This is a genomic window from Serratia sp. LACPHL-BACT-2024-00286 (genome assembly GCF_043109535.1).
Taxonomy (GTDB): domain Bacteria; phylum Pseudomonadota; class Gammaproteobacteria; order Enterobacterales; family Enterobacteriaceae; genus Serratia; species Serratia sarumanii.
This window is the reverse complement of sequence record NZ_JBICNA010000002.1, coordinates 1-221,990: the sequence shown is the minus strand read 5'-3', so window position 1 is coordinate 221,990 and position 221,990 is coordinate 1. Positions and strand designations below refer to the sequence as shown.

The window sequence follows — 221,990 nt, the reverse complement described above, 5'->3', positions numbered from 1 at the left end:
TGACAAGCTGTACGCTGTCACCGACAAGGGCCCGATCCGGGCCCTTTCCCTGGTGCTGGCGTTGGTTTTGGCGGGGTGCGTGTTCTGGGATCCGACGCGTTTCGCCGCCAAAACCAGCTCGCTGGAGATTTGGGAAGGGCTGCTGCTGATTTGGGCGGTGTGCGCCGGGGTGATCCACGGTTTCGGATTCCGCCCGCAGCGCAGCATTTGGCGGGCCTTTTTCGCGCCGCTTCCCGCAATTGTGATCTTGTGCGCAGGATTACTTTACGTTTCTTTATAATCTCCCCGATGTCCCCATGTTATGGGCCCTCACGGCCCATAATTATTTTCATTCCCATCTTGTAACCCATTCCCAACCCGATCCGTCTTGCGTATAGTAGCAGCGTTAAATTGCATTGCTGGGAAGTAGAGTGAGTAATACGTTGTTTCGATGGCCGGTTCGCGTTTACTACGAGGATACCGATGCCAGTGGTGTGGTCTATCACGCCCGCTACGTCGCCTTTTTTGAAAGAGCGCGCACAGAGATGCTGCGTCAGCACAACTTTCATCAACAGCAGCTGCTCAGTGAACAAGTCGCTTTTGTCGTCCGGCGCATGACGGTGGATTATCTGGCTCCGGCTCGTCTCGACGAGCAACTGGAGGTACAGAGCGAAATCACCTGTCTGCGCGGGGCTTCTCTCACGTTTGCTCAACGCATTGTCAATTCTGACGGGGCCCTACTGAGCCAGGCCGATGTCCTGATTGCCTGTATTGATCCACACCAAATGAAGCCGAGAGCGCTTCCTAAGTCTATTGTCGCGGAGTTTAAGCAGTGACTGACATGAACATCCTAGATTTATTCTTGAAGGCGAGCCTGCTGGTTAAGCTTATCATGTTGATTTTGATATGCTTCTCGGTAGCCTCCTGGGCGATCATCATTCAGCGCACCCGCATCCTCAATGCGGCGACGCGTGACGCCGAAGCCTTTGAAGACAAATTCTGGTCCGGTATCGAGCTTTCCCGTCTGTACCAGGAAAGTCAGGCGCGTCGCGATAGCCTGACCGGCTCCGAGCAGATCTTCCATTCCGGCTTCAAAGAGTTCGCCCGCCTGCACCGCGCCAACAACCATGCGCCGGAGTCGGTGATCGAAGGGGCGTCGCGCGCGATGCGCATTTCGATGAACCGCGAGCTGGAAACGCTGGAAACCCATATTCCGTTCCTCGGCACCGTCGGTTCGATCAGCCCGTACATCGGCCTGTTCGGCACCGTGTGGGGGATCATGCACGCCTTTATCGCGCTGGGCGCGGTGAAGCAAGCCACGCTGCAGATGGTGGCGCCGGGTATCGCCGAAGCGCTGATCGCCACCGCGATCGGTCTGTTCGCCGCCATCCCGGCGGTCATGGCCTACAACCGTCTCAACCAGCGCGTCAACAAGCTTGAGCAGAATTACGACAACTTTATGGAAGAGTTCACCGCTATTCTGCATCGTCAGGCCTTCTCCAGCGACAGCAAATAAGTAGGAGGTAGCATGGCGAGAGTACGTGGACGTAGTCGGCGCGAGCTGAAGTCCGAAATTAACATCGTTCCGCTGCTCGACGTGTTGCTGGTGCTGCTGCTGATCTTTATGGCAACCGCGCCAATCATCACGCAGAGCGTGGAGGTTGACCTGCCGGACGCCACCGATTCCAAAACGGTGTCCAGCGATGACAATCCGCCGGTGATCCTTGAGGTTTCCGGCGTAGGTCAATACACCCTGGTGGTGGATCACAACCGTATGGAGCTGTTGCCGCCTGAGCAAGTCGCGGCCGAAGCCAAGTCGCGTTTGGCGGCTAACCCGAAAACGGTCTTTTTGATCGGCGGTGCGAAGGAAGTCCCTTACGATGAGATTATCAAGGCATTGAATATTCTCCATCAGGCGGGCGTGGCTTCCGTGGGGCTGATGACCCAGCCAATCTGACCGTAAGGCGAACGGCAACCCGGTTCCTGCGCTGCGGCCCAGGAACCCCGTATAAGCAACACCAGTTTTTGGGAATCTATTTTGGTAAAGGCAACTGAGCAAAACGATAAGCTGAACCGCGCCGTTATTGTTTCGGTCGTTCTGCACTTCATACTGATTGCCCTGCTGATTTGGGGATCGCTGCAGGAAAATGTCGACATGGGCGCCGGCGGTGGCGGTGATGGCACCGTGGTGGGCGCGGTGATGGTCGATCCCGGCGCGGTGGTGGAGCAGTACAATCGCCAGCAGCAGCAGAGCAACGATGCGCAGCGTGCCGAAAAGCAGCGCCAGAAAAAGGCGGAGCAACAGGCCGAAGAGCTTCAGCAGAAGCAGGCGGAGCAACAGCAGCGCCTGAAAGAGCTGGAGAAAGAGCGTTTGGCGGCGCAGGAGAAAGCCGCGCAGGACGCCAAAGCGCAGGCTGAGCAACAGCAGAAGGCGGCGGAGCAGCAGAAACAGGCCGCCGAGCAGCAAAAAGCGGCGGAAGCCGCCGCAGCCAAGGCCAAAGAGCAACAGAAGGTCGCCGAGGCCGCCGCCGCGAAGGCGAAGGCTGAAGCGGACAAGATAGCCAAAGCGCAGGCGGACGCGCAGAAGAAAGCCGAAGCGGAAGCCAAGAAAGAAGCGGCCGCCGCTGCCGCCGCCAAGAAACAGGCGGAAGAGGCGAAGAAAGCCGCGGCCGCCGCCGCAGAGCAAAAAGCCGCAGAAGCTGCGGAGAAGAAAGCGGCCGCTGAAGCCGAGAAAAAAGCCGCAGCGGAAGCCGAGAAGAAAGCTGCGGCCGAGAAAGCCGCTGCCGCCAAGAAAGCCGCCGCGGACGCCAAGAAGAAGGCTGCCGCTGAGGCTGCGAAGCAATCGGAGGAGGTCAACGATCTGTTTGGTGGCCTGGCGGACGGCAAGAACGCGCCGAAAGGCGGCGGTGCCAAATCGAAGGGCGACGGTAAACCGGCCGGGCAGGGCAATGCCAAAACGGCTGGGGCCAGCGGGGCGGATATCAGCGGTTATATGGGGCAAATTCAGGGGGCGATTCAGAGCAAGTTCTATGACGCCAGCTCGTTCGCCGGCAAAACCTGCGATCTGCGTATCAAGCTGGCGCCGGACGGCCTGCTGATAAGCGTACAAGCGGCGGGCGGCGATCCGGCTCTGTGTCAGGCCGCGGTGTCTGCCGCCAAGTTGGCGCATATACCGAAGCCGCCGAGCGATGCCGTTTATCAGCACTTTAAGAATTCTATCCTTGAATTCAAACCGAAATAACGGTTGATTGACTGAGTGATATCACAGGGATGTACTAAGGTAACCAACAGGGATTATGTAGTTTTACGTAAGTTGGTTTGTTAAAATTCTGCTAATTTATCGCAGGCATCCCGCCTGGATAAGGGAGATGAGATGAAGCAGGCATTTCGAGTAGCGCTAGGTTTTTTAATTCTGTGGGCGTCCGTGCTGCACGCGGAAGTTCGCATTGAAATCACCCAAGGGGTCGACTCCGCTCGTCCGATTGGCGTGGTGCCGTTTAAATGGGCGGGCCCAGGCACGCCGCCGGAAGATATCGGCAAGATTGTCGGCGCGGATCTGCGTAACAGCGGCAAATTCAACCCGATCGACGTGGCGCGCATGCCGCAGCAACCGACCTCCGCGTCTGAAGTGACTCCGGCGGCCTGGACTGCGCTGGGCATCGACGCCGTGGTTGTCGGCCAGGTTCAACCTGGCGCCGACGGCAGCTACCTGATCTCCTACCAGCTGGTGGACACCTCGGGTTCGCCGGGCACCGTATTGGCGCAGAATCAGTATAAAGTGACCAAACAGTGGTTGCGTTATTCTGCCCATACCGCCAGCGACGAAGTGTTCGAGAAGCTGACCGGCATCAAGGGCGCGTTCCGTACCCGTATCGCCTACGTCGTGCAGACCAACGGCGGGAAATTCCCGTATGAGCTGCGCGTAGCGGATTACGACGGTTACAACCAGTTTACGGTGCACCGTTCGCCTGAGCCGCTGATGTCCCCGGCCTGGTCGCCGGACGGCAGCAAACTGGCTTACGTGACCTTCGAGAGCGGCCGTTCCGCGCTGGTGGTGCAAACCCTGGCTAACGGCGCCATCCGCCAGATCGCCTCGTTCCCGCGCCACAACGGTGCGCCGGCGTTCTCGCCGGACGGCAGCAAGCTGGCCTTCGCGCTGTCCAAGAGCGGCAGCCTGAACCTGTACGTGATGAACCTCGGCTCCGGCCAGATCACGCAGCTGACCGATGGCCGCAACAACAACACCGAACCGACCTGGTTCCCGGATGGCCAGTCTCTGGCGTTTACCTCCGACCAGGGCGGGCGTCCGCAGATTTATAAAATCAGCGCCAGCGGCGGTGCCGCACAGCGCCTGACGTGGGAAGGCTCTCAGAACCAGGATTCTGAAGTCAGCTCCGACGGTAAATTCCTGGTGATGGTCAGCACCAACAGTGGTGCGCAACACATCGCCAAACAAGATCTTGGATCGGGCGCCGTTCAGGTTTTGACCGGTACCTTCCTGGATGAAACGCCTAGTATTGCGCCAAACGGCACCATGGTGATCTATAGCTCGACGCAAGGTATGGGCTCCGTGCTGCAGTTGGTGTCAACTGATGGGCGTTTCAAAGCGCGTCTTCCGGCAACTGATGGACAGGTCAAATTCCCTGCCTGGTCGCCGTATCTGTGATGCATGTGTAAATATGTATGGCAAACTATAAAAGGATCAAAGAAATGCAACTGAACAAAGTGCTGAAAGGGCTTCTGCTGGCACTGCCAGTTCTGGCTGTAGCAGCTTGTAGTTCTAACAAAAGCGCAAACAACGACCAATCTGGTATGGGCGCTGGCACTGGTATGGAAAACGGCAGCAGCAACCTGTCTTCCGAAGAACAAGCTCGTCTGCAGATGCAAGAATTGCAGAAGAACAACATCGTTTACTTCGGCCTGGACAAGTATGACGTAAGCTCCGAATTCGCTCAGATGCTGGACGCGCACGCTGCATTCCTGCGTAACAACCCGTCTTACAAAGTGACCGTTGAAGGCCACGCTGACGAACGCGGCACGCCGGAATACAACATCGCTCTGGGTGAGCGCCGTGCTAACGCCGTTAAAATGTACCTGCAGGGTAAAGGCGTTTCCGCTGACCAGATCTCTATCGTTTCTTACGGTAAAGAAAAACCAGCAGTACTGGGCCACGACGAAGCGGCTTATGCTAAAAACCGTCGTGCCGTTCTGGTTTACTAAGAGAATCGCATGAACAGTAACTTCAGACGTCACCTGTTGAGTCTGTCGTTACTGGTTGGCGTAGCGGCCCCCTGGGCCGCTACTGCCCAAGCGCCAATCAGTAATGTCGGCTCCGGCTCGGTCGAAGACCGCGTCACCTCGCTTGAGCGCATCAGCAATGCTCAAGGCCAGCTTTTAAATCAACTCCAGCAACAACTCTCTGATAACCAACGCGACATTGATTCTCTCCGTGGGCAAATCCAGGAAAGCCAGTATCAGTTGAATCAGGTGGTTGAACGCCAGAAGCAAATCTATCAGCAGATGGATAGCCTCAGCCAGGGCGGCGCTCAGAGCGCCTCTGCGGCCGCGGGCGCTGCCGGCGGGGCAGCCGCAGGCGCATCTTCCGATGCGGGCGGCAGCGCGCCTGCAGCCGCCTCCGCCACGCCGAGCGGCGGTGATGAGAACAGCGACTACAACGCCGCTGTTTCTCTGGCGCTGGAAAAAAAACAGTATGACCAGGCGATTTCCGCCTTTCAGTCCTTCGTAAAACAGTACCCGAAGTCTACTTACCAGCCCAACGCCAACTATTGGCTGGGCCAGTTGTTCTACAACAAGGGTAAAAAAGACGACGCGGCCTACTATTTTGCGGTGGTGGTGAAGAATTACGCTAAATCACCGAAGGCGCCGGACGCCATGTACAAGGTGGGTATCATCATGCAGGAGAAAGGGCAGGCCGATAAAGCCAAAGCCGTGTTCCAGCAGGTGATTAAACAGTACCCAACCAGTGCGGCGGCCAAACAGGCGAAAAGTCGCGTAGGCGGTTAACAGTCAGAAAAATGAGCCCAGAAGTTAGTCGATTTGACCGATTTCTGGGCTCATTCGCGTGAAGAACAAGCAGTTGAACGCATCGGTAAAAAATTTAGGTTGCGCTGCCAAGATAAATTAGTAATATATGCCGCCGTTGCCAAGACATCTTGCAAGATGTTAAAGCGGCAGGGAAATTGGGTCGTTAGCTCAGTTGGTAGAGCAGTTGACTTTTAATCAATTGGTCGCAGGTTCGAATCCTGCACGACCCACCAATTTCTGAAGTAGCAGTAACCACAACAGTGGGTGATTAGCTCAGTTGGTAGAGCATCTCCTTTACACGGAGGGGGTCGGCGGTTCGAGCCCGTCATCACCCACCACTGTTATGGGTCGTTAGCTCAGTTGGTAGAGCAGTTGACTTTTAATCAATTGGTCGCAGGTTCGAATCCTGCACGACCCACCATTCTTTAAGAATGGCTGCGATAGAGAATCGTAAAGGATGAGAACCGTAAAGGTTCGAGTCTCGCGAAGCGAGACAACATCACTCCGGTGATGGCCCGCAAGGGCGAGGCCAAAGGCCGAGTTATCCTGCACGACCCACCATTCTTTAAGAAAGAATGGCAGCTTCAGAATCGGTTTGATGTGGCAAAGTAAAGGTCCGAGTCGAGTACCCGTCGAGTTGTCCTGAACATCCCCATCCTTGTTTTCCGCGAGTTGGTTTCAGTAACCCATTCGCCATCAGCAGTAAACCACATCAGTGGGTCGTTAGCTCAGTTGGTAGAGCAGTTGACTTTTAATCAATTGGTCGCAGGTTCGAATCCTGCACGACCCACCACTCTTTGATAGAGCAAGGTGTGAAAAATAGCAGTACCACAGCAGTGGGTGATTAGCTCAGTTGGTAGAGCATCTCCTTTACACGGAGGGGGTCGGCGGTTCGAGCCCGTCATCACCCACCACACTGCGGGTCGTTAGCTCAGTTGGTAGAGCAGTTGACTTTTAATCAATTGGTCGCAGGTTCGAATCCTGCACGACCCACCAATTCAGAAAAAAGCGCCTTTTGGCGCTTTTTTCGTTTCTGTAACACCCAAACCTGACTTTATCTTCTTGCCAACAGAGTTCACCGAGTCGTGCGGGTGAGAGCCTGCGCTCAGGTTCGAGCATCGCGCAGCGATACGACAACGCGCAGCGTTGCCCGCAGGGTGAGGCCACAGGCCGAATCAATCCTGCACGACCCCCCATTCAGAGAAAAGCGCCTTTTGGCGCTTTTTTCGCATCTGCAGCACCGTAATCTACATTCGTGCTTTCTCGTTTCAACAGCGCACCGATCATCACGCTGTTCTCTGAACGGCTATACGGTCTCGTCAGGCCATTTTCCGCTGTGAGCTGTGTAACCAATATCTGTGTTTTTTAATCCATTAAACACTAGGTGCGCAAATATGAAAATATCAGCGGACTTTTCGCGCAGTTTTAGGTATTTTGTTTAGTATATAAAACGAAGGGCGTTGCGGCAGGCGATATTCACGCGGCAGGCGCCCAGCCTAGCATGAGATTGCAGCGATGAGTGAAATGTTTGATGTCAATGCGGCGGTGTATCCCTTCCCGCCTAAACCGGTACCGCTGGACGTAGCCGAAAAAGCCTTTTATCGCGAGAAGATCAAAACCCTGCTCAAGCAGCGTAATGCGGTGATGGTCGCCCACTATTATACCGATCCGGAAATCCAGGCGCTGGCGGAAGAAACCGGCGGCTGCGTGGCGGATTCGCTGGAAATGGCGCGCTTCGGCAGCGCCCATCCGGCTTCCACGCTGCTGGTGGCCGGCGTGCGTTTCATGGGGGAAACCGCCAAGATCCTCAGCCCGGAAAAGCAGGTGCTGATGCCGACGCTGTTTGCCGAATGTTCGCTGGATCTGGGCTGCCCGGAAGAGGAGTTTCATGCGTTTTGCGACAGCCATCCCGATCGTACCGTGGTGGTCTATGCGAACACCTCGGCGGCGGTCAAAGCGCGCGCTGACTGGGTGGTCACTTCCAGCATCGCCGTCGAGCTGATCGAACACCTGGACAGCCTGGGCGAGAAGATCATCTGGGCGCCGGATCGCCATCTCGGCAGCTACGTGCAGAAGCAGACCGGCGCCGACGTGCTGTGTTGGCAAGGCGCCTGCATTGTCCATGACGAGTTCAAGACTCAGGCGCTGCGGCGCATGAAGGCGCTCTATCCGCAGGCGGCCATTCTGGTGCATCCCGAATCGCCACAGGCGGTGGTTGAATTGGCGGATGCGGTGGGATCGACCAGCCAACTGATCCAGGCGGCGAAAACATTGCCGCATCAACAGCTGATCGTCGCCACCGATCGCGGTATCTTTTACAAGATGCAGCAGGCCTGTCCGGACAAGGAGCTGTTCGAAGCGCCGACCGCCGGAGAAGGGGCGACCTGCCGCAGCTGCGCGCACTGCCCGTGGATGGCGATGAATGGTCTGAAGGCGATTGCCGAAGGGCTGGAGCAGGGGGGCGCGCAGCATGAGATCCACGTGGACGCCGCGCTGCGTGAAAAGGCGCTGGTGCCGCTGAACCGCATGCTGGATTTCGCCGCTCAGCTTAAAATGCAGGTTAAAGGCAACGCTTAACCGTTTAAAAGGATGACTTCATGAGCTTCTTCAGTACCAGCAATATTCTGGTGCACATTCCGCTTGGCGCGGGCGGTTACGATCTGTCGTGGATCGAAGCCATCGGCACGCTGTTCGGGTTGCTGTGCATCTGGTACGCCAGCAAGGAAAAAATCATCAACTACCTGTTCGGCCTGATCAACGTCACGCTGTTCGCGGTGATTTTCTTCCAGATCCAGCTGTACGCCAGCCTGCTGCTGCAGCTGTTCTTTTTCGGCGCCAATATTTACGGTTGGTATGCCTGGAGCCGCCAGACCCAGGATAATCAGGCTGAGCTGCAGATCCGCTGGCTGCCGCTGCCGAAAGCGTTGGCCTGGGCGGCGGTCTGCGTCATCGGCATCGGCCTGATGACCTTCAATATCGACCGCGTGTTCGCCTGGCTGACGCAGATCGCGGTGGCAGTGATGCAAGGGCTGGGGCTGAACGTGCAGATGCCTGAGCTGCAGCCGGACGCGTTCCCGTTCTGGGATTCGGCGATGATGGTGCTCTCCATCGTGGCGATGATTCTGATGACGCGCAAGTACGTGGAAAACTGGCTGCTGTGGGTGGTTATCGATGTCATCAGCGTGGCGATCTTCGCCTACCAGGGGGTGTACGCGATGGCGCTGGAGTATGTCATTCTGACGCTGATTGCCCTGAACGGCTCCTGGCTATGGATCAAGAGCGCCGGGCGCAATGGTTCCAACCCGCTCTCTTCCGCACCTTAACAACGCAGAGGGCGCCGTGATGGCGCCCTCTTGGCTTAGTGACGATGTCCCAGATGGGAGTGCGCTTCGGCATGTGAGTGTTCACTCGGCTCCGGCGCCCGGTTGATACCGCAGTCCGGTGTCTCGCAGTGCCGGTACTCCATCTGAATGGTCACGTGGCCAATCTTGTAGTGTTCCAACAGATAAGCCTGAATGCGTTGCAACAGCCCATCGTGGTCATGCGGCGGGATCACCTGCGCATGCAGCGTCATCAGCTTCTGTTCGCCGATCTGCCAGACGTGCACGTGATGGATGTTGCGCACTTCCGGGATATTCAGGCACAGGTCTTTTTGCAGCTTGGCGATATCGACCTCCTGCGGCGTGCCTTCCAGCAGCTCGTGGAAACTCTCCTTCAGCAGCCGCCAGGCGCTGCGCAGCACCAGACAGGAGACGAGCACCGACAGGATCGGGTCAATCGGCGTCCAGCCGGTGGCAAGAATGACGATGGCGGCGACGATGGCGCCCACCGAGCCGAGCAGGTCGCCCAGCACATGCAGCGCGGCGGCGCGCACGTTGATATTTTTCTCTTCGCTGCCGCGATGCAGCAGCCAGAAGGCGAACAGGTTCGCCAGCAGCCCCGCTACGGCGATGATCAGCATCGGGGTACCCATCACCGGCTGCGGCTCGAAGAAACGCCGTATCGCCTCCCACAGGATGAATACCACGATCACCAGCAGCGCCGCGGCGTTGAGGAAGGCCGCCAGGGTGGTCAGGCGCAGGTAGCCGAAGGTGTGGCGCGCGTTGGGCTTGCGCTGGGAGAAGTGCACCGCCATCAGCGCCACCAGCAGCGCGGCGGCATCGGTCAGCATGTGGCCGGCGTCGGCCAACAGCGCCAACGAGCCGGACAACAGGCCGCCGACCACCTCGGCCACCATAAAGACGGCGGTGACTAAAAAAGCGGTCAGTAGGCGTTTACTATTACTGTCTTTCGGCAGGTGTACGTGTGGAGTGTCCGACATTATTCATCCTTATGCATAGCCAAAGTGGGGGCGGCGGCGAGCAGAGCGTCCAGCTCCGGCACTATCTGCGCCACTAACGCCTTTAATTTAGTATAAGCGGCGGCGGCAAGCGCGCCCCGACGTGCGGTTTCCACCAGCTGCTGGCACAGCTGCGCGGCTTCCGGCAGTTGCAGCATCAGCAGGCTGCCCTTGATGCGGTGCGCCGCCTGCTCCAGGCGCGGCCAGTCGTTCGCGGCGACGGCGTCCGCGAGCCGCTGCCGGTCTTGCCGCAGCGTATCGCCGAGCGTCTGCGCCAGCCGCTGCAGCATGGCGCGATCGCCACCCGCCATTTCGGCCAGCGTTTGTCGCAGGTCAGTAAGGACTGACTTTGCTTCCTGAGCCTGCGGTTGCTGAGCCAATACCTGGCCGATCGCCGCCAGTGAAATCGGTTTGGTCAGGAAGTGGTCGATCGCCACCAGCCCCGGAGGAATGCGGGTAAACTCCTGCACGTCTGCCGAACAGAGCACGATGCGGCAAGGCGGGCGTTGCAGCCGCTGTTCGTCGCGGCGGATCAGCCTGGCCAGCGTCAGGCCGTCCGGGCGCGGCATGTTATAGTCGATAAACAGCAGATCGAACGGTTGCCGGCGTTGGGCCTTCAACAGCGCATAGCCTTGTTCGAAGCGGGCGGGTTGCAGCCCGAAGTGGCGCAGCTGGCGTTCCATCAGCAACAGATTGGTGGGGTGATCGTCGATCAGCGCGGTACGCAAGGCGGAAGACGGCAGAGCAAAGGGGCTTTCCTCCGGGGCGGCAATCGGCGCCGCGCCGCTCAGCTCGACCGGTATCGCGACCTCGACGCGGGTGCCGACGCCCGGCTGCGAGCGCAGCTCGATGCGGCCGCCCATCTGTTCGACGATCTCTTTGCAGATCGACAGCCCCAAACCGGTACCCTGCACCGAGATGCGTTGCGCGCCGCGCGCGCGGTAAAACGGTTGGAACAGTTTGTCTATTTCATCGGCGGCGATACCGCAGCCGCTGTCGTTCACAGTCAGATGCAATTCCCCCTGCCGCTCATCCTGCGCGCGCCAGCCGATCTCGACCTGAATGGCGCCGCGCGACGTAAATTTTATCGCGTTGTTTATCAGGTTGTTAGCCACCTGAAGTAAACGCTCACCATCAATCACTACCGCCTCCGGCAATGCAGGATCCGCCACCACGCTCAGCGTCAACGGCCGCTCGCCGATCAGCGGCCGGTAGAGGGCGTCGATGCGCGCTACCCAAGGGCGCAGCACCACTGGTTTCGGTGCCAGCGTCAGCGAGCCGGTTTCCAACCGCGCGTGATCCTGCAGGTCGTTGAGCAGGTTGAGCAGCGATGAGGCCGAGCTGTATATCACCGGCAGGCCTTCCGGCGCGGGTTGGCGTTTGAGCTCCAGCTCCAGCAGGCCGAGGATGGCGTGCATCGGCGTGCGCAGCTCATGGCTGACGGTGGCGAGGAATTTGCTCTTCATGCGGTTTTCCGCTTCGGCGCGGCGGCGCGCGTGCTCGAGTTCTTCGCGTTCGCGTTTTTCACGGCGCTGCAGCATGAAACGGCGCAGCGTCAGCGCCAGCAGCAGCACGGTGGCGGCGGCCAGCAGCGCCAGCAGCCAGGTGGTCTGCGGCGGCACGCGGTTGTCGTTCACCGCGTCGATCAGGTTGCTGCGATCGACGATCCACTCGTCGCGCAGCGATTGCAGGGTGTCCGCCGGGATCTGCATCAGGTTCTTATCAAGGATCGCCAACAGAAGAGGTTGATCGCGGCGCACGCCGAAGGCCACCGGATAGGGAATGTTGTTGGCGGCGAAGGCCAGCTTGATGGCACCGGAATAGCGCGACAGCGCCAAAAAGTTGGCGGAGATGACGTTATCCACCAGCGCATCCAGTTGGCCGTTGGCCAGCGCGTCGTACATCGACTTGCTGTCGGCGAAGCTGATGGTTTGCTCCTGTTCCGGCACCAGCCCCTGCGCCAAATCGCCCTGCAGCACGCCGATGCGCTTGCCGGCCAAATCGCTCCAGGTGGAAATGCCGTCGGCGTGCTGGCCGACGTAAACCCCCCACAGCGAACGGTGGATCGGCATGCTGGCGCCGTAGCGCGCCTTGACGCCGCGCGCCAGCGGCAGGGCGGCGCGGAAGCTGGCCTGGCCGGACTGCACCAGCAGATCGGCCTGCTCGGCGTTGCGCGCCCACAGCGGCGCGAAACGCAGCCCGGTGTTTTGCGCGATGATGTTGAGAATGTCGATGGCGTAGCCGCGCGGCTGGCCGTCGGAGCCGCGGTAGGCGAACGGGAAGTTGTTCTCGATGGCGGCGTAGTAAACCACGCGGTGGCTCGCCACCCAATTCTTCTCCATCGTCGTCAGATCGGCATTGCCGGTGTCGAGGTAGCTGGGGATCTTCTTGCTCCAGCGGCCCTGCAGGGCGTTCATCAGCTCCATCGGCGCGTCGGCGATGGCGGTGTCCAGCGTGTCTATCAGCCGCGAGTCGTCGGCGGCGAACACGAAGGACAGGTTGCCCAGGTTCTCGTTGCTTTCAATCTGATAGAGCTGGCCGAGCTGCAGCTGATCGATGATAAAGCTGGCGCTGGCCTCGTCGGCGATAAAGTAGTCGCTGCTGCCGTTGAGCAGCGAGTAGACCGCCTGCAGATTGTTGTCGTAGCGCTGGATCTGCGACGCGACCGCCTGCAGAGCGCCGCCGGACTGCATGTCGGTCAGCGCGCCGATCGCGACGCGGGCGTTGGCGGAGTTGAGCATCACCGGCCGATCGTTGCTGCGATCGCGCAATACGCGCAGGTTGCTGACGTAATAGGGCTGAGAGATCGCCAGGCCGTGCAGCGCCTCACTCTGCGGGATGCCGTACAGAAGATCGATCTTGCCGTCGTGCAGCGCCTGCTCCAACTGCGTCAGATCGGCAAAGCCGTAAATGGCGAAGCGAATGCCGGTCACCTGCTGGATATAGCCGAGGTAGTCGGCATTCAGCCCATACAGATCGTCATCCACGATGATGTTGTACGGGCTGGTGTTCTCACTGACGATGCCGACGCGCAGCGTACGGTCGCGCCAGGGGTTTTTCTCGCCGACGATCAGCATATTCTCGGGGGTATTCAGATTGCTGACCAGCTGATAGCGCACCGGCTCCGCCGCCTGCGCCAGACCGCACCACAGGAACAGCAACAGCAGGGCGCGGCGCATCATGGCGCCAGCTCTTTAAACACCGCCACCAGCTCCAGCAGGTTGCCGGCGCCGGTTTTGCGCTGGATGTTCTTCTTGTGGGTGCTGACGGTCTTGTTGCTGATGTGCAGCCGATCGGCGATCTGCAGGTTGGACAGCCCCTGGCTCAACAAGCCCAGCACCTCGAGCTCTTTGGGGGTGAGCAGCCCGCCGTCCGCCGTCGGCGCCTCTTCAGCCAGCGCGGCGGCGGGGAAATGGGTTTCACCGTCCAGCACCTGCTCGATCGCCTGCAACAACTCTGCCAACGAGCTGCCTTTGTTGACGAAACCGTTGGCGCCGGCGGCATGCGCCATGCGCGCATAGACCTCGGCCTCCTGCGCGGTATAGATCAGGATCGGCTGCTGCGGGTAGCGGCGGCGGATTTTTTTCAACAGCTGCAGCCCGTCGACCTGCGGCAGGCCGATATCCAGGATCACCAGGCCGAAAGCGGCCTCGGCCAGCAGGGCCAGCGCCTGGACGTCGTCCTGCGCCGCCTGCAGGCGGTAGGGGCGGGATGATTTCATTAGCGCCGCTTCCAGTGCGACATGAACCACCGGGTGGTCATCAACTAATAACAGAGAGGGCATGTTCAACTCGGGTCGCTTTATATTCCGATCGCTAGCATAGCGAAAAAGGAGGCTCTGCGCTCCCCTGATGAAACAGCACAATCTGCTGTTAATTTGGCGGTTCCAGCGGCGGGGGGCAAAGGTGATTTACAGCGCCATTCCCACAGGCTAGATTGTTGGGATCTACACCGTTACGCACTGCGAAATACCCCTCGATACCGAATGGAAAAGCTATGAATTACCAAAACGACGATTTACGCATTAATGATATTAAGGAACTCCTGCCGCCGGTGGCTTTGCTGGAGAAATTCCCGGCCACTGAACGCGCAGCAAAGACGGTGTCCCAGGCCCGCAGCGCAATTCACAATATCCTCCGCGGCAGCGACGATCGCCTGCTGGTGGTGATTGGCCCTTGCTCTATCCACGATACGAAAGCCGCCAAAGAGTACGCGGGGCGCCTGCTGGCGCTGCGTGAAGAACTGAAGGGCGAGCTGGAAGTGGTCATGCGCGTATACTTCGAAAAACCGCGCACCACCGTGGGCTGGAAAGGCCTGATCAACGATCCGCAGATGGACAACAGCTTCAACATCAACGACGGTCTGCGCCTGGCGCGCAAGCTGCTGGTGGAGATCAACGACAGCGGCCTGCCGGCCGCCGGCGAATTCCTCGACATGATCACGCCGCAGTACCTGGCGGATTTGATGAGCTGGGGCGCCATCGGCGCGCGCACCACGGAATCGCAGGTGCACCGCGAGCTGGCCTCCGGCCTTTCCTGCCCGGTGGGCTTCAAGAACGGCACCGACGGCACCATCAAGGTGGCGATCGACGCCATCAACGCCGCCGGCGCGCCGCACTGCTTCCTGTCGGTGACCAAATGGGGCCACTCGGCGATCGTTAACACCAGCGGCAACGGCGACTGCCACATTATCCTGCGCGGCGGCAAAGAGCCGAACTACAGCGCGGCGCACGTGAAGGACGTCAAAGCCGGCCTGAGCAAAGCCGGGCTGCCGGCGCAGGTGATGATCGACTTCAGCCATGCCAACAGCAGCAAACAGTTCAAAAAGCAGATGGACGTGAGCGCTGACGTTTGCGGGCAAATTGGCGGCGGTGAAAAAGCGATCATCGGCGTGATGATCGAAAGCCACCTGGTGGAAGGCAACCAGAACCTCGAAAGCGGCGAACCGCTGGTTTACGGCAAGAGCGTGACCGACGGCTGCATCGGCTGGCAGGATACCGAAACCGTGCTGCGCGATCTGGCGGCGGCGGTGAAAGCGCGCCGCGGATAATAGCTAAAATGACAAGGGCCTGGCAGCCAGGCCCTTGTTTTATCCTTGTCATTGCACCTCTATATATCCCACTCATTTAAGGCTTACACTTAATAGGCCAATGAAATCATTAAGCGGCCACCTTCGCATTATTCCTATTTAATAAAAGAATAATTGTCACTGCTCATGGCATTGTGCTTATATAAGACGCTTTTTTTATTCCACAAACCCCGCATGACAAATAAGCGGGGAGTGGTATGACCTATTCCTTTCAGGACGAAAGAATTATGACAAGCAATACCTCGCAGCCGCTGGGGCTGCACCGGATTAAATTCCATGGGAAAGGTGGCGAGTACTTCGCGATTTGGTTGGTCAACGCATTATTGACCATCGTGACGCTGGGCATCTATTCCGCCTGGGCGACGGTGCGCCGCCGCCGCTATTTTTACGGCAACACGGAATTGGACGGCGATCGTTTCGATTACCATGCGCAACCGCTGCAAATTCTGAAAGGGCGGCTGTTGGTGATCGGCGGCCTCATCGTATTTTATATCCTGTTGGCGGTAACGCCACTGCTGGGGCTGCTGGCTTTGCTGGTGTTGCTTGCTCTGCTGCCGTGGATCGTTATCCGCAGCTGGCGCTACAATGCGATTATGTCGAGCTATCGCGGCGTGCGTTTTAATTATGTATGCCGCACCGGGCGCGCTTATTGGGCGTTACTGTTCTGCCCGCTATTGCTGATTATCGGGCTTTATGTCGCCTTAATCATTTTGCTCAGCATTGGCAGCGGTTTTGAAAGCATCAACGCCATCGGACTGATGTTGGTGTTGACGCTGCTGTTGGCCGTACCGGCATTCGCCGCCGTCAACGGTATTATTAGCGCGCTGCAGCACGATCTGTACGTTAATAACCTGTTTTTCGGGAATACGCCGTTTATTGCCGAGCTGAAAAAGTCGGCCTTTATCAAATTTGCCTTGATCGGCCTGCTCATTTTCCTGCCGTTTATGTTGGCGGCGCTGGTGTGTATGGGGTCGTTCATTCTGTCGCTGTACCAAATGGTATTGATGGGCATGCTGACGGATGAAACCGCCGATTTGCTGGTGTTGGAAAATATTGGCAGTCTGCTGCTGATGATGGTGGTGCTGCTGATTGGCGCCTTGATCGCCGGCAGCTATCAGGTCGTCGCCCAACGCAACTATCTGTTTAACCAGGCGACGCTGAACGGCAACGTTAAACTGCGCTCTTCCATGCAAACGCTGCCGTATATGGGGCTGTTGATCACCAATACCCTGATCACCCTGTTCTCGCTCGGTTTCGCCGTGCCGGTGGCGGAAGTGCGCCACGCCCGTTATCTGGCGGAGTGCACGGCGGTTGAAGGCGATCTGGCGTTGCTGGACATCGCGGCGCATCAGGAAACCGCCAACAGCGCGGTGGCCGAAGAAGCGGTGCAGGCGCTGGATCTGGGCGGCAGCTTCTGAGGCGCCGATGATCCTCGAGGGCGCCTATCAGTTGCCGGGGCGGGCCGCGCGTGAGGCGGCTCGCCTGCTGGTGAACGAAAGCGGCGAGGGCGTGACGCTGCAGCGGCAGGATGAGCAACGTTACATCCCCTTGGCGGACATCACCGTCTCTGCGGCGCTGGGCAATATTCCGCTGACGCTGACCTTTAAGGACGGCGCGCGCTTTGTGCCGGATGACGATGCGGCCTTCCGCCGCTGGTTCTATCAGCGCCGTTCGCCGGGCTGGGTGCATCGCCTGGAACGCCACAAACGCGGCGTCGCCGTGGCGCTGCTGATGACGCTGCTGGCGGTCGTGGCCTACGTTAACGTCGTGCTGCCGTGGGCGAGCAGCGAGATCGCCATGCGTATCCCCACCTCGGTGGAACAGACGCTGGGCGAACACACGCAGACGTTTTTGAGCCAAAGCGGCTTTGAACCCTCCGCATTGCCGGCCGAGCGGCAGCAGGCGTTGCAGCAGCTGTTCCGGCAGGTGATGCCGGCCGAGATGCGCCAGGAGCGCACGCCGCTGTCGTTGAAGCTGATGGCGGCGCCCGGTGCGCCGAACGCCTTTATGTTGCCGGACGGCACGCTGGTGCTCAGCGATGGGCTGGTCGCCTTGTCGAAAAACGACGATGGGCTGGCGGCGGTGATGCTGCATGAGATGGGGCATCACGCTTATCGCCATCCGATGCGCATGCTGGTGCGTTCGTCGCTGGTGGCCTTGACGCTGATGTGGATGACGGGTGACGTCAGCGGCATCGGCGACACGCTGCTGCAGTCCGCGTCCTTCGTGAATGAGATGCAGTTTTCTCGCGGCATGGAGCGCGAGGCGGATGCGTTTGCGATAGCGGAAATGCAGCGCCAGGGGCGTTCGCTGGCGCAAATGGCGGCGATCTACCGCGCGTTGGCGCAGGCGCCTGAACGCGAAAAGGCCGATGACTGGGCGTTGCCGGCCTGGCTCAGTACCCATCCGGCGATGCAGGAACGGCTGGACGCGGTGAACGAGGCGATGGCGCAGCAGTAATAAAAAAGCCCCCGGTTTTCACCGGGGGCTTTTTCGTTAACGGGCGAAATTACTTCGCTTTACCCTGGTTTGCCACGGCGGCCGCTTTTGCAGCGATCTCGTCGGCGTTACCCAGGTAGTAACGTTTGATTGGCTTGAAGTTCTCGTCGAACTCATACACCAACGGCACGCCGGTTGGGATGTTCAGCTCGAGGATTTCGTCTTCGCTCAGGTTATCCAGGTATTTCACCAGCGCGCGCAGCGAGTTGCCGTGCGCCGCAACGATCACGCGCTCGCCGCTCTTGATGCGTGGCAGGATCTCTTCGTCCCAGTAAGGAATAACGCGATCGATGGTCAGCGCCAGGCTTTCGGTCAGCGGCAGCTCTTGCTCGGTCAGCGAAGCGTAGCGCGGATCGTGGCCTGGGTAACGTTCGTCTTCTTTGGTCAGCTCAGGTGGGGTCACCGCGAAGCCGCGACGCCATTGTTTCACCTGCTCGTCGCCGTATTTTTCGGCGGTTTCCGCTTTGTTCAGACCCTGCAGCGCGCCGTAGTGACGTTCGTTCAGCTTCCAGGATTTTTCGGTCGGCAACCAGGCCTGATCCAGCTCGTCGAGGATGTTCCACAGGGTGTGGATCGCGCGCTTCAGTACGGAGGTGTAAGCGAAGTCGAAAGTGAAACCTTCCTCTTTCAACAGCTTGCCTGCTGCTTTCGCTTCGGTGCGGCCCTTGTCGGACAGATCAACATCGTACCAACCGGTGAAGCGGTTTTCTTGGTTCCACTGGCTTTCGCCGTGACGCACCAGAACCAGCTTAGTTACAGCCATAGCTTAACTCCTTAATAATCTGACATTTCAATGATAACGAAAATCATTATATTGCCGCGGGCCGGGGCTCGGCAATCGATAGTGTCTAACCATAGCCAATTTCTTGCCGCAAAGTAAGGGCTGGCGAAAGGAAAAAGCTGAATCGTTCAGGCTGGCGCTGCGAGGGGGGAAACGGCGCGCCAAAATCGCTTCGGGCGCGCCGTGGCGTGGGGGAAATCAGGCCGATTTTTTCAGGCAGTTGCTCATGAAGGTTTTACGCGCGTCGCCCTTCAGATCCTTGGTCTTGGCGTCGGCGTTGCAGTTCTTCATTTTCTGCTGCTGCGGCGTCAGGGTTTTGCCCGTCGCGGCGGAGCCTTCGGATTTCAGACAGGTGCTCATGAAGGTGGAACGATCGGCGCCTTTCAGCGATTTGGTGGATGCCTGCTGGTTGCAATCGGTCATGCGTTTCTGTTGAGCCGCCTGCGCCGGCGAAGGCGTTTTCGTCGCCGTCGTCGCGTCGGCCGCCATCAGATTGGTGCTCAGCATTAAGCCCGCCAGCAATGGAAGTGCAGTAATCAGACGCATAGGTGTTCCTTCAGCTATTGATTGGCCGCCATCGGCCGAAAAAGGTGACGTTGCACAAGGCGTTGTGCTTATCACGGTAGCCTGAGTGTAGTGCGCGCTTTGGAATAAGGGAAGGCGGGCGCCGGTGGGGGGATAGCGTTAAAAGGTAAGCATTTATAACAAATTGCCCCCGGCCGCACGGCGAGGGGCGTGGCGGGTCAGATAGGATAAAACTGATAATGCGTGGCGCTGCGATAGCGGCTCCCCGGCTGCAGCCAGCAGTCCGGCTGCGGCCACTCGGGATGGTGCGGGCTGTCCGGCAAGAACTCGCTCTCCAGCGCCACGCCGGCATGGTCGGCGTAGCTGCCGCCATCGCGCGCCGGCGTGCCGGCCAGGTAATTGCCGCTGTAGAGTTGCAGCGCCGGCGCGTCGGTGAACACGCTCATTTGCACTTGCCCGTCTGCGGACCACAAATGAGCCGCCGGGCTCTCCAGCGCCCCGCAGGTACGATGCAGCAGGAATGCGTGATCGTAGCCTTTTACCCGCTGCTGGTCGCTGTCGCGCAGGAAATCCTGCAGCAGCGTTTTCGGCTGGCGAAAATCCATGCCACTGCCGTCCACCGGCGTCAGATCGGCGCAGGGAATGCCCTCGGCGTCGACGGGCAGATAGCGATCGGCGAACAGCTGCAGCCGCTGGGCGCGGGCGTCGGTGCCGGCGCCGTCCAGATTGAAATAGGCGTGGTTGGTCAGGTTGACCGGGCAGGGTCGATCGACCTGCGCCAGATAGCTGATTTCCAGGCGATTGTCATGAGTCAGGCGGTAACAAACCTGCACGTCGAGATTGCCGGGAAAGCCCTGATCGCCCTCCGCCGAGTGCAGCACATAGCAGACCTGCTGCGCATCATGCTGTACCCGGCGCCAGCGGCGGGCATGAAAACCGTCGGGGCCGCCGTGCAGCTGGTGGGCGCCCTGATTGGCGGCCAGCGCATGGGGTTTCCCGTCGATGAGCAGACTGGCGTTGGCGATGCGGTTGGCGTAACGGCCGACGGTGGCGCCCAGATAGGCGCCCTGACGCGGGTAGTCCGCCGGGCTGCGGCAGCCGAGCAGCAACTCGCGTCTTTCGCCGGATTTGAGCGGCAAGACGGCGGACAGCCAGGTGGCGCCCCAGTCCATCAGCGTCACCGTCATGCCGCCGGCGTTTTGCAGCTGCGTCAGCTGATAAGGTTGCCCATCGGGGGCAACTGCCGTGGTTGCGGTCAGCATAGGCCGGCGCCTTGCGAAGCCTGGCAGACATAGAAGGTTTCCTGTAATCCGCCGGTTTGCCGCGGATACTCGTGCGCTACGGCGGCACGCACCGTCTCCACGAGATCCTGCGGCATCAGCGCGACGACACAGCCGCCAAAGCCGCCGCCGGTCATGCGCACGCCGCCGCGCGGGCCGATCGCCGCTTTGACGATCTCGACCAGCTTATCGATCGGCGGCACGGTGATTTCAAAGTCGTCGCGCATCGAGGCATGCGACTCCGCCATTAGCTGACCCATGCGCTGCAGATCGCCGGCCGCCAGCGCGTCGGCCGCCGCCAGCGTGCGGGCATTCTCGCTGATGACATGGCGCGCGCGTTTGGCCACCAGCGGATCCAACTGATGTTGACGCGCTTCGAACTGTTCCAGGCTGACGTCGCGCAGCGCCTTGACGCCGAAGAACCGCGCGGCTTCCTCGCACTGTTTGCGGCGGGTATTGTACTCGCTGTCCACCAGCCCGCGTTGCACATTGGAGTTGATTATCACTACCGCGACGTTGTCCGGCATCGGCACCGCCCGGGCCTCCAGCGATCGGCAGTCGATCAGCAGCGCGCTGTCGCGCCGGCCGAGCGCGGAGATCAGCTGGTCCATGATGCCGCAGTTGCAGCCGACGAACTGGTTCTCCGCTTCTTGGCCGTTCAGCGCCAGCGCTACGCCGTCCAGCGGCAGCTGATAGAGCGCCTGCAGCGCCTGGCCCACCGCCACTTCCAGCGCGGCGGAGGAGCTGAGCCCCGCGCCCTGCGGCACATTGCCGGCGATCACCAGATCCGCGCCGCCGAAGTCGGCGTTGCGGCGCTGAAGGTGCTTCACCACGCCGCGCACATAGTCCGACCAGCGCTGATCGGGGTGGCTGACGATCGGATCGTCGAGCGAGAATTGATCCTGCTGATGCTGATAATCGGCGGCCAGCACGCGGATCTGGCGGTCGTCGCGCTTGGCGCAGGCGATGACGGTTTGGTAATCGATAGCGCAGGGCAGCACGAAGCCGTCGTTGTAATCGGTATGTTCGCCGATCAGGTTCACCCGCCCCGGCGCCTGGATGGTCAACGCCGGCGCGTAGCCAAAGTGTTCGGTAAACAGAGAATGGGTAAGCGGTTTCAGGCTCATGCTTGGGCTCCGGCTTCACGGTAATGAATATCGCTGACGGCGCGCAGACGCTCTGCGGCCTGTTCGGCGGTCAGATCGCGCTGGGCTTCCGCCAGCATCTCGTAACCGACCATAAATTTGCGCACGCTGGCTGAACGCAGCAGCGGCGGATAGAAATGGGCGTGCAGCTGCCAGTGTCGGTTGTCGGCGCCGTTGAACGGTGCGCCGTGCCATCCCATCGAATAGGGGAAGGAGCACTGGAACAGGTTGTCGTAGCGGCTGGTCAGCTTCTTCAGCGCCAGCGCCAGATCCTGGCTTTGCGCCGCGCTGAGATCGGTAATGCGCTGCACCGCCGCTTTCGGCAGCAGCAGCGTTTCAAACGGCCAGGCGGCCCAGTAGGGCACCACCGCCAGCCAGTGTTCGGTGTTCACCACGATGCGTTCGCCGGCGGCCAGCTCGCGCTGCGCATAGTCCAGCAGCAGCGGGGAGGCGTGTTCCCGAAAATACGCGTGCTGCAGGCGATCTTCGCGTTCGGCCTCGTTCGGCAGAAAACTGTTGGCCCAGACCTGCCCGTGCGGGTGCGGGTTGGAGCAGCCCATCGCCGCGCCTTTGTTTTCGAACAGCTGTACCCAGGGGTAGTGCTTGCCCAGCTCATCGGTTTGCGCCTGCCAGGCGGCGATCACCTGCTCCAGCGCCGGCAGCGTCAATTCGGGCAGGGTCTTGCTGTGATCGGGAGAGAAGCAGATCACCCGGCTGACGCCGCGCGCGCTCTGGCTGCGCATCAGCGGATCCTGGCTGTCGGGCGCCGGCGGTGTATCGCTCAGCAGCGCGGCGAAATCATTGGTGAAGACGTAGGTGCCGCGATAATCCGGATTGCGATCGCCGGTGATGCGCGCGTTGCCCGGGCACAGGAAACAGTCGGGATCGTGCGCCGGCAATGTTTCCGTCGGGACGGCCTCCTGCTGGCCCTGCCAGGGGCGCTTGGCGCGGTGCGGTGAGACCAGCACCCACTGGCCGCTCAACGGGTTATAGCGGCGGTGCGGATGATCGATAGGGTTAAATTCTGTCATACGGTTCCTTTCTTGGCGTCGACGAGGGTGTAATCGCTTCCAATTACCGTCTTAATACGCCCGTTGCTGAACAGGGAGAGGTCATTGCGCAAAAAGATAGCACGCCCGCGGCGTTAAAAAGGTGATCTAACGCGAAAAATGGAATCGTTTACACTGTGATAAAAAGCGCCTGATGGGCGGAGAAAAGCCGGTGGCAACGTGATTGAGGGCATTGCGATGCGCTACCGATGATAGCGTTTTCACCCGACCTGCCGGCAGAGAAGGGCTCTCTGCCGGCGTCAGCCGTTAAGGATGCTGATACAGCGGGTAGGTAAAGAACAGCAGATGGGTCAGATTAAGCCCGAAATGGAACAGAATCGGCACCCACAGGCGGCCGCTCCACATCCACGCCAGGCCGTAGATCGCCCCGGCCAGCGTCGCGAAGATCACCATCAGCATGCCGCCGGCCAAATGCGCGGCGCCGAACACCAGAGAAGCGACGATCAGCGCCGGCCAGGCGCCCAGCCACTGGCTGAGGCGCTGCTGCAGGTAGCCGCGAAACAGCGCTTCTTCGGCCATACAGACGAAGAACAGGTTCGCCATCACGAAAGGCAGGATCCAGGCGGGCGCATGCAGCTCGATTTTTAAGCCGCCCAGCGCCACGGCCAGCAGCAACAGCGCCGGCACGGCTAGCAGCAGCGCAATCCAGCCCGCTTTGCCGACGTTGCCGCCGCGTTCAGCGGAAAACAGCGTGGGCAAGCAGGCGAACAGCAGGAAGGGCACCATCGCCTTGTCGAAGTTGTAATACATGGTGAACGGCGCGCTGAGCGGGCCGGCTTTTTCACCGTCGATCATCAGCTGATTGTGGATGCCCGGCACCAGGTGCAAGAACAGCGCCACGCAGCCGGCGACCACCAACCCTTCGAACGCGATCGCCAGACTACGCCGCTCGCGAAAATGGTGACGTAGCCCCGCCAGCGCCACGATGGCCAACAGGCAACCCAGGCTGAGCGGCGTCAATACCCCATGATAAAGCCCCATGCCCGCCGAGGCGGCCAGGATAACCCAGGCTATCAGCCGGTTAAACGGTAAGAAAAATAACGAAGCAGCCAGTACGCCCCACATGATATGTCCCTTTAAAATATGTACACGGCGCTCAGCGCCTTTGCGGCGTGCGATGATGGCGAAATTGAGCGCTAGAGCGGATAGTAGCACACCAAGATGACGCTAAAGGTCGGGGCAGTGACGCATCCGTGCAGGGTGCCGGCCCACACGACCGGCGGTATTGAGGTCAGCCTTGCATCCAGGCCTGCGAACGGGCGATTTCCGCCAGGTTTTGCAGGGTGTCCAGGCTCTGCTGGTGGAGCTCCTGCGTGGGGGCTGCGCACAGATCGTGCAGCACGGTCACCTGGAAGCCGGCGTCGTGCGCCTGACGCGCGGTGCTCTCGATGGCGAGCGGCGTGCTGACGCCCGCCAGCAGCAGATGATGGCACCGATGTTGCCGCAGCCAGGCTAACAAATTGTTACCGGAGAAGGCGCTCACCGCCGTTTTATCAAACTGCAGATCGGTCTCCTCCTGATGCAGATCGGGCGCCCAGCGGCAGCCCGGGCCGTTTAGCCGCAGCGCGCCTATCTGTTTCAAATGGTTGAACAGCGGCGAGTGGAGCGGGATGTCATGATAATCGTCGGCAAATCCCGTCCGCACCCAAATCACCGGGATTTTTCGCACCCGGGCGTAGGCCGCGGCGGCATTGACGTTGGCGAGCAGGTGGCTTGCCGTCACCTGTTCGCGGCAGTGGTTGGCGCGCCCTTTGGGCCCGATCAGATCCTCGATAAGGTCGATGATAATCAACGCAGCGGACATGGCGTCTCCAGAAAATGGCCTTCTTTCTTTCTATGATAAAAGGCCAAATGTGATGTGCTGCGGTGAAGTGTTGCCGGATATGTTTACGCCGCGCTTCAGGCGGAAGCCGCCTCCAGCCGTTGCTGTTGGTAGCCGTAGCCGCCCTCGCCGTCGGGCACGAAGCTGAGGCGGTGTGTGATGCACTGCGGCGCGTCTTCGGCATGGTGCGAGACGAACAGCAGCTGGGTGGCGCCCTGGCCGATCAGCACGTCGATGAAGCGGCGCACCAGCTGGCGATTGAGCGGATCCAACCCTTGCAGCGGCTCGTCGAGGATCAGCAGCGCCGGGTGTTTCACCAGCGCGCGGGCGATCAGCGCCAGCCGCTGTTGGCCCCAGGAAAGGCTGTGGAACGGGGCGTCGCCGCGCGCGCCGTCGAGCCCGAGCAGCGCCAGCCATTGCTCGGTCAGCTGCCGCTGACGATCCGAAACCGCCTGATAAATGCCGATCGAATCGAAGAACCCCGACAGCACCACGTTGCGCACGCTGGTGTTGACGCGATAATCCAGATGCAGGCTGCTGCTGACGTAGCCGATATGGCGCTTGATCTCCCAAATGGTTTCCCCGCTGCCGCGGCGGCGGCCGAACAGCGTCAGATCGTTGCTGTAGCCCTGCGGGTGATCGCCGGTGATCAAGCTGAGCAGCGTGGATTTGCCGGCGCCGTTCGGGCCGACGATCTGCCAATGTTCACCGGGGTTAACCTGCCAGTCGAGATGATTGAGGATCGGCCGGTCGTTATAGCTGACTACGCCGTCGCGCAGGACGATCAGCGGCCGATCCGCCGGCAGCGCCACCTTTTGCGTTGGATCCTCCTCCTCCGGCAGCGCCAGCCCGCTGAGGTTTTCGCTGTGCGCCAGCTGCGCCACCAGCGCGTCCGCCATCACCTGGCGGCGCGGCCCGCGGTTGGTCAGGGTACAGTCCGCCAGCACGCCCACCTGCCGGACAAAATCCGGGATGTCGTCGAACCGGTTGAGCACCAGCACCACGGTCTGGCCCTGGGCGGAAAGCTCGCTCAGCAGCGTGGCGAGCTGCGCGCGCGAGTGCACGTCCAGTCCGTCGAAGGGTTCGTCGAGGATCAGCAGGTCAGGCTCGGGCATCAGCGCCCGGCACAGCAGGGTTTTGCGCGTTTCGCCGGTGGAGAGGTATTTGAAGCGGCGCGTCAGCAGGGCGGTGATGCCGAACTGCGCGGCCAGCCGCTCACAGCGCGCGGCGTCTTGCACCTCTTCCTGAATGATTTCCGCCGCGGTGCGGCCGGTGTCGTCCTCGTCCGCGCTGAGCAGATCGGTGTTGTTGCGTTGCCACTCGTCGCTGACCATTTTTTGCAGCTGTTCGAAGGAGATGCGCACCGCGTGCTGAAAGTCGCTGCGGCGCTCACCGCTCAGCAGAACCAGTTCGTCGGCCAGCGCGCGCGCCAGGGCGGATTTTCCGCTGCCGTTGGCGCCGACGAAGGCCCAGCTGTCGCCGGCCTGGATTTCCAGCGCGTCCAGCGTCAGAGTGCGGGTATCGCTTAAGCGGAATGAACCTTGCGAAATGTGCAACGACGACATCACCTGTTCCTTTTTTTGCAATTATTTGCCTTAGGAATAGGCGCATTGCAGGGTGATGTCAATCAACAAAAACGCAACGTCATGTTGCGCTTAACACAACGTGGCGACAATCACGCGATCGGCGTTGAACAGGGCGTGTACGGCGGTGCCGACGCTCAGCTGCAGGCGCTGCAGCTCCGCCGTCGTCAGGGTGGCGCACAGGGTTTCGCCGCCCGCCAGCGTCACCAGCACCTCGCTGTGTTCGGCGCCCGGCTGAATGCCGGCCACCACGCCCGCCAGCGCGTTATCCGCGCCGGCATGCTCCGCGGTATCGACGCTTAACCGCACCCAGGGCGCCTTGATCAGCGCCAGCACCTCTTTGCCCGGCGTCAGCTGCAGCCGGTCGGCGCTTTGCTGGGTGACGGCCGCCGTCAGGCGAGTGGTGCCGTCATTCAACAAAATCGCCAGGTGCTGCTGCACTTGCTGATGATCGCGTTCGATGACGGTACCGAAGAACTGATTGCGCGCGCTGGTTTGCAGCGAGAAGCGCGAGATGGCCGCCAGCAGGCTGTCGAGCGGCAGATCGTCCTGCTGCAACACGTCGAAAGCTTTTTGCTGCACCTGGCCCAGCAGGTCATACAGCTGGATCAACCGCTGGCCATAGTGCGTCAGCTGTGCGCCGCCGCCGCCTTTACCGCCGGTGGCGCGTTCCACCACCGTTTGTTCCGCCAACTGGTTCATCTCATTGATGGCGTCCCAGGCGCTTTTGTAGCTGATGCCCGCCAGTTTGGCGCCCTGGCTGATGGAGCCGGTGTGCTGCACCTGTTTCAGCAGCGCGATGCGGCGCGGATCGGCGAACAGCTTTTGCTGGAGTTTGAGAGTCAGAAGAATTTCGGCCTGCATAGCGCATCCTGTCGGCGGCAAAAATCTTATTGTCGCCGATTTGGCGGCAAAGCGCCAAGCGCAGTGCGCTGGAGGGCGGGGCAATAAAGACTGGCATTGCTTTGTTGTTATAATATAACATAACAGAAAAACGATAAGGCTTTACGCTGGCTGCGGCCGGTTTTTATTTCACCACAGGGATGCTCCACATGAGTACGACACGCCGGCGTCTTGGCACGCCCAGAAAATCGTTATGCCTTGCCGCCGCCTGGGTCGGCGGCGCACTGACGGCGCCGTTGGCTTTCGCCGCCGACTGCGATAAAGCCCGCAATGCCACGGGATGCGAAGAACAGCTCACCGTGGAGGCGGCGGCCCCCGCCGGGCGCTACGATGCGTTGAACGCCGTGAGCCGCAGCGCTTCGCAGCTTGGGCTGACCGCTCGGGAGACGCCGCGCAGCGTCGATATCATCAGCGCAAGAGCGATCCAACAGCGGGGCGATCGCTCGCTGGCCGCCGCCGTCGAGCACGCCACTGGCCTGTCCGGCGTTGCTTCGCCGACGCTGTCCAACAACTTTTCCGCGCGTGGTTTCCGGCCGATCGCTTGGCTGTATAACGGCGTGGAGATGCCCGGCAGCACGCTGCAGCTGGGCGATCCGGCGCATTACGACAGCATCGAGATACTGCGCGGGCCGGGATCGGCCTTGAACGGCCTGAGCGCCGCGGGCGGCAGCGTCAACCTGATCTCGCGGCGGCCGACCTTCAGCCGCCAGCCGCTTGAGCTCGATTATGGCTTCGGCAGCTACCGCAGCCAGCGTCTGCATCTGGGGGCCGGCGGCGCGCTGGTGGACGATGCGGTGGCGTACCGGTTGGATGTCAGCGGCAACGACAGCGGCAGCAACGTGCAGTACGAACGCGATCGGCAGAAGCGGGTTTCCGGCTCGCTGCTGTTTAAGCTGACGGACGATGCGCTGTTGACGCTGAGCCTGGACCGCATGCTCAACCGCACCAACAACCCTTACTACGGCACGCCGCTGCTGGACGGGCGCATTGCCGGCGAGCTGCGCGACATCAATTACAACAACCTGACCGACAGCCGCATCCAGAGCAACGCCACCGCATTTCAGGCTAGTCTGGACTGGTTTATGACGCCCGAAGTGGAGTGGCATAACCAATTCTATTACTACAGCGGCTTTCGCGAGTGGCGCAACGTCGAACGCTTTCGCGTCGCGGCGGCGGCCAGGCCCGGCGACGTCAACCGCGACTCCTTCGGCGCCCTGGCGCACGACGACGATCTGATCGGCAACCGCAGTTCGCTGGTGTTCGATCGCGCCATCGCCGGTTTCGATAACCGGTTGCTGGTCGGCCTCGATCTGAGCAAGCGGCATTTTCAGTACTACTCCAACGGCTTCCCCGGATCCGAAGACGTGCCGCTTGGCGCGCCGCCCCGAGAGCCGTTCGCCCAGGGAACCGACCGCCAACGCGCGCCGGTGCGCCACGTTACCCAGAACCAGTATGCCGCCTTTCTTGAAGATCGCTTCAGCCTGACCGAGCGTTTGGCGCTGCTGGGCCAGCTGCGCTACAACCATATGAACATGGACTGGCGCTTCCAGGGGCCGCAGGAAGAGAGCCGCGCGCATACCTACGTTTTCAGCACCTGGAGCCTGGGCCCCAGCTATGCATTGACCGATAACCTCACGCTCTACGCCAACTACACCACCGGCCAGGAGCCGGGCAACGATCTGTTCTTCCTCAGCCCAACGCAGACCGATCTGCCGCTGACGCGAGCGCGCCAGTGGGAGGCCGGCGCCAAAGGGCAGTTCTGGGGTAACAAGGGCGAGGCGACGCTGGCGCTGTACGAACTGCGCAAGGACAACCTGTTTGTGCCCGACGCGCAGCGGCCGGATGCGTTGAACGCGGTAGGCAGGCAGACGTCGCGCGGCATCGAGCTTGGCGTGGTGCTGCGTCCCGACGAGCGCTGGGAGCTGGCCGGCAACGCCGCCTACACGCATGCCCGCTACGACGACTATCGCGGCGGTAGCCCGCTGCGCAGCTACAACGGCAATCGCCCGGCCTATATTCCGGACTGGACTGCCAACCTCAGCGTGCATTATCAGGCGACGGAGCGCCTGGGGCTGGCTTCTTCGCTGCGCTACGTCGGCAGCAGTTACAACGACGACGCCAACCGGCGCAAGATGCGCGCGTATACCACGCTCGATCTGGCGGCGGACTATCAGCTGACGCCGATCGTCGATGTCGGTTTTCGCATTCGCAACGCCACCAACCAGCTGTACGCCTACCAGCGCACTTACCCGGATCAGGCGCTGATCGCGCCGCCGCGCAGTTATGAAACCTTTGTGTCGGTCAGGTTCTGACGGCGTGAAACGCCGGCTTGCTCTGCTGTTGTGCGCCCTGGGATTGGGCGGCGGCGCGCCGCTGCGCGCCGATGCCGTCAGCCTGCAAAATTGCGGGGTAACGCACGATTACCCGCAGCCGCCGCAGCGGGTGCTGGTTTACGCCAACCCGGCGCTGGAAAACCTGCTGGCGCTGGGGCTGGCCGCCCGCGCGATCGGCGTGGTCGGGTATGACCGCGCGCGCGATCCCGCGCCGACGGCCGATGCGCTGCAGGCGCCCACCAGCCCGGCGCCGCCCACGGCGGAAGCGTTGTTGCTGATGCGGCCGGATTTTGTCTATTCGGCCAGCTATTACTGGCTGCACAGCCCGGAAACGCCCGATCGGGCGCGGCTGGCGGAATGGGGCATCGGCACTTATCTCTCACCCGACGCCTGCAGCGGCCAGCAAAGCGCGATCGCCGCCGCGCTGACGTTTGAAGACATTTTCACCGAGCTGCGGGAGCTGGCGCGCATTTTCAACGTCAGCCGCGCCGGTGAAGCGCTGGTCGAACGGCTGCGCGGGCAGCTGAGGGCGCTCGAACCACAGCGTGCTCAGCTGCCGCATTTACGTCTGCTGTGGTGGTATGCCGGCGCGCAGACGCCCTACGTGGCCGGCTGCTGCGGCGCGCCAGGTTTGCTGAGCCGCAGCGTCGGCAGCGAGAACCTGTTCGGCGACCGGCCCGAGCTGTGGCCGACGGTGTCCTGGGAAATCATCGCCGCCCGCGATCCGGATGCGATCGTGCTTGGCGATCTGCCGCGTGGCGGCCTCGGCGACAGCGCGGCCGACAAGATCGCCTTTCTGGAGCATCACCCGCTGACCGCGACGCTGCGCGCCGTGCGTCAGCGGCGCTACGTGATCCTCCCCGGTTACGACATGGACCCTTCCGCCCGCACCGTGGCGGCGTTGGGCCGTTTGATTCGGGGCCTGGCGGCCTTGCCGCCGCAGGCGCCGACTTTTTCCAACAAGGAACCTTGATATGACTGCCGTTTCATTCTCTTCGCTGCTGGACTCCTGGGATCGCCAGCAGGCGGCCTACATCGCCGAGCGGGAAGCGCGTTTTAACGCCCAGCTGGACGTGCTGGCGCTGGCCGCCGGTCAGGATTTTCACGTGGTGGATCTGGCTTGCGGCCCGGGCTCGCTGAGCCTGCGCATTTTGCAGCGCTTTCCGCAGGCCAGGGTGACCGCCATCGATCTCGATCCGCTGCTGCTGGCGGTGGCGCGCGGCGCGCTGGCGGCCTACGGCGATCGGATCCGCATTCTGCAGGCCGATCTGGCGGATCCGGCCTGTTTTTCCGCGCTGTCCGGCCCCGCGCCGCAGGCGGCGGTGTCCAGCACGGCGCTGCACTGGCTGATGCCCGAGCAGCAGCTGGCGCTGTACCGCAACGTCGCCGGGCTGCTGGCCGACGGCGGCGTGTTCCTGAACGCCGATCATCAGCGCTATGACCAGCGCCAGCCGCGGCTGAAAGCGCTGGCGGAGCGGCACGACGAGCAGACCCAACAGCGCGCCTGGGACAGCGGCGTTGAGGATTGGGATCGCTGGTTCGCCGGCGCGCTGCAATCGCCGGCGCTGGCCGCTTATCAAGCCGAGCGTGAAGCGCTGTTCGCCGGCCGCCCGGTGCCGCCGCCGACGCCGGTGGATTTCCAGCTCGCGGCGCTTAGACAAGCCGGTTTCAGCGAGGCGGGGACGGTGTGGCAGCTGTTGGACGACTATGTGATCGCAGGCTGGAAATAGCATGATCCGGCGGTTACTGCCCGGCCGTGAGGCCGGCTGGCTGCTGTTGCTGGCGGCGGCGCTGCCGCTGGCCCTGCTGGGCGCCACCCTGTCGGGGCCCGCGCCGATCGCGTGGCACGACGCCTGGCGCATCGTGCTTGGCGTCAGCGGCAGCGCGGCGACCGATGCCGAGGTGTATCAGCGCATCATCTGGTCGCTGCGGATGCCGCGCGCGCTGTTGGCGGCGCTGGCCGGCGCCGGGCTGGCGTTGGCGGGCACCGTGCTGCAGTCGCTGACCCGCAACCCGCTGGCCGATCCCTGGGTGCTGGGCATCTCCTCCGGCGCCGGCGTGGGAGCGGTAACGGTGCTGGTATTGGGACTGGGGGGCGGCCTGTTGTCGGTGTCCGGCGGTGCGTTTATCGGCGCGTTGGGAGCGTTTGCGTTGGTGATGCTGCTGGCCGGGCGTTCGCTGCAGGGGGAGTCCACGCTGTTTATCCTGGCCGGGGTGGCGGTGACGCAGCTGCTCTCCGCGCTGACTTCGCTGATCACCCTCTGGCAGGCGGACGCCAACGCCACGCGCGGCGTGATGTTCTGGCTGCTGGGCTCGTTCAGCGACGCGCGCTGGCCGCAGGTCGGGCTGTGCGGGCTGGCGCTGGCGGCGGCGCTGCTGCTGTGTTGGCTGCGGGCGGGTGAGTTGGACGCGCTGGCGTTTGGCGGCGTGACCGCCGCTTCGCTGGGGGTGGCGGTGGCTCCGCTGAAGCTGCTGCTGTATGTGGTGACCACCGCGCTGACGGCGGCGATCGTCGCGTTCAGCGGCGCGGTGGGATTTATCGGGCTGACGGTGCCGCACGTCGCCCGGCGGCTGGTCGGCTCGCGGCATCGGCTGCTGTTGCCGGCCAGCGCGCTGTGCGGTGCGCTGTTCGCCGTGGCGGCGGACACCCTGGCCAGAACGCTGTTTGCCCCGCGCGAGCTGCCGGTCGGCGTGCTGACGGCGCTGCTGGGGGTGCCGGTATTCCTGCTGTTGCTGTATCGGAAGGTCAATGCATGACGATTGAAAAAGCGCGATCCGGCCTGTGCGCCGAGGCGGTGAGCTGGCGAGCGGGCGAACGCACGGTGCTGGAAAATCTGGATTTCTGCGCCTTGCCCGGTGAGATTACCGGCGTGCTCGGCGTCAACGGCAGCGGTAAATCCACGTTGCTCAAGCTGCTGGCCGGGTTGCAGCCCGCCGCCGGGGGCCGCGTTTGGCTGGCAGGGCGCCAAATTACCGCGTTTTCCGGGCGGGAGCGCGCCAGGCGCATCGCTTTTCTTGAGCAATCCGCCCCCGGCGCCTTCGCGCTGCCGGTGAAGGAGGCGGTGCTGCTGGGGCGCCTGGCCCATATCGGCCGCTGGCGCGGTTTCGGCCCCGAGGATCGCCGCCTCGCCGGGCAGGCGATGGAGCAAGTGGGCATCAGCCACCTGGCCGATCGCGATTGGCAGCGGCTGTCCGGCGGCGAGCGGCAGCGGGTGCACCTGGCGCGCGCGCTGGCGCAGCAAACGCCGTGGATGCTGCTGGATGAGCCCGCCAACCATCTGGATATCGCCCATCAGCAGCAGTTTATGGCCTTGCTGCGGCGGCTGAAACTCAGCGTGGTGGTGACGCTGCACGATCTGAATCTGGCGGCCTGTTATTGCGATCGGGTGGCGCTGCTGCAGCAGGGCGGGATCTGTGCGGCGGGCACGCCGCGGCAGGCGCTGACGCCGGAGCACATTCGCGCGGTGTACGGGGTGGAAGCCCGGCTGGCGGCGCCCGCCGGCTATGCGCCGCCGCTGATCTATTACCCCGCCCCGGTATGAGCCCGGTGGAAAGGGCACGTTTGGCCGATCACAATTTCGCCCCGCTGGCTAAAATAACTCCGGTTTTAGCGATTTTTTTGGGTTAGAATAACCCGATATGCGGTGAAAGGCATTTGCCGCTCAATGGGCAGTTAAGCGAGGCTATCATGTTGGAATTATTGAAAAGTCTGTTGTTCGCCGTGGTGATGGTGCCGGTGGTCATGGCGCTGATCCTCGGCCTGATTTACGGTTTTGGCGAAGTGTTCAACGTCTTCTCCAAAGTGGGCCGTTCGAAAGAAAACCGCACCCAGCACTGACCGTTCCCCATCTCGATACCCGCCGGCATCGCCCGGCGGGCATTCCTCAAGTTATCTCACGCTTTGCCGATAAACCGCATGACAAGCTTTCGCGCAACGTTATATTATTTTTTATATAACGAAGAGTGATAATGCACGTTAACTTGCGGAGAAAAACAATGAAACAGCAATGGACCAAATGGGTTGGCGGGATCGTGTTGGCATCGGGCCTGGTGGCACAGGCTTCGGCGGCGGAAAAGATCACCGTGTTCGCCGCCGCGTCGCTGACCAACGCGCTGCAGGACATCGCTACCCAGTATCAAAAAGGCAAGGACGTGCAGGTGGTTTCCTCCTTCGCGTCGTCCTCGACGCTGGCGCGCCAAATTGAGCAGGGCGCCCCGGCCGATCTGTTCATCTCCGCCGATCAACAGTGGATGGATTACGCCATCGACAAACAGCAGATGGTGAAAGACACCCGCTACACGCTGCTGGGCAACGAACTGGTGCTGATCGCCGCCAAGAGCGATAAGCAAGACAAGATCGCCATCGACAAGCAGACCGACTGGGCCAAGCTGCTCAACGGCGGCCGTCTGGCGGTGGGCGATCCGGATCACGTGCCGGCCGGCATCTACGCCAAAGAGGCGCTGGAACACCTGGGCGCCTGGAGCGCGCTGGAGCCGAAACTGGCGCGCGCCAACAACGTGCGCAGCGCGATGGCGCTGGTGGAGCGCGGTGAAGCACCGCTCGGCATCGTCTACGGCTCCGACGCGGTCGCCAGCGACAAGGTGAAAGTGGTGGGTGTATTCCCGGAAGACAGCCACAAACCGGTTGAATATCCGATGGCGATGGTGAAAGATCGTCAAAATCCGACGGTCAGCGCTTTCTATACCTATCTGAAGGGCCCGGAAGCGGCCGCTATTTTCGAACATTATGGATTCACCCCGCGTAAATGATTCTGAGTGAGTACGAGTGGCAGGCGGTTGAGCTGAGCCTGAAAGTCTCCGGTTTGGCGGTGGTCTGCAGCCTGCCGTTCGGCATTCTGATGGCCTGGGTGCTGGTGCGTTGCCGCTTTCCCGGCAAGGCGCTGCTGGACGGCGTCATTCACCTGCCGCTGGTGCTGCCGCCGGTGGTGGTCGGCTATTTGCTGCTGATCGCCATGGGGCGGCGCGGCGTCATCGGCGAGTGGCTGTACGACTGGTTCGGCTTCAGCTTCAGCTTTAGCTGGCGCGGCGCCGCGCTGGCATCGGCGGTGGTGGCGTTTCCATTGATGGTGCGCGCCATCCGGCTGGCGCTGGAGGCGGTGGATACCCGGCTGGAGCAGGCGGCGCGCACGCTGGGCGCCAACCCGTGGCGGGTGTTTTTCACCGTCACGCTGCCGCTGTCGCTGCCCGGCGTCATTGTCGGCGTGGTGCTGGCCTTCGCCCGCTCGCTGGGGGAGTTCGGCGCCACCATCACCTTCGTCTCCAACATTCCCGGTGAAACCCGCACCATTCCGCTGGCGATGTATACGCTGATCGAAACGCCGGGGGCGGAAGCCGCCGCCGCGCGGCTGTGTGCGATCGCCATCGTGCTGTCGCTGGCTTCGCTGATGGTGTCCGAATGGCTGGCCCGCTGGGGCCGCAAACGGATGGGGGTGTAAATGCTGGAGCTGGATTTCTCGCAGCAGCTGGGCGACCTTAATCTCAACGTCCGCGCCGATTTGCCGGCGCAGGGCATCACCGCGATTTTCGGCCTGTCCGGCGCGGGCAAAACCTCCCTGATCAACGCCATCGGCGGCCTGACCCGTTTGCAGCAGGGGCGCATCGCGCTCAATGGCCGCACGCTGGTGGATACCGCCGCGGGCCTTTGCCTGCCGCCGGAAAAGCGCCGTATCGGCTACGTGTTTCAGGATGCGCGGCTGTTCCCGCACTATCGGGTGCGCGGCAACCTGCAATACGGCATGGCGGCCGGCATGCGCGCGCAGTTCAACACCATCGTCGAGCTGCTGGGCATCGGGCCGCTGCTCAATCGGCTGCCGCTGACGCTCTCCGGCGGTGAAAAACAGCGGGTGGCGATCGGCCGCGCGCTGCTGACCGCGCCGGAACTGCTGCTGATGGACGAGCCGCTGGCCTCGCTCGATCTGCCGCGCAAACGCGAGCTACTGCCGTATCTGGAGCGGCTGGCGCAGGACGTCAACATCCCCATCCTCTACGTCAGCCATAGCCTGGACGAGATCCTGCGCCTGGCCGAGCAGGTGATGGTGTTGGATCGCGGCGAGGTGCGCGCGTTCGGCGGGCTGGAAGCCGTTTGGGCCAGCAGCGCGCTGCGGCCGTGGCTGCAGCGTGAAGATCAGAGCAGCGTGCTGCGCGTCAGCGTGATTGAGCATCATCAACGTTATGCCATGACAGCGCTGGCGCTCGGCGATCAAAGGCTGTGGGTCAGCGGCATCGACGCCGAACTGGGCACCCAGCTGCGCATTCGCATCAACGCCGCCGATGTCTCGCTGGTGCTGCAACCGCCGGTCAACAGCAGCATTCGCAACGTGTTGCCGGCCAAGGTAAGCGAGTGTCTGGAGGTGGACGGGCAGGTGGAAGTGAAGCTGGCGGTCGGGGAACACGTGCTGTGGGCGCGGATCACGCCCTGGGCGCGCGATGAACTGGCGATCCGCCCTGGGCAGTGGCTGTACGCGCAGGTGAAGAGCGTGTCTATCAGCCGCGAGAGCCGCTAAGACAGACCCTCCCGGCGGGAGGGCGAAAAAACTAGAGTACGCGGGTGCGGATCACCTCGGCGATGCCCGGCTGCAGGTTATCGGCGATCACCAGATCGGCGCGTTCCTTGATCGCATCATCGGCGTTGCCCATCGCCACGCCCAATCCGACCGCTTCCAGCATGCTGATGTCGTTGTAGTTGTCGCCGAACGCCACCACCTGATCCATGCTCAGCCCCTGCGACTCCACCCATTGGCGCAGGCGCTTGCCTTTGCTGTTGCCGCCTTTGGCGATATCCACCTGATCGTGCCAGGACCATTCGCACGCCAGCCCCAGCTCTTTCTCCACCGTGTCGGCAAACTCGCGCAGCGCCAGGGTATCGGCGTGCGAGGTGGCGAATTTCCAGATCGCCTGCGCGTCGTCGGCCGCCTGCGCCAGGCTGCCGACCTGCAGCAGCGTCGGGCGCTGCGCCGCCGGCAGGGTTTCGGCCCAGGCCAGCGAGCGGATCACGTGGCCGCTCGGCTCCTGATACAGCATGGCGTCGTCGACGTACATCAGCCCGTGAATGTCGGTCTGTTTGAGCATCTGCAGCACCTGCCTGGCCTGATCTTTCGCCAGCGGATCGGCCGCCAACACCTTCTTCTGCTGAAAATCATACAGATAGGTGCCGTTGCAGCAGATGGCCGGGGTATCTATCTGCAGCGCCTGGTAGAACGGATGGATAGCGACGTGGTGGCGGCCGGTGACCACCACCACCTGGATGCCGGCGGCGCGCGCCTGCGCCAGCGCTTCCAGCGATTGCGGTAAGATGCGTTTTTGGTTGTCCAGCAGGGTGCCGTCAAGATCGAGGGCGATGACGCGGTAGCTCATAGGGTTCTCGTTATCGTTAGCCATAAAATTAATCCGATGGTACACCGGATAGCCAACGGAGAAAACCGCGTGAGCTTCCGGTGCTAAGCGGGGTTGCCATGCGACGGATGTGCGGTAAGCTAGGGGCAATCGAACGGCCTGAAACCGGTTCCTCTTTTACCCTTTGCAAGGAGAACACATGAAGCAAATCGTTTATGTCGCCAGCCCGGAGAGCCAGCAGATCCACGTTTGGCAGTTGGATGACGCCGGCGCGCTGGCGCTGCTGCAAACCGTTGACGTGCCGGGCCAGGTGCAGCCGATGACCCTTCATCCGGACAAGACCCACCTGTACGTCGGCGTGCGTCCGGCGTTCGGCATCGTCAGCTACCGCATCGAGGCGGACGGCACGCTGCAGCAGGCCGGCATGGCGCCGCTGCCGGGCAGCCCGACCCATATCTCCACCGATTTGCAGGGGCGTTACCTGTTCTCCGCCTCCTACAGCGGCAACTGCGCCAGCATCAGCCCGATCGGCCACGACGGCGTGGTGACGGCGCCTATTCAGCAGATCGACGGGCTGACCGCGCCGCACTCGGCGAACATCGATCCGACCAACCAGCTGGTGCTGGTGCCTTGCCTGAAAGAAGACCGCATCCGCCTGTTCAACCTGAGCCTGGCGGGCCAGCTGACGCCGCACGCGCAGGAAGCGGTGGCGACCGCCGCCGGCGCCGGCCCGCGTCATATGGCGTTCCACCACAACGACAAGTTCGCCTACTGCGTCAATGAGCTGGACGGCACGGTGGACGTGCTGGCCATCTCGGAAAACGGCGGCAAATACACCGTCACGCAGACGCTGGACATCATGCCGGCCGACTTCGACGGCACCCGCTGGGCGGCGGACATCCATATCACGCCGAACGGCCGCTTCCTGTACACCAGCGACCGCACCGCCAGCATTCTGACCATCTTCAGCGTTTCCGCAGACGGCGGCACGCTGAGCGTGGTCGGCTATCATCCGACCGAAGCGCAGCCGCGCGGTTTCAACATCGATCACAGCGGCCGTTTCGTGATTTCGTCCGGCCAGAAATCCGATCACATCGCGGTGCATGAAATTGACCAGGCCAGCGGTAAGCTGACCACGCTGGCGCGTTATCCGGTGGGCAAAGGCCCGATGTGGGTGAGCGTGCTGGCGAAGTAATTCGGCGGTCAGACGAGTATGGAAAAAGCGCGATTCGGTGGAATCGCGCTTTTTTATTGGCGGGGGATCAGTTGAACGTCACCGTCAGCGTGGCGCTGCCGAGGCTGTGGAAATGGACGTTAAAGCCCACCAGCGCGCCGCTGGAACCCTCATCCACCTCGATGCGCTCCACGTCCAGCGCATGCACGGTGAACTGGTAGCGGTGGCTTTCGCCACTCGGCGGCGCCGCGCCGCCGTAGCCGGCTGAGCCGAAGTCGGTGCGGGTCTGCAGCGCGCCGGCGGGCAGCGGGGCTTTGCCGGAGCCCGCGCCCTGCGGCAGCTCGCGCACGTCGGCGGGAATGTTGGCCACGATCCAGTGCCACCAGCCTGAGCCGGTCGGGGCATCGGGATCGTAAACGGCGATCACGAAGCTTTTGGTGCCGGCCGGCACGCCGTCCCAGGCCAGGTGGGGCGACAGGTTATCGCCGTGATAGCCCATGCCGTTGAAAACCTGCTGCTGCGGCAGTTTGCCGCCGTCCTGCAGATCGTTGCTGTACAAACGAAAAGCCATAGTGACTCCCAGTTGTCGGTAAACGCGAACCCTTAAGCTAGATCGTTTCGTCGTGACAATACAAGCGGGATTGCCATTCGCCAACGGCGGCGCGGATCGGTTACCATGGCCGCATCTTCCTTCCTACAGACCGCCGGATAGCCAAACAACGCCACCATGATCTCACTGAAAAAACGCACGCCGTGGTTCGGCTGGCTGCGCCGTTGGGCCAAAGGCATCAAGCGCGATATTTACGCGCTGTGGCTGGCCGCCCGTGATAAGCGCACTCCGTGGTACGCCAAACTGATCGCGCTGCTGGTGGCCGGCTATGCGATCTCGCCGATCGATCTGATCCCGGACTTCATTCCGGTGCTGGGCTATCTGGACGACGTGATTATCGTACCGTTGGGCATCATGCTGGCGGTGCGCCTGATCCCCAAGCCGCTGATGGCCGAGCTGCGCGAGAAGGCGCAAAAGCGCGTCGATAACCCCACCGGCCGCATGGCGGCGGTGATGATCATTTTACTCTGGCTGCTGTGTCTGGGATTGCTGGCCCGCTATCTGGACCAGCATTGGTAAGCCATTAACGCGCGGCGGCGGCCACGGCGGCGGTCAGGCGGCTGAGCTGTTCCGCTTCGATGATGTAAGGCGGCATCAGGTAAATCAGCTTGCCGAACGGCCGGATCCACACCCCGCGTTCGACGAACCCGCGCTGCAGTTCGGCGACGTTCACCGGTTCGCGCATCTCCACCACCCCAATCGCGCCCAGCACCCGCACGTCCGCCACCTTCGGCAGCGCCGCGAGCGGCAGCAGCTCCTGCTTCAGCTGGGCTTCGATGGCGCTCACCTGCGCCTGCCAGCGATTTTCCGCCAGCAGAGCCAGGCTGGCATCCGCCACCGCGCAGGCCAGCGGGTTGCCCATAAAGGTCGGCCCGTGCATAAAGCAGCCGGCCGCGCCGTTGCTGATGGTCTCCGCCACGTGGCGGGTGGTCAGGGTGGCGGACAGCGTCATGTAGCCGCCGGTCAGCGCCTTGCCCAGGCAGAGAATGTCCGGCACCACCTGAGCGTGCTCGCAGGCGAACAGCTTGCCGGTGCGGCCGAAGCCGGTGGCGATCTCGTCGGCGATCAGCAGCACCTGATGGCGATCGCACAGCTCGCGCACCCGCTTGAGGTAGCTTGGGTGGTAGATACGCATGCCGCCGGCGCCTTGCACCACCGGTTCCAGGATCACCGCCGCCACTTCACCGGCGTGCTGCTCCAGCAGCGCGGCGAACGGCGCGATGTCCTCTTCGCGCCATTCCTCGTCGAAGCGGCACTGCGGCGCGGTGGCGAACAGGTGCGGCGCCAGATAGCCCTGATAGAGGCTGTGCATCGAGTTGTCCGGATCGCAGACCGACATCGCGCCGAAGGTATCGCCGTGATAGCCGTGGCGCAGCGTCAGGATGCGCTGCCGCCGCTCGCCGCGCGCCTGCCAATACTGCAGCGCCATCTTCAGCGACACTTCCACCGCCACCGAACCGGAATCTGCCAGGAACACGCACTGCAGCGCTTCCGGCGTCATCTCCACCAGCCGACGGCACAGCGAGATGGCGGACGGATGAGTAATACCGCCGAACATCACGTGCGACATCTTCTCCAACTGCTGGCTGGCGGCCTGATTCAGGCGAGGATGGTTGTAACCGTGGATCGCCGCCCACCAGGAGGACATGCCGTCTACCAGACGCCGGCCGTCCGCCAGCTGCAGCTCGACGCCGCTGGCCGACTCGATCGGGTAACAGGGTAACGGGCGGCTCATGGAGGTGTAGGGGTGCCAGATATGACGTTGGTCAAACGCCAGGTCGGAAGCGGTGACAGACATGCTTGTAAACCAAATTGAGTTAAGATTGGTTGACAGTATATCCACAATATTTAAACTGGCGACACTTTTTCGTTTTGGAGACGCCATGATGGCCGATCGCATTCACTGGACAGTAGGGCAAGCCCAGGCCCTGTTTGATAAACCGCTGCTTGAACTGCTGTTCGAAGCGCAAACCGTACACCGCCAACACTTCGATCCGCGTCAGGTGCAGGTCAGCACGCTGCTGTCGATCAAAACCGGCGCTTGCCCGGAAGACTGCAAATACTGCCCGCAGAGTTCGCGCTACAAGACCGGCCTGGAGGCGGAGCGGCTGATGCAGGTCGAGCAGGTGCTGGAATCGGCGCGCAAGGCCAAGGCGAACGGCTCGACCCGTTTTTGCATGGGCGCGGCGTGGAAGAACCCGCACGAACGCGATATGCCTTATCTGCAGCAGATGGTGCAGGGCGTGAAAGCGATGGGCATGGAAACCTGCATGACCCTGGGCACGCTGGATGGCACTCAGGCCGAGCGGCTGGCGGAGGCCGGGCTGGATTACTACAACCATAACCTCGACACCTCGCCGGAGTTCTACGGCAGCATCATCACCACCCGCAGCTACCAGGAACGCCTGGATACGCTCGACAAAGTGCGCGACGCCGGCATTAAAGTGTGCTCCGGCGGCATCGTCGGGCTGGGTGAAACGGTGCGTGACCGCGCCGGGCTGCTGGTGCAGCTGGCCAATCTGCCGAAGCCGCCGGAGAGCGTGCCGATCAACATGTTGGTGAAGGTGAAAGGCACGCCGCTGGCGGATAACGACGACGTCGATCCGTTCGATTTCATCCGCACCATCGCGGTGGCGCGCATCATGATGCCGTCTTCTTATGTCCGCCTTTCCGCCGGCCGTGAACAGATGAACGAACAGACGCAGGCGATGTGCTTTATGGCCGGCGCCAACTCGATCTTCTACGGCTGCAAGCTGCTGACCACGCCGAACCCGGAAGAAGACAAAGACCTGCAGCTGTTCCGCAAGCTGGGGCTGAACCCGCAGCAGACCGCCACCGAACACGGCGACAACCAGCAACAGCAGGCGCTGGCTAAGCAACTGCTGACCGCCGATACCGCCGAGTTTTACAACGCGGCGCTGTGATGAGCTGGCAACAACGCATTGAGCAGGCGCTGGCAGAGCGGCGCCTCAACGCCGCCTACCGTCGGCGACAGACCACCGAGGGCGGCAATGGCCGCCAGATTCGGCTCGGCGATCGTCTCTACCTGAATTTCTCCGGCAACGACTACCTGGGGCTGAGCCAGGACGCGCGGGTGATCGCCGCCTGGCAGCAGGGCGCGCAGCGCTACGGCGTCGGCAGCGGCGGTTCCGGCCACGTCACCGGCTTTAGCGCGGCGCATCAGGCGCTGGAGGAGCAACTGGCGGCGTGGCTCGGCTATCCGCGCGCGCTGCTGTTCATCTCCGGTTACGCCGCCAACCAGGCGGTGCTGGCGGCGTTGATGCAAAAGGGCGATCGCATTTTGGCCGATCGCCTCAGCCACGCCTCGCTGCTGGAGGCGGCGGCGCAATCGCCGGCCGAGCTGCGCCGCTTCCAGCACAATCAGCCGCAGGCGCTGGCGGATCTGTTGGCCAAACCCTGCGACGGGCAGCGGCTGGCGGTGACCGAAGGGGTGTTCAGCATGGACGGCGACGGTGCGCCGTTGGCGGAACTGCATCGCCTAACCCGCGCGGCGGGCGCCTGGCTGATGGTGGACGATGCCCACGGCGTCGGCGTGCGCGGCGAGCAAGGCCGCGGCAGCTGCTGGCAGCAGGGCGTGCGCCCTGAACTGCTGGTGGCGACCTTCGGCAAGGCGTTCGGCGTCAGCGGCGCGGCGGTGCTGTGCGATGAGGCGACCGCCGAGTATCTGCTGCAGTTCGCCCGCCATCTGATTTACAGCACCGCGATGCCGCCGGCGCAGGCCTGCGCGCTGCAGGCGGCGCTGGCCTGCATTCGAGAGGGCGATGAACTGCGCGCCCGGCTGCAGGACAACATCCGCCGTTTCCGCCAGGGCGCTGCGCCGCTGGCGCTGACCCTGACGGACTCCGACACCGCCATCCAGCCGCTGCTGGTGGGTGACAATCAACGCGCGCTCGATCTGGCGACCCGCCTGCGCGAGCGCGGGCTGTGGGTGAGCGCCATCCGCCCGCCGACGGTGCCGCCGGGCGGCGCGCGGCTGCGCATCACCCTGACGGCGGCGCATCAGCCGCAGGATATCGATCGCCTGCTGGAGGTATTGCATGACGTCAGCCAATGACTGGGTGAACAAACAGGCGGTCGCTTCGGCCTTCAGCCGCGCCGCCGGCAGCTACGACGCCGCCGCCGCGCTGCAGCGTGACGTTGGCGAGCGCTTACTGGGGATGGGGAGTGCCCATCCGGGTGAACGGCTGCTGGACGCCGGCTGCGGCACCGGCTATTTCAGCCGCCTGTGGCGCGAGCGCGGCAAGCAGGTGACCGCGCTCGATCTGGCGCCGGGCATGCTGGATGTCGCCCGTCAACGGCAGGCGGCGCACCATTATCTGCTGGGCGATATCGAACAGGTGCCGTTGCCCGACGCGGCGATGGACATCTGTTTCAGCAGCCTGGTGGTGCAGTGGTGCAGCGATCTGCCCGCCGCGTTGGCGGAGCTGTACCGCGTGACCCGCCCCGGCGGCGCGATCCTGTTTTCCACGCTGGCGGCGGGCTCGCTGCAGGAACTGGGGGATGCCTGGCAACAGGTGGACGGCGAGCGCCACGTGAACGCCTTTCTGCCGCTGGCGCAGATCCGCGCCGCCTGTGCTGGCTATCGACACGAGCTGGTCACGGAGTTGCGCACCCTGAACTACCCGGACGTGATGACGCTGATGCGTTCGCTCAAGGGCATCGGGGCCACGCACCTGCATCAGGGGCGCGAGGGCGGCCTGATGTCGCGCGGCCGTCTCGCCGCGCTGCAGGCGGCTTACCCGTGCCGGCGGGGGCAGTTCCCGCTCAGCTATCATCTGGCTTATGGAGTGATTTATCGTGATTAAACGTTGGTTCGTAACCGGCACCGACACCGAAGTGGGGAAAACCGTCGCCAGCAGCGCCTTGCTGCAGGCCGCCAACCGGGCGGGCTACCGCAGCGCCGGGTATAAGCCGGTGGCTTCCGGCAGCGAGATGACCGCCGAGGGGCTGCGCAACGGCGACGCGCTGGCGCTGCAGGCCAACAGCGGCGTGGCGCTCAGCTACGATGAAGTGAACCCTTACGCTTTTGCCGAACCCACCTCGCCGCATATCGTCAGCGCCGATGAAGGCCGGCCGATCGACGCGGCGCGGCTGTCCGACGGCCTGCGCCGGCTGGAACAGCGCGCCGACTGGGTGCTGGTCGAGGGCGCGGGCGGGTGGTTTACCCCGCTGTCGGCGGAGTACACCTTCGCCGACTGGGTGCAGCAGGAGCAACTGCCGGTGATCCTGGTGGTGGGCATCAAACTGGGCTGCATCAACCACGCGGTGCTGACGGCGCAGGCGGTGCAGCAGGCCGGGCTGACGCTGGCCGGTTGGATCGCCAACGACGTGGCGCCGCCGGGGCGGCGGCATCAGGAATACCTGGCCACGCTGCGCCGCATGCTGCCGGCGCCGCTGCTGGGCGAAATCCCGCACCTGCCGCAGGCCGAACGGGCGCCGCTGGGGCAGTATCTGGATATCAGCCTGCTATAAACGCTCAATGAGGGGGGCTTCTCTCCCTCATCCTTCTTCTTGCCCTGCCAACCCGGCGCCGATCAGCGCCTCATCCAGCTGCGCCAGCGCGCCGTGCGCCACCGTGCGCCCGCTGTCCAACAGGCAGAAGCGATCCGCCACCCGGCGCACGAACGGCAGCTGATGCTCCACCAGTAAAATGGTCATGCCCAGTTCGCGGTTGAGCCGGCGGATCACGTTGCCGATGTCGGCGGCGATCGAGGGGGGGACGCCCGCCGTCGGTTCGTCGAGGATCAGCAGCGCCGGCTCCTGGGCCAGCGCCCGACCGATAGCCAGCTGGCGCTGAGCGCCCACGCACAGATCGCCGGCGCGGCGCGCGCGCATCTGGCGCAAATGGGGAAACAGGCTGTAGATCAGCGGCGGAATGCGGCGAGGGGCGCCGCGCCCGGCCATTTGCGCCACCTGCAAATTTTCCTCCACGCTCAGCTGTGAAAAAAGCTGCCGCCCCTGGGGCACGTGGCTGATGCCCAGCGCGGCGCGGCGCTCCATCGGCTGCAGCAGCAGGTTTTGCGGCGGCTGATCCGCCGGCTGCCAGGTCATGCTGCCGCTCACCACCGGCACATGCCCCATGATGCAGTTGACCAGCGTGGTCTTGCCCACGCCGTTGCGCCCGAGCAGCACGGTGCACTGGCCGCGCGGCAGCTCCAGGTTGATGTCCCACAGGGTGTGGTTCTGCCCGTAAAATTGATTGACCGATCTCAGGCTCAGCATTTGGCATTCTCCTCATAGACGCTCGTTTCACTCGTTGGCGGGGGCTGCAAAGGCCGCATGAGCGGCGAATTTCCCGAGTGTGGCAATGTCTGGAACAAAATGCCGTCCGTCCGAGGAGCCAGAGCTGCGGTGGACGGAATGACAGTCAATATGTCGTTAAAAACGACGCTTGTGACGACTTGGTGTCGTTCTTGCGTTTTTACGGGCGATAACGCCGCGGCGGTGAAACTCCGCGGCCGGCAGCGCATCATGCTGCCGCACCGCATTTATACGCAGGAAGATAAAGCAACTCCCAGGCCAATTTTTGCCGCCGGGTGAAAACGGGGGATTGTTATCGCCTTGTTAACCGCACGTCAGGCCTGACGCGCGCTGCCGTGACGGCCTGGAAATACGCGGGCAAGTTAACCCGGACGTTTTTTGCACTCTTGTGGTGCTGTTCGGTGTGGGCATGGTGCAAGGCATTGCGCCGCCGTCAAGAGCGATCCACGTGAAAGGAGCCAATGCGATTTTGGCAATGGGGATTTTTAGTATTAATCGGCATAAACAAAGCGATATTTTTATGAAAAAATAACTAAAAAAGGCATTTTGGCCAGTGTAAAGGGCGAAAAGCTTTCTTTCTGTAACTCCCGCCCCGGGCGGGGCGGTGAGAGTTATCCACTATTCCTGTGGATAACCTTGTGTATTAGATTTAGAAAAACGCTGTAAAGCGAGAGCGGACGCGGGTTCTGTTCGCTTTGCCCGCATTCTCGTCTTTTTATTAAAGTAATTAATTATCAATAATTTAATTAAAATCAAGACGCGAGGGTATTGATCAGGTCTCTATGTATGATTTTTCGACGCGGTGCTATCAATAAGTTAATTCGCGGCAAGTTCTGGGGATAAATCTGTTATTGACAATAAAAATGTCACCGGACTGTAACGCCACGGTGCAACGGCGTTGCCGCTGCATCGGGCGCAGCGACGAATCCGCTTGAAGCTGGTTTTATATCCAGTATCATGGGCACTGGCGCAAATCGCCGACACTTTCCATAATTAGGGGCCATGCCCGGCGCAGAGTCGGCTGGCCGCCTGAGCGCGCGCATCTCCACAGGGTAGCCGAGCAATGAGTAAACTTTTCAAACTGCATTCTGATTTCAAACCGGCCGGCGATCAGCCGGAAGCCATCCGCAAGCTGGAAGAGGGGCTGGAAGACGGCCTGGCGCACCAGACGCTGCTGGGGGTCACCGGTTCGGGCAAGACATTCACCATCGCCAACGTGATAGCCGATCTGAATCGGCCGACCATGGTGCTGGCGCCGAACAAGACGCTGGCGGCGCAGCTGTACGGCGAGATGAAAGAGTTTTTCCCGGAGAATGCGGTGGAATACTTCGTCTCCTACTACGACTACTACCAGCCGGAAGCCTACGTGCCCAGCTCCGATACCTTCATTGAAAAAGACGCTTCGGTGAACGAGCACATCGAGCAGATGCGCCTTTCCGCCACCAAGGCGCTGCTGGAGCGGCGCGACGTGGTGGTGGTGGCGTCGGTGTCGGCGATCTACGGCTTGGGCGATCCGGATCTTTACCTGAAGATGATGCTGCACCTGACCCAGGGGATGATCATTGATCAGCGATCCATTTTGCGCCGCCTGGCGGAGCTGCAATATTCCCGCAACGATCAGGCCTTCCAGCGCGCTACCTTCCGCGTGCGCGGCGAGGTGATCGACATTTACCCGGCGGAGTCGGACGAGCTGGCGCTGCGCGTCGAGCTGTTCGACGAAGAAGTGGAGCGGCTGTCGCTGTTCGATCCGCTGACCGGGCAGATCGAGCAGGTGGTGCCGCGCTTTACCATCTACCCGAAATCGCACTACGTGACGCCGCGCGAGCGGATCATGCAGGCGATGGAAGAGATCAAGGTCGATCTGGCGGACCGCCGCAAGGTGCTGCTGGCCAACAACAAGCTGCTGGAAGAGCAGCGCCTGACGCAGCGCACCCAGTTCGATCTGGAGATGATGAACGAGCTGGGCTACTGCTCGGGCATCGAAAACTACTCGCGCTACCTGTCCGGGCGCGCCGAGGGCGAGCCGCCGCCGACGCTGTTCGACTACCTGCCGGCGGACGGGCTGCTGGTGGTCGACGAATCCCACGTCACCATTCCGCAGATCGGCGCGATGTTCAAGGGCGACCGCGCGCGCAAGGAAACGCTGGTGGAGTACGGCTTCCGCCTGCCGTCGGCGCTGGACAACCGCCCGCTGCGCTTCGAGGAGTTCGAGGCGCTGGCGCCGCAGACCATCTATGTCTCCGCGACGCCGGGCAAATACGAGCTGGAGAAATCCGGCGGCGATCTGATCGATCAGGTGGTGCGGCCGACCGGGCTGCTGGATCCGATCGTGGAGGTGCGGCCGGTCGCCACCCAGGTGGACGATCTGCTCTCCGAGATCCGCAAGCGCGCGGCGATCAACGAGCGCGTGCTGGTGACTACCCTGACCAAACGCATGGCGGAAGACCTGACCGAATACCTGGAAGAGCATGGCGAGCGCGTGCGCTACCTGCACTCGGACATCGATACCGTGGAACGGGTCGAAATCATCCGTGACCTGCGTCTGGGCGAGTTCGACGTGCTGGTGGGCATCAACCTGCTGCGTGAGGGGCTCGACATGCCTGAGGTGTCGCTGGTGGCGATTCTGGACGCCGACAAGGAAGGTTTCCTGCGTTCCGAGCGTTCGCTGATCCAGACCATCGGCCGCGCGGCGCGTAACCTGAACGGCAAGGCGATCCTGTATGGCGATCGCATCACCGATTCGATGGCCAAGGCGATCGGTGAAACCGAGCGGCGCCGCGCCAAGCAGCAGGCCTACAACGAAGCCAACGGCATCGTGCCGCAGGGGCTGAACAAGAAGATCGGCGACATTCTGCAGATCGGCCAGCCGGTCAACCGCGCCAAGAGCAAAGGCAAGGGCAAGGCGGCGGACGGCGGCGCTTCGCTGCAGAACCTTACGCCGAAAGCGCTGGATCAGAAAATCCGCGATCTGGAAGCGCAGATGTACACCCACGCGCAAAACCTGGAGTTCGAGCAGGCGGCTGCGCTGCGCGACGAGATCCACCAGCTGCGCGAGCAGTTTATTGCGATTTCCTGACCGTTGGATGGCGCCCGCGTAGCGGGCGTCGAAATTCCTTGTCGGCCGCGTCAAAGCTGTTAAGGTGTGCGGCCCGATTTGACCACGAAGAGTACCGAACATGAGCCAACACCAGTCCAAAGATCCGCTGCACGGCGTGACGCTGGAGCAACTGCTGAATAAGCTGGTGGATCACTACGGTTGGTCCGAGCTGGGCGCACGCATTCGCATCAACTGCTTCCGCAGCGATCCGAGCATCAAGTCCAGCCTGAAGTTTTTGCGTCGCACGCCCTGGGCGCGCAAAGAGGTGGAAGATCTGTATATCGATATGGTCAGCCATCCCGCCCCAGCCAGCGATAATCCCTGGCTGCGCGGGCGAGACGGTTAAATTCGGTCAGCGGCGGGCGGCCAGCGCCACCAGCGCCCGATCCAGCGCCTGGCGCAGCAGTTGGCGATCGTGTCTGTAGGGGATGTCGCTCGCTTCCAGCGGCTGTTGAATCACCACCCGATCCTGCACTTCACTGGCGTCTACCGCCGGGCCGACGATCAGCGCATCGATCATCCGGCGGCCAATCTTCTCTTCCATCAGCGTCAGCTTATCCTGTAGCGACAGCGCCGCGGCGGCCACGCTCAGCTCGCGGCCGAGGTTGCCGATATAGATCATGCTGGCGCTGCTGCGGCGCAGCGCCTGGGTGAGATCGTCCAGCAGCAGCAGCGGCATCAGGCTGGTGAGGAAACTGCCCGGCCCGATCAGGATCATGTCGGCCTGCGCGATGGCGTCCAGCGCTTCGCGCGTGGCGCTGACCGGCGGCGACAGCATCAGCTCCTGCGGCATATGGGCCAGCTGATCGACATTCACTTCACCGTAAACGTGATTGCCTTCGTGATCGTGCGCCATCAAATCCACCGGCTGTTCCGACATCGGGATCAGCGCCGCGTCCACCTTCAGCAGGCTGCGCACCAGGTTGATCGCTTCCAGCGGGCGCACGCTCAGGTGATCCAGCGCTTTCAGCATCAGGTTGCCGAGGTTGTGGCCGGCCAGTTCGCCGTTGCCGCTGAAGCGGTATTCGAACATCGCCGAGGCGACGCTCGGTTCGGTGATCAGCTGGTTGAGACAGTTACGGGTATCGCCCCAGGCAATGCCGCCTTCCGAACGGCGGATGCGGCCGGTGGAACCGCCGTTGTCGGTGGTGGTGACGATGCCGGTCAGGCGGGAGCCTAAGGACGACAGGGCCGACATCACACGGCCCAGGCCGTGTCCGCCGCCTAACGCCACCACGCGGTCGAGATCGGCCAGGGTACGATTACGCATAAATTTCCTTACAAAGGGGCTGAACTGCCCGCATAAGGTAACGGATCCGGCATAAAAACGCGATAAGAGTGTCATTTGCGTGATTCCGGTCAATTCGTCCGCGCAAGTGATGTTTATCATGGTTTACCAGAATACGCGGCGTCTAAAAACGCTGTATAGACAATTATATAGCGAATTTACGCGTTGGCTATCGTTGCCGATTAGCGCTAGAATTCTGCTGAAAACCACGGTTTCGTTCCGGCTACTCAAGGTAGCGGGAAGAGAAATCAAACTCCTAGCCCCTGCGCCTACGTTGTTCATCCGGAACGATATGGCGCCTGGGCCGTGGCGAAGTCAGCCACCAGGGTGCAGAGGGGAAACGCTCGCATCTCCCGACTTTGGAAAGGTGTTATGGTGCCGCAACTCATTGATGCTTATGAGCGCAAGTTCTATTACCTGCGCTTGTCGATCACCGACGTGTGCAACTTTCGTTGCACCTATTGTCTGCCCGACGGCTACAAGCCGAGCGGCAGCCCGAAAAGCTTCCTGTCGCTGGATGAAATCCGCCGCGTCAGCCGCGCGTTCGCCGAACTGGGCACCGAAAAGGTGCGCCTCACCGGCGGCGAGCCTTCGCTGCGCCGCGATTTTACCGAGATCATCGCCGCCGTGCGGGAAAACCCGGCCATCCGTACCCTGGCGGTCACCACCAACGGCTACCGTCTGGCGCGCGACGTTGCCGCCTGGCGTGACGCCGGTCTGACGGCGATCAACGTCAGCATCGACAGCCTGGATCCCCGCCAGTTTCACGCCATCACCGGCCAGGACAAGTTCCGCCAGGTGATGGACGGCATCGACGCCGCCTTCAGCGCCGGTTTCAGCAAGGTCAAGGTCAACGCGGTGCTGATGCGCGACGTTAACCACCAGCAGCTCGGCGCCTTTCTCGCCTGGATCAAGGACCGGCCGATCCAGCTGCGCTTTATCGAACTGATGGAAACCGGCGAGGGCGGCGAGCTGTTTCGCAAACACCACGTTTCCGGCGAAGTGATTCGCCTGCAGTTGGAGCAGCAGGGCTGGCAGCGCCAGGCACGCGGCCGCAGCGACGGCCCGGCGCAGGTGTTCAGCCACCCGGACTACCAGGGCGAGGTGGGGCTTATCATGCCGTATGAAAAAGACTTCTGCGCCAGCTGTAACCGGCTGCGCGTTTCTTCCATCGGCAATCTGCACCTGTGCCTGTTCGGCGAGCAGGGAGTGCCCCTGCGCGATCTGCTGGCCGAGGACGGCCAGCTCGACGCGCTGAAGGCGCGCATCCAGAGCGGGCTGCTGAGCAAGAAGCAGACCCATTTCCTGCATCAGGGCAACAGCGGGATCACCCAGAATCTGTCGTTTATCGGCGGCTGATACCCACATATTTCAAGCCGCAGCGTTGTTGGCTGCGTGCGCTCACCCCAGTCACTTACCTGAGTAAGCTCCTGGGGGATTTACGCACTGGCCGCCTGGTTGCAGCTTGAAATCTGTTGGGTATCTCAGAATAGGAGCCTATTGAACCATGAGCCATGCGAGCAGCGAGTTTATTGCGGCGCATATCGCCATCCTGACCGTCTCCGACAGCCGCGGCGCGGCGGAAGACACCTCCGGCCACTATCTGCAGGACGCGGCGCAGGAAGCCGGCCACCAGGTGGTGGATCGCGCCATCGTCAAAGATGACATTTACCAGATCCGCGCGCGGGTTTCCGCCTGGATCGCCGATGACAACGTGCAGGCGGTGCTGATCACCGGCGGCACCGGTTTTACCGCCCGCGACAACACGCCGGAAGCGCTGCTGCCGCTGTTCGACAGAGAGGTGGAAGGGTTCGGCGAACTGTTCCGCATGGTGTCGTACGAAGAGATCGGCACCGCGACGATCCAGTCGCGCGCGCTGGCCGGCCTGGCCAACCGCACGGTGATCTTCGCCATGCCGGGCTCCACCCGCGCCTGCCGCACCGCCTGGGAGCGGATTATTGAAGAGCAGTTGGACGCGCGCCATCGCCCGTGCAACTTCCAGCCCCACTTGAAGAAGCCCTGAGTCATGACACAGCTAACCCACATTAACGCCGCCGGCGAAGCCCATATGGTTGACGTTTCCGCCAAGGCCGAAACGGTGCGCGAGGCGCGCGCCGAAGCCTTCGTCGAGATGCTGCCCGCCACGCTGGCGATGATCGTCGACGGCAGCCATCACAAGGGCGACGTGTTCGCCACGGCGCGCATCGCCGGCATTCAGGCGGCCAAACGCACCTGGGAGCTGATCCCGCTGTGCCACCCGCTGATGCTGAGCAAGGTCGAAGTGCAGCTGGAGGCGCAAACGCAGCACAGCCGGGTGCGCATCGAAACCTGCTGCCGGCTGACCGGCAAAACCGGCGTCGAGATGGAGGCGCTGACCGCCGCCTCGGTGGCGGCATTGACCATCTATGACATGTGCAAAGCGGTACAGAAAGACATGGTGATCGGCCCGGTGCGCCTGCTGGCGAAAAGCGGCGGCAAATCCGGCGATTTTAAGGTGAACGTATGATCGATATTCTTTTCTTCGCGCAGGTGCGCGAACTGGTGGGCACCGGCGGCCTGTCGATGCCGGCGGATTACCCGACCGTCGAGGCGCTGCGCCAGGCGCTGTGTGCGCGCGGCGATCGCTGGGCGCTGGCGCTGGAGTCCGGCAAGCTGTTGGCGGCGGTCAATCAGTCGCTGGTGGCGGCGGACCATCCGCTGCGCGCCGGCGATGAAGTGGCCTTCTTCCCGCCGGTCACCGGGGGGTAAGCATGGAAAATACCCGCATTCGCGTGGGCGAAGCGCCGTTCAACGTCGGCGACGAGTACCAGTGGTTGGCGCAGTGCGACGCCGATGGCGCGGTGGTGACCTTCACCGGCAAGGTGCGCAACCATAATCTGGGTGACGACGTCAGCGCGCTGACGCTGGAACACTATCCCGGCATGACCGAGAAGGCGCTGGCGGAGATCGTGGCCGAGGCGCGCAGCCGTTGGCCGCTGCAGCGGGTGACGGTGATCCACCGCGTCGGCGCGCTGTATCCCGGCGACGAGATCGTGTTCGTCGGCGTGACCGGCGCGCACCGCAGCATGGCGTTCGCCGCCAGCGAGTTCATCATGGACTACCTGAAGACCCGCGCGCCGTTCTGGAAGCGCGAAGCCACCGGCCAGGGCGATCGTTGGGTGGACGCCCGCGACAGCGATCGCGAGGCCGCGCAGCGCTGGCACGACGCGGCTAAATAACGCGTCAACAGCGGAAACAAATCAAGACCTTTGCCGCTTTCGCCCGGCATATTCTGTGGTACGCTTATAGCAGGCGAAGCCCCGTTCGCGGGGCTTCGGAATCTTGTTTACAACGCAAAAGGTAACCGTCATGGACCGATATCCACGCTCTAATGGTTCAATCGTCGAACGTGCCAACAGCGGCATTCAGGCCTACATGGCGCAGGTTTACGGCTGGATGACCTGCGGTCTGCTGCTGACGGCGTTCGTTTCCTGGTATGCGGCCAACACGCCCGCGATCCTCAACTTCATCTTCTCCAGCCAGATCACCTTCTTCGGCCTGATCATCGCCCAACTGGCGCTGGTGTTCGTGATCTCCGGCATGGTCAACCGCCTGAGCGGCGCGGTGGCCACTTCGCTGTTCATGCTGTACTCGGCGCTGACCGGGCTGACGCTGTCGAGCATCTTCATCGCCTACACCTACAGCTCGATCGCCAGCACCTTCGTGGTCACCGCCGGCATGTTCGGCGCCATGAGCCTGTATGGCTACACCACCAAGCGCGATCTGAGCGGCTTCGGCAGCATGCTGTTCATGGCGCTGATCGGCATCGTGCTGGCCTCGCTGGTGAACATCTGGCTGAAAAGCACCGCGTTGATGTGGGCGATTACCTACATCGGGGTGGTGGTGTTCGTCGGCCTGACCGCGTACGACACGCAAAAACTCAAGGCGATGGGCGAGCAGCTGAATGCCGATGATAAAGACAGCTTCCGCAAGTACGCCATCGTCGGCGCGCTGACGCTGTATCTCGACTTCATCAACCTGTTCCTGATGTTGCTGCGTATCTTCGGCAACCGTCGCTAAATCCGTGGCCTTTCAAGCAGTAGCTTGAAATCCACAGGACTTACCGGGCTCTGCATGTGACATGCAGAGCTTTTTTTATGCGATTTTGCGGCGGAACAGCGCGTAGGCGGCGCTACCGGTGGTGGCGGTGATCACCAGCAGCGGCCACAGGCTGTGCCAGATGATGTCGAAGCTGGCGTCCTTCAGGTAGATCTGCTTGGTGATGTCGGTGAAGTGGCGTATCGGGTTAACCCAGGTCAGATCCTGCAGCCACACCGGCATATTCTCCACCGGCGAGACGTAACCCGAGAGCAGGATCGCCGGCATCATGAACACGAACACGCCGATGAACGCCTGCTGCTGAGTGGCGCACAGCGACGAGATCAGCAGGCCGAAACCGACCAGCGACAGCCCGTAGATCAGCATGGTGGCATAGAACAGCAGCAGCGATCCGGCGAACGGGATCTGATACAGGAAGATGCCGATCAGCAGCACGATGCTGGCCTGGAAGCTGGCGACGATCAGCGCCGGCACCGCCTTGCCGATAAAGATCTGCCAGGTGGTGAGCGGCGAGACCAGCAGCTGTTCCAGCGTGCCCTGTTCGCGTTCGCGCGCCACCGACAGCGAGGTGACGATCAGCACGCCAATGGTGGTGATCATGGCGATCAGCGACGGCACCACGAACCATTTGTAGTCCAGATTCGGGTTATACCAGTTGCGCACCACCAGCTCGCTGTTGTTGGGTTTAGCGCGGTTGCCGAGCAGCTCGTTCTGATATTCCTGCACGATCTGCTGCACGTAGTTGGCGGCGATCTGCGCGCTGTTGGAGTTGCGCCCGTCGAGCAGCAGCTGCAGCGGCGCGGTGTTGCCGGTGGCGATATCGCGCGAGAACTGCGCCGGGAAGCGGATCAGCAGCAGCGCCCGCTGGTTGTCGATGGTGGTCTTTATCTCCTGCGGGCTGCGCAGCAGCAGCACGTGTTGAAAGGCCTTGGCCTTGGCGAAGCGCTGGGTCAGCTCTACCGAGGCCTGGCCGCTGTCTTCGCTGTAGACCGCGATGGTGGCGTTGGTGACTTCCAGCGTCGCGGCGAACGGGAACAGCAGCACCTGCAGGATCACCGGCATGATTAAAATGGCGCGGGTTTGCGGATCGCGCAGCAGCGCCTGCATTTCCTTGATGATGAGCGTCAACAGACGATGAAACATCGCTTTTCTCCTCAATCCAGCCGGCGCTGGGTTTTCCAGGCCGTCAGGCCGATGAACACCACGGCGGAAGCGATCAGGAACAGCAGATTGATCAGCAGCACGGTGCCGACGTTGCCCGCCAGGAACAGCGTTTGCAGCGTGCTGACGAAGTAGCGCGCCGGAATGATGTAGGTCACCGCGCGCACGATGGCCGGCATGCTGTCGATCTGGAAGATGAAGCCGGACAGCATGATCGACGGCAGGAAGGCGGCGTTCAGCGCCACCATCGCCGCATTGAACTGATTGCGGGTGAGGGTGGAGATCAGCAGGCCCATGCCGAGGGTGCTGGCGAGGAACAGGCTGCTGATCAGCAGCAGGATCGGCAGCGAGCCGCGATAGGGCACGCCGAGCACCCACACCGCCACCGCCATGCACAGCGCCATGGCGGCCATGCCGAGGAAGTAATAAGGGATCAGCTTGGAGAGCAGCAGCTCGCTGCGCGTCACCTGGGTGGACAGCAGGGCCTCCATGGTGCCGCGCTCCCATTCGCGGGCGATCACCAGCGAGGTGAGGATGGCGCCGATCACCGTCATGATGATGGTGATGGCGCCGGGAATGATGTAGTGCCGGCTGATGGCCGCCGGGTTGAACCAGTAGCGCATCTGCACGTCAATCAGCGGTTTGTCGCTGTTGCCCCGATCGGCGGCGCGCTGCTGCTGCCAAACTTGCCATACGCCCTGGGCGTAACCCTGCACGAAGTTGGCGGTGTTCGGCTCGCTGCCGTCGGTGATCACCTGGATCGGGGCGCTGTCGTGCGGGCGCGCCATGCGCTGGTCGAAATCCACCGGGATCACCACCAGGCCGCGGATCGTGCCGGCCTGCATCTGCTGGATCAGCCGTTGGCGGTTGTCGCTGATGGTCGGTTCGATATAGGGCGAGCCGGCGAAGGCGTGGGCCAGATCGCGCGCGTCTTCGCTCTGTTGCTCCATCAGAATGCCCAGATGCAGCTTGCTGGAGTCCAGGTTGATGCCGTAGCCGAAGATAAACAGCAGCATCAGCGGGATGACGAAGGCGATCAGGCCGCTGCTGGGATCGCGCAGTATCTGCCGCGTTTCCTTCAGGCACAGCGCGCGCAGCCGGCGCCAGGAGAAGCCGCCGTCGTCGATTGGGGGGTGGTTATCGCTCACCGTGATTCCTCCTCATCGTAGCCCTGCACCAGCTCGATAAACGCCTGCTCCATCGAGGGGTTGGGATTGTCGTCGCGCGCCACCTGCTGTTTGAGATCGTCCGGCGTGCCGGCGGCGATGATCTTGCCGCGGTACACCAGGCCGATGCGGTCGCAGTACTCCGCCTCGTCCATAAAGTGGGTGGTCACCATCACCGTGACGCCCTTGTCGACCATGCCGTTGATGTGCAACCAGAACTCGCGCCGCGTCAGCGGATCGACGCCGGAAGTCGGTTCGTCGAGAAACAGGATATCCGGTTCGTGCATCAGCGCGCAGGCCAGCGCCAGGCGCTGTTTGAAGCCGAGCGGCAGCGCGTCCGGCGTCTGATCGAGGATCGGCGCGAAGTTGAAGGCGCGGGACATCTCGTCGATTTTGTCGCGCTGCGCCTTGCCGCCCAGGCCGTAGACGCCGGAGAAGAACTTCAGGTTTTGCGCCACCGTCAGGTTGCCGTACAGCGAGAATTTTTGCGCCATGTAGCCGAGCCGCTGGCGCGCCTTGCCGGAGCTGGTCTTCAGATCCATCCCCAGCACCAACGCCTTGCCGCTGGAGGGGATCAGCAGGCCGCACATCATTTTGAAGGTGGTGGACTTGCCGGCGCCGTTCGGCCCGAGCAGGCCGAAAATTTCGCCGCGCCGCACCTGGAAATCAACGTGATCGGTAGCGGCGAAGTCGCCGAATTTTTTGGTCAGCTGCACCGCTTCGATCACCGTTTCACCGCTTGCGCCGTTGACGGTCGGCATGATCTCCGCCAGCGCCGAGCGGTGGTGGGGGCCGCCGCCGAGCAGATCGATAAACGCATCCTCGAAGCGCGGATCCGCTTCGTCCAGTTCGGCGTCCGGCAGATCCAGTGCCTGCAACAGCCGGCGGTGATCTTCGCCTTCCTTCAGGATCAGGCGCAGATACTTGCCCTGGATCACCCCGTCGGTGACCGCCGGCAGGCAGATCGCCCGCTGCAGCAGCGATCGATGGCTGCCGGGGGGCGCGGCGATCAACACCGTGCGCCCGGCCATACGGCGGGTCAGCGCCTGCGGCGCACCGCTGAACAGCAGCTCGCCCTCGTTGAGCAGCAGCACTTCGCGGCACTGCTCGGCTTCGTCGAGATAAGACGTGCTCCACAGGATCAACATGCCGTCGTTGGCCAGCTCGTGCACCATGCGCCACAGCTCGCGGCGCGAGATCGGATCGACGCCGACGCCCGGCTCATCCAGCAACAGCACCTGAGGTTCGCCCAGCAGCGTGCAGGCCAGACCCAGCTTTTGCTTCATGCCGCCGGACAGCTTGCCCGCCAGGCGCTCGGTGAAGCGGGTCAGATCGGTGAATTTCAACAGCCGCTCGAAGGTCTGGCGGCGAAGATCGCCGGTGACGCCGCGCAGATCGGCGTACAGCGTCAGGTTCTCCATCACCGTCAGATCCTCATACAGCCCGAACTTCTGCGGCATGTAACCGAGGATCGCGTGTAGTTGACGATCCTGCGCGATCGGATCCAGCCCGGCGACCCGCAGTTTGCCGCTGCTGGGCTGCAGCAGCCCGGCCAGCATGCGCAGCAGGGTGGTTTTGCCGGCGCCGTCCGGGCCGACCAGCCCAATCACCGCGCCGCTGCGCAGGGTGGTAGTCAGGCTGGCGACCGCCGGTTTCTCAAGCGACGGGAAGCGCTTCTCCAGCCCTTCCAGCTCAATGGTGTGCGCCTGTTCCATGGCCGGCCTCAGGGTTTGGCGAAGCGCAGGGTGACCGGCATGCCCTGGCGCAGCGCGTCGTCGGCGTCGGTGACGATCACCCGCAGGCGGTACACCAGATCGGTACGCAGATCCGGCGTTTCAACGCTTTTCGGCGTGAATTCGGCGGTCGGCGAGACGAAGCCGATCTTGCCGTGATAAGGCTTGCCGGGGCGGCCGTCGGTGTAGATCTCCAGTTCGGTGCCGGGCACCGCTTGGCTCAGGCTGGTTTCGTTGACGTAGGCACGCACCCACACCGGCCGGGTCAGCGACAGGGTGAAGACCGTGCCGCCGGCGCCGAGCATGGTGCCCGGCTCCACCGCGCGGGTCAGCACCGTGCCGGCGGAAGGGGAAACCAGCGTGGCGTCTTGCAGGTTCAACTGTGCCTGCGCCAGCGCCGCCTCGCTCTGCGCCACGTCGGCCTTGGCCTGTTCGATTTCTTGCGGGCGGTTGCCGCTGCGGTATTGCGACAGCTTGTCCTTCGCCGCCTGCAGGTTGGCCTGCGCCTGATTGCGGGCGGTGCGCGCATCCTCCAGCGCGTCGGCGGAGGTAGCGTTTTTCGCCCACAGCCCCTGTTGGCGTTTCAGGAAGCTGTCGGCGTAGGCGAAGGCGGACTGGCGCTGCGCCATTTCCGACCGTACCTGGGCGATCTCTTCGGCGCGGTAACCGGCCTGCAGCAACGACAGCTTGGCGCGCGCGCTGCCGACGTTGGCTTCGGCCTGCTGCAGCGCGTTGCGGTAGGGGGCGTCGTCCAGCTTACCGAGCAGCTGGCCCGGCTGAACGGCATCGCCCTCATCCACCGTCAGCGACGCCAGGCGGCCGTCGACGCGAAAGCCGAGGTTCACCGTGCGGATGTCGACGTTGCCATACAGCGTCAGCGGCTTATCCTGCTGCTGTTGGTAATGCCATACCCCGTAAGCGGCGGCCGCGATCAGCAGAATTAACAACACGATCAAGGCACTGCGTTTTTTGTTCATAACACTCCCTGCCTGAATTTACGCGCCGTGACGTTGGCGCAGCCCAACAACCAGAATCTCGATATGCTCGCTCAGCACCGCCGCGATTTGCGCCGCTTCGCCCTCGCCAATCTCTTGCCAGCCGGCCTGACGGCGGATGGTTTCGCGCGCCACGCGGAACGACAGCACCTCGCCGATCAGCGCATGGGTATGCAGCACGAGGCGGGGGGCGCGTTCGTCGATGCCGGTGGCGGCCGCCAGCAGGCGGCACAGCCGCTCGTGCATCGGCGCGATCACCTGGCTGTGGATCAGCGGGTAGGCGTCGGTCGGGGCGAGCTGTTCGCGCGACATGATTTTGCTCAGGTTCAGCGTGTGCGGCTGGGTCATCAGTTCGCTGAAGGCCAGCAGGCCACGCTGCAGCAAACGCAGCGCCGCGTCGGGTGAGCGCAGCGCGACGGGCTGTTGCCAGAAGCGATCGACCTCTTCGGCCAGCGGAGCGAACGCCTGCTGGATGAAATCGGCGAGCGACTGCGCTACGGCCAGGTACAGCCCCTCTTTAGAGCTGAAGTAATAGGTGATGGCGGCGATGTTCTGGCCGGCGCGCTGGGCGATATCGCGGGTGGTGGCGCCCTGCAGGCCATATTCGCCGAACAGGTCGGTCGCCGCGGCGAGCAGCTGCCGGCGCGCTTGCTCGCCGCGCGCCCGGCCGGCGGCCTGATGAGGTACGGAAGCTGGCATGGGTCACGCTCGAAGTTAATCAATCATATGATTAACTTTATGCCAGATTGTTTAAAACGCAACCGCTAATCACAATGAGTTATGTGATCGGCTTCAGACAATGCTGAATTTACGGCAGATTGTGCTCTCCACGCGTAAAAGTGCTTTTTATTGCGCGACTTCTGTTACAATCGCCGCCTGGTGCACTGCAGTTTGTGCCAATCCCTCGTGGTCATGCTTAATGCCCCGTCTGATCATCCTCCCAGGAAACTGCACCGAACACCGTTAGGTTAGGGGGGATCTGGAGTTTTTCTCTTTATGTCATTTGAAACCCTCGGCTTAAGTGCTGAAATTGTGCGCGCTGTTGAAGAACAGGGCTATCGCGAACCGACGCCAATTCAGCGTCAGGCTATTCCTGTCGTGCTGGAAGGTCGTGACCTGATGGCCAGCGCCCAGACCGGCACCGGTAAAACCGCCGGTTTTACCCTGCCGCTGTTGCAGCTGCTGAGCAAGCATGACCATCCGGTCAAGGGCCGTCGCCCGGTGCGCGCGCTGATCCTGACGCCAACCCGTGAGCTGGCGGCGCAGATCGGCGAAAACGTCGATGCCTACAGCAAACACCTGCGCCTGCGTTCGCTGGTGGTGTTTGGCGGCGTGAGCATCAACCCGCAGATGATGAAGCTGCGCGGCGGCGTCGATATCCTGGTGGCGACGCCGGGTCGTCTGCTGGATCTGGAACATCAGAACGCGGTTGACCTGTCCAAAATCGAAATTCTGGTGCTGGACGAAGCGGACCGCATGCTGGACATGGGCTTTATCCACGACATCCGCCGCGTGCTGGCCAAGCTGCCGGCCAAGCGTCAGAACCTGCTGTTCTCCGCCACCTTCTCCGACGACATCAAGGCGCTGGCCAACAAGCTGCTGCACAACCCGGCTTCGGTAGAAGTGGCGCGCCGCAACACCGCGTCCGAGCAGATCGAACAGAGCGTGCACTTCGTCGACAAGAAGCGTAAGCGGGAACTGCTGTCGCAGATGATCGGCGAAGGCGACTGGAAACAGGTGCTGGTGTTTACCCGCACCAAGCACGGCGCCAACCACCTGGCGGAGCAGCTGAACAAAGACGGCATCACCGCCGCGGCTATCCACGGCAACAAGAGCCAGGGCGCCCGTACCCGTGCGCTGGCGGACTTCAAAGACGGCCGCATCCGCGTGCTGGTGGCCACCGACATCGCGGCGCGCGGTCTGGATATCGACCAGCTGCCGCACGTGGTGAACTACGAGCTGCCTAACGTGCCGGAAGACTACGTGCACCGTATCGGCCGTACCGGCCGCGCGGAGCGCACCGGCGAAGCTATCTCGCTGGTGTGCGTGGACGAGCACAAGCTGCTGCGCGACATCGAGCGTCTGCTGAAGCGTGAAATTCCACGCATCGCGCTGCCGGGCTACGAGCCGGATCCGACCATCAAGGCCGAGCCGATCATCAACGGCCGCCAGGGTGGCGGGCGCGGTGCGCCGCGCGGCAACGGCGGTGGCCAGCGTTCCGGTAATGGCGGCGGTCAGCGCAGCGGTAACGCGAACGGCGGCCAACGTGAAAACCGCGGCAACGGTAACGCCCGCCCGCAGGGGGACGGCCAGCGCCGTTCCGGCGCGCCTTCGCGCCGCCCGCGCAATCGCAAACCGGCCGAATAAGCCTGATTGCTCTAAGAGTAAGCCGCCGATACGGGCGGCTTTTTTTTTTGCCTGGCGGAAAGGCATTTTCGTACTAGGCTGGACGGTGGCTACCCCTAGATTCCAGGAGACGGAGATGAAATTGAAGTGCGCAATTCTCGATGATTACCAGCAGGTGGCGCTCAAGATGGCGGACTGGTCGGCGCTGGCCGAGCGGGTGGAGGTGTCCGCCATCAGCGCGCACTTTACCGATGAGGCGGAGCTGGCGGTGCATCTGCAGGAGTGCGACATTCTGGTCATCATGCGCGAGCGCACGCCGATGACCGCCTCGCTGCTGGCGCGGCTGCCGAAGCTGAAGCTGCTGATCACCTCCGGCATGCGCAACGCCGCTATCGATTTGGCCGCCGCCGCCGAGCGCGGCGTGGTGGTGTGCGGCACCAGCAGCGGGTCGGCGGCGCCGATGGAGCTGACCTGGGCGCTGCTGCTCGGGTTGGCGAAGCATATCGTGCCGGAAAGCGTCGGGCTGCAAAACAACGGCCCGTGGCAGCGGGATCTCGGCGTCACCCTGCAGGGGAAAACGCTGGGGCTGCTGGGGCTGGGCAAGATCGGCGGCCAGATGGCCCGGGTGGCGCAGGCGTTCGGCATGCGGGTGCTGGCCTGGAGCCAGAACCTGACGGCGGAAAGGGCGGCGCAGGAGGGGGCTGAACTGGCGCCGTCCAAACGGGCGTTGTTCGAGCAGAGCGATTTTGTCTCTATCCACCTGGTGCTGAGCGATCGCAGCCGCGGGCTGGTGGGGCGTGACGAATTGACGGCGATGAAGCCCACCGCTTACCTGATCAACACCTCGCGTGCGGCGATCGTCGATCGGGCGGCGTTGGTGGACGTGCTGCAACAGCGGAAGATCGCCGGCGCCGGGCTGGACGTGTTCGAGACGGAGCCGCTGCCGGCCGACGATGCGTTTCGTCAGTTGCCCAACGTGCTGGCGACGCCGCACGTGGGCTACGTGGCGGACGACAACTACCGCGCCTACTTCACCGAGGCGGTCGAGGACATTGCGGCGTTCCTCGCCGGCCAACCGATCCGCCGGCTGGGCTGACGGCGCTTTTAATGCCCGCAGAGGCTTGTCTGGCGCGGGCATTCACCCGTATCATTGCGGGTCTTTTTTTAGCTGGGATTGGTCATGCGCGTATTATTGGCTCCGATGGAGGGCGTTCTCGATTCTTTGGTGCGTGAGTTGCTCACCGAGGTGAACGACTACGATCTGTGCATCACCGAATTTTTGCGCGTGGTCGATCAGCTGCTGCCGGCCAAATCGTTCTACCGGCTGTGCCCGGAGCTGCGCCACGCCAGCCGCACGCCGTCGGGCACGCTGGTGCGCGTACAGCTGCTGGGGCAGCACCCACAGTGGCTGGCGGAGAACGCCGCGCGCGCGGTGGAGCTGGGCTCTTACGGCGTCGATCTCAACTGCGGCTGCCCGTCCAAGCTGGTGAACGGCAGCGGCGGCGGGGCGACGCTGCTCAAAGATCCGGAATTGATCTACCAGGGCGCCAAAGCGATGCGCGCGGCGGTGCCGGCCCATCTGCCGGTCACGGTGAAGGTGCGTTTGGGTTGGGACTCCTCCAACCGCAGTTTTGAAATCGCCGATGCGGTGCAGCAGGCGGGCGCCAGCGAGCTGACGGTGCACGGCCGCACCAAAGAGGACGGTTACAAGGCGGATCGCATCAACTGGGCGGCGATCGGCGAGATCCGCCAACGACTGAGCATTCCGGTGATCGCCAACGGCGAGATCTGGGATTACCGGAGCGCGCAGGATTGCCTGCAGACGACCGGCTGCGACGCCATCATGCTGGGTCGCGGCGCGCTCAACGTGCCGAACCTGAGCCGGGTGGTGAAGTACAACGAACCGCGCATGCCCTGGCCGCAGGTGGTTGAGCTGCTGCAAAAATACGTCCATCTGGAAAAGCAGGGCGACACCGGCCTGTATCACGTGGCGCGTATCAAACAGTGGCTGGGCTATTTGCGCAAGGAATATGACGAAGCCACCGAACTGTTCACCGAAATACGTGCGCTGACGACGTCAGGGGATATTGCGCGCGTCATCTGCCGCAGCTAAAAATAAACCCGCACGCGGCGGGTTTATTTAAATCGGTATTATCAGGCGGCGTTGTCGAGACGGTTCAATTCTATCTCGATATCCTGAATGGTTTTTTCCAGCCCTTCCAGACAGGCGCCCTGTTTATTCAACAGGTCGTTAATTGCTTCGGCGAATGCCTTATTTTTGCATTCCCCCTGATCGAAGGCCAGCCAGTGTGCGGAGAGCGTCTCGGTATTCGACTGCGCATAGTGGCGCATTTCCTTCAGCTGGGAAGCGACGTTGCGTAAATTATCCAGCTGCGCCTGTGCGTTTGCATTGTTGCTCATGAATTTCTCCTTGAGTTGGCCGTTAAATAATTTCGACTGCGGGATTAAGCTTACCCCATCTAAATAAAAATATCACCCTTATCGGCCCTGGCGGTTATTTTTTAATGAATGCGACTATATTTATTTTTCGATTGAACAAGGACTTGGATGGAATTGTAAAAATAGATAAATACGGTTTTTGAGACGGTTATTTCCGGCCATTCCATGCGGAATGGCCGTTATTCTAACGCTTAAGAGTGATGCTTATTATGCCGCGTCCGCCAGCATAAACATGCCGTAGGGGTGAATTTCCAGATAATAATGTTCGCCGACGTTCGGCTGCAGGCGAGTGGCGTTAACCTGCAGCAAAATCTGCTGCCCATGCCACGCCACCGTGACCTCATACTGCGGCCCCATGTAGGCGACATGCTGGATCACGCAGCGCTGGCTTTCCTCGCCGTGCTCGCTCAGCGTGATAGCTTCCGGCCGCACGCCCACCGTGCCGGCGCCTTCGGCGGCAAAGTGCGCCGGGCGCGGCAGGCGATAGCCGCTGATATCGACATAGTCCGCGCTGAAGCCGGCCGGGAACAGGTTGGCGTCCCCCATGAAGCTCGCCATAAAGCGCGACGCCGGCTGCCGATAGAGATCCTGCGGCGAGCCTATCTGCATGATATGCCCCTTGTTCATCACCAGCACGGTGTCTGAGACCGCGAAAGCCTCGCTCTGATCGTGAGTGACGTACAGCGAAGTGATATCAAACTGCTTTTGCAGCTCGCGGATTTTTTCGCGCATGCTGCGGCGCAGGTTGGCGTCGAGGTTGCTCAACGGCTCGTCGAACAGCAGCACTTTCGGCTTGAGGATCAGCGCGCGCGCCAGCGCCACGCGCTGCTGTTGGCCGCCGGAGATCTGATCGACATAGCGATCGTCGAACCCCGCCAGATCCACCATCGCCAGCGCTTCCTGCACGCGCGCTTTCACTTCGGCGCGCGGAATGCCGAGCATCTTCAGGCCATAGCCGACGTTTTCCCCCAGCGACATGTGCGGGAACAGGGCATAAGACTGGAACACCATGCAGATGTCACGCTGCTGGATGGAACGATGGGTGACGTCTTCGCCATCAATGAATATCTGCCCGTCGCTCGGTTTCTCCAGCCCGGCGACCAGGCGCAAAATGGTGGTCTTGCCGCAGCCGGAAGGGCCGAGCAGCGTCACCATTTGCCCCCGAGGGATGGTGAGCGCGATGTTATCGATCACCGTGTTGCTGCCGAACCGTTTGGAGACGTTGCGCAGTTCAACGAAATTTTTCTGGCTCATCATGGGCTCCATTACGCCTGGTTTTTGGCTTTTGAACGGGAGATGCGTGCCTCGCCGATCAGCCAGTCAAAGAGGAAAATAATCGCCAGCATCACCACGATCAGAATTGAACCGTAGGCGATCGCCACCCCGTATTCGCCGTCTTCCACGCGGTTGAGGATGTAGGCGGTGGCCACCCGGGTATCGGGCGTCACCAGGAAAACGATGGCGCTGACGGTGGTGATGGCGCGCACGAAGCTGTAGATCAGCGCCGACAGGATCGCCGGGCGCAGCAGCGGCAGCAGGATGTGCGTGATGGTGCGCAGCGAGCCGGCGCGCAGGCTGAGCGAGGCTTCGTCCAGCGATTTGTCTATCTGGCCCAGCCCGGCGATCCCGGCGCGAATGCCCACCGGCACGTTGCGCATCACCATCGAGATAATCACGATGGCGGCCGTCCCGGTGAGGTACACCGGCGCGCTGTTGAAGGCGAGAATGTAAGAGACGCCGGCCACGGTGCCCGGCACCGCAAAGCACAGCATGGTGGTGAACTCGATGGTCTTTTTGCCCTTGAACTGCTGGCGCACCACGATCCAGGCGATCAGCAGGCCGAAGGCGGCGGTGATAGGCGCGGCGATCCCGGCGTACAGCAGCGTGTCGAGCAGCGAAGGCCACGCGCCGTCGCTCATGCCCTGGCCGAACAGCTTGATGAAGTTATCCAGCGTCAGCGTGTAATCCACCCCCCAGTTGACGGTGAAGCTGCCGTAGAAAATGCTGCCGTAGAGCAGGGCGTTAAAGGCTATCCACACCGCCAGCAACGCGATCACGCCCCACACCAGCGTGACCGGCAGCGGCTGTACGTCGCCGCGGTAGGATTTGCCGGACACGGTGACGTAAGAGCGTTTGCCGATCCACAGGTACTGGATGCAGAACACCAGCAGCGAGAACAGCAGCAGGAAGGCGCCGAGGGTGCTGGCGGCCTGATAGTCGAGCTGCGAGCCGGTGATGTAGAAATAGATTTGCGTCGCCAGCACGTCGAAGTTGCCGCCGAGCACCAGCGGGTTGCTGAAGTCGGCCAGCGATTGCACCACCACGATCAGAAACGCGTTGGCCAGCGCCGGTTTCAGCAGCGGCACGAACACGCCGTTAAAGGTTTGCCAGCGGCTGGCGCGCAGGGTGTAGGAGGCTTCTTCCAGCGAAGGATGAATGGTCTTGATCGCGCCGTCGAGGATCATGAACGCCATCGGCGTGAACGCCAGCACCTGCGCCAGCCAGATGCCGGTAAAGCCGTACAGCCAGTTGGTGTTGGTCAGGCCGAACCAGGCCACCATCCACTCGGTGACGTAGCCGGAGCGCCCCATCATCAGCGTGACGCCTAGGCCGACGACGAACGGCGGCGTGACGATGGGCAGGATGGAGAAGATGCGGCCGATAATGGCGCTGCGCCTGGCGATGCGGGTGGTGTAAATCGCCAGCACCAGGCCGAAGAAGGTGCAGCCGGCGCCCACCGCGATCGACAGGGCGATGGAGTTGAGGATCACCTGAACGATATGCGCCTGCGACAGCACGTTCATAAACGCCAGCGGCGCGAATGCACCCGTCTGGTCGGTGAACATCGGAATGAAAATCGCGATGCTCGGCCAGACGATGAAGACGCCGATCAGCGCCACGATGGTGACCAGCGCGCCGATAACGAAACGGTCGCCGCCCAGCCATTCGAGGCGGGTCAGCGCCAGCGTCATGATGGCGCCCAGCGCGGTCAATTGCACCAGGGTGGCGTAGCCTAAACCGCGCCCCGCCACCGTGGCGCTGACGACGATAAAGGCCATGCATAGCAGCGCCCAGCCGGCATCGAACGCGTGGCGCCGCCGCCGTTCACCGCCCGCTGGGGTGTAGGCGCGAAGCAGCAGCAGGCTCGGCAACAGGCACCATAGCCAGCTGACATTGCGGTGTGACCAGCCGTAGGCCGCGAGGATTTCATCGCCGGTGGACTCCAGCAGGCCGTAATCCAGGCTCCAGCTCGGCAGCAGGGCGAACGCCAGCCAGCCAAGCAAGACCCAAAGGAATATCGCATCTCGTTTTTTCACGAAATGGAGAGCATGTGTATGTGACATAAGTTTCCCGGATGTTCAGGCCGGGTAAGGCGTGAGGCTTACCCGGCAACAGGCGCAGAATGTGGGCTTATTTACCCATCTTGACTTCGCTGACCCATTTATTGATCAGCGCCTTGCGGACCTCGGTCGAGCCGTATTTGTCCATGTCGTAGTTGATCAGCTTCAGATCGTCGAGCTTCAGCGAGTTCGGCGAGGTAGCGGCGGTGGTATTGGTCAGGATCTGATAGGACTTGCCTTTCTGCCATGCCAGTTCCTGCGCCTCTTTCGACAGCACCCAATCCACGAACAGCTTGGCGTTGTCGAGGTTGCGCGCGCCTTTGAGGATACTGACGCCGCCGATTTCGTAGCCGGTGCCTTCACAAGGCGAGATCAGCTCAAGCGGCGCGCCCTGTTCCTTTTCGAGCGAGTAGTCATGCAGGAAACCGATGCCGATTGCCGTTTCGCCGCGGGCGGCGTTGCGCGCCGGGGCAATGCCGGATTTGGTGTACTGCGAGACGTTGGCGTTCAGCTGCTTGAGGTAATCGAACGCCTGATCGTCTCCCCACAGCTGGGCAAAGGTCGCCAGCGCGGTGTAGGCGGTGCCGGAGCTCTGCGGATCGGCGATTTGAATCTCGCCTTTGTATTCCGGCTTGGTCAGGTCTTTCCAGCACTTGGGCACCGGCAGGTTTTTCTCTTTCAGGCGCTGGGTATTGACGCCAAAGCCGAGAATGCCGACGTAGACCGCCGAGGAGTAGTTGCCTTTCAGCTTCGCCGGATCGCGGAATTGTGGCATCACCTGTTCGAGGTTTGGCGATTTATATGGCTGCAGCAGCCCCATTTCACCGGCCTGGGATTGCGGATCGAGCGTGCCGCCGTACCAGACGTCCGCCTGCGGGTTTTTCTTCTCGGCGTCCACTTTAGCCAGCGTGCTGCCGGAGCCGTTGCGGATGAACGAGGTTTTCACGTCATATTTCTCGCCGAAGGCTTTGGTTTCCGCTTCGCACATTTCATTGGTGGCGCTGCAGTAGACCACCAGGCGGCCCTTGGCGTGCGCGGCGCCGCTCAGCGTGGCCAGCGCGATGCCGGAAGCTATCAGGGTAGTGACTAAGGTTTTTTTCATTGTTTTATCCTTCTCTCGGTAGAGGTGGTAACGCTCGCCATCAGCAGCGGCATCAGCAATAAACCCATAAGAACGGCGGCGATCGACAGCAAACTGAACATGCCTGACCAGCCGTAGCCTTCGATGATCTGCGACAGCGGCCAGCCCGCCAGCGCGGCCCCCAGGTAAGCGAACAGGCCGAGAAAACCGGTGATGGAGCCCGCTGCGCCTTTGTGCCCGCATTCCACGGCGGCGAGGCCAATCAGCATCTGTGGGCCGAAGACAAAAAAGCCCACCGTAAAGAAACAGCCCGCCAGCAGCGCGTAGTGATGCACCGGCGCCAGCCACAGCGCGGCGACGGAAACCATCAGCCCGAGCGTGAACAGCAAAATCATCGGCGCGCGCTGCCCGCCGAACAGCAAATCCGAGCCCCAGCCGGCGAACAGCGCGCCGAGCAGGCCGCCTACCTCGAACAGCATCACCGTGGCGTTGGCGCTGAGCAGGTTGACGCCGTGGCTTTCCGTCAGCCAGAGATTGCCCCAGTCGTTCAACGCGATGCGGATCAGGTAGACCAGCACGTAAGAGACGCCGAGCAGCCAGATCATCGGGTTCTTCAGCATCGTGGTGCGCAACATCTGCCACAGCCCCATCGGCGGGCTTTGCTGTTCCTGGCGCAGCTCCAGCGGATCGTGGCGCCACCGGCCGACCGACGGCAGGCCTTCTTCCTGCGGCGTGCCCGTCAGCCGCCGCGTGAGCCAGATGCCCAACACCATGCTGACGGCGCCCGGGATCAGCATCGCCGCCTGCCAGCCCCAGCGCTGGGCGGCGAAGGCGCTGATCAGCGGCACGATCGCGCCGCCGAGGTTGATCGACATATTCCAGCAGCCCCACCAGAAGCCGCGCTCGTTGCGCGAATACCAGTGGGTCAGCAGCCGCGCGCAGGGCGGCCAGCCCCAGCCCTGAAAGAAGCCGTTCAGCGCCCAGACCGCCAGCAGCAGCGTCAGCGATTCGCCGAAGGCGAACGCCACGTTCAGCAAGCCGGTGGCGAACAGGCCGATCCCCATAAACCTGCGCTGCCCGTGGCCGTCGTGCCACAGTCCGGCGGCGAATTTCGACAGGCCGTAGCTCAGGTAAAACAGCGAGCCGAGCAGGCCGATGTCCCCTTTATCCAGCCCCAAATCCGTTTGCAGCGCCGGCAGCACGTAGTTCACGCTTTTGCGCGTCAGGTAAAAGGCGGCGTACCCGATGACCATGTACAGCAGCAGTCGCGGGCGCAGCGCGCGGTAACGATGATCGATTTCAGATGCCGAGCGTGCCTGCATAGCCGCCTCCCTGGTGCTGACTATAAGAAGGTGAAAGGGAAAGGGGATGAGAGAAAGTCCGGAGTGGCTAAGACTTTTTCCTAGTTAGTCGATGGTTTGTTGCAAATTTGTGGGCAGGTTAACAATTACCCGCGTGCCGCAATGCGTTTCCAGCGTCAGCTCGCCGCCCAGCGCGCTGACCCGCTCGCGCATCCCCTGAATGCCGAGGCCGGGCGCCTTGTCCGCGCGGATGCCGACGCCGTTGTCCCGCACCTCGAGGTGCAAAAGCGCGCCCTGTTGATACAAGACGATGGCGACTTCGCTGGCTTCGGCATGTTTGCACACGTTGTTGAGCAGCTCTTGCAGCAGCCGGTAGAGGGTGAAGCGCACCGTTTCGCCGGCGGGCGTGTCTATGAGTCGGTAGTCGAAACGGCAGCGGATGCCCCGTTCGGCAAAGGCGAATTCGCTCAGCAGGTGGTGAAGCGCCTCTTTGAACGCCAGTTCGTCCAGCGCGGGCGGGCGAAGCTGGCGCAGCAGCTGGCGCGTGGAGTGATGAATGCGCCGGGCGAGCTCGCTTATCTGGTGCGCGGCGGCCTGGGTTTGCGCCGGATCGCGCGCCCGTTTGACCAGCTGCGACTGGATTTGAATCGCGGTGATGTTCTGGCCGATTTCATCGTGCAGCTCGCGCGCCAGATTTTTCCGCGTGTCTTCTTCGGTGTGGATCAGTTTTTCTGTCAGCGCCCGCCGCGCCGCCAGCTCTTCTTCCAGGCGACGCTGATAGTGGTGCAGGTTTTGCGCCAGGTGCTGCTGACGGCTGATGGCGATGCCCAAGCCGATGCCGAGCAGCGCCTGCGTCGCCAGAAAGATTTCCAGCTCGACCAGATTGCCGAACCCCACGCCGACCTGCCGGGCGAGGGTGATCATCATGCTGCCGAGCAGGCCGGACAGCACGCCGCCCTGCCAGCCGAACTTCCACGCCATCACCACGTTCGGCAGAAACACCACGATCAGCAGCAGGCGTTCGATTTCCGGCGACAGCACCATCTGCGTGCCGATGCCGATAACGAAAAACAGGCTGCACCAGATGATTAAGGACGCGCGCAGCGGCGGGTTGGGGGTGTCCAGCCCCAGCAGGTGGTAACGGTGCTGCTGGCGCAGAAATTCAAAGATCAGGTAGACGAACGGGGTCAGCAAGACGCCGCCGGTAAACGACGCCAGGCCAAGCAGCATCGCCGGGCTTGGCACAAACGGCGAAAGCAGGGCGGTGTTGAGCAGCGAGGCGGCGGTCACCGCAGCCAGCAGCAGCGTCAGCCGCTGCCAGTAGAGCGGAAAACGGTGCCAGAGTCGTTGCGCGACCGCGGCCGGAAGCAGGGTGATAAACGGCGCGGCCAGCAGGCCGTAGCCGCTCAGCAGGCGTTCGCCGTGCAGCCAGAACAGCAACAGCACCGGCGGAATTATCAGGGCGGGCCAATAGCGGCGCGCCAGCAGGATCAGCAGCGCGAGATAGACGCCGTGCGGCAGAAACAGCGCCGCCTGGTTGCCGTTGTGGGTCAGATAGAAGCCGAGCGTCCACAGCATCAGCCAGCCGCTGCCCCAGGCCAACAGGATAAACAGCGAGATAACCCAGGGCCGGAGTTTGGGCGACATCAATGCCCCGCCAGCAGCTGATGGTCGAGGGCGAAATGCACCAGCTCGATGGTGCTGTTGCACTGCAACTTGCCCAGGACGTTGGCGCGATGCACGTGCACCGTTTTATGGCTGAGCGCGAGCTTGAAAGCGATCTCCTTTACGCTGTCGCCTTTGACCAGCAGATCGAAGATTTCACGCTCGCGCGGGGTCAGCGCTTCCAGCGCCGTGGCCGGCTGCTCGCCGCCGCGCAGCGCTCGCAGCGCGTCGGCGCACAGGTAATGGCCGCCCATATCGACGGAACGCACCGCCTGCACCAGCTCTTCCGGCCCGCAGCGTTTGGTCAGATAGCCGCTGGCGCCGGCGTCCAGCGCGCTTTGCACGAAGGTGGGGGAGTCATAGATGCTGAGGATGATCGCACGGAACTGCGGCTTCTGCGCCCGCAGGCGCTTCAACAGGCTGAGGCCGTTTTCATCCGGCATGGCGATGTCCATCAACGCGACGCTGACGTCGTCGCGCAGCAATGCCGGCCAGGCCGCCGCCGCGCTGCTGTATTGCCCCACCACGTCGAGATCGTCCTCGAGGCTGAGCAATTGCGCAAAGCCGGAGCGCACCACCACATGGTCATCCACCAGTATCACACGGATCATTTTTCGCACTCTGTTGCCGAATCATGGCCCTATGATGCCTGCCGCCGCGGTGCTGGCAATCAGCCAAACGCGGTTATGCAATCGGTGTAACAGAATCGTAATAAAAGGGCGCCGCCTGCACCGTCAACGATCCAAATCGATGGCGAAATGCTGCCACAGCGCGGCGCGCCGTTCTTCTTCCGAATGCAGCGTCGTTTCGTGGCGCTGATGATCTTCGGTCACGATCAGCTTCATGTCGCTGAGGGTCACCCGGCCGTGGTCCGTCGGCCGTGAACACACCAGCCGCTGGGTGAAGTGCGACTGCGGCGAGGTGCTGTGGAAGCGGCACATCTCGTCGAACTCATGCAGCTCGCGCGGCTGAACGGTAAAGCGATACAGGGTTTTGGCATGCGAACGTTGGTCGCCGTTGCGGCGCTCCAGCAGGTAATAGTCGCCTTCCCGCTCCAGGTGGAAGGTACCGCTGGCCTGCGGTTGCGGCTCGGCGGCGACGATCTTCAGCGGCGTCAGGAAGGAATCGCCGAAACCGACGTCCACCAGCCAGGCCTGGCCCGCCAGATCCACCCGCAGCGCCAGATGGTCGTAGGGCGGGCCGAAATGGCCGTCGCGCGCGCGGATCTCGCCGGAGATGAAACTCACCTTGAAACCGATCTCCCGCAGCAGCAGGGCGAACAGCGCGTTCAGCTCATAACAGAAACCGCCGCGGTTGCGCTCGACCACCTTGCTGAACAGCGCCTCCGGCGCCAGCTGAATACCCTGATGATAAATAATGCTCAGGTTCTCGAACGGGATGCTCAGCATGTGGCGATGGTGCAGCTGTTGCAACGTGGGGAGGTCAGGGCGGGCGGCGCCGGTAAAGCCGATATGCTGCAGGTAGCGTTGGGTATCCACAGGGAGTCTCGCATGAGAAAAAGTAGGCATAAAATAGCGGGCTTTGCGGCTTTTGTGAGCGCATTACGTGCTGCGCTGTCGCTGCTGCCGCAAACTGTCACTGGCCGGCGCTAGCCTGTTCCCCTGAGTTCAATCTGGCAGGAGAACGGCTATGCAAGATTTCAAACATCGGGTGGCGCTGGTGACCGGCGCTTCCACCGGCATCGGCGAAGCGATCGCCGCCGAACTGTTTCGGCGCGGTGCCACGGTGGTGATGACCGGCCGCCACGCCGCGCCTCTCGCCGCCGCCGCCGCGCGGCTCGATCCCGAGGGCCGACGGGTGATGACGTTGCGGATGGACGTGCGTGAGGCGCCGTCGGTGCAGCAGGGCATTGAAGAGACGGTGCGGCGCTGCGGCGCGCTGCATCTGTTGGTCAACAACGCCGGGATCACCGGCCCGCACGAGGTGGACATCGATCGGTACGCGGTCGAAGATTGGCATGAGGTGATCGCCACCTGCCTGAGCGGCACGTTTTTCGGCATGAAGTACGGCCTGCCGGCGATCGTCGCCGGCGGCGGCGGGGCGGTGGTGAACCTCTCTTCCGCCAACGGCGTGGTGGGCATTGCCGGGATCGCGCCTTATACCTCCGCCAAGCATGGCGTGTTGGGTCTGACGCGCTCGGCGGCGCTGGAGTTCGCCACGCGCGGCGTGCGCATCAACGCCGTCGGGCCGGGCTATGTGGATACGCCGGCGATGAGGAAACTGCCGGCGCCGGTGCGGGCGCAGATGGCCGCTTCGCACCCGATGGGGAGAATGGCGACGCGGGAAGAGGTGGCGAAAACGGTGGCTTTCCTGCTCTCGGACGACAGCAGTTTCACCACCGGCGCGTTTTACAGCATCGACGGCGGTTATACCGCGCGCTGAGCCAGCGCCTGCAACCAACTGAGAAACGCCGCTGCGCCGGGTTTTTCCAGCGTGCGCGGCGGGTAAACCACGTAGTAGGGTTTGCTGAGCGGCAGCGCCGGTTCGGCCAGGGTGACCAACTGGCCTGCCGCCAGTTCACGGCCGATCAGCCGCCGCTGGCCGAGCAGCACCCCGCGCCCTTGCACGGCGGCGTCGATGGCCAGCGAGGTCAGGTTATAGGTCAGCCCGCGCCGCGCCGGCGGCATTTGATCGGCGGCGGTGAACCACTCGTGCCAGCCCGGCAGAAACTGGCTCTCCTTGCCCCAGTCGACGTGGATCAGCGGCAATTGCGTCCAGTCGCCGCGATCGCGCAGCGCCGGGCTGCACACCGGCTGCACCCGATCCTGAAACAGCCGCACCTTTTCCAGCAGCGGGTAGTCCTGATCGCCGAAGCACAGGGCGAAGTCCGCCGCCGAATGGGCGAAATCGACCGCCGCATGGGTGGCGTGCAGCCGCAGATCGCCGTCGGGGCACTGCGCCAACCAGTCGCCTAGCGCCGGGTTCAGCCACTTGGAGGCCAACGCCGGCAGGGCGAACACCGTCAGCGTCTGTTTGCCGCGCTGGCGCTCGACGTGCTGCTGCGCCACGCGCAGCGTTTCGAACGCCTCCTGCACGTAGGCCAGGTAGTCCGCGCCCTGTTCGGTCAGCGTGACGCCGCTTTTGGCGCGGATGAACAGCGTGATGCCCAGATGCTGTTCGAGCTGGCGGATCTGCTGGCTGACGGCGGCGGCGGTCAGCGCCAGCGTATCCGCCGCGCGGGCCAGGCTGCCGGTGCGGGCGGCGGTTTCGAACGCCAGAATGGCGCTCAGCTTGGGCAAGCGCGCGCGGGACGGTGAGTGCATGGGCAGGGCTATCGCTAAGAATTGGTTAGCTTATCCATAACGTATTTTTGTTATGGCGGCAATGCGCCATTCGCTACAGTGAGAGGCATCCGGCTATCGCACACGAGGGGAACGCCATGCCGCAACTTGCCGATATTATCGATCTGTCCGCTCATCCCATCGACGACGCCGCATTCCGCGCCCGTTGCCGGCAAACGCTGGAGCGCGCCGGCGCGCTGGTGCTGCCGGGATTTCTGCGCGCCGCCGCGCTGGCGACGGTGCGGTTGGAAGGTGCCGAACAGCACCATGCGGCGTTTTACGCCACCAGCAAACACAACGTGTATCTGCGGCCGCAGGACGATACGCTGCCGGTCGATCACGCGCGCAACCGGCTGGTGGTGTCGTCCAAGGGCTGCATTACCGACGAAGATATTCCGCCGCAGTCGCCGCTGCGCGCACTGTACGACGCCCCGGCGTTTCGCGCGTTCCTCTGTGCGGTGCTGGATGAGGCGCAGCTGTATCCCTACGCCGATCGGCTGTCGTCGATCAACCTGCATTACGCCCACACCGGCCAGGAGCTGGGCTGGCACTTCGACAACTCGTCGTTCGCCATCACGCTGCTGATCCAGAAACCGGCGGCGGGCGGGCGTTTCGAGTACGTGGAGAACCTGCGCGACGCCGATCGCGGCGAGATGAACTATGCCGGGGTCACGCAGGTGCTGGACGGCGAGCGGGCGGCCAAACGGCTGGCGATGGAGGAGGGGGATTTGGTGCTGTTTCGCGGGCGCAACGCCATGCACCGGGTGACGCCGACCGAAGGCGACACCACGCGCATGCTGGTGGTGCTGGCCTACAATGCGCAGCCGGACGTGATGCTGTCGGAAAGCGCCAGAATGACGTTCTACGGCCGCTTATAGCGGATAAAAAAACCGCCCCGGAGGGCGGTTTGTCGATTCAGTGCGGGTTCTGCTCTTCGTGAGCCTGCTGCTCCCGCTTCACTTCCTGCGCGCGCTTGCGCAGGCCGAACCAGCCCAGCGTCAGCAGCACCGCCAGCACCGGAATGGTGGCGATGGTCCAGGTGCCGTTCGGGTAGTCGAACGCCATCATCACCACCACGATCAGCAGGAACGCCAGCGTCAGCCAGGAGGTGAACGGCGCGCCCGGCATTTTGAACGATACCGGCTGCGCGCGGCCTTCACGCACGGCTTTGCGCAGGCGCATCTGGCAGACGATGATAAACGCCCAGGAGGCGATGATGCCCAGCGAGGCGATGTTCAACACGATCTCGAATACCTGCGAAGGCACCAGGTAGTTGAGCACCACGCCGATCACGTAGATGCCGCAGGTGACCAGGATGCCGGCATAAGGCACCTGCTGGCTGCTCATTTTGGCCATCAGCTTCGGCGCCGAGCCGCCCATCGCCAGCGAACGCAGGATGCGGCCGGTGGAGTAGAGGCCGGAGTTGAGGCTGGACAGCGCGGCGGTCAACACCACGATGTTCATGATGGTGCCGATGTAAGGCACGCCCAGCTTGCTGAAGAAGGTGACGAACGGGCTTTGGCCGGCCTGGTAGGCGTTCCACGGCAGCAGCAGCACCAACAGCACCACGGAGCCGACGTAGAACAGGCCGATACGCCAGATCACGCTGTTGATCGCTTTGGGCATCATTTTGGCCGGATCTTTACACTCGCCGGCGGCGGTGCCGATCAGCTCGATGCCGGCGAAGGCGAAGATCACCCCTTGCACCAGTACCAGCGCCGGCAGCAGGCCGTGCGGGAACATGCCGCCGTTTTCGGTGATCAGGTGCATGCCGGTGGTGTGGCCGGCGACCGGGGTGCCGGTGCCGAGGAAGACGACGCCGACAATCAGGAACAGCGCGATGGCGACCACCTTGATCAGCGCGAACCAGAACTCCATCTCGGCGAACCACTTCACGCCGATCATGTTCATGGTGGCGACGATGCCGAGCGCGCCGAGGGCGAACAGCCACTGCGGCACGTCGGCGAAGGTGCCCCAGTAGTGCATGTACAGCGCCACCGCGGTGATGTCGACGATGCCGGTCATCGCCCAGTTGAGGAAATACATCCAGCCGGCGACGTAAGAGGCTTTCTCACCGAGAAATTCGCGGGCGTAAGAAACGAAGCTGCCGCTGGAAGGGCGATGCAGCACCAGCTCGCCCAGCGCGCGCAGGATGAAGAAAGAGAAGATCCCGCACACCAGATAGACCAGCGCCAGCGCCGGCCCGGCCAGTTCGAGACGGCCGCCGGTACCGAGGAACAAGCCGGTGCCGATCGAACCGCCGATGGCGATCATTTGGATCTGCCGGTTGCCCATGCTTTTGTGATAACCGGATTCATGAGAGTCTAGCCAGCGTCTTCTGGCGGCGTGTTTATCGTCCGCCGACTTTTTTTGTGAGTGCATTATCCGTCCTGTTTACCTGTCTATGATGAACGCCGCCCTGAGCTGCAGGGCAAACGATTGCCATCAGCAATCGTAATGAGAATGAGGTCGTGGCATCATTCCGCTGTTTATTGTGTATACAGCCGCCGTTAAATAACGGCGTGGCATGCTACCGTTTCCCGATAAAGCTGGCAAAAAAACCTGCGTACAAAGCGTGAACAATTGTGTGTATTTTTTAAACTGAAAACAAAAGCGCATATTATTCAGTAAGATGAGTCTTATTATCAACACGGAAATATCGAACGATAAAAGTGATTGAAATCACAGAATAATAATTACCGCGCAAATTAAAGGGATTTTGAAGTTATTTTGCGTGAGGGGGAAGGCGGGCGGAAAATAAAGCGATGGCGCCTGCGCAGTAATTAGCGTGCGCAGGCGAATCGGACGCGGGGGCTTTTTAGGCGGATTCACCGGCCGGCAGAGCCGAAGCCGGCAGGCCGAACAGCTTGTCGAACGCCCAGTTAAACAGGAAGGTGTAGCAAGGAATGATGACGATCAGCGCCATATCCAGCAGCAGCGCCTGCCACAGCGTGATGCCCATCCACCAGGCGATCAGCGGGATCAGATACACCACCAGCGTCAGCTGAAAGCCGACGGCGTGCAAAATGCGGCGCTTGAGGGTACGGGTGCGCGACGCCTGGCGGCTTTCCCACCACTCGAATAAATAGTTGTAAATGAAGTTCCAGCTGACCGCGATGGTGGTGATCACCACCGCCAGCGGCCCGGTGCTGCTCGGCGCATGGCCCGACAGCAGCGCCAGCCCCAGCGCCGAGATCGCCATGCCGATGATTTCATAAGCGGTGACATACACCAGTTTGCGTTTGACGCCTTGCATTGTTTTCTCCCGATCTGTTTTTAGTTGCCTCTGCGGCGACGGCGGCTAAGATAGCGTCAATCACATTGATAGAAAAAGTCAGGAGCTGTCAGTTTAACTGACAGGTTAAACGATGAACTTTTCCAGCGACAATATCGAACTGTTTCTGGCGGTGCTCGATCGCGGTTCGTTTTCCGCCGCCGCCCGCGCGCTGCGGCGCGTACCGTCCGCCGTCAGCATGGGCATCGCCAACATGGAGGCGGAACTCGGTTTCGCCTTGTTCGATCGCTCGCACCGTGAACCGACGCCGACCGCGCTGGCGTTGGCCCTGGCGCCGCACGCCCGCCTGATCGCCGGGCAGCTCAAGCAGCTGCAGGTGCACGCTATCGAACTGTCTCAGGGGCTGGAGAGCCGGCTTTCGATCGGCGTGGCGTCGGACATTAACGGCGCCAGCCTGCTGGCGGCGGTGAAGACGCTGTCGCAGCGTTATCCGCTACTGAACATCGAAGTGCTCAGCGCGCCGCAGGACGACGTGCTGCACATGCTGCACCAGGAGCGCATTGGCGTTTGCCTGGCGTTCGGCGGGCTAAACATCAACAGCGCGGAGCAGTTCCACTCCGTCGGCGCGGAATCGCTGGTGGCGATGGTCTCGCCGCAGCACCCGGCGCTGGACGGCGCGGCGGGCGAGCTGTTTCTCGAGGATCTGGTCAACGTGCGGCAGATCATGGTGGCCAGCCGCGATCTGCCGATCGGCGATCTGCGCCCGCAGGTGGCGGAGGCCTACTGGCGCACCGACAGCCTGCCGATGGCGCTGAACATGGTGGAAGCGGGCCTGGGGTGGGGCAATTTCCCGCTGTCGCTGGCCGAGCCGCTGCTGGCGCAGGGGCGGCTGGTACGGCTGAAATTCAAAAACACCAAGAACGAGCTGCGCTTGCCGATGCATTTGATCTGGCTGAAGAGCCGCCCGCTGGACAAGGCGGCGCGCGAGCTGGTCGAGCTGATGCGCGCGGCACTGCAGGAAGGCTGACGCCAGGTGCGCTGGCTTATTCCGCGTGGCGTTTGCGCCACCAGAAGCGCACCAGCAGGATGGCGGCGATCGCCAGGGCGACAAACAGCAGGCTGGAGAGTTTTTTGTCGAAGCCGGTAACGAAGCGTTCGATCGCCTGGCCGCCAAAATAGCCGAGCATGACGAAGATCGTCGCCCACAGAATGGCGCCGAGGATATTGAGCGGCACGAAGCGCGACGGCGGCAGGCGGCTGGCGCCGATCAGCACCGGGCCGATGATGCGGAAACCGTACATAAAGCGCACCCCGATAACGAACAGCATCGGGTGGCGGGCGATCAGCTTTCTGGCGCGCGCGATGCGCTTTTCCTGCCCCTTGAGCCGCGAGATGACCCGGCCTTCGAACCGGCGGCCGGCGAAGTACAGCAGCTGATCCCCCAGCGTACCTCCCAGCGCCACCACCGCGATCACCCACGGCCAGTGCAGCAAGCCTTCATGGGCGGCGATGCCGCCCAGCAGCGTGATGGTTTCTCCCTCAGCCAGGCAGCCGATAAACAACGCCCAGTAGCCGTAGTCCGTAATGTAGTGGGCCAAATCGGTCATTCCTTACTCCTTATGTGACTGACGCATAAGGGCAAGTATACGCCCGATCGCTAGCCTTGGGCGATCTGGGCCACCAACGCTCTGCGCCGCGCCAGGCTTTCCGCCATCTGCGCCTGTACCCTGGCGTAAATGTGCGGCGGGGCCAGTTCCGGCGTGCCGCCCGTGAACGGCGGGGCCGGGGCGTATTCCAGATAGAGTTGGATCGTTTGGGCAGTGTCTTCGCCGTGCAGTTCGGCGATCAGCGCCAGCGCGAAATCGATGCCGGCGGTGACGCCGCCGCCGCTGATCACGTTGCCGTCGCGCTCTACGCGTGCAGCGCTGGGGATGGCGCCGAACAGCTTCAGGCTGTCGCGCATCGACCAGTGGCAGGCGGCGCGTTTGCCCGCCAGCAGGCCGGCCGCGGCCAGGATCAGCGAACCGGTGCACACCGAGGTCAGGTAGCGGGCATCGGCGCCCAGCCGCCGGATTTGCTGCATGAACGCTTTATCCTGCAGCGCCTGGGTACAGCCGCTGCCGCCCGGCACGCACAGCACGTCGCAGCGCGCGATCTCCGGCAGCGGGCGCAGCTGGGTGAAGTGCAAGCCTTCCGATTCGACATCCGCGCCGTCTACCGAAGCGACGATGATTTCCGCGCCCGGCATGTGGCGCAGAAACTGCAGCGGGCCGGTGAAGTCGAGCTGGGTGACGCCTTGATAGATGGGAAATACAATCACGAGTGGTTCAGACATGACATTCGCCTCATTTTTATCGTTGGACCTGGGCCATAATAGCCGCCCTGTTTTTGGCTGGTATGACAGATAACCCTCAAAAAGCGCCATCATGAAAACGATCGGTTTTGTGGTTTTTCCCGGTTTCAACCTGCTGGACTTTGCCGGCCCGCTGGCGGCGTTCGATAACGTCAGCCAGTTTACCGATCCGCCGGCCTACCGCTGCGTGGCGATCTCGCCGCAGGGCGGGATGGTCGCCAGCTCGGCCGGGGTGGAGATCGCCACGCAGCCGTGCGGCGACGAGCGTTTCGATACGCTGGTGGTGGCCGGCGGCAGCGGCAACGTGATGGCGGCGCAGTCGCCGGCGCTGGTGGCGTTTCTGACCACCCACAGCCGGCGGGCGCGGCGCATCGCCAGCGTGTGCACCGGCGCGTTTATTCTGGCGGCCTGCGGTTTGCTGGACGGCAAGCGCGCCACCACCCACTGGTATCACGCGGCGCGGCTGCAGCAGAGTTATCCGCGCATCCGCGTCGACAGCAACCGCATTTTCATTCGCGACGGCGATATCTGGACTTCGGCCGGCATCAGCGCCGGTATCGATCTGGCGCTGGCGTTGATAGAAGACGACCTTGGCGCCACCCTGGCGGCGGCCGTGGCGCGGCAGCTGGTGGTCTATCATCGGCGCCCCGGCGGGCAGTCGCAGTATTCGCTGCTGCTGGCGTTGAACCCGTCGTCGGATCGCATGCGCGCCGCGCTGTCGTTCGCGCGCGAGCACTTGCACCTGCCGCTGTCGGTGGCGGATCTGGCCGACGCCGCCTGCCTGAGCGAGCGCCAGTTCGGCCGGCTGTTCCGCGCCGAAACCGGGCAGACACCGGCCAAGGTGATCGAACAGCTGCGGGTGGAGGCGGCCAGGGTGCGCATCGAAGAGAGCGCCGAGCCGCTGGAGGCGATCGCCCGTTCGGTGGGGTTCAGCGATCCGGAGCGCATGAGACGGGCGTTTATCCGCGTATTTGGCCTGTCGCCGCAGGCGATCCGCCGGCTCGGCCGCGCGGGATAATTTTTTTGCCACGCCTGGCGGCGGGGCACACCAGAGGAGCAACGGATGTATCAGGATTTCGAGAGCGAATTGAACTGGGCGATGCGCCATATGCCGCGCACCCGGGCGGCGGTGGCGGCGTTGCCGGACCTGCACGGGGTGCGGCTGGCGTGCAATATGCACCTGGATCTGAAAATGGCGCCGCTGGTGGCCGGCCTGCTGGATAAGGGCGCGGCGATCTTCCTGACCACCTGCAATCCCACCACGGTGCAGAACGACGTGGTGGCCTGGCTGGAACGGCGGGGCGCGCAGGCCTATGCCTGGCGCGACATGAACGCCGGCGAATGGTCGGAGTCCTTCGACCGCGCGCTGGCCTGGCAGCCGACCCACCTGTGCGAAATGGGGGCAGATCTGACCACCCGTTTACACCAATCGCCGAGCGGCCCGCGGATCGTCGCCGGGCTGGAAGCCACCGGCTCGGGCATCAGCCGGTTAAACGGCGTGGCGCCGCGCTACCCGATCTTCAACTGGGACGATCTGCCGGTGAAAGAGGGGCTGCACAATCGGCATATGGTTGGGCTGACCGCCTGGCACACCTTCTTCCAGACCACCCACTTGACGCTGCACGAAAAGCGCGTGCTGGTGATCGGCTACGGCCTGGTCGGGCAGGGGACAGCGGCGGCGGCCAGGGCTTACGGCGGCCAGGTGATGGTGGCGGAAATCGATCCGGCGCGCGCGCTGCAGGCGCGTTATGACGGCTGGCAGGTGGTGGATCTGGCGAGCGCCGTCGCGCAGGCGGACGTGATCGCTACCGCAACCGGCGCGAAAAACGTGCTCTCGGCGCAGCATTTGCAACAGGCGCAGGACGGCGTGTTTATCCTCAACGTCGGCCACGTGGCGGAAGAGATCGACGTCGGCTTCCTGCAAGGCCTGCCGCACCACGAGCCGATGCCTTATGTGAACGCTTACCAACTTAATGAGAAGACGGTGTATTTGCTGGCCAACGGCTCGATGTTTAACCTGACCGCCGGCTATGGCGACAGCCTTAACGCCTTCGATGTGACGCTGGCGGTGATGGCGGCCGGCATCGGCCATATCGTCGGCGCCGGGGCGCGGCAAACGCCGGGGCTGTACCTGTTGCCGCAGTCGGCCTGGCAGCCGGCGCTGTAACTTTTTCCACGCGGGCGTTCATCCCAGAGCGTCCGCGGGCTGCGTCGTTTTTCAGCGGACAGAATTTGTCACAAATCCGCCATACAATCCCAGTGCCAAGCGCTGAACCCTCACATATAATTCGCTGAGTTCAAGCCCCCATTTCAGAGTAATGCCTGTGAAAATACGTGTTTTGGTTCTGACCCTGCTCGCTTTGCAGGCGGGCGCAGGCTTTGCGCCGCGCGCGTTGGCCAGCGACAACGCCGCCGCCCTGTACGCCACCCAACCGGAGCTGGCCTCCGGCAGCGCGATGGTCGTCGATATGCAAACTCATAAGGTGATGTATGCGCGCAACCCGGATGAAGTGGTGCCGATCGCCTCGATCACCAAGCTGATGACCGCCATGGTCACGCTCGACGCGCACCTGCCGCTCGACGAGATGCTGGCGGTGGACATCCGCCAGACGCCGGAGATGAAAGGGGTGTATTCACGGGTGCGGCTGAACAGCGAAATCAGCCGTAAGGATATGCTGCTGCTGGCGCTGATGTCGTCGGAAAACCGCGCCGCCGCCAGCCTGGCGCACCACTATCCGGGGGGCTACAACGCCTTCATCAAAGCGATGAACGCCAAGGCCAGGGCGCTGGGCATGACCAATACCCATTATGTGGAACCGACCGGGCTGTCTATTCATAACGTGTCGACGGCGCGCGATCTGACCAAGCTGCTGATCGCCACCAAGCAATATCCGTTGATCGGCCAGCTCAGCACCACCACCGAACGCATGGCCAGCTTCAAGGATCCGAACTACACGCTGCCGTTCCGCAACACCAACCACCTGGTGTACAACCCGAAATGGAACATCCAGCTGACCAAAACCGGCTTCACCAACCAGGCGGGCCACTGCCTGGCGATGCGCACGGTGATCGGTAACCGCTCGGTGTCGCTGGTGGTGCTGGACGCCTTCGGCAAATACACCCACTTCGCCGACGCCAACCGTCTGCGCAGCTGGATTGAAACCGGCAAGGTGACGCCGATCCCGGCCGCCGCCCGTGACTATCGCCGCCAAAAAGACGCCCGTCTGGCGAAGAACGACAGCGAATAACCCGCCTGGCGGCCTGCCCGTTTGCGGCAGGCCGCTATCGGCCCTCGGGCCGTCTGATGACAAATCCCCGCTCGCGATCGCCGTCGAAACCCGCCTTGAGATAAAGCTGGTGCGCGCCGGTGCGTTGCTGCCCCGACAGCAGCATCACCTTATAACAGCCCTTGCGCCAGGCCAGCTGTAGCGCGTATTCGATCATCGCGAGCGCCACGCCGTGGCCGCGATAGGGCTCCGCCGTCACCACGTGTTCGATGACGCCGAACGGCTGCGCCTGATGCGCCAGCCCCGGGATCAGCGCCAGCATGCAGGTGGCGATCGGCTGTTCCTCTTGCGCCGCTACCACCAGACGGATCGCCGGATCGTCCAGCAGGTGCTGCAGGGCACGGCGCGCGTCGTCGCTGCGCAGCGGCGCATCCTGTGGGCGCAGCTCGCGATACAGAGCCAACAGGCCGTTGAGATCGTCCGGCTGCGCCAGGCGATGAATGATGCTCATGGTTGCTCCTTTCGCCGCTTCAAGGGTAATCCGCTATCCTCCATTAATACCACAACGATTACCGAAGGGGATGTTATGAGTCAGGTTTCGACCTTTGTCATGTTCCAGGGGGAGGCGCAGCAGGCGATCGACCTCTACAGCCAGGTGTTTGAGCGTTTTCGGCTCATGCAGGTGCAGCATTACGACCCGACGCCGGACGGCCAGCGGTTAATCAAGCATGCCACCATCGATTTCGATCGGCAGAACCTGGTGTTTATCGACAGCCCGATCAGCCATGATTTCAGCTTTACCCCGGCGGTGTCGCTGTTCATCAACCTGCCTAACGAAGAGGCGCTGGAGCAGGTTTTCCACCGCCTGGCGGAGGGCGGCAAGGTGCTGATGCCGCTCGACGACTACGGCTTCAGCGCTCGCTTCGGCTGGCTCAACGATCGCTTTGGGCTCTCCTGGCAGCTCAATGTGCCGGCGGGGGATCTGCCCTGAGGCTAAGGGGGAGTGTGCAAAAGACATGGTAGTTCCTGCTGTTGTTTCATATGCTTATCGCCGGGGCAGGAACTCTGCCGTGGGGAATACCGACAACATCATGGAAAGGTGCGAATTGATTGATTTTGACCGCTATGTTGAGCAAGCGAAGTCTTACGGTGAGTGGCCGGGGGCACAGGTGGCCACGTCGTCCGGCAGCGTTGAGGGATTGAGCTACCGCCTGTATCGGCAAACTGCCGAGAGCGAAGACGTGATCGTGGTTTATCACGGCGGCGGGGTTAACAGCGCCGCCGGGTATGACATTCTTGCGCGCCAGCTGGCTGCCGAGCCAACGCTCGCGGTGTGCCTGGTCGATATTCGCGGGCATGGCGATTCCACGGGAGAGCGGGGGACGGTTGAGCGGCCTGAGCGTATTTGGCGCGATGTCGATGTCATCCTGGCGGAAATGCGCCTGCGTTTTCCGTTAGCGCGCAGGCACCTGCTTGGCCATTCCAGCGGCGCCGGGATGTTGCTCAACTACCTGACCCGCTATCCTTGTGAACAGCAGGCGGACAGCCTGATCCTGCTGGCACCCGAGCTGGGGCCATTTTCCGGGATGGCCCGTGATCTGCCGGCTGCGGCCCGCTTTGCCCAGGTGCGCCAATGGCCTTTTGTGGCCAATGCGCTCAGCGGTGGGCGATGGTTTGGGCAATCTCGGGCGGTCAGCCTGAATTTTCCCCCGGCCGTACTGGCCGCCTCCCCCGATTTTGTCTGCCAATACAGCGTTAATATGGCTAACGCCTTGACGCCACGCACCCCGGCAAAGCAACTGGCGGCGCTGCGATTGCCGACTTTGCTGCTGGCGGCGGCGCAGGATGAGTTGTTCAGCGCACAATCCTTGCAGCGTTTCGTTGAACAGCATGGCAGCGTGCATGTTGCCTTTGGTTTGCTTGCGAGCAGCACGCATTTATCGTGCGTCTTTGAGGCCCACGGCCCGGTCCTTCAACATATCTCACGCGCGTTCGCTCTCGGAGCTGATGAGGGACTGTCAGGCGAGAGGTTTTAACTTCCACCCGGCGTTTTCCGCGATCCTCCCATATCCTTTCATGACGCTTTACCGCTATGCTAAATATAGAATGGCCCGTGAATATGAAAAGGATGAATCATTTTGGCAGGAAGTAGCTTACTTACCCTCATCGACGACATCGCCTCGTTGTTGGACGACGTCTCGTTAATGAGCAAAATGGCGGCAAAAAAAACCGCCGGGGTGCTGGGGGACGATCTGGCGCTCAATGCGCAGCAGGTCACCGGCGTTAAAGCCGATCGCGAACTGCCGGTGGTGTGGAGCGTCGCCAAAGGTTCGTTGATCAACAAGGCGATCCTGGTGCCGCTGGCGCTGCTGATCAGCGCTTTTGCACCCTGGGCGATTACGCCGCTGCTGATGGTGGGCGGCGCCTACCTGTGCTACGAAGGGTTCGAAAAGGTGTTTCACAGCCTGAGCCACGGCAAGGCGGCGCAGGAGGAAAAATCGGACGGGCCCGGCGCCAATGAGGACGCTGCGGCCTATGAGAAGCGCAAGGTGAAAGGCGCAATACGCACCGATTTCGTGCTCTCCGCCGAGATTATCGCCATCACGCTGGGCACCGTTGCCGGCGCCACCTTCAGCCAGCAGGTGATCGTTTTGTGCGGCATCGCCGTCGTGATGACGCTCGGCGTGTATGGCATCGTCGCCGGCATCGTCAGGCTGGACGATCTGGGGCTGTATCTGAGCCGCAAAAGCAGCGCGTTAGCGCGCTCCCTCGGCGGCGGCATCGTGCGTGCCGCGCCTTATTTGATGAAAACGCTGTCGATCGTCGGCACGGTCGCCATGTTTATGGTCGGCGGTGGCATCCTGACCCACGGTCTGCCGCCGGTGCATCACCTTTTCGAAGACTGGGCCTCGTACACCACGGTGGTGCCGACGTTTGGCCATATCTTGCAGGGGGTGGTTCCGGCTCTGCTGAACGTGGTGTTCGGCGCGATTGCCGGCGGCGTGGTGCTGGCGGTGGTGTCGGCGCTGGGCGCGGTGCGCGCGCGTTTCAAGGCATGATGAAAAGTCTCGCCCCGCAAGGGGCGGGACGGAGCTGACGCTTTAAAAAATCAGTTTGAGAACGCCGGTAATCGTCAACAAACCCACGATGAAGATGATGGCGACAATCCACAGAATAATTTTCATTTACTTCTCCCTTACCGGTTAAATGTGGCGCACGATTGGCGCTAACTTAATGAAATCACTCTTCACTATAGACGCTAACTTCCTATCGTGCGTCGCCATGTATTCAAGGATGCTGACTGTCGCCCGCGCCCAGCGCGCGCTGCATGAGGTGGGTGTCGCGCCATTCCCCCAGTTTGAACCCCACGGCCTTTAACGTCCCGACGCTGGTAAAGCCGAGCGACTGGTGCAGCGCCAGCGAACCGCGGTTGGCGGCGGAATCGCCGACGATCGCCAGCATCTGGCGCCAGGGGCCTTGCTCGCAGCGGGCGATAAGCTTGCTCAGCAGCGCCTTGCCGACGCCTTTACCCTGTTGCCCCTCGGCGATATACACCGAGTCTTCCACGGTAAAACGATAGGCCGGCCGGGGCCGATACGGCGTGGCGTAGCAGTAGCCCACAATATGGCCTTCGCTTTTCGCCACCAGCCAAGGCAGCCCGGCTTCTTGCACCTTGCTCAGCCGCAGCTGCATTTCCGCCAGGGGCGGCGGCTGTTCTTCAAACGAGGCGGCACCGTACAGCACGTGGTGAGTGTAAATTTGCAGCACGGCGGCCATATCGTCCGGCGTGGCATCGAGGAGGCTGAGTACGGGAGCGGAGAGCGTCATGGTAATGCCTGTTTACCTTGGAAATCAGCGGATAAACGCCATTATGCGCGCCGCTCGCCGCCGGGGTAAATCGGGTTTTCTTATGGTGAGATAAGAAAACCCGATGATTAGCTGACAAGGGGTTCTTTGGGGAGAGCCCCTGCGGCGCTGTGCCAGGTATTACCAGCCTTTCACCGCGCCGCCGTTGAAGATTTTCTCGGCGGCCTTGGCCACTTCGTCAGACTCATAGGCCTTGATGAAGTTCTGCACGTTCGGCGCGTCCTTGTTGTCTTCGCGGGTGACGATGATGTTGGTGTACGGCGAGTCTTTATCCTCGATGAAGATGCCGTCTTTGGTCGGCGACAGGCCGGTCTGGTTGATGTAGGTGGTGCTGATGACGGCGACGGTGACCTTTGGATCGTCCAGCACGTGCGGCAGCTGCGCGCCTTCCAGCTCCATGATTTGGTAACGGTGCGGGTTGGCGCTGATGTCCAGGGCGGTGGGCAACAACCCCTTGCCTTGTTTCAGCGTAATCAATCCGGTTTTTTCCAGCAGCAGCAGGGCGCGCCCCAGGTTGGTCGGATCGAGCGGGATGGCGATCACCGCGCCGTCCGGCAGCTCTTTGAGCGATTTTATCTTTTTGGAGTAGCCGGCCATCGGGAAGACAAAGGTATTCCCGACCGCCACCAGCTTATAGCCGTGATCTTTATTTTGCTGTTCGAGGAACGGGCGGTGCTGGAACACGTTGGCGTCCAGTTCGCCCTTGTCGGTGGCGTCGTTCGGCAGCAGCGAACCGCTGAAGCCGACCAGCTCGACGTCCAGCCCGTATTTCTCTTTCGCCACTTGCCTGGCGACTTCCGCCACGTCCTGTTCCGCGCCGTTGATGACGCCGACCTTGATATGGTTCCGATCGGTTTTTTGATCGCAGCCCTGAAGTGCCAAAACGGCGGCAAAGGCCGCCGCCAGAGGGGTGATACGCCAGCGTAAGGTCATCGAAGTCTCCCTGAAAAGAACAATAAAATCAGTTGGTTTTTGTTCTTACAGCTAAGCTTGAACCGCCGATGAAGTCAAACGCTCGCTCAGCATAAACGGCTATAGCTTATAGCCGTTATGCGGCGGGGGATTATCGGCTGAGCGAACGCAGCACCACGATGCCCGGCGTGGCCATCACGTAATCCATAAAGGGCGAATCGACCACCCGCATGTTGGCCTTGCGCGATGAGGCGTTGCGCAGCACCGGGCCGTTGTCGGTCATCACGAAGATGCCGGTGTGGGTCACGTCCAGCCCGTCCAGGTTGGTGTAAATGCCGATGTAATCGCCGGTGCGCAGCTGGGCCAGCACCTTGTCGTCGATGCGGTCGCTGGGGATATAGGTCACGCTGCGTTGTACGTCGGGCAAGCCGGGCAGGTAGCTGCCGCCATCCGCTTTGCGGTTGAGGGTTTTCACGAGGGTGACGGCGTGCGGGCTGAGCCGCGCGGTGATGTCTTCAGCCACTTTTTTCGGCCGCTGCGCCCAATCGGTGAAGAAGTGTTTGCGCTGCGGAAAGGCGATTTTGCCGTCGACGTAGCGAATGTCTACCAGGCGCTGTACGAACTCGCCCTCGCTGCGGGCGGTGCTGAGCGCTTCCACATAATCGATGTAGGTGAAGCAATCCAGCCCGCGGAAGTCGATCACCAGCTGCTCGGGCGTGCTCTGCGAACCGATCAGGCGGTTGGCGAGATAGGGCGTGCCGAGAAACTCGCGTGAAATCAAATCGACGGTGCGGCCATGCGGCTGCGCGGCGGGCCAACCGGCGCGCAGCGCGAGGATCTCATGCAGCTTGCTGCGGGTGCTGGCGTCCATCTGCGGTTGCACAGCCGGCGGCGAAACGGTGACGTCGGTCGGCGGCGTTGCGGGGGAGACGGCGGTGGGGCGCTCGGCACATCCGCTCATGGCGATAGCTAACATCAGTAAAACAACCTTGTTCTGGTTCATACGGCCCTCCCTGGGTGTCGCTGGCTTATCAGAGTCAGTGATAACAGTTCTCATCCGATGGTAGGGGTTAAAAAGTAAACATAGCCTCAATGGCGGCCGATAAATCAGTAACCGATTTCGCTATTGAACGGCAAATACCAGAACAGCGCGATTTCGTGATCGGCGATCTCCGGCTCGGCGCGGTACAGCAAACGGTCGATGCCGCCGAGAATAAACCCGTAATGCTGGTAGCAGCGACAGGCGGCCAGATTGTTGTTCTGCGTTTCGAGCATCATACCTGAGGTTTCCTGCTGCCGCGCCCACTGTTTGGCGCAGTCCAGCAGCGCCCCGGCGATGCCCTGACGGCGCGCGTGAGCGCTGACCGCGATCTCGTCGATCAGGGTGTAACCGTTCCAGTTTTTGCTCAGCGTGATGTGGCCAACGGCTTGGTCCTGGCGATATGCCAGGAAAGTCGCGCTGTCTTCGTTGGCGAACGGCGCCAAGGGATACTGTTTGCGAAACGGCGCCACCGGGCGGGTTGGCCAGCTGTCGACCGGGGTGTCGAACTGCGGCAGGGCGTAACAGCGGATGGTAAAGCCGAAATCGCCGCGCGTCAGGTAATCATCGGGCAGCGCCTCAATGGCCGCGATGCGGATGACCGGGGTCATTACGGCAGCTCCCGCAGCAGGCGCGCCGGGTTGCCGGCATAAATCCCCTTGCGGGTGATGTTGCGGGTCACGACCGCCCCGGCGCCGATCACCGCGTCGCTGCAGATCTCCACCGCCAGGATGGTGGCGCCGGAGCCGATGGACACCCGATCGCCGACGCGCGTGCGCCCCCAGCTGGCTGGATCTGCATTGGGCGCGCCGTCTTTGAACAGATCGTTGGCGAAGGTGACGCCGTGGCCGACAAAGCACGCTTCGCCGAGGGTAACGTATTCGCAGATAAAGCTGTGCGACTGAATTTTACTGCGTGCGCCGATGCTGACGTGGCGCTGGATCTCCACGAACGGGCCGACGAAGACATCGTCGCCGAGCCGGCAGCCGTACAGATTGCAGGGCTCGACAACGGTGACGTTGCGCCCGGCGTCGACGTCGACGATCCCCGCCTGGCGGGTGGTGATAACGGATGACATGACCTTCCTCGCAGCCTGGTTTTTATGGTGGGAGTATAAGACAAAGCGCCGCAGCGTTGCGCTTTCCGCACGTTTTTTCGCCGAAAGACTATAATGAGTACAGGGGAGAGAGCCCCGTGGCCGCAATCCTCGCACGGGTAGCAGTCCGTCGGAGGTGTGAAATTCGTTCGCCGATCGCGGCCTACGGCGAGATAGGAGGTGTCTCATGGTCAGTCATGTTTGGGGACTTCTGGCGCATCCCAGCGCCGAGTTCGAACAGATCAAAAACGAGAATGAAAGCGTCTCGCACCTATACACCCATCACGTGTTGCTCTTGGCAGCAATCCCGGTGGTCTGCGCTTTTATCGGCACCACCCAGCTGGGCTGGCTCTCCGGCGAGGGACATGCCATCAGGCTCGACATGTTTACCGCGCTTTATACCGCCGTGGCGTTTTACCTGCTGATGCTGGCGGGCGTAGCGGCCATGGGGAAAGTCATTCACTGGATGGCGCGGCGCTATGAATCGCGCCCCAGCCTGCACCGCTGCATGGTGTTCGCCGGCTACGTGGCGACCCCGATGTTCCTCAGCGGGATTGTGGCGCTCTATCCGGTCGTCTGGCTGTGTCTGTTTGTCGGCATTATCGGCCTGTGCTATTCGGGCTATCTGCTGAATCTGGGGATCCCGCACTTCCTGAATATCGACAGTAAGGAAGGGTTCATCTTCTCCAGCTCGACCTTCGCCATCGGCATTCTGTTGCTCGAGCTGCTGCTTGGGGTGACGGTCCTGCTGTGGGGGTACGGTTCCTGGTTATTCTGAGTTAACGGTTGTTGTTGTCGCCCCCGCGCCGGTGGAACGGCGCGGGGGCTTTTGCTTTTATGCGCGGCGGAAAACCAGCATCACGCCGAGCACGATGCCCGCCATGCCCAGCAGGCTCAGCGCCGCCAGCGCGTGGCCGAGCAGCAGGTAGTCCAGCAGGGCAGTGACCGCCGGGATCAGATAGAACAGGCTGGTGACCTGCACCAGGTTGCCGCGCTGGATCAGGCGATACAGCAAGAAGGTCGCCAGCACCGAGATCACCACCGCCATCCACAGCAGCGGCAGCACGAACTCTGGCCGCCACTCGACCCGCAGCGGCTCAAACGGCAGCGCCAGCGTACACATCAGCAACCCGACGGCATACTGCAGCGGCAAGACCGCCAGCGGCGGCTGCGTCATGCCTTTTTGCAGCAGGGTGCCGGCGGTCATGCAGCCCAGCGCGATAAAGGCGAACAGCATGCCGCTCAGCGAGAAGTGGGCCACCATCAGGCTTTGGTACACCACCAGCGTCAGCCCGGCCATCGCCAGCGCCAGGCCGAGCGCCCGCAGCCCGGTGCAGCGCCGTTCGGTGATGAACTGGGTGAGGATCGGCTGTACGCCAAGCAACGTGGCCAGCACGCCGGGCGTAATACCCTGTTCCAACGCCAGCAGATAGCAGATTTGATAGCTGCCGATCATCAGCACGCCAATCAGCGCGACGCGCCGGCGGGTGCCGGGGGCGGGCAGGCACTGGCGCTGCCACAGGCCGATGGCCAACAGCACCGCCAGCGCGATGGCGCAGCGGAAGAACAGAAAAGCGAAGGCGGAGGCGTGCTCCAGCCCCCAACGGGAGAAAATCGCGCCGCTGCTCCAAAGCAGGACGAACAGCGTAGCCAGGCCGGCATTGGCCCAGAGAGAAGGTAATCGCATGTCAATTTCACCTGTCGTGAAAATTACAGGCTCCGGCGCGCGCGGCGGTCTACGCCTGAACGCAACAGATCAATAAGCCGGAGGTAAAAAGTCGGTTTGGCTTAGCGCACGACCACAATGCGTGGCGGGTAAGCGGCAACCGCTGAAACGACAGAGGAAACGGCGGGTGGGGCGGAAGAAGCACACAGCAAAACGGCGGCCGGAACGGTCGCGTTTGTCGGATCTGTGCTGTGCGCCAGGTAGGTCATGTGAGTTCCTGAAAACCGGGAATGAAACTAATCGTTCAAACATAACTAAGTTCAGCGGGGCGTGCAATCGGAAATCGTAGTGGCTTAAATGATAATGAAAATCATTATCATTTATTGAGAGGTATGCTATGTTGCTTTGGCCGCGCAGTGTTGACGCAGAGGGCGCGGCTTGCCCTTGCCTCGGTTCACGCAATGCGTGCGACAAAAGACGTTGCGATTCGCTTTTGCAGAAGGCGCGTAATCGTGGTAAAAATATTGATATGTTATAATGTAACAATTTACGCATAATGAATTCAGTTCACGACATCCTCCATGTTGATGGAGTTAGCCTGACCGGCCACGGCGGGGCATTGATACTCGACAACATCCATTTCGCGCTGCGCGCCGGTGAGAAGCTGGCGGTGATCGGCCCTAACGGCAGCGGCAAGTCCAGCCTGTTGCGTGCCCTGATCGGCGAAACGCGGCCGGACAGCGGCGGCATTTACTGGCGAGGGCGCGCCTTGTCCGCGTGGCCGGCGGCGGAGCGCGCCAGAAGCATCGCCTTTCTGGCGCAAAACGACTCGCCGGATTTGCGGCTGTCGGTTGAGGACTACGTTGCGTTGGGTCGTTTGCCGCATGGTGCATGTTCTGCGACGGGAAAGCGCATCGTTGACGAAGCCATCGGGGAAACCGGGCTGGCGCCGCTCAGGCGCCATCCGTTGGGGCGGCTCTCGGGCGGCCAGCGCCAGCGTGCCGCGCTGGCTCGGGCGTTGGCGCAGTCTCCCGATCTGTTGTTGCTGGATGAACCGACCAATCACCTCGATCCGCCCGGGCGCTCGGCGCTGCTGTCGTTAGTGAAAAATAAAGACATCGCCGTGATTGCGGTCTTGCACGATCTGCCCGTGGCAGAGGCGTTTGCCGATCGGATCCTGGTGCTCAACGAAAGCCGTCAGGTGGCCTGTGGTACGCCCGAGGCGGTGTTGCAGACCCCGGTGATTCTGCCGGTGTTCGGCATGAACAGTTTCAAGGTGGCGCATCCCGTCAGCGGGAAAACGCTGCGCATTTTTGACGTTCCCCATTGCGCTTGATAAACCAGAGATAAACATGAACACACGCGTATTCATCCTGCTTCTGCTGCTGGCCGCCAGGTCGGCGGCGGCTGAACATTTTCCCGTCACCGTAGAAAGCTGCGGTGTGCCGGTCACCTTCAACCAGGCGCCGCAGCGCGCCGTCATCAACGACATCAACATGGCCGAGATGGCCTTTGCACTGCATCTGCAGGATCGCATTGTCGGGCTGACCGGTATCACCGGCTGGTACAAACTGACGCCCGACTTCAAGGCGGCGATGGGCGCCATTCCCGAACTGGCGCCGAAATATCCCGCTTTGGAAACGTTGCTGGCGGCGCAGCCGGATTTCTTCTTCGCCGGCTGGAATTACGGCATGAAGATCGGCGGCGACGTCACGCCGGAGAAGCTCGCCCCGTTCGGCATCAAAACGCTGGTGCTGAGCGAGAGCTGCGTACAGGCCGGCGGGCGGCCGCAGAAGGCCGATATGAACCTGCTGTATGACGATGAGCTAAAACTCGGCAAGATTTTCGGCAAGCAGCAAGAGGCCGCCGCGCTGGTTGAGGGTTGGCAGCGCCGGTTGGCTACGCTTCCCGCCAGGCCAGCGGGCCAGGCGCCGCTCAAGGTGTTCGTCTATGACTCGGGGGAGGAGAAGCCTTTCACCAGCGGCAAATACGCTATGCCGACGGCGATCATCGAAGCGGCGGGCGGCCGCAACGTGATGGACGGTTTGCCGGCGAGCTGGACGACGGCGTCCTGGGAGGCGGTAGCGGCGGCAGAGCCCGATTTCATTATTCTGCTGGATTACCAGACCGGTTCGGGCGCCGATGCGCTGCGGCGCTTCCTCGAGTCTCACCCGTTGATGAAATTGACGCCTGCCGTACGGCACCACCGCTATCTGAAACTGCAGTATGCGGAGCTGACGCCGGGGCCGGCCAACATCGGCGCAGTGGAAAAGCTGGCGCGGGCGCTGTACGCGCCGGAGGCTGAATGAACTCGCCGACCCGGCGGTTTATGCTGCTCGCGCCGTTGGCGCTGTCGGTATTGTGCGGGTTAATGATCTGGAGCCTGCAGCTGGGCAGCGTCGCGCTGTCATGGCGGCAGGCGTTTGCGGCGTTAGGGCTCGGTTCGGCGCCGCTTTCCGGCATGCTGGACACCATCGTCGTGCAGCTGCGGGTGCCCAGGGCTTTGTTGGCGGCGTTAACCGGCGCCGGACTGGCGATGACCGGCGCGCTGCTGCAGACCACCACCCGCAATGAGCTGGCCGATCCTTTTTTGTTTGGGCTCTCCTCCGGCGCCTCCGCCGGCGCGGTGCTGGTCATCACGCGCTTCGGCGATGCGCTGGGCGTACTGACGTTGCCGCTGTCCGCTTTCGTCGGCGGCGTTTTGTCCGCATTGGCGGTGATGATCCTGTTTCGCGTCAGCCGGGTCAGGCGCGCCGAGCAGCTGATCGTCTGCGGCCTGGCGGTCTCATTTTTGTTTAGCGCGCTCACCAGCTACCTGGTTTTTTCCGGCGATCAGCGGGCGGCCGGTTCGGTGTTGTTCTGGTCGCTCGGTGGGCTGGGGCTGGCGCGTTGGGATAATCTGTTCATTCCGCTGGTGAGTTTCGTGCTGCTGGCCGGGTTTACGGCGCTGCGTTGGCGGGCGCTGGACGCGCTGCTGGCGGGCGAGCAAACCGCCCATTCGATGGGGGTCAACGTGGCGCGGCTGCGCACCGAGACCTTTCTGTGCTGCGCACTGTCCACGGCGTTTCTCGTTTCGCTGACGGGCGTGATCGGCTTTGTCGGGCTGATGGTGCCTTATCTGGCCCGGCGCCTGGTGGGCGTGCGCCACCGATTGTCCGTGCCGATGTGCGGCATGCTGGGGGCGATGTTGCTGACCGGCGGTGACATGCTCAGCCGCAGCCTGATCCCCAATCAGGAACTGCCCATCGGCATCATTACGGCGGGGCTGGGGGGCGCGTTCATTGTGTCCTTGCTGCTGCGCGCGGAGCGGTGAACGCCCCCCGCGAAGATAAAGTCGTCTATCAAAAGCCCGCGCCGGGTGCGGCGGCGGGCCAATCGGGCGGTCTTAGCGGGGGCCTTCGGCCCAGCCTTTGCGTTTGCTGGTTTTGCCGATGCCGGGGTTGAAGCTGTTGGTCGGATCGGCGGCGCGGTAGAACGCCTGCAGATCCGGTTTGGCGTGATACAGGTGGCCGACGTTATGCTCCGCCGGGTACTCGGCGCCGCGCCGGTTGAGGATCTCGAGCATCTTTTCTTTCAGCGCGTGGCTGTCGACGCCTTTTTTCACCACGTAGTCCTGATGGAAGACGTGGCACATAAAGTGGCCGTAATACAGCTTATGCACCAGCTGGCTGTCGATTTCCGGCGGCAGCGTTTCAAACCAGTCGGTGTCGTTGCGGCGCAGGGCGATATCCAGCGCCAGAATATCTTCCACCTTGTCGGCGTGCACCGCATGGTAGCGCACGGCGGCGCCGGCGGCGGCGAAGCGGTGCAGGAAGGCCTTTTTGCCTTCGTCAGGCGTGCAGGCGAAGAAAGCGCCTTCGGCCTGGGCGAAGTACTCGGTCAGGTAGCGCTGCGCTTCGTCTACGCCGGGGCCGGCCATCTTCAGCAGCAGGTGATGTTCGAAACGTTCGCGGTATTCCTTCATGCGCTTCGGCAGGTGGCTCGGCGCCAGATGGCTCAGGCCCTGCATCAGCCGGTCGGTCAGGTTGTGCGGCAGCAGCGGCAGCTTGTTGAGGCTGGCGTCCATACGGCCTTTCAGGGTGAAGAAGCGCGGCATCTGATCGGTGCCGAGCTTGTCGATCATCATGAAGGTGTCTTTGCCGTACACCTCGGCGATGTCGAAGATATCGCGGTGCATGTACTCACCGGCCACCGGCAGGTTGTCGAACTGGCTCAGCATGTGGCGGCGCAGCTCGGTCAGCACCGCGGTGTCGTTGGTGCCGATATAGAACACCTGCTCTTTGCCTTCTTTTTCGAAGGTGTCGAGCCGCACCGCGAACACCGCCAGCTTGCCGGCGCAGCCGGAGGCCTCGAACAGGCGGCGTTTGTCGGCGTTAAAGCGGGAAGGGGTGTCGGCATCGACGTCGCGCACCCGGCTGGCGTACTCGTTATCCGAGGCGCGCAGCTCGCCGTATTCGACGTCGGTCGGGCGATAGTCGCCTTTTTCCAGCCGGGTGAGGATCTCTTCCGGCGTGTCGCCGAGGCGGATGCCCAAATGATTCACCAGGCGCAGTTGGCCGTCTTCCCCTAGCTGGGCGTACAGCGCCATTTCGGTATAGGCCGGGCCGCGTTTCACCAGCGAGCCGCCGGAGTTGTTGCACACGCCGCCGATCACCGAGGCGCCGATACAGGAGGAACCGATCACCGAATGCGGTTCGCGGCCGTAGGGTTTGAGCAATTTCTCGAGGTGGTGCAGGGTGCTGCCGGGGAAGCCGACCACCTGCTTGCCGTTGTCCAGCACCTGAATATGGTCGAGGCGCAGGGTGCTGACGATGACGATGTCGCGATCATAGTCGTTGCCGCTGGGGGTCGATCCTTCGGTCAGGCCGGTATTGGCGGCCTGCATGATGACGATTTTGTCGGCGGCCACGCAGGCCTGCAAAATGCGCCACAGCTGCAGCAGGCTGGTGGGAAACACCACCGCCAGCGCCTGGCCTTCGCCGGAGCGGAACCCCTTGCGATACCGCTCGGTGTTGCGATCGCCGGTCAACAACTGCGGGCCGCCGACGATGTCCTTGAGCTGATTGATAAACGCCTGATTGCCTGACTGCATGCTGTCTGTCTCCCTGTCATCCCCGTCGCTTTAACCGCGGCGCCGGAGTGCCGCATATAAGCTAAGAGGTTATCAATTAAATAACTTATTAAGCTATCAGCTTGCCAGGCTAATGGCCTGTGGGTTTAGTAACGCTCGGCGTAGCCGGCCCGGCGCTCTTCGTCGCGCAGCGTCAGGATCTCCACACCGTCGGCGGTGACCGCCACGGTGTGCTCCCACTGCGCCGACAGTTTTTTGTCGCGCGTCACCACCGTCCAGCCGTCTTTCTTCTGCTTGATGCGGCGGTCGCCCTGGTTGATCATCGGCTCGATGGTGAACACCATGCCTTCCTGCAGCACCATACCGCTGCCGGGTTGACCGTAGTGCAATACCGCCGGCTCTTCATGCATATCGCGGCCGATGCCGTGGCCGCAATACTCCCGCACGATGCTGTAGCCGGCCTGCTCGGCGTGCCGCTGGACGGCATGGCCGATATCCCCCAGGGTGGCGCCCGGTTTCACCGCGCGAATGCCCTGCCACATCGATTCATAGACGTTGTTCACCAGCCGTTTGGCCAGCGGCGTCACCTGGCCGATGCAGTACATCTTGCTGGAGTCGGCGATGTAGCCGCCGTTTTCCAGCGTGATGTCCACGTTGACGATCATGCCGGAACGCAGGATTTTGCTGGCCGACGGCACCCCGTGGCACACCACGTCGTCGATTGAGGTGTTGAGCACATAGGGGAAATCATACTGCCCCTTGCTGGCCGGGCGCGACTTCAGCTCCTCGACGATAAACGCCTCGGCGCGGTCGTTGATCTCCATGGTGGAGATGCCTTCGACGATGACCTCATCGAGCATAGCAAACACTTTCGCCAGCAGGGCGCCGGAATGGCGCATTTTGGCAATCTCTTCCGGCGTTTTAATCACAATCTGTTTCACCCGACAATCTCCTTCAGCGTCAGCGCGTTATCTTTCATCATTTTTTTTACCAGCTGCGGGTAGGTCAGTTCCGGATGGAACTCCGCCAGCATGCCGATCTTGATCCAGTACTCGGCCTGCGCGTTGATCGAACGCGTCATGGTCAGGCTGGCGAGGCGCAGATCGTCATGCAGCGCGTCTGAAATTTTTACGATGCCCATCGGCGTCTCCCTAAGTGAACGATATACGAAGTGTATACGTTTAGGATGGTCGCGATGTGGCATTCTGTGGCGTAAGAAGATTCTGGCAACAACGATTGCCGCCGCCAGGCAATGCGTTTATTGTGATAAACGACTTTTTTGCCATGATTTTTCAGAAGGATTTAAGGCGTGACTAAACTACGTGTTGGGGTGATTTTTGGCGGTAAATCGGCGGAGCATGAGGTGTCGCTGCAGTCGGCCAAAAACATTGTGGATGCAATCGACAAAGAGAAGTTTGACGTCACGCTGCTGGGGATCGACAAACAGGGGCAGTGGCACATCAACGACGCCTCCAACTACCTGCTCAACGCCGAGAACCCGGCGCTGATCGCGCTGAACCGCTCGAACAAGAACGTGGCGCTGATCCCGGGCCAGGAAAAACAGCAGCTGATCGAAGCGGGCAGCGCCGGCGCGTTGGGCCAGCTCGACGTCATCTTCCCGATCGTGCACGGCACGCTGGGGGAGGACGGCTCGCTGCAGGGGCTGCTGCGCATGGCCAATATGCCGTTCGTCGGCGCCGGCGTGCTCGGCTCGGCGGTCAGCATGGATAAAGACGTGACCAAGCGCCTGCTGCGCGACGCCGGGCTGGCGGTGGCGCCGTTCGTCACCCTGACCCGCGCCAACCGCGCCGGATTCACGTTTGAGCAACTGAGCGAGCGCCTCGGCCTGCCGCTGTTCGTCAAGCCGGCCAACCAGGGCTCGTCGGTCGGGGTCAGCAAGGTGGAAAACCGCGCCGAGTTCGACGCGGCGGTATCGCTGGCCTTCAGCTTCGATCACAAGGTGCTGGTGGAGTCGGCGATCGTCGGCCGCGAGATCGAGTGCGCGGTGCTGGGCAACGACGATCCGCAGGCCAGCGTGTGCGGCGAGATCGTGCTGAGCGACGCCTTCTATTCTTACGACACCAAATACATCAATGAGCAGGGCGCTCAGGTGGTGGTGCCGGCGGCAATCGCGCCGGAAGTGAGCGACCACATCCGCGAGGTGGCGCTGAAGGCGTTCCGCGCGCTGGAGTGCTTCGGGCTGGCGCGGGTGGATGTGTTCCTGACGCCGGACAACCAGGTGGTGATCAACGAAATCAACACGCTGCCGGGCTTCACCAACATCAGCATGTATCCCAAGCTGTGGGCCGCCAGCGGCGTCAGCTATCAGGCGCTGATCACGCGCCTGATCGAATTGGCGCTGGAGCGCCACCAGCAGGATCGCGCGCTGAACAGCTCGGTGTTCGATCGCTAATCGCGGCAGGGGGCGGCGGTGCCGCCCCCGTCTCTCACTTCACCGTCACATCGATATCGCCGAAATACTTCTTCGACAGCGCCGTCACCGTGCCTTGCTGTTTCACTTTGGCGATGGCGGCATCCAGTTTTTTCTTCAGCGCCTCATCCCCTTTACGCAGGCCGAAGGCGATACCTTCACCGAGGATTTTGTCGTCGCGCACCGCCTCGCCGACGAAGGCGAAGCCTTTGCCGTCCGGCTGCGACAGGAAGCCGCTTTGCCCCGACGGCGCCATCACCAGCGTGGCGTCGAGCCGACCGGCCGCCAGATCGAGGTAAACCTGATTTTGATCCTGATAAGACACCACGTCCACGCCCGCCGGCGCCCAATGGGTTTTGGCGTAAATCTCCTGAATCGATCCTTGCAGCACGCCCACGTGTTTGCCCGCCAGCGATTTGGCGTCCGGCAGCAGGCCGCTGCTGGCCTTGGCGATCAGGCGGTTCGGCACCTGATAGATGGCGTCGGTGAAGGCGATCGCCTGGCGCCGCTGTTCGGTCACGTTCATCGCCGAGTTGATGGCGTCGAACTTGCGCGCCTGCAGCGCCGGGATCAGGCTGTCGAACGAGGTTTCCACCCAGCTGCATTGCAACTGCGCGGCGGCGCACACCGCGTCGCCCAGTTCGATGTCGAACCCTTCCAGTTTGCCGCTGGCGGATTTGGATTCGAACGGCGGATACAGCGCTTCCAGGCCGAAGCGCAGGCTGTTTTCCGCCGCCAGCGAAGCGCCGGCGGCCAGCAGGCATCCGGCGGCGAACAGCGTTTTCAATGCTTTCATAGGCAGTGCCCCTTTCCCATGGTTGGACAAAAAATCACACCTGGCTCAGGCGGCGCGCGCCTTCCAGCAGGGTCTCGTTATCTTTGGAAAAACTCAGCCGGATAATGCCGGTATCGGTGCCGTCACTGTAGAACGCCGACAGCGGGATCGTCGCCACCTTCGCTTCGCGGATCAAGCGCACGGCGAAATCATTGTCGCTTTCGTGACTGAAGCCGCTAAAGCGGGCCAGCATGAAGAAGCTGCCGCGGCTGGGCAGCAGCTCAAAGCGCGAATCCTGCAGGGCGCTGGCCAGCAGATCGCGCTTTTGTTGATAAAACGCCGCCAGCCCCAGGTAGCTCTGCGGGTTGGCGAGCGCGGCGGCGAAGGCGTGCTGCATCGGCGTATCGGCGGAGAACACCATAAACTGGTGCACCTTGCGGATCTCGTCCATCAGCGCCGCCGGCGCCAGGCAGTAGCCGACGCGCCAGCCGGTGACGTGGTAGGTTTTACCGAACGACGACACGATCACGCTGCGTTCCGCCAGCTGCGGGTAGCGCGCCATGCTGTGGTGAATATCGCCGTCGAACACCACGTGCTCGTAGACCTCGTCGGACAGGATCACGATGTCGGTGTCGCGGGTCAGGGCGGTCAGACGTTCGATGTCGTGCGCGTCAAACACCGCGCCGGTCGGGTTGTGCGGCGTGTTGACGATGATCATGCGCGTTTTGCCGTTGATGGCGGCGGCCACTTCGTCCCAGTCGACGCGAAAATCCTGCAACGACAGCTTGATCGCCACCGGCGTGGCGCCCTGCAGGCGCACGATCGGCGCATAGCTGTCGAACGCCGGTTCGAAATAGATCACCTCGTCGCCGGGATGCACCAGCGCGCTAATCGCCGAGTACAACCCTTCGCTGGCGCTGGCGATCACCGTGATTTCTTCGTCGGCGTCATAGCGTGTGCCATACAATCGTTCAGCTTTTTCCGCCAGAGCAGCACGTAACGCCGCCACGCCGCTCATCGGCGCGTATTGGTTATGACCTGCGCGCATGGCTTGCGTCGTCGCCTCGATCAGCTGCGGGTCACCGGCGAAGTTGGGCGCGCCCTGTGACAGATTGAGGGCCTGATGTTCGGCGCTGAGTTGGCCAATGACGGTGAAAATGGTGGTGCCGACGTCCGGCAGCTTCGAGCGGGATGAGCAGGCGCTCTGCATGATGGGCTCCAGGCAAACAGGGAAGTGTTGAGCGATTAAGCATCAGCCGGCGTAGGCGGACAAGGGAAAGTTTGTCATACTTGCCATGCACTACGATCATACCTAATCGAGGCCAGCTATGCCGATATCCCTGCCGTCGCTCGACGTGTTGAAAACCTTCGTGGTGGTGGCGCAACGCCTCAACTTTACCCATGCCGCCCGGCAGCTGCACCTGACGCAGGGGGCGGTCAGCCGGCAAATCCTCGGGCTGGAACAGCGCCTGGGCTATCCGCTGTTCAGCCGCCAGGCGCGCGGTTTGGCGCTGACGCCGCAGGGCGCGCAGCTGTTGGCGCCGGTGCAGCAGGCGCTGGGGCAGTTGGACGAGGCGCTGACGCGGGCCGCCGCCCCGCCGGGGGCGCTGCGCATCAAATGCCCGACCTGCGCCATGCGCTGGGTGCTGCCGCGCATCATTCGCCTGCAGAATGAACGGCCGGACATGCATATTGAGCTGACCGCTTCGGTGTCGCACGGTCTGGATTTCAGCACCGAGCAATTTGACGCCGCGGTGGTATTCGGCCGGCCGCCGGGCAAAAAGCTGAGCGCGCACCTGCTGTTCGACGAAATCCTCACGCCGGTCTGCACGCCGACGTTCCTGCCGCCAACGCCCCGGCTGGCGGACTTGACGGACAAAACCCTGCTGCACCCGACGCGCGATCGGCGCGACTGGCTGCGCTGGCTGAAGGCGGCGGGGGCCGATGCGCTGCCGTCCGGCAAGGCTCAGCATTTCGATACCCTCGATCTGGCGATGAGCGCCGCACTGCAAGGGTTTGGCATCGCCATCGGCGATCTGTGCCTGCTGGAGGAGGATATTCAGGCGCGGCGTATCGTCACGCCGTTCCCGCTCTGCGTCAGCAGCGGCGCGGCCTATTATTTGGTCTATCCTGAACGCGGGGCGCCATCGCCGGCGCTGGCGCAGTTTATCGATTTCCTGACGGCGGAGGCCGCCGACAGCCGCGCCCGGCTGCAGAATTACCTGCCGATAACCTGTAATGCTTTGTAAACATTAACGATGCGAATTCCCTTGGCGATGAAACAGAGTGTGGCAAACTGTTTCTTCACTCCGATTAAACTCCGCGGCGTTGGCGGCGGAAACACGCCTGAGATAAAACAAGATGAAATGGCTTTGTGTGGTGAGTATGTTGTCCGGTCTGGCCCTCAGCCCGGCTTTTGCGCAGGAAACGCCGATAACGCAGGGCATGCACGCCCAGCAGCGCGACGCCTTCGTGTCCAATTTGATGAAGCAGATGACGCTGGAAGAGAAGATCGGCCAGCTGCGGCTGATCAGCGTCGGGCCGGATAACCCGAAAGAAGCGATCCGCGAGGGCATCCGCAAAGGGCAGATCGGCGCCATCTTCAATACCGTTACCCGGCCGGATATCCGGGTGATGCAGGATCAGGCGATGCAGCTCAGCCGCCTGAAAATTCCGTTGTTCTTCGCCTATGACGTGGTGCACGGTCAGCGCACCGTGTTCCCGATCAGCCTGGGGCTGGCGGCCAGCTTCGATCTGGAAGCCATCGCGCTCAGCGCCCGGGTGGCGGCGCAGGAGGCCAGCGACGACGGCCTGAACATGACCTTTGCGCCGATGGTCGATATCACCCGCGATCCGCGCTGGGGCCGGGTCTCCGAAGGCTTCGGCGAAGACACCTGGCTGGTGTCGAAAATCGCCAGGGTGATGGTCGACGGTTTCCAGAACGGCGACCCGGCCAAACCCGGTTCGGTGATGGCCAGCGTCAAGCACTTTGCGCTGTACGGCGCCGTCGAAGGCGGCCGCGATTACAACACCGTCGACATGAGCCCGCTGCGCATGCATCAGGACTATTTGCCGCCTTATAAAGCGGCGGTGGATGCCGGCAGCGGCGGGGTGATGGTGTCGCTCAACGCGATCAACGGCGTGCCGGCCACCGCCAACCCGTGGCTGCTGAAAGATCTGCTGCGCGACCAGTGGGGCTTTAAAGGCATCACCATCAGCGACCACGGCGCAATCAAAGAACTGATTAAACACGGCGTGGCCGCCGACGCGCGCGACGCGGTGCGGCTGGCAATCACCTCCGGTGTCGACATGAGCATGAGCGACGAGTTCTACGACAAATACCTGCCGGGCCTGGTGAAAGACGGGCTGGTGGCTGAAAGCGATATCGACCGCGCCTGCCGCGACGTGCTGAACACCAAGTACGACATGGGGCTGTTCACCGATCCGTATGTGCATCTGGGCCCGGCGGGTGCCGATCCGCAGGACACCAACGCCGAAAGCCGCCTGCACCGCGCCGAGGCGCGGGTGGTGGCACGCAAAACGATGGTGCTGCTGAAGAACGATAAGCAGACGCTGCCGCTGAGCAAGCAGGCGACCATCGCGTTGGTCGGGCCGATGGCCGACAGCCAGCGCGACGTGATGGGCAGCTGGTCCGCCGCCGGGGTGGTCAAGCAGTCGGTGACCCTGCGCGAAGGGCTGGAGCGGGCGGTGGGCGACAAGGCGCGCATTCTTTACGCCAAGGGCGCCAACGTCACGCAGGATAAAGGCATCATCGACTACCTGAACGAGTATGAGCCGGCGGTGGCGTTCGACACCCGTTCGCCGCAGCAGATGATCGACGAAGCGGTGCAGGCGGCGAACAAGGCCGACGTGGTGGTGGCGGTGGTGGGGGAATCGCAGGGCATGGCGCATGAGGCCTCCAGCCGCGCCGACATCACGATCCCGCAGAGCCAGCGCGATCTGATCGCCGCGCTGAAAGCCACCGGCAAGCCGCTGGTGCTGGTGCTGATGAACGGCCGGCCGCTGGCGCTGAGCTGGGAGAGCGAGCAGGCGGACGCGATGCTGGAAACCTGGTACAGCGGCACCGAGGGCGGCAACGCGGTGGCGGACGTGCTGTTCGGCGACTACAACCCGTCGGGCAAGCTGCCGATGACCTTCCCGCGCTCGGTCGGCCAGATCCCGATGTACTACAACCACCTGAACACCGGCCGCCCGTTCGGCAAGGAGAATCCGGGTAAGTACACCTCGCGCTACTTCGATTCGCCGAACGGCCCGCTGTATCCGTTCGGTTACGGCCTGAGCTACACCACTTTCAGCCTGTCGGACCTGACATTGTCCAGCCCGACGATGGCGCGCAACGGCAAGCTAACCGCCAGCGTCACGCTGAAAAATACCGGCAAGTACGACGGCGCCACGGTGGTGCAGCTGTATCTGCAGGACGTGACCGCCTCGGTCAGCCGGCCGGTGAAAGAGCTGCGCAACTTCAAGAAAGTGACGCTGAAGGCCGGCCAGTCGCAGCAGGTTGAGCTGCCGATTAGCGAAGACGATCTGAAGTTCTACAACGCCAGCCTGAAATGGGGGGCGGAGCCGGGCAAATTCAACGTGTTCGTCGGCCTGGACTCCGACAACGTGCAGGCGCAAAGCTTTACGCTGAAGTAACCCTGTCCCCCTCGTTCGCCGCGCTGAGCGAGGGGGCATCTATTCATTCCCGCTAACGTCATCGGAGCTTGCCTCATGAAACGCTATCTGGACTGCAGCGCCAGCGATCTGGCCGATATCGGCAAAGCCGATCTGCTCTATGCCATCCGCGCCAGCGAAGGGCGCATCTTGGTCAGCGAAACCATCGCGGTCACTCAGCCGCTGCTCAATAACGTCACCAACGCCGAGCTGGCTGCCAGCCAGGGCGCCGACCTGCTGCTGCTGAACCTGTTCGACGTCGACCATCCGCACATCGCAGGCCTGCCCGCCGACGTGCCGCCACAGGAAGCGCTGCGCACGCTGCAGCGCCTGACCGGACGGGTGATCGGGGTGAACCTGGAGGCCGTCGATCCGGCCTTCGCCACCGAACATAACGATTTCTGGCAGATGACGGCGGGGCGTGCCGCCACCGCCGAGAATGCGCGCAAGCTGTATCAACTCGGCGCGCGCATGCTGGTGCTGACCGGCAACCCGAACAACGGCGTCAGCAATCAGGCGATCGCCGCCGCGCTGAAAGCGATCCGTGATGAGGTGGGCGACGAGATGGTGCTGGTGACCGGCAAGATGCACGGGGCCGGTATCGTGCGCGAAAGCGGCAGCCAGCTGATCGGCGAGCAGGACATCGCGCTGTTCGTGGAGAACGGCGCGGACATCGTGCTGTTGCCGGCGCCCGGCACCATTCCCGGCATGTCGCAGGAGAAAGTGGCGGCGCTGATTGCTTATGCGCAGCGGCAGGGCGCGCTGGCAATGACGGCGATCGGCACCTCGCAAGAGGGGGCCGACGTGCAGACCGTGCGGCAGATTGCGCTGATGAGCAAAATGGCCGGCGCGGATCTGCACCATATCGGCGATACCGGCTATCTGGGGCTGGCGCTGCCGGAAAACATCTTCGCTTACAGCGTGGCGATTCGCGGTGTGCGCCACACCTACAGCCGCATGGCGCGCTCGGTGAACCGCTAAGCCTGGGGCTTTTGCGCCGTCACGATGCTGAAATAGCCGAGCGACGGCAGCACCTGAGCAGGCCCGAAGCCGACGTCGTGCAGCAGGTCGCCGATTTCCCTGCCGGAGTATTGGCGGCCCTGCGTCCATCCCATCATCATCAGGCCGCATCCCGCGGCGGCCAAAGGCTGCTGATCAAGTTCCAGAAATAACCGAAATAATGCGGTTTTTTTAACAAAAAGGGTTCCGCTTCCGGCGTAAGATGAAATGTTTCGCCGTCTCTAGCGATCAATTTCAATGCCAATAGCGCCATGATCAACGTTTCCGCCGGGCGTCTTTCCACATTGGCCTGAGCGCATATATCGGTCAGGTTGCGGGGGGGCAGAGCAATAAACTCAAAGATGCCCAGGCGATGCGCGATAAGCACCGCCGGATAGAGATATAAATTCATCGTGATATCGAGAAGGGGTTTTCGTCGCATTGCGGCGGCCGGACGGCATGATTCATGTGAATCCCCTTCCACTAAGGCATGACACATCTTAACAGGCTATGCCACGCCGGTGGTTTTGGCAAAGAGGGGCACGCAATTGACCGCAGGCCAACGCTTCCGTTGTAAATAATTCCTGGGTGAGATTATTTTTACTATGAATTGAGCGCGGCCAATGCCGAACGTGCAAAAATGACAGCGGGCGGAGATTATTACCCCGGCATGCGTTTTTATTTTATTGAGGCTTAACTTAATCACCGCTATTAATGCATTAGGGTTGTGTTAATCTAGGCCGCCATTATACCGTACCGATATTCACACTGTATTTGTGAATAATTAAAAATTAAATAATTCATTATTAAAACGAGTTAACAATGAAAAAAAACATTCTGACCGGCATGATTGCCGCGACTCTGGGCCTGTTCAACACCGCTAACGCTGAAGGGATGGATCCTGCCGCATTGAAAAACGTCTATGACATCACGCGCAATACCGCCGGGTTGATGTCCTACTGTGTCGATAAAGGTTTCCTGAAAGCCGACAGCATCGACAACGCCAAGAAAATGGTGGCCTACGTGGCGGCTATTCCCGGCGGCGTCGACACCCGCGACGGCGACAAGCGCGAAGCGATGGGCCGAGAAGGCAATGTGCTGAACGACGACGGCAAAGTGGTCGCGTTGGAAAAAGAAGCGCCGCAGGGGCTGCAGGCATGGTGCCAGCAGGCTGACGAAGGGATCCGCCAGGGGCTGACGTCTATCGGTCAGTAAGTCTTCTTCACGCGCCCTTACAGGGCCGATGGGATCCGTCGCCACACCGGCGGATCCGCTTCCAGGATCGCATTCACGCCTCGTTTTACCTCCCGAGTACCCGCATCCGGTTTGATCCCGCTGATTGTTTCGCCATGCACATCGCTATATTATTTGCTATACAACGATAATCAACCGGTCACTGCCATGTTTAACTTTCTCCCGCGCCTGCTGTTGGCGCTTGTTTTGTTTTCCACCGCCGCCCAGGCGGATCGCCAGGTCACCGATCAGCTCAATCGCCAGGTCACGCTGCCCGATCGCATCACCCGCGCGGTGGTGCTGCAACACCAGACGTTGAACCTGTTGGTGCAGCTTGATGCGATGCCTCAGGTGGTCGGTGTGCTCAGCAGTTGGAAAAAGCAGCTGGGGCCAAACTACCTGCGGCTGGCGCCGACGTTGGCAACCCTGCCGATGCCGGGCGATCTGACTTCGGTGAATATCGAGAGCCTGCTCGGCCTGCATCCGCAGGTGGTGTTCGTGGCCAACTATGCGCCGCCGGAGATGATTGCGCAGATCGAACGGGCGGGCATTCCGGTGGTGGCTATCTCGCTGCGCCGCGAGGCGGCCGATCAGGCGGGTAAAATGAATCCGCAGCTGAGCGATGAGGATCGGGCCTATACGCTGGGGCTGCAGGACGGCATTCGCCTGATCGGCGAGGTGATGTCGCGTCAGCCTCAGGCAGAAGCCCTGATTAAGGACGTCATTCAGCAGCGCGCGTTGGTCGCCGAACGGCTGCGCGATCTGCCGGAAAATCAGCGGGTGCGGGTGTATATGGCCAACCCCGATCTCACCACCTACGGCGCCGGCAAATATACCGGGTTGATGATGCGGCACGCCGGTGCGCTCAACGTAGCGGCGAAGGACATTCAGGGGTTTAAACAGGTTTCTATCGAGGATGTCCTGAAGTGGGATCCGGCGGTGATTTTCGTGCAGGAGCGCTACCCGGAGGTGGTGAAACAGATCCTGACGTCACCGCAGTGGCAGCCGATCGACGCGGTGAAGAATAAGCGGGTCTACCTGATGCCGGAGTACGCCAAGGCCTGGGGGTATCCAATGCCGGAAGCGATGGCGTTGGGTGAGTTGTGGATGGCGAAAAAACTTTACCCGCAGCGTTTTGCCGATATCAATCTGCAGCAGCGGGTCGACGCTTACTATCAACGTTATTACCGCGCCACCTGCTGCCAGAGCGGGCAATGAGGCTGGGCTGGCTGGCATTGTTGACGCTGTGCTGCGCGCTGTTTTCGCTCGGCGTTGGCCGCTTTCAGGTGCCAATAACGCACAGCCTGATGATTTTGCTGGAGCCGTTCACCGGGCAGCATTATGCCGGCATCGATGCTATCCAACGCCAGGTGATCCTGGTTGTGCGCGTGCCGCGAGTGCTGTTGGCGATGGGCGCCGGCGCAGCGCTGGCCCTGTGCGGCGCGGCTTTGCAAGGCGTCTTTCGCAACCCGCTGGTCGACCCGCATATCATCGGCGTGTCGTCCGGCGCGGCCTTTGGCGGCACGCTGGCTATCCTGCTCAGCCTGCCATTGGCGGCGCTGCTGCTGTCGGCTTTTGTTTTCGGCATGGCGGCGCTGCTGTTGATTTTCACTCTCACCAGCGCCATTGCGCGGCGCAATATTCTCTCTTTGGTACTGGCGGGGGTGATCCTCAGCGGCTTCTTCTCAGCCTGCGTCAGCCTGATGCAATATCTGGCGGATACCGAAGAGAAACTGCCGAGCATCGTGTTTTGGCTGCTCGGCAGCTTTGCCACCGCCGATCGGCAAAAGCTGCTGATGCTGTTTGTGCCTTTGCTGTTGGCCGGCGGCTTGCTGTTGGCGCTGCGCTGGCGCATCAATCTGCTGTCGTTGGGCGATGAGGATGCCGGTGCATTGGGCATCAACGTTGAGCGCACTCGCTGGCTGATTTTGACGCTGTGCGCCGCCATCGTGGCCGCCCAGGTGGCGGTCAGCGGCAGCATCGGTTGGGTCGGCTTGGTGATCCCGCACGTGGCGAGGCGGCTGGTGGGGCCGGATCACCGGCGCCTGTTGCCGGCTTCACTTTGCCTGGGGGCCCTGTACATGCTGGTGATCGACGATTTGGCGCGCACGCTGAGCAGCAGCGAAATCCCGCTGGGCATTCTGACCGCGCTGATTGGCGCGCCGCTGTTCGCGCTGCTGCTGCGCCGCGCGCAAGTGAGAGGCTGGCATGACTGACACCTTATTGGCCGCCAGGGGCGTAAGGTTCGCCTGGCCGGGCGGGGCACCGCTGTTCCAGCATCTGGACATTCAGCTACGGCGCGGCGAAGTGCTGGCGGTATTGGGCCCGAATGGGCGTGGCAAGAGCACGCTGCTGCAGCTGTTGTTAGGCAGCCTGACGCCGCAATCCGGCGAGATTGAGCGCCACGGTGAGATGGGCTTTGTCCCGCAACACTTTGCGCCGCCGTTCGCCTACCGGGTGCTGGATATCGTATTGATGGGGCGGGCGCGCCATGTCGGCCTGTTTCGTTCACCGTCAGCCGAGGATCATCGGCTGGCGAGAGAAGCGTTGCAGTCGTTGGATTTGCAGCACCTGGCAGAGCGCGAGTTTGGCAGCCTATCCGGCGGTCAACGTCAATTAGTGATGATCGCCCGCGCGTTGGCGATGCGCTGCGAGGTGTTGATCCTGGATGAACCGACTTCGGCGCTGGATCTGCATTATCAGGATCGGGTGTTGAGCCTGATGGCGAGCCTGGCGCGGGAGCAGCAGTTGGCGGTGGTGTTCTCTACGCATCAACCCAATCATGCTCACGCGGTGGCCAATCGGGCTTTGCTGTTGGGCAAGGAAGGGCGCAGCCGGCTCGGTGCCTGCCGCGAGGTGTTAACGGCGCAATCCCTGTCACCCCTGTTCGAGCTGGCGATCGAACGGGTGCCGCTGACGGTGGCGGGCCGCCGTTACGCGACGCTGGTGCCGCTGTATCGCAGCCAACTGGAGCGACATGATGAGTGATATCCTGCTGTTTTCCGCCGGCAGCCTGCGGCTGGCGTTTGCGCCGCTGCTGTCGGCGTTTCAGCGGCGCGCCGGGCAAAAAGTCACGGCGGAATTCGGCCCGGCGGGGTTGTTGCGCCAGCGGATAGAGAATGGCGAGCGGCCACAGCTGTTCGCCTCGGCCAACGTGGCGCACCCGCAAAGGTTGGCGGATCTTGGGATAGCGGGGGCGGTGCAGATTTTTGCGCGCAATCGGCTCTGTGTGACGGTACGCAACGTGCCGGCATTAACCGAACGTCCGCTGCCGCAGGTGCTGTTCGATCCCCACTGGCGCCTTGCTACCTCGACACCGGAGGCAGATCCTTCCGGCGATTATGCGCTGCAGCTTTTCGAACGCTGTGAGCAATACTGGCCGGGACAAGGGGAAGCGTTGCGCCGCCGGGCGCTGCCGTTGGTTGGCGGCAGGGATTCTGCCCCGGTGCCGGCGGGCCGATTGGCAGCGGAATATCTGATCGCCGGCGGGCAGGCGGATATTTTTCTCGGCTACGCCAGCTATGCTCCGGCCTTAGCCGCCTACCCGACGTTGGCGGTGCGGCCGTTGGCGCCGCCGCTGGACATCGAGGCGGATTACGGTTTATGCCTGTTGGATGACGGCGCGCAGCGGTTAGCCGCATTTATCTTGAGCGAACAGGGGCAGGAAATCCTGAGCCGACACGGGTTTATGCGGCGCGCGGAATGACTCGCCGGGCCTGGCGGCCCGGAGAATGTTACCAGAACAGCGGGGTGGTGTTTTCAGCCAGAAACGCCAGCAGGGTTTCGTTGACCGCCGTCGGGTTTTCCTTGTTGCTGATATGCCCGGCGTTGGGGATCAGCACATGTTGACAGCCGAGAAGATCCGCCATGCGCTGGCCTTCCGCCGGCGGGCGCGGCTTATCCTGGGCGCCGGTGATGACGATGCTGGCGGCGGTGATGTTTTCCAGCAGCGCCAGCTTGTCGGGGCGACCGAAGATCATCCGGCCCAGCGGTACGATGCTCTCGCGCAGGCGATCGGCGGGCAGGCTCTGGAGCTGACACAACAGCGATTGCAATAAGGCGTCGGGGACGTCATCGGAATAAAACAGCGACGCGACATGTTCCAGCAGCGGCGAAGTGATGGCGCCGGCTTGCTCCACGGCGGCCAGCATGCCCATATAACGCTGCCGCGCCTCCGGCGTTTCGTCGCCCAGGTAGCTGTCCATCAGCGCCAGCACCTTGACCCGTTCCGGCGCCAGCGCCGCCAGTTCGGCGCCCCACATGCCGCCGACGGACAGGCCGACGATGCCGAACTCTTCAATATCCAAGCGATCCATCAGCGCCAAATGATCGGCGGCGATATCCGACAGGCTGTTTCGCCCGGTCGGCAGCGCCGGTGAGTCGCCGTGGCCCCAGAGATCCGGCACGATCAGGCGGTAGCGTTTCGCCAGCGCTTCAAACTGCGGCGCCCACATGTTCAGATCGAACAGATAGCTGTGGCCCAGCAGCAACGGAAAGCCTGAGCCCACGTCGAGATAATGCAGGGATTTGCCCATCGTTGGCATCTTATCGGTTCCTTATATAAAGAGAGTCCGGCTGCTTATATCACACTCATATTCAACCTGCGGTATTAATTTACCTTAAATTACTTAGGTAAATCCTTATTTTTAATTTCTCTTGATAACAAGACGTCAATGAAAGGTAACGCTAAGGATAATATTCTGGTGACGATAAGCGCCTTGGTTTATGCTGGCGCTCCTTTCAAGATGGAATAGCTAAACAGGGAGTCACGATGAAAAGACTTTTCAGACTATTAATTATTTTGCTTGTCATTTTGCTGCTGGCGGCGGTGCTGTGGTGGTTCTTCGGGCGCGGCAATCCGAATGCGCTGTGGCAAATCGTCAGCCAACAGTGCGTGCCCAATCAGCAGCAGAACAACGATCCGGCGCCCTGCTTAAAGGTTGATTTAACACAGGGTTATGTGCTGTTTAAGGACAGCAAAGGCCCCTATCACGATCTGGTGATGCCAACCGAAAAGGTCAGCGGCATCGAGAGCCCGGCATTGCAGACGGAGCACGTGCCGCCTTATTTCGCCCAGGCCTGGAATAACCGCGAACATATATCCGGCGAGTTGGGTAAGCCGTTAAAAGATGCGTGGCTTTCGCTGGCGGTCAATTCGAAATATGGCCGTTCTCAGGATCAGCTGCATATTCACGTTGCCTGCCTGCGTCAGGATGTCTATAACGCGCTGGGGCAACAGGCGGAGCAATTAGATCAGCAGTGGCGCCCGCTGGCGGTGAAATTAGTCGGCCACCAATATCTGGCCAGAAAATTGGCGGGCACCGATTTAACCCAGGAAGATCCTTTCCGTTTGCTGCACAACTATGTGGTCGAGCAGGGCGACAGCATCGGCAATTATGGCCTGGCGCTGGCGGTCAGCCCGCAGGGCGAGATGCTGCTGTTGGCCAACCGTTTGAAGTTGACCGATCTGAACTTGGGCTCGGCCGGCGAAATTCAGGACTACCACTGCGCGGTGGCGGGGAACTGAGTTTTTCTTATCGCTCCCCGCGTTGTCGGGGAGCAAATCTGTAAAAATGCGATATATCGCTCTGTATTAACTGGATTTTATTTTATTCCGCGACATCTGCTTGATCCTGTCATAACGTCCGATCTATTATTTGTTTGCACAAGCAAATAAATAAGCGAGAGCATTCCGGTATGTCACAACCACGCAAACTTCCTGCTGCGCTGGGCATCCATCTGGATGTGACCAATCGCCTGTGGCGCACGGCGATGGACCAGTCGGTAAAAATGACCAATCTGACGCGCCCGCACTGGCTGGCGCTGAGCGCGATTGCCGATTTGGGTGATGGCTGCACCCTGAAAGACGTTTCCCAGCATTTGAACGCCGAAGTCTCGACGATGTCGCGTGCGTTACTGTTTTTGGAAAAAAATCGGCTGATCGCTCGCGATGCCCTGTCTGAAGATAAGCGCGCTAAAGGCGTGAGAATGACCGTGGCCGGGCAGGAGATGCTGGCGCAGTTGGATCACTCCAGCCAACAGGCACGGCAAAAGCTGCTCAACGGCATTTCGGCCGGCGATCTGGAGGCTTTTTACCGCGTATTGTTTGGCATCAAACATAACGCGATAGCGATGCTCGAACAGGAAAATCTATTGCCGGACGAGTTTGCGCTGTTGGCGGAGGAGCGCGCGGGAGCGATGAAGCCGGAAGGTGAAGCGTGAACGGCCGCTGGCGGAGAGCACAACAGCTGTGCGTTATCGCGTTGGGGATCTTCTCCTGCCCGGTCTTCGCCAGCCAAAATGACCAACAGGTCATCGCACGCGGAAAATACCTGGCGATCGCCGCAGATTGCGCGGCTTGTCACCGCGGCAGCGCCCAACAGGACGCCCCCTACGTCGGCGGTTATGCCATCGCTTCGCCGATGGGCGATATCATCGCCAGCAATATCACGCCCGCCAAAGGAACCGGCATCGGCGACTACAGTGAGCCAGAGTTTCGCCGCGCGTTAACGCAGGGCATCCGGCGAGACGGCCAACCCTTGTATCCCGCCATGCCCTATACCGCTTATCGGGGGCTGAGCGATGACGATCTGCACGCGCTGTATCGTTATTTCATGGCCGGCGTCGCCCCGGTCGATCGCGCGGTGCCTGAGACCCAACTGGCGTTCCCTTTTTCCTGGCGTTATGCGATCCACGGCTGGAACTGGCTGTTTCTGAAAAAAACGCCCGTCGATGAAGACGTGAAAAAAGCGCGTGGTCGCTATCTGGTGGATGTTTTGGGGCATTGCTCGGCGTGCCACAGCCCGCGCAACGCGATGATGGCCGAACGCGACGATCGCTATCTGGCGGGCGGGGAGGCCGGCGGTTGGATCGCGCCGAATATCACCTCGGATCCCGTCAGCGGCATCGGCGGCTGGAGCAGGGAAGAGTTGGTGCAGTATTTGCGTACCGGGCGCAATGACAAAGCCCAGGCCGCCGGCGGCATGGCGGAGGCGGTGGAGCACAGCCTGCGTTTCCTGAGCGACGACGATCTCGACGCCATCGCCGACTGGCTTAAACAGACGCCGCCGATCGCCACCGCGCAAGGAACGAAAGCGGCCTATGCCTATCAGGGAGGCGGTGAAGGCCGTGCCGCCGGGCAGGCGCTGTATGCCGCTGCCTGCGCCAGTTGCCATCGCCTGGGCGGCGAAGGCGCCTACGACGGCCATTTCCCTTCTTTGACAAACAATTCCACCGTAGGCAGCGAGCAGGCCAATAACCTGATCATGGTGATGCTGCATGGCGTGCAGCGCCAGGGAGAGACGCTGCAAACCTGGATGCCGGGATTCGCCGACAGCCTGGATGACCGGCAACTGGCCGAGCTGGGCAATTACGTATTGCAGCAATTCGGCAATCCGGCGGTCAGGATAACGCCGCAGCAAGTGGCTCAGCTGCGGGCTGGCGGTGAGAAACCGTGGTTGATCGCGTCACTGCCTTATGTGTTTTGGGGCGGGGTATTGCTGGCATTGATCGTCATCGGGGCGTGGGTGAAACGTCGGGTGAAGCGTTGAGCGAGGAGAGAGTGGCATGAAGTTCAATCTGAACGGCCAGGCGGTCGAATTTAACGGCGAGCCGGATACGCCGCTGCTGTGGGTGATCCGGGAACATTTTAAGTTAACCGGCACCAAGTTCGGCTGCGGTATCGGCGCCTGCGGCGCCTGTACGGTACATGTCGACGGTAAGGCAGTGCGTTCATGTTGCTATCCGCTGCAATTGGTACGCGATCGGCAGGTGACCACCATCGAAGGATTGTCCACCGATCGCAGTCATCCGGTGCAGCAGGCCTGGATTGCAGAGGATGTGCCGCAGTGCGGCTACTGCCAATCGGGCATGATCATGGCGGTCAGCGCGCTGTTGGCGGAGCACCCGAAGCCGGACGACCGGCAGATAGATACCGGCCTGACCAATCTGTGCCGCTGCGCCACTTATCACCGTATCCGCGCGGCGGTGCACCGCGCCGCCGACAAGGGAGAACCCTAAGCATGGCGATCACCCGCAGAACCTTGCTAAAAGGCAGCGCGTTGGCGGTGGCCGCCATGCTGTTGCCGATATCGACGCGCAGCCTGGCAGCCGTGGTTTCGCAGGATGCGGCGCCGCCCGACGGTCAGTACGAATTGAACGATTGGATCTGGATCGATAGCGGCGGCCGCATCGTCATCGGCGTGTCGCAATGTGAGGTCGGGCAGGGGATTTACACCGGCCTGGCCGAAGTGGTGGCGGCGGAAATGGATGCCGATTGGGCGCAGGTGACGGTGAAGTTCGTCACCGGCCGCGATGCCTACCGCCAGGTTGCCGGGGGCGAGGCTTTCGCGCAGTTTGTCGCCGCTTCAACCTCCATGACCAAATTTTATCAGCGCACCCGGCTGGCCGGCGCGCAGGCGAGAGACTTTTTTCTGCGGGCCGGTGCGCGACATCTCGCACTTTCACCGCGGCAGTGCCGTACGGAGAAAGGTTGGGTGATTGAGGAGGGCGGGCAGCGCAAGGTCGCCTATGGCGATCTGGTGCGCTATGCCGCCGAGCTGCCGTTGGATCCGCAGCCTGCTTTAAAGAGCGAAGCGCAAGAGCAAGAGAGTTTCATCGGCAAGCCGCTGTTGCGGGTCGATACGTCGGAGAAAGTGGACGGCAGCGCGATTTACGGTATCGATATTGACCTGCCGGAGATGCTGATCGGCGTCCCCTGGATGGTGCCCGATCTCAGCGGAAAGCTGGTCGCCGTGCGTAATGAACGGCAGATCCGGGCCATGCCGGGCGTAGTGGAGCTGGTGCTGACCCGGCAGTGGTCGATGAACAACATGGTCGGATTGGATCACGATATGTCGCTCAATACGGTGATCGTGGTGGCGGCGAGCTACTGGCAGGCCAAAAAGGCGGCGGATTTGCTGGAGGTCGACTGGCTGCCGGGCGCAGGGCAAGCGCTGACCGATAGCGCGATTGCGGCGGAGAATCTGGCGATGCTGGATGGCGATACCTTGGTGTCGGCGGTCGATCGCGGCGAGGCGCCGGCGTTGATTCGTGGCGCTGAACAAGATTCGCGCTTGCATGAGGCGCGTTACGGCGCGCCTTATGTGGCGCATGCCACCCTGGAGCCATGCAACGCCACCAGCCATTATGAAGAGGGCCGTATCGAAACCTGGGGCCCTTTCCAGGGGCAGGACATGGTGCGCAACGTTCTGGCGAAAATGTTCGGGCTGAAGCCGACGGATGTGGTGGTGAATACGACCTACCTGGGGGGCAGCTTTGGGCGCAAATATCTGCCGGATGCCGTAATGCATGCTACCGCCGCCTCCCGGGCGGTGGGGAAACCGGTCAAGGTGATCTATCCGCGCGAGATCGACATGCGGCATGAATATTATCGTCCGGCCTGCATCAGCCATTATCGGGCGCTGCTGGATGAAAACGGCTACCCGCAGGCGCTGTGGGCGCGCTATGCCGGGCAGTCGCTATTCTGGCAAATGCGGCGCGAAACGGTACACGAGGCCGGGGGATGGGATGAAAGTATGGTGGAGTGCGTTTACAGCACGCCGTATCGCATCCCTCATCTGAAGGTGGAGGCCGGCATCGTCGAACAGCCGATTTCCCTGAGCTATCTGCGTGGCGTCGGCAGCGTCGCCAGCCTGTTCTTTTTGGAAAGCTTTATCAGCGAACTCAGCCATAAGGCCAAGCGGGACGAGTATCAGTATCGGCGGTATCTGCTGCAGGGCAACCCAGAGGCGTTGCGCGTACTGGAGGCTACCGCGGCGGCGGCGGGTTGGCAGCGCGAACCGCCGCCGGGCGTTTATCGCGGGATGTCGTGCAATATTTGGCTCGGCCGCAATAACGCTTTCACCACTTACGTCGGTTTGGTGGTTGAAATCGCCATTCAGGAAGGGCGGCTGCGGGTGCTCCGCGCGGTATGTGCGATTGACTGCGGCAAGGTGATAAACCCGAACCTGGTGCGCGCCAACGTAGAGGGCGGCATCGGCTTTGCGCTGACCACCTGTCTGCACAGCGAACTGCACTTTGAACGGGGCGGCGTGGTGGAAGGGAATTTCGATCGTTATCCGCTGCTGGCGATCGCCGAAATGCCCAAAGTGGAAGTGGTGGTGCTCGACAGCGCGCGTGCGCCGCAGGGATGCGGAGAAGTGTCGACTGCGGTGGTCGCTCCGGCGATAGCCAGCGCGCTGCATAAGGCCACCGGCAAAACCTATCGTACGATGCCGTTCCCACGCGAGTTCTCCTCGGTGTAACGGCCCGCCGGCGATGGCCAGCCGGCGGCTGCCGCGCGGTCAGAGCTTCTTCAGCAGCGCCAGCAGCTGCGCTTCGCTTTTCTCCGCCAGCCCGTCGATGGCCAGCTTGATGATGTCGGAGCGGGTAATGCGCACGATGCCGCTGCGCGCCGCCTGCACGATCACTTCATCGATGGCTTCAATGTGGCTGTCCGTCAGGCTGACGGAAATCGCCTTATAGGTGCGCTTGCGGCCGGCCGGTTTGGCTTCCGGCGCGGGCGCCGCGACCGGCAGCGTGTGCGAGGTGGCGCTGTTGATGAATTCGTCTTCCGACATGCGGTGGGTGGGGGTGCGCTTCTTCACAGGATCACCTCTTTCACCAGGCATTCAATTTCGCTCTGCGCCTTTTCGTTGTTCGCCTCATGCACGGTGATGGCTTCGCCCCAGGCGTCGCGGTAAATCTTGCGGTCGCACAGGCGGTGGCTCACCAGGGTGAACTCCGGGTATTCGCTCAGCACCTGCGCCGCTTCGTTGGCTTCATTGATGAAGATGTTGGTCGGGCACATGTTCAGCACGATGTAGCCTTTGACCTTCTCGTTGTATTCCTGCGCGGTGGAGAACATCTCCGACAGATAGCCGATGGTGTCGAGATCCATCTGCGAAGGGCGCAGCGGCGAGAGGAACAGATCGGCGGCCAGCAGCCCGGAGCGCAGTTCGGCGCTGTCGCGGCCGGCGGTGTCGACGATCACGTAGTCGTAATGGCGATCCAGTTCCAGCAGCGTTTCCTTGATTTTGCCCGACGCGGCCACCACCGGAATGTGCGGCAGCCCCTCGACGTTCTGACGGTCGTTGTACCAGGTCATGATCGATTTCTGGTCGTCGGCATCGACGATGATCGCCGTCTTGCCTTGCTTAAGAATCAGATACCCGGCGATATTCACCGCTTTCGTCGATTTGCCGACGCCGCCTTTTTGCGAGCCAATCAGAACAATCATGCTGCCATCTCTCAAGTTATTAAGCTGATAACTTATTAAGTTAATGTGCTTATTAGGTTGATAATCAAACAGGTTAACAAGAACAACTCGCGAACAATATGCACCAACTGCGGCGGCTTGCCAAGCCAGTATGTCGTTAACTGCGCAGCTTATTTTGCGCTGGAAGGCCCGGATGGGTAAGTAGGAATTCTCTGGGAAGTGGCGATGCGGAGGCGGGGTTTGTTAATTTAACAGCTTAATAAGTTAGTGGCTCATTAAGCTGTCGGTGGCGTTACTTCTTCATCATCGCCTTCAGGTTGGCGAACGGGTTATGGGTGGCGACGCCGACATCTTTCTGCGCGTCTTCACCGGCCACCACCGTCGAACCGTATTGATCGGCCTCGGTGTATTTCGAGTGTTCATGGTCGTGGCAGTACAGGCACAGCATTTCCCAATTGCTGCCGTCTTCGGGGTTGTTGCTGTGATCGTGATCGATGTGGTGCACCGTCAGTTCGCGCAGGTTGGAATAAACGAACTCGCGCGAGCAGCGCCCGCACACCCAGGGGAACAGTTTCAGCGCTTTTTCGCGATAGCCGGTTTCCAGCTTCGCATAGTTTTTGGGGATATAGGCCATGGTGGTCGTCCGTCGTGAATCACTATGCGGCAAATAATACCACACTGCGTGCGGCGACAACGTGCGGCTCATCCTGTCGCTAGCGAAATGTCTCCACCGCCCAGTCGATAAACGCCCGCAGCTTGCCGCTGAGGTGGCGATTGGACGGGTACACCACGTACATCTGCTCCGGCGGCGGCTGCCAGTCGTGCAGCAGGCTGACCAGCTCGCCGCGCTCGAGGTGCGGCTGCGCCATAAACCGATAGATCTGGATGATGCCCAATCCGGCCAGGCTCGCCGCCAGCAGCGCGTTGCCTTCGTTAATGCTGACCGGGTAGCGCTGTTGAATGGCGATCTCTTTGCCGCGTTCGACATAGCGTTGCGGATGGATGCGGTCGTTGACCGGATGGCGGTAGTGCACCATCGGAAAACCCTGTTCCAGATCGCACGGGTGGCGTGGGGCGCCGTGGCGCGCCAGATAAGCCGGGGTGGCGCAGCTGACCCAGTCCAGATCGAACAGACGCCGGGCGATCAGGCTGGAGTCGGCCAACGGGCCGCTGCGAATCACGCAGTCCGCGCTGTCGCTGATCAGATCGATAACGCGATCGCCGATGCTGAGATCGATCTGGATTTGCGGGTAGCGTTCCAAAAAGCCTGGCAGCGCCGGCAACAGCAGCTGGCGGGCGGTGCCGCTGCCGGTATCGATGCGCAGCACGCCCTGCGGAGAATTCTGTGACTCGGTCAGACAGCCCTCCATCTGCTCCAAATCCGCCAGCCATTTCACCGTATTCTGGTAATAGCATTCGCCTTCGCGGGTGACCGACACGCTGCGGGTGGTGCGCTGGAACAGCTTGGTCTGCAGGTGATCCTCCAGATTCTGGATCAGCTTGGTGACCGTCGCTTTCGGCATGCCCAGCGAATCGGCGGCGCGGGTAAAACCGCCGGTTTCCACCACGCGGTTAAATACCCGGATAGCGAGCAAATGATGATCCATAGGTTCCCAACGTCATGCCCCGGCAGTGGCCGGGGCATGTTTCTGCAGATAGATAATGATTAACACTGTTTAGCGCCAATCGCGCCGGAGCGCAAGCTGAGGCCGAACACCAGCGTGGCGGAGAGGATCAGCGCGCCGCCGAACAGCATGGCGCTGCTGACGCCCTGCCAATCCACCACCTCGCCGCCCAGCAGTGCGCCGGAGGCCAGTGCGATCTGGATGACGCACACCAGCAGCGCCTGGCCGGCTTCCGGCGCCTGCGGCACCGCGGCGAACATCCAGTTGGTGGCGCATACCGGCACGGCGCCGAACGCCAACCCCCAGACCAACACCATCAGCGTGGCGCCGGCGAGGCCGCTGAGCAGCGGCGAAACGATCAGAATACCCGCCAGCATGGCGGCGATCAGGATAAAGGTGGCGCGCAGGCTGTGTTCCGCCAGGCGCTCGCCGAGGAAGGTGCCCAGCAGGCCGATGGCGCCATAGGCCAGCAGCTGCAGCGAGATCGCCGATGGGCTGAGCACGAACACCTGTTGCAGCAGAGGGCGCAGATAGGTATAGGCGGCGAAGTGGCCGATGAACAGCAGCACGATGGCGATCAGGCCGATGCGCGCCATCGGCAGGCGCAGCGGCAGCACCAGATCGCGCGGCGTAACCGGCCGGGAAGGCGGTACCGACGTGAGTAAACGCAGCTGCGCCAACAGTACGCCGACCGCCAGAGCCGCACCGCCGAAGAAGGCGGCGCGCCAGCCGAACAGATCGCCGATCAGCGCCCCCGCCGGCACGCCGCACACCGCGCCGACCGAGATGCCGCTGAGGATCAGCGCGGTGGCGCGGCCCTGGCTGGCTTCCGGCACCAGATGGCGGCCGTAGTTGGCGGCGAACGACCAGAAACCGCCGACGCAGACTCCCAGCAGCACGCGGCCCAACAGCATCATCGGGAAGTTGACCGCCAGCGCCGCCACCAGGTTGGACACCATCAGCAGCAACGACAGTCCCAGCATCAGCAGGCGTCTGTCCAGCCGGCCGGAAGCCAGGCTCAACACCGGTGCGGCCACCGCCGCCACGATGCCGGGCATGGTGACCATCAGCCCGGCGGTGCCGGTGCTGACGCCGAGCGAAGGGGCGATGTTGGTCAGCAGGCCGATCGGCAGAAACTCGGTGGTGACCATGACAAAACAGGCGACCGTCAGCGAGAAGATCGCCGGCCACGGGGATGATGCAGGTTTATCTTTATTATTCAGCATAATGCCGCTCGTCTTGGGTGAATGCGCAGGCCGCGCTCGGGGCGCGGTGTGACCGAAGTCACAATCTACGGCAGGCCGAAGCCGCGGATAAATCCGTTTGCGGTGGTTACACTGTTTCTGAGGGGAAACAATCGCCGGCGGCGAGTGAAAACGCGGCTTGCGCCGCGCTGCGGGGTAAGGAATAAAACGGCATAAGGTTATGACCGAATGCCGCTTGCGTTTAAAGCCCCGGCGCTTTCCACAGCGAGGTGGTCAGGCCGTTATCCACCAGCGTCAGCTGATCGGCGTAAACCTGCCGCCAGGTTTCTTTCTGTTCCTGATACAGCGCATGGTGGGTCATGTCGGGTTGATGCTCGCGCTCCCAGCGCACCAGGCGTTCGCCGGTTTCGGCCAGCGACTCGAACAGCCCGGCGCCGACGCCGGCGGCGATCGCGCAGCCCAGCGCGGTGGCTTCTTTCACCACCGGCACCCGCACCGTCAACCCGGTGACGTCGCTGAGGATCTGGCTCCACAGCTTGCCCTTGGCGCCGCCGCCGGCGAACACCAGCGAGCGCGCCTGCACGCCGGAGAAGGCGGCGATCTGCTCCAGGTTGCAGGCGGAGACGATGGCGGCGTTCTCCTCCAGCGCGCGGAACAGCGTCTGTTTATTGCAGCGCTCCGGGTCGATCGACATATTGATGAACGACGGCGCCGCGTGATACCAGGTTTTGAAATGCATGGCGTCGGAGAAAATCGGCATCACGCCGTAGGCGCCCGGCGGTACCCTGGCCGCCATCTCTTCCAGCAGGCTGTAGGCATCGACCCCCAGCCGCTCCGCCAGCAATTTTTCCTCCGCGCAGAAGGCGTCGCGGAACCAGCGCATGGTCAGGCCGGTAAAGAAGCTGATGGATTCCGCCTGCGCCATGCCGGGAATGACGTGGGGGTTGATGCGGATGTTCATCTCCGGATCGATGGCCGGCTCCGGCAGGTTGACGATCTGCTGCCAGAAGGTGCCGCCGAGCACCGCCGTCTGCCCGGCGCGCACGATGCCAAGCCCCAGGCTGCCGAGCTGCACGTCGCCGCCGCCCATCACCACCGGGGTGCCGCGCAGCAGCCCGCTCTCCTGCGCCGCCTGTTCGGTGACGCGCCCCAGCACGCTGCCGGTCTCTTTCACCGGCGACAGAATATCGGCGCGCAGCCCGGCCATGTCGAGCAGCGCCGGCCGCCAGTCGCGGCTGGTCAGATCCAGCATGCCGGTGGTGCCGGCGTTGGAAGGATCGACCGCCAGCTCGCCGCTGAGCATGTTGGCCAGCCAGTCGCTGATCATGGTCAGCGTCGCCGCCTGGCGGTAGATGTCCGGCCGATGGTGCGCCAGCCACAGCAGACGCGGCATGGCACTCAGCGCCAGCGTCTGGCCGGAGTATTGATACACCTCGCGTTCGAAGCCGTGGTTATGCAACTCTTTCAGCTCGCTGACTTCGTGGCTGGCGCGCGCGTCGACGTTGGCGCAGGCCCAGATCGGCACGCCGTTGCGGTCGTACAGAACGATGCCTTCACGCATCGAGCAGCAGGCCACCGCGCGTATCGCCTGCGCCGTCAGCCCGGCGCGCTGCAAGGCCTGGCGAATGCACTGGCAGGCCAGCTGCCAGTTGCGGCTGAGGTCAAACTCCATCGAGCCGGGCACGCCCGGCACCGCCAGGTGTTGCCACTCCGCCTGGCCGTGCGCGATCTGATTGCCCGCCAGATCGAAGATCACCGCGCGAATACTGCCCGTTCCTGCGTCCAGCGCCATCAAGTAGTTATCCATAGCCTATGCTCTCAGGGGGAGGAGTGTTAACTATAGATGCCGCCGCCATACCCCGCCGGGGGAGGAGTGGGCGTCGCCGGTGCGATTTGTGAGCCAGGCGGCAAAATTGCCGTTGCGGCAGGGCAATCGACGGGAATAAACCTATGGTTGGAAAGCGCCATGCTACGGCGCGCCGTTCAAACAAGGAGCTGTCATGCACGTCACATTGGTTGAGATCAACGTTAAACAAGACAAAATCGACGAATTTATCAATGTTTTCCGCGCCAATCATCGGGGGGCAATCGAAGAGCCGGGCAACCTGCGCTTCGACGTGCTGCAGGACGAACAGATTCCGACGCGGTTTTACATCTACGAAGCCTATCGCGACGAGCAGGCGGTGGCGGCGCACAAGCAGACCCCGCACTACCTGCAGTGCGTGGAGAAGCTGGAAGCGCTGATGACCGGCCCGCGCAAGAAGACCACCTTTATCGGCCTGATGCCGGAATAATCGCCGGCGTTTGCCGGTGTCCATACGCCCGGTTTGGTTGTAACCTGCAAGCTAAAGCGATTTTCAATGGGATAAGCGGGGCGAGGATGACATTGCGCGATCGGCTGTTGGCGCTGTTGGTGGTGGTGATCTGGGGCGTGAATTTCGTCGTGATCAAGTTCGGTTTACAGGGCATGCCGCCGTTTCTGCTGGCCGGGATGCGTTTTTTGCTGGTGGCGTTGCCGGCGATCTTCTTTATCCCGCGCCCGACGATCCCGTGGAAATGGCTGCTGCTGTACGGCATGACCATGAGCTTCGCGCAGTTTGCCTTCCTGTTTGTCGCCATCAAGGTGGGCATGCCGGCGGGGCTGGCTTCGCTGGTGCTGCAGGCGCAGGTGTTCTTCACCCTGCTGTTGGGTGTCGTGCTGATGGGCGAAAAGCTGCGCGTCAACCATTTCGTCGGCATCGCTATCGCCAGCGGCGGCATGCTGGTGCTGGCGCAGGCCAGCCTGCATAAGCCGGGCAGCGGCGCGGTCCCCCTGGCGGGCCTGCTGCTGACGCTGGCGGCGGCGTTTTCCTGGGCGCTGGGCAACCTGACCAACAAGAAGATCCTGGCCGGTTTCCCGCAGCGCAACATTTTGTCGCTGGTGGTGTGGAGCGCGCCGATCCCGGTCGTGCCGTTCCTGGCCTGCAGCTGGCTGTTCGACGGCCCGCAGGCGGTGCTGAGCAGCCTGGGCCATGTGCAGGTCGGCACCTGGCTGGCGGTTGCCTACTTGGCGTTTGCCGCCACGTTGTTCGGTTATTCGGTGTGGGGCAGCCTGCTGGGGCGCTATGAAACCTGGCGCGTTGCGCCGCTGACGCTGCTGGTGCCGCTGGTCGGGCTGTTCGCCGCCTGGCTGCTGCTGGACGAAGCGCTGTCGCCGGCGCAGTTCGGCGGCGCATTGCTGGTGCTGGGCGGCATGGCGGTCAACACCTTCGGGCTGCCGCGCCGCCGGGCGGCGATCGCGCGTTAAACCGAACAGGGCAATTCTGTTCAATACCTTGTCGACGGCGGTCGGCATTCTGGCGCCTGTGAATACTTTCTCAGGTGACCATCATGAATATCTACCTTTCCATGGCCGCGTTTGCGCTGGCGGCCTCCATCACCCCCGGCCCGGTCAACATCGTCGCATTGAGCGCCGGGGCGCAATTCGGCTTTGGCGCGGCCCAGCGCCACGTGTTCGGCGCCACGCTGGGGTTTACCCTGTTGCTGGTGCTGCTGGGATTGGGCATGCACCAGCTGCTGATCCTGTGGCCGGCGCTGACCCGCTTGATTCAGTGGGCCGGCGTGGCTTTCCTGCTGTTTATGGCCTATCGGTTGGCGTTTGACGACGGCAGGTTGGGCAGCGGCGCGGCGCGGGCGCCTTCCTGCCGCTACGGCGCGCTGATGCAATGGCTGAACCCCAAGGCGTGGCTGGCGTCGGTGGCCAGCCTCGGCGCCTTTGTCGGCGACGGCGACATCCGGCTGCTGTGGCAGTTCGCCGGGCTCTACTTCGTGATTTGCTATGCCTCGGTGGCCTGCTGGGCCTATGTCGGCGCGATGCTGCGCGGCCTGCTCAGGCAGGCGCGCAACGTGCGGCGTTTCAACCGCGTAATGGCGCTGCTGTTGGCGGCCAGCGCCTGCTATCTGCTGGCGGAGGGTTTTTGATACTGCCCCGGCGTGGCGGCCAGCAGCTGCTTGAAGGTGCGCTGGAAGTGCGCCTGATCGGCAAAGCCGCTTTCGCTGGCGGCCGCGGCGATCGGCAGGCCGCTTTTCAACAGCCGATGGCCGTGCTGCACGCGGCGGTTAACCAGATAGGCGTGCGGCGTCATGCCGTAACGCTGGCGGAAGGCGCGGATCAGGTAAGAAGGGGACAGCGCGGCGGCGCGGCAAATGTCGTCCAGCGTCAGCGGCCGGGTACAGTGCGCGTCAATAAACGCCGCCGCCGCTTCCAGTCGGGCATGCGACGGTGTCTCCGGTTGGCGGGCATCGCCCAGCCCGAGCTGCAGGGCGCTGAAATACTCCACCATGGCGATCTGTTTTTCCAGCGCGCTGCACAGCGGATCCGTCAGCAGCGCATAAAGCCGGTTCAGGCCGTGGAACAGCACCGGATCGCGGCTCAGCGGCTGGCTGAACGGAACAAAACGGTCGCCGTCGCCGCCGAGCAGCTCCTGCTGCAGCGCGCCGAGCCAGGCGAGATCGAGATAGAACATGATGTACGACCAACGCCGATCGGCGATGGGGTTGCAGGCATGCGCCTGCTGCGGGTTGATGACAACCAAATCGCCGGCGCTGACCTGCATGCGCCGCTCGCCGTTGACATAGGTGCTGACGCCGCCGGTGATGGCGCCGATGGAAAAGAATTCGTGGCTGTGCAGGCTGTAGCACACCTGGCGGCCATCCGCGATGGCGCGGGCTTCGACGAACGGCAACTGCGGATCGCGCCAGAACTGCGGCGTTTTTTCACTCATACGCTTTCCTTTTCACTGCGGCGGCATCACAGTGTTATAGCCTGAAAGCGACGAGCGGGGGAATGGCGGATGATGATTTTTAACGTATTCGGCCGTCTGCTGGGCGTGAAGCGCATCGGGGACGAATGGCGGCTGTTCCGCGTGACGCTGCCGGAGCGCAAGTATGCCCCCAGCTGCGATATCGTGCTGCCGGCCGACCTGCGCGAAGAGGAGATCGCCGGCTATCTGGGGGATATTTATCACGAGGCGGCGACGCTGCAGCGGCCGGAGGTGTTTCGCGTCGAATAGCGCGGCGCGTTACTCTTCCGCGTTGCGCGCCATCATGCGGCGTTGATGCTCCTCGCCGGCGGCCTGGATCTCTTCCAGCACCGAGCCGACGTCGGCGCGTTTCAGGGTTTCGCTGAACCGGCCGCTGAGGACGCTGTCCGGCGTCAGGTTGCCTTCCTGATACAGCGCCCAAATCTCTTTGGCGTATTGGCTATCGCGCAGCTCCGGCGCGAACTGGCCGTAATACTCCGCCAGATTGCCGATATCGCGCTCGAACATGCTTTTGGCGTGGTTGTTGGCGGCGGCGTCCACCACCTGCGGCAGATCGATGATCACCGGCCCGTCTTTATCCATCAGCACGTTGAATTCCGACAGGTCGCCGTGGACCAGGCCGGCGCACAGCATGCGCACCGCGTAGTTCATCATCAGGGCGTGATCGGCGCGCGCCTGTTCCGGCGTCAGGATGACATCGCTCAGGCGCGGCGCCACCAGGCCTTCTTCGTCGGTGATCAGCTCCATCAGCAGCACGCCGTCCAGGCAGATATCCGGCTGCGGCACCCGCACCCCGGCCTTGGCCAGCAGATACAGCGCGTCCACTTCGGTGTTTTGCCAGGCTTCTTCCTGCTGCTGGCGGCCGAATTTGGAGCCTTTGCTCATGGCGCGCGCGTCGCGGCTATTGCGCACCTTGCGCCCTTCCTGATAGTGAACGGCCTGCTTGAAGTTGCGCTTCTCGGCCTCTTTGTACACTTTGGCGCAGCGGATCTCATCGCCGCAGCGCACGATAAACACGTCGGCTTCTTTGCCGCTTTTCAACCGGCGGATGACGTCGTCGATTAATCCGTCATCAACCAGCGGCTGGAGTCGTTTTGGAATTTTCATGCAGCCTTGTACCCTATTTAGGCTCCGGTGTGAATGGCTTGCGCAGTTGATAGCGTAAGTTAGACCCGAAAGGCAAACATTAGTTTTGCCGCCGCTGCATCATTGCGCGGCGGCGGGCGCTTACAGGCTGGCGGCCGGCACCCAGACGCTGACGCTGCCGGCGTTGACCGGGAAATGGGCGCTGCCCTGGTCGTCGGTGGTGATTTCCTCCTGACGGTTGCCGAGGAAATCGCGCCAGGCGGTGTGCGCCAGATCGGCTCCCAGCGCGACGGTTTTGCCGCTTTCGCCGCCGTTGGTCAGCACCACCACGCACCCTGGGGTCTCGGCGGTGCCGGCGCGGCTGAAGGCCACGCAGTGGCTGTCGTCGAAGTAGTCGGTTTGCGGGCCGTTGGCGAAACGCTGGCGGGCGGCGATCAGCTTCTCCAGCTCCGGGATCGCCGGCATATCAATCTGGTACTCGCCGCCGTCGCGCCCCTTGTCGCGGTAGCTGGCGCCATACAGGTCGGGATAAAACACGCAGGGCACGCCCTGTTCGCGCAGCAGGATCAGCGCGTAGGCCAGCGGTTTGAACCAGGGTTCCACCGGCGCTTCCAGCGACTGCAGCGGCTGGGTGTCGTGGTTGGCGACCAGCGTCACCGCGTGGGCCGGATCGGCGGCGGTCAGGGTATCGGTGAAGATTTGCGCCATGTCGAAGCCGTCGCCCTGTTTCGACGCCTGATGAAACTTCAGGTGCAGCGCCACGTCGAACAGCATCACCTTGCCGTCCACCAACTCGATGTATTGTTGCAGCGCGCTCAGATCGTGCGACCAGTATTCGGCAACGATCAGCAGGTCGCGCTGCGCACTGTCGCGCACGTGATCCGCCCACTCTTTGAAGAACCAGGCGGGAATGTGTTTGGCGGCGTCCAGACGGAAGCCGTCGCACGGCAGGCTTTCCAACAGCCAGCGCGCCCAGTATTTGAGCTCCTCCGTCACGGCGGTATTGCGGAACTCCACGTCGGCGCCCATCAGATAGTCGTAGTTGCCCTTTTCGTCGTCGACCTGATCGTTCCAGCCGTCGTCGCCATAGTCGTTGGCGATTTTGAACACCCCTTTGTCGTCCGGCTGCTCAACGTAGTCGACGCCGCTGAAACATTTGTAATCCCAGATAAACTCAGAATGCATGCCCTGGCGGCCGGGAAAGGTGAAGCGGGTGTAGGCCAGCGCGTCGAAGCCCTGGTCGTCGATGTCGTTGCGGTTGTTGGCGTCCACCTTGAACACGTGTACCCGTTCTTTTTCGTCCGCGCCGAGCTTGTGGTTGAACACCACGTCGTAGAGCACCCCCACGCCGTGTTCGCGCAGCGTATTGGCGGCGTGTTCGAGCGCCGCCTTGTCGCCGTATTTGGTGGCCACGCTGCCTTTCTGGTCAAACTCGCCGAGATCGAACAGATCGTAAGTATCGTAGCCGACGGAGTAGCCGCCGGAAGCGCCCTTGCAGGCGGGCGGCAGCCACAGGTCGGTGATGCCCAGTTCGGCCAGGTGCGGCGCGCGCTCGGCGGCCTCCTGCCACAGTTTGCCGCCGTCGGGGTAGTACCAGTGGAAGAATTGCAGCAGGGTGGTTTTTTTCGTCATGAGCCAGCGTCCCGGTTAGCCAGAAGGAGAGGAGCAGTTAAAGCATGGGCTAATTTTGGCAAAAGGGACAAGTTTGGCATAGGCGGCCCGAGAAGGCCGCCCGAGAGACGGCTTAACGCTGGCTGGCGTAATGAGGTGAGCGTGGGCCATAAAGAATGGCGCCGTTCTGACCTGTCGCCGATAGCAGGCGGGTATTGGCGATGGCGCCAACATCAAATCCTTTGTCGCTGATGGTATCGGCGATTTGCGAAATCGCGGCGCTGATCACCATGCCCAGCAGGCCACCGGAATTGTTGTTGCCTTCGTTGCTGGATGCGGTGGCGGTGCCGGCCCACAGCTGTTTGCCGTTGCGCAGGTCAACCAGGCGAGCGGCTACGGTAACGCGAGTTTCGCTGCTGATCACCATGTAGCTGGTACCGTACTGCGTGACATCCAGGTACAGCACGGTGTCGGCGCCGAAAATCTGGTGCAGTTTTTTCGGGCTGACGGCGCGGATGTCGTTGGCGTTGGTTAGGCCGTTTTGCAGGAAGGTTTCCTCCACTACAGCGACCGGCATCACATAGTAACCGGCCTCGGCCAGCGGCAAGGTGGCGCTGGCGAGCACGCTGTGGCTGGCTTTGACATCCGGCGACTGATTCATCGGCGGCAAGACCAGGATCGACTTCGGCTTGCTCTCATGGAATGCCGCATAGTCATAAGGCGTTTGCTTGGCACAGCCGCTCAGCAACAGGATGGCGGCAACGGCGAGGAAAGTGAGTACACGTTTCATTTAAAGCTCCCTTTATCCCTGGCCATCAGGAAATTCATAAACGGCGCCGACTCCGGGAACAGCGTTTTTTCCGTGTTGAATTCATTCATGGCTTGTCCGTCGTTGCCGATTTTGCTGTACAGCAGCCCCAGCTGCGCATGCAGACCTGGCGGTACGGCTTTATCCTTGGCGCGGGATTTCTCGACGATCTCTTTCAGCGTGGCGATCTGCTGCTCAGGGCTTTGCCCCTCCTGCTGGTAGTATTGATAGAGAGAAGTCTGGTAGCCATCCCAATTGTAAAGCGTTTTCGGCGCGGCGCAGCCGGCCAGCAGGGTCGCTGCAAACAGCGCCCCGCCCATTTTTTTAGTTATCATCTTTCTGCTTCTATTCCGTTAGTTAGCAGGGCGCCATGCGCCGTTTTCGATACCGGTGACCAAGTTATTGACGGCTTCACGCACGGCCAGATCCAGCACCTTGCCGTTGAGGGTGGAGTCGTAGCTGGCGGTGCCCCCGAAACCGATGATTTCGCGATTGGACAGTTCGTATTCACCGGCACCCTGAGCGGAATAGACGACTTCTGAGGTCTGTACGTTTACGACGTTCAGATTGACTTTGGCGTAAGCGACCTGTGATTTACCACGGCCCAAAATCCCCCACAGCTGATGATCGCCGACTTCTTTACGGCCGAATTCGGTGACATCGCCGGTAATCACATAGTTGGCGCCTTTCAGCGTTTGCGCCTTCCCTTTAATGCCGGCTTCAGTTTTCAACTCTTCCATGTTGGCGCGATCCAGCACGTTGAAACGGCCAGTCTGCTGCAAATGCGTGATCAGGATAGTCTTGGACTGATTGCCCAGCCGATCGACGCCATCGGAGAAGATGCCGTTCATGTAGCTGGATCGGTTGTCGAATTTGCCGACGGCGATAGGGCTGCGTGGGCCCTGATAAGTGGTGTTGTAGGAAGCCACTTTCGGCACTTCCAAAGAGCGGGAGGATTCGGTCGCGCAGCCCGCCAGCAAAGTGACGGAAAGGGCAACGGAACAGACGGCGAGTGATTTTTTCATTGGCATGCGATCTCTCCATGAGCATAAAACAGCGCGGGAGCAACCCGCGCCCGACGTTGACATAACGAACGTTGTCGCCGTTATGGAAACGCCGCGATCCTGCCATGAATATGTAACAAATTACAACAAGATATCGGCATTAATGCCGTTATTAACATTATTGTAACCTATTGGAATACAATGAATTAGTATCGATTTTCTCTTGTCATTACAGCGTTTTCCACGATTGTGCATTTTTTGTCTGGGTTATTGTCTTTTTAATCGCAAACATATGGCCATTAATCCTGAAATATTTTAACTAATCAGTTTGTTGTATTGAGTAATGTTACGTTTTGCATCAACTCCTGTATTATGCCGGGGTTCATGGCGGCTTGATGATCCGTTAAGGTAGTGAAAATTAGGTAACACTATCAACCAAATGTCATTTTTCATCGGCAGCTAATCGGGGATATCAATTGTGAACATCAGGGATTTCAGAGCATTGGCGCGCAGTTTGGTCAGAGAATTCGGCATGTTGAACAAGCAGAGCAACGGCTCGCGCTTTTCGCCGCTGCAGATCCATCTGATGATCGAAGTCAGCGAGCAGCCGCTGGGCGTCACCGAGCTGGCGGCCCGGCTTTGCATCGACAAGGCCAGCGCCAGCCGGGCGCTGCGCAGCCTGGTGGCCGCCGGCGTGATAGAAACGGTGGATCATCCGGATGACAGGCGGCACAACCTGCATCGGCTGAGTAAAAAGGGCGGCAAGGCGCTGGCCGGCATCGAGAGCGACGCCGACGGTTTTATGCAGGCGGCGCTGGCGCAGTTGGACGACGATGAGCTGGCGAGCACCACGGCGGCGATGAAAAAGATGACCGCGGCGCTGCGCAGCGCGCGCAAACAGCGCGACGCCAACCTGCGGGTGCGGCCGATTGCCGCGCGCGACGATGCGGCGATGGCGGCGATCATTCGCGACGTGTTTCGCGAGTACGGCATGGACAAGATGGAAGGCGTCAGCCTGCACGATCCGGATCTCGATCGGCTGACCGGCCTGTATCGCGACAACGGCGGCCACTACTGGGTGCTGGAGCGGGACGGGCAGGTGGTGGGGGGCGTCGGCATGGCGCCGCTGGCGGGCGAAGAGCCCGGCTATTGCGAGCTGCAGAAACTGTTCTTCAAGCCCGGCGCGCGCGGGCTGGGCATGGCGCGCTATATGGTGGTGCAGGCGCTTAAGGCGGCGCGGGGGGCGGGGTATCGCTACTGCTACCTGGAAACCACCGAACAGTTGAAAGAGGCGATCGGGCTGTACTACGCGCTGGGGTTCATGCTGTTGACGGAACGGCGCGGCAACACCGGCCATCACGGCTGCAACGTGTGCATGCTGAAAAATCTGAAGAACGACGATATGTGAGCGGTTTCAAGGTTAGCGCCCGCGCCTTGTGCCACCCTGTTAACCGTTTGATAACAATCACAACGTTTTATCAGGGAGGAAACTATGTTGGGGGATCCGATGGCGCTGTCCGCGCTGGTCACGCTGGTGGTCATCGCGCTATGGGCCAGCGCCCGCTTACCGGAGTATCTGGTCGCGCTGCTGTTCTTCGCGGCGGTGATGGTGTTGCAGCTGGCGCCCGCCGCAGTGACCTTTTCCGGTTTCGCGTCTTCCGCATTCTGGCTGGTGCTCAGCGGTTTCGTGCTGGGCACCGCCATCCGCAGCACCGGCCTGGCGGATCGCCTGGCCAACCGACTCTTGCCGCACCTGGCCGGCTCCTGGCCGCGCCTGGTGGGCGGCGTGGTGGCGATAAGCTACGCGCTGGCGTTTGTCATGCCTTCCAACATGGGGCGCATTACGCTGCTGATGCCGATCGTCATGGCGTTGGCCGATCGCGCCGGTCTGGCGGAGGGCACGCGCGGCCGCATCGGTTTGGCGCTGGCGGTGGGGTTCGGCACCTTCCAGCTCTCCGCCAGCATCCTGCCGGCCAACGTGCCCAACCTGGTGATGAGCGGCGCGGCGGAAAGCGCCTACGGCAGCCACTTCGCTTATCTCTCTTACCTGCTGTTGCACGCCCCGGTGCTCGGGGTTGCCAAAGGCGCGCTGCTGACGCTGTGCATCTGCGGCCTGTTCCGTGCGCGGCCGCAGCCGGTGGCGGCCGAGGCGGCGCAAACCCCGCTCAGCGCCGCCGAATGGCGGCTGATCGCGCTGTTGGGCGCCACGGTGTTGCTGTGGATGACCGACAGCTGGCACGGCATCGCTCCCGCCTGGATCGGGTTGGCGGCGGCCTGCTTGTGCCTGTTGCCGCGTATCGGGTTTCTCAACGGCGAGCAGTTCGCCGCCGGGGTTAACGTGCGCACCTGCATTTACGTGGCGGGGATCCTGGGGCTGACCGCGCTGGTCAGCCACTCGGGGCTTGGCGATCGGCTGGGCGGTGCGCTGCTGGCGATGATGCCGGTTCTGCACGGCAAACCGTTCACCGCGTTCGGTTCGTTGGTGGGGATCACCGCGTTGCTGAATTTCGTGGTGACAGCCAACGGCGTGCCGGCGCTGTTTAGCCCGCTGGCGCAGGCGCTGTCCGCGGGCAGCGGCTTGCCGCTGCTGACGGTGCTGATGACCCAGGTGATCGGTTATGCCACGCCGCTGCTGCCGTATCAGGCTTCGCCGATCGTGGTGGCGATGGGGATGGGCAAAGTGCCGGCGCGCGAAGGGCTGAAGCTGTGCCTGCTGTTGGCCGCGCTCAGCTTTGCGCTGCTGGTGCCGTTGGACTATCTGTGGTTCAGGCTGCTGGGGTGGATCCCGTAAACAGCCCCGCGCCGCCGGCAAAACAATCTTCGTCCAGCGTCAGGGTGGCGATTTTATGCACCGGTCCGCGCATGCTGACCTGAAAATCGCCGCTGAAGGCGATCTGCAGTTCGCCGCCCGGCATCCGCACGCTAACCCGATCGCCGACTCGTCCCAACTTGCGCATCACGCTGGCGGCGGCGCAGCTGCTGCTGCCGGAGGCGAGGGTAAAACCGGCGCCGCGCTCCCAGATGCCGATGCGCAGCGTCTGGCGATCGACCACTTCCACCAGTTGTACATTGGTGCGTTTCGGGAACAGCGGATGGCGTTCAATCTGCGGTCCGAGCCGATGCACCTGCGCCAGATCCAGTTTCTCCACCGGCACCACGCAGTGCGGGTTGCCCATCGACACCAGCGAAACGCTTAACGTCTCCTCCCTCAGGGGCAGGGGATAGTTCAGCGCCTCCGGCAGATCGATCAAGGCCGGCAGCGCCGCCGGGCTGAAATTGGCGCGCCCCATCTCCACGGTTATCTGATGCGCGTCTTCCGCCACTTGGCAACGCACGTCGCCTCCGGCGGTGTGCACCAGAAACGGCTGATGCCCTACGCGCTCGCTGTCGAACAGATACCGCGCGTAGATACGCAGGCCGTTGCCGCTTTTCTCCGCTTCGGAGCCGTCCGGGTTGATGATGCGCAGGGTGGGATTGACGGCGTCGCCGCTGTCGATCAGCAGGCCGTCGGAACCGATGCCGTAATGCGGGTGGCACAGCAGGCGGATCTGTTCCTGGCTCAGACGATCGGCGACCGAACGGTGGCATACCAGATAGTCGTTGCCCAGGCCGTGATATTTGTGAAACAGCAGGGGAGTCATGTCGTTGCTCGGCTCAGCAAAAAAAGGTTGCTACAGCTTACAACAGAACGTTGGCGTCAAAACAAACAAAAGGCGGCCTGAGCCGCCCTTTTGCACGATTACCTATCTGGCAATTAATTGTAGATGATCGCGGTACCGTGCAGTTTGTTGTCGCCGGTGGTGGCGATGATCTGGAAGGATTTGGCGCCGGCCGCGTCGGCTTTGGCCGCCAGTTTGTTTTCCAGGCTGCTCAGGTCGGAAGCACCGCTGACGGTAACGACGCCGGCTTTTTGCAGATCGGCCGGTTGAGCGTTGACCAGTTCGGCGGCGAAGCTGCCGAAGGAGACGGAGGCCAGTGCGATGGCGGCGATGGTCATTTTCAGGTTTTTCATGGTCTTATTTCCTATCTATGTTCTTTACGATGTTTGTTTTGTAAGGTCGTTAAATTAATTAACGATCGATAATTTAATGTTAGATGCCGGTTTGACGGATTGCAAGTATTTTTTTAATGCTCGTTAATTAATTTTTTTTGATGCCCTGGCGTCGGGAGCAGAATTTCTCGCGATCCGCTGGTTTAATGTCTTGTTATTGATAGATTTCTGCGGTTCCATGCAGCTGGTTGTTACCACCGGCGCCGATGATGCGGAAGGATTTGGCACCCGCCTGATCGGCTTTGGCGGCCAGGCTGCTTTCCAGCGAGGTCAGATCGGACGCGCCGCTGACGGTGATGACGCCCACTTTCTGCTGGTCTGCCGGTTGGTTCTGGACTAAATCGGCGGCGAAGCTGCCGAAGGAAACGCTGGCCAGAGTGAGAGCTGCTAAGGTTAATTTTAAGTTTTTCATAATGTTAATTCCTTTCCGATAACGGTGAATAGAGGGTTTTAATCCGCTTCGCTAAATTATCTTAACGATCGATAACTAAATGCTAATCGGTTCTCGACGAAGGCGCAATATTTTTTTATAATGATCGTTAATTTATTTGTGCTAACCCTGCCGTGGAGCGGGATAGGAGAGGAACGATGAGCATCAATGAAGAGGTTTGCGGCAAGAAAAGCCGCGGCAGACCGAAACAATTTGATCGCGACCGGGCGCTGGAAAGCGCGCTCGATCTGTTCTGGCGGCACGGTTATGAAGCCACCTCGCTGGCCGATCTGGTGGAAGTGACCGGCGCCAAGGCGCCGACGCTGTATGCGGAATTCGGCAACAAGGAAGGAATGTTCCGCGCGGCGGTGGAACGCTATCTGCAAAAATACACCACCTGCACCAACCAACTGTTGGAGCAGGATCTGCCGGTGGCCGAGATCGTCGAGGCCTACGTGCGCTCTTCCGTCGAAGTGTTTACCGACCCCGATACGCCGTCAGGCTGCTTTATGGTGTGCGCCTCGACCGCGCTGTCGTCCGCGTCCGACGACGTCGCCCAGATGCTGCGCAGGAAACATCATGCGCAGGAAGCGGCGCTGAAGGCCTGCTTCGATCGCAAGGTGCAGCAGGGCGAACTGCTGGCGAAAACCGACACCACGCTGCTGGCGAAATACGTGATTTGCACCATTGAAGGCATGTCGGTGCAGGCGCGCGAAGGGGCAAGCCGGAGCGATCTGCTGCGGTTGCTGGAGGCGTTGATGCTGGTGTGGCCGCGGCTCAGCCAGATTGGCAATAAGGTATAACAACCGGCCCGGCTTTTACCGGGCCGTGTAACCGATTATTGATTGACCGGGATCACCGCGCCCTGATATTTCTCGCGGATAAAGTCCTGAATCGGTTTGGAGTGCAGCACCTTCACCAGCGCCACGATCTCCGGCTTGTTCACGTCGGCCTGGTGCACGGTGATGATGTTGGCGTACGGGTTGTTTTCGCCGCTTTCGACCGCGATCGGATCTTTGGTCGGGTTCAGCCCGGCGTCGATGGCGTAGTTGGCGTTGATCACCACCGCGTCGCCTTCGTCGTTGTTGTACATCTGCGGCAGCAGCGCGCCCTCAACGTTGGCCTGGAACTTCAGGTGTTTCGGGTTTTCCACCACGTCGCTGATGCGTGCGTCCACCTTGCTCACCCCCGGCTTCAGCTTGATCACGCCTTCCCGTTCAAAAATAGACAGGATGCGGCCTTCTTCCGCCACCGCGTCGCGCATGATGATTTTGCCGTTTTCCGGCAGATCTTTCAGGCTCTTGTACTTCTTCGAGTAGATGCCGATAGGCTCAATATGGATCGCGCCGGCGCTGACGAAGTCGTAGCTCTTGTCGTCGGCGTGGTCTTTCAGCACCGAGTTCAGGTAAGGCACGTGCTGGAAGTAGTTGGCGTCGATGTCGCGGCTGGCCAAGGCGGTGTTCGGCAGGATGTAGTCCTGGAAGCGCTTGATCTGCAGATCGATGCCTTCCTTCGCCAGTATCGGCTTGGCCTGTTCGAGGATCTCGGCGTGCGGCACGTTGGAGGCGCCGACCACCAGCTTGGTCGCCGCGGCGGCGCCAAAAGAGGCGAGGGTGGCGACGGAGGCGAAAGCCAACATCAGTAGGTGCTTTTTCATCATCGTTTTCCTTGGTTAATTAACGTTTATCGAGCGTTCTTGTCAGGGTGTCGCCGATGAACTGAATGACGAAAACGATCAGCAGAATCGTCAGCGTCGCCACCAGCGTCACGTCACTGTGGTTGCGTTGAAACCCTTCCAGATAGGCCAGGTTGCCCAGGCCGCCGGCGCCGATCACCCCGGCCATCGCGGTGTAGCTCACCAGCGCGATCAGGGTGACGGTGATGCCGGAAACCAGCGCCGGCGAGCTCTCCGGCAGCAATACGCGGAAAATCAGGGTGCGGTTTTTGGCGCCCATCGAGCGCGCCGCTTCGATCACCCCTTTGTCGACCTCGCGCAGCGCGATCTCTACCAGCCGGGCGTAGAACGGCGCCGCGCCGACGATCAGCGCCGGCAGGGCCGCGTCCGCGCCGAGAATGGTGCCGATCAGCGATTTGGTGAACGGGATCAGCAGCACGATCAGAATGATGAACGGAATGGAGCGGAAGACGTTGACCAGTACGGAGATCAGCGAGTAGACCGCCCGGTTCTGCCACAGCTGGCCTTTCGAGGTTAAAAACAGCAGCACGCCGAGCACGATGCCCAGCACCAGCGTGGCCAAACCGGCGATGCCGGTCATGTACAGCGTTTCCCAGGTGGCGTCCCACAGTTGGTCCAGACGCAGGTGGGGGAACAGGGATTCAATCATGTTGGATAACCTCGACGGCGATGTCTCTTTCGTGCAGCAGGCTGAGCATGTCGGCGACTTGTTGTTCGTTGCCTTCGGCGTGAATGTACAGTTCGCCGAACGAACCGTTGAGGGTGTGGCTGATCTTGCCGTGCAGAATGTTGATGGTCAGGGCGTAGCGCCGGATCACTTCGGCGATCACCGCCTGATGGGTTTGCACGCCCACGAAGGTCAGCTTGAAAATCGCCCCCGGCAGATGGGCGGTGAGCAGCGGGTTGAAGCTCTCTTCGGTATCCGCATACTGCGACACCTGTTTGACGAACTGCCGGGTGATCGGCTGCTGTGGCCGGGTGAACACGTCGAGCACCGGGCCTTCTTCGACGATGCGGCCGTTTTCCATCACCGCTACGCGGTGGCAGATTTTGCGTACCACGTGCATCTCGTGGGTGATCAGCACGATGGTCAATTTCAGCTGGCGGTTGATGTCCAGCAGCAGGTCGAGAATGGCGTCGGTGGTCTGCGGATCGAGCGCCGAGGTGGCCTCGTCGCACAGCAGCACGCTCGGGTTATTGGCCAGCGCACGGGCGATACCGACGCGCTGTTTCTGGCCGCCGCTGAGCTGCGAAGGGTAGGCGTCTTCACGCCCCTGCAGGCCGACCAGCGCGATCAGTTCCGCCACGCGCGGCGCAATCTGCGCCTTGGGCACGCCGGCGATCTGCATGGAAAATGCGATGTTTTGGCTGACGGTGCGCGACCACAGCAGGTTGAAGTGCTGAAACACCATGCTGACTTTCAGGCGCGCCTGGCGCAGGTGGCTGCCTTTGGCGCGGGCGATATCGAAGCCGCCTACGTCAATGCGGCCGCTGGTGGGCGTCTCCAGGCCGTTAAGCAGGCGGATCAGCGTGCTTTTGCCGGCGCCGCTGTAGCCGATGATGCCGTAAATTTGCCCGGCCTCTACCGCCAGACTGACGTTGTCTACCGCCACGACGCGGCCCTGTGTGCTGTCAAAAGTTTTGCAAACGTTCGAAAGAACGATCATAACGAAGCGGATCCTTATCGATACATCACAGCATTCCGTCCAGAGCGCGGTGCGCCGGACAGGGATCGTTCGGCTTTTCGGCGGGCACAACCCGGCGGGGAGTGGCGGACGGAACCTCTGTTGCGGGTGAATACCGGGCAATCCTACCGAGGGTTTATAGTGACAGGAAGAATGTAAATTCTATTACTTATTCTGATTTGATATATAAAACGGCGGGTGAAACAGGGGGGGAGAAAACCGGCCGCAGGGCGGCCGGCGGGAGGGCTAGCGTTTGTCCAGCTTCATGTGCAGCAGCGGGAACGGGTTGCCCTGGCCGTCGAGCGGCGAACGGCCGGTGATGACAAACCCGTAGTGGCGGTAGAAGCCGCTGGCCTGCGGATTTTGCTCGTTTACGTCCAGCTGCAGCTCATCGTGCAGCGTTTCCGCGTGGGTGAGCAGCGCTTTGCCCACCCCTTTGCCGCGCTGATCGGCGTCGATAAACAGCATCTCCACCTTGTTGCCGTTCAGGCCGATAAAGCCGCAGGGGTGCCCCGGCCGCTCTTCGGCCACCCAGACGTTAACCGCCGGCAGGTAGTCGTTCAGCACCAGCGGGAACAGCTGCGCGATGTTGTCTTCGGTTAAAAAATGGTGAGTGGCGCGCACCGAACGCAGCCAGATATCTGCCAATTGCGCGTTGTCTTCCGCCGCGCGTGCTCTGATGGTAATCATCGAACTCTCTGCTATCTAAGTTGGAGGAAAAAAACTAGATAGAGGTTTTGTGGGGTTAGTGCCGAATTAACGTGGGTTAACGCCCTGCAAAGCGCCTCTGCAGTGGATCGAATAGGCCCGCCTTTCTGCCGGCGGTATAATAAATGTAATTCAGTAAGTTAATGCTTTCAACCGCCGCAGGGCGCAATGAGTTGCCCGCCGCGTGATACACTGGCCGCTGAATGAGCGAGAGGGCAGCAGGATGGAAGCGGTACGCGCAGCGATAGAAAAACAGGTGCTCAGCCTGACCGGGCTGGCGCTCGGCGGCGTCGATTTTGAGAACCCGCCGGGCGATCCGGGCTTGTTCGGCCCGCAGTCGGTCATCTGGCAGGTTCACCGCGATTTCACCCCGATGCTGTGCGGCGGCGTCAGCGCCTTGCTGCTACAGATGTTGCACCCGCTGGCGCTGGCCGGGGTGTGGGATCACTCCAACTTCCGCGAAGATATGATTGGCCGCCTGCGCCGCACCAGCCAGTTCGTGTCGGTCACCACCTTCGGCCCGACCGCCGAGGCGAAGCGGCTGATCGCCAAAGTCAAAGCCATCCATCTGCGGGTGACCGGCGTCGGCAGCGACGGCACGCCTTATGCCGCCAGCGATCCGGCGCTGCTGACCTGGGTACACGTCGCGGAGAGCAGCCGTTTTCTGGCCAGCCACCTGCGCTACCGCAACCCCCATCTTTCCCGCGATTTGCAGGATCAATACTACCGCGAAGCGGCGCGCGTGGCCGCCGCGCTGGGGGCGACCGCCATCCCTCAGTCCTGCGCGGAGGTCGAAGAGTACCTGCAGGCGATGCGGCCGCAGCTGATCTGCGATGAACGCACGCAAGAGGTGGCGCGCATTCTGCTGAAGGCGCCGGCGCCGAGCGCATTGGCGCGCCCGCTCGGCGGGGTGGTGATGCAGGCGGGCATCGATCTGTTGCCCGATTGGGCGCAGCGGCAGTTCGGTTTTCATCCGGGCGCGCTGCGGCGGCGGCTGGTGCGAACGGGCGCCGCAGGCCTCGGCAAGGCGCTGGGCGCGTCGATGCGCAACGGCTCCTATCAGCGCGCGGTGCGGCGCATCACTCAGCCGTCATGAGCCACAGCCGCTATAATTAACCTTTGTTTATCTTCGTTTACGGCCGCTTTTGAGACTTTTACGGGTGATCCGGCCAGTAATGCGTTTTACACTTGGGGGCAAAACCACATTCCATTTTTAGCGCGCAGCCGATTCTGCCGCGCCCTGACCCTATTGAGGTGATATGAACGAGTCATACGTACTTGCTGAAGTCAGCAATGAGAACCAGACGCTGGTTGCGGTGGTTCAGCAAGGGAGCAGGGCAGCCTATTTTTATATCTATCCCGCCGAAGCCTACAGCGATCGCTATCAGGTGCGCGCCTGCTGGCTGCGCAACCTGGCCGCCGCGCCGCTGCAGGAAGATCGCGCCGCGCTGGAACAAGGGCAGCCGCCGATGCTGGCGGCGGAGTATTGCCGCAACCTGGAAGGCGAAGCGCCGCTGAACCCGGAAGGGCTGATGGTGGTGTGGAGCGAAAGCGACGACGGCGCGGCCCTGTGGTATTACGGCCAACTGCTGGCGGTGATCCCCGGTTGGAGCCTGTATATCGACCATTCGGTGTGCTATTCCGCCAGCTGCATCAAGGAGAGCCCGCTGGCCTATCCGCTCGGTTCGGCCTCGACCAACACCCAGTATGCGCAGGCGGAGAGCACCCGCCAGTTCTGGCGCAGCTGGCAGCGTGAAGAGGGCAACCCGTGGCCGAAGATGCAGCGCGATTTTCAGGCGCGCTATGAGTCGCATTTCGGCCCTTCGGTGAAGTACTACGCCATCGATCAGGGCAAGTGGCCGCCGATGGCCATTACCCAGCATGAGCGCGACGGCATCTATTACTTCCTCACCATGGGGGTCAGCATCCGGCCGATGCCGTGGGTGGAGATCCTGTTCAACGACGAGGCTTCGCGCTATCGCCGTATGGAGATGGCGATCGCCATCGACAGCCAATACATGACCGAAGACAACGCGGTGCAGATGGCCAGCGCGCTGGCCGGTTTCGCGCATGCGCCGTGGGCGCGGCTGACCTGGATCGGCGAAGGGCATACGCTGGAGTCGGACGTGGCGCCGCTGGGCTACGAGGGCTATATTTTATCGTCGTCCTTCTACCCGCATAATGCGCACCTGACTCTGCCGCAGCAGTACGGCGATCCGGTGAACCTGTTCTGGGCCAGCCCGGTGTTTACCGCCGAGCGGCAGCTGGCGCACGCCACGCCGAACGGCGGGCACGATCTGGTTAACCGGCTGCGCGAGCAGGGCGTCGACCATATTTTCCGCCCGCGCCAGCCGGTGTGCTGACACCACTTATCTTCTCTTCGGGAGCCGCCATGACCAGCGCGCTGTTGATTATCGATGTGCAGGAAGGATTGTTTACGCCGCCGCCGGCGGATGCCGCGGGCACCGTTGCGCGTATCAACCAACTGAGCGAGCGCGCCCGCCGGGCGGGCGTGCCGGTTGTCGTGATTCAGCACCATACGCCGGACGACGAACTGCCGCACGGCAGCGCCGCCTGGCAAGTGCTTGCGGCGCTGAAGGTGGCGCCGGGCGATCATCGGGTGGATAAAACCACGCCGGACTCGTTCCTGCGCACCTCACTGGGTGCGTTACTGATCGCTAACGGCGTATCGCAGCTGGTGGTTTGCGGCTACTCCACGCCGTTTTGCATCGATACCACGGTGCGCAGCGCGGCGGCGCACGGTTATCCGGTGACGCTGGCGGCGGATGCGCACACCTGCCACGACAAACCCTATGCCGACGGTCTGCTGATCCGCACCCACCATAACGAGACGCTGTCGAATATCGACAGCTTCGGCGTGCCGATCCGTGCCGTGCCCGCGGCGGACATCGTGTTCTGAGAACGGAAAAACGGGGGCTAACGCCCCCGTTCGTTATTTCAGGCCCGCCCGCCGCGCCGCCACCTTGGCCAGCGCCGCCCAGTCCAGATCCGCATCCCCCTGCGCCATCGCGTCGAGGAAGTTGTCTTTCAGCACCCCGGCGAACGGCATCGGCGTATGGCTGTCGGCGCCGGCGGCCAGCGCCAGCCCGACGTCCTTCAGCCCCAGCGCCAGCCGGAACCCGGCGGGGGAATACTTCTCGGCGGCGATCAGCGCGCCATAGCCCTGATAGGCCGGGGCGGCGAAGACGGTGCTACTCAGCATCTGCAGGTAGTCGGCGCCGGACACGCCGTAGTTGCGCACCAGCGCGCTGCCTTCCGCCATCGCTTCAATGGCGCTGGCCAGCGTAAAGTTGGTGGCGATTTTGACCACGTTGGCCTGCGCCGGATCGGCGCCGAAGTGCCAGGTTTTCTGGCCGAGGGCATCGAACAGCGGCTGCGCTTGCTTCAGCCGCTCGCTATCGCCGGCCGCCAGAATATTCAGCTTGCCGGCGGCGGCCACGTCGACCCGCCCCAGCACCGGCGCGGCGAGATAGCCGATGCCGTGTTCCGCATGCAGCGCCGTCAAACGCTTGGCGAGTTCGACCGAGATGGTCGCCATATTGATATGCAGCGCGCCCGGTTTCATCCGTTGCAGCAACCCGCTGTCGACCACCACCTGTTGCGTGGCGGCATCGTCGGCCAGCATGGTGATCAGCACGTCGGCATCGGCCAGCTGTTCCGGCCGTTCTGCCTGCCGCGCGCCGGCGCTCACCAGCGGCTGCGCCGCCTGCGGCGAGCGGTTCCATACCGTTAAGGCGAAGCCCGCTTGCAACAGGTTGGCCGCCATGGCGCTGCCCATCCCACCCAGTCCGGCAAATCCGATCTTCATCATGCGCTCCTTTTTCAGGTTGAAGGTTTTACCCTAGCGCGCCAGGGCAGGAACGCAAATGCCGGAGTGTAACGCCGTCTTACGCGCTATTGACGCGTTGCCGCTGCGGGTATACCTTGATGCCATGAATATATCGATGCACTCCACCCACAATCAGTCATGGTGGCGCCTCTTCTGAGGCGGCACGAGTATTCACATCTCTTATTAATGCCGCCGGTTTGGCGGCATTATTTTTTGTGGCGTTGATCCGGCGGTCTACAGACCTTCAGGAGCACTGTCATGAGTTACACCATTCTTACCGGCGATCGCGCCACCGGCCCACTGCATTTAGGCCACTTCGTCGGCTCGCTGCGCCAGCGCGTGGAACTGCAGCACCAGCATAACCAAACGGTGATGGTGGCGGATCTGCAGGGTCTGACCGACAACGGTAACAACCCGCAAAAAATCAGCGCCAACGTGCTCAACGTGGTGGCCGACTATCTGGCGGTGGGCATCGATCCGCATAAGACCACGATCTGCCTGCAGTCGGCGCTGCCGGCGTTGGCCGAGCTGACGATGTACTACCTTAATCTGGTCAGCGTGGCGCGGCTGGAGCGCAACCCGACGGTGAAAAACGAAATTGCCGAGAAGGATTTCGCCCGCAGCCTGCCGGCCGGTTTTCTGATCTATCCGGTCAGCCAGGCGGCGGACATCACCGCCTTTGGCGCCACCCACGTGCCGGTCGGCGAGGATCAGCTGCCGATGCTGGAGCAAACCAATGAGATCGTGCGGCGTTTCAACCACATCGTCGGCCAAGCGATATTAACGGAGTGCCGGCCGCTGTTGAGCAACGTCGGGCGTCTGCCGGGGCTGGACGGGCAGGGCAAGATGTCGAAATCGCGCGGCAACGCCATTCAGCTTGGCGCCGGCGCCGACGAGGTGCACAAGGCGGTGATGAGCATGTTCACCGACCCCGGCCATCTCAACGTCAGCGATCCCGGCCGGGTGGAGGGCAACATGGTGTTCACCTACCTGGACGCCTTCTGCGAAGACGCCGCGCTGGTGGCGGATCTGAAGGCGCACTATCGGCGCGGCGGGTTGGGGGACGTGAAAATCAAACGGCTGCTGGAGGATTGCCTGCAGAGCCTGCTCGAGCCGATCCGCACCCGCCGCGCCGAATTCATCGCCGATAAAGGCGAGCTGACGCGCATCCTGCAGCACGGCACCCGCCGCGCGCATCAGGTCAGCCAGCAGACGCTGCAACAGGTCAAGACGGCGCTGGGGCTGGACTTCTTCACCCTGGCGTGAGGCGAACGCCGGGGCGGCACGCGTCACGCCCCGGCCATAAAACCATCATCCCACTGTCATAAATTTATCCGTTAATAGGTGCCCATAATGATTAGCCACTGAAACCAGAGAAATCATATGGCTCAGGCACTGTTAAAATTGGCACAGCACGACTTTCCAGGGCAGCACGCCGCCGCATCCCGCAAAGTATTATCGGTAAAGGGACTCGGCAAGGCCTACAAAGCGCAGCAGCGCGTGCTGGATGACATCAATTTCGATCTGCACGCCGGCGAATTCGTGGCGGTGATCGGCCGCTCCGGCGCGGGCAAGTCCACGCTGCTGCACACCCTGAACGGCACCATTCCTTCCAGCTGCGGCGAGATGCTGCACTTCGAAGACGATGGTGTGGCGCAGGATATCGCCCAACTGGCCGGCCGCCAGATGCGCCAGTGGCGCGCGCGCTGCGGCATGATCTTCCAGGACTTCTGCCTGGTGCCGCGGCTGGACGTGATGACCAACGTGTTGCTGGGCCGCCTGAGCCACACTTCCACTCTGAAATCCTTCTTCAAACTGTTCGATGACGCCGACCGCGCTCGCGCCATCGAGCTGTTGCAGTGGCTGAACATGCTGCCGCACGCGCTGCAGCGCGCCGAGCACCTCTCCGGCGGCCAGATGCAGCGCGTCGCCATCTGCCGTGCGCTGATGCAAAACCCACAAATCCTGCTGGCCGATGAGCCGGTCGCGTCGCTCGATCCGAAAAACACCCGCCGCATCATGGACGCGCTGCAGAAAATCAGCGAAGACGGCATCGCGGTGATGGTGAACCTGCACTCGGTCGAACTGGTGAAAGAGTATTGCTCGCGGGTGATCGGCATCGCCCACGGGAAGATCGTGTTTGACGGGCATCCTTCGCAACTGAACGAACGGATCCTGCACCAGCTGTATGGCGAAGAAGCCAATCAGATCCATTGAAGCACTTTTGACCTTTACCCTTTACACACAAGGCACACCTAATGAAAAAAGTATTGAGTCTGACCACCCTGATGGCCGGCGCGATGATGGTATTTAATGCTGCCGCAGCGGATGCGCCGAAAGAGCTGAACCTGGGCATTCTCGGCGGCCAGAACGCCACCCAGCAGATCGGCGATAACCAGTGCGTGAAGCAGTTCCTGGACAAAGAGCTGAACGTCGATACCAAGCTGCGCAACTCGTCCGACTATTCCGGCGTGATCCAGGGCCTGCTGGGCGGCAAGATTGACCTGGTGCTGAGCATGTCGCCGTCGTCGTTCGCCTCGGTCTACATCAAGGATCCGAAAGCGGTGGACATCGTCGGCATCGCGGTCGACGACGTCGACCAGTCGCGCGGCTACCACTCGGTGGTGGTGGTGAAGGCCGGCAGCCCCTACCAGAAACTGGAAGATCTGAAGGGCAAGGCCATCGGCTTCGCCGATCCGGATTCCACCTCCGGCTTCCTGATCCCGAACCAGGCGTTTAAAAAGCTGTTCGGCGGCACGGTCGACAACAAATACAACAACACCTTCTCCAGCGTCACCTTCTCCGGCGGCCACGAGCAGGACATCCTCGGCGTGTTGAACGGCCAGTTCGAAGGTGCGGTGACCTGGGCGTCGATGATCGGCGACTACAACACCGGCTACACCAGCGGCGCGTTCACCCGCATGATCCGCATGGATCACCCGGACCTGATGAAACAGATCCGCATCATCTGGCAGTCGCCGCTGATCCCGAACGGCCCGATCCTGGTGAGCAACTCGCTGCCGGCCGACTTCAAGGCCAAAGTGGTCACCGCCATCAAGAAGCTGGATAAAGACGATCACCAGTGCTTTATCAAGGCGATGGGCGGCAAGCAGCACATCGGCGACACCACCCTGGCGGAATACCAGACCATCATCGATATGAAGCGCGAGCTGACCAAAGGCGACCGTTAATTCCCGGCTGCCCTGGCCGTCCGAATGAAGGGGTTCAGCGTGCTGAGCCCCTTGTTCCATAAAGATGGAAGACCTCTTTTGAATACCGATTTCGCACACTATTACCAACGGATCCGCAGCAAGCAAAAGCGCGAAGCGCTGCTGTGGTCGCTCGGGCTGGTGGCGCTGTACCTGGGCGCCGGCAACCTCGCCGAGTTCAACCTGCACACCGTTTGGGTGTCTATTCCGCACTTCTTCGACTACCTGGCCGAAACCATTCCGACGCTGCACTGGCCTCTGCTGTTCGCCGACGGGCGCACCGAGGGCTCGCTGGCCTACTGGGGTTACCGCCTGAATATCCAGCTGCCGCTGATCTGGGAGACCCTGCAGCTGGCGCTGGCGGCGACCATTTTCTCGGTGCTGGTGGCGACCGTGCTGGCGTTCCTGGCGGCCGGCAACACCTATACCCCGGCCTCGGTGCGGCTGGCGATCCGCACGCTGGTGGCGTTTTTGCGCACCATGCCGGAGCTGGCGTGGGCGGTGATGTTCGTGATGGCGTTCGGCATCGGCGCTATTCCCGGCTTCCTGGCGCTGGCGCTGCACACCATCGGCAGCCTGACCAAGCTGTTCTACGAATCGATCGAAACCGCCTCCAACAAACCGGTGCGCGGGCTGGCGGCCTGCGGCGCCACGCCGCTGCAGCGCATGCGCTTCGGCCTGTGGCCGCAGGTGAAGCCGGTGTTTCTCTCCTACAGCTTCATGCGGCTGGAGATCAACTTCCGTCAGTCGACCATTTTGGGGCTGGTGGGGGCGGGAGGCATCGGCCAGGAGCTGATGACCAACATTAAACTCGACCGCTACGATCAGGTCAGCATGACGCTGCTGTTGATTATCGTGGTGGTTTCCGTGCTCGACTACGTGTCGGGCGAGCTGCGCAAGCGCGTGGTGGAGGGGGCAAAATGATAGCGGGCACTCCGGCGTCGGCGGAAACGCTGCGCCAGTTGAAACAGCAGCATCCGGCGATCTTCGCGCAGCAGGGGCGCTACCTGCGCACCGTTGGCCTGATCGCGCTGGCGATCGTGCTGTACTACGTGTTCTTCTTCCTGGTGTTCGGCATTACCTGGCCGCAGTTTATCAACGGCTGTCAGCAGCTGGGGCGCTATTTCCTGCGCATGTTCGTCTGGCACGACTTCGTCAACTGGCCGTTCATGTACTACTTCCAGCAGATCGGCATCACCATCGCCATCGTGTTCGCCGGCACCATTACCGCGTCGCTGATCGCGCTGCCGCTGTCGTTCTTCGCCGCACGCAACGTGATGTCGACGCCGCTGCTGCGGCCGATCTCCGTGCTGGTGCGCCGCTTGCTGGACGTGCTGCGCGGTATCGACATGGCGATCTGGGGGCTTATCTTCGTGCGCGCCGTCGGCATGGGGCCGCTGGCCGGGGTGTTGGCGATCGTGATGCAGGACGTCGGGCTGCTGGGCAAACTGTACGCCGAAGGGCACGAGGCGGTGGACAAGTCCCCCAGCCGTGGCCTGACGGCGGTAGGCGCCAACGGGTTGCAGAAGCACCGCTACGGCATCTTCACCCAATCGTTCCCCACCTTCCTGGCGCTCAGCCTGTACCAGATCGAGTCCAACACCCGCTCTGCGGCGGTGCTGGGCTTCGTCGGCGCCGGCGGCATCGGCCTGGTGTACGCGGAGAACATGCGGCTGTGGAACTGGGACGTGGTGATGTTCATCACCCTGATCCTGGTGGTGGTGGTGATGATCATGGACAAGGTCTCGTCGATGCTGCGCAACAAGTACATCATCGGCGAAGACATCCCGCTGTATCAGCAAAAAAGCCAAATCGATTGAGAAACCCCTTGCCGATCCCTATACTGCCGCACATTCAAGGTGTGTGGCAGTCATTTCGTTTCGCAATGTGCGCACGTCCCCGTTAGACAAATAAGGCAATGCAATCCCATGATGAACAACGACGTGCTGCGCAGCGTGCGCTATATGCTGAGCATTAACAACGCCAAAATGGTCGAGATTATCAAACTGGACGATTTCGAGGTGGCGGTGTCGGCGATGGACGCTTACGTGATCAAAGAAGGCGAGCCGGGCTACGAGAAGTGCCCGGACGAAGTGATGGCGCACTTCCTCAACGGCCTGGTGTTCTTCAAGCGCGGCAAGGACGATAAGTTCCCGGCGCCGGCGGTTGAACTGCCAATCACCAATAACCTGGTGCTGAAAAAGCTGCGCGTGGCGTTTGAGCTGAAAGACACCGACATGCACCAGATCTTCACCGCGGTGGACTTCCGTATCTCCAAGCCGGAGCTAAGCGCGCTGTTCCGCAAAGAAGGCACCAAGAACTACCGCCCATGCGGCGATCAGATGCTGCGCTACTTCCTCAAAGGGCTGGCGCAGCGCGTTCGCGGCGAGTAACGCGCAGCGTTCACCGAACATCGGGCGCAATCGCAAGGTTGCGCTTTTTTTTGCCGCTCTCCCGCCCGCCGTTGTTGTACTGGCTCTCAGCCATCCGCCATCGATGGTGGACGGGCCGCCCCTCCGGTTACTTTCTCATGGTCAATTCAATCCCCCAAACCATGAGGAAAGCAGGATGCCAACCATCACGAAAACCCAATCACTTTACACGTTGACCCGGCCGGTCTGGCTGGATGCGGCAGGCATGAGCAAGGGCATCGACCACGATCGTCAGCACCTGGGCATCATTCTCGCCGCCGGGGAGGTGCTGCGAGTGCGGCAGACCAACGCGGCGTTTACCGGCAAGCTCACGCTGCGCTTGCTGAATGACGACAGCAAAACGGAGGCTGAATTCAGCGTCGGCGCGAGCTGGGTCGAGGCCCAGGTCAATGCCGTCTCGGTGCCGTTCATCGATACGCCGTACGGGCAGGGCGAACCGGCGCTGGAGTTCGAGTATCCGGACACGGCGAAAGCGCTGCCGGTTTATCGCCGTGGCGAAAACGAAGCCGCATTTTTCGCCCGCTGGGACGATCGGGACGCCAAGTTTGCGCTGGTCGATGCGGAATACGCGGTATTGCTGGTGCCGAAAATCAGTAAACCGGCGCTGAAGTCGCTGGGCGAAGCGAAAAACATCGACGGGCTGATCGCCTACTATGACCGCATTTTCACCTTCTACAATGCGCTGACCGGCGTCTCGTTCGAGGCCGAACACGAATCCGATCGCAATATTCGCAACCGCTACTTTATGAAGGCCGATAAACACGGCGCCGGCGCCGCGTATTACGGCGGGCGCTGGACGGCGGAAACCAGCAACTCGGTCAGCAGCTTCTGGCTGACGCCGAAAGACAGCAACTGGGGCAGCCTGCATGAGATTGCGCACGGCTATCAGGGGCACTTTATGGGCGACAAATATTTCTCCACCGGTGAGATGTGGAACAATATTTACGCCGCTTGCTATCAGGACGTGATGCTGGGAGAGCGCAAATACCAGGAAGGGTGGCTGTATAACTACGGCAACGCGGCCGGCGTCGAGAAGAAAATCGTCGATCTGATCGCTCAGGGCACGCCGCTCAACCAGTGGGATCTGCGCTCCAAGCTGTTCTTCGCGATGCTGATGGTCGACAAGGCAGGCAAGAACGCCTTCACGCACTTTAACCAGCAGTATCGCCAAAGCTGCAATACGCCGGGCTTCGTGCCGTCCGAACATGCCTTGCTGGATCTGCTGTCGGCAAGCTTCGCCGCGGCCGGCGAGCAAATCGACGTGACGCCGTTCGTCGAGCTGACCGGCGGCGTGATCACCCAAACGCAGCGCGATCTCAACGCGTTCAGCCACGCCAAGGCGGTGTATCCGCTGTATCAACTGGTGGATGCGCAGAGTTTGCCGGCGGTGCAGGCACAGCTGAAGCTGGATTCCTCCCTGCGCCTGGTCGATTCCTCTCAGCTCAAGGCGAGCGGCCTGAAAGGCGATGTCGCCCTGAGTCTGGATATCGATGACTTTGCGCAGATCTACGGTGAGGATCTGGTGCTGATGGAAGGGGCGCGCTATGCCCACAAGGTCCGTATCGACGCGCCGACCCTGGCCCTGAATGCGTTGCCGATCGGCGTGTACACCCTGCGGTTACCGACCGGCAAGGATCGCAAATATCGGCCAACGGCGGGTTACCTGACGGTGAAGCAGGGGAAAAACGCGGTAACGCTTCGCTTCGAACGCAAAGCCGCTTCGCCGATCGTTTCACAGGAGATCGCTCTGTTGGGCCTGAGCGATGCGGTCTTCGCCACCGTGGTCGTCGATCGCGCCAAGGGCGCAGTGGTGGTTGACGTGACCAGTACCACGCCGCATTCCTACTTCCCCGGTGAAACCTATGCCCGAGTGACGCTGCGCGATCGGCAGGGCGCGGTGCGCTTCACTAAGGAGATTCAGGGCACTCAGGCTACGTTAAGTCATGACGAGCTGCCGTTTGCCGAGGGCGATGACATCGAGATTTACCATGTGGAGCCGAGCCGGGTGCGCTTGAATCCGGCGGCGGCCGGCGTCATCGACAACAAAATCAAAACCAACGTGCTGCGTATCGAAAAAAGCGGGCTGAAAAATCCGGCGTTGCCCGGCGATCCCGAGCAAGCGCTGCTGGCGCGCCTGGAACAGGCGGCGCAGCGTTTGCGCCGCCTGCTGCCGGCTTACTACGCGCCGTCGTCGTCGTTCAAGGACGATATTTATCTGGCGATCGGCGCCTTCGCCGAGCCGCAGCGCGAGTCGCTGTTGGCGACCTATCGGGATTGCCTGCCGGCCGACAATGCGCCGCCGGGCGCTAACGTCGGCAATGCGTTTACCGTGGTTTGCAAAGGGATCGGCGATCGCCAGTTTCTGACCGGCGCCGTCGATCTGGTGAAGAAAACCGTGACCGTGACGCTGGCGGCGGGGATTGCCCACCACTACTTTGCCGACAGCTACGCCTTCCTCAGCGTGACGGATGCGGACGGTAACACCTTGCTCAGCTACGACGTCATCGGCAGCCAAAATCAGCCGGCTAAAACCTGGGTGCTGCCGCTGTCGGGCTACGGCGGTGAGGTGATCCATCTGCGGCATGAAGAGCCGGACAACCGTCTGACGATCGTCAACGAGATGCAGCACGTGCGGTTGGCGGAGAAGGGCAAGCAACAGACCTACTGCATTACCTCGATCGGTTTGAAACGTATCAACGACTGATCCACATCCCCCTCCCGGGGCGGCGAGCGTCGTCGCCCCGGTTTTCCTCTGCATCATCCCCTTATTGCACTCTTTTTGTTCTCCCGCTGCGCGCCGCTGGTGCAGCCCATTCGCCGTCGCCGTCATAAGTTTTAATTATAATTTATTGAAATCATGAAATTAAAAATTGGCACGCCGGTTGCTCTGTTGAATCCCATCTTGTGTACCAGATGGAATTCAGCCGATGAGCGACCCTGTTGAAACGTGCGGTTTTACCCTCAGTGAATGGCAGCACCATTATCAAACCCGTCCGGCGGGCGAGCGCCTCGCCTGCGTCAGCGCCACGATCGAAGCGCTGGTCGCCGATTTGGATTCAGACGACAACGCCTGGCTGTATCTCGCCACCCCGGCGCAGCGCGAGCGGCAGTATCGGCAACTGGCACAGAGGCTCGAAGCAGTCGCCGGCGATCTCAGCCGCCTGCCGCTGTTCGGCGTGCCCTTCGCCATCAAAGACAATATCGACGTCGGCGGCTGGCCGACCAGCGCCGCCTGCCCGGCGTTCACCTATCAGGCCGCGGCGGACGCCACCGTGGTCGCCAACCTGCGCGCCGCCGGGGCGATCGCCCTCGGTAAAACCAACCTCGACCAGTTCGCTACCGGGTTGGTGGGCACCCGCTCACCCTATGGCGCAGTGGTCAACAGCTTCGACAGCCGCTACGTCAGCGGCGGCTCCAGCTCCGGCTCCGCTTCGGTGGTGGCGCGCGGCCTGGTGCCGTTCGCGCTGGGCACCGACACCGCCGGTTCGGGGCGCGTGCCCGCCGGGTTCAACAACATCGTCGGGCTGAAGCCGACCAAAGGGCGGTTGTCCAACCGCGGCGTGGTGCCGGCCTGCCGGTTGAACGATACGGTATCGGTCTTCGCGCTGACGGTGGCCGATGCCGCGCAGGTGGCGGAACTGGCGAGCGGCTTTGACCCGGCAGACCCGTATTCCCGCCCCGATCCGCATACCGCGCCGGCGGATATCCCCGCCGCGCCGCGTTTTGCCGTTCCCGCCCAGCTGGAGTTTTTCGGTGACGTGCAGGCCGAGCGGGCGTTTCACCGCGCGCTGGCGCAGCTGCAGGCGGGCGGCGCCACGTTGGAACCCCTCGATTTCGCGCCGTTTCGCACCCTGGCGGAGCAGCTGTATTACGGCCCCTGGGTGGCGGAGCGCACCGTGGCGATTGAGCAGGTGCTGGAAGCGAACCCGCAGGCTATCGATCCGGTGGTGCGCGGCATCGTCGGCAACGGCCTGGGCTACAGCGCCTGCGACGCCTACAAAGCGGAATACCTGCGTGCCGAGCTGGCGCGGCAGATCGCCCAGCGGCTGGCGCCGTTCGACGCGCTGGTGGTGCCGACCGCGCCCACTATTCGCACCCTGGCGGAGATGGCGCAGGAGCCGGTGCTGTTCAATTCTCAGTTCGGCACTTACACCAATTTCACCAACCTGGCCGATCTGAGCGCGCTGGCGCTGCCGGGGCCGCTGCGCGAAGACGGGCTGCCGGCGGGCATCACCCTGATTGCGCCCGCCTGGCATGACCGGGCGCTGGCGGCGTTTGGCCTGCGCTGGCAACGGCAAAGCGCCTTGCCGCTCGGGGCAACCGGCCGGGCATTGCCGCCGCAGCCGGCGCCGGCGCCGTCTTCGGGACACGTGCGTCTGGCGGTAGTGGGCGCTCACCTCAGCGGTATGCCGCTCAACGTCCAGCTGACGCAGCGCGACGCGGTGCGGGTGGAACAAACCGTCACCGCCCCCTGTTACCGCCTGTACGCGCTGGCCGATACCGAGCCGCTGAAGCCGGGGCTGGCGCGTGTGGCGCAGGGAGCGGCGATCCGTCTTGAGCTGTGGGACATTCCGCTGGCCCGTTTCGGCGAGTTTGTGGCGGAAATTCCGGCGCCCTTGGGTATCGGCACGCTGCTGCTGGCGGACGGCCGGCGGGTGAAGGGGTTTATCTGCGAAGCCTGGGCGCTGGAAGGCGCCACGGATATTACCGAGTTTGGCGGCTGGCGCGACTATCTCGCCGGCGTTAAGGGGGCATGAACATGTTTACTACCGTACTGATCGCTAACCGCGGCGAAATAGCCTGCCGCGCCATTCGCACCCTGAAACGCCTGGGCGTCACCAGCGTGGCGGTTTATTCCGACGCCGACCGCAATGCGCCGCACGTCACCGAAGCCGACAGGGCGGTGGCGCTCGGCGGCGACAAGGCCGCCGACAGCTACCTGAGCATCGACAAGATCCTTGCGGCGGCGGCAGCCACCGGCGCGCAGGCGATCTACCCCGGCTACGGCTTTTTGTCCGAGAGCGCCGAGTTTGCCGACGCCTGCGAGGCGGCGGGCATCGCCTTTATCGGCCCGACGGCGGCGCAGATGCGCGAGTTCGGTCTCAAGCACCGGGCGCGCGAGCTGGCGGCGTTGGCCGGGGTGCCGATGACGCCGGGCACCGGCTTGCTGGAGAGCGTGGAGCAGGCGGTTGCCGCCGCCGCGCGCATCGGCTACCCGGTGATGCTGAAAAGCACCGCCGGCGGCGGCGGCATCGGCCTGACGCGCTGTGACGACGAGGCGGCGCTGCGCGAGGCGTACGACAGCGTCAAACGGCTGGGAGAGCAGTTCTTCCGCGACGCCGGCGCGTTTATCGAACGCTTCGTCGATCGGGCGCGTCACGTCGAGGTGCAGATTTTCGGCGACGGCCAGGGGCGGGTGGCGGCGCTCGGCGAGCGCGACTGCTCGCTGCAGCGCCGCAACCAAAAAGTGGTGGAGGAAACCCCGGCGCCACACCTGCCGGCGGCGACCCGCCAGGCGCTGCATCGGGCGGCGGTGGCGCTGGGCGAATCGGTGAATTACCGCAGCGCCGGCACCGTGGAATTTATTTACGACGCCGCGCGCGACGAGTTTTACTTCCTCGAAGTGAACACCCGCTTACAGGTCGAGCACCCGGTCACCGAGATGGTCACCGGCCTGGATCTGATCGAATGCATGCTGCAGGTGGCGGCGGGCGATGCGCTGGATTGGGCGGCGTTGCAACGCGCGCCGCAGGGCGCGGCGATCGAAGTGCGTCTCTACGCCGAAGATCCGCTGAAAAACTTCCAGCCCAGCCCCGGCGTGCTGACCGAGGTGCATTTCCCCGCCGACGTGCGCCTCGACGGTTGGGTGGCGACCGGCAGCGAAGTCTCGGCGTTTTACGACCCGATGATCGCCAAGCTGATCGTACACGGCGCTGACCGCGCGCAGGCGCTGGAAAAACTGCGCGTGGCGCTGGCGGCGACCCGTTTGCACGGCATCGCCACCAACCTCGATTATCTGCGGCAGGTGATCGCCACGCCGCAATTTCAGCGCGGCGACGTTTGGACGCGCCTGCTGGACGATTTGCATTACCAGCCGCACTGCCTCGAAGTGCTGCAACCCGGCACCTACAGCAGCGTGCAGGACTATCCCGGCCGCCTCGGCTATTGGGACATCGGCGTGCCGCCGTCCGGCCCGATGGACGACTTCGCGTTCCGGCTGGCCAACCGCATCGTCGGCAACCACCCGGCGGCCGCCGGGCTGGAGTTCACCCTGCAGGGGCCGACGCTGCGCTTTCACTGCGACGCCACCATCGCGCTGACGGGTGCCAGCTGCCCGGCCGATCTGGACGGCGAAGCGGTCGCCTACTGGCGGCCGATCGCGGTGCGGGCCGGGCAGGTGCTGACGCTGGGGCGCGCCACGCACGGTTGCCGCACCTATCTGGCGGTACGCAACGGCTTCGACGTGCCGGTGTATCTCGGCAGCCGTTCCACCTTCGCGCTCGGCCAGTTCGGCGGCCACGCCGGGCGCACCTTGCGCGTGGCGGACATGCTGGCGATCGCTCAACCGGAATTGGCCGCCAGCACCACGCCGGCGCCGATCGCCGCGCCGCAGGCGATGGACGACAGCCTGATCCCGCACTACGGCGACCAGTGGCACATCGGCGTGCTGTACGGGCCGCACGGCGCGCCGGACTTTTTCACCGCCGAATCGATAGACGCCTTCTTCGCCACCGACTGGCAGGTGCATTACAACTCCAATCGCCTCGGCGTGCGCCTGTCGGGGCCGAAGCCCGAGTGGGCGAGAGAGGACGGCGGCGAAGCCGGTTTGCATCCTTCCAATGTGCACGACTGCGAGTACGCCATCGGCGCGATCAATTTCACCGGCGACTTCCCGGTGATCCTGACCCGCGACGGGCCGAGCCTCGGCGGCTTCGTCTGCCCGGTGACCATCGCCAAGGCCGAGCTGTGGAAAGTGGGGCAGGTGAAGCCGGGCGACCGCATCCGGTTCCATCCGATCGGTTTTCGCCAGGCGCAGTCGCTGGAACAGGCGCAGCTCGGCAGCATCGAAGCGCTGGCGGCGGTGAAGGCCATCACCCTGCCGCCGCCGGATCTGGCCCCGGCGGATACCGTTTCCGCCGCGGTGCTGGCGGCGCTGCCGGCGGCGGAAGGGCGCCCGGCGGTGGCGTATCGCCAGGCGGGAGACGGCTACATCCTGATGGAGTACGGCGACAACGTGCTCGATCTGGCGCTGCGGCTGCGCATTCATCTGCTGATGCAGTCGCTGCGGCAGGAGGCGATACCGGGCGTGGCGGAGCTGGCGCCGGGCGTGCGTTCGCTGCAGATCCGCTACGACAGCCGGTTGATAAGCCAGGCCGATCTGCTGCAGCGCCTGCTGGCGCGCGAACGGGCGCTGGGGGACGTCAGCCGCCTGAAGGTGCCGACGCGCACCGTCTGGCTGCCGATGGCGTTCGAGGATTCGGCCACGCTGGGGGCGGTCGATCGCTATCAGCAGACGGTGCGCGCTTCGGCGCCCTGGCTGCCGAACAACGTCGATTTCATTCAGCGTATCAACGGCCTGAGCCGACGCGAGCAGGTGCGCGACATCCTGTTCGACGCCAGCTACCTGATCCTCGGATTGGGAGACGTCTACCTCGGCGCACCCTGCGCGGTGCCGCTCGATCCGCGCCATCGCCTGCTGAGCTCCAAATACAACCCGGCGCGCACCCACACCGCCGAAGGGACGGTCGGCATCGGCGGCATGTACATGTGCATCTACGGCATGGATTCGCCGGGCGGTTACCAACTGGTGGGGCGCACGCTGCCGATCTGGAACAAATTCCTCAAAAACCCGCAGTTCACCGCCGGTGAACCCTGGCTGCTGCGCTTCTTCGATCAGGTGCGCTTCTACCCGGTCAGCGAGCAAGAACTGGACGAGCAGCGCGAAGCGTTCCGCGAAGGGCGCATGCAGGTGCGCATCGAAGAGAGCGAATTCGACTTCGCCGCCTACACCGATTTCCTGGCCGACAACGCCGAGGCGATCGCCGACTTCCAGCATCGCCAGCAGCAGGCGTTCAACGCCGAAGTGGCGCGCTGGCGCAGCGATGACGACGAGGCCGAGGCGCAGCTGTTGCCGCCGGTTGAAGAAGACGCGATCGACGGCGATCTGGTCAGCGCCGATCTGAACGGCAGCGTGTGGAAGATCCTGGTGGAGCCGGGGCAGGCGGTGGCGGCCGGGCAGCCGCTGATCGTGGTCGAGGCGATGAAGATGGAATTGGCGGTCACCGCGCCGCGCGCCGGGATCGTCAAACGCATCAGCTGCCGGCAGGGGCGGCCGGTCGGGCCGGGCGACGCCCTGCTGTGGCTGGAAAAAGCGATCTGAACGGAGGGGCGAAGATGCAAATCACCAACGGAGAGCACAAGGCGCGGCCGGAGGGGCTGGCGGAGCGCATTTATCTGCAGCTTAAGGCCGACATCTTCGAGTTTCGCCTGCTGCCGGGCGATCGCTTCAGCGAAAGCGACGTGGCGCAGCGCATGGCGGCCAGCCGCACGCCGGTGCGTCAGGCGCTGTTTCGACTCGAGCGCGAAGGCTATGTCGAGGTGCTGTTTCGCAGCGGCTGGCAGGTGCGGCCGTTCGATTTCGCCTACTTCGAAGAGCTGTACGACCTGCGCATCGTGCTGGAACAAGAGGCGGTGAAACGGCTGTGCGAATGGCCGGCCGGGGAAACGCCGGCCGCGCTGGCGGCGCTGAACCGTTTTTGGACCGAAGCGCCGCGTCTGGCGGACGGCCAGGTGGTGTCGCAGCACGACGAGCAGTTTCATCAGGCGTTGGTGGCCGCGGCGGGCAACGGCGAAATGGCGCGCATCCACCGCGAGCTGACCGAAAAGATCCGCATCATTCGCCGACTGGATTTCACCCAGCAGGCGCGGGTGGACGCCACCTACCGCGAACACGCCGCCATTTTGCAGGCGATCCTGCAGCGGCAAAGCGGGGTGGCGCAAGCGCTGCTCGGCGAGCATATCGCCGTCAGCAAGGCAGAGGTACGAAAAATAACGCTGCACATGTTGCACCAGGCGCGGGCCCAGCAGCCGGCGCGCTCGGCGTAACGATTTTGATTTCACACACATCAGGAGTTTGAACTATGCAACGTCGTCGTTTTATCAAAGCTTTTGCGCTGTCCGCCGCCGCGCTCGGCCTGGGCCTGGCCTGGAGCGCGCAGGCCGCCGACACCATCAAGGTCGGCATTCTGAGTTCGCTTTCCGGCACCATGGCGATTTCCGAGACGCCGCTGAAGGATGTGGCGCTGATGACCATCGACGAGATCAACGCCAAAGGCGGGGTGCTCGGCAAAAAGCTGGAGCCGGTGGTGGTGGATCCGGCCTCCAACTGGCCGCTGTTCGCCGAAAAGGCGCGCCAGCTGCTGAGCCAGGACAAGGTGGCGGCGGTGTTCGGCTGCTGGACTTCGGTGTCGCGCAAGTCGGTGCTGCCGGTGTTTGAGGAGCTGAACGGGCTGCTGTTCTACCCGGTGCAATACGAGGGCGAAGAGATGTCGCCGAACGTGTTCTATACCGGCGCGGCGCCGAACCAGCAGGCGATCCCGGCGGTGGAATACCTGCTGAGCGAGGACGGCGGCGGCGCCAAGCGCTTCTTCCTGCTGGGCACCGATTACGTCTATCCGCGCACCACCAACAAGATCCTGCGCGCCTTCCTGCACAGCAAAGGCGTACAGGACAAGGATATCGAAGAGGTCTACACGCCGTTCGGCTACAGCGATTACCAGACCATCGTCGCCAACATCAAAAAATTCGCCGCCGGCGGCAACACGGCGGTGATCTCCACCATCAACGGCGACTCCAACGTGCCGTTCTACAAAGAGCTGGCCAACCAGGGCGTCAAGGCCACCGACGTGCCGGTGATCGCCTTCTCGGTCGGCGAGGAAGAGCTGCGCGGCATCGACACCAAACCGCTGGTGGGCAACCTGGCGGCCTGGAACTACTTCGAATCGCTGGATAACCCGACCAACAAGCGGTTTGTCAGCCAGTGGAAAGCCTACGCCAAGGCGCACAACCTGCCGAATTACGCCACCGCGGTGACCAACGATCCGATGGAGGCCACCTACGTCGGCCTCCACATGTGGGCACAGGCGGTGGAAAAGGCCGGCACCACCGACGTCGATAAGGTGCGCGCGGCGATGGCCGGGCAAACCTTCGCCGCGCCGTCGGGCTTCACGCTGACCATGGACCAGACCAATCACCACCTGCACAAGCCGGTGATGATCGGCGAGATCGAGGGCAACGGCCAGTTCAACGTGGTGTGGCAGACCGAGGCACCGGTGCGCGCGCAGCCGTGGAGCCCGTATATCGCCGGCAACGACAAAAAACCGGATTACCCGGTGAAGGGCGGCAAGTAACGTCACTCAGCGCCGGCGCGGCCCAGCGCCCGCCGGCCCAACAGAAGAGGCAGCTGATGCAATCTCCGTTTTTATCCTCTCTGCGCGTCGGGCTGTGGCTGCTGTGCGCCTGGCCCCTGCTGGCGCAGGCCGGGCCGGCCGATGAGTTCGCGGCGGCCAACCGTGCGCAGCAGGCCAAGTTGCTGCAGGCCTGGGCGGCCGAGCCGGACGCCGCGCGCCTGCCGCTGCTGCAGGGGCTGCAGCAGGAAACCGTGGCGATCGACGGGGCGAAGCGCGCCTTTATCCGCCAGGGCGATCGCTATCTGCCGCTCGAGGGCGAGGCGGCCCCGGTTGGCGAACCGAAGAAGGTGTGGCTGAACAACCGGCTGCGCATTCTGATCGCCAACGCGTTGTCGGCGCAGCGGTTGGTCAGCGCGGACGCGGCGGTGCGGCTGCAGGCGGCGACCGCGCTGCAGCGCGAAGCGCAGGGCGAGCAGTTGCCGCTGTTGACCCGGCGGTTGGCGCAGGAGAAAGACCCGCAGGTACGCGACGCGCTGAGCATTGCGCTGGCGAACCTGCAATTGACCGACGCCAGCCCGCAGGTGCGCTTCAATGCGGTGCGGCTGCTGGGGGAATCGGGCGAGCCGGAAACCCGCGCGCGGCTGCAGGCGTTGACCGACGCCGCTCACGAGCCGGACGCCGCGGTGCGCGCCGAGGCGCAACGCAGCCTGCAGCGGGTGCAGCATCGCCTGATGATCGGCGATCTGCTCGGCCAGGCGTTCAGCGGCCTGTCGCTCGGCTCGATCCTGCTGCTGGCGGCGCTCGGGCTGGCGATCACCTACGGCCTGCTCGGCGTCATCAATATGGCGCACGGCGAAATGCTGATGCTCGGCGCCTATTCCGCTTACCTGGTGCAGGGGCTGTTTCAGCAGTTTGCGCCGCAGTGGCTGGCGCTCTACCCGCTGGCGGCGCTGCCGGTGGCGTTCGCCATCACCGCCGGGATCGGCATGCTGCTGGAGCGCACGGTGATCCGCCACCTGTATGGTCGGCCGCTGGAAACCCTGCTGGCCACCTGGGGCATCAGCCTGGTGCTGATCCAACTGGTGCGGGTGCTGTTCGGGGCGCAGAACGTCGAGGTCGCCAACCCGGCGTGGCTGTCGGGCGGCGTGCAGCTGCTGCCGAACCTGGTGCTGCCGTGGAACCGCATCGCGGTGATCGCATTCGTGCTGTTGGTGCTGGCGCTGACCTGGCTGCTGCTGAACAAGACCCGGCTCGGCATGAACGTGCGCGCGGTGACGCAAAACCGCGCGATGGCGGCCTGCTGCGGCGTGCCCACCGGGCGGGTGGACATGCTGGCCTTCGGGTTGGGATCCGGCATCGCCGGGCTCGGCGGGGTGGCGCTGTCGCAGTTGGGCAACGTCGGGCCGGAGCTGGGGCAAGGTTACATCATCGATTCGTTCCTGGTGGTGGTGCTCGGCGGCGTCGGCCAGCTGGCGGGGACGGTGGCGGCGGCCTTCGGCCTAGGCATCGTCAACAAGATCCTCGAGCCGCAGATCGGCGCCGTGTTGGGCAAGATCCTGATCCTGGTGCTGATCGTTCTGTTTATTCAAAAGCGTCCGCAGGGGCTGTTCGCCCTCAAGGGCAGGGTGATTGACTGATGAGCCAACCATTGACCGTAACCGGCGTGCAGAAAGCGCCCCGGCTGGCGTTGAGCATCGGCGCGCTGGCGTTGCTGGTGCTGCTGGTGATGCCGTTCTTGACGCTGTTGCCGGCGGATCATCCGCTGGCGGTGTCCACCTATACCCTGACGCTGGCGGGCAAGATCCTGTGCTACGCGGTGGTGGCGGTGGCGCTCGATCTGGTGTGGGGCTATGCCGGGCTGCTGTCGCTCGGCCACGGGCTGTTCTTCGCGCTCGGCGGCTACGCCATGGGCATGTACCTGATGCGGCAGGCGGCGGGCGACGGGCTGCCGGCGTTTATGGCGTTCCTCTCCTGGAATGAGCTGCCGTGGTTCTGGAGCGGCACCCAGCATTTCGCCTGGGCGCTGTGCCTGATCGTGCTGGTGCCGGGCCTGCTGGCCTTCCTGTTCGGCTACTTTGCCTTCCGCTCGAAAATCAAAGGGGTGTATTTCTCGATCATGACCCAGGCGCTGACCTATGCCGGCATGCTGCTGTTCTTTCGCAACGAAACCGGCTTCGGCGGCAATAACGGCTTTACCGGTTTCACCACGCTGCTCGGCTTTCCCATCACCGCCGCCGGCACGCGGGTGGCGCTGTTCCTGGCGACGGTGCTGCTGCTGGCCGCCAGCCTGGCCATCGGCTTTGCGCTGGCGCGCAGCAAGTTCGGCCGGGTGCTGACCGCGGTGCGCGATGCGGAAAACCGGCTGACCTTCTGCGGCTACGATCCGAAGGGCTTCAAGCTGTTCGTCTGGACGCTGTCGGCGGTGCTGTGCGGGCTGGCCGGCGCGCTCTATGTGCCGCAGGTCGGCATCATCAACCCCGGCGAAATGTCGCCGACCAACTCGATCGAGGCCGCCATCTGGGTGGCGCTCGGTGGGCGCGGCACGCTGGTGGGGCCGCTGCTCGGCGCCGGCATCGTCAACGGCGCCAAGAGCTGGTTCACCATGGCCATTCCCGAATACTGGCAGTTCTTCCTCGGCCTGATGTTTATCGTCGTCACGCTGTTTCTGCCCAAAGGGGTGATCGGCCTGCTGCGCCGGAGGAAAACCTCATGAAAGCGATGCAAGTGACCGACGAGCTGTTTACCCACCCGCTGCCGGCGGATAAATACCGGCAGCAAACCGATCCGGTGCTGCAGCTCGACGATGTCAACGTCAGCTTCGACGGTTTTCGTGCGCTGACCGATCTGTCGCTGCGCATTGGCGTCGGCGAACTGCGCTGCGTGATCGGCCCCAACGGCGCCGGCAAGACCACGCTGATGGATGTGATCACCGGCAAGACCCGGCCGGACAGCGGCAAGGTGTTTTACGATCAGACCGTCGATCTGACCCGGCTGGCGCCGATGCAGATCGCCCACGCCGGCATCGGCCGAAAATTTCAAAAACCGACGGTGTTCGAGGCGCTGACGGTGTTCGAAAATCTGGAGATCGCGCAGAAAACCCGCAAGTCGGTGTGGGCCTGCCTGCGCGCCCGCCTGAGCAGCGAACAGCGCGACCGCATCGATGAGATGCTGAAGACCCTGCGGCTGGGGCATGAACGCCACCGGCCCGCCGGGCTGCTGTCCCACGGGCAAAAACAGTTTCTCGAGATCGGCATGCTGCTGGTGCAGGAGCCGCACCTGCTGCTGCTCGACGAACCGGCGGCCGGCATGACTGACGCCGAAACCGACTACACCGCCGAACTGTTCCGCGAGCTGGCGGGCAAGCATTCGCTGATGGTGGTGGAGCACGACATGGGGTTTGTGGAAACCATCGCCGATCGCGTGACGGTGCTGCATCAGGGGCAGGTGCTGGCGGAAGGATCGCTGGCGCAGGTGCAGGCCGATGAACGGGTGATTGAGGTATATCTGGGGCGCTGAGGAGGCGTAATCATGCTGCAGGTAGAGGAATTGAATCAATATTACGGCGGCAGCCACATTCTGCGCGGCCTGTCGTTCGAGGCGCGCATTGGCGAGGTGACCTGCTTGCTGGGGCGCAACGGCGTGGGCAAGACCACGCTGCTGAAATGCCTGATGGGATTGGTCCCGGCGCGCAGCGGCAGCGTGCGTTGGCAGGGCGAAACCATCACCGGTAAAAAGCCGCATCAGCGGGTGCGGGCGGGCATCGCCTATGTGCCGCAGGGGCGGGAGATTTTCCCGCGCCTGACGGTGGAGGAAAATTTGCTGATGGGGCTGGCGCGCTTTTCCGGTGCCGCCGCGCGCACGGTGCCGGATCCGATCTATGAACTGTTTCCGGTGCTGCGGCAAATGAAGGATCGGCGCGGCGGCGATCTCTCCGGCGGGCAGCAGCAGCAGCTGGCGATCGGCCGGGCGCTGGCCTGCCGGCCGCAGCTGCTGATCCTCGACGAGCCGACGGAAGGGATCCAGCCTTCGGTGATCAAGGAGATCGGCGCGGTGATCAAACAGCTGGCGGCGAAGGGCGATATGGCGATCCTGCTGGTGGAGCAGTTCTATGACTTTGCCGCCGACCTGGCGGACAGCTATCTGGTGATGTCGCGCGGCAGCATCGTGCAGCGCGGCGCCGGCAGCAATATGGAACAGGACGGCGTACGCGGGCTGGTGGCGATTTGACGTTGGATCAGCTGAAAAAGGATCGGCTGAGCGGATCTCGGGAATGATGCAGCACTCTGATGATATTCACCTCCCGCCTGTGCTGACGAAAATAAATCAGGTGGTTGGCGACGGGCAATACCCATAGGCCGGGGCCGATTGCATCGATGTTTCTGCCGAGTTGGTGGTGGCTAAGGTTATCGAAAGCCTGATGCAGGTGGCGCAGATAATCTTCGGCCACCTGTAAGCCAAAGTGCGCCAATCCGTAAAAATAGATCTCTTCCATATCGTCCAAGGCTTTTGGGCGGACGGTTACTTTCCTGCGCATCCGTTTGCTTTGCTCCGTATTCTTTCCATAAACACATCACGATCCCATTCGACGGCTTCGCCGCTGTTCTCTCCTTCGGCAATCAGGCGCCTAAGCTCTTCCAGTTTTGAGGCGGCGGTACGTTCGCGCAAAGTGCGCACGGATTCGCGGATGACTTCGCTGGGCGTGCGGTAATCGCCGCTGGCCACCAGGTCTTCGACGAAGCTACGCAGTTCGTCACCCAGATCTACCGTTAATGTTCTGCCCATTATTCCTCCTCACTTTCGGCTATGCTGCGTAATTGTAAGATTAGTTCTTACATTGTGCACGTCAAACTCTCAGGATCTCGACTGCGGCACCGCCATGATGGTGGAAGCCGCAAGTTTATTAATTAAGGATAACCCATGAACGAAATCACTGTGTCACGCCTCGGCTGCATCGTCCTGTCCCTGTTTCCGGCCCTGTGGGGGCTGTTCAGCCTGTTGAACAATACGGCGGATTTCGCCGGCACCGCGCGTAATGCGGTGGGTCCGCTGCTCGCCATGCAGGATACCTATCAGACACCGGGGTTGATGTGGCGCGCGATCGGCGCCGACTGGGCCTGTATGTTGGGGTTGGCTGTCATCACCACGCTGGAAACGCTGGCCGGCCTATTCGCGGCCGCAGGCGTGGTGCTGATGATCGGGCGATTTAAAGGCCCTTACGCCGCCTTCGTCAAGGGCAAAATCTGGGCGATGCTGGGGGCGCTTTGCGCGATCGCGGTGTGGGGCGTCGGCTTTATGGTGGTCGCCGGCGACTGGTTTATGGCCTGGCAGGCCAAGCAGGATCCGCTGGCGGTGCAGCTGGGGGCGCTGATCTACCTGGCGCCCAATGCGTTTGCCTTGCTGTTCCTGATGCTGCAGCGGGAGCCGCGCTAAACGAAGGCGGAGCGGGGCGCGGTTACAGCGCCTTGCTCATATACCAGATGCCTATCGAGCCCTGGGCGCTGGTGTAGCAGGTCTCGCCACAAATGCTCAATCCCTGGCGCTGATAAAAGCGTTGGGCGCCGGTGTTGCGTTGCAGCACCTCCAGCCACAGCGTCTTCTGCCGGCGCTCGATGGCCCGCTGCTGCACCTGTTCGAACAGGCGCTGGCCATAGCCGTTGCCGGCATGGCCCGGCAGGAAATAGATTTTCTGCAGCTCTGCGCCGCGGGTTTGCGTTGGCGCCAGCAAGCTGTCGACGTTGAGCCGCGCATAGCCGACCAGGGCGTCATCCTCATAGGCCAACAGCCAGCACACGTCGGGATCGCGCAGCGTCCGTTCCAGCGCGGAGACGGCAAAATCCTCGGCCAGAAAGGCCTCCAGCTCGTGCGGGTAGCGCCACAGCTCACCGAAGTGCGCGCGATAGGTGCGGATGCCGATATCGCGCACCTGAGTTAAATCTTCCAGCAATGCCTGACGGACGGTGAACATCAGTGCCCCTTTGAGTAAGAAAAGTTACAGCCGTTGTTCCAGATGCCGGTGGGGTACCATCGCCTGATGCAAAATGGCAAGAACGGTGATGCCGGCAGGGCGGCTGCGGTAGTAGATCCTATGGCTGGCGTAAGGAAAACTGCGTATCTCTTCGCCCAGATCGTGAAAGTGGGCTTTACCCGCTTCCGGCATGTCCGCCAGATGATGCATGATCTCTCTCAACTGCTCAAGATAGCGGCGAGATTGCGTTTGGCCCCAGTGCTCGACGGTGAAATGGCGAATAGCCAGCAGATCTTGTTGGGCTTGCGGGGTGAGGCGAAACGCGGGCATATCAGTCGGTTTCATCGGTGAGCAGACGGTTGAAGAAGGCATCACCGTCTACCGCCTTACCGGCGTCTTCCTCGGCGGTAGCCTGCGCGATTTTTTGCTGCAGCGCGCGTAGTTTGAGATCTTCCAGCGCCTGGTAGTCTTCTACCGACATGACGACGGCGACCGGTTTGCCGTTGCGATTGATTTGCACCGGTTCGCGCTGCGCCTTGAGCAGCAAATCGCCGAATTGGGTTTTGGCCTCGTTCGCGCTGAGTGCGTACATTTAATCGCTCCAGTTAATTAAATCGTTCGATTTAACCATTATACGGTGCGATGAAAAAAGCACCAATGTTATTCCGGCGGGCAGGTTTCGTTGGACAGATGCCGCGGCGTTTCGCGGCGAAAACCCAGGCCGATGATGCGGCCGAACAGGCGCGGCAGCCAGCGGCTGTTGCCGACGCGGGCGATCAGGCGCGAACCGCCCGCCGCGCGGCGTTCGCCCGGCTTGCGCTGGCTCATTTTGATCTGCAAAAACTGGATGGCCCGGGTGGGGAATTCGCGCCGGCGCTGCACGCTCAGCAGATGCTTCAGCTGCAGCCGATGCTGGCGCAGCGGTGGGATCAGGGCGTTGGCGGCGGCCACCGCGTCCTGAATCGCCAGGTTGACGCCCACGCCGCCGATCGGCGACATGGCGTGCGCGGCGTCGCCGATGCACAGCACTCCCGGTTTGGCCCAGCGATCCAGACGATCGATGCGGATGCTCAGCAGCTTCACCTGATCCCACTCGACGATCTCCTGCAGGCGATCGTCCTGGAATGGCGCCACCTCGGCGAGGTGCAGCAAAAATTTCTCCAGACCGCTGCGGCGGATCGCGTCGAAGCTGCCTTTATCGATCGAGTAGCCGCACTGCCAGTAGTCGCCGCGATCGATCATGATGAAGTTCTGCTTCGGCCCGGTATGGCCCATCGACCAGGCCGGATCGCCCGGCTGCTTGCTGAGTTTCATCCACAAGACGTCGCGCGGGGCGCCGAAGGAGCGGCTGCTGAGCGCCGCCTGCTCGCGCACCACCGAGTTGCGGCCGTCGGTGCCGATCACCAGCTGGCTGCGTACGCGGATCGGGCCTTCCGGCGTGTCGGCCAGCACGCCGCATACCTGGCTGCGGTCGTAGAGCAGCTTATGAACCTGCGTCGAGGTGAGCAGCCTGAAATGGGGGAACGCGGCGGCCTGCTGCGCCAAAAAGTTGAGGAACTCCCACTGCGGCATAAAGGCGATAAATTTGCAGCGCGTCGGCAGGCGAGTGAAATCCGCCAGCTTAATGTCGCGCCCGGCGACTTCGGCGTGCAGGGATTCGGCGCGCTGGTGTGGCAGCGCCAGCAGTTCGTCGAGCAGGCCCAGCTGGTGCATGACTTCCAGCGTCGACGGGTGAATGGTGTCACCGCGAAAATCGCGCAGGAAGTCGGCGTGCTTCTCCAGCACCGTCACGTCGATCCCCGCCCGCGCCAGCAGATAGCCGAGCATCAGCCCGGCGGGGCCGCCCCCCACGATGCAGCAGGTGGTGGCGTAAGGTGTGATCGGTGATGACGACATGGCGGTTGACCCTGGAGAGCGGCCCGCATCCCGCGAGCCGCAAGTGAATGTTTAGTGTTGATAATGATTATCAATATCAAGTTTGGCTGTCAACCCGCGGCGCAGTGTGGTCAAAGGGGACGGACAGATGGCCGACGCGGAACAGCTGGCCGTTGTGCGGCTGCGCCTGCGGCGGTTCACGCCATAAATCCAGCCGCACTAACCGCCACTTGGCGGGCTGCGTGCATCGCGAGCATAAGGATTCTCCGCAAAGACGTTGACCGGGAGAGCGTGACACGCCATCTTTATCAGTAAAATCGGTATTATTTTTATCGATGGTTCAGAAAATCAGGATGGTCAGCATGAGGCGAATAACGTTCGATCTCGAGGATTTGCGCAGCTTCGTCACCGGCGTCGAGCTGGGCAGCTTCGCCAAGGCGGCTGAACGGCTGGGGCGTTCGACGTCGGCGGTCAGCGCTCACCTGAAAAAGCTGGAACAGCAGGTCGGCGCGCCGATCCTGCGCAAGGCCGGGCGCGGCATGGTGATGACCGAGGCGGGGGAAACGCTGCTCGGTTACGCGCGCCGCCTGCTGGAGCTCAATGACGAAGCCGCCGCCGCGGTGCGCGGGTTGGATTTGCAGGGCACGGTGCGGCTGGGGCTGCAGGAGGATTTCGGCGAGACGTTTCTGCCGCAGGTATTGGGCAGCTTCGCGCGCGCCAATCCGAAAGTGCGCATCGAGGCGCGCATCGCGCGCAATGCCGAGCTGATCGACTGGGTGCTGAAAGGTCAACTGGATCTGTCGCTGGCGTGGGATGGCGGTTTGAGCACGCCGTTTCATCTGGCGCTGGGGCAGCGGCAACTGCACTGGATCGCCTCGCCCGGCTTCGCGCTGGCGCCCTGGCGAGAAGGGGACGAGCCGTTGCCGTTGGTGATGTTTGACGCGCCTTGCCTGATGCGCAGCGCGGCGACGCAGGCGCTGGATCGCGCCGGCATACCCTGGCGCATCGCCTTTACCAGCCGCAGCCTGAACGGCGTGTGGGCGGCGGTGAGCGCCGGATTGGGCGTCACGGTGCGCACGGCGGCGGGTTTGCCGCCTGGCCTGGCGCCGCTGGCCCCCGATCTGCTGCCCGCTCTCGGCCAGCTCGGCGTGGTGCTGCACCGCGCCGAGGATCAGCCTTCGGCCGCCGTGCAGCGGCTGGCGCAGATCGTGGTCGAGCGGATCGAAACTTAATCTTGGGCGATCGGCTGCTTGCCGCTCAGCTGGCCCCATTCGCTCCAGGCGCCGTCATACAGCTTGACCTGCGGCGCGCCGAGCGACAGCAGGCCGAACGCCAGCACCGCCGCCGTCACGCCGGAGCCGCAGCTGGTGATGATCGGGCCGTTGATATCCACCCCCTTGTCGTTGAAGGTTTGGCGCAGCGCCTCCAGCGATTTGAAGCGGCCGTTTTCCAGCAGCTCGCCGTACGGAATGTTGATGCTGCCGGGAATATGGCCGCGGTGCAGGCCGGGGCGCGGCTCCGGCGCTTCGGCATAAAAGCGCGGCGCGGCGCGCGCGTCGAGAATTTGCACCGGCGTGCCTAACGCCTGCTCCACTTGCCGCATATCCACCACCGCGTCGGCGTTGAACCGGGCGTTGAACGTCTGCGGGGCAGGCTGCGCCGGGCCGGTTGCCAGCGCCTGGCCCTGCGCGGTCCAGCCGTTCAGCCCTTCGTCCAGCACGTAAACGCGCTCGGCGCCGAAATTGCGGAAAGTCCACCAGCCGCGCGGCGCGGAGAACTGGTTGCCCTCGTCGTAAATCACCAGGGTATCGCGTTCGCTGATGCCCAATTGGCCCGCCGCCGCGGCGAATTCCGCCGCTGTCGGCAGCATATGCGGCAGCGCGGTGCTTTTGTCCGCCACCTCGTCGATATCGAAATAGACCGCGCCGGGGATATGGCCGCGTTCGAACTCGGCAAGCATATCTTTCTTCGGCGTCAGCCCCACCGGCGACATCCGGACGTCGATCACCACCAGATTTTCATCGTTGATATGTTGCGCAAGCCATTGAGGGGTCACCAGAAACGGAGAATTCATCGTATTGTTCGCCTGTTGTGAAAACGGATTTTCACTATACACCAGGCCGTGCCGGGATGGAGTATGATGTTCAGGCAACGGTATGGGCGGGAGACGGAAAACATGACGGATCGGGCGTTTGGCGGGGCCAAGATCGCGCTGCTGTGCGACGGCCGCCTGCTGGTTTACCAACGGGACGACAAGCCGGGCATTCCGTGGCCCGGGATGTGGGATCTGCCCGGCGGCGGGCGGGAAAACGGCGAGACGCCGCTGCAGTGCGTGCTGCGGGAAACGCAGGAAGAGTTCGGGGTGTTGCTCGCCGAACGCCAGGTTGTCTGGCAGCGGCGTTACGACGGTATTCAGCCCGGCTACCCGCCGACCTGGTTTATGGCCGGGGTGATCACCCCGGCGCAGATCGCCGCCATTCGCTTTGGCGATGAAGGGCAGCGCTGGCGAATGATGCCGGTAGAGCAGTTTATTCATCACCCGCAGGGCATCGGTCATCTGCGCCGCCGGGTGGCGGAGTATTGGCTTCAGTCCGCCTGAGGTTGCAGCACGCCGCTCGGCATCAGTGCCAGGATGGTGGCGCCGACCCGCTGCACCGCCTGTTCGATCTCCGCCGTCAGCTTCGGCGCATAGTTGATGCGCAGGCAGTTGCGGTATTTGCCGGCGGCGGAAAAGATGCTGCCGACGGCGATCTGCACGCCCTGCTGCTCGAGATGGCGGTTCAGCCGCAGGGTGTCGAACGCCTCGTCCAGTTCGATCCACAGCATAAAGCCGCCGCGCGGCCGGCTGACGCGGGTGCCGGCCGGGAAGTGTTTCAGGATAAGGTCGGTCATGCGGTCGCGGTTCTGCTGGTAGCGGGCGCGCATGCGCCGCAGGTGCTGCAGATAGTGCCCGCCGCGGATGAATTCGGCGATCGCCAGCTGCGGCTGGGTGGCGGTGGCGCCGGAGCCGATGAACTTCATGTGCAGCACCCGTTCCAGGTAGCGGCCGGGCGCGATCCAGCCCACCCGCAGCCCCGGCGCCAGCGTTTTGGAAAACGAGCTGCACAGCAGCACGCGGCCGTCTTCGTCGAACGACTTGATGGTGCGCGGCCGCGGGTAGTGATAGGCGATGTCGCCGTAGACGTCGTCCTCGATGATCGCCGCGTCGTGGCGCTGCGCCAGCGTCAGCAACCGCTGTTTGTGGGCGTCGGGCATGATGTAGCCCAGCGGATTGTTGCAGTTGGGCGTCAGCAGAATCGCTTTGATCGGCCACTGTTCCAGCGCCATCTCCAGCGCCGCCAGGCTGACGCCGGTGAGCGGATCGGTGGGGATTTCCAGCGCCTTGATGCCCAGGCCCTTCAGCGTCTGCATGGTGCCGTGGAAGCAGGGCGAATCGACCGCCACGATGTCGCCGGGTTGGCAAACGGCGCGCAGCCCGGCGGAGATCGCTTCCTGGCAGCCGGTGGTGATCAGCAACTGATCGGGGCCGATTTGGCAGCCGGAATCCAGCAGCAGGCGGGCGACCTGCTCGCGCAGCGCGGCCACGCCCTGAATGCTGTCGTAATACAGGCTGCGCAGATCGCCGTGGCGGGCGGCGTTGCGCAGGGCGACGATCAGCGGTTTCATCGTCGGCTCGGCGATATCCGGCATGCCGCGCCCCAGCTGGATCAGGCCCTCGCGCGGCCGGCTGCGCACCAGCTCCAGCACCTGCTCCCATTGCGAAATGTCCACCGGCCGCTGCACCGGCGCCGTCATGGCGGGCAGCTCGGCCTGCGCGCGCCGCGTATGCACGAAGTAGCCCGACTTCGGCCGCGCCTCCACCAGGCGCTGTTCTTCCAGCAGCCGGTAGGCTTGCTGCACCGTGCTGATGCTGACGCCGTGCTCCTGGCTCAGCGCGCGCACCGAAGGCAGGCGATGGCCGGCGGGATACAGCCCTTGCTGAATGCGTTGGCTGAGAATGGCGGCCAGAGTGGCGTAGCGTGTCATACAGAGGCCTCTTATCGGGATGCAGGATTAAAAAACCGGTACAGATGCTTTCAAAGTAAACCATTCAGCGGTTTTTTTGGCGCAGCTGTATGAAAAAAATAGCGCCAGCGTGAATCTGTATTGTTTTTCTCCCGGCGAGCATGATGACTGCAACGCAAAAACAGCAGGGAGAATAACAACATGGCACTGTTTGATGGCATGACGACGCGGCGACGGGTAGGCTGGTCACGCTGGCGTTGGTATTTGTTGCGCCGCAGTACGCGCAGAGAGTTACTGCTGCTGAACGACAGGCAATTGGCGGATATCGGCCTGACGCGGGCGGATGCGCGGCGCGAAGGCGATAAACCGTTCTGGAGAGGGTAAGGAAAGCGAATGCTGAAATTATTGGGCAAAGCCTCATCGATCAACGTGCGCAAGGTATTGTGGACCTGCCAGGAGCTGGGGTTGCCGCTGGCGCGGGAGGACTGGGGCAGCGGCTTTCGCTCCACGCAGGAGCCGACGTTTCTGGCGCTGAATCCCAACGGCCTGGTGCCGGTGCTGATCGACGGCGAGCGGGTGCTGTGGGAGTCGAACACCATCTGCCGCTACCTGGCCGGACGGGAAGGGCGCCGCGATCTGCTGCCGCAGGAACCCGGCGCGCGCGCGGCGGTGGAGATGTGGATGGACTGGCAGGCCACCGATCTGAACGGCGCCTGGCGCTATGTGTTCATGTCGCGGGTGCGCGGGCATGCGGATTATCAGGATGCCGCCAGCCTGGCCGCCGCCGAGCGTGAGTGGAATCGGCTGATGGGGCTGCTGGACAAGCATTTGGCGCAGCACGGCCCTTATGCCGCCGGCGCGGCCTTCACGCTGGCGGACGTGGTGCTGGGGCTGTCGCTGAATCGCTGGCTGATGACGCCGTTCGAGCGGCCGAATTATGCGGCGCTGGCGGCCTATCAGCAGCGCCTGCTGCAACGCCCTGGCTACGTGCAGCACGGCGCCAACGGTTTACCTTGATATGAAATAAACGGTTCATTTTACCTCGTCCGGATACGGCAAGCCGTGTCCGGGCTTTCCCCGTTGCATCATCCCGTCAATGTTTCATGAACGGCATCACGAATGTGAACTTTATTTTCCTTTTTTCTTGTTGTTGAAATTTAAATTCCATATAAACCTGTTATCAGCCAGCGCGTTTCATTGAGCGGCGCCTGGTTCTACACAGGATTTCGATCACGGGAGAAAATGATGAAACAGGTACGCGTTGGGTTAATCGGCACCGGCTATATCGGGCGTTGTCACGCCATCGCCTATGCGCAGGCCGCCACGGTCTTTCCTCTGAAAGGGGAGCTGGTGCTGGAGATGCTGGCGGAAGTGACGCCCGAGCTGGCGGCGCAGCGCGCAACCGAGTTCGGCTTTGCGCGCTCGACCGGCGATTGGCGGCAGCTGGTGGCCGATCCGGCGATCGACGTGGTGGACATCTGCGCGCCCAACTTCTTGCACAAAGAGATGGCGCTGGAAGCGATCCGCCACGGCAAGCACGTGTATTCGGAAAAGCCGCTGGCGCTGGACGCCGCCGACGCGGCGGAGATGGTGCAGGCCGCCCGCGCCAAGGGCGTGAAAACGCTGGTCGGTTTCAACTACATGAAGAACCCGACCAGCCAGCTGGCGCGCGAGATCATCGCCAACGGTGAAATCGGCGAGGTGGTGCATTTTTACGGCACCCACAATGAGGATTATCTGGCCGACCCGCGCACGCCGCTCGACTGGCACTGCCGCCGCGCCAGCGCCGGGCTGGGCGCGCTGGGGGATCTGGCGGCGCACATCGTCAACATGGCGCACTACCTGGTGGGCGACATCGTGGCGGTCTGTGGCGATATGCAAACGGTGATCAAACAGCGCCCGGACCCGCAAGACCCGGCGCGCCTGCTGCCGGTGGAAAACGAAGATCAGGCCGGCGCGCTGCTGCGCTTCGCCGGCGGGGCGATGGGCACTCTTGAAACCTCGCGCATCGCCTGCGGGCGCAAGATGGGGCTGACCTATGTGGTCACCGGCACCAAGGGCACGCTGAGCTATACCCAGGAACGGATGGCGGAGCTGAAGCTGTATCGGCACGATGAGCCGGCGGAGCGGCAAGGGTTCAAAACGCTGTTGGTAGGGCCGAAGCACCCGGACTACGCGGCGTTCTGCATCAGCGCCGGGCACGGCATCGGCTTTAACGATCAGAAGACGGTGGAGATCCGCGATCTGGTCAACGGCATCGCCGCGGGCGATCGCATGTGGCCGGACTTTGAAGAAGGCTGGAAGGTGTCTTGCGTGCTGGATGCGATAGCCGCCTCTGCCGAGCAGCGGCGCTGGCTGGAGATCAACCGCGATTGAAAATGAAATGGCGCTCTCCCGTGGACAGCGCCATTAGTTTGTCATGTTAATAACTTAATATCTTATTAAGCTAGTTGCATAATAAGTTGTTTGCCTGGCAACTTAGAACGAGAAGCACGAACAGCCGAACGCGCCCCAGAAGGCGTTTTCATCCGACACCGGGATGCTGGAGCGGCGCGCGATGTCATGCTGGTGCGCGTGTACGCCGCACGGGCCGCAGCATTGGTGCGCCTGGCTCAGCACGCCGACTTTGGCCGCCGCCGACGGCGGCGCAGAACGGTAGTGGCCCGGCACCTGGGTGACCGGCGACCACTCCGGCAGCACCGGCAGCGGCGGCGGCGCCAGCGGCGAGAAGCTGCCGGCGGCGTAGACCACCTTGCCGTCCACCACCGTCATTACCGACTCAATGCCTTTGATCTGCTCTTCCGGCACGCTGAAATAGTCCTGCGACAGCACCGCCACATCCGCCAGCTGGCCGACCTTGATCTGGCCTTTCTTGCCCTGCTCGGTGGAGAACCAGGCGCTGCCTTGCGTCCACAGCATCAGCGCCGTTTCGCGATCCAGCCGCGCGCTGTCGTCGTACATCGCCATGCCGCCGACGGTGCGGCCGGAGACCAGCCAGTACAGCGCTGTCCACGGGTTGTAGCTGGCGACGCGGGTGGCGTCGGTGCCCAGCCCGACCGGCAGCTCGGCCGCCAGCATTTTCGCCACCGGCGGCGTATGTTTGGTGGCTTCGATGCCGTAGCGCTCGGCGAAATATTCGCCCTGGAATGCCATGCGGTGCTGCACCGCAATGCCGCCGCCCAATGCCTTGACCCGTTCGATATTGCGTTCGGTAATGGTTTCGGCGTGGTCGAACAGCCAGTGCAGCCCGTTGAACGGAATGTCGCGGTTCACCTTCTCGAACACGTCCAGCATGCGGCTGATGGATTCGTCATAGGTGGCGTGCAGGCGGAACGGCCAGCGGTGCTCGACCAGATGGCGCACCACCCGCTCCAGCTCGTCCTCGGTGCCCGGCGGCAGATCCGGGCGCGGCTGCAGGAAGTCTTCGAAGTCGGCGGCGGAGAACACCAGCATCTCGCCGGCGCCGTTGTGGCGATAAAAGTCGGTGCCCTGGCCCGGCTTGAGCATGTCGGTCCACAGCTCGAAGTCTTCCAGCTCCTGCTTCGGCCGCTGGGTGAACAGGTTATAGGCGATGCGAATGGTCAGCTGCTTTTTCTCGTGCAGCTCGGCGATCACCTGATAATCCTCCGGGTAGTTCTGGAAGCCGCCGCCGGCGTCGATGGCGCTGGTGAGGCCCAGACGGTTCAGCTCGCGCATAAACTGGCGGGTGGAGTTGACCTGCTGCTCCAGCGGCAGCTTCGGCCCTTTCGCCAGCGTGGCGTACAGGATCATGGCGTTGGGCTTGGCGATCAGCATGCCGGTCGGGTTGCCGTTGGCGTCGCGCTGGATCTCGCCGCCCGGCGGGTTCGGCGTGTCTTTGGTGTAGCCGACCACCTTCAGCGCCGCGCGGTTGAGCAGCGCGCGATCGTAGAGGTGCAGAATGAACACCGGCGTGTCCGGCGCCGCCTGGTTGATTTCGTCGAGCGTCGGCATGCGGCGCTCGGCGAACTGGAATTCGGTCCAACCGCCGACCACCCGCACCCATTGCGGGCTCGGTGTGCGCAGCGCCTGTTCTTTCAACATGCGCAGCGCGTCGGCCAGCGAAGGCACGCCTTCCCAGCGCAGCTCCAGGTTATAGTTCAGGCCGCCGCGGATTAGGTGCAGGTGCGAGTCGTTCAGGCCCGGAATGGCGGTGTGGCCGTGCAGGTCGATCACCTGGGTTTCCGGCCCGGCGTGCTGCATGACTTCGCTTTCGCTGCCGACCGCCAGAAATTTGCCGTCGCGGATGGCGACCGCCTGTGCGGTGGGATTTTGGCGATCGACAGTGTGAAACTTGCCGTTGGTGATGATCAATGAAGCGTGGTGGTTCATAACATTCTCCCGGCGAACCGCCTAGCGGCGGGTCAGCCATTGATGAAAAACGCGGGTCACGATAGGCATCCACAGGTACACCACCAGGGCGACCACGGTGGCGTCATTGAGAAAATGGCCGAGCAGCGTGCCGTTCAGCTGCGGCAGCGCCAGCCCCCAAAACCAGGGCACCAGATTGGTGGAAGGGAAGATCACCAGCAGGGTGATGATGAACTGCTTCCACTGGGGCGGCTGGCGCACGCCGGGGCTGGGCGGGGTAAACCAGAACTCCGCGCCGGGGCGGATCTCGATATGGTCGCTCTCCAGCAACAGCGGGGTGACTTCTTCGATGTATTGCTTGCGCAGCGGCGAGTGGATCCAGCGGTACAGATTGTCGAGGTTGTCGAAGCGGACCAGCACCGTATAGGCCTGCTCGTCGCCGGAAGGGCGAATCACGTTGACGCCCAAATGGCCGGTGAAGCCCGCGGCGTCGGGCATGATGCGGTTCAGCCAGGCCTCATAGGCCTGCTCGTTCCCCGGCGCCAAACGGTGGGTGATCACCAGCGTGACATGCTGCGGATGGGCCATAAAACCGACTCCTGAAAATACCCCGGCGCGGGGCCGGGGCAAGGGGAATTATTTCAGCGTGCGGGCCGGTGCGTGGTGCACCATGGTGTAAGCGTAGTCGACGCCCATGCCGTACGCGCCGCTGTGCTCGCGCACCAGCGCCATCACCGCGTCGTAGGTGTCTTTGCGCGCCCAGTCGCGCTGGTACTCCAGCAGCACCTGCTGCCAGGTCACCGGCACGGCGCCGGCCTGCACCATGCGATCGATCGAACGCTCGTGCGCATCGACGGAGGTGCCGCCGGAGGTGTCGGTCACCACATACACTTCATAGCCGGCTTCCAGCGCCATCAGCGCCGGGAAGGTCAGGCACACTTCGGTCCACAGCGCGGAGATCACCAGCTTTTTGCGGCCTGTGGCTTCCACGGCTTTAACGAAGGCCGCGTCTTCCCAGGAGTTCATCGAGGTGCGTTCAATCGGGGTGATTTCAGGGTGTACCGCCAGCAGTTCCGGCCAGATATAGCCGCTGAAGCTTTCGGTTTCTACCGAGGTGAAAAGGGTTGGCACGTTGAAAATCTTGCCCGCCTTCGCCAAACCAACAACGTTGTTTTTCAGTTGCTGACGATCAATATTAGCCACGCCGAAGGCCATTTGCGGTTGATGGTCGATAAAAATCAGTGCGGAGTTGTCTTTATCAAGCAGTTGAAACTTGGACATAATTTACCTTCCCAGTGATATTTCGGTTGAACATCTGATGAGTGTAACGCCGATAAAACGCATGGTAGGCAGAGGGCGATTTCAAAGATACCGCAGAATTTTTGCCGACTTGTTGAGTTTTTTTATACACGGGAGAAAGCATGAGATTAAACCTGGAAGCGCTGCTGATTTTGGACGCGCTGGACCGGCACGGATCTTTCGCCGCCGCGGCCGCCGCACTGTTTAAAACCCCTTCGGCACTCAGCTATATGGTGCAAAAGCTGGAGAACGATCTCGACATCACCCTGCTGGATCGCTCCGGCCACCGGGCGAAGTTCACCGATACCGGTAAGTTGATGCTGGAAAAAGGGCGGGTGCTGCTGCGGGCGGCGCAGGATCTGGAGCAGCAGGCGCGCTACGTGGAGAACGGTTGGGAAAGCGAGATCACGCTCGGGATCGACGCCTCCTTCCCGTTTGCCCGCCTGTTGCCGCTGATCGACGAGTTCTATCGGCAGCATCATCATACCCGGCTGCGTTTCAGCCACGAGGTGCTGGCCGGCTCCTGGGAATCGCTGGTTTACGGCTGCGCCGACATTATCATCGGCGCCATCTGCGAGCCGCCGTCGCGGGTGGGTTATGCGTTCAGCCGCCTGGGGCAGCTGGATTACGTGTTCGCCGTCGCGCCACAGCATCCGCTGGCGGCGCTGCCGGAACCGTTGCCGAAAGATGAGATCCGTCAGCACCGGGCGGTGGTGGTGCGCGATACCTCGCGGGTCAACGCGCCGCAGAGCCTGAACCTGCTGGAAGAACAGGATACGCTGACGGTCTTCGGCTTCGACGCCAAGCTGCAGGCGCAGTTGGCCGGGCTGGGCTGCGGCTATCTGCCGCGTTCTCTGGCGGAACCTTACCTGAACAGCGGCGAACTGGTGGCGAAACGCGTTGAATCTGAGCGCTGCAGCGACGTTGCCTATTTCGGCTGGCGGGAAAGCGCCAGCGGTCTGGCGGCCAAGTGGTGGCGCGAGCGGCTGCAGCGTTACGCGGATGACGGCGAGGCTTACCCGGCGGCGCAGTGATCGCCGTCATATAAGGATTAACAACCCAATAAGGATATAGGGAATGAAAAAGACACTAGGCCTGTTGGCGCTGTTGCTGTTAAGCGGCTGCGGCGCCGGGCGTCAGGCCGGCATCCCGTTGCCGCAGCCGCAGGCCGAGGCGCAGGCCACGGCGCCGCTCAGCTATCCGGTGCGGGTGCATAACGCGGTGAGCCGCGAGCTGCGTTTGCCTGAACGCGCGCGCGGCCAACGCTGCACCATCAGCATTCGGCTGCTGCCGGACGGCAAGCTGGCGAGCAGCAAGATCGTAAGAGGCGACGCGCCACTGTGCGCAGCGGCGAGCGCGGCGGTGCAGCGCGCGCAGTTTCCGCCGATGGCCAACGCCACCGAGTATGCGCTGTTCAACGCCGTGGTGCTCGATTTCGTTCCCTGAAGATGTGACCGACGGGCCGCCTGCGCGGCCCGTTTTTTCGCTTTTACGCGTACGCAACCCGCTGAATTTTCACTTAGCTTTGCCATTTTCGTTATTTTGAATGACGCTACGGCTCACGGATACTGGGAGAAAATCTCTTACCGCGAGCCGCAGCATGTCCCACGCCCACTATTTACACCCCGAACAGCGCGAACGAATCAGGCAGCTTTATCGGCGCCGGCATTGGCGGCTGGAGCTGCCCACCTGGGGGATCATGGCGGCGGTGTACGGCGGCTGGTTCGGCGTGGCGCTGGGGTGGCAAACGCTGGGCCCGTGGCTTGGCGCGCCGCTGCTGATCCTGCTGACCACCTGGTACATGTCGTTGCAGCACGAGCTGATCCACGGCCATCCGACGCGCTGGCCGCGCGTCAATCAGCTGTTCGGCCTGTTGCCGCTGGCGGTGTGGTATCCCTACGGGCTGTATCGCGATTCGCATCTGCGCCACCACCGCAACGACCACCTGACCGATCCGCACGAAGATCCCGAAAGCTATTACTTTAGCGCCGCGCAGTGGCGGCGCTATCCCCGGTTGCTGCCGCTGCTGGCCGCCGTGCGCAATACGCTGATAGGCCGGGTGCTCCTTGGCCCGGCGCTGGATATCGCCGCGACCCTGGCCGGGGCGGTGAAAGCGCTTGCCGCCGGGGAGTGGCGCGCCTGGGCGAGGTGGTTGGTGCACCTGTCGCTGTTGGCGATGCTGCTCGACTGGCTGCAGGCGCAGGGTATCGGCGCGGCGTTTTACCTGCTGGCCATCAGCTACCCGGCGCTGGCGCTGACCAAGGTAAGATCGTTTTTTGAGCATCGCGCCGTGGACGCTCCGCAGGCACGTTCTATTATTAATGAGGCGGGTTGGCCGTGGCGGCTGCTGTTTCTCAATCTGAACTACCATTTAGTGCATCACGATCTGCCCGGCCTGCCCTGGTATGGTTTGCGCGAAGTCTATCTGGCGGAGCGTGAGGCGTACCAGCGCCGCAGCCAGGGATTTGTCGCGCAAGGCTACGGCGAGTGGCTGCGCGATTACGCCCTGACGCCGATCGACGTCGGTGTGCATCCGTTGCGCGCCGGTGAACCGCAGGGGGAGGGCGATGCCCTGCCGACGGAAAAATTTATTGCGCGCTGGAAGCGCGTTTCTCAGGATTTTCCAACCTAACCGGCCCATGAGCCGGAAAACGTATAACCAGAGGAAAAGTATGGCAATCACCTTATCACGCGGACGTTCCTTTGCCGTCGCGCTGGCCCTGCTGGCCACCGGCGGTCTGGCGCAGGCGGCCGACTCGGTGCGCGTCGGCTCCAAGATCGACACCGAAGGTTCGCTGCTCGGCAACATCATCGTGCAGGTGCTGGAAGCCAACGGCATCCAGACCACCAACAAGCTGCAGCTCGGCACCACCAAGGTGCTGCGCGGCGCCATCACCTCCGGCGAGATCGACATCTACCCGGAATACACCGGCAACGGCGCGTTTTTCTTCTCCGATGAGAAAGATCCGGCGTGGAAGAACGCCCAGGCCGGTTTCGAGAAGGTGAAGCAACTCGACTACGACAAAAACAAAATCGTCTGGTTGGACGCGGCGCCGGCCAACAACACCTGGACCATCGCCATTCGCCAGGACGTGGCGGAGGCCAATCACCTGAAGACGCTGTCGGATCTCGGCAAGTGGATCAACGGCGGCGGCAAGTTCAAGCTGGCGGCCTCGGCGGAATTTATCGAGCGGCCGGATGCGCTGCCGGCGTTCCAGAATGCCTACGGCTTCAAGCTGAATCAGGATCAGCTGCTGTCCCTGGCCGGCGGCGATACGGCGGTGACCATCAAGGCGGCGGCGGAGCAGACCTCCGGCGTCAACGCGGCGATGGCCTACGGCACCGATGGCCCGGTGGCGGCGCTGGGGCTGCAGACGCTGGCGGATCCGAAAGGCGTACAGCCGATCTACGCGCCGGCGCCGATCGTGCGCGAAGCGGCCCTGAAGGCGCACGCCAATCTGCCTGAGCTGCTGAAGCCGGTGTTCGCCTCGCTGGACGGGCCGACGCTGCAAAAACTCAACGCGCAGATCGCCGTGGAAGGCCAGGACGCCAAACAGGTGGCGGCCGCTTACCTGAAAGAGAAAGGGTTTGTTAAGGGATAATGCCGAGGTGCCCCCTCTGCCGTCGGGAGAGGGGGTAAACCGAGGGAACCGGAGCGTTTCTTTGACTATCGCCGTAAAACATCGCGTCTTGTTGACGCTGTTCATGCTGTTGCTGCTGGCCGCGTTCGGCCTGCCGTTCCTCAGTTATGCCCGCAATCGCCTGTTGTCGGGCAAAAGCCTCTCCTTGTTATCCCTGCTGCACGGCCCGGCGCTGTGGCTGCTGTTGCCGCTGGCGGCATTGGCGATCCTCAGCCTGTTGCCGCCGACGCGGGGACGGGCGCTGCTGGCGGCGCTGGCCGCCTGCGGGGTGCTGACGCTGGCCTTCTGGATCAGCGGGCAGGCCGCCGGGCGTCTGGCGCAGGAGGGATCGCGCCTGGCGCGCACCTCCTGGGGCAGCGGATGCTGGCTGACGATGGCGCTGAGCCTGCTGATCGCCGCCGACGCCATGGCGCGCATCACCGCGTCGCACCTGTGGCGCATGCTGGGCAACGCGCTGGTGCTGGTGCCGCCGGCGCTGCTGCTGTTCGGGCATCAGCTCGATCAGCTGTCGCTGCTGAAGGAGTACCACAATCGCCAGGAGGTGTTTGACGCCGCGCTGTTGCAGCACCTGACCATTCTGCTGGCGACGATGGCGCCGGCGCTGGCGATCGGCGTGCCGCTCGGGGTGCTGTGTTTTCGCTCCGAGCGCTGGCAGCGGCCGATTTTCTCCGCGCTGAACATTATCCAGACCGTGCCGTCCATTGCGCTGTTTGGCCTGCTGATCGCGCCGTTGGCGGGGCTGGCGACGGCGGTGCCCTGGCTGGCGGAACACGGCGTCAGCGGCATCGGCATGGCGCCGGCGATCGTGGCGCTGGTGCTGTACGCATTGTTGCCGCTGGTGCGCAGCGTGGTAGCGGGGCTGCAAAGCGTGCCGGCGGGGGTGATCGAATCCGCCACCGGCATGGGGCTGACGCGCGGGCAGATCTTCCTGCGCGTGCAGCTGCCGTTGGCGCTGCCGCTGTTCCTGACCGGCGTGCGCATTCTGGCGGTGCAAACCGTCGGCATGGCGGTGGTGGCGGCGCTGATCGGCGCCGGCGGCTTTGGCGCCATCGTCTTTCAGGGGCTGCTCAGCAGCGCGCTGGATCTGGTTCTGCTGGGGGTGATCCCGGTGGTCATGATGGCGGTCATCGTCGATTCGCTGTTTAAATTTTGGGTTTCAATCCTGGACGTATCGCGCCGATGATTCACTTTGAGCAAGTCAGCAAAATTTTTCAGGGCAAGCCGGCGGTAGACGATCTCACGCTGCATATCGCCGAGGGCGAATTCACCGTGTTGATCGGCACCTCGGGTTCCGGCAAGTCCACGACGTTAAAAATGATCAATCGCCTGATCGAGCACGATCGGGGCAAGATTCTCTTTGCCGGCGAAGAGATCCAGTCGTTCAAACCGCAGGATCTGCGGCGGCGCATGGGCTATGCGATCCAATCGATCGGCCTGTTTCCGCACTGGACGGTGGAGGAAAACATCGCCACCGTGCCACAGCTGCTGAAATGGCCGCGCGCGCGCATTCGCGATCGGGTAACCGAACTGCTGGAGCTGTTGCATCTGGAGCCGGATCTGTTTCGCCGTCGCTATCCGCATCAGCTGTCCGGCGGGCAGCAGCAACGGGTAGGGGTGGCGCGCGCGCTGGCCGCCGATCCCGAGGTGTTGCTGATGGACGAACCGTTCGGCGCGCTGGATCCGGTCACCCGCGCGGCGTTGCAGGCGGAGATCGCGCGCATCCATCAGCTCTCCGGCCGCACTATCGTGTTGGTGACGCACGACATCGACGAGGCGCTGGGCTTGGCGGATCGCCTGGTGCTGCTCGATCAGGGGCGGGTGGTGCAACAGGGCACGCCGCTGGCGCTGCTGACCGCGCCGGCCAATGACTTCGTGCGGGACTTCTTCGGGCGCAGCGATCGCGGCATCAAGCTGCTGTCGCTGGGAACGGTGGCGGAGCGAGTGCGGCCCGGCGCCGCCGAGGGCGAACCGATCGCCGCCGCCATGAGCCTGCGCGAGGCGCTGTCGGTGTTTGTGGCGCGCGGCAGCGACTGCCTGCCGGTGGTGGATGAACGGGGCGAAGCGTTGGGGGTCTTGCACTTCAACGATCTGATCGCCGGGCAGGCGCTGTCATGAGCGGGCGCATCTGGCGCCTGCTGCGCGATCCGCTGCCCTGGACGCTGGCGCTGCTGTTGGCGCTGGTGTTCGGCATGGATCATCTGCGCGGCCTGTTTGCCGCCTGGTTCCCCGATCTGGAGCGGCCCATTTATCAGCAGGACAGCTTTATCGCGCTGGTGGGGGCGCATCTGTCGCTGGTGGCAATCTCCAGCCTGATCGCGGTGGCTCTCGGCGTAGCGGCCGGCGTGGCGGTAACCCGGCGCAGCGGCCGGGAGTTTCGTTCGCTGGTGGAAACGGTGGTGGCGGTGGGGCAGACCTTCCCGCCGGTAGCGGTGCTGGCGGTAGCGGTGCCGGTGATGGGCTTCAGCGAACAGCCGGCGATCATTGCGTTGGTGCTGTACGGCCTGCTGCCGATCCTGCAGGGCACGCTGGCGGGCATTGAATCGGTGCCGCCCGCCACGCGCGAGATTGCCCGCGGCGTGGGGATGAGCGCCTGGCAAATTCTGTGGCGGGTCGAATTGCCGCTGGCGGCGCCGGTGATCGTCGCCGGGATCCGCACGTCGGTGATCATCAACATCGGCACGGCGGCCATCGCTTCCACCGTCGGCACCAAGACGCTCGGCTCGCCGATCATCATCGGTCTGAGCGGCTTTAACACCGCCTATGTGATCCAGGGCGCGGCGGTGGTGGCATTGTTGGCTATTATCACCGATATGCTGTTCGAACGTTGGGTGCGTTATCTCACCGCCTGGCGTCAGCAGACGCTGGCGACCACTCCGGCGGGGTAAGGGGGAAATGATGCAGGTGTCTCTACCGATGTACGGCGTTGGCCGGGAGCAGGCCGAATCTTTCTGGCAGGTATTGCGCGACAAGCTGCTGCGCCTGGGGCTGCCGGCGGCGCCGGAGCGGCTCAGCTGGCCGGACGATTTGGCGCAGCACTGGCGGCGCGACGATCTGCTGCTCAGCCAAACCTGCGGTTATCCGTTGGTCAGCACTCTGCCGCAGGTGCAGCTGATCGGCACCTACCATTATCGGGTTGAGGGGTGCGACGGGCCGAATTACCGCAGCTGGCTGGTGGTGCGCGCGGGCGACCCCGGCGAACGGCTGGCGGATTTTCGCGGCCGGACGGTGGCCTATAACAGCACCGATTCCCAATCCGGCTACAACGGCCTGCGCGCGCTGATCGCGCCGCTGGCGCAGGACGGGAAATTCTTTGGTGCGGCGATTGCCTCCGGCGCGCATTATCAGTCGCTGAAGCTTATCCGCAGCGGGCAGGCGGATATCGCCGCCATCGATTCGATCAGCATGGAACTGCTGCGCCGGGCGCAGCCGCAGGCACTGGAGGGGCTGAAAATCATCGGCCGCACGGCGGCGGTGCCCGGTCTGCCGATGATCACCGCGGCGGGTACGCCGCCGGAACAGGTGGAAATCCTGCGCGCCGGCGCCCGGGCGATGCTGGATGAGGCGGTCAGCGATCGCCTGCTGATCGGCGATTTCAGCCTGGTGCCGCGTTCGGCCTACCAGATTATCACCGTGCTGGAACAGCAGGCCGCCGCCCAGGGCGTGACGGCGCTCTAGCCGCCGTTACAGCAGGCCGCCGCCGTCGATGTCGATCGCGCTGCCGGTGACGAAGCCGTTCTCCAGCGCCAGCAGGTAACCCGCCGCGCGTCGGCCTGCATCAGGCGCAGCGCGTCGTTTTTCTCCCCGGCGTGGGGAAGGCGGCTATGGCGCGGTGAGGAACTGCTCGAAATGCCTTGTGCCCGCATCGCTCGCAGGTGTCGGAACGCGTCAGGCGGCTGCAGCGCTTTTTACAGCTGCGCTGCCAGCGCTGGCTGGACGATCACTTGGCCTGAAGGGTTTCGGTTTGCGCCGGCGTGGCGGCGGCATCCCCGGCAGGCGCGCTTTCTTCGTGCGGGGTGGTGGAACGGGTGTAGATGTTCAGCCCGGCGAGGAATACGCCGCCCAAAGAACCGAAGGCGCACAGGGCGATGACGATGACGAACGCTTTTTTCAGCATAGGAATAATTTCGCAGGTTGCTTGGAACAGCGGGAATTATAGCCCCTTCGCCGGGTGAAACAAGAATCGTTTTTAACGGCGGCCCGCAGACCGCCCTTTGCGATCGCTACCGTTCGCTGTCGATGGCCTGCACGCGGGCCGGGCGGGCGAACAGGTATTTTCCCAGCGTCACCAGCACCACCGCCGCCACGATGATCACCAGCGCCAGCCACTCGCGCGGCGCCAGCGATTCGCCGGCAAAGCCGATGCCGAGCAGCACCGCCACCACCGGGTTGACGTAGGCGTAGCTGGTGGCGACCGCCGGGCGCACGTTCTTCAACAAGAACATATAGGCGCTGATCGCCAGCATCGAGCCGAAGACGATCAGATAACCCAGCGCCAGAAAGCCGCCGGTGCTCGGCATCTGAGTCAGACGCTCGCCGCTCAGCTGACTGGCTGCCAATAACACCACGCCGGCGACCAGCATCTCCGCCGCGCCGGCCATCGGCCCGGCCGGCAGCGAGATGCGCGATCCCAGTACCGACCCGAAGGCCCAGCTGGCCGACGCCAGCAAAATCAGCAGCGCGCCGGTCGGGTTGCCCACCAGGTTGTTGCCGGTATTAAGCAGCACGATGCCCACCAGACCGAGCGCGATGCCGGCCCATTCCAGTTTGGTGTTGCGCATCCCCCACAGCAGGCTGAAGCAGAGGGTGAACAGCGGCACCGTCGCCACCATCACCGCGGCGATGCCGGACGGCACGTGTTGGTGCTCCGCCACCGTCACCAGGCCGTTGCCCACCGCCAGCAGCAGAATGCCGATGGCGCCGGCGGCCAGCCACTGCTTCGGCGTCGGCAGCGCGTGGCCGCGCCAGACAAGGAAACTGAACAGCAGGATACCGGCAACCAGGAAGCGAATGCCGGCCATCATCAGCGGCGGCCACTGCGCGACGCCGAGGCGAATGACGAAATAGGTGGAACCCCAAACGATATATAACGTGAACAACGCCCCGATTAACGGCAGGACGCTACGGCTTTGTTGGCTAAGCATAGGGATATGTTTTTGCAGGGGTGATTATTATTAGAACGCTCAGTAAACCCGATCGGGCAACCGATAAGCAATGGCTTTCGGCATTATTTTTCCCGGCCGCCGCCCGCCGTTCAGCTGTCCCGCCGCTTCCACTGCAGCCAGCTGACGGCCGGCAGGTAAATCGACCAGCCGACGGCCAGCAGCAGCAGCATGAACTCCGGCGGCACGCCGGGCAGCAACGCATCCAGCTTCCAGGACACGGCGTAGGCGAAGGGGCCGACGGCGGCGCCCAGCACCGCCAGCGGCCAGGGAGCCGCTCTGACCACGTCCAGCAGCCAATACCACCAGCAGCCGAAGCCGATCCATAACGCGATGGTCCAGAGCGGCAGGCCGTGTTGCCCGCTGTAGTGCAGCACGCCGCTGTAGCTCCACAGCCCATCCATGCCGATACCGCCCAGGGCGGCCAGGGCCGCGCCTTTACGGCGGGCGGCCGGGGTAAAGATCAGCGCCAGCGCCGCGCCGGCCAGCAGGATGCCGTTGAGCCGATCGCGAGTCAGCAGCGCCAGCAGCCAGCAGACGCCCAGTCCCAGCGTCGCCAGCCAGAATCCGGCATGCGGCTTCTTCATCGTTCAACTCCCGTGGGGTTACTCTGCCGCTGCGCGCCAGGCGCCGACGGATTTGCCAGAGCGAGCGCAAGGCTCGCTGTTGGTCTGAATATGCGTTAATTCAACCTTAGAAGGGAAGGTGCGGGATGCACAAGCAGAATAATCTGTACCGGTTGAAAACGTGGGCAAAAACCGGCGTTACAGGAGAGAAATCCGGTAGGCGCAGCGGCGCGAGCCGGCCAGAATGTGTTCGGCGCGCTCCACCTGCGCCTGCAGCACTTCGGTGAAGATGCTCAGCTCCGCCCGGCAGAAGCCCTGGCAGACGGTGGCGGCGGCGCAGATCGGGCAGTGGTTTTCCACCAGCAGATAGGAACCGTCTTCCTCCTGACGCCATTCGGCCATATAGCCTTCGCGGCAGCGGATTTCGGTCAGGCGCGCCACGCGCTCCTGCAGATCGGCGGCGCCGATCATCGCCTGCTTGTAGTTGATGCGGTTTTCCTGCTCTCGGGTCTCGATCAGCACGTCGAGCGCCTGTTCGCCCAGCTTGTCGCGCACGGTGCGCAGCAGCTGCACCGTCAGATCCGCATGGGTGTCGGGAAAGCGCGCGTTGCCGGCCGAGGTCAAATGCCACAGCTGCACCGGGCGGCCCACGCCACGCGTTTCCGCCACCGCTTCGACCAGCCCCTCTTTCGCCAGCTTGACGAACTGCTGGCGGGCCGCCTCACCGGTGGTGCCGAGCACCTTTCCTGCGTCAGAAGCTTGCTGTGGGCCGCGGGTTTTCAATAGCGTCAGCAAGCGGTCACTGACCGATTGTGCGGTGCTGCCGCTATTTTCCAAGTTTATTCTTGACATATTTCTCCGCCTCGCCCTAACTTATTCCAAGATAACTCTTGTTAAATTTAACGCAATCTTATGACCAACTCAATGCCATTCCTCTGAAAACAGGACGACAACCGTGATAACCCATGACGATAGCCGCTGGAGCGACCTTTTCTCCGGCAAAAATGCGGCCAGTGCGATCGCGCTTTCGCTCGGCGTGGCGCTGCATGCCATCAATATTCTGGTCGCCACCACCATTCTGCCCTCGGTGGTGCAGGATATCGGCGGTCTGGATCTCTACGCCTGGAACACCACGCTGTTCGTGGTGGCGTCGATCCTCGGTTCCGCGCTGTCGGCCCGGCTGCTCAGCGGCTACGGCGCGCGCAGCGCCTATCTGGTGGCTTCGCTGTTCTTCATCGCCGGGGCGGCGCTGTGCGCGCTGGCGCCGAGCATGCCGGTGATGCTGATCGGCCGTACGGTGCAGGGCTTCGGCGGCGGGCTGATCTTTGCGCTCTCCTACGCGATGATCAACCTGGTGTTCGAGCAGCGTTTGTGGCCGCGCGCCATGGCGCTCATCTCGGCGATGTGGGGCATCGCCACCCTGGTGGGGCCGGCGGTGGGCGGCATTTTCGCCGAGTTGAACGCCTGGCGTTGGGCCTTCGGCATTCTGCTGCCGATCATGGCGCTGTACGCCGCATTTACCTTCCTCATCCTGCCCAAGGGCAAAGCGCAGCAGGCGGCCGCGCCGTTGCCGACCACGCAGCTGCTGTTGCTGACCGTGGCGGTGCTGGCGGTGTCCGCCGGCAGTCTGGCGCACAGCGCCTGGATCAACCTGGCGGGCATCGCGCTCTCGCTGGTGCTGATGGCCTGGCTGCTGAAGCGCGAAGCGCACTCGCGCGCCCGCCTGTTGCCGCACGGCGCGCTGCGGCGCGGCTCATCGCTGGCGGCGCTCTACATCACGACCGCGTTGCTGGTGATCGGCATGACCAGCGAGATCTTCGTGCCCTATTTTCTGCAGCTGCTGCACGGCCAGTCGCCGCTGATCTCCGGCTATATTGCCGCCGCCATGGCCGCCGGCTGGACGCTGTCCGAGATCCTCAGCTCCGGTTGGCGCGGGGCGGGCATTCGCCGGGCGATCGTCAGCGGGCCGCTGTTTGTGCTGGTGGGGCTGCTGGCGCTGGCGATCCTGATGCCGGTGCCGTCCGGCGGCCACTGGCAGGCGCTGGCGCCGATCGTCATTGCGCTGTTGCTGGTGGGGTTCGGCATCGGCTTCGGCTGGCCGCACCTGCTGACGCGCATTTTGCAGGTGGCGCCCGAAGCGGATAAAGATATCGCCGGCGCTTCGATTACCACGGTGCAGCTGTTCGCCACCGCATTCGGTGCGGCGCTGGCCGGGATGATCGCCAATCTGGCGGGGCTGAACGATCCGGGCGGCGCGGCGGGCGCGGCGTCGGCGGCGCGCTGGCTGTTCCTGGCGTTCGCGCTGGCGCCGCTGCTGGCGGTATTCAGCGCCTGGCGCTGCGCGGCGATCGCGCCGCCGGGCGCCGAGACGGGCAATCTTGTACAAAACCCGCCCTCGCGCGAGTGCTAGAACGCTCCTCCTTCTTCGATAGTGTTTGCGGTGATAGTGGCGTTCTTGCTGCGCAGTATGCTGGCGGTGGTGTTGCTGAGCATGCTGATATTCATCGCGCTGCGCGGCATTTTTTAAAATCCGCTTGCCATATCTCTAATTTGAGATTATTTCTCTTATATGGGATTTCAAGGCGGAGTGTGAGCGATGGATAACGGTTTGGAGACTGCCGACCTGAGGTTGGCGCAGCGGCTGGCGGATTTGCGCCAGCAGCAGGGGTGGTCGCTGGAGGAGCTGGCGCAGCGCACCGGCCTCAGCCGGGCGACGCTCTCGCGGGTGGAGCGCGCCGAAACCAGCCCGACGGCGTCGCTGCTGAACCGGCTGTGCGCCGCCTACGGGTTGACCATGTCGCGCCTGTTGAGCGACATCGAAGACGAACCGCCGGAGCTGTTGCGGCCACAGCAACAGCCAGTATGGGTCGATCGCGTCAGCGGTTTCCACCGTCGCTCCGTTTCTCCTCCCGCCGCGCTGTATAAGGCCGAGTTTATCGAAGCCCGGCTCGATGCCGGCGCGCAGATCGATTACGACCTGCCGTCGATTCCGGCGCTGGAGCATCACCTCTGGCTGCTGTCCGGGCAACTGGAGCTGACGTTGGAAGGGCGCGTTTTCCGGCTGTCGCCCGGCGATTGCCTGCGCTACCGCCTGTTCGGCGCGTCCCGTTTCCATGTCCCCGGCGATGAGCCGGCCCATTACACGCTCGTTATCTGCAGGCCATAGCCATGATTGAATTGCAACAGTGGGGCGCCGACGCGGCGCAAAGCGCCATGGCCGACTTGGCCGAGATGCTGCACGCCAGCGTGGCGCACGGCGCCAGCATCGGTTTTGTCATGCCGTTTACAGTGGAGAAGGCGCGGGCATTTTGGCAGGGGCTGCTGCCGGCCCTGGCGCGGGGAGAGCGTGCGATGCTGGTGGCGCTGGCGAACGGTCGGCCGGTCGGTACCGTGCAACTGCTGTTGGCGATGCCGGACAACGGCCGCCACCGGGCGGAAGTGGCCAAGCTGATGGTGCACCCGCAGGCGCGGCGGCAGGGCGTCGCCCGGCTGTTGATGCAGGAAGTGCAGGCGCTGGCGGCGCGTCATCGCCGCAGCCTGTTGGTGCTGGACACCCTGAGCGGCAGCGCGGCGCAGGGGTTGTACCGCCAATTGGGGTTCGAGGCGGCGGGCGACATTCCGCATTACGCCCGCGCCAGCGACGGCGGGGCGTTGGAAGCCACCTGCTATATGTACAAACTGCTGTGAGGTTTAGCGCCCGCTCCAGGCTTTGATCGCCTGTTGGCGCACCTGCAGCTTCTGCTGCGGCGTCAGCTTGTTGTAGTCGCGGGCCAGCCCGCTTTCCCAATCGCCGTACAGCGGGTTGGGCAGCACGATGAATTCGGTGCCGAACTTGTTCTGGTTCTCGCTGACGAACGCCCGGCGCTGCGCGTTGTCCTGGTGGTAAGTCGCGGCGCCGAAGTCGTTCAGGTTGTCGCCCGCGTACACCACGATGTCGTAGCCGGCTTGTTTGATGGCGTCGAAGCGCGCCTGCTTATTGGAGGTATCGGTGCTGAGCAGCACGGTCTTTTCCGACATGCCGGTGAAACCGAGCTTCTGCATGTTGGCCACCGTGGCGGCGTATTCACTCTGCTTGCGGTTCGACACGTAGAACATCGTGCCCTGATGGGCGTTGACGTAGCGGGCGAACGACACCGCGCCCGGCACCGCGCCGGCCTGTTCGGCCTGCGTCCATTTGGCCCAGGTGGCGCCGTCGTACGGCTGGCCCTGCTGCGCCTGCCAGCCGGAGTAGGCGCTGTTGTCCAGCATGGTTTCATCCAGATCGACCACCACCGCCTTTTTACGGCCCGGCGCGGCCCTGGCCTGATCGAAGGCGCGCTGCGCGCTGTTGAAAGCCTGATGCGCCAGCGCGCGGTATTCGCCGGACTGTTGGAACCAGTTCACCGCCAGCACCGACTGATCCGCCAGCCGCTGCTGGGCCTGCGCGTCGGTGTGCGGCGGCTGCGCGCAACCGGCCAACGTCAGCAGCGCGACGCCAATCGCCGCGCCGAGGGTGAGTGTCCTTGCCTGTTTTCCTGCCATTGTTATCTCTCTCGGTTTTATTCTTGTGGGCTGTCCAGCAGCATATCCATCTCGAACTGGCGCAGGGGATCCTGCCGCCAGCCAAGATGCGTAAAGAAGGGGGCGGCCACCTCGGGCACAACGACGTTGGCAGTCAGCGGCAAAGGGGCGAACCGTGTTTGCAGGGCGGCCAGCAAGGCGCGCGCATGCCCCTGGCCGCGGTGCTGCGGCGGCACGTAGATCAGGCGCAGCCAGCAGTGCTCGGCGCCGGGCATCACCACGGCGTAGGCCTGGCGATTGAGCGTATAGGCTTGCGGTTTGCCCGGCAGCTTGAACAGCGATTCGGGGGCGATCAGCCAGGGCAGATCGGTGGCGCCTTCCGCCGTCAGGCGATGGCTGACGGTCAGCGGATCGACCGCCTGCAGTTCCGCCGTGCCTGGCGGAGCTTCCGCCGGCGCCTGATGGCCGGTCAGGGTGCGCACGATGCGCAGCCCGGCGCGGTGGTACAGCGCCAGCGCGGCGTCGTTGCCTTCGATCACTTCCAGCGACAGCCGCCGGTCGCCGCGGTGGCGGGCGGCTGCTACCAGCCGCTGCATCAGCGCCTTGCCCAGGCCCTGGCCGCGCATCTCCGGGCGCACGGAAAAGGCCGCGACCCGGCTGTGCCGGCCGCGGCGGGCGATCAGCGCCACCGCCACCGGTTCATGGCGGTGTGTGACGATCAGGCTGTCGTTCAGGCTGAGATCTTCGGCGCCGAAACGGGCGGCGAAGGTCGGCCCGTCGACAACGAAGCGCACGATGTAGTTTTCAAAGCAGTGGCTGAGGATGTTCGCCAGTTCGTCGCTGCTGTAGCGCAGGGCGTTGTGGAAGTCGAAGCGTCCGTCGTTATGCATGGCTGATTTCGCTCGGGGAGAAAGCTATACATGTAGACCCGTTTTTTTTGCAAGGCAAGCGGGGGGATTGGACAGGGGGAAAATAAAAACAAAAAAGCCGGACGCAGCCGCCCGGCGAAATAAAACTCTGGGTATCAAGTGACGCTAAAGTTTGCAGTGGTGGTTATTCATTCATCACATCAGAACTGGTAGGTCAGGGCGACAACAACCACGTCGTCGTTTTTCAGACCCAGCTTGTTGTCGTCATCGAGCTGGTTGATTTTATATTCGACATAAGTGGACATGTTTTTGTTGAAGTAATAGGTTGCCGCCACGTCGAAATATTTCACCAGATCGACGTCGCCGATGCCTTCAATATCTTTGCCTTTCTGCTGAACGTAACCCAGCGATGGGCGCAGACCGAAGTCGAACTGATATTGTGCGACCAATTCAATCCCTTCCGCTTTATTGGCGAAGCCGCTAACGGAAGTGGCGTTGTTATTGATGGTGGCGGTGCCGGAAATAGGCGCGATATTGCGGCTCTGCGAATAAGTCGCGGCCAGGTAGACGTTGTTGTTGTCGTATTTCAGACCACCGGCCCAGATATCGGCCTTGTCGCCTTTACCGAAGGTGCCCGCTTTTTGCGTGGTGGTGCGGTTGGAAGAGGCATAGGCGGCGCCCACGCTCAGGCCGTCGATGATTTCGTAGCTGGAGGAGAGGCCCCAGCCGTCGCCGTTCGCCTTGCTGGCGGAGCGGCCGTCGTTTTCGTTCTTGCCTTGGTACTGCACGGCAAATTTCAGGCCGTCGACCAGTCCGAAGAAGTTGTTATTACGGTAGGTGGCGACGCCGTTGGTACGGCCGTTCATAAAGTTGTCGGTCTTGATATAAGCATCGTCGCCGAATTCAGGGATCATATCCGTCCAGGCGCCGACGTCGTAAATGATGCCGTAGTTGCGGCCGTAGTCGAAGGAACCGAGATCCTTATATTTCAGACCGGCGAAGCCCAGACGCGTTTTGGTGTCTTTAGTGCCGTCGGATTCCGTGTGGTTGGCGGCGATCTGATATTCCCACTGGCCGTAGCCGGTCAGCATATCGTTAATCTGAGTCGCGCCTTTAAAGCCGATACGCACGTAGGTTTTATCACCGTCGTTGCCGGCATCATCGGAGAAATAATGCAGGGCCTTTACACGACCGTAAAAATCGAGTTTGTTGCCGTCTTTATTGTAGATTTCTGCTGCCTGTGCCGCTTGCGCAAGTAAAAGTGCCGGAATAATAACGGCCAGAAGATTACGTTTCATGGGTTACCCTGCTTTATTCGATTGAAAGACGCTTATCATCAGTTGCATTGCTGTTTTACTGTGCCGCCTGATTGTTGGCGGCGGAGAATTTTTACCGTAGTAATGTGATCTATTTATGACAAAAAATTCATTTTCATGTCGAACGATTAAAAAAGTCGCGTAAAGAGTGAATTTTTTCTTCGGCCGACGGTCGGCGGCTGGTCTACAGTTATCGATACCTTGTTCCGCTGCGGGAGGAATCATGCACGATACTTATACTTTGTTCGGCACGCAGGGCTGCGGCTCGACGATCGTGGCCGCCGCGTTGGTGTTGACCGCTTTCCCCTGGGGCTATGAGGAGGTGGACTACACGCAGGACGGCCCGGAGCGCGATCGCCTGCTGGCGCTGAACCCGTTGGGCCAGGTGCCCACCTTAGTGTTGCCCAATGACGAAGTGATGACGGAGAGTGCGGCGATCATTCTGTTGCTGCACGATCGCGCGCCGCACGCCGAACTGGCGCCGCCCGGCGGCTCGCCGCTGTTGCCGCGTTTTCTGCGCTGGCTGCTGTTCATCAACGCGGAGATTTACCCCACCTTCACCTATGCCGACCATCCGCAGCGCTGGCAGCCGCAGGCGGCGGGGGCGGAACAGCTGAAAAACGCGGTAATGGATTATCGCGAGCGCTTATTGCGGCAGCTGAACGCCGCCGCCGGCGCTGCGGGCCCGTGGTTTCTCGGCAAGAGCTTCAGCGCGTTGGATCTGTACGTGGCGGTGATGTGCAACTGGCGGCCGGGCCGCGCGTGGTTCCGGCAACACTGCCCGCGGCTGTACGCCATCGCAGAGCGGGTGGAACAGCGGCCGGAGCTGAATGCGTTGCTGAGCGCCCATTTCGACGGTGTTGCCCCGCTGGAATCGTGATGCCTCCCCGCCGCCCGGCGGGGAACCCTCCCGTTTTTCTGAACCGAGACTGCTGAAAATCCCGATTTTCACTCGCTGCGGCGGCGGGTAGCGTAAGGCTATCCGCAACTGACAGGAGAGTGTGATGCCATCAGAATCCCAGGCCGGGCAGCAGGCGTTCGGCGATATTGCCCCCAAGCTGGCGCAGCTCAGCGACCGCGTTTTGTTTGACGATATTTGGCAGCGGCCGGCGCTGAGCCCGCGCGAGCGTAGCCTGATTACCGTCGCCGCGCTGGTGGCGCTCAACCGCGTGGAACAGCTGCCGTTTCACCTGCAGCTGGCGCAGCGCAACGGCGTGACGCGCCAGCAGCTGGCCGAGCTCATCACCCATCTGGCGTTCTACGCCAGCTGGCCCGCGGCGGCGTCGGCCGTGGCGCGCCTGCGTGAACTGGAACAGGAGGACAACCATGCCGTTTAGCCGCATCGCCCTGCATCAGGGCAAGTCCGCCGACTATCTGCAAACCTTGTCCGACAGCCTGCATCAGGCGCTGGTGGAGGCCTTCGAGGTGCCGCCGACGGATAAATTTCAGGTGATCGATCAATACCGACCCGGTGAGCTTATCTACGATCGCGACTATCTCGGCGGGCCGCGCAGCGCGGATTTCGTGCTGTTTTACATCACCGCCGGGCGGCCGCGCGACACCGACACCAAGCGGCGCTTCTACGGGCGGCTGGCGGCGCTGCTGGCGGAAAACCTGCGGCTGCGCCCCGAGGATGTGATGGTGGTGATCACCACCACCCAGTTGGACGAGTGGTCGTTCAGCGCCGGGCGCGCCTCGATGATCGATCCGCAGGCGTAACTCGGGCTGACGCCGCGGGCGGTCTGTGGGACAATGGCGCCATCATTTCGTTTAGATAAGAGTTGAATGGCGCTCTCCTCCGCAGTTAAAGATCAGATTGGCCAGTGGTACAAAGCCCTGCAGCAGCAAATACCGGATTTCATTTCCCGTGCGCCCCAGCGCCAGATGATCGCCGAGGTGGCGAAGACGCTGGCCGGCGACTACCCGCGCCATCTGGCGATCGAGGCGCCGACCGGCGTCGGTAAAACGCTGTCATACCTGATCCCGGGCATCGCCGTCGGGCGGGCGGAGAGTAAACCGCTGGTGGTCAGCACCGCCAACGTGGCGCTGCAGGACCAGATCTACAGCAAGGATTTGCCGCTGCTGAAAAAGATTATCCCCGATCTGAAATTTACCGGCGCCTTTGGCCGCGGGCGTTACGTGTGCCCGCGCAATCTGGCGGCGATGAGCACCGACGTCAGCCAACAGGGCGATCTGACGCTGTTCCTCGACGACGAGCTGGCGCCGTCCAGCGGCGAAGAGCAGGCGCTGTGCCAGAAGCTGACCAAGGCGCTGGCCCGCTTCGAGTGGGACGGGCTGCGCGATCACTATCAGCAGAGCATCGACGATCCGCTGTGGGCCAAGCTGAGCACCGACAAGGCCAACTGCCTGGGGCGCAACTGCCACTACATTCGCGAATGCCCGTTCTATATCGCCCGCAAAGAGATCGAGAGCGCCGACGTGGTGGTGGCCAACCACGCCCTGGTGATGGCGGCGCTGGAGACGGAATCGGTGCTGCCGAACCCGAAAGAGCTGCTGCTGGTGCTGGACGAAGGCCACCATTTGCCGGAGGTGGCGCGCGACGCGCTGGAGATCGACGGGGAAATCACCGCGCTGTCGACCAACCTGCAGCTGGACATGATCGTGCGCCAGGTCGAGCAGTGCATGACGCAGTACCGGCCGAAGAATCCGCCGGGGCTGGCCAACAGCGAGCGGCTGAAGAACCATTGCGAGGAACTGCGCGAGCTGGTGCAGATCTTCGAGCATCAGGTCAGCGCCTATCTGCCCGGCGACAGCGTGGCGGCCGAGCACCGTTTCGAAATGGGCGAGCTGCCGGCGGAGATGGTGGAGAGCTGCGCGCGGTTGTTCAAACTGACCGACGCGCTGCGCGGGCTGGCGGAGTTCGTGCTTAACGATCTCACCGAGCAGACCGGCAAGCATGACATCGTGCGCCTGCACCGGTCGATCATTCAGATGAGCCGCACGCTGGGTTATCTGGAGGCGATGAGCAAGCTGTGGCGGCTGGCGGCGCTCGACAAATCCTCCAACGCGCCGATCTCCAAATGGGTCACGCGCGAGCTGCGCGATAACGTCACTCATCTTTACCTGCACTGCGTCGGCATCCGCGTCAGCGACCAGCTGGAGAAGCTGCTGTGGCGCAAGGTGCCGCACGTGGTGGTCACCTCGGCCACGCTGCGTTCGCTGAACAGCTTCGCGCGTTTGCAGGAGATGAGCGGGCTGAGCGAGAAGGCCGGCGATCGTTTCGAAACGCTCTCTTCGCCGTTCAATCACGTCGAACAGGGCAAGATTGTCATTCCGCAGATGCGCTACGAACCGGCGCTCGCCAACGAGGCGGAGCACCTTGAGGAGATGGCGCGATGTTTCCGCGCCGAGCAGGCGAGCGGCAAACACAAAGGCATGCTGATCCTGTTCAGCAGCCACCGGGCGATGCAGACTTTCCTCAGCTACGTGACCGATCTGCGGCTGATGCTGCTGGTGCAGGGCGACCAGCCGCGCTACCGGCTGGTGGAAGAGCACCGCAAGCGGGTGGAGAAGGGCGTCGCCAGCGTGCTGGTGGGGCTGCAATCGTTCGCCGAAGGGCTGGATCTGAAAGGCGAGCTGCTGACCCAGGTACACATTCACAAAATTGCGTTCCCGCCGATCGACAGCCCGGTGATCATTACCGAAGGCGAGTGGCTGAAATCGCTGAAGCGCTATCCGTTCGAAGTGCAGAGCCTGCCGAGCGCCTCGTTCAACCTGATCCAGCAGGTCGGCCGCCTGATCCGCAGCAACCAATGCTACGGCGAGATCGTGATCTACGATCGCCGGCTGTTGACCAAAAACTACGGTTCGCGGCTGTTGGCGTCGCTGCCGGTGTTCCCGATCGAACAGCGCGCGGTGCCGGAGGCCGACAAGGCGCATCTGGCGGCGTTGAAATCCGCCGCCGACGCGGCCAAAAAAGAGAAGAAGCGCGGCAATCCGTTCGCCCGCAAGCGGCGGCGTTAATTAGAGCAGCGGCGGCAGGCGGCGTTTGACCGGCGTGGTTTTCACGATCGAGGTGTTGCTCTGCGCATGCTCGGCCAGCCGATCGAGGGTGTGATCGAGCTGCGCCATCGAGTGCGCCACCAGCCGCACGATAAAGCAGTCTTCGCCGGTCACCTTATCGCATTCGACCACCTCTGGTATCGCCTGAATCAGCTGCTCGACCTTCTTCAGCATGCCCGGCAGCGGCTTGATGCGCACCAGCGACTCGAAGGCGTAGCCCACCGCCTGCAGATTGACGTTCAGGGTATAACCCTGGATCACGCCGCTTTCCTCCAGCCGCCGCAGCCTTTCCGACGTGCTCGGCGACGACAGCCCCACCTGCGCGCTCAGCGTCTTCAACGACGCGCGCGCGTCCTGCGCCAAAAGAGTCAGGATCTGGCGATCGATATCATCCATAACGCCTCCGTTAGGTATTTTCTTTATTATAGCTACGAGAAAAAGGCAGTTAAGCATATCTGCCTTTTTTATGCTATGGAAAGCCGCCCGGCGAAGCCGCAAGCTATGCCTCTGGGCAAGTTTGGAGGAACGCAGAATGAATGCAGAGATAAAACGCGGCTCGCTGGAGATGACGGCGGCGATGCTGATTTCCGGCTCCATCGGCTGGTTTGTGCTGATGTCCGGCCAGCCGGTGGTCAACGTGGTGTTTTGGCGCTGCGCGGTGGGGGCGCTGGTGCTGCTGGCGGTGTGCGGCGCGCTGGGGCAGCTGCGGCGCGATGTGCTGACGCGCGCCACGCTGCTGCTGGCGATCGCCGGTGGGGTGGCGCTGGTGATCAACTGGCTGCTGCTGTTTGCCGCCTATTCCTATGCCTCTATCTCCATCGCCACGGCGGTGTACAACACCCAGCCGTTTATGCTGGTGGGGCTGGGGGCGCTGTTTCTGGGGGAACGGCTGACCGCCCGCAAGCTGCTGTGGCTGGGGCTGGCGTTCGGCGGCATGATGCTGGTGGTGCTGGCGCAGCCGCGGCAGGCGGGGGAACAGAGTCATTATTTGGCGGGCATCGCGCTGGCGCTCGGGGCGGCGTTTTTCTACGCCCTGATGGCGCTGGCGGCCAAGCGGCTGAAGGGCACGCCGCCGCATCTTATTGCGCTGATCCAGGTGGCGGTAGGGGCGGTGATGCTGTTGCCGCTGGTGGATTTCCACGTTTCGGCCAGCGCTGGGCAGTGGGGCATGCTGGCGACGCTCGGCGTGCTGCACACCGGCCTGATGTACGTGCTGATGTACGGCGCGCTGCAGAAGCTGCCGACCAACCTGATCGGCTCGCTGTCGTTCATCTACCCGATCGCCGCCATGCTGGTGGATCGCCTGGCGTTTGGCCACCGGCTGTCGGCCTGGCAGTTGCTGGGCGCGGCGATCATCCTGCTGGCGGCGGCGGGCATGAACCTGCTGGGCGAGCGGCGAGCGCGGCTGCTGCCGGCCTCGGACGGCCGGCGCGCCGGCTGATGCTCAGTTCGCTTTTTTCAGCCGGCGCCATAAGGTGGTGCGGCTGATCCCGAGCAACCGGGCGGCGGCGGCGTGGTCGCCCCCGCACCGCGCCAGCGCTTCGTGGGCGGAGACGGGCGCTGGCGGCGTCTCGGGGGGCGTGCCCGCCGCCAGCTCCGGCAGCAGCCAGCGCAGCGTCTCGCCGCTCGGCGCGGCGCCGGTGCTCAGCATCAGCGCCACCCGCTCCATCATGTTGCGCAGTTCGCGCAGGTTGCCGGGCCAGGCGTAATGACTCAGCGCGGCGTAACAGCCGGCCAGGGCGGCGCGCAGCGGCTCCGTCAGCGGCACGTCGAGCGCCGCCAGCGACCGCTTCAGAAAGTGTTCCGCCAGCATCGCGATATCGTCGCCGCGCGCCCGCAATGGCGGCAGCTGCAGCCGCAGGGCGCTCAGGCGGTAGAACAGATCGGCGCGAAAGCCGCCCCGTTGAATCGCCTGCTCCAGGTGGTTGTGGGTGGCGCTGATGACGCGAAAGTCGACCGCCACCGGCTGCTGCCCGCCGACCCGGGTGACGGCCTTCTCTTCCAGCGCGCGCAGCAGCCGGGTTTGCAGGTGCAGCGGCATTTCGCCGATCTCATCCAGAAACAGAGTGCCGCCGTTGGCGGTTTCCAACAGTCCGCGTCGGCCGCCGCGCCGTGAGCCGGTAAAGGCGCCTTCCTCATAGCCGAACAGCTCCGCCTCCAGCAACGATTCGGCGATGGCGCCGCAGTTGATGGCGACGAACGGCGGCGCGGCACTCCTGGACGGCGCGCCGCGCCGGGAAAAGTATTCCCGGTGGATCGCCTGCGCCGCCAGCTCCTTGCCGGTGCCGGTTTCTCCTTCAATTAATACCGCCGCCGGCGAGCGGGCGTACAGCATGATGGTGCGCCGCGTCTGCTCCATCTGCGGGGAGTCGCCTTGCAAATCGCTCAGCCCGTAGCGCGGCTGCAGGGTATTGCGCGCGGCGTAATCGCCGCCGCGTTTGCCGCCGCCCAGCATCAGGCGCGTCACGTCCAGCGCATCGCTGAAGGCGGCGCGCAGGGTGGCGGCGGAATAGAGAAAAATGGCGGTGAGCCCGGCCTCTTCCGCCAACTCGCTGATGAGGCCCGCTCCAACCACGGCCTGAATGCCGGCGGCTTTCAGCTCGGCGATCTGGCCGCGCGCGTCCTCTTCGGTGACGTAGCTGCGCTGCTCCAGCGGCAGATCGAAGGTCTGCTGGAACTCCAGCAGCGCGGGCAGAGGGGTTTTATAGGTGATGACGCCGATCCGATCGGCGGTTCTGCGCGCCTTGCTCAGCGCCTGCAGCAGGTCGAAGCCGCCGGGCTTGACCAAAATGACCGGTACCGACAGGCGGCTTTTCAGGTAGGCGCCGTTGGAGCCGGCGGCGATGATGGCGTCGCAAGGCTCGGTCGCCAGGCGGGCGCGGATGTGCTGCACCGCCTCCTCAAAGCCGAGGCGGATCGGGATGATGGTCGCCAGATGGTCGAACTCGAGGCTGATGTCTCGGAACAGATCGAACAGGCGGGTGATGGAGACGGTCCAGATCACCGGTTTGTCCGGCGTGACGTGATCGCTCATGGTGGGTTACCGAATGGAAGTGGCTGCATTAGGTGTAGCCCGGTTTCAGTTATGTTTCAAATTTTCTGCGTGAAACAGCGATTGAAACGTTAGCTGAAACGTTTTTTACCTCTTTGTCTGGCCAATGGCGCTGCAGATGTTGTAACTCGCTTATTTTTATCGATTTTAATTTTTCCCCTCACCGAAGTGCAACCTGGCCCGCCCCTTGCTCTGTCTGTTTCATCTGGCTAATCGGAGAAAACGTCATGACGCTGCGCTCACCCGGGCTCGCCTTTCGTCAGGCCCTGAGTAAAGAAAAACCCCTGCAAATCGCCGGCGCGATCAACGCCAACCATGCGCTGCTGGCCCATCGGGCCGGATTCCAGGCCCTCTACCTTTCCGGCGGCGGCGTGGCGGCCGGTTCGCTGGGGCTGCCGGATCTGGGCATTTCGACCCTGGACGATGTGCTGACCGACATTCGGCGCATCACCGACGTTTGCCCGCTGCCGCTGCTGGTGGATGTCGACAGCGGTTTCGGCGCTTCGGCGTTCAACGTCGCCCGCACGGTGCGATCGGTGAGCAAGGCCGGGGCGGCGGCGCTGCATATCGAAGATCAGGTCGGCGCCAAGCGCTGCGGCCATCGCCCCAATAAGGCCATCGTTTCCACCGGAGAGATGGTGGATCGCATCAAGGCGGCGGTGGATGCGCGCAGCGATCCGGACTTCGTGATCATGGCGCGCACCGATGCGCTGGCGGTGGAGGGGCTGGAGGCGGCCATCGAGCGCGCTCAGGCTTACGTGGCGGCCGGGGCCGACATGCTGTTTCCGGAAGCGATCACCGAGCTGGGCATGTACCGCCGCTTTGCTGAGGCGACGCAGGTGCCGATCCTGGCCAATATCACCGAATTCGGCGCGACGCCGCTGTTTACCACCGACGAATTGCGCAGCGCCCAGGTGGATATGGCGCTGTATCCGCTGTCGGCCTTCCGGGCGATGAACCGCGCGGCGGAGCGGGTGTACCGCGCCCTGCGCGAGGAGGGCACGCAGAAAAGCGTCATCGACACCATGCAGACCCGCAACGAGCTGTATGAAAGCATCAACTATTATTTGTTCGAAGAGAAACTCGACGCCCTGTTCGCTCGCCAGCGCGACGAATAGGCGCCATTCACGCACAAGCCAAACGAGGACGGTATGAGCCAAGCGATCCCCCCGCAAAGCCCGACTGGCGTTAAGCCGAAAAAATCCGTGGCGTTATCCGGCGTGCCCGCCGGGAATACCGCGCTGTGCTCCGTAGGGCGCAGCGGCAACGATCTGCACTATCGCGGTTACGACATTCTCGATCTCGCGCGCCACTGCGAGTTTGAAGAGGTCGCCCACCTGCTGATCCACGGCAAGTTGCCCAACCGCGATGAGCTACAGGCCTACAAACACCGTCTCAAAGCCCTGCGCGGCCTGCCCGCCAGCGTGCGCACGGTGCTCGAGGCGTTGCCTGCGGCGTCTCACCCGATGGACGTGATGCGTACCGGCGTCTCGGCCCTTGGCTGCACGCTGCCGGAAAAAGAGCAGCACGGCGCGGCCGGCGCGCGCGACATCGCCGACCGGCTGCTGGCGTCGCTGGGATCGATGCTGCTGTATTGGTATCACTACAGCCACAACGGCGAGCGCATTCAGCCGGAGACCGACGACGACTCCATCGGCGGCCACTTCCTGCACCTGCTGCACGGCGAAGCGCCTTCCGCCAGTTGGGAGCAGGCGATGCACGCGTCATTGATCCTGTACGCCGAGCATGAGTTCAACGCCTCGACCTTCGCCGGCCGAGTGATCGCCGGCACCGGATCCGACGTCTATTCGGCGATCGTCGGCGCCATTGGCGCGCTGCGTGGGCCGAAGCACGGCGGCGCCAACGAGGTGTCGCTGGAGATCCAGCAACGCTATGAAACGCCGGACGAAGCGGAGGCCGACATTCGCCGCCGCATCGACAACAAAGAGGTGGTGATCGGCTTCGGGCACCCGGTGTACACCGTCTCCGATCCGCGCCATCAGGTGATCAAAGAGATCGCGCTGCGCCTGTCGCGGGAGGCGGGGGCGATGAAGCTGTATGACATCGCCGATCGGCTGGAAAGCGTGATGCGCGACACCAAAAACATGTTCCCCAACCTCGACTGGTTCTCGGCGGTGTCTTACCACCAGCTGGGGGGGCCCACCGAAATGTTCACGCCGCTGTTCGTCATGGCGCGGGTGAGCGGCTGGTCGGCGCACATCATCGAGCAACGGCAGGACAACAAAATCATTCGCCCGTCCGCCAACTATACCGGGCCGGAAGCGCGGGCGTTCGTGCCGCTGGATCAGCGCTGAGCGCCGATCGTTATCGTGTCGTTTTCACTATGGAGCCTTTGGGAGTCATGATGCTTGAGTCTGCCAACACCGGCCGTCCGCCGTTCGATCGCGAAATGGTCGATATCGTCGATTATGTAATGAAAGAGGCCGTCGATACCCCGGCGGCGTACCGCACCGCTCACTATTGCCTGCTCGATACCCTCGGCTGCGGGCTGGAGGCGCTGAGCTACCCCGCCTGCAAGAAACTGCTGGGGCCGGTGGTGCCGGGCGCCGAGGTGCTGAACGGCAGCCGGGTGCCGGGCACCCGTTTCCAGCTGGATCCGGTGCAGGCGGCGTTCAATATCGGCGCCATGATCCGCTGGCTCGACTTCAACGACACCTGGCTGGCGGCGGAGTGGGGGCACCCGTCGGACAACCTGGGCGGGATCCTGGCGGTGGCCGACTGGCTCTCGCGCCAGGCGGTGGCGGCGGGCAAAGCGCCGCTGACCATGCGGCAGGTGCTGATCGCCATGATCAAGGCGCATGAGATCCAGGGCTGCCTGGCGCTGGAAAATGCCTTTAACCGGGTGGGGTTGGATCACGTGCTGCTGGTGAAGGTGGCGTCCACCGCGGTGGTGGCGCAGATGCTCGGCCTGAGCCGGGCGGAGATCCTGAACGCGGTGTCGCTGGCGTGGGTGGACGGGCAGTCGCTGCGTACCTATCGCCATGCGCCGAACGCCGGCACCCGCAAATCCTGGGCGGCGGGGGATGCGACCGCCCGCGCGGTGCGGCTGGCGCTGATGGCTGCCACCGGCGAGATGGGCTATCCCTCGGCGCTGACGGCGCCGACCTGGGGGTTCTACGACGTCTCTTTCAACGGCAAACCTTTCCGCTTCCAGCGGCCGTACGGCGCGTACGTGATGGAGAACGTGCTGTTTAAAATTTCGTTCCCGGCGGAGTTCCATGCCCAGACCGCCGTGGAAGCGGCCATGACGCTGCACCGCCAGATGCAGGCCGCCGGCAAAACCGCCGCCGACATCGCCAGGGTGAGCATCCGGACCCACGAGGCCTGCCTGCGCATTATCGACAAGCAGGGGCCGCTGGATAACCCGGCGGATCGCGATCACTGCATTCAGTATATGGTGGCGATCCCGCTGCTGTTCGGCCGGCTGACGGCCGCGGACTACGAGGATCGGGTGGCCGAGGATCCGCGCATCGATGCGTTGCGCGGCAAGATCCATTGCCATGAAGATCCCGCCTTCACCCGCGATTATCACGATCCGGAAAAACGATCGATCGCCAATGCGCTGACGGTGGAGTTCGCCGACGGCAGCCGTCTGGATGAGGTGGCGGTGGAGTATCCTATCGGCCATGCGCGGCGGCGCGAAGAGGGCATCCCGCTGCTGGTCGAGAAGTTCAAAATCAACCTGGCGCGCCAGTTCCCGGCTCTGCAGCAGCAGCGCATTCTCGAGGTGTCGCTGGATCGGCAGCGGCTGGCGCAGATGCCGGTCAACGAGTATCTCGATCTGTGGGTGATCTGACGCGAGCGGCGCTGACAAGCCACGTCGGCGCCGCTATGATGGACGCTCCATTCCCGTCCCTCTTCTTATCAGGTGATTCATGATTGATGCCGCAACGCTGTTGTTGTTTTCCGGTGCCTGCGTGGCGCTGGCGCTGACCCCCGGCCCGGATATGCTGCTGATCGCTTCGCGCAGCGTCAGCCAGGGGCGGCGCGCCGGTTTCGCTTCGCTGGCGGGCATTCAGCTCGGCACGTATTGCCACGCGCTGGCGGCGGCGCTGGGGTTGTCGCAACTGTTCGTCGCGGTGCCGCTGGCTTACGACGCGGTAAGAATGCTGGGCGCCGCCTATCTGCTTTATCTGGCGTGGAAAACGCTGCGATCCGGCAGCAGTTTGCAGGCTTCCGCCGGGTTGCAAGCGGTGCCGACGGCGCGCATCTTCCGCCAGGGGCTGTTCACCAATATCCTCAACCCGAAAATGGCGCTGTTCGTGCTGGCGCTGTTTCCGCAGTTTATCGATCCGCGTTCAGGCTCGGTGGTGGTGCAGATGCTGGCGCTGGCGACGGTGCTGAATCTGGTGGGCTTGCTGATTAACGGCGGGGTGATCCTGGCGGTCAGCGGCATGAAAAGCCGCTTTGCCGGCCGCCGCTTCAGCGCCCGCTGGCCGAACTACCTGCTGAGCGGGGTGTTCGCCGGGCTGGCCTGCAAGCTCATTTTCGACAGCCGCCGCTAACCCTCACGCAGCAGCGCTTCAAACGCCGCGCTGGCCGGTTCGTCCGGCAGCGCGCTGTACATCACCAGCCGCAGGTGATTCTCTTCGTCGACGATGAAAGAGGCGTGGTCAAAGGTGACCGGGCCGATTTCCGGGATGGCGAAGCTGCGCCGTCCCTGGCAGCGCCCGTGAATGTCGTGCTGCCGCCAGAGCTGGCGGAACTGCGGCGACACCCGCTCCAACGCCTGTACCCGTTGGCGCATCACCTCATCCTCCGGCGCGCGAGCGTAGTCGCGGCGGAAGCTGGCCAGGATTTGCGGCGCCTGCGCCCGCCACTCCAGCAGGCGCGCATTGAGCTGCGGATCGGCAAACAGCATCCACAACATGTTGCGCTCTTCCGGCGGGCGTTCGGCGATGACGAACAGCCGCTGCGCCGCCGGGTTCCAGGCGATGATGTCCCAACTCAGGTTCATGACGTAGGCCGGCCGCAGCGCCAAATCGTCCAGCAGCCGCCGCACCAGCGGCGAGACCTGGCACCACTGATGGCCGACCGGCACCGGCGGGCGCTGATGCGCCAATAAAAACAGGTGGTAGCGGCCGGCGGCGTCGAGCTGCAGCACCCGCGCCAGGTTTTCCAAAAACGCCACCGACGCATTGATTTCCCTGCCTTGTTCCAGCCAGGTGTACCAGGTGAGGCCGACGCCGGCCAGCGCCGCGACCTCCTCGCGCCGCAATCCCGGCGTGCGGCGGCGGCTGCCGCTCGGCAAACCGACCGCCTGCGGCGACAGCTGTTCTCGCTTTTGACGCAGAAAATCCGCCAGTTCGTGGCGAGTGCGCTCGAGGGTGCGTGGGGGCATGGCGGCCGTCCTGTTGCTGTTAGTAATAGTATAAGTGGCTATATAGTAACAGTTTAAAACATGTTTCATACTGCGGCCATCATAATCTCTGGAGGTGGTATGGAACATTCATTATCTCGTGAGCGGCGAGGGTTGGCCGGCCTGCCGGTGCTGCTGTTGGGCGGTTTTGTCACGGTGTTCGATCTGTTTGTGGTCAACGTGGCGGCGCCGGTGATCCAGCGAGAATTCGCCGCCGATTTCGCCGGCGTCGGGTTGATCGTCGCCGGTTATGAACTGGCGTTTGGGGTGTTGTTGATCGCCGGCGGGCGTCTGGGCGATCGCTTCGGACGCCGGCGCCTGTTCAGCCTCGGCATGCTGGGATTCACGCTGACTTCATTGCTTTGCGGGTTGGCGGGATCGCTCAGCCTGCTGATCGCCGCGCGTATTCTGCAGGGGGCGGCGGCGGCGCTGCTGTTTCCGCAAATTTACGCCTTGATGCGGGTGCTGTACGAGCCGCAACAGCGGCGGCGCGCCTTCGCCTGGCTGGGCATGACGCTGGGGCTGGCGGCAATCTTCGGCCAGATCCTCGGTGGTTTTATCATCGAGGCCAACCTGTTCGGCAGCGGCTGGCGCATGATCTTTCTGATTAATCTGCCGATCGGCGCGCTGGCGCTGTGGGCGGCGCGGCGCATTCCCGAATCGCGGGTGGCGCAGGCGCAGCGGCTGGATGGCGTTGGCCTGGGGCTTGCGGCGACCGGCCTGTCACTGTTGCTGCTGCCGCTGCTGGAAGGGCCGGCGCGCGGCTGGCCGTGGTGGATCGCGCCGATGTTGGCGCTGGCAATGCTGACGCTGTGGGGCTTCCTGCGTTGGGAGCGCCGTCTGGCGCAGCGCGGCGACGATGCGGTGCTCGATCCGGCGCTGTTCCGCCAGGCGGGCTTCGCGCCGGGTATGGCGGTGGTGCTGGCGATTTATGCCACCGCTTCCTCGTTTTTCTTATGTTTCGCGCTGCTGCTGCAGGCGGGGGCGGGGCTGACGCCTTTTCAGGCGGGCAGCCTGTTCGCCCCGGCCAGCGCGGCCTTTATGCTGGCGTCGATGTTGGCGCCCCGGCTGGCGCTGCGTTGGGGCAACCGTGCGTTGAGCGCGGGCGTGGCGATTTACGCCGCCGGGCTGGCGCTGCTGATGGCGCAGGCGCTGTGGGGCGCGGCGCTGGCGCATCCGCTGCGGCTGCTGCCGGGGTTGGTGGTGCTGGGATTCGGCCAGGCGCTGAGCATGACGCCGCTGCTGAATCTGGTGCTCGGTTTGGCGCACGAGCGGCAGGCGGGCATGGCGGCGGGGCTGGTTGCCACCGTGCAGCAGGTGGGGGGCGCGCTGGGCATCGTGGTCAGCGGCGTCGGTTTCGTGCCGCTGCTGGCGCACGGCGGCGCGGCGGAGCGCTATGCCGAGGCCTTTGCCGGCGCCATGGTATTTAATCTGTTGGCGATGGGCATCGCCCTGATCTTGTTAAACCGGATCACGCGAAATAGTCAGAAAGCGGATCTTAAGTAGGCCGCCGGCGGGTGCTTTACTGTCGTCATGATGAGAGAGCGTAAGGAGCCACACTGATGTTTCAACCCGCCGCATTTCGCGAAGACGATCTGGATGCCCAACTGGCGCTGGTGCGCGCCCACCCGTTGGGGCTGCTGGTCAGCCACGGCGAGCAGGGATTGACGGCCGATCCGCTGCCGTTTCTGGCCGATGTCGAACAGGGGCAGATCCGGCTGCGGGCGCACCTGGCGCGCGCCAACGAGCACTGGCGGCGGCTGCAGCACGCGGCGGAATGCCTGGTGATTTTTCAGGGGTTGGAGGGCTATGTGTCGCCCGGCTGGTATCCGAGCAAGCGCCAGACCGGCAAGGTGGTGCCGACCTGGAATTACAGCGTGGTGCAGCTGTATGGCGTGCCGACGGTGACGGACGACCCGGTCTGGCTGCGGCGCCAGCTGATCGATCTGACCGCGCAGCAGGAAGGAGGGCGCCCGGCGCCCTGGCGGCTCGACGACGCGCCGGCCAACTACATCGCCGCGCAGCTTAAAGGCATCGTCGGTATCGAGATCGCCGTCACCCGGCGCGAAGGCAAATGGAAGATGAGCCAAAACCGCAGCGCCGACGATGCCGATGGGGTGATCGCCGGGCTGCGCGACGGCGATGAAACGCAGCGGCGGCTGGCGGAGGAGGTTGAGCGGCGGCGCGGATAGGGTATGCTAACCGAAGAGTGAGCAAGGGGAACCTTCGGATGGATTACACCAAAATTATCAAAGAAATAGGCCGCGGCAAAAACCATGCGCGCGACCTGGACCGGCAGACCGCATTTCAGCTGTATCAGGCGATGCTGGCCGGGGAGGTCCCCGAGCTGGAGCTGGGCGGCATTCTGATCGCGCTGCGCATCAAGGGCGAAGCCGAAGAGGAGATGCTGGGCTTCTACCAGGCGATGCAGCAGCAGGTGTTGCCGCTGCAGGCGCCGCAGGGGAGGCCGCTGCCGGTAGTGCTGCCGAGCTACAACGGCGCGCGCAAGCAGGCCAACCTGACGCCGCTGCTGGCGCTGCTGCTCGCGAAAGTGGGCCTGCCGGTGGTGGTGCACGGCGTGCTGGACGACAGCACCCGCGTGACCAGCGCCGAGATTTTCCGCGCCCTGGGGCTGCCGTGGTCGGAACAGGCCGTTCACGCCCAGCAGCGTCTCGATAACGGCGAGGCAGTGTTCATGCCGGTTTCCGCGCTGTCGGCGCCGCTGGCGCGGCAGCTTGGGCTGCGTTGGCGCATGGGGGTGCGCAACAGCGCCCATACGCTGGCCAAGCTGGCGACGCCGTTCGGCGAACGGGATGCGCTGCGCCTCGCCAGCGTCTCACACCCGGAGTATGTCGGCCGGGTGGCGTCGTTTTTCCGCCAGATCGGCGCCCGCGGGCTGTTGATGCACGGCACCGAAGGCGAAGCCTACGCCAACCCGCTGCGCTGCCCGCAGATTCACCATATCGTCGGCGGCGAACAGCGCGTGTTGCTGGAGCGCACCTTGCAGGATGAAACGCCGACGTTGCCGGCGGCGAAAGACGCGGAAACCACCGCGCGCTGGACCGAGCGCTGCCTGGCGGGCGAGGTGGCGATCCCGCAGGCCATCCAGCGGCAGGTCGCCTGTTGCCTGGTGGCCGCCGGCGAGAGCGAGACGCTGGAACAGGGGCTGCAGCGCCTGCGTCAGGCCTGAGCGCGACTATACTGGGATATTTCCTCATCGGCTGAGAAGGACGGTTATGCAACAGGCTCTCGATTACTTCAATCAATTGAACCAGGATTACCTCGACGTACACCGCGCCAAAGAAGAGCTGTTCTGGCAAAACTACATGGGCACCGGCGGTGAAGAGGTGTCGGCGCGCTTTTCCGCCGCGGAAAGCGCCTATAAGCGCTTTATCGCCGAACCGCGCCGGCTGGCGGAGATCCGCAATCTGCTGGCCGGATTGGAAACGCTGCCGCAGGAGGCGCAGCGCGATGCGCTGATCCACGGCCTGCAAGGCTGGCTGCGTTTCTTCGACTGTAACGCCATTGAAGATCCGCAGGCGCAGGCGCTGTTGGATCAGATCATCCACGCCGAATCCGATCTCTACGCGCGCCGCAAGGGCTACCAGGTGACGCACCTGAACGCCGAGGGCCAGCGGGTGGCGGCCTCGCTCGGCGAGCTGTTGACCAACCAGGCGACCAACCCGAACGAAGACTACCGCCGCAGCTCGCAGCAGGCGCTGCGCGATCTGGAGCAATGGCTGCTGCATAACGGCCTGCCGGAGCTGATTGGCTTGCGCAACCGCTTTGCGCGCCAGATGGGCTATCGCAACTATTTCGACTACAAGGTGAACAAAACCGAGCGCATGACGCCGGAGCAGCTGTTCGCCATTCTGGATCGCTTCGAGCGGGAAACCCGCGAGGCCAACGCGCGCAGTCTGCAGCAGCTGGCGGCCGACAAGGGCAGCCAGGCGCTGGAGCCGTGGAACGTGCGCTTCGCCAGCGCCGGCGACGTCACCCGCCAACTGGATCCTTACTTCCCGTTTTCGCGTTCGCTGGAACGCTGGGTCGACAGCTTCAAACGCCTGCACATCGGCTTTGGCGGCGCCGAGATGAACCTCGATCTGCTGGTGCGCAAAGGCAAGTATGAGAACGGCTTTATGCACGGCCCGGTACCGCCGTTTGTGCGCCAGGGGGAATGGGTGCCGGCGCGCATCAACTTCACCAGCCTGGCGCAGCCGGGGCAGGTAGGCAGCGGCGCTTACGGGCTCAACACCCTGTTCCACGAGGGCGGCCACGCGGCGCATTTCGCCAACATTCGCCAGAATGCGCCGTGCTTCTCGCAGGAGTTCCCGCCGACCTCAATGGCCTATGCCGAAACCCAGTCGATGTTCTGCGACAGCCTGCTGGACGACGCCGACTGGCTGAAACGCTATGCGAAAAACGCCGCCGGCGAAGCGGTGCCCGATGCGCTGATCGAAGCCGGTATCGCGGCGCGCCAGCCGATGCGCGCGTTCAACGAACGCCATATCCTGCTGGTACCGTACTTCGAGTGGGCGCTGTATCAGTGGGATGACGAGCAGCGCACGCCGGAAGCCATCACCGCGCTGGCGCGCGAGGTCGAGCAGAAGATCCTCGGCATCAGCGGCAGCCCGCGCCCGACGCTGGCGATCCCGCACCTGCTGTCGCTGGAGTCCGCCTGCTCTTATCAGGGTTATCTGCTGGCGATGATGGCGGTGGAACAAACCCGCCAGTTCTTCCTGCAGCGCGACGGTTACCTGACGGACAACCCGGCCATCGGCCCGGATCTGGCGCAACACTACTGGTTGCCGGGCAACAGCGTCAGCCATGACGACACGCTGCGCAGCCTGACCGGCGAAGGGTTCAACCCGGACTCTCTGGCGCAGGCCTGTAACCAGACGGTGGCGCAGGCGTGGCGCGAGGCGCAGCAGACGATGGCCGCCGCCGCCACGCGCCCGCAGCCGCCGGCGGATTTCGATTTGCAGGCGCATATTCGGGTGGTAGACGGCGAGACGGTATTGGCGGACAACGCCGGCGGTGACGAACGGATGTGCCGCGATTTCGCCGCGGCGATAGAAGCGCGTTTGGTTTAAGGCTGACAATCAAAAAATCCACGCGGCCGCGTGGATTTTATTTAATGATAAAAACCGGGCGTTATTTTATTCGAAATAGACGTCGGGATTATCGGCCAGGGACACGAAGCTCTTGGTGTTTCTATCCAGCGTACGAATCTCCCCGCTTTCGATGTCGTACACCCAGCCGTGCAGGCGCAGCCCGCTGTTGCGCAGACCCACCGCAACGGAAGGGTGGGTTTTGATATTATTTAGCTGGGCGATAACGTTCTCTTCCACCATAGCGTTAACTTTGTCTGTTTCGCTATTCCAGGTTTTCTTCTCGACCACCGCTTTGGCCGCATCCGCGTAGTGCAGCCAGTGGGCTACCGCAGGCATAGGGTCGAGGCACTGACAGGACGCGATAGCCTTCATGGCGCCACAGTTCGAGTGGCCACAAATCACGATTTCAGTGACGCCCAGCGCCACTACCGCGTATTCGATCGTCGCAGAAACCCCACCCGGCTCCGGGCCAAAGGAAGGGACGATGTTACCGGCGTTGCGAATAACGAACAGTTGCCCAGGCTCTTGCTGCGTCACCAGCTCGGGCACCAGGCGGCTGTCAGAACAGGAGATAAACAGCGCTTTGGGATTTTGGCTGGAGGCCAGGCTGCGAAAGAGTTCCTTACGCTGCGGGAAAATCTCTTTCTGGAAACTGAGGAAACCTTCAATGATATGTTGCATACAACGCTCTCTGCATCTGTAGTCTGCGTAACATGATAATCATCCTCTCCCGTTAGTCCAGCAATGGGCAGGTAAAAAAATGTGTGTGCAAACCCCATTGAATACAGGGTTTCTGCCTGTTGGCGACAGAATTTTCGGTTCGTTTACGCGTGGGGTGCTGATAAAGCGGGCGGCAAAAAACTGGCTGTCGTGCCCATGCAGCGCTGACGCACGCGAAGATAAAAAAAGCCCGCCGGGGTGATAGCCGGCGGGCTTTTGGCGTCTGGGGCGGTGATTATTTGTAGATAACCGCGGTGGCGTGCATCAGGTTGTTACCGCTGGTGGAAGTGATGGTGAAGGCCTTGGCGCCTGCGGCATCGGCTTTGGCGGCCAGCTGCGACTTCAGGCTGCTCAGGTCGGTTGCGCCGCTGGCGACGATCACGCCGGCTTTTTCGAATTGGGCGGCATCCTGGGCGCTGACGTGTTCAGCGGCGAAAGTGGTGAAAGAAACGGTGGCCAGGGCGATAGCGGCAGCAAAAGTTTTGATGGTTTTCATGTTCGTCATTCCTGTCAAAGTGAATTAGCGAGAAAGGGGTTTGCCTTTCGATGGGAAGATTATTGCGCAGTGACAGGCGGGATGAAATCGGAGAGTGTTGATGGTTTTATTCAGATTTTTTGATTATTAATCTCCCCCGTTTATCTTCTGCCTAAACGGGGGAGACGATCAGCGCGTCGGGCGCGCCAAATCGAAACGGTGCTGTTCGGAAATGCCATAGTAGGCGGTCGGGCCGCCGGCGCGCAGAATAGGTTCGGCAGCGGCGGTCTGGTAGACGCCGTGTTCATCCAGCAGCGCCGGATCGAGGTGTACCGCCACCACTTCGCCCAATACCAGCCAGGTTTCCACCTGTTCACCGGCGGCGGTTTGCAGCTGAATGCACTGGGTCAGCCGGCATTCGAAGTTCACCGGGCTTTCGGCCACGCGCTCGGCTTTGACCCGGCGCCCGGGCAGCGGCGTGACGCCGGCGAAGGCGAATTCATCCTCGCCGCGCGGCAGGTTGATGGAACTGTTGTTCATCGCTTCCGCCAGCGGGCGCGTCGCCAGGTTCCAGACGAATTCGCCGGTTTCCACGATATTCGCCACGCTGTCTTTCCAGCCGGTGCTGGCGAAACCGACGATCGGCGGGCGATAGTTGAAGCAGTTGAAAAAGCTGTAGGGCGCCAGATTGCGCAAGCCGGCGGCGCTGCGGGAAGAGATCCAGCCGATGGGGCGCGGGCCGACGATGGCGTTCAGCGGATCGTGCGGCAGCCCGTGGCCGGCGGCGGGTTCATAATAATAACGAGATTCACGGCTCATGGGGGATCCTGTGGCAATCGATGAGGCTTTCATTGTGCCGGGTTTCCCGCCGCTGCGCCATTGCGGGCGGGATGTGTTATCTTACGCGCCGGAAATACCTTCAAGAGAGCCCGTCACGGTGGAAAAAAAGAAAACCTTCCCGCAGCAGAAAAGCGGCCTGCATCCGCGCAACCGTCATCGTTCACGCTATGACTTCCCGGCGCTGATCGCCAGCTGTCCGGCGTTGGCGCCGTTCGTAAAACCGAACGCCTGGGGCGATGTCTCGGTGGACTTCGCCGATCCGGCGGCGGTGAAAATGCTCAACCGTGCGTTGCTGCAGCACTTTTACGGCATCGAACACTGGGATATTCCGGCGGACTACCTGTGCCCGCCGATCCCCGGCCGCGCCGATTATCTGCACCACCTGGCGGATCTGCTGGCGACCAGCAACGGCGGCGAGATCCCGCGCGGCAAGGGCGTGGCGATCCTCGACGTCGGCGTCGGCGCCAACTGCATCTACCCAATCGTCGGCCTGCGCGAATACGGCTGGCGTTTCACCGGGTCTGAAATCGATCCGGTGTCGCTCAACTCGGCCAAGATGATCGTCGAGATGAACCCGACGCTGCGCAACAGCGTGCGTCTGCGGTTGCAAAAACAGCCTGAGCTGATTTTTAGCGGCATCATCGGCGCGGCCGAGAAATTTGACGCCACCCTGTGCAACCCGCCGTTCCACGCGTCCGAGCAGGAAGCGCGCGCCAGCACCCGCCGCAAGCTGCATAAATTGGGCAAAGGGGAAGTGGCCGACAAGCCGGTGCAAAACTTCGGCGGCAAGAACAACGAACTGTGGTGTGAAGGCGGCGAAGAAGCCTTCGTGAGCAAGATGGTGGAAGAGAGCGTCGGCAAGGCCAACAACTGCCTGTGGTTCACTTCGCTCATCTCGAAAAACACCACGCTGCCGGCCATCTACCATGCGTTGAAGGTGGCGGGCGCGGCCGAGGTGCGCACCATCGAGATGGCGCAAGGGCAGAAGATCAGCCGCTTTGTCGCCTGGACCTTCCACGACGCCGAGCAACAGGCCGCCTGGGCAGCCGAACGCTGGCGCTAATCCTTCCGGTGCCTCGGTATGGGAGCAAAGTCCCATACCGAGGGCCGGTTTTCCCCGTTTTATTGACTTATCGCATCAGCATTTCTTAACTGTAGAAATACCAATAAAACCCATTCAGGCAGTGTGCAATGTCTCTTTTCACGATGCAGGAGACAGGCCGCGGTGCAGCCATGCCGCGAACGTAATCCATCACACTGACGGGATTTATTATGATTCCTTTAGCTACGCAACAAGAGGTCGGCGCCTTAATTATCGGCATTTTCGGGCGTTTGCCGACGGCGGCGGAAATCGATTACTACGACAGCGCATTTGATATCGGCAGCCAGCCGCCCGCCTATATGGCCAGTATTTTAATGAGCCAACCCGATGCCGCTTGGATGAACGGCCAAAGCGAATACGACATTCTCAGCCAGGTTTATTTCTCCGTTTACAATACCGCTCCCGATCCGGATTACATCAATGCCTTGCTGCAGCAGGGGCATTTCAACAGCGCTGTCGCCCGCGTTGTCATCGAACTCTTCAACTATCCGGGGGACGATCCGGTAATGCTGGCGCAGCGTGATGCGCTCGATCAGCGCATTGCAGAAGGTTTGTATCCCGGCACTGCAGCCGATGCCGCCGGCGGAAGCGGCGACGCGCAGGCGATGTTTTATCTGCTGCGAGCGCCCTGGCAGACCGATGAAATTGCCCATGACGGCAAGCTGCTCAATCAGGGGGGCAATCTGGCGGCGTTGGCGCAGAGCAAGATTGCCACCCTGCCAATCAACGATCTTTCCGATCATGACTTCATTTTGCATCTGTTCGCTCAGGGATTTGAACGGCCACCGACGGCTCCTGAACTTGCCACTTACCAGCAACGACTGGCGGAGGGCGCGACGCGTGGCGATCTGCTGGTGGATGTGATCGCGCAGTTGCGCGGGGTGGTGGCGCCGGAAGATGCTGCGGCTCAACAGCATTTCAATGCGGCGGGCCAGGAATATTCGCCGGGCGAACTGCCGGCGACCGAGTATCTGGAGCAGATAGCGGCGCTGTTCCGTGCATTGCCCGAGCGGGCGGTGGACAGCGCTTCGCTGGACAATTGGAGCAAGACGCTGGCCTCCGGCACGTTGAGCTATACCGAATTGGTCACGGCCCTTCTGGCGACGCCGGAATTTCAGGCGCAGGTCGGTGGTTTGCAGGGCGACGACTTTATTCAGCACGTCTATCAGGCGGTGCATGGCCGGGCGGCGGATGAACAGCAGCTGGAACACTATCGGGCATTGGGCGGCGACAAGGCACTGGTCACGCAGGCGGTGATTGCCGATCTGATCAATGCGCCGCCGGCAGGTGACGTTCAGTATGAACAGTGGATGTTCGCGCGCGATGTCGGCGCCAGCCTGGCGTATAAAACGACCGCTTCTCTCGCCACCAGCGAGGGCGGCGGCAACGCGTCGGGTACGGTGAATACGCATGCTCACCATACGCTGAGCAATGCGGAAACCGCCGTGCTGTTCAGGGTATTCCTGCATGCTGACGCGGACGTCATGGTTGACCTGAGCTATGCCTCGCAGCTTTCTTATCTGATCGTCAATGGCGACGCTGCGGCGGATATCTGGCTGCATAATAACCCTGCCGCTCGGTATGGGGTGGACATGACGGTAAACAATGCCAATGTGATAATGCATGGCACCTATGGCGACGATCGGGTGCAGCTCACCTCGCAGGCCGACCTCGCCGCCGCCCAAGGGCACTTTTATCTGAACAACGGTAATGACAGTCTGCTGTGGGGAGGCAATGCCAATGGCGGCGCCAATCATGTGGGGTGGGTGTTCAGCGCCGATGGCGGTGACGGGCACGATATTTTGTCCGCCAACCTGATCGTCAAAATGACCTCGACGCTCGATCTTTTTGGCGCGCGCATCAGTACGGTGAGCAGCAACGCCGCCAATTTCAGTCATTTCGAACAGATAGATATGGCGGGTTATATCGGCCAGGCGGAAGCCACGTTGACGCAAATCGGTTGGAACGGTTACAGCACGAAAGCGCTGGCGACGAGTGCTCATGTGTTTGACTACGGGGTATTGAGTGGCAACGCCACCGTAGAGGGAACGGACGGCGGGACGATCGTACAGAGCTGGGCGGCGCAGGCGCTTGGCCGTGAGGGATTACTGTTGTCCGGCCGGGCGGATAACGTCAAGGTGATCAACGCCAATGCCGATGCGGCACGCCTTGAAATCAGCGGCATCGGTGATCATGCGGACAGCCGGCTGGAGATAGCCTTCCTTGAGAATGCCACCGATCGTTTCGACCTGTTGTTCTCCGGGCGCGGTAACGCCGGCTCATTGGCGCTTGACTCGTATGGCGATGAAAACCCATTGACGCTGATCGCCATCACCACCGGCGCCTGGGGAAATGGCGCGCTGACGCTGACGGGGCAAAATGATCAGGTGCAAGACATTACGTTGTCCGGCGGCGCGAATTTCAACCTGACGCTGACCGAGGGGTATACTCAGGTCCGCCTGGTTGACGCTTCGGCCTTCGCCGGTAATGGGTTTACCCTGACGTCCTCTCATGGCGGCAGCGGTGACGGCACGATCATTCAAATGTTGGATTCGCTGCCGTTAAGTGGTGACGCGCAGGCCAAATTGGCGCCGCTGCTGGAAGATCTTGGGCTACAGGGTGAACAGCTGCTGGTCAAAGGCGGGGGAGGCAGCGATCAATTTAACGTGCTGGGAGACACGACGATCGTGGCCGGCGCAGGGAAAAGCCACGTGACGCTGCACAGCAGCACGGCGGCGTCAGGCGTGACGTTAAAAGACTTTTCGCTGACGCAGGGCAGCATCGACGATGTGCTCTCAGGCCTGCGGATCGTTCATGGTACCGGCGGCGGCGCGCTGGCAGATTATGGCGTCAGCGATGCGCAAGGCGTGGAGACGAGAATCGGCGCCCTGACGGCCGAACAAGTAAGCAGTGCCAGCCAGCTGTTGGCCGCGTTGCTCGATCTCGGCCAGCCCGGCGCGTTGAGCGCCAAGGTCGGGGTCAGTAGCGTTCTCGGCGGGCAAAACAGCAGCTATCTCATTGTCGATAACAATGATGACCACCGTCTGGATGAAGCGGACAGCGTCATCCTGCTCTTGGGGCAGGATCATCAAAGTTTGCTCAACGAACTGCGCTATGTTCCGGAAATCATGCTCAACGGCACGGTGGTTGAGTTGGAGCCTCTGGTCGCGTAAGGGCAATGTTTTAGCTCAACGGCGCCGGTTATCCTGCCGGCGCCGACAAAAATCCGCATTTTACCTTTCAATTTTCATCACTTACGTTATTCTCAATACGGAATTAATAATAAAAATCTTAGGTTGTTGGTTTATTTAAATTCGAATAATTACTTTACTGAATAAATAAATTCAATCCGGTTAATAGCAATAACCAGAAGGAACGGCGCTGCCCGTTCCTTCCGCGATGGCACGTCTGCGTGTGGGCGCGGCACGTGGCCAGGCAAAAATAAGAAAAGCGCCATCATCTGCCACAAGGACTACACCTTATGCTGTTACGATTCAGTCAGTTAACTACCCACAAAGGCGCCGAACTGAGCGCGATAGAACACGCCGTTCCGATGATCGTATTCTCGCCCGAAGGCACGGTATTGCGCGCCAACGATCTTTTCCTCAACACGCTGGGATTTCAACGCGATGACGTGATAGGCCAGCATCACCGTATTTTCTGCGATCCGAACTATGTCGCCAGCCCGCTATACCGCAAACATTGGGAGACGCTGAATAAGGGCCAACCCATTACGGACACCATAAAGCGCATCGCGAAAAACGGCGAGGCAGTTTGGCTGCAGGGCACCTATGCGCCGGTGCTGAATAAACAGGGTAAGGTGGTGGAGATCGTCAAGATCGCCAGCGAAGTGACCGAGCGAGTGACCCAGGCGCAGGAGCATCGCAGCCTGCTGGCGGCGCTGAATCGATCGATGGCGATGATCGCTTTCACGCCGCAGGGCACCATCGTCAGCGCCAACGACAATATGCTGGCGCTGATGGGCTATCGGCTGGAAGAGGCGTGCGGGCAGTCGCATGCGGTGCTGTGCCCGCCGGAGTTCGCCAATTCCGACGATTATCGGCGGCATTGGCAGCGCCTGGCGCGCGGCGAGTTCATCACCGGGCGTTTTGAGCGCCTCAACCGGCGCGGCGAACGGGTATGGCTGGAGGCCAGTTACAACCCGATCCTCGACAACGAAGGCCAGGTGGTGAAGGTGGTGAAGATTGCCCAGGACATCACCCGGCTGATGCAACAGCAGCAGCATGAAGAAGAGATGGTGCGCAACGCGCATCATCTGTCGCTCGATACCGATCGGCAGGCGGCGCAGGGCGCGATCATCGTGCAGCAGGCGGTGAAAGGCATGCAGCAGGTCGAAGCGGCGGCGCGCGAAACCTCGGACGTGGTCACCGAGCTGGGCAAGTGTTCTCAGCAGATCGGCACCATCGTCGAAGCCATTCGTAAAATCGCCTCCCAAACCAACCTGCTGGCGATTAACGCCTCGATCGAAGCCGCCCACGCCGGTGAGCACGGGCGCGGTTTTGCCGTGGTGGCCAACGAAGTGCGCACGCTGGCGGAACAGTCGCGCAAGGCGGCGACCGAGATCGAACGCATGACCAAGTCCATCCAGCAAGGCGTGGCGGCGGCGATTGCCGGCATGGCAACCTGCGTAGAGCAGGCCGGCGGCGGCGTGGCGCTGACCCATGACGCCGGTGAAGTGATCAACCAGGTCAACATCGGCATGCACGACGTCGTGAAGCTGATGCAGGCGTTTACGTCGGTGAAGCAGGGCGACGCGCTGCACTGAGTTTTCATCACGCCGCCCGCCGAAAACGGGGGCGGCGTTTTTATCTTCCCGCCGATTCACACGCCGTTGAGCCGCGGTTCAATTTTACCGGCCTATGCTATCCTTAAATATGAACGAACGTTCGTTCATATCTATGCGATGGCGCCAGGCGCCCCCTTCACCGTTTCGGGAGTTGCCGATGGGAAACCGAGAAAAGATTGTCGAGGCCGCGCTGCACAGCTTTACCCATAAGGGATTTCACCAGACCAGCATGCGGGATATCGCGCAGATGGCGGGCGTCAGCGTCGGCAACCTCTATAACCACTTTACCGGCAAGGAGGCGTTGATCGGCGAGATTGCGCTGCTGGAAAACGGCGTATTCACCGAGTTTGCCGCCGGATTGCGGGCCGACAGAAAGCGGCCGAAGCAGGCGCTGTCGGCCTTTTTCACCGCCTATCACGCTTTTGTCGCCGAGCCGGCCAATGTGCAGCTGTCGGCGGAGATCGTGGCGGAGGTGGCGCGCAACCCGGCGTTGGCCGAGCCGTTCGGCGCCAACCAGCGGCAGCTGATTGAGGCGCTGGCGACGGTTATCGCCGAGGCTCAGCAAACCGGTGAGATTGCACCGGCGATAGCGCCGTTACCGCTCGCACAGCTGGTGCTGGACGTGATCGAAAGTCAGGCCTGGCGGCAGGCGATCTTTGCGTCGTCTGCGCCGGAGGAGTTCACGCCGGTGCGGCTGTTGGAACAGCTGCTTTACCGGCATCCCTAGTCGAGGTGGATATGCTGCACATTGAGCCGTACCGCGATGCTGACCGCCTGCAAACGGCGGCGCTGATCTACGCCGCGTTCTGCGACAAGTTCCAGCGCGCGCGCCGTCTGAGCCCCCGCCTTCAGCGGCGTCTGTTCTATCGGCTGTGGAGTTGGAAGCAAGGCGGCAGTCGGGAGCGCAGCTTCGTGGTGAAACAGGATGAACAGGTGGTGGCGGCCTTTGCCCTCAATGCGGCCGCTGGCGAGAACAACGCCGGGCGGCGTCCGCATGCCTTGCCGATTTGGCGGCTGTGCCGCCGCTATGGTTGGCTGAACGTTTGGCGCATGTATCTGCAAATGGCGGTGTTGCGGCACACCCCGGCGGCCGATGAACTGTATCTCTCTTACCTGGCGGTGGCCGAGAATCAGCGCGGCAAAGGAGTAGGCAAGCGGCTGCTGCAGTGGATGAACGACTACGCTGCCGGGCAAGTCGCGGGCCGGCGCCTGAGCCTGCACGTCAGCCGGCGCAACGTGGATGCGCTGCGCCTGTATCGACGCTGCGGTTTTCAGGTGCGGCGAGAAGAGCATTACGCTTCGTTAGGATGGCTGTTCGGTCAGGCCGACTGGGTGTTGATGGAGAGAGGCTGCGGGGAGGCGACGTGCGCAAAATAGGACTGTGTAGCGTGGTGCTGTTCCTGCTGGCGCTCGGGTGGGTCATTTTCGTCAACGACTTTCGCTTCGTCACTGAACCGGTCACGGTGACCGCCGGCGGCAACCGGCTGACAGGCACGCTGGTGTTGCCGCAGCATGCGCCGGTCAAGCCCGGCGTCGTGGTGTTCGTGCACGGCGATGGACCGGCCAACGCCAGCCGCGACGAAGGCTATTACGGCATTTGGGAGGCGATGGCGAAGCAGGGCTACGCGGTTTTATCCTTCGATAAGCCGGGCGTTGGCGGTTCGGGCGGCAACTGGCTGCATCAGACCATGGCGGATCGCGCGCGGGAAACCGCCGATATCATCGACTGGGTCCGGCGGGACGGGCGCTTCGATGCGCGCTGCGTGGGGCTATGGGGCACCAGCCAGGCTGGGTGGGTGATGCCGGAGGTGGCGCGTTTGCGCCCCGACATCGCCTTCACGCTGGCGCTGGCGCCGGCGATCAACTGGCTGCGGCAAGGGCGTTATAACACCCGGGCGGCGATGGCGGCGGCAGGGGATGATGAAGCGCTGATCCAGGCGCGCGAGGCGCATTGGCGCCACATTCAGACGCTGCTCGAACAACCGGACGGCTACACGCAGTACCGCCGCGAGTCTGGCGCCGCCGCCGCATTGAGCGCCGACCGCTGGCGCTTTATCCGCGCCAACATGGCCAGCGACGCGACGGCGGGATTACGAAATTTCAACACGCCGGTACACCTGATACTGGGTGGGCGCGACGTCAACGTGGACGCGGACGAAACCGAGCGCGTTTATCGGCAAACGATCCCGGCCTCGCTGTTGACGGTGACGCGCATCGACGAAGCCGACCACGTGATGATCAAACCGCTGTTCGCGCGCCATCCGTGGCTGATCAATGTGGTGGGCCTGTTTGCCCCGCGCTCGGTGCAATATGATGCCTACCGACAGGACGTGGCGGCCTTCCTGGCCGCTCAGCCCTGCGGGCGCGGGCGCTAACCTCAGATCGCCGCGGGCGGCGCCTGTTCTTCGTGCGGCTGCGGCGCGCGGGAGATCTGCATCGCCTGCTGCGGCATGCCGATGCCGGCCCGATCGAAATGGATTTTCACCAGCCGATCGAGGGCGTATTGCACCACCCATTGTTTCAGCGCCTGCGTGCGCACCGTTACGCGGGTGGTGAACGAGCGGTCGCCCAGCGCCACCACGCCGTTGAAGACCGGCTCGCCAATCAGGAAATGCTTCACCTGTTCATCCTGTTTCAGCGCCGCGACGGCCTGATGCAGCACCTCATTGACCCGATCGATGTCCTCGTCGCGGCTGACGGTGTAGTTGGCGCGATACACTCCGAATTCACGCGCATAGTTGGCCAGCGTGGTGATCGAGGAGTACGGCACGATGTGGTAGACGCCGTAGTCGTCGCGCAGGCCGATCGAGCGGATGGTCATGCGCTCCACGGTGCCGGTGATGTCGCTGACGGTGACATATTCGCCGGTGTTCATGCCGTTTTCGAACTGGATGAACACGCCGGTGATCACGTCTTTCACCAGCGTCTGGGCGCCGAAGCTGATGGCCAGCCCCAGCGCGCCGGCGCCCGCCAGCAGCGGCGCGATGTTCAGCCCCACCTGCGACAGCACGATCATCACGGTAATGGTGCTGATAACGATGGCCAGCACGTTGCGAAACAGCGTCAGCAGCGTGCGTTCGCGCGCGCTCGGCCGCACGCCGTTGCTCAGTTCCAGCGCCAGGCGGTGCTCGATGATGCTGGCCATCAGCGTCCAGCTGAAGACGGCGATCAGCAGGATCAGCAGGATATGCACCAGCCCGCCGAGCGTTCGCTGGCCATTTTCGCTGCCCGCCCACTGGTACAGGTTGATCAGGTGCCAGGCATCGAGCAGGAACAGCGTCACTGCCAGCACCACCATCACCCGCAGTATCTTCAGCCCGTTGGGGATGTAGGAGTTGATGCGCCGCTCGAGCATCGGATAGCGCAGATTAACGTCGGTCGGCAGCGAAATGCGGCGGAAAATCCAGCGGGTCAGCATGCCGGACAGCAGAGCGCCGACGCCGACCACCAGCAGGCTTTTCACCGTGGCGCTCATCATAAAGCGCAGGCTGTTGCCGATGTCGAACTGGGACAGCACGAACAACACCAGAAAATAGGCGATCGCCAGCAGATGCCAGATATGCCCCAGGCCGCGCAGGATCGCGCTGAAAAACGCCATCGACCGTTCGGCCAGCAGGTTGATCTGCTGCTGTATCGGCTTGCGGTTGTGCAGGATCAGCCAGATGGCGTACAGCGTCAGCGCCAGCATCACCACCAGATTGACGGCGGCGGCGGCCGGGTAGCTGATCTGCACCGCCACCACCGGCACCACCACCATCAGGCCGTAGCCGATCAGGCCGCTGAGCCAGGCGAGGCGCGTGTTCCAGTAGCGCGCGCTCTGGTCGCTGAAGGGGAAGGGGCGCAGGTAGTCGAAGTTGGGGGCGAAAATCAGCCGCAGCACCGCTTTGAAAAACTCAATCACCGCGAAGGCGCTGAGAAACAGGGTCTGCAGCCGCAGAACGGTGGCGCTGTCGGCGTGGACGTGGCGGGCGAACAGGTTGCCCGCCGCCAGCGCCAGCAGCAGCACCAGCAGATCGACGGCGAAAGCGCCGAGAATGGCGGCGGGGCGCTTATACCACGGGCCGCGCTGTAGCCGCGCGTTGTGCCCCCAGCTGCCCATGCGTTTGTACAGCGGCGCGATCAGCCGCCGGATCAGGTGGAACAGCGCAAAGGTGACCGCCACCGTCAGCAGAAAGTAACCCAGCGCGCGGAAAAAGCCGGCGGGATTGAAAACGCGCTTCGGGCCGGAGTCGATCAGTTTTTGCAGTGCGCCTAGCTTCTGGTTAAAGGTGCCGATGCCTTCCTGCGCCAGCGAGTTCAGGCTGTCGCTCAGCGTGGCCGGCGTTGATTCCTCCGGCGTTGTTGGGGCGGCGGCGGGGGCGTCGCCGGCGGCCTGTTTCAGGTGGTTGATGAGTGCCGCGCGCGCTTTGTCGTCTTGCAGCAGATCGGCCAGCGCGGCGTAGGCGGCCTTCTGCTGCTCGCTCTTGTCGGCGGGCGCGGGCGGCGCGTTTTGCGCCAGCGCCGGTGGCGCGAAGACGTTCAGGGTCAGCAACAGCAGCAGGAAAAGCAGGTGTTCTCGCAGATGAGAACCTCGTCGGGAGTCTGCGTTTGGCGGCATTGTTCCTCTCTTTGGCGTTCTGTGATCGGCGGATGTCAGAGCAATACGATGAAAAACAATGAATATAGTAGGAAAGGTGGCGCGATGTGGCGTGGGAGAGC

At 62.5% G+C, this 221,990-nt stretch carries 223 protein-coding genes, 6 tRNA genes, 2 other RNA genes, 3 pseudogenes and 1 riboswitch (1 of these 235 running past the window's edge); of the genes and pseudogenes, 137 read left to right on the top strand and 97 right to left on the bottom strand.

Annotation, left to right across the window (positions count from 1 at the left end; all coding sequences use genetic code 11):
- The 18 genes from ybgE to pnuC all read left to right on the top strand — a co-directional run.
- On the top strand, positions 1-280 hold the 3' portion of the coding sequence (gene ybgE / locus ACF8MC_RS07650) for a cyd operon protein YbgE (protein WP_033647158.1). The gene continues 17 nt to the left of window position 1, outside the view; 280 of the gene's 297 nt are visible here — the last part of the coding sequence; its start codon lies off the left edge, out of view; it ends in the stop codon at positions 278-280.
- 130 nt (positions 281-410) lie between these two features.
- The gene (ybgC, locus tag ACF8MC_RS07645; protein WP_025160034.1) at positions 411-815 is read left to right on the top strand and encodes a tol-pal system-associated acyl-CoA thioesterase; all 405 of its coding nucleotides are present in this window, start codon (positions 411-413) and stop codon (positions 813-815) included.
- The gene (tolQ, locus tag ACF8MC_RS07640; RefSeq protein ID WP_004939862.1) at positions 812-1,495 is read left to right on the top strand and encodes a Tol-Pal system protein TolQ; all 684 of its coding nucleotides are present in this window, start codon (positions 812-814) and stop codon (positions 1,493-1,495) included. The genes ybgC and tolQ overlap by 4 nt, the downstream gene beginning before the upstream one ends.
- 12 nt (positions 1,496-1,507) lie before the next feature.
- Positions 1,508-1,936 (top strand): colicin uptake protein TolR, encoded by a 429-nt coding sequence (gene tolR / locus ACF8MC_RS07635; RefSeq protein ID WP_004939859.1) that lies wholly within the window; start codon positions 1,508-1,510, stop codon positions 1,934-1,936.
- An 81-nt stretch (positions 1,937-2,017) separates the two neighbouring features.
- Positions 2,018-3,220, top strand: a complete 1,203-nt coding sequence (gene tolA, locus ACF8MC_RS07630; protein WP_033647156.1) for a cell envelope integrity protein TolA — start codon at positions 2,018-2,020, stop codon at positions 3,218-3,220.
- Positions 3,221-3,352: 132 nt separating this feature from the next.
- On the top strand, positions 3,353-4,645 hold the full coding sequence (tolB, locus tag ACF8MC_RS07625; RefSeq protein ID WP_004939856.1) for a Tol-Pal system beta propeller repeat protein TolB: 1,293 nt from the start codon (positions 3,353-3,355) through the stop codon (positions 4,643-4,645).
- 44 nt (positions 4,646-4,689) lie between these two features.
- The gene (gene pal, locus ACF8MC_RS07620) at positions 4,690-5,199 is read left to right on the top strand and encodes a peptidoglycan-associated lipoprotein Pal (protein WP_025160033.1); all 510 of its coding nucleotides are present in this window, start codon (positions 4,690-4,692) and stop codon (positions 5,197-5,199) included.
- 9 nt (positions 5,200-5,208) lie between these two features.
- Complete coding sequence (gene cpoB / locus ACF8MC_RS07615; RefSeq protein ID WP_033647153.1) at positions 5,209-6,003, top strand: cell division protein CpoB; 795 nt, start codon at positions 5,209-5,211, stop codon at positions 6,001-6,003.
- A 178-nt stretch (positions 6,004-6,181) separates the two neighbouring features.
- A tRNA-Lys gene (locus ACF8MC_RS07610) sits at positions 6,182-6,257 on the top strand.
- A gap of 29 nt (positions 6,258-6,286) precedes the next feature.
- Positions 6,287-6,362 (top strand) — tRNA-Val (locus ACF8MC_RS07605).
- Positions 6,363-6,369: 7 nt separating this feature from the next.
- Positions 6,370-6,445, top strand: a tRNA-Lys gene (locus ACF8MC_RS07600).
- A gap of 15 nt (positions 6,446-6,460) precedes the next feature.
- A non-coding RNA gene (locus tag ACF8MC_RS07595) (RtT sRNA) lies at positions 6,461-6,585 on the top strand.
- Positions 6,586-6,741: 156 nt separating this feature from the next.
- Positions 6,742-6,817: transfer RNA gene (locus ACF8MC_RS07590), tRNA-Lys, on the top strand.
- Between the two features lie 45 nt (positions 6,818-6,862).
- Positions 6,863-6,938, top strand: a tRNA-Val gene (locus ACF8MC_RS07585).
- Between the two features lie 6 nt (positions 6,939-6,944).
- Positions 6,945-7,020, top strand: a tRNA-Lys gene (locus ACF8MC_RS07580).
- A 75-nt stretch (positions 7,021-7,095) separates the two neighbouring features.
- A non-coding RNA gene (locus ACF8MC_RS07575) (RtT sRNA) lies at positions 7,096-7,220 on the top strand.
- Positions 7,221-7,539: 319 nt separating this feature from the next.
- Complete coding sequence (gene nadA / locus ACF8MC_RS07570) at positions 7,540-8,601, top strand: quinolinate synthase NadA (RefSeq protein ID WP_015376982.1); 1,062 nt, start codon at positions 7,540-7,542, stop codon at positions 8,599-8,601.
- Between the two features lie 20 nt (positions 8,602-8,621).
- Entirely contained in the window at positions 8,622-9,347 is a 726-nt protein-coding gene (gene pnuC, locus ACF8MC_RS07565) for a nicotinamide riboside transporter PnuC (RefSeq protein WP_033637475.1), read from the top strand.
- A gap of 35 nt (positions 9,348-9,382) precedes the next feature.
- Here pnuC and zitB read toward each other — a convergent pair whose 3' ends face one another.
- The 3 genes from zitB to ACF8MC_RS07550 are packed head-to-tail and all read right to left on the bottom strand — an operon-like array spanning position 9,383 to position 14,147.
- A complete protein-coding gene (zitB, locus tag ACF8MC_RS07560; protein ID WP_033637476.1) occupies positions 9,383-10,345 on the bottom strand; it encodes a CDF family zinc transporter ZitB in 963 nt (320 codons plus the stop codon).
- Positions 10,345-13,545, bottom strand: a complete 3,201-nt coding sequence (locus ACF8MC_RS07555; RefSeq protein ID WP_164104677.1) for an ATP-binding protein — start codon at positions 13,543-13,545, stop codon at positions 10,345-10,347. The genes zitB and ACF8MC_RS07555 overlap by 1 nt, the downstream gene beginning before the upstream one ends.
- Positions 13,542-14,147, bottom strand: coding sequence for a response regulator transcription factor (locus tag ACF8MC_RS07550; RefSeq protein ID WP_033638694.1), 606 nt, complete (start codon positions 14,145-14,147; stop codon positions 13,542-13,544). The genes ACF8MC_RS07555 and ACF8MC_RS07550 overlap by 4 nt, the downstream gene beginning before the upstream one ends.
- A 212-nt stretch (positions 14,148-14,359) precedes the next feature.
- On the opposite strand from ACF8MC_RS07550, the gene aroG reads away from it, so the two are divergent.
- From aroG to ACF8MC_RS07535, 3 genes are all read left to right on the top strand, one after another.
- Positions 14,360-15,412 (top strand): 3-deoxy-7-phosphoheptulonate synthase AroG, encoded by a 1,053-nt coding sequence (gene aroG, locus ACF8MC_RS07545; RefSeq protein WP_033647150.1) that lies wholly within the window; start codon positions 14,360-14,362, stop codon positions 15,410-15,412.
- A gap of 266 nt (positions 15,413-15,678) precedes the next feature.
- A complete protein-coding gene (locus tag ACF8MC_RS07540; protein WP_033647495.1) occupies positions 15,679-16,869 on the top strand; it encodes a YjgN family protein in 1,191 nt (396 codons plus the stop codon).
- Positions 16,870-16,876: 7 nt separating this feature from the next.
- Complete coding sequence (locus ACF8MC_RS07535) at positions 16,877-17,911, top strand: M48 family metallopeptidase (protein ID WP_060425483.1); 1,035 nt, start codon at positions 16,877-16,879, stop codon at positions 17,909-17,911.
- Between the two features lie 49 nt (positions 17,912-17,960).
- On the opposite strand, the gene gpmA is transcribed toward ACF8MC_RS07535, so the two are convergent.
- From gpmA to modE, 9 genes are all read right to left on the bottom strand, one after another.
- Positions 17,961-18,713 carry a 2,3-diphosphoglycerate-dependent phosphoglycerate mutase gene (gene gpmA / locus ACF8MC_RS07530; RefSeq protein WP_033647147.1) on the bottom strand — a complete coding sequence of 251 codons (753 nt, stop codon included), beginning with the start codon at positions 18,711-18,713 and terminating at the stop codon, positions 17,961-17,963.
- A 216-nt stretch (positions 18,714-18,929) separates the two neighbouring features.
- Positions 18,930-19,277: a PsiF family protein gene (locus tag ACF8MC_RS07525; protein WP_033637480.1), complete on the bottom strand. Its 348-nt coding sequence runs from the start codon at positions 19,275-19,277 to the stop codon at positions 18,930-18,932.
- A gap of 197 nt (positions 19,278-19,474) precedes the next feature.
- A complete protein-coding gene (gene galM, locus ACF8MC_RS07520; RefSeq protein ID WP_164104678.1) occupies positions 19,475-20,518 on the bottom strand; it encodes a galactose-1-epimerase in 1,044 nt (347 codons plus the stop codon).
- Positions 20,512-21,663 carry a galactokinase gene (gene galK, locus ACF8MC_RS07515; protein ID WP_049235013.1) on the bottom strand — a complete coding sequence of 384 codons (1,152 nt, stop codon included), beginning with the start codon at positions 21,661-21,663 and terminating at the stop codon, positions 20,512-20,514. The genes galM and galK overlap by 7 nt, the downstream gene beginning before the upstream one ends.
- Positions 21,660-22,712, bottom strand: a complete 1,053-nt coding sequence (galT, locus tag ACF8MC_RS07510) for a galactose-1-phosphate uridylyltransferase (protein WP_041033923.1) — start codon at positions 22,710-22,712, stop codon at positions 21,660-21,662. Before galT ends, galK begins: the two co-directional genes overlap by 4 nt.
- A gap of 285 nt (positions 22,713-22,997) precedes the next feature.
- A complete protein-coding gene (locus tag ACF8MC_RS07505; RefSeq protein WP_049235012.1) occupies positions 22,998-23,816 on the bottom strand; it encodes a CPBP family intramembrane glutamic endopeptidase in 819 nt (272 codons plus the stop codon).
- Between the two features lie 166 nt (positions 23,817-23,982).
- Entirely contained in the window at positions 23,983-24,555 is a 573-nt protein-coding gene (locus ACF8MC_RS07500) for a cysteine hydrolase family protein (RefSeq protein WP_060429668.1), read from the bottom strand.
- A 95-nt stretch (positions 24,556-24,650) separates the two neighbouring features.
- Positions 24,651-26,138 carry a molybdate ABC transporter ATP-binding protein ModF gene (gene modF / locus ACF8MC_RS07495; RefSeq protein WP_060421718.1) on the bottom strand — a complete coding sequence of 496 codons (1,488 nt, stop codon included), beginning with the start codon at positions 26,136-26,138 and terminating at the stop codon, positions 24,651-24,653.
- 90 nt (positions 26,139-26,228) lie between these two features.
- Positions 26,229-27,020: a molybdenum-dependent transcriptional regulator gene (gene modE / locus ACF8MC_RS07490; RefSeq protein WP_041033928.1), complete on the bottom strand. Its 792-nt coding sequence runs from the start codon at positions 27,018-27,020 to the stop codon at positions 26,229-26,231.
- Between the two features lie 188 nt (positions 27,021-27,208).
- Here modE and ACF8MC_RS07485 point away from each other — a divergent pair, with 188 nt between their 5' ends.
- The 9 genes from ACF8MC_RS07485 (at position 27,209) to modC (ending at position 35,916) form a co-directional block, all read left to right on the top strand.
- Positions 27,209-29,371 carry a TonB-dependent siderophore receptor gene (locus ACF8MC_RS07485; protein ID WP_164104679.1) on the top strand — a complete coding sequence of 721 codons (2,163 nt, stop codon included), beginning with the start codon at positions 27,209-27,211 and terminating at the stop codon, positions 29,369-29,371.
- 4 nt (positions 29,372-29,375) lie between these two features.
- Positions 29,376-30,365, top strand: coding sequence for an ABC transporter substrate-binding protein (locus tag ACF8MC_RS07480; RefSeq protein ID WP_226907351.1), 990 nt, complete (start codon positions 29,376-29,378; stop codon positions 30,363-30,365).
- 1 nt (position 30,366) lies between these two features.
- Positions 30,367-31,122: a trans-aconitate 2-methyltransferase gene (locus ACF8MC_RS07475; protein ID WP_033653521.1), complete on the top strand. Its 756-nt coding sequence runs from the start codon at positions 30,367-30,369 to the stop codon at positions 31,120-31,122.
- Position 31,123: 1 nt separating this feature from the next.
- Complete coding sequence (locus ACF8MC_RS07470; RefSeq protein ID WP_103829750.1) at positions 31,124-32,149, top strand: iron ABC transporter permease; 1,026 nt, start codon at positions 31,124-31,126, stop codon at positions 32,147-32,149.
- On the top strand, positions 32,146-32,934 hold the full coding sequence (locus tag ACF8MC_RS07465; protein ID WP_164104680.1) for an ABC transporter ATP-binding protein: 789 nt from the start codon (positions 32,146-32,148) through the stop codon (positions 32,932-32,934). Before ACF8MC_RS07470 ends, ACF8MC_RS07465 begins: the two co-directional genes overlap by 4 nt.
- Before the next feature lie 146 nt (positions 32,935-33,080).
- Positions 33,081-33,230 carry an AcrZ family multidrug efflux pump-associated protein gene (locus ACF8MC_RS07460; protein ID WP_004939813.1) on the top strand — a complete coding sequence of 50 codons (150 nt, stop codon included), beginning with the start codon at positions 33,081-33,083 and terminating at the stop codon, positions 33,228-33,230.
- Between the two features lie 158 nt (positions 33,231-33,388).
- Positions 33,389-34,162 (top strand): molybdate ABC transporter substrate-binding protein, encoded by a 774-nt coding sequence (gene modA, locus ACF8MC_RS07455; RefSeq protein ID WP_033647133.1) that lies wholly within the window; start codon positions 33,389-33,391, stop codon positions 34,160-34,162.
- Positions 34,159-34,848, top strand: coding sequence for a molybdate ABC transporter permease subunit (gene modB / locus ACF8MC_RS07450; protein ID WP_033653514.1), 690 nt, complete (start codon positions 34,159-34,161; stop codon positions 34,846-34,848). Before modA ends, modB begins: the two co-directional genes overlap by 4 nt.
- Positions 34,849-35,916, top strand: a complete 1,068-nt coding sequence (gene modC / locus ACF8MC_RS07445) for a molybdenum ABC transporter ATP-binding protein ModC (protein WP_033653512.1) — start codon at positions 34,849-34,851, stop codon at positions 35,914-35,916.
- A gap of 31 nt (positions 35,917-35,947) precedes the next feature.
- Here the strand turns inward: modC and ACF8MC_RS07440 are convergent, their stop codons facing one another.
- The gene (locus ACF8MC_RS07440; RefSeq protein WP_033647130.1) at positions 35,948-36,766 is read right to left on the bottom strand and encodes a pyridoxal phosphatase; all 819 of its coding nucleotides are present in this window, start codon (positions 36,764-36,766) and stop codon (positions 35,948-35,950) included.
- A 178-nt stretch (positions 36,767-36,944) separates the two neighbouring features.
- On the opposite strand from ACF8MC_RS07440, the gene pgl reads away from it, so the two are divergent.
- Complete coding sequence (pgl, locus tag ACF8MC_RS07435) at positions 36,945-37,940, top strand: 6-phosphogluconolactonase (protein ID WP_033637496.1); 996 nt, start codon at positions 36,945-36,947, stop codon at positions 37,938-37,940.
- 67 nt (positions 37,941-38,007) lie between these two features.
- Here the strand turns inward: pgl and ACF8MC_RS07430 are convergent, their stop codons facing one another.
- The gene (locus tag ACF8MC_RS07430) at positions 38,008-38,490 is read right to left on the bottom strand and encodes a kinase inhibitor (RefSeq protein WP_033637497.1); all 483 of its coding nucleotides are present in this window, start codon (positions 38,488-38,490) and stop codon (positions 38,008-38,010) included.
- Between the two features lie 156 nt (positions 38,491-38,646).
- Here ACF8MC_RS07430 and ACF8MC_RS07425 point away from each other — a divergent pair, with 156 nt between their 5' ends.
- Positions 38,647-39,048, top strand: a complete 402-nt coding sequence (locus ACF8MC_RS07425) for a YkvA family protein (RefSeq protein ID WP_016928691.1) — start codon at positions 38,647-38,649, stop codon at positions 39,046-39,048.
- A 4-nt stretch (positions 39,049-39,052) separates the two neighbouring features.
- Here the strand turns inward: ACF8MC_RS07425 and bioA are convergent, their stop codons facing one another.
- Positions 39,053-40,327: an adenosylmethionine--8-amino-7-oxononanoate transaminase gene (gene bioA / locus ACF8MC_RS07420; RefSeq protein WP_049212786.1), complete on the bottom strand. Its 1,275-nt coding sequence runs from the start codon at positions 40,325-40,327 to the stop codon at positions 39,053-39,055.
- An 88-nt stretch (positions 40,328-40,415) separates the two neighbouring features.
- On the opposite strand from bioA, the gene bioB reads away from it, so the two are divergent.
- The 4 genes from bioB to bioD are packed head-to-tail and all read left to right on the top strand — an operon-like array spanning position 40,416 to position 44,022.
- The gene (gene bioB / locus ACF8MC_RS07415) at positions 40,416-41,453 is read left to right on the top strand and encodes a biotin synthase BioB (protein WP_033653544.1); all 1,038 of its coding nucleotides are present in this window, start codon (positions 40,416-40,418) and stop codon (positions 41,451-41,453) included.
- On the top strand, positions 41,453-42,604 hold the full coding sequence (bioF, locus tag ACF8MC_RS07410) for an 8-amino-7-oxononanoate synthase (protein WP_033647125.1): 1,152 nt from the start codon (positions 41,453-41,455) through the stop codon (positions 42,602-42,604). The genes bioB and bioF overlap by 1 nt, the downstream gene beginning before the upstream one ends.
- The gene (gene bioC / locus ACF8MC_RS07405) at positions 42,588-43,355 is read left to right on the top strand and encodes a malonyl-ACP O-methyltransferase BioC (RefSeq protein WP_033647122.1); all 768 of its coding nucleotides are present in this window, start codon (positions 42,588-42,590) and stop codon (positions 43,353-43,355) included. The genes bioF and bioC overlap by 17 nt, the downstream gene beginning before the upstream one ends.
- Complete coding sequence (bioD, locus tag ACF8MC_RS07400) at positions 43,348-44,022, top strand: dethiobiotin synthase (RefSeq protein WP_060443463.1); 675 nt, start codon at positions 43,348-43,350, stop codon at positions 44,020-44,022. Before bioC ends, bioD begins: the two co-directional genes overlap by 8 nt.
- A gap of 27 nt (positions 44,023-44,049) precedes the next feature.
- On the opposite strand, the gene ACF8MC_RS07395 is transcribed toward bioD, so the two are convergent.
- Positions 44,050-44,772 carry an ATP-binding cassette domain-containing protein gene (locus ACF8MC_RS07395; protein WP_033647117.1) on the bottom strand — a complete coding sequence of 241 codons (723 nt, stop codon included), beginning with the start codon at positions 44,770-44,772 and terminating at the stop codon, positions 44,050-44,052.
- Positions 44,773-44,829: 57 nt separating this feature from the next.
- Between ACF8MC_RS07395 and ACF8MC_RS07390 the strand changes: the two genes are divergently transcribed.
- From ACF8MC_RS07390 to ACF8MC_RS07380, 3 genes are all read left to right on the top strand, one after another.
- Entirely contained in the window at positions 44,830-45,090 is a 261-nt protein-coding gene (locus tag ACF8MC_RS07390; RefSeq protein ID WP_164104681.1) for a hypothetical protein, read from the top strand.
- 784 nt (positions 45,091-45,874) lie between these two features.
- Positions 45,875-47,887, top strand: a complete 2,013-nt coding sequence (uvrB, locus tag ACF8MC_RS07385; RefSeq protein WP_060420105.1) for an excinuclease ABC subunit UvrB — start codon at positions 45,875-45,877, stop codon at positions 47,885-47,887.
- A gap of 100 nt (positions 47,888-47,987) precedes the next feature.
- Positions 47,988-48,254 (top strand): VF530 family DNA-binding protein, encoded by a 267-nt coding sequence (locus ACF8MC_RS07380; RefSeq protein ID WP_004939783.1) that lies wholly within the window; start codon positions 47,988-47,990, stop codon positions 48,252-48,254.
- A 6-nt stretch (positions 48,255-48,260) separates the two neighbouring features.
- On the opposite strand, the gene yvcK is transcribed toward ACF8MC_RS07380, so the two are convergent.
- Positions 48,261-49,178 carry a uridine diphosphate-N-acetylglucosamine-binding protein YvcK gene (yvcK, locus tag ACF8MC_RS07375; protein ID WP_049195910.1) on the bottom strand — a complete coding sequence of 306 codons (918 nt, stop codon included), beginning with the start codon at positions 49,176-49,178 and terminating at the stop codon, positions 48,261-48,263.
- Between the two features lie 259 nt (positions 49,179-49,437).
- A riboswitch (molybdenum cofactor riboswitch) is annotated at positions 49,438-49,582 on the top strand.
- Here yvcK and moaA point away from each other — a divergent pair.
- The 6 genes from moaA (at position 49,569) to ACF8MC_RS07345 (ending at position 53,255) form a co-directional block, all read left to right on the top strand.
- Positions 49,569-50,555, top strand: coding sequence for a GTP 3',8-cyclase MoaA (gene moaA, locus ACF8MC_RS07370; RefSeq protein ID WP_041033959.1), 987 nt, complete (start codon positions 49,569-49,571; stop codon positions 50,553-50,555). (Overlaps the previous riboswitch by 14 nt.)
- Positions 50,556-50,703: 148 nt before the next feature.
- Entirely contained in the window at positions 50,704-51,219 is a 516-nt protein-coding gene (gene moaB / locus ACF8MC_RS07365) for a molybdenum cofactor biosynthesis protein B (RefSeq protein ID WP_033653505.1), read from the top strand.
- 3 nt (positions 51,220-51,222) lie between these two features.
- On the top strand, positions 51,223-51,702 hold the full coding sequence (moaC, locus tag ACF8MC_RS07360; RefSeq protein ID WP_033637506.1) for a cyclic pyranopterin monophosphate synthase MoaC: 480 nt from the start codon (positions 51,223-51,225) through the stop codon (positions 51,700-51,702).
- Positions 51,699-51,944, top strand: a complete 246-nt coding sequence (gene moaD / locus ACF8MC_RS07355; protein ID WP_019453985.1) for a molybdopterin synthase sulfur carrier subunit — start codon at positions 51,699-51,701, stop codon at positions 51,942-51,944. The genes moaC and moaD overlap by 4 nt, the downstream gene beginning before the upstream one ends.
- Before the next feature lie 2 nt (positions 51,945-51,946).
- Positions 51,947-52,414: a molybdopterin synthase catalytic subunit MoaE gene (gene moaE, locus ACF8MC_RS07350; protein WP_004939764.1), complete on the top strand. Its 468-nt coding sequence runs from the start codon at positions 51,947-51,949 to the stop codon at positions 52,412-52,414.
- A 130-nt stretch (positions 52,415-52,544) separates the two neighbouring features.
- Positions 52,545-53,255, top strand: a complete 711-nt coding sequence (locus ACF8MC_RS07345) for a Bax inhibitor-1/YccA family protein (RefSeq protein ID WP_033637508.1) — start codon at positions 52,545-52,547, stop codon at positions 53,253-53,255.
- A gap of 75 nt (positions 53,256-53,330) precedes the next feature.
- Here the strand turns inward: ACF8MC_RS07345 and ACF8MC_RS07340 are convergent, their stop codons facing one another.
- The 5 genes from ACF8MC_RS07340 to cecR are packed head-to-tail and all read right to left on the bottom strand — an operon-like array spanning position 53,331 to position 59,048.
- The gene (locus ACF8MC_RS07340) at positions 53,331-54,437 is read right to left on the bottom strand and encodes an ABC transporter permease (protein ID WP_033637509.1); all 1,107 of its coding nucleotides are present in this window, start codon (positions 54,435-54,437) and stop codon (positions 53,331-53,333) included.
- An 11-nt stretch (positions 54,438-54,448) separates the two neighbouring features.
- The gene (locus tag ACF8MC_RS07335; protein WP_164104682.1) at positions 54,449-55,603 is read right to left on the bottom strand and encodes an ABC transporter permease; all 1,155 of its coding nucleotides are present in this window, start codon (positions 55,601-55,603) and stop codon (positions 54,449-54,451) included.
- Positions 55,600-57,336 (bottom strand): ATP-binding cassette domain-containing protein, encoded by a 1,737-nt coding sequence (locus tag ACF8MC_RS07330; protein WP_164104683.1) that lies wholly within the window; start codon positions 57,334-57,336, stop codon positions 55,600-55,602. Before ACF8MC_RS07330 ends, ACF8MC_RS07335 begins: the two co-directional genes overlap by 4 nt.
- An 8-nt stretch (positions 57,337-57,344) precedes the next feature.
- Complete coding sequence (hlyD, locus tag ACF8MC_RS07325; protein WP_033647110.1) at positions 57,345-58,331, bottom strand: secretion protein HlyD; 987 nt, start codon at positions 58,329-58,331, stop codon at positions 57,345-57,347.
- Positions 58,332-58,349: 18 nt separating this feature from the next.
- The gene (gene cecR, locus ACF8MC_RS07320) at positions 58,350-59,048 is read right to left on the bottom strand and encodes a transcriptional regulator CecR (RefSeq protein ID WP_033653501.1); all 699 of its coding nucleotides are present in this window, start codon (positions 59,046-59,048) and stop codon (positions 58,350-58,352) included.
- Between the two features lie 297 nt (positions 59,049-59,345).
- Between cecR and rhlE the strand changes: the two genes are divergently transcribed.
- The 3 genes from rhlE to dusC all read left to right on the top strand — a co-directional run bounded on the left by rhlE (position 59,346) and on the right by dusC (position 62,808).
- Complete coding sequence (rhlE, locus tag ACF8MC_RS07315; RefSeq protein WP_060428931.1) at positions 59,346-60,716, top strand: ATP-dependent RNA helicase RhlE; 1,371 nt, start codon at positions 59,346-59,348, stop codon at positions 60,714-60,716.
- 115 nt (positions 60,717-60,831) lie between these two features.
- Positions 60,832-61,791 (top strand): D-2-hydroxyacid dehydrogenase family protein, encoded by a 960-nt coding sequence (locus ACF8MC_RS07310; protein WP_048321350.1) that lies wholly within the window; start codon positions 60,832-60,834, stop codon positions 61,789-61,791.
- An 84-nt stretch (positions 61,792-61,875) separates the two neighbouring features.
- Positions 61,876-62,808, top strand: coding sequence for a tRNA dihydrouridine(16) synthase DusC (dusC, locus tag ACF8MC_RS07305; protein ID WP_060420098.1), 933 nt, complete (start codon positions 61,876-61,878; stop codon positions 62,806-62,808).
- 41 nt (positions 62,809-62,849) lie between these two features.
- Here dusC and ACF8MC_RS07300 read toward each other — a convergent pair whose 3' ends face one another.
- The 8 genes from ACF8MC_RS07300 to ACF8MC_RS07265 form a co-directional block, all read right to left on the bottom strand.
- Positions 62,850-63,116: a hypothetical protein gene (locus ACF8MC_RS07300; protein WP_033637517.1), complete on the bottom strand. Its 267-nt coding sequence runs from the start codon at positions 63,114-63,116 to the stop codon at positions 62,850-62,852.
- A 246-nt stretch (positions 63,117-63,362) separates the two neighbouring features.
- Positions 63,363-64,409 (bottom strand): ferric ABC transporter ATP-binding protein, encoded by a 1,047-nt coding sequence (gene fbpC / locus ACF8MC_RS07295; protein WP_060421251.1) that lies wholly within the window; start codon positions 64,407-64,409, stop codon positions 63,363-63,365.
- Between the two features lie 11 nt (positions 64,410-64,420).
- The gene (locus ACF8MC_RS07290; RefSeq protein ID WP_164104684.1) at positions 64,421-66,499 is read right to left on the bottom strand and encodes an iron ABC transporter permease; all 2,079 of its coding nucleotides are present in this window, start codon (positions 66,497-66,499) and stop codon (positions 64,421-64,423) included.
- Between the two features lie 67 nt (positions 66,500-66,566).
- Positions 66,567-67,598, bottom strand: coding sequence for an ABC transporter substrate-binding protein (locus ACF8MC_RS07285; protein ID WP_033647097.1), 1,032 nt, complete (start codon positions 67,596-67,598; stop codon positions 66,567-66,569).
- Complete coding sequence (gene uhpC / locus ACF8MC_RS07280; RefSeq protein WP_225845470.1) at positions 67,595-68,923, bottom strand: MFS transporter family glucose-6-phosphate receptor UhpC; 1,329 nt, start codon at positions 68,921-68,923, stop codon at positions 67,595-67,597. Before uhpC ends, ACF8MC_RS07285 begins: the two co-directional genes overlap by 4 nt.
- A 60-nt stretch (positions 68,924-68,983) precedes the next feature.
- The gene (locus tag ACF8MC_RS07275; RefSeq protein WP_033653494.1) at positions 68,984-70,525 is read right to left on the bottom strand and encodes an MASE1 domain-containing protein; all 1,542 of its coding nucleotides are present in this window, start codon (positions 70,523-70,525) and stop codon (positions 68,984-68,986) included.
- Positions 70,525-71,154, bottom strand: coding sequence for a response regulator transcription factor (locus ACF8MC_RS07270; RefSeq protein WP_033647090.1), 630 nt, complete (start codon positions 71,152-71,154; stop codon positions 70,525-70,527). The genes ACF8MC_RS07275 and ACF8MC_RS07270 overlap by 1 nt, the downstream gene beginning before the upstream one ends.
- Before the next feature lie 123 nt (positions 71,155-71,277).
- Positions 71,278-72,042 (bottom strand): arylamine N-acetyltransferase, encoded by a 765-nt coding sequence (locus tag ACF8MC_RS07265; RefSeq protein ID WP_164104685.1) that lies wholly within the window; start codon positions 72,040-72,042, stop codon positions 71,278-71,280.
- A 151-nt stretch (positions 72,043-72,193) separates the two neighbouring features.
- Here ACF8MC_RS07265 and ACF8MC_RS07260 point away from each other — a divergent pair, with 151 nt between their 5' ends.
- On the top strand, positions 72,194-72,946 hold the full coding sequence (locus ACF8MC_RS07260) for an SDR family NAD(P)-dependent oxidoreductase (protein ID WP_164104686.1): 753 nt from the start codon (positions 72,194-72,196) through the stop codon (positions 72,944-72,946).
- On the opposite strand, the gene ACF8MC_RS07255 is transcribed toward ACF8MC_RS07260, so the two are convergent.
- Positions 72,931-73,827 (bottom strand): LysR substrate-binding domain-containing protein, encoded by an 897-nt coding sequence (locus tag ACF8MC_RS07255; RefSeq protein ID WP_164104687.1) that lies wholly within the window; start codon positions 73,825-73,827, stop codon positions 72,931-72,933. The genes ACF8MC_RS07260 and ACF8MC_RS07255 overlap by 16 nt on opposite strands.
- Before the next feature lie 116 nt (positions 73,828-73,943).
- On the opposite strand from ACF8MC_RS07255, the gene ACF8MC_RS07250 reads away from it, so the two are divergent.
- On the top strand, positions 73,944-74,723 hold the full coding sequence (locus tag ACF8MC_RS07250; protein WP_164104688.1) for a 2OG-Fe(II) oxygenase: 780 nt from the start codon (positions 73,944-73,946) through the stop codon (positions 74,721-74,723).
- A 37-nt stretch (positions 74,724-74,760) separates the two neighbouring features.
- Here the strand turns inward: ACF8MC_RS07250 and ansP are convergent, their stop codons facing one another.
- Together ansP and ACF8MC_RS07240 are read right to left on the bottom strand one after the other, a co-directional pair.
- On the bottom strand, positions 74,761-76,227 hold the full coding sequence (gene ansP / locus ACF8MC_RS07245) for an L-asparagine permease (RefSeq protein ID WP_033637529.1): 1,467 nt from the start codon (positions 76,225-76,227) through the stop codon (positions 74,761-74,763).
- A 436-nt stretch (positions 76,228-76,663) separates the two neighbouring features.
- Complete coding sequence (locus ACF8MC_RS07240; RefSeq protein WP_016928654.1) at positions 76,664-77,101, bottom strand: PACE efflux transporter; 438 nt, start codon at positions 77,099-77,101, stop codon at positions 76,664-76,666.
- Between the two features lie 112 nt (positions 77,102-77,213).
- On the opposite strand from ACF8MC_RS07240, the gene ACF8MC_RS07235 reads away from it, so the two are divergent.
- A complete protein-coding gene (locus ACF8MC_RS07235) occupies positions 77,214-78,107 on the top strand; it encodes a LysR family transcriptional regulator (protein ID WP_060456821.1) in 894 nt (297 codons plus the stop codon).
- 16 nt (positions 78,108-78,123) lie between these two features.
- On the opposite strand, the gene ACF8MC_RS07230 is transcribed toward ACF8MC_RS07235, so the two are convergent.
- Both ACF8MC_RS07230 and ACF8MC_RS07225 read right to left on the bottom strand, forming a co-directional pair.
- Positions 78,124-78,687: a DedA family protein gene (locus tag ACF8MC_RS07230; RefSeq protein ID WP_033647075.1), complete on the bottom strand. Its 564-nt coding sequence runs from the start codon at positions 78,685-78,687 to the stop codon at positions 78,124-78,126.
- Positions 78,688-78,737: 50 nt separating this feature from the next.
- A complete protein-coding gene (locus ACF8MC_RS07225) occupies positions 78,738-79,415 on the bottom strand; it encodes a DJ-1/PfpI family protein (RefSeq protein WP_047568783.1) in 678 nt (225 codons plus the stop codon).
- Positions 79,416-79,506: 91 nt separating this feature from the next.
- Here ACF8MC_RS07225 and ACF8MC_RS07220 point away from each other — a divergent pair, with 91 nt between their 5' ends.
- The 3 genes from ACF8MC_RS07220 (at position 79,507) to pbpG (ending at position 82,681) form a co-directional block, all read left to right on the top strand.
- Positions 79,507-80,451 carry a GlxA family transcriptional regulator gene (locus ACF8MC_RS07220; protein ID WP_033653487.1) on the top strand — a complete coding sequence of 315 codons (945 nt, stop codon included), beginning with the start codon at positions 79,507-79,509 and terminating at the stop codon, positions 80,449-80,451.
- Between the two features lie 45 nt (positions 80,452-80,496).
- Entirely contained in the window at positions 80,497-81,600 is a 1,104-nt protein-coding gene (locus tag ACF8MC_RS07215; protein WP_060425506.1) for an adenosylhomocysteinase, read from the top strand.
- A 151-nt stretch (positions 81,601-81,751) separates the two neighbouring features.
- Positions 81,752-82,681: a D-alanyl-D-alanine endopeptidase gene (gene pbpG, locus ACF8MC_RS07210; RefSeq protein WP_164104689.1), complete on the top strand. Its 930-nt coding sequence runs from the start codon at positions 81,752-81,754 to the stop codon at positions 82,679-82,681.
- Between the two features lie 34 nt (positions 82,682-82,715).
- Here the strand turns inward: pbpG and ACF8MC_RS07205 are convergent, their stop codons facing one another.
- Entirely contained in the window at positions 82,716-83,171 is a 456-nt protein-coding gene (locus ACF8MC_RS07205) for a GNAT family N-acetyltransferase (RefSeq protein ID WP_060456823.1), read from the bottom strand.
- A 75-nt stretch (positions 83,172-83,246) separates the two neighbouring features.
- Here ACF8MC_RS07205 and ACF8MC_RS07200 point away from each other — a divergent pair, with 75 nt between their 5' ends.
- The 3 genes from ACF8MC_RS07200 (at position 83,247) to ACF8MC_RS07190 (ending at position 85,719) form a co-directional block, all read left to right on the top strand.
- Positions 83,247-83,651, top strand: coding sequence for a VOC family protein (locus ACF8MC_RS07200; protein WP_164104690.1), 405 nt, complete (start codon positions 83,247-83,249; stop codon positions 83,649-83,651).
- A 79-nt stretch (positions 83,652-83,730) separates the two neighbouring features.
- On the top strand, positions 83,731-84,696 hold the full coding sequence (locus tag ACF8MC_RS07195; RefSeq protein WP_230122059.1) for an alpha/beta fold hydrolase: 966 nt from the start codon (positions 83,731-83,733) through the stop codon (positions 84,694-84,696).
- A gap of 102 nt (positions 84,697-84,798) precedes the next feature.
- Positions 84,799-85,719 (top strand): DUF808 domain-containing protein, encoded by a 921-nt coding sequence (locus tag ACF8MC_RS07190; RefSeq protein ID WP_164104691.1) that lies wholly within the window; start codon positions 84,799-84,801, stop codon positions 85,717-85,719.
- Between the two features lie 229 nt (positions 85,720-85,948).
- Here ACF8MC_RS07190 and ACF8MC_RS07185 read toward each other — a convergent pair whose 3' ends face one another.
- The 5 genes from ACF8MC_RS07185 to ACF8MC_RS07165 all read right to left on the bottom strand — a co-directional run bounded on the left by ACF8MC_RS07185 (position 85,949) and on the right by ACF8MC_RS07165 (position 89,556).
- Positions 85,949-86,488, bottom strand: coding sequence for a GNAT family N-acetyltransferase (locus ACF8MC_RS07185; RefSeq protein WP_033653482.1), 540 nt, complete (start codon positions 86,486-86,488; stop codon positions 85,949-85,951).
- A 159-nt stretch (positions 86,489-86,647) separates the two neighbouring features.
- Entirely contained in the window at positions 86,648-87,460 is an 813-nt protein-coding gene (locus tag ACF8MC_RS07180; RefSeq protein WP_033653481.1) for a MetQ/NlpA family lipoprotein, read from the bottom strand.
- 130 nt (positions 87,461-87,590) lie between these two features.
- Positions 87,591-88,442: a DUF1460 domain-containing protein gene (locus ACF8MC_RS07175; protein WP_049234982.1), complete on the bottom strand. Its 852-nt coding sequence runs from the start codon at positions 88,440-88,442 to the stop codon at positions 87,591-87,593.
- Between the two features lie 104 nt (positions 88,443-88,546).
- A complete protein-coding gene (locus ACF8MC_RS07170; protein ID WP_033647063.1) occupies positions 88,547-89,089 on the bottom strand; it encodes a GNAT family N-acetyltransferase in 543 nt (180 codons plus the stop codon).
- Positions 89,089-89,556, bottom strand: coding sequence for an acyltransferase (locus ACF8MC_RS07165; RefSeq protein WP_033647061.1), 468 nt, complete (start codon positions 89,554-89,556; stop codon positions 89,089-89,091). The genes ACF8MC_RS07170 and ACF8MC_RS07165 overlap by 1 nt, the downstream gene beginning before the upstream one ends.
- Before the next feature lie 205 nt (positions 89,557-89,761).
- Between ACF8MC_RS07165 and ACF8MC_RS07160 the strand changes: the two genes are divergently transcribed.
- Positions 89,762-90,352, top strand: coding sequence for a Yip1 family protein (locus ACF8MC_RS07160; protein WP_033637547.1), 591 nt, complete (start codon positions 89,762-89,764; stop codon positions 90,350-90,352).
- 57 nt (positions 90,353-90,409) lie between these two features.
- Here ACF8MC_RS07160 and ACF8MC_RS07155 read toward each other — a convergent pair whose 3' ends face one another.
- The gene (locus ACF8MC_RS07155; RefSeq protein WP_033653478.1) at positions 90,410-91,261 is read right to left on the bottom strand and encodes a DMT family transporter; all 852 of its coding nucleotides are present in this window, start codon (positions 91,259-91,261) and stop codon (positions 90,410-90,412) included.
- 598 nt (positions 91,262-91,859) lie between these two features.
- Between ACF8MC_RS07155 and ACF8MC_RS07150 the strand changes: the two genes are divergently transcribed.
- From ACF8MC_RS07150 to ACF8MC_RS07140, 3 genes are read left to right on the top strand one after another with little or no spacing between them, the layout of a single operon-like run.
- Positions 91,860-92,576 carry an ABC transporter ATP-binding protein gene (locus ACF8MC_RS07150; RefSeq protein WP_033647057.1) on the top strand — a complete coding sequence of 239 codons (717 nt, stop codon included), beginning with the start codon at positions 91,860-91,862 and terminating at the stop codon, positions 92,574-92,576.
- 16 nt (positions 92,577-92,592) lie between these two features.
- Positions 92,593-93,549, top strand: a complete 957-nt coding sequence (locus tag ACF8MC_RS07145; RefSeq protein ID WP_164037423.1) for an ABC transporter substrate-binding protein — start codon at positions 92,593-92,595, stop codon at positions 93,547-93,549.
- Positions 93,546-94,553, top strand: a complete 1,008-nt coding sequence (locus ACF8MC_RS07140; protein ID WP_033647054.1) for an iron ABC transporter permease — start codon at positions 93,546-93,548, stop codon at positions 94,551-94,553. Before ACF8MC_RS07145 ends, ACF8MC_RS07140 begins: the two co-directional genes overlap by 4 nt.
- A gap of 72 nt (positions 94,554-94,625) precedes the next feature.
- Here the strand turns inward: ACF8MC_RS07140 and dld are convergent, their stop codons facing one another.
- From dld to ACF8MC_RS07125, 3 genes are all read right to left on the bottom strand, one after another.
- On the bottom strand, positions 94,626-96,332 hold the full coding sequence (gene dld, locus ACF8MC_RS07135) for a D-lactate dehydrogenase (RefSeq protein ID WP_164104692.1): 1,707 nt from the start codon (positions 96,330-96,332) through the stop codon (positions 94,626-94,628).
- Positions 96,333-96,457: 125 nt separating this feature from the next.
- Positions 96,458-97,252 (bottom strand): type I methionyl aminopeptidase, encoded by a 795-nt coding sequence (gene map, locus ACF8MC_RS07130; protein ID WP_079656308.1) that lies wholly within the window; start codon positions 97,250-97,252, stop codon positions 96,458-96,460.
- Positions 97,249-97,452, bottom strand: a complete 204-nt coding sequence (locus ACF8MC_RS07125) for a ParD-like family protein (protein ID WP_006324220.1) — start codon at positions 97,450-97,452, stop codon at positions 97,249-97,251. The genes map and ACF8MC_RS07125 overlap by 4 nt, the downstream gene beginning before the upstream one ends.
- Before the next feature lie 168 nt (positions 97,453-97,620).
- On the opposite strand from ACF8MC_RS07125, the gene ddlA reads away from it, so the two are divergent.
- Positions 97,621-98,724 carry a D-alanine--D-alanine ligase gene (gene ddlA / locus ACF8MC_RS07120; protein WP_033637551.1) on the top strand — a complete coding sequence of 368 codons (1,104 nt, stop codon included), beginning with the start codon at positions 97,621-97,623 and terminating at the stop codon, positions 98,722-98,724.
- A 34-nt stretch (positions 98,725-98,758) separates the two neighbouring features.
- Here ddlA and ACF8MC_RS07115 read toward each other — a convergent pair whose 3' ends face one another.
- Positions 98,759-99,538, bottom strand: coding sequence for an ABC transporter substrate-binding protein (locus tag ACF8MC_RS07115; RefSeq protein WP_130042675.1), 780 nt, complete (start codon positions 99,536-99,538; stop codon positions 98,759-98,761).
- A gap of 34 nt (positions 99,539-99,572) precedes the next feature.
- Positions 99,573-100,727, bottom strand: a complete 1,155-nt coding sequence (locus ACF8MC_RS07110; protein WP_164104693.1) for a pyridoxal phosphate-dependent aminotransferase — start codon at positions 100,725-100,727, stop codon at positions 99,573-99,575.
- Positions 100,728-100,845: 118 nt separating this feature from the next.
- On the opposite strand from ACF8MC_RS07110, the gene ACF8MC_RS07105 reads away from it, so the two are divergent.
- The 3 genes from ACF8MC_RS07105 to ACF8MC_RS07095 all read left to right on the top strand — a co-directional run bounded on the left by ACF8MC_RS07105 (position 100,846) and on the right by ACF8MC_RS07095 (position 105,175).
- On the top strand, positions 100,846-101,766 hold the full coding sequence (locus tag ACF8MC_RS07105) for a LysR substrate-binding domain-containing protein (protein WP_033653469.1): 921 nt from the start codon (positions 100,846-100,848) through the stop codon (positions 101,764-101,766).
- Positions 101,767-101,878: 112 nt separating this feature from the next.
- Positions 101,879-104,176 carry a beta-glucosidase BglX gene (gene bglX, locus ACF8MC_RS07100; protein ID WP_060425513.1) on the top strand — a complete coding sequence of 766 codons (2,298 nt, stop codon included), beginning with the start codon at positions 101,879-101,881 and terminating at the stop codon, positions 104,174-104,176.
- A 75-nt stretch (positions 104,177-104,251) separates the two neighbouring features.
- A complete protein-coding gene (locus ACF8MC_RS07095) occupies positions 104,252-105,175 on the top strand; it encodes a PEP phosphonomutase (RefSeq protein ID WP_033637556.1) in 924 nt (307 codons plus the stop codon).
- Here ACF8MC_RS07095 and ACF8MC_RS07090 read toward each other — a convergent pair.
- On the bottom strand, positions 105,172-105,315 hold the full coding sequence (locus tag ACF8MC_RS07090) for a hypothetical protein (RefSeq protein ID WP_230120453.1): 144 nt from the start codon (positions 105,313-105,315) through the stop codon (positions 105,172-105,174). The genes ACF8MC_RS07095 and ACF8MC_RS07090 overlap by 4 nt on opposite strands.
- Positions 105,315-105,635 carry a methyltransferase dimerization domain-containing protein gene (locus tag ACF8MC_RS07085; protein ID WP_050438918.1) on the bottom strand — a complete coding sequence of 107 codons (321 nt, stop codon included), beginning with the start codon at positions 105,633-105,635 and terminating at the stop codon, positions 105,315-105,317. Before ACF8MC_RS07085 ends, ACF8MC_RS07090 begins: the two co-directional genes overlap by 1 nt.
- Before the next feature lie 380 nt (positions 105,636-106,015).
- On the opposite strand from ACF8MC_RS07085, the gene ACF8MC_RS07080 reads away from it, so the two are divergent.
- From ACF8MC_RS07080 to ACF8MC_RS07060, 5 genes are all read left to right on the top strand, one after another.
- The gene (locus ACF8MC_RS07080) at positions 106,016-106,408 is read left to right on the top strand and encodes a hypothetical protein (RefSeq protein WP_033647042.1); all 393 of its coding nucleotides are present in this window, start codon (positions 106,016-106,018) and stop codon (positions 106,406-106,408) included.
- Positions 106,409-106,594: 186 nt separating this feature from the next.
- Positions 106,595-107,644 (top strand): ABC transporter substrate-binding protein, encoded by a 1,050-nt coding sequence (locus ACF8MC_RS07075; RefSeq protein ID WP_033647041.1) that lies wholly within the window; start codon positions 106,595-106,597, stop codon positions 107,642-107,644.
- Positions 107,641-108,642 carry an iron ABC transporter permease gene (locus ACF8MC_RS07070; protein ID WP_033647040.1) on the top strand — a complete coding sequence of 334 codons (1,002 nt, stop codon included), beginning with the start codon at positions 107,641-107,643 and terminating at the stop codon, positions 108,640-108,642. The genes ACF8MC_RS07075 and ACF8MC_RS07070 overlap by 4 nt, the downstream gene beginning before the upstream one ends.
- A complete protein-coding gene (locus ACF8MC_RS07065) occupies positions 108,635-109,414 on the top strand; it encodes an ABC transporter ATP-binding protein (protein WP_049212827.1) in 780 nt (259 codons plus the stop codon). The genes ACF8MC_RS07070 and ACF8MC_RS07065 overlap by 8 nt, the downstream gene beginning before the upstream one ends.
- A complete protein-coding gene (locus tag ACF8MC_RS07060) occupies positions 109,407-110,132 on the top strand; it encodes a substrate-binding domain-containing protein (RefSeq protein ID WP_080435335.1) in 726 nt (241 codons plus the stop codon). The genes ACF8MC_RS07065 and ACF8MC_RS07060 overlap by 8 nt, the downstream gene beginning before the upstream one ends.
- Positions 110,133-110,160: 28 nt before the next feature.
- Here ACF8MC_RS07060 and ACF8MC_RS07055 read toward each other — a convergent pair whose 3' ends face one another.
- Entirely contained in the window at positions 110,161-110,961 is an 801-nt protein-coding gene (locus ACF8MC_RS07055) for an alpha/beta fold hydrolase (RefSeq protein WP_080335407.1), read from the bottom strand.
- A gap of 236 nt (positions 110,962-111,197) precedes the next feature.
- On the opposite strand from ACF8MC_RS07055, the gene ACF8MC_RS07050 reads away from it, so the two are divergent.
- The 5 genes from ACF8MC_RS07050 (at position 111,198) to ACF8MC_RS07030 (ending at position 116,691) form a co-directional block, all read left to right on the top strand.
- Complete coding sequence (locus ACF8MC_RS07050; RefSeq protein ID WP_204350875.1) at positions 111,198-111,953, top strand: CDP-diacylglycerol diphosphatase; 756 nt, start codon at positions 111,198-111,200, stop codon at positions 111,951-111,953.
- A 170-nt stretch (positions 111,954-112,123) separates the two neighbouring features.
- The gene (locus ACF8MC_RS07045) at positions 112,124-112,648 is read left to right on the top strand and encodes a MarR family winged helix-turn-helix transcriptional regulator (RefSeq protein ID WP_060451397.1); all 525 of its coding nucleotides are present in this window, start codon (positions 112,124-112,126) and stop codon (positions 112,646-112,648) included.
- Complete coding sequence (locus ACF8MC_RS07040; RefSeq protein WP_060451398.1) at positions 112,645-113,976, top strand: cytochrome c; 1,332 nt, start codon at positions 112,645-112,647, stop codon at positions 113,974-113,976. The genes ACF8MC_RS07045 and ACF8MC_RS07040 overlap by 4 nt, the downstream gene beginning before the upstream one ends.
- Before the next feature lie 16 nt (positions 113,977-113,992).
- Positions 113,993-114,445: a (2Fe-2S)-binding protein gene (locus ACF8MC_RS07035; protein ID WP_033653460.1), complete on the top strand. Its 453-nt coding sequence runs from the start codon at positions 113,993-113,995 to the stop codon at positions 114,443-114,445.
- Between the two features lie 2 nt (positions 114,446-114,447).
- On the top strand, positions 114,448-116,691 hold the full coding sequence (locus tag ACF8MC_RS07030) for a molybdopterin cofactor-binding domain-containing protein (RefSeq protein WP_164104694.1): 2,244 nt from the start codon (positions 114,448-114,450) through the stop codon (positions 116,689-116,691).
- Between the two features lie 39 nt (positions 116,692-116,730).
- Here the strand turns inward: ACF8MC_RS07030 and ACF8MC_RS07025 are convergent, their stop codons facing one another.
- The 6 genes from ACF8MC_RS07025 to lsrK form a co-directional block, all read right to left on the bottom strand.
- The gene (locus ACF8MC_RS07025) at positions 116,731-117,033 is read right to left on the bottom strand and encodes a hypothetical protein (RefSeq protein WP_033637563.1); all 303 of its coding nucleotides are present in this window, start codon (positions 117,031-117,033) and stop codon (positions 116,731-116,733) included.
- A complete protein-coding gene (locus ACF8MC_RS07020) occupies positions 117,030-117,665 on the bottom strand; it encodes an AAA family ATPase (RefSeq protein WP_033637564.1) in 636 nt (211 codons plus the stop codon). Before ACF8MC_RS07020 ends, ACF8MC_RS07025 begins: the two co-directional genes overlap by 4 nt.
- Positions 117,666-117,936: 271 nt before the next feature.
- Positions 117,937-118,278 carry an HNH nuclease YajD gene (yajD, locus tag ACF8MC_RS07015; RefSeq protein ID WP_016928619.1) on the bottom strand — a complete coding sequence of 114 codons (342 nt, stop codon included), beginning with the start codon at positions 118,276-118,278 and terminating at the stop codon, positions 117,937-117,939.
- Between the two features lie 79 nt (positions 118,279-118,357).
- Complete coding sequence (locus ACF8MC_RS07010) at positions 118,358-119,251, bottom strand: LysR family transcriptional regulator (RefSeq protein ID WP_033637565.1); 894 nt, start codon at positions 119,249-119,251, stop codon at positions 118,358-118,360.
- Between the two features lie 59 nt (positions 119,252-119,310).
- Positions 119,311-120,495 carry an MFS transporter gene (locus tag ACF8MC_RS07005; protein ID WP_033637566.1) on the bottom strand — a complete coding sequence of 395 codons (1,185 nt, stop codon included), beginning with the start codon at positions 120,493-120,495 and terminating at the stop codon, positions 119,311-119,313.
- Positions 120,496-120,715: 220 nt separating this feature from the next.
- Positions 120,716-122,281, bottom strand: coding sequence for an autoinducer-2 kinase (gene lsrK, locus ACF8MC_RS07000; protein ID WP_033637567.1), 1,566 nt, complete (start codon positions 122,279-122,281; stop codon positions 120,716-120,718).
- A 193-nt stretch (positions 122,282-122,474) separates the two neighbouring features.
- Here lsrK and lsrG point away from each other — a divergent pair, with 193 nt between their 5' ends.
- The 3 genes from lsrG to ACF8MC_RS06985 all read left to right on the top strand — a co-directional run bounded on the left by lsrG (position 122,475) and on the right by ACF8MC_RS06985 (position 124,434).
- A complete protein-coding gene (gene lsrG / locus ACF8MC_RS06995; RefSeq protein ID WP_048321359.1) occupies positions 122,475-122,768 on the top strand; it encodes a (4S)-4-hydroxy-5-phosphonooxypentane-2,3-dione isomerase in 294 nt (97 codons plus the stop codon).
- Positions 122,769-122,854: 86 nt separating this feature from the next.
- Entirely contained in the window at positions 122,855-123,760 is a 906-nt protein-coding gene (locus tag ACF8MC_RS06990; RefSeq protein ID WP_033647025.1) for an EamA family transporter, read from the top strand.
- A gap of 83 nt (positions 123,761-123,843) precedes the next feature.
- The gene (locus tag ACF8MC_RS06985; protein WP_033647484.1) at positions 123,844-124,434 is read left to right on the top strand and encodes a LysE family translocator; all 591 of its coding nucleotides are present in this window, start codon (positions 123,844-123,846) and stop codon (positions 124,432-124,434) included.
- Here the strand turns inward: ACF8MC_RS06985 and ACF8MC_RS06980 are convergent.
- Positions 124,410-125,237 carry an AraC family transcriptional regulator gene (locus tag ACF8MC_RS06980; protein ID WP_164104695.1) on the bottom strand — a complete coding sequence of 276 codons (828 nt, stop codon included), beginning with the start codon at positions 125,235-125,237 and terminating at the stop codon, positions 124,410-124,412. The two genes, ACF8MC_RS06985 and ACF8MC_RS06980, sit on opposite strands and share 25 nt — an antisense overlap.
- Positions 125,238-125,306: 69 nt before the next feature.
- Between ACF8MC_RS06980 and ACF8MC_RS06975 the strand changes: the two genes are divergently transcribed.
- Positions 125,307-125,525 carry a hypothetical protein gene (locus tag ACF8MC_RS06975; RefSeq protein ID WP_060420028.1) on the top strand — a complete coding sequence of 73 codons (219 nt, stop codon included), beginning with the start codon at positions 125,307-125,309 and terminating at the stop codon, positions 125,523-125,525.
- Positions 125,526-125,534: 9 nt separating this feature from the next.
- Here ACF8MC_RS06975 and ACF8MC_RS06970 read toward each other — a convergent pair whose 3' ends face one another.
- The 5 genes from ACF8MC_RS06970 to ACF8MC_RS06950 all read right to left on the bottom strand — a co-directional run bounded on the left by ACF8MC_RS06970 (position 125,535) and on the right by ACF8MC_RS06950 (position 129,806).
- Positions 125,535-126,383, bottom strand: coding sequence for a PA4780 family RIO1-like protein kinase (locus tag ACF8MC_RS06970; RefSeq protein ID WP_033637570.1), 849 nt, complete (start codon positions 126,381-126,383; stop codon positions 125,535-125,537).
- 120 nt (positions 126,384-126,503) lie between these two features.
- Positions 126,504-127,994, bottom strand: a complete 1,491-nt coding sequence (gene amyA, locus ACF8MC_RS06965; protein ID WP_164104696.1) for an alpha-amylase — start codon at positions 127,992-127,994, stop codon at positions 126,504-126,506.
- A gap of 112 nt (positions 127,995-128,106) precedes the next feature.
- Positions 128,107-128,763, bottom strand: a complete 657-nt coding sequence (locus tag ACF8MC_RS06960; protein WP_164104697.1) for a DUF799 domain-containing protein — start codon at positions 128,761-128,763, stop codon at positions 128,107-128,109.
- Positions 128,760-129,116, bottom strand: coding sequence for a DUF4810 domain-containing protein (locus tag ACF8MC_RS06955; protein ID WP_033637573.1), 357 nt, complete (start codon positions 129,114-129,116; stop codon positions 128,760-128,762). The genes ACF8MC_RS06960 and ACF8MC_RS06955 overlap by 4 nt, the downstream gene beginning before the upstream one ends.
- 18 nt (positions 129,117-129,134) lie before the next feature.
- Positions 129,135-129,806, bottom strand: coding sequence for a CsgG/HfaB family protein (locus ACF8MC_RS06950; RefSeq protein WP_033647014.1), 672 nt, complete (start codon positions 129,804-129,806; stop codon positions 129,135-129,137).
- A 481-nt stretch (positions 129,807-130,287) separates the two neighbouring features.
- Here ACF8MC_RS06950 and ACF8MC_RS06945 point away from each other — a divergent pair, with 481 nt between their 5' ends.
- Positions 130,288-131,193, top strand: coding sequence for a helix-turn-helix domain-containing GNAT family N-acetyltransferase (locus ACF8MC_RS06945; protein WP_164104698.1), 906 nt, complete (start codon positions 130,288-130,290; stop codon positions 131,191-131,193).
- 84 nt (positions 131,194-131,277) lie between these two features.
- On the top strand, positions 131,278-132,576 hold the full coding sequence (locus ACF8MC_RS06940; protein WP_164104699.1) for an SLC13 family permease: 1,299 nt from the start codon (positions 131,278-131,280) through the stop codon (positions 132,574-132,576).
- On the opposite strand, the gene dapF is transcribed toward ACF8MC_RS06940, so the two are convergent.
- From dapF to ACF8MC_RS06925, 3 genes are all read right to left on the bottom strand, one after another.
- Positions 132,551-133,426 carry a diaminopimelate epimerase gene (dapF, locus tag ACF8MC_RS06935; protein ID WP_033647009.1) on the bottom strand — a complete coding sequence of 292 codons (876 nt, stop codon included), beginning with the start codon at positions 133,424-133,426 and terminating at the stop codon, positions 132,551-132,553. The genes ACF8MC_RS06940 and dapF overlap by 26 nt on opposite strands.
- A 113-nt stretch (positions 133,427-133,539) precedes the next feature.
- Positions 133,540-133,797, bottom strand: a complete 258-nt coding sequence (locus ACF8MC_RS06930) for a YdgH/BhsA/McbA-like domain containing protein (protein WP_004939517.1) — start codon at positions 133,795-133,797, stop codon at positions 133,540-133,542.
- A gap of 193 nt (positions 133,798-133,990) precedes the next feature.
- A complete protein-coding gene (locus tag ACF8MC_RS06925; RefSeq protein ID WP_033637578.1) occupies positions 133,991-134,248 on the bottom strand; it encodes a DUF1471 domain-containing protein in 258 nt (85 codons plus the stop codon).
- A 176-nt stretch (positions 134,249-134,424) separates the two neighbouring features.
- Here ACF8MC_RS06925 and ACF8MC_RS06920 point away from each other — a divergent pair, with 176 nt between their 5' ends.
- Positions 134,425-135,069 carry a TetR/AcrR family transcriptional regulator gene (locus ACF8MC_RS06920; RefSeq protein ID WP_164104700.1) on the top strand — a complete coding sequence of 215 codons (645 nt, stop codon included), beginning with the start codon at positions 134,425-134,427 and terminating at the stop codon, positions 135,067-135,069.
- Between the two features lie 35 nt (positions 135,070-135,104).
- Here ACF8MC_RS06920 and ACF8MC_RS06915 read toward each other — a convergent pair whose 3' ends face one another.
- From ACF8MC_RS06915 to ACF8MC_RS06900, 4 genes are all read right to left on the bottom strand, one after another.
- Complete coding sequence (locus ACF8MC_RS06915) at positions 135,105-135,923, bottom strand: MetQ/NlpA family ABC transporter substrate-binding protein (RefSeq protein WP_060429731.1); 819 nt, start codon at positions 135,921-135,923, stop codon at positions 135,105-135,107.
- Positions 135,924-135,942: 19 nt separating this feature from the next.
- On the bottom strand, positions 135,943-136,611 hold the full coding sequence (locus ACF8MC_RS06910; protein ID WP_033637581.1) for a methionine ABC transporter permease: 669 nt from the start codon (positions 136,609-136,611) through the stop codon (positions 135,943-135,945).
- Positions 136,604-137,629 carry a methionine ABC transporter ATP-binding protein gene (locus ACF8MC_RS06905; protein ID WP_049212838.1) on the bottom strand — a complete coding sequence of 342 codons (1,026 nt, stop codon included), beginning with the start codon at positions 137,627-137,629 and terminating at the stop codon, positions 136,604-136,606. Before ACF8MC_RS06905 ends, ACF8MC_RS06910 begins: the two co-directional genes overlap by 8 nt.
- A gap of 264 nt (positions 137,630-137,893) precedes the next feature.
- A complete protein-coding gene (locus ACF8MC_RS06900) occupies positions 137,894-138,337 on the bottom strand; it encodes an acetyltransferase (protein ID WP_015377088.1) in 444 nt (147 codons plus the stop codon).
- Between the two features lie 241 nt (positions 138,338-138,578).
- Between ACF8MC_RS06900 and ACF8MC_RS06895 the strand changes: the two genes are divergently transcribed.
- The 3 genes from ACF8MC_RS06895 to ACF8MC_RS06885 all read left to right on the top strand — a co-directional run bounded on the left by ACF8MC_RS06895 (position 138,579) and on the right by ACF8MC_RS06885 (position 141,275).
- Positions 138,579-139,451 (top strand): oxygenase MpaB family protein, encoded by an 873-nt coding sequence (locus ACF8MC_RS06895; protein WP_164104701.1) that lies wholly within the window; start codon positions 138,579-138,581, stop codon positions 139,449-139,451.
- Between the two features lie 163 nt (positions 139,452-139,614).
- Entirely contained in the window at positions 139,615-140,718 is a 1,104-nt protein-coding gene (locus ACF8MC_RS06890; protein ID WP_043146926.1) for a suppressor of fused domain protein, read from the top strand.
- Between the two features lie 29 nt (positions 140,719-140,747).
- Complete coding sequence (locus tag ACF8MC_RS06885) at positions 140,748-141,275, top strand: cysteine hydrolase family protein (protein WP_060452743.1); 528 nt, start codon at positions 140,748-140,750, stop codon at positions 141,273-141,275.
- A 33-nt stretch (positions 141,276-141,308) separates the two neighbouring features.
- Here the strand turns inward: ACF8MC_RS06885 and ACF8MC_RS06880 are convergent, their stop codons facing one another.
- Positions 141,309-142,184: an NAD(P)-dependent oxidoreductase gene (locus ACF8MC_RS06880; protein ID WP_060438056.1), complete on the bottom strand. Its 876-nt coding sequence runs from the start codon at positions 142,182-142,184 to the stop codon at positions 141,309-141,311.
- Positions 142,185-142,463: 279 nt separating this feature from the next.
- On the opposite strand from ACF8MC_RS06880, the gene trpS reads away from it, so the two are divergent.
- From trpS to urtE, 15 genes are all read left to right on the top strand, one after another.
- A complete protein-coding gene (gene trpS / locus ACF8MC_RS06875; RefSeq protein WP_101427925.1) occupies positions 142,464-143,471 on the top strand; it encodes a tryptophan--tRNA ligase in 1,008 nt (335 codons plus the stop codon).
- 117 nt (positions 143,472-143,588) lie between these two features.
- Positions 143,589-144,422, top strand: a complete 834-nt coding sequence (gene phnC, locus ACF8MC_RS06870; RefSeq protein WP_019454697.1) for a phosphonate ABC transporter ATP-binding protein — start codon at positions 143,589-143,591, stop codon at positions 144,420-144,422.
- A 41-nt stretch (positions 144,423-144,463) separates the two neighbouring features.
- The gene (gene phnD / locus ACF8MC_RS06865; RefSeq protein ID WP_025302014.1) at positions 144,464-145,396 is read left to right on the top strand and encodes a phosphonate ABC transporter substrate-binding protein; all 933 of its coding nucleotides are present in this window, start codon (positions 144,464-144,466) and stop codon (positions 145,394-145,396) included.
- Between the two features lie 78 nt (positions 145,397-145,474).
- Entirely contained in the window at positions 145,475-146,338 is an 864-nt protein-coding gene (phnE, locus tag ACF8MC_RS06860) for a phosphonate ABC transporter, permease protein PhnE (protein ID WP_033637590.1), read from the top strand.
- Entirely contained in the window at positions 146,335-147,234 is a 900-nt protein-coding gene (gene phnE, locus ACF8MC_RS06855; RefSeq protein ID WP_033637591.1) for a phosphonate ABC transporter, permease protein PhnE, read from the top strand. Before phnE (ACF8MC_RS06860) ends, phnE (ACF8MC_RS06855) begins: the two co-directional genes overlap by 4 nt.
- A 108-nt stretch (positions 147,235-147,342) precedes the next feature.
- Positions 147,343-147,807: a DUF1456 family protein gene (locus ACF8MC_RS06850; RefSeq protein WP_004939471.1), complete on the top strand. Its 465-nt coding sequence runs from the start codon at positions 147,343-147,345 to the stop codon at positions 147,805-147,807.
- 175 nt (positions 147,808-147,982) lie between these two features.
- A complete protein-coding gene (locus ACF8MC_RS06845) occupies positions 147,983-150,550 on the top strand; it encodes a putative mucin/carbohydrate-binding domain-containing protein (RefSeq protein WP_164104702.1) in 2,568 nt (855 codons plus the stop codon).
- 223 nt (positions 150,551-150,773) lie between these two features.
- Positions 150,774-152,603, top strand: coding sequence for an allophanate hydrolase (atzF, locus tag ACF8MC_RS06840; RefSeq protein ID WP_164104703.1), 1,830 nt, complete (start codon positions 150,774-150,776; stop codon positions 152,601-152,603).
- A gap of 2 nt (positions 152,604-152,605) precedes the next feature.
- Positions 152,606-156,226, top strand: a complete 3,621-nt coding sequence (gene uca, locus ACF8MC_RS06835; RefSeq protein ID WP_164104704.1) for an urea carboxylase — start codon at positions 152,606-152,608, stop codon at positions 156,224-156,226.
- Between the two features lie 14 nt (positions 156,227-156,240).
- The gene (locus ACF8MC_RS06830; RefSeq protein ID WP_033646979.1) at positions 156,241-156,951 is read left to right on the top strand and encodes a GntR family transcriptional regulator; all 711 of its coding nucleotides are present in this window, start codon (positions 156,241-156,243) and stop codon (positions 156,949-156,951) included.
- A 35-nt stretch (positions 156,952-156,986) separates the two neighbouring features.
- Positions 156,987-158,255 carry an urea ABC transporter substrate-binding protein gene (gene urtA, locus ACF8MC_RS06825; protein ID WP_060421357.1) on the top strand — a complete coding sequence of 423 codons (1,269 nt, stop codon included), beginning with the start codon at positions 156,987-156,989 and terminating at the stop codon, positions 158,253-158,255.
- 56 nt (positions 158,256-158,311) lie between these two features.
- Positions 158,312-159,892, top strand: coding sequence for an urea ABC transporter permease subunit UrtB (gene urtB, locus ACF8MC_RS06820; protein WP_041034052.1), 1,581 nt, complete (start codon positions 158,312-158,314; stop codon positions 159,890-159,892).
- Entirely contained in the window at positions 159,892-160,968 is a 1,077-nt protein-coding gene (gene urtC, locus ACF8MC_RS06815) for an urea ABC transporter permease subunit UrtC (protein WP_033637598.1), read from the top strand. Before urtB ends, urtC begins: the two co-directional genes overlap by 1 nt.
- On the top strand, positions 160,965-161,771 hold the full coding sequence (gene urtD, locus ACF8MC_RS06810) for an urea ABC transporter ATP-binding protein UrtD (RefSeq protein WP_164104705.1): 807 nt from the start codon (positions 160,965-160,967) through the stop codon (positions 161,769-161,771). Before urtC ends, urtD begins: the two co-directional genes overlap by 4 nt.
- Before the next feature lie 12 nt (positions 161,772-161,783).
- The gene (gene urtE, locus ACF8MC_RS06805; protein WP_033653440.1) at positions 161,784-162,482 is read left to right on the top strand and encodes an urea ABC transporter ATP-binding subunit UrtE; all 699 of its coding nucleotides are present in this window, start codon (positions 161,784-161,786) and stop codon (positions 162,480-162,482) included.
- 7 nt (positions 162,483-162,489) lie between these two features.
- Here urtE and ACF8MC_RS06800 read toward each other — a convergent pair whose 3' ends face one another.
- Positions 162,490-162,789 carry a type II toxin-antitoxin system RelE/ParE family toxin gene (locus ACF8MC_RS06800; protein ID WP_164104706.1) on the bottom strand — a complete coding sequence of 100 codons (300 nt, stop codon included), beginning with the start codon at positions 162,787-162,789 and terminating at the stop codon, positions 162,490-162,492.
- A complete protein-coding gene (locus ACF8MC_RS06795; RefSeq protein ID WP_164104707.1) occupies positions 162,774-163,037 on the bottom strand; it encodes a type II toxin-antitoxin system ParD family antitoxin in 264 nt (87 codons plus the stop codon). The genes ACF8MC_RS06800 and ACF8MC_RS06795 overlap by 16 nt, the downstream gene beginning before the upstream one ends.
- A gap of 135 nt (positions 163,038-163,172) precedes the next feature.
- Between ACF8MC_RS06795 and ACF8MC_RS06790 the strand changes: the two genes are divergently transcribed.
- A complete protein-coding gene (locus ACF8MC_RS06790) occupies positions 163,173-163,685 on the top strand; it encodes a DUF2165 family protein (protein ID WP_060429738.1) in 513 nt (170 codons plus the stop codon).
- 22 nt (positions 163,686-163,707) lie between these two features.
- Here ACF8MC_RS06790 and ACF8MC_RS06785 read toward each other — a convergent pair whose 3' ends face one another.
- The 5 genes and pseudogenes from ACF8MC_RS06785 to ACF8MC_RS06765 form a co-directional block, all read right to left on the bottom strand.
- Positions 163,708-164,220, bottom strand: coding sequence for a GNAT family N-acetyltransferase (locus ACF8MC_RS06785; RefSeq protein ID WP_043146939.1), 513 nt, complete (start codon positions 164,218-164,220; stop codon positions 163,708-163,710).
- A gap of 24 nt (positions 164,221-164,244) precedes the next feature.
- The gene (locus ACF8MC_RS06780; protein ID WP_033637605.1) at positions 164,245-164,550 is read right to left on the bottom strand and encodes a type II toxin-antitoxin system RelE/ParE family toxin; all 306 of its coding nucleotides are present in this window, start codon (positions 164,548-164,550) and stop codon (positions 164,245-164,247) included.
- Position 164,551: 1 nt separating this feature from the next.
- The gene (locus ACF8MC_RS06775) at positions 164,552-164,812 is read right to left on the bottom strand and encodes a type II toxin-antitoxin system Phd/YefM family antitoxin (protein ID WP_033637606.1); all 261 of its coding nucleotides are present in this window, start codon (positions 164,810-164,812) and stop codon (positions 164,552-164,554) included.
- A 68-nt stretch (positions 164,813-164,880) separates the two neighbouring features.
- Positions 164,881-166,116: an FAD-dependent oxidoreductase gene (locus ACF8MC_RS06770; RefSeq protein WP_033653437.1), complete on the bottom strand. Its 1,236-nt coding sequence runs from the start codon at positions 166,114-166,116 to the stop codon at positions 164,881-164,883.
- Between the two features lie 76 nt (positions 166,117-166,192).
- Positions 166,193-166,333: pseudogene (locus ACF8MC_RS06765) on the bottom strand (DUF4865 domain-containing protein); the annotation flags it as partial.
- Between the two features lie 124 nt (positions 166,334-166,457).
- Here ACF8MC_RS06765 and ACF8MC_RS06760 point away from each other — a divergent pair.
- Complete coding sequence (locus tag ACF8MC_RS06760) at positions 166,458-167,327, top strand: LysR substrate-binding domain-containing protein (RefSeq protein WP_033637609.1); 870 nt, start codon at positions 166,458-166,460, stop codon at positions 167,325-167,327.
- Here ACF8MC_RS06760 and sseA read toward each other — a convergent pair.
- Positions 167,324-168,169: a 3-mercaptopyruvate sulfurtransferase gene (gene sseA, locus ACF8MC_RS06755; RefSeq protein WP_033653435.1), complete on the bottom strand. Its 846-nt coding sequence runs from the start codon at positions 168,167-168,169 to the stop codon at positions 167,324-167,326. The genes ACF8MC_RS06760 and sseA overlap by 4 nt on opposite strands.
- Before the next feature lie 102 nt (positions 168,170-168,271).
- Here sseA and ACF8MC_RS06750 point away from each other — a divergent pair, with 102 nt between their 5' ends.
- Positions 168,272-168,694: an NUDIX hydrolase gene (locus tag ACF8MC_RS06750; RefSeq protein WP_033646950.1), complete on the top strand. Its 423-nt coding sequence runs from the start codon at positions 168,272-168,274 to the stop codon at positions 168,692-168,694.
- Here ACF8MC_RS06750 and ACF8MC_RS06745 read toward each other — a convergent pair.
- Positions 168,682-170,121 (bottom strand): PLP-dependent aminotransferase family protein, encoded by a 1,440-nt coding sequence (locus ACF8MC_RS06745; protein WP_041034065.1) that lies wholly within the window; start codon positions 170,119-170,121, stop codon positions 168,682-168,684. The genes ACF8MC_RS06750 and ACF8MC_RS06745 overlap by 13 nt on opposite strands.
- A 180-nt stretch (positions 170,122-170,301) precedes the next feature.
- Between ACF8MC_RS06745 and ACF8MC_RS06740 the strand changes: the two genes are divergently transcribed.
- The 3 genes from ACF8MC_RS06740 to ACF8MC_RS06730 all read left to right on the top strand — a co-directional run bounded on the left by ACF8MC_RS06740 (position 170,302) and on the right by ACF8MC_RS06730 (position 172,476).
- Entirely contained in the window at positions 170,302-170,484 is a 183-nt protein-coding gene (locus tag ACF8MC_RS06740; protein WP_072265259.1) for a DUF1127 domain-containing protein, read from the top strand.
- A gap of 9 nt (positions 170,485-170,493) precedes the next feature.
- The gene (locus tag ACF8MC_RS06735) at positions 170,494-171,117 is read left to right on the top strand and encodes a glutathione S-transferase family protein (RefSeq protein WP_041034066.1); all 624 of its coding nucleotides are present in this window, start codon (positions 170,494-170,496) and stop codon (positions 171,115-171,117) included.
- Between the two features lie 228 nt (positions 171,118-171,345).
- Positions 171,346-172,476, top strand: a complete 1,131-nt coding sequence (locus ACF8MC_RS06730; RefSeq protein WP_060421385.1) for a Gfo/Idh/MocA family protein — start codon at positions 171,346-171,348, stop codon at positions 172,474-172,476.
- Positions 172,477-172,578: 102 nt separating this feature from the next.
- Here the strand turns inward: ACF8MC_RS06730 and ACF8MC_RS06725 are convergent, their stop codons facing one another.
- The 3 genes from ACF8MC_RS06725 to ACF8MC_RS06715 are packed head-to-tail and all read right to left on the bottom strand — an operon-like array spanning position 172,579 to position 175,710.
- On the bottom strand, positions 172,579-174,450 hold the full coding sequence (locus ACF8MC_RS06725) for an amidohydrolase (protein ID WP_043146952.1): 1,872 nt from the start codon (positions 174,448-174,450) through the stop codon (positions 172,579-172,581).
- Between the two features lie 21 nt (positions 174,451-174,471).
- A complete protein-coding gene (locus ACF8MC_RS06720; protein ID WP_033637617.1) occupies positions 174,472-175,017 on the bottom strand; it encodes an antibiotic biosynthesis monooxygenase in 546 nt (181 codons plus the stop codon).
- A 48-nt stretch (positions 175,018-175,065) separates the two neighbouring features.
- Positions 175,066-175,710, bottom strand: coding sequence for a hydrolase (locus tag ACF8MC_RS06715; protein ID WP_033637618.1), 645 nt, complete (start codon positions 175,708-175,710; stop codon positions 175,066-175,068).
- 140 nt (positions 175,711-175,850) lie between these two features.
- Between ACF8MC_RS06715 and ACF8MC_RS06710 the strand changes: the two genes are divergently transcribed.
- The 8 genes from ACF8MC_RS06710 to ACF8MC_RS06675 all read left to right on the top strand — a co-directional run bounded on the left by ACF8MC_RS06710 (position 175,851) and on the right by ACF8MC_RS06675 (position 183,044).
- Positions 175,851-176,762 (top strand): LysR substrate-binding domain-containing protein, encoded by a 912-nt coding sequence (locus ACF8MC_RS06710; protein ID WP_033646934.1) that lies wholly within the window; start codon positions 175,851-175,853, stop codon positions 176,760-176,762.
- A gap of 43 nt (positions 176,763-176,805) precedes the next feature.
- Positions 176,806-177,174, top strand: coding sequence for a cell envelope integrity protein TolA (locus ACF8MC_RS06705; RefSeq protein ID WP_074027235.1), 369 nt, complete (start codon positions 176,806-176,808; stop codon positions 177,172-177,174).
- A gap of 154 nt (positions 177,175-177,328) precedes the next feature.
- The gene (locus ACF8MC_RS06700) at positions 177,329-178,360 is read left to right on the top strand and encodes a fatty acid desaturase (RefSeq protein ID WP_094859701.1); all 1,032 of its coding nucleotides are present in this window, start codon (positions 177,329-177,331) and stop codon (positions 178,358-178,360) included.
- Between the two features lie 40 nt (positions 178,361-178,400).
- The gene (locus ACF8MC_RS06695; RefSeq protein ID WP_033637621.1) at positions 178,401-179,330 is read left to right on the top strand and encodes an ABC transporter substrate-binding protein; all 930 of its coding nucleotides are present in this window, start codon (positions 178,401-178,403) and stop codon (positions 179,328-179,330) included.
- 61 nt (positions 179,331-179,391) lie between these two features.
- Positions 179,392-180,552, top strand: coding sequence for an ABC transporter permease (locus tag ACF8MC_RS06690; RefSeq protein ID WP_164104708.1), 1,161 nt, complete (start codon positions 179,392-179,394; stop codon positions 180,550-180,552).
- The gene (locus ACF8MC_RS06685; RefSeq protein WP_033637623.1) at positions 180,549-181,484 is read left to right on the top strand and encodes an ABC transporter ATP-binding protein; all 936 of its coding nucleotides are present in this window, start codon (positions 180,549-180,551) and stop codon (positions 181,482-181,484) included. Before ACF8MC_RS06690 ends, ACF8MC_RS06685 begins: the two co-directional genes overlap by 4 nt.
- On the top strand, positions 181,481-182,254 hold the full coding sequence (locus tag ACF8MC_RS06680) for an ABC transporter permease (protein ID WP_033637624.1): 774 nt from the start codon (positions 181,481-181,483) through the stop codon (positions 182,252-182,254). The genes ACF8MC_RS06685 and ACF8MC_RS06680 overlap by 4 nt, the downstream gene beginning before the upstream one ends.
- A gap of 28 nt (positions 182,255-182,282) precedes the next feature.
- Positions 182,283-183,044 carry a phosphate/phosphite/phosphonate ABC transporter substrate-binding protein gene (locus tag ACF8MC_RS06675; RefSeq protein ID WP_164104799.1) on the top strand — a complete coding sequence of 254 codons (762 nt, stop codon included), beginning with the start codon at positions 182,283-182,285 and terminating at the stop codon, positions 183,042-183,044.
- Between the two features lie 6 nt (positions 183,045-183,050).
- On the opposite strand, the pseudogene ACF8MC_RS06670 reads toward ACF8MC_RS06675, so the two are convergent.
- A pseudogene (locus tag ACF8MC_RS06670) lies at positions 183,051-183,131 on the bottom strand (dehydrogenase); the annotation flags it as partial.
- An 83-nt stretch (positions 183,132-183,214) separates the two neighbouring features.
- Between ACF8MC_RS06670 and ACF8MC_RS06665 the strand changes: the two are divergent.
- Positions 183,215-183,319, top strand: a pseudogene (locus ACF8MC_RS06665) (LysR family transcriptional regulator); the annotation flags it as partial.
- On the opposite strand, the gene ACF8MC_RS06660 reads toward ACF8MC_RS06665, so the two are convergent.
- From ACF8MC_RS06660 to ACF8MC_RS06645, 4 genes are all read right to left on the bottom strand, one after another.
- Positions 183,307-183,483: a hypothetical protein gene (locus ACF8MC_RS06660; RefSeq protein ID WP_016928550.1), complete on the bottom strand. Its 177-nt coding sequence runs from the start codon at positions 183,481-183,483 to the stop codon at positions 183,307-183,309. The pseudogene ACF8MC_RS06665 and the gene ACF8MC_RS06660 sit on opposite strands and share 13 nt — an antisense overlap.
- A gap of 106 nt (positions 183,484-183,589) precedes the next feature.
- Complete coding sequence (gene yedA / locus ACF8MC_RS06655) at positions 183,590-184,510, bottom strand: drug/metabolite exporter YedA (RefSeq protein ID WP_103829711.1); 921 nt, start codon at positions 184,508-184,510, stop codon at positions 183,590-183,592.
- Between the two features lie 110 nt (positions 184,511-184,620).
- Positions 184,621-185,115 carry a DUF2878 domain-containing protein gene (locus ACF8MC_RS06650; RefSeq protein ID WP_033637629.1) on the bottom strand — a complete coding sequence of 165 codons (495 nt, stop codon included), beginning with the start codon at positions 185,113-185,115 and terminating at the stop codon, positions 184,621-184,623.
- A gap of 177 nt (positions 185,116-185,292) precedes the next feature.
- The gene (locus ACF8MC_RS06645) at positions 185,293-185,946 is read right to left on the bottom strand and encodes a metalloregulator ArsR/SmtB family transcription factor (protein WP_033653420.1); all 654 of its coding nucleotides are present in this window, start codon (positions 185,944-185,946) and stop codon (positions 185,293-185,295) included.
- 103 nt (positions 185,947-186,049) lie between these two features.
- Between ACF8MC_RS06645 and ACF8MC_RS06640 the strand changes: the two genes are divergently transcribed.
- From ACF8MC_RS06640 to ACF8MC_RS06630, 3 genes are all read left to right on the top strand, one after another.
- The gene (locus ACF8MC_RS06640) at positions 186,050-187,504 is read left to right on the top strand and encodes an MFS transporter (protein ID WP_060421402.1); all 1,455 of its coding nucleotides are present in this window, start codon (positions 186,050-186,052) and stop codon (positions 187,502-187,504) included.
- A 186-nt stretch (positions 187,505-187,690) separates the two neighbouring features.
- Positions 187,691-188,260, top strand: a complete 570-nt coding sequence (locus ACF8MC_RS06635) for a helix-turn-helix domain-containing protein (RefSeq protein ID WP_126192624.1) — start codon at positions 187,691-187,693, stop codon at positions 188,258-188,260.
- Positions 188,261-188,262: 2 nt separating this feature from the next.
- The gene (locus tag ACF8MC_RS06630) at positions 188,263-188,781 is read left to right on the top strand and encodes a GNAT family N-acetyltransferase (protein WP_164104709.1); all 519 of its coding nucleotides are present in this window, start codon (positions 188,263-188,265) and stop codon (positions 188,779-188,781) included.
- A gap of 3 nt (positions 188,782-188,784) precedes the next feature.
- On the opposite strand, the gene ACF8MC_RS06625 is transcribed toward ACF8MC_RS06630, so the two are convergent.
- From ACF8MC_RS06625 to ompC, 3 genes are all read right to left on the bottom strand, one after another.
- On the bottom strand, positions 188,785-189,615 hold the full coding sequence (locus ACF8MC_RS06625; RefSeq protein ID WP_033646913.1) for a 5'-nucleotidase, lipoprotein e(P4) family: 831 nt from the start codon (positions 189,613-189,615) through the stop codon (positions 188,785-188,787).
- A gap of 17 nt (positions 189,616-189,632) precedes the next feature.
- Complete coding sequence (locus ACF8MC_RS06620; protein ID WP_164104710.1) at positions 189,633-190,484, bottom strand: GNAT family N-acetyltransferase; 852 nt, start codon at positions 190,482-190,484, stop codon at positions 189,633-189,635.
- 179 nt (positions 190,485-190,663) lie between these two features.
- A complete protein-coding gene (gene ompC, locus ACF8MC_RS06615) occupies positions 190,664-191,761 on the bottom strand; it encodes a porin OmpC (RefSeq protein ID WP_033646909.1) in 1,098 nt (365 codons plus the stop codon).
- Between the two features lie 241 nt (positions 191,762-192,002).
- Here ompC and ACF8MC_RS06610 point away from each other — a divergent pair, with 241 nt between their 5' ends.
- From ACF8MC_RS06610 to dinG, 4 genes are all read left to right on the top strand, one after another.
- Positions 192,003-192,659, top strand: coding sequence for a glutathione S-transferase family protein (locus tag ACF8MC_RS06610; RefSeq protein WP_041034091.1), 657 nt, complete (start codon positions 192,003-192,005; stop codon positions 192,657-192,659).
- A gap of 124 nt (positions 192,660-192,783) precedes the next feature.
- The gene (locus ACF8MC_RS06605; protein WP_164104711.1) at positions 192,784-193,116 is read left to right on the top strand and encodes a carboxymuconolactone decarboxylase family protein; all 333 of its coding nucleotides are present in this window, start codon (positions 192,784-192,786) and stop codon (positions 193,114-193,116) included.
- A complete protein-coding gene (locus tag ACF8MC_RS06600) occupies positions 193,106-193,498 on the top strand; it encodes a tautomerase family protein (protein WP_033646903.1) in 393 nt (130 codons plus the stop codon). The genes ACF8MC_RS06605 and ACF8MC_RS06600 overlap by 11 nt, the downstream gene beginning before the upstream one ends.
- A 66-nt stretch (positions 193,499-193,564) precedes the next feature.
- Complete coding sequence (gene dinG / locus ACF8MC_RS06595; RefSeq protein WP_033637643.1) at positions 193,565-195,763, top strand: ATP-dependent DNA helicase DinG; 2,199 nt, start codon at positions 193,565-193,567, stop codon at positions 195,761-195,763.
- Here the strand turns inward: dinG and ACF8MC_RS06590 are convergent, their stop codons facing one another.
- Positions 195,764-196,198 carry an Lrp/AsnC family transcriptional regulator gene (locus ACF8MC_RS06590; protein ID WP_033646897.1) on the bottom strand — a complete coding sequence of 145 codons (435 nt, stop codon included), beginning with the start codon at positions 196,196-196,198 and terminating at the stop codon, positions 195,764-195,766.
- 136 nt (positions 196,199-196,334) lie between these two features.
- On the opposite strand from ACF8MC_RS06590, the gene ACF8MC_RS06585 reads away from it, so the two are divergent.
- Positions 196,335-197,243, top strand: a complete 909-nt coding sequence (locus ACF8MC_RS06585) for a DMT family transporter (RefSeq protein WP_033637645.1) — start codon at positions 196,335-196,337, stop codon at positions 197,241-197,243.
- Between the two features lie 3 nt (positions 197,244-197,246).
- Here the strand turns inward: ACF8MC_RS06585 and prpR are convergent, their stop codons facing one another.
- Complete coding sequence (prpR, locus tag ACF8MC_RS06580) at positions 197,247-198,836, bottom strand: propionate catabolism operon regulatory protein PrpR (RefSeq protein ID WP_164104712.1); 1,590 nt, start codon at positions 198,834-198,836, stop codon at positions 197,247-197,249.
- A 245-nt stretch (positions 198,837-199,081) separates the two neighbouring features.
- Between prpR and prpB the strand changes: the two genes are divergently transcribed.
- The 4 genes from prpB (at position 199,082) to ACF8MC_RS06560 (ending at position 203,380) form a co-directional block, all read left to right on the top strand.
- On the top strand, positions 199,082-199,972 hold the full coding sequence (gene prpB / locus ACF8MC_RS06575; protein WP_164104713.1) for a methylisocitrate lyase: 891 nt from the start codon (positions 199,082-199,084) through the stop codon (positions 199,970-199,972).
- Between the two features lie 33 nt (positions 199,973-200,005).
- Entirely contained in the window at positions 200,006-201,169 is a 1,164-nt protein-coding gene (prpC, locus tag ACF8MC_RS06570) for a 2-methylcitrate synthase (protein WP_353038887.1), read from the top strand.
- Positions 201,170-201,219: 50 nt separating this feature from the next.
- Entirely contained in the window at positions 201,220-202,671 is a 1,452-nt protein-coding gene (locus tag ACF8MC_RS06565; RefSeq protein ID WP_164104800.1) for a bifunctional 2-methylcitrate dehydratase/aconitate hydratase, read from the top strand.
- A gap of 79 nt (positions 202,672-202,750) precedes the next feature.
- A complete protein-coding gene (locus ACF8MC_RS06560; RefSeq protein WP_048321374.1) occupies positions 202,751-203,380 on the top strand; it encodes a LysE family translocator in 630 nt (209 codons plus the stop codon).
- On the opposite strand, the gene ACF8MC_RS06555 is transcribed toward ACF8MC_RS06560, so the two are convergent.
- On the bottom strand, positions 203,377-204,216 hold the full coding sequence (locus tag ACF8MC_RS06555) for a helix-turn-helix transcriptional regulator (RefSeq protein WP_164104714.1): 840 nt from the start codon (positions 204,214-204,216) through the stop codon (positions 203,377-203,379). The two genes, ACF8MC_RS06560 and ACF8MC_RS06555, sit on opposite strands and share 4 nt — an antisense overlap.
- A gap of 99 nt (positions 204,217-204,315) precedes the next feature.
- Between ACF8MC_RS06555 and ACF8MC_RS06550 the strand changes: the two genes are divergently transcribed.
- Genes ACF8MC_RS06550 through ACF8MC_RS06535 form a run of 4 tightly spaced genes read left to right on the top strand, consistent with a single transcriptional unit; the run spans position 204,316 to position 209,327 of the window.
- The gene (locus tag ACF8MC_RS06550; RefSeq protein WP_164104715.1) at positions 204,316-205,740 is read left to right on the top strand and encodes an MFS transporter; all 1,425 of its coding nucleotides are present in this window, start codon (positions 204,316-204,318) and stop codon (positions 205,738-205,740) included.
- 56 nt (positions 205,741-205,796) lie between these two features.
- Positions 205,797-206,426 carry an FMN-binding negative transcriptional regulator gene (locus ACF8MC_RS06545; protein ID WP_164104716.1) on the top strand — a complete coding sequence of 210 codons (630 nt, stop codon included), beginning with the start codon at positions 205,797-205,799 and terminating at the stop codon, positions 206,424-206,426.
- Positions 206,427-206,464: 38 nt separating this feature from the next.
- Positions 206,465-207,424 (top strand): DNA-binding protein YbiB, encoded by a 960-nt coding sequence (gene ybiB / locus ACF8MC_RS06540; RefSeq protein WP_164104717.1) that lies wholly within the window; start codon positions 206,465-206,467, stop codon positions 207,422-207,424.
- Positions 207,425-207,470: 46 nt separating this feature from the next.
- Positions 207,471-209,327, top strand: coding sequence for a M3 family metallopeptidase (locus ACF8MC_RS06535; RefSeq protein WP_164104718.1), 1,857 nt, complete (start codon positions 207,471-207,473; stop codon positions 209,325-209,327).
- A 66-nt stretch (positions 209,328-209,393) separates the two neighbouring features.
- On the opposite strand, the gene ACF8MC_RS06530 is transcribed toward ACF8MC_RS06535, so the two are convergent.
- From ACF8MC_RS06530 to ACF8MC_RS06520, 3 genes are all read right to left on the bottom strand, one after another.
- Positions 209,394-210,029, bottom strand: a complete 636-nt coding sequence (locus ACF8MC_RS06530) for a carbonic anhydrase (RefSeq protein ID WP_164104719.1) — start codon at positions 210,027-210,029, stop codon at positions 209,394-209,396.
- Between the two features lie 274 nt (positions 210,030-210,303).
- On the bottom strand, positions 210,304-210,564 hold the full coding sequence (locus tag ACF8MC_RS06525; RefSeq protein WP_015377148.1) for a YdgH/BhsA/McbA-like domain containing protein: 261 nt from the start codon (positions 210,562-210,564) through the stop codon (positions 210,304-210,306).
- 168 nt (positions 210,565-210,732) lie between these two features.
- The gene (locus tag ACF8MC_RS06520) at positions 210,733-211,362 is read right to left on the bottom strand and encodes a flavin reductase family protein (protein WP_033637655.1); all 630 of its coding nucleotides are present in this window, start codon (positions 211,360-211,362) and stop codon (positions 210,733-210,735) included.
- 118 nt (positions 211,363-211,480) lie between these two features.
- On the opposite strand from ACF8MC_RS06520, the gene rlmF reads away from it, so the two are divergent.
- The 6 genes from rlmF (at position 211,481) to ACF8MC_RS06490 (ending at position 219,667) form a co-directional block, all read left to right on the top strand.
- On the top strand, positions 211,481-212,446 hold the full coding sequence (rlmF, locus tag ACF8MC_RS06515; RefSeq protein WP_204350876.1) for a 23S rRNA (adenine(1618)-N(6))-methyltransferase RlmF: 966 nt from the start codon (positions 211,481-211,483) through the stop codon (positions 212,444-212,446).
- 209 nt (positions 212,447-212,655) lie between these two features.
- On the top strand, positions 212,656-215,658 hold the full coding sequence (locus ACF8MC_RS06510; protein ID WP_164104720.1) for a DUF4214 domain-containing protein: 3,003 nt from the start codon (positions 212,656-212,658) through the stop codon (positions 215,656-215,658).
- 308 nt (positions 215,659-215,966) lie between these two features.
- Entirely contained in the window at positions 215,967-217,271 is a 1,305-nt protein-coding gene (locus ACF8MC_RS06505) for a PAS domain-containing methyl-accepting chemotaxis protein (RefSeq protein WP_060443419.1), read from the top strand.
- 178 nt (positions 217,272-217,449) lie between these two features.
- Positions 217,450-218,019, top strand: a complete 570-nt coding sequence (locus ACF8MC_RS06500) for a TetR/AcrR family transcriptional regulator (protein WP_060443418.1) — start codon at positions 217,450-217,452, stop codon at positions 218,017-218,019.
- 11 nt (positions 218,020-218,030) lie between these two features.
- Positions 218,031-218,669, top strand: a complete 639-nt coding sequence (locus ACF8MC_RS06495; protein WP_164104721.1) for a GNAT family N-acetyltransferase — start codon at positions 218,031-218,033, stop codon at positions 218,667-218,669.
- Positions 218,657-219,667, top strand: coding sequence for a S9 family peptidase (locus tag ACF8MC_RS06490; RefSeq protein WP_164104722.1), 1,011 nt, complete (start codon positions 218,657-218,659; stop codon positions 219,665-219,667). Before ACF8MC_RS06495 ends, ACF8MC_RS06490 begins: the two co-directional genes overlap by 13 nt.
- A gap of 2 nt (positions 219,668-219,669) precedes the next feature.
- Here the strand turns inward: ACF8MC_RS06490 and ybiO are convergent, their stop codons facing one another.
- Positions 219,670-221,889 (bottom strand): mechanosensitive channel protein, encoded by a 2,220-nt coding sequence (gene ybiO / locus ACF8MC_RS06485; protein WP_164104723.1) that lies wholly within the window; start codon positions 221,887-221,889, stop codon positions 219,670-219,672.
- Between the last annotated feature and the right edge of the window lie 101 nt (positions 221,890-221,990).

Bases quoted from the DNA above. Each gene is read 5' to 3' on its own strand.
- ACF8MC_RS07115 (WP_130042675.1), bottom strand. From the start codon at position 99,538: ATGAAAGCATTGAAAACGCTGTTCGCCGCCGGATGCCTGCTGGCCGCC.
- ACF8MC_RS07330 (WP_164104683.1), bottom strand. From the start codon at position 57,336: ATGGAACAGGCGCACACCATTGAGCTGGAAGGGCTGGAGAAGCGCTTC.
- bioB (WP_033653544.1), top strand. From the start codon at position 40,416: ATGGCCGATCGCATTCACTGGACAGTAGGGCAAGCCCAGGCCCTGTTT.
- ACF8MC_RS07080 (WP_033647042.1), top strand. From the start codon at position 106,016: ATGAAAAAAAACATTCTGACCGGCATGATTGCCGCGACTCTGGGCCTG.
- ACF8MC_RS06745 (WP_041034065.1), bottom strand. From the start codon at position 170,121: ATGACACGCTACGCCACTCTGGCCGCCATTCTCAGCCAACGCATTCAG.
- ACF8MC_RS06520 (WP_033637655.1), bottom strand. From the start codon at position 211,362: ATGAGCCGTGAATCTCGTTATTATTATGAACCCGCCGCCGGCCACGGG.
- ACF8MC_RS07125 (WP_006324220.1), bottom strand. From the start codon at position 97,452: ATGGGCATCGTAAAAATTTCAGACGCGCTGCATGACGATCTGCGCCTC.
- hlyD (WP_033647110.1), bottom strand. From the start codon at position 58,331: ATGAACAAAAAACGCAGTGCCTTGATCGTGTTGTTAATTCTGCTGATC.
- ACF8MC_RS07300 (WP_033637517.1), bottom strand. From the start codon at position 63,116: ATGAGCAACAATGCAAACGCACAGGCGCAGCTGGATAATTTACGCAAC.
- ACF8MC_RS07275 (WP_033653494.1), bottom strand. From the start codon at position 70,525: ATGTCGCCCAAACTCCGGCCCTGGGTTATCTCGCTGTTTATCCTGTTG.
- yedA (WP_103829711.1), bottom strand. From the start codon at position 184,510: ATGCTTAGCCAACAAAGCCGTAGCGTCCTGCCGTTAATCGGGGCGTTG.
- ACF8MC_RS07220 (WP_033653487.1), top strand. From the start codon at position 79,507: ATGAAAACGATCGGTTTTGTGGTTTTTCCCGGTTTCAACCTGCTGGAC.
- ACF8MC_RS07030 (WP_164104694.1), top strand. From the start codon at position 114,448: ATGGCGATCACCCGCAGAACCTTGCTAAAAGGCAGCGCGTTGGCGGTG.
- ACF8MC_RS07230 (WP_033647075.1), bottom strand. From the start codon at position 78,687: ATGACCGATTTGGCCCACTACATTACGGACTACGGCTACTGGGCGTTG.
- ACF8MC_RS06705 (WP_074027235.1), top strand. From the start codon at position 176,806: ATGAAAAAGACACTAGGCCTGTTGGCGCTGTTGCTGTTAAGCGGCTGC.
- ACF8MC_RS07055 (WP_080335407.1), bottom strand. From the start codon at position 110,961: ATGGGCAAATCCCTGCATTATCTCGACGTGGGCTCAGGCTTTCCGTTG.
- modE (WP_041033928.1), bottom strand. From the start codon at position 27,020: ATGCAGGCCGAAATTCTTCTGACTCTCAAACTCCAGCAAAAGCTGTTC.
- ACF8MC_RS06620 (WP_164104710.1), bottom strand. From the start codon at position 190,484: ATGCATAACGACGGACGCTTCGACTTCCACAACGCCCTGCGCTACAGC.
- ACF8MC_RS06600 (WP_033646903.1), top strand. From the start codon at position 193,106: ATGCCGTTTAGCCGCATCGCCCTGCATCAGGGCAAGTCCGCCGACTAT.
- ACF8MC_RS07470 (WP_103829750.1), top strand. From the start codon at position 31,124: ATGATCCGGCGGTTACTGCCCGGCCGTGAGGCCGGCTGGCTGCTGTTG.
- pbpG (WP_164104689.1), top strand. From the start codon at position 81,752: ATGCCTGTGAAAATACGTGTTTTGGTTCTGACCCTGCTCGCTTTGCAG.
- fbpC (WP_060421251.1), bottom strand. From the start codon at position 64,409: ATGAGCCAGAAAAATTTCGTTGAACTGCGCAACGTCTCCAAACGGTTC.
- ACF8MC_RS07500 (WP_060429668.1), bottom strand. From the start codon at position 24,555: ATGTCCGCTGCGTTGATTATCATCGACCTTATCGAGGATCTGATCGGG.
- prpC (WP_353038887.1), top strand. From the start codon at position 200,006: ATGAGCCAAGCGATCCCCCCGCAAAGCCCGACTGGCGTTAAGCCGAAA.
- ACF8MC_RS06760 (WP_033637609.1), top strand. From the start codon at position 166,458: ATGAGGCGAATAACGTTCGATCTCGAGGATTTGCGCAGCTTCGTCACC.
- tolB (WP_004939856.1), top strand. From the start codon at position 3,353: ATGAAGCAGGCATTTCGAGTAGCGCTAGGTTTTTTAATTCTGTGGGCG.
- aroG (WP_033647150.1), top strand. From the start codon at position 14,360: ATGAATTACCAAAACGACGATTTACGCATTAATGATATTAAGGAACTC.
- urtE (WP_033653440.1), top strand. From the start codon at position 161,784: ATGCTGCAGGTAGAGGAATTGAATCAATATTACGGCGGCAGCCACATT.
- ACF8MC_RS07270 (WP_033647090.1), bottom strand. From the start codon at position 71,154: ATGATCCGTGTGATACTGGTGGATGACCATGTGGTGGTGCGCTCCGGC.
- ACF8MC_RS07535 (WP_060425483.1), top strand. From the start codon at position 16,877: ATGATCCTCGAGGGCGCCTATCAGTTGCCGGGGCGGGCCGCGCGTGAG.
- ACF8MC_RS07340 (WP_033637509.1), bottom strand. From the start codon at position 54,437: ATGTTTCATCGTCTGTTGACGCTCATCATCAAGGAAATGCAGGCGCTG.
- ACF8MC_RS07465 (WP_164104680.1), top strand. From the start codon at position 32,146: ATGACGATTGAAAAAGCGCGATCCGGCCTGTGCGCCGAGGCGGTGAGC.
- ACF8MC_RS07180 (WP_033653481.1), bottom strand. From the start codon at position 87,460: ATGACCTTACGCTGGCGTATCACCCCTCTGGCGGCGGCCTTTGCCGCC.
- ACF8MC_RS06715 (WP_033637618.1), bottom strand. From the start codon at position 175,710: ATGTCCAAGTTTCAACTGCTTGATAAAGACAACTCCGCACTGATTTTT.
- ACF8MC_RS06510 (WP_164104720.1), top strand. From the start codon at position 212,656: ATGATTCCTTTAGCTACGCAACAAGAGGTCGGCGCCTTAATTATCGGC.
- ACF8MC_RS06930 (WP_004939517.1), bottom strand. From the start codon at position 133,797: ATGAAAAACCTGAAAATGACCATCGCCGCCATCGCACTGGCCTCCGTC.
- ACF8MC_RS06635 (WP_126192624.1), top strand. From the start codon at position 187,691: ATGGATAACGGTTTGGAGACTGCCGACCTGAGGTTGGCGCAGCGGCTG.
- ACF8MC_RS07105 (WP_033653469.1), top strand. From the start codon at position 100,846: ATGCCGATATCCCTGCCGTCGCTCGACGTGTTGAAAACCTTCGTGGTG.
- ACF8MC_RS06605 (WP_164104711.1), top strand. From the start codon at position 192,784: ATGCCATCAGAATCCCAGGCCGGGCAGCAGGCGTTCGGCGATATTGCC.
- ACF8MC_RS07440 (WP_033647130.1), bottom strand. From the start codon at position 36,766: ATGAGCTACCGCGTCATCGCCCTCGATCTTGACGGCACCCTGCTGGAC.
- ACF8MC_RS06920 (WP_164104700.1), top strand. From the start codon at position 134,425: ATGAGCATCAATGAAGAGGTTTGCGGCAAGAAAAGCCGCGGCAGACCG.
- ACF8MC_RS06685 (WP_033637623.1), top strand. From the start codon at position 180,549: ATGATTCACTTTGAGCAAGTCAGCAAAATTTTTCAGGGCAAGCCGGCG.
- ACF8MC_RS06545 (WP_164104716.1), top strand. From the start codon at position 205,797: ATGTTTCAACCCGCCGCATTTCGCGAAGACGATCTGGATGCCCAACTG.
- ACF8MC_RS07475 (WP_033653521.1), top strand. From the start codon at position 30,367: ATGACTGCCGTTTCATTCTCTTCGCTGCTGGACTCCTGGGATCGCCAG.
- ACF8MC_RS07085 (WP_050438918.1), bottom strand. From the start codon at position 105,635: ATGCGACGAAAACCCCTTCTCGATATCACGATGAATTTATATCTCTAT.
- ACF8MC_RS07505 (WP_049235012.1), bottom strand. From the start codon at position 23,816: ATGTGGGGCGTACTGGCTGCTTCGTTATTTTTCTTACCGTTTAACCGG.
- ACF8MC_RS06780 (WP_033637605.1), bottom strand. From the start codon at position 164,550: ATGCCCGCGTTTCGCCTCACCCCGCAAGCCCAACAAGATCTGCTGGCT.
- uca (WP_164104704.1), top strand. From the start codon at position 152,606: ATGTTTACTACCGTACTGATCGCTAACCGCGGCGAAATAGCCTGCCGC.
- ACF8MC_RS06630 (WP_164104709.1), top strand. From the start codon at position 188,263: ATGATTGAATTGCAACAGTGGGGCGCCGACGCGGCGCAAAGCGCCATG.
- ACF8MC_RS06970 (WP_033637570.1), bottom strand. From the start codon at position 126,383: ATGAAAATTCCAAAACGACTCCAGCCGCTGGTTGATGACGGATTAATC.
- ACF8MC_RS07555 (WP_164104677.1), bottom strand. From the start codon at position 13,545: ATGATGCGCCGCGCCCTGCTGTTGCTGTTCCTGTGGTGCGGTCTGGCG.
- ACF8MC_RS06905 (WP_049212838.1), bottom strand. From the start codon at position 137,629: ATGATCGTTCTTTCGAACGTTTGCAAAACTTTTGACAGCACACAGGGC.
- rhlE (WP_060428931.1), top strand. From the start codon at position 59,346: ATGTCATTTGAAACCCTCGGCTTAAGTGCTGAAATTGTGCGCGCTGTT.
- cpoB (WP_033647153.1), top strand. From the start codon at position 5,209: ATGAACAGTAACTTCAGACGTCACCTGTTGAGTCTGTCGTTACTGGTT.
- ACF8MC_RS06980 (WP_164104695.1), bottom strand. From the start codon at position 125,237: ATGAGTGAAAAAACGCCGCAGTTCTGGCGCGATCCGCAGTTGCCGTTC.
- ACF8MC_RS06730 (WP_060421385.1), top strand. From the start codon at position 171,346: ATGAAACAGGTACGCGTTGGGTTAATCGGCACCGGCTATATCGGGCGT.
- dapF (WP_033647009.1), bottom strand. From the start codon at position 133,426: ATGACTCCCCTGCTGTTTCACAAATATCACGGCCTGGGCAACGACTAT.
- ACF8MC_RS06565 (WP_164104800.1), top strand. From the start codon at position 201,220: ATGCTTGAGTCTGCCAACACCGGCCGTCCGCCGTTCGATCGCGAAATG.
- ACF8MC_RS07310 (WP_048321350.1), top strand. From the start codon at position 60,832: ATGAAATTGAAGTGCGCAATTCTCGATGATTACCAGCAGGTGGCGCTC.
- ACF8MC_RS06750 (WP_033646950.1), top strand. From the start codon at position 168,272: ATGACGGATCGGGCGTTTGGCGGGGCCAAGATCGCGCTGCTGTGCGAC.
- ACF8MC_RS06740 (WP_072265259.1), top strand. From the start codon at position 170,302: ATGGCACTGTTTGATGGCATGACGACGCGGCGACGGGTAGGCTGGTCA.
- ACF8MC_RS06525 (WP_015377148.1), bottom strand. From the start codon at position 210,564: ATGAAAACCATCAAAACTTTTGCTGCCGCTATCGCCCTGGCCACCGTT.
- ACF8MC_RS06555 (WP_164104714.1), bottom strand. From the start codon at position 204,216: ATGCCCCCACGCACCCTCGAGCGCACTCGCCACGAACTGGCGGATTTT.
- ompC (WP_033646909.1), bottom strand. From the start codon at position 191,761: ATGAAACGTAATCTTCTGGCCGTTATTATTCCGGCACTTTTACTTGCG.
- ACF8MC_RS07285 (WP_033647097.1), bottom strand. From the start codon at position 67,598: ATGAAAAAAACCTTAGTCACTACCCTGATAGCTTCCGGCATCGCGCTG.
- ACF8MC_RS06645 (WP_033653420.1), bottom strand. From the start codon at position 185,946: ATGTCAAGAATAAACTTGGAAAATAGCGGCAGCACCGCACAATCGGTC.
- ACF8MC_RS06535 (WP_164104718.1), top strand. From the start codon at position 207,471: ATGCAACAGGCTCTCGATTACTTCAATCAATTGAACCAGGATTACCTC.
- ACF8MC_RS06610 (WP_041034091.1), top strand. From the start codon at position 192,003: ATGCACGATACTTATACTTTGTTCGGCACGCAGGGCTGCGGCTCGACG.
- lsrK (WP_033637567.1), bottom strand. From the start codon at position 122,281: ATGGATAACTACTTGATGGCGCTGGACGCAGGAACGGGCAGTATTCGC.
- moaD (WP_019453985.1), top strand. From the start codon at position 51,699: ATGATCGATATTCTTTTCTTCGCGCAGGTGCGCGAACTGGTGGGCACC.
- modC (WP_033653512.1), top strand. From the start codon at position 34,849: ATGCTGGAGCTGGATTTCTCGCAGCAGCTGGGCGACCTTAATCTCAAC.
- ACF8MC_RS07175 (WP_049234982.1), bottom strand. From the start codon at position 88,442: ATGAACCAGAACAAGGTTGTTTTACTGATGTTAGCTATCGCCATGAGC.
- ACF8MC_RS06625 (WP_033646913.1), bottom strand. From the start codon at position 189,615: ATGGCAGGAAAACAGGCAAGGACACTCACCCTCGGCGCGGCGATTGGC.
- ACF8MC_RS07155 (WP_033653478.1), bottom strand. From the start codon at position 91,261: ATGCGATTACCTTCTCTCTGGGCCAATGCCGGCCTGGCTACGCTGTTC.
- ACF8MC_RS06890 (WP_043146926.1), top strand. From the start codon at position 139,615: ATGAACGAGTCATACGTACTTGCTGAAGTCAGCAATGAGAACCAGACG.
- ACF8MC_RS06960 (WP_164104697.1), bottom strand. From the start codon at position 128,763: ATGAAACGTGTACTCACTTTCCTCGCCGTTGCCGCCATCCTGTTGCTG.
- ACF8MC_RS06505 (WP_060443419.1), top strand. From the start codon at position 215,967: ATGCTGTTACGATTCAGTCAGTTAACTACCCACAAAGGCGCCGAACTG.
- ACF8MC_RS07525 (WP_033637480.1), bottom strand. From the start codon at position 19,277: ATGCGTCTGATTACTGCACTTCCATTGCTGGCGGGCTTAATGCTGAGC.
- pnuC (WP_033637475.1), top strand. From the start codon at position 8,622: ATGAGCTTCTTCAGTACCAGCAATATTCTGGTGCACATTCCGCTTGGC.
- ACF8MC_RS06900 (WP_015377088.1), bottom strand. From the start codon at position 138,337: ATGATTACCATCAGAGCACGCGCGGCGGAAGACAACGCGCAATTGGCA.
- amyA (WP_164104696.1), bottom strand. From the start codon at position 127,994: ATGACGAAAAAAACCACCCTGCTGCAATTCTTCCACTGGTACTACCCC.
- ansP (WP_033637529.1), bottom strand. From the start codon at position 76,227: ATGCACTCACAAAAAAAGTCGGCGGACGATAAACACGCCGCCAGAAGA.
- ACF8MC_RS07010 (WP_033637565.1), bottom strand. From the start codon at position 119,251: ATGGATCATCATTTGCTCGCTATCCGGGTATTTAACCGCGTGGTGGAA.
- ACF8MC_RS07165 (WP_033647061.1), bottom strand. From the start codon at position 89,556: ATGTCATCCGTTATCACCACCCGCCAGGCGGGGATCGTCGACGTCGAC.
- ACF8MC_RS07035 (WP_033653460.1), top strand. From the start codon at position 113,993: ATGAAGTTCAATCTGAACGGCCAGGCGGTCGAATTTAACGGCGAGCCG.
- urtB (WP_041034052.1), top strand. From the start codon at position 158,312: ATGCAATCTCCGTTTTTATCCTCTCTGCGCGTCGGGCTGTGGCTGCTG.
- ACF8MC_RS06830 (WP_033646979.1), top strand. From the start codon at position 156,241: ATGCAAATCACCAACGGAGAGCACAAGGCGCGGCCGGAGGGGCTGGCG.
- cecR (WP_033653501.1), bottom strand. From the start codon at position 59,048: ATGCCAGCTTCCGTACCTCATCAGGCCGCCGGCCGGGCGCGCGGCGAG.
- ACF8MC_RS06585 (WP_033637645.1), top strand. From the start codon at position 196,335: ATGAATGCAGAGATAAAACGCGGCTCGCTGGAGATGACGGCGGCGATG.
- yvcK (WP_049195910.1), bottom strand. From the start codon at position 49,178: ATGCGTAATCGTACCCTGGCCGATCTCGACCGCGTGGTGGCGTTAGGC.
- moaC (WP_033637506.1), top strand. From the start codon at position 51,223: ATGACACAGCTAACCCACATTAACGCCGCCGGCGAAGCCCATATGGTT.
- ACF8MC_RS06530 (WP_164104719.1), bottom strand. From the start codon at position 210,029: ATGCAACATATCATTGAAGGTTTCCTCAGTTTCCAGAAAGAGATTTTC.
- ybiB (WP_164104717.1), top strand. From the start codon at position 206,465: ATGGATTACACCAAAATTATCAAAGAAATAGGCCGCGGCAAAAACCAT.
- ACF8MC_RS07240 (WP_016928654.1), bottom strand. From the start codon at position 77,101: ATGCAAGGCGTCAAACGCAAACTGGTGTATGTCACCGCTTATGAAATC.
- ACF8MC_RS06950 (WP_033647014.1), bottom strand. From the start codon at position 129,806: ATGAAAAAATCACTCGCCGTCTGTTCCGTTGCCCTTTCCGTCACTTTG.
- ACF8MC_RS06910 (WP_033637581.1), bottom strand. From the start codon at position 136,611: ATGATTGAATCCCTGTTCCCCCACCTGCGTCTGGACCAACTGTGGGAC.
- ACF8MC_RS07045 (WP_060451397.1), top strand. From the start codon at position 112,124: ATGTCACAACCACGCAAACTTCCTGCTGCGCTGGGCATCCATCTGGAT.
- ACF8MC_RS06495 (WP_164104721.1), top strand. From the start codon at position 218,031: ATGCTGCACATTGAGCCGTACCGCGATGCTGACCGCCTGCAAACGGCG.
- phnE (WP_033637591.1), top strand. From the start codon at position 146,335: ATGATAGCGGGCACTCCGGCGTCGGCGGAAACGCTGCGCCAGTTGAAA.
- ACF8MC_RS06885 (WP_060452743.1), top strand. From the start codon at position 140,748: ATGACCAGCGCGCTGTTGATTATCGATGTGCAGGAAGGATTGTTTACG.
- pal (WP_025160033.1), top strand. From the start codon at position 4,690: ATGCAACTGAACAAAGTGCTGAAAGGGCTTCTGCTGGCACTGCCAGTT.
- ACF8MC_RS07225 (WP_047568783.1), bottom strand. From the start codon at position 79,415: ATGTCTGAACCACTCGTGATTGTATTTCCCATCTATCAAGGCGTCACC.
- prpR (WP_164104712.1), bottom strand. From the start codon at position 198,836: ATGAGCGATCACGTCACGCCGGACAAACCGGTGATCTGGACCGTCTCC.
- ACF8MC_RS06845 (WP_164104702.1), top strand. From the start codon at position 147,983: ATGCCAACCATCACGAAAACCCAATCACTTTACACGTTGACCCGGCCG.
- modF (WP_060421718.1), bottom strand. From the start codon at position 26,138: ATGTCGTCGTTGCACATTTCGCAAGGTTCATTCCGCTTAAGCGATACC.
- ACF8MC_RS06775 (WP_033637606.1), bottom strand. From the start codon at position 164,812: ATGTACGCACTCAGCGCGAACGAGGCCAAAACCCAATTCGGCGATTTG.
- ACF8MC_RS07065 (WP_049212827.1), top strand. From the start codon at position 108,635: ATGACTGACACCTTATTGGCCGCCAGGGGCGTAAGGTTCGCCTGGCCG.
- tolR (WP_004939859.1), top strand. From the start codon at position 1,508: ATGGCGAGAGTACGTGGACGTAGTCGGCGCGAGCTGAAGTCCGAAATT.
- ACF8MC_RS06915 (WP_060429731.1), bottom strand. From the start codon at position 135,923: ATGAAAAAGCACCTACTGATGTTGGCTTTCGCCTCCGTCGCCACCCTC.
- ACF8MC_RS07090 (WP_230120453.1), bottom strand. From the start codon at position 105,315: ATGATGATGGGATGGACGCAGGGCCGCCAATACTCCGGCAGGGAAATC.
- ACF8MC_RS07395 (WP_033647117.1), bottom strand. From the start codon at position 44,772: ATGCTGAGCCTGAGATCGGTCAATCAATTTTACGGGCAGAACCACACC.
- ACF8MC_RS07235 (WP_060456821.1), top strand. From the start codon at position 77,214: ATGAACTTTTCCAGCGACAATATCGAACTGTTTCTGGCGGTGCTCGAT.
- bioA (WP_049212786.1), bottom strand. From the start codon at position 40,327: ATGTCTGTCACCGCTTCCGACCTGGCGTTTGACCAACGTCATATCTGG.
- ACF8MC_RS07460 (WP_004939813.1), top strand. From the start codon at position 33,081: ATGTTGGAATTATTGAAAAGTCTGTTGTTCGCCGTGGTGATGGTGCCG.
- ACF8MC_RS06500 (WP_060443418.1), top strand. From the start codon at position 217,450: ATGGGAAACCGAGAAAAGATTGTCGAGGCCGCGCTGCACAGCTTTACC.
- phnC (WP_019454697.1), top strand. From the start codon at position 143,589: ATGGCTCAGGCACTGTTAAAATTGGCACAGCACGACTTTCCAGGGCAG.
- ACF8MC_RS06985 (WP_033647484.1), top strand. From the start codon at position 123,844: ATGAATATCTACCTTTCCATGGCCGCGTTTGCGCTGGCGGCCTCCATC.
- galK (WP_049235013.1), bottom strand. From the start codon at position 21,663: ATGAGCCTGAAACCGCTTACCCATTCTCTGTTTACCGAACACTTTGGC.
- ACF8MC_RS06560 (WP_048321374.1), top strand. From the start codon at position 202,751: ATGATTGATGCCGCAACGCTGTTGTTGTTTTCCGGTGCCTGCGTGGCG.
- urtC (WP_033637598.1), top strand. From the start codon at position 159,892: ATGAGCCAACCATTGACCGTAACCGGCGTGCAGAAAGCGCCCCGGCTG.
- yajD (WP_016928619.1), bottom strand. From the start codon at position 118,278: ATGGCCTATATCCCCAAAAACTATGCGAAGCTGGAAACCGGCTATCGC.
- lsrG (WP_048321359.1), top strand. From the start codon at position 122,475: ATGCACGTCACATTGGTTGAGATCAACGTTAAACAAGACAAAATCGAC.
- urtA (WP_060421357.1), top strand. From the start codon at position 156,987: ATGCAACGTCGTCGTTTTATCAAAGCTTTTGCGCTGTCCGCCGCCGCG.
- ACF8MC_RS07250 (WP_164104688.1), top strand. From the start codon at position 73,944: ATGCCGCAACTTGCCGATATTATCGATCTGTCCGCTCATCCCATCGAC.
- ACF8MC_RS07140 (WP_033647054.1), top strand. From the start codon at position 93,546: ATGAACTCGCCGACCCGGCGGTTTATGCTGCTCGCGCCGTTGGCGCTG.
- ACF8MC_RS07345 (WP_033637508.1), top strand. From the start codon at position 52,545: ATGGACCGATATCCACGCTCTAATGGTTCAATCGTCGAACGTGCCAAC.
- ACF8MC_RS07185 (WP_033653482.1), bottom strand. From the start codon at position 86,488: ATGACGCTCTCCGCTCCCGTACTCAGCCTCCTCGATGCCACGCCGGAC.
- ACF8MC_RS06735 (WP_041034066.1), top strand. From the start codon at position 170,494: ATGCTGAAATTATTGGGCAAAGCCTCATCGATCAACGTGCGCAAGGTA.
- ACF8MC_RS06795 (WP_164104707.1), bottom strand. From the start codon at position 163,037: ATGGGCAGAACATTAACGGTAGATCTGGGTGACGAACTGCGTAGCTTC.
- ACF8MC_RS06725 (WP_043146952.1), bottom strand. From the start codon at position 174,450: ATGAACCACCACGCTTCATTGATCATCACCAACGGCAAGTTTCACACT.
- ACF8MC_RS06975 (WP_060420028.1), top strand. From the start codon at position 125,307: ATGATGATTTTTAACGTATTCGGCCGTCTGCTGGGCGTGAAGCGCATC.
- ACF8MC_RS07290 (WP_164104684.1), bottom strand. From the start codon at position 66,499: ATGTCACATACACATGCTCTCCATTTCGTGAAAAAACGAGATGCGATA.
- ACF8MC_RS07390 (WP_164104681.1), top strand. From the start codon at position 44,830: ATGAGCGGCGAATTTCCCGAGTGTGGCAATGTCTGGAACAAAATGCCG.
- ACF8MC_RS06790 (WP_060429738.1), top strand. From the start codon at position 163,173: ATGAACGAAATCACTGTGTCACGCCTCGGCTGCATCGTCCTGTCCCTG.
- ACF8MC_RS07110 (WP_164104693.1), bottom strand. From the start codon at position 100,727: ATGCAGAGCGCCTGCTCATCCCGCTCGAAGCTGCCGGACGTCGGCACC.
- ACF8MC_RS07145 (WP_164037423.1), top strand. From the start codon at position 92,593: ATGAACACACGCGTATTCATCCTGCTTCTGCTGCTGGCCGCCAGGTCG.
- bioF (WP_033647125.1), top strand. From the start codon at position 41,453: ATGAGCTGGCAACAACGCATTGAGCAGGCGCTGGCAGAGCGGCGCCTC.
- ACF8MC_RS07170 (WP_033647063.1), bottom strand. From the start codon at position 89,089: ATGACCCCGGTCATCCGCATCGCGGCCATTGAGGCGCTGCCCGATGAT.
- ACF8MC_RS07075 (WP_033647041.1), top strand. From the start codon at position 106,595: ATGTTTAACTTTCTCCCGCGCCTGCTGTTGGCGCTTGTTTTGTTTTCC.
- ACF8MC_RS06650 (WP_033637629.1), bottom strand. From the start codon at position 185,115: ATGAAGAAGCCGCATGCCGGATTCTGGCTGGCGACGCTGGGACTGGGC.
- ACF8MC_RS07050 (WP_204350875.1), top strand. From the start codon at position 111,198: ATGAAAAGACTTTTCAGACTATTAATTATTTTGCTTGTCATTTTGCTG.
- ACF8MC_RS06770 (WP_033653437.1), bottom strand. From the start codon at position 166,116: ATGTCGTCATCACCGATCACACCTTACGCCACCACCTGCTGCATCGTG.
- ACF8MC_RS06695 (WP_033637621.1), top strand. From the start codon at position 178,401: ATGGCAATCACCTTATCACGCGGACGTTCCTTTGCCGTCGCGCTGGCC.
- ACF8MC_RS06925 (WP_033637578.1), bottom strand. From the start codon at position 134,248: ATGAAAAACTTAAAATTAACCTTAGCAGCTCTCACTCTGGCCAGCGTT.
- pgl (WP_033637496.1), top strand. From the start codon at position 36,945: ATGAAGCAAATCGTTTATGTCGCCAGCCCGGAGAGCCAGCAGATCCAC.
- bioC (WP_033647122.1), top strand. From the start codon at position 42,588: ATGACGTCAGCCAATGACTGGGTGAACAAACAGGCGGTCGCTTCGGCC.
- ACF8MC_RS07260 (WP_164104686.1), top strand. From the start codon at position 72,194: ATGCAAGATTTCAAACATCGGGTGGCGCTGGTGACCGGCGCTTCCACC.
- ACF8MC_RS06660 (WP_016928550.1), bottom strand. From the start codon at position 183,483: ATGCTGAAAAAAGCGTTCGTCATCGTCATCGCCCTGTGCGCCTTCGGT.
- gpmA (WP_033647147.1), bottom strand. From the start codon at position 18,713: ATGGCTGTAACTAAGCTGGTTCTGGTGCGTCACGGCGAAAGCCAGTGG.
- ACF8MC_RS07380 (WP_004939783.1), top strand. From the start codon at position 47,988: ATGAGCCAACACCAGTCCAAAGATCCGCTGCACGGCGTGACGCTGGAG.
- galM (WP_164104678.1), bottom strand. From the start codon at position 20,518: ATGCTGACCGCAACCACGGCAGTTGCCCCCGATGGGCAACCTTATCAG.
- moaA (WP_041033959.1), top strand. From the start codon at position 49,569: ATGGTGCCGCAACTCATTGATGCTTATGAGCGCAAGTTCTATTACCTG.
- moaE (WP_004939764.1), top strand. From the start codon at position 51,947: ATGGAAAATACCCGCATTCGCGTGGGCGAAGCGCCGTTCAACGTCGGC.
- ACF8MC_RS06880 (WP_060438056.1), bottom strand. From the start codon at position 142,184: ATGAAGATCGGATTTGCCGGACTGGGTGGGATGGGCAGCGCCATGGCG.
- ACF8MC_RS07160 (WP_033637547.1), top strand. From the start codon at position 89,762: ATGGTCAGTCATGTTTGGGGACTTCTGGCGCATCCCAGCGCCGAGTTC.
- ACF8MC_RS07005 (WP_033637566.1), bottom strand. From the start codon at position 120,495: ATGCTGAATAATAAAGATAAACCTGCATCATCCCCGTGGCCGGCGATC.
- ACF8MC_RS06710 (WP_033646934.1), top strand. From the start codon at position 175,851: ATGAGATTAAACCTGGAAGCGCTGCTGATTTTGGACGCGCTGGACCGG.
- sseA (WP_033653435.1), bottom strand. From the start codon at position 168,169: ATGAATTCTCCGTTTCTGGTGACCCCTCAATGGCTTGCGCAACATATC.
- ACF8MC_RS07060 (WP_080435335.1), top strand. From the start codon at position 109,407: ATGAGTGATATCCTGCTGTTTTCCGCCGGCAGCCTGCGGCTGGCGTTT.
- ACF8MC_RS06675 (WP_164104799.1), top strand. From the start codon at position 182,283: ATGTACGGCGTTGGCCGGGAGCAGGCCGAATCTTTCTGGCAGGTATTG.
- ACF8MC_RS07095 (WP_033637556.1), top strand. From the start codon at position 104,252: ATGAAACGCTATCTGGACTGCAGCGCCAGCGATCTGGCCGATATCGGC.
- ACF8MC_RS07485 (WP_164104679.1), top strand. From the start codon at position 27,209: ATGAGTACGACACGCCGGCGTCTTGGCACGCCCAGAAAATCGTTATGC.
- ACF8MC_RS07425 (WP_016928691.1), top strand. From the start codon at position 38,647: ATGATCTCACTGAAAAAACGCACGCCGTGGTTCGGCTGGCTGCGCCGT.
- bglX (WP_060425513.1), top strand. From the start codon at position 101,879: ATGAAATGGCTTTGTGTGGTGAGTATGTTGTCCGGTCTGGCCCTCAGC.
- modA (WP_033647133.1), top strand. From the start codon at position 33,389: ATGAAACAGCAATGGACCAAATGGGTTGGCGGGATCGTGTTGGCATCG.
- ACF8MC_RS07205 (WP_060456823.1), bottom strand. From the start codon at position 83,171: ATGAGCATCATTCATCGCCTGGCGCAGCCGGACGATCTCAACGGCCTG.
- ACF8MC_RS06720 (WP_033637617.1), bottom strand. From the start codon at position 175,017: ATGGCCCATCCGCAGCATGTCACGCTGGTGATCACCCACCGTTTGGCG.
- uvrB (WP_060420105.1), top strand. From the start codon at position 45,875: ATGAGTAAACTTTTCAAACTGCATTCTGATTTCAAACCGGCCGGCGAT.
- ACF8MC_RS07540 (WP_033647495.1), top strand. From the start codon at position 15,679: ATGACAAGCAATACCTCGCAGCCGCTGGGGCTGCACCGGATTAAATTC.
- urtD (WP_164104705.1), top strand. From the start codon at position 160,965: ATGAAAGCGATGCAAGTGACCGACGAGCTGTTTACCCACCCGCTGCCG.
- ACF8MC_RS06590 (WP_033646897.1), bottom strand. From the start codon at position 196,198: ATGGATGATATCGATCGCCAGATCCTGACTCTTTTGGCGCAGGACGCG.
- dinG (WP_033637643.1), top strand. From the start codon at position 193,565: ATGGCGCTCTCCTCCGCAGTTAAAGATCAGATTGGCCAGTGGTACAAA.
- dusC (WP_060420098.1), top strand. From the start codon at position 61,876: ATGCGCGTATTATTGGCTCCGATGGAGGGCGTTCTCGATTCTTTGGTG.
- ACF8MC_RS07215 (WP_060425506.1), top strand. From the start codon at position 80,497: ATGTATCAGGATTTCGAGAGCGAATTGAACTGGGCGATGCGCCATATG.
- ybiO (WP_164104723.1), bottom strand. From the start codon at position 221,889: ATGCCGCCAAACGCAGACTCCCGACGAGGTTCTCATCTGCGAGAACAC.
- ACF8MC_RS07430 (WP_033637497.1), bottom strand. From the start codon at position 38,490: ATGGCTTTTCGTTTGTACAGCAACGATCTGCAGGACGGCGGCAAACTG.
- modB (WP_033653514.1), top strand. From the start codon at position 34,159: ATGATTCTGAGTGAGTACGAGTGGCAGGCGGTTGAGCTGAGCCTGAAA.
- ACF8MC_RS06940 (WP_164104699.1), top strand. From the start codon at position 131,278: ATGTTGGGGGATCCGATGGCGCTGTCCGCGCTGGTCACGCTGGTGGTC.
- ACF8MC_RS06680 (WP_033637624.1), top strand. From the start codon at position 181,481: ATGAGCGGGCGCATCTGGCGCCTGCTGCGCGATCCGCTGCCCTGGACG.
- ACF8MC_RS06895 (WP_164104701.1), top strand. From the start codon at position 138,579: ATGGAAGCGGTACGCGCAGCGATAGAAAAACAGGTGCTCAGCCTGACC.
- ACF8MC_RS06990 (WP_033647025.1), top strand. From the start codon at position 122,855: ATGACATTGCGCGATCGGCTGTTGGCGCTGTTGGTGGTGGTGATCTGG.
- ACF8MC_RS06850 (WP_004939471.1), top strand. From the start codon at position 147,343: ATGATGAACAACGACGTGCTGCGCAGCGTGCGCTATATGCTGAGCATT.
- moaB (WP_033653505.1), top strand. From the start codon at position 50,704: ATGAGCCATGCGAGCAGCGAGTTTATTGCGGCGCATATCGCCATCCTG.
- atzF (WP_164104703.1), top strand. From the start codon at position 150,774: ATGAGCGACCCTGTTGAAACGTGCGGTTTTACCCTCAGTGAATGGCAG.
- ACF8MC_RS06785 (WP_043146939.1), bottom strand. From the start codon at position 164,220: ATGTTCACCGTCCGTCAGGCATTGCTGGAAGATTTAACTCAGGTGCGC.
- galT (WP_041033923.1), bottom strand. From the start codon at position 22,712: ATGACAGAATTTAACCCTATCGATCATCCGCACCGCCGCTATAACCCG.
- trpS (WP_101427925.1), top strand. From the start codon at position 142,464: ATGAGTTACACCATTCTTACCGGCGATCGCGCCACCGGCCCACTGCAT.
- ACF8MC_RS06550 (WP_164104715.1), top strand. From the start codon at position 204,316: ATGGAACATTCATTATCTCGTGAGCGGCGAGGGTTGGCCGGCCTGCCG.
- zitB (WP_033637476.1), bottom strand. From the start codon at position 10,345: ATGTCGGACACTCCACACGTACACCTGCCGAAAGACAGTAATAGTAAA.
- ACF8MC_RS07200 (WP_164104690.1), top strand. From the start codon at position 83,247: ATGAGTCAGGTTTCGACCTTTGTCATGTTCCAGGGGGAGGCGCAGCAG.
- dld (WP_164104692.1), bottom strand. From the start codon at position 96,332: ATGCAGTCAGGCAATCAGGCGTTTATCAATCAGCTCAAGGACATCGTC.
- ACF8MC_RS07550 (WP_033638694.1), bottom strand. From the start codon at position 14,147: ATGCCCTCTCTGTTATTAGTTGATGACCACCCGGTGGTTCATGTCGCA.
- ACF8MC_RS06955 (WP_033637573.1), bottom strand. From the start codon at position 129,116: ATGATAACTAAAAAAATGGGCGGGGCGCTGTTTGCAGCGACCCTGCTG.
- ACF8MC_RS06700 (WP_094859701.1), top strand. From the start codon at position 177,329: ATGTCCCACGCCCACTATTTACACCCCGAACAGCGCGAACGAATCAGG.
- ACF8MC_RS07070 (WP_033647040.1), top strand. From the start codon at position 107,641: ATGAGGCTGGGCTGGCTGGCATTGTTGACGCTGTGCTGCGCGCTGTTT.
- ACF8MC_RS06800 (WP_164104706.1), bottom strand. From the start codon at position 162,789: ATGCGCAGGAAAGTAACCGTCCGCCCAAAAGCCTTGGACGATATGGAA.
- prpB (WP_164104713.1), top strand. From the start codon at position 199,082: ATGACGCTGCGCTCACCCGGGCTCGCCTTTCGTCAGGCCCTGAGTAAA.
- phnD (WP_025302014.1), top strand. From the start codon at position 144,464: ATGAAAAAAGTATTGAGTCTGACCACCCTGATGGCCGGCGCGATGATG.
- ACF8MC_RS07020 (WP_033637564.1), bottom strand. From the start codon at position 117,665: ATGATTGTTCTGATTGGCTCGCAAAAAGGCGGCGTCGGCAAATCGACG.
- ACF8MC_RS07255 (WP_164104687.1), bottom strand. From the start codon at position 73,827: ATGCACTCACCGTCCCGCGCGCGCTTGCCCAAGCTGAGCGCCATTCTG.
- nadA (WP_015376982.1), top strand. From the start codon at position 7,540: ATGAGTGAAATGTTTGATGTCAATGCGGCGGTGTATCCCTTCCCGCCT.